Raw genomic sequence first — 174,771 nt, 5'->3', positions numbered from 1 at the left:
TTGTGCGACGAGCATTTCCCCCTGATGAGTCATCGACGACGCTCCTGCGCTTCCGCCGTGACAGCCTCGATGGCGATCGACGCCAACTGTGCGCCGGGTCCTGAAGGTCGGAGTGCAAGCTCCTCGGGTCGTCCGCTGATCCACAAAGCGTTGAGCGGAGGCAGCGTCACACCGCGCAGCAATGTGCTCTCCACATTCCACTGCCCCGCGAGACTCACGAGCAGATGGGCGGGGGCGGGCGTGACGCGCAGCGAATGTGCCGCGACACTCACGCGTGCGCGAAACGCGCCGCGCTTGCACATCACGTTGAGGACGTTCACGGGCCGCGCGGGCAGGTTCACCCACACATGCAGGTCGCCCGAAAAGTGTACGGGCTGCCCCGCACGTGCGAGCAGCTGACCGTCCTGCGAATGCAGGTCGATCGCACCGTCGTCGACGGGCAGCAGGGTGCGGTCGTAGCCTTGGAACTGCGAGAATTTCGCAGGCCCATCGAGCCTCGCGAGGCTCACGCGCCACGGTGCAGCGGCGTTCTGGTTGGCCTGCGCGGGACCACACGCGATCGTGCGCGTGGTGCCGCCGCCGTTGGCCCACGGTTCGGGCGCGATCCGCGCGCAATCGATGAAGCGCACGGCGCTGAGATCGCCGGTGGGGCTCAGCGGCGCCGGAGCGCCGGGTGCGCGAGCATGCATGCGGGCGTTCATACGCGTTGCTCCACGCCGTGCATGCGGTCTTCGATCGCGCCGACCACGTCGAACAGATCGCCGACAAGACCCACATCCGCCACCGAGAAAATCGGCGCGTCCGGATCCTTGTTCACGGCGACGATGAACTTCGAGTCCTTCATGCCGGCCAGGTGCTGGATCGCACCCGAGATGCCGAATGCCATGTACACGTCCGGCGCGACGCTGCGGCCGGTCTGCCCGACCTGCGCGGCGTTCGGCGCATAGCCGGCATCGACGGCGGCGCGCGAGGCGCCAAGTGCCGCGCCCAGGGTCGCCGCGACCTGGCCCAGGCGTTCCATGTTCTCCTGCGAAGCGAGGCCGCGCCCGCCCGCGACCACCACGCGCGCGCTGCCGAGGTCCTGTCCGCTCTGTTCTGCAGCGCGGCGCTCCAAAAGGCGCGTGCCCACGAACGGCGCAATCGGTGCGAGCGCAACGATCTGCGCCGCGCCGCCGTCCGCCGCAACGGGTGCGAACGACGAGGGCCGTACGCTCGCAAAGATTCGCGCCGCGGCGCCCGTAACCGTTGCAATCACGCTGCCAGCATAGAGACCGCGCACGAACTGCGTGCGCTCCCGAATGGCGATTACATCGGCAATGAAAGCGCCTTCCACGAGCGCCGCCGCGCGCGGCAGCGCGGCACGGCCGCAGGCGCGATGCGCCGCGAGCACCGTCGAATAGTCGCCCGCGAGCGCGATCAGTTGCGCCGCAATCGTTTCAGGCGCGAGCGACCCGGCGGCGCCGGCCGAAGCGACCAGCACACGATCGACACCGCTCGCGCCCGCCGCCGCTGGGGCAATCGACGCATCGAACACTAGCAGATCGACGGGTTGTCCCAGTTGCCGCGCCGCGTTCAGCACCCGCAGCGTCACATCGGAAATCGATCCCACGTCGGCATCGGCAAGGACCAGCGTTCTCATAGTCAGGCTCCCACGGTTTCGAATACGCGTTGACCGGCGAGCGCATCAAGCAGCGCTTCGACGCCATCCACCTTCACGCCCGGTTCGCGCACGGGCGGGTCGGTCAGTTTCAGCACATGGCTGCGGGCGTCGGACACGCCGCCGAACGCGGCCGCCTCGCGTGTGGCGAGCGGCTTTTGTTTTGCCTTGACGATGCTGGGCAGTGTCACGCGCCGCGGTTCCGCGAGACGCAGATCGGCGCTGACCACAGCCGGGCCGTCGAGTTGCCACGTGGCGGTGCCGGCGTCGTCGCCGCAGCTCGCGCGCCAGCCACCCTCTGCGGCATCCAGCGCGCTGGCGTTGAGCGCTTGCGGCCAGCCGAGCAGGGCGGCGAGCATCGCAGCCACGCCACCCACGTCACCGTCGATGGCCTGCTTGCCGCACAGCACGAGGCCGTACTCCACCTCCTTCATGTGCGCGGCCACGAGCCGCGCAACGGCAAGCGAATCGAGGGTGGCCGTGGCCGCGCCCGTGTCGATCAGCACGGCGTCGTCGGCGCCCATGGCGAGCGCGGTACGCAGCACGTCCTGGTGCGCGGGCTGGCCGCAGGTCAGCACCGTGACGTGCGAGGCCACGCCGGCTTCCTTCAGTTGCAGCGCTTTTTCGAGCGCGCATTCGTCGAACGGGTTGAGCGACATCTTGAGTCCCGCCGTTTCAATCGCCCCTGCGGTGTTCACTCGCACGCGCACGTTGGGATCGACCACGCGTTTGACGGGCACCAGAATGCGGACAGTCATCTGTTTTCTCCTGTTGGCATGCGAAAGCACATTGCGCGCTGGCATTACGACACCGCGCCCAGACCGTATTTGCCGGTCAGCAGCGCGCCGCTCGTGAAGCGCTCGAGCGCGTAGGGTTCGAGGGAGACGTCGGTGGGCAGGCCGAGCGCATGCTGCGCGAGCAGCTTGCCGATGCCAGGCGAAAGCTTGAAGCCGTGGCCGGAGAAGCCGAAGCCCACCGTTAGTCCTTCCACGTCGGCAACGCTGCCGAGTACCGGGTTCCAGTCGGGCGTGACGTCGTAGACGCCGGTCCACGAGGAGGCGAGGCCAGCGGTTTCGTAGGCGGGAAAGTGTTCCGCCACCTGTGCGCCCACTTCCGCTACGTAGTCGAGCGAGATGTCGCCCTGTTCGGTCTCGGGCGCGTTGAGCGTTTCCCCCACCACGCCTTCGGAGACCAGCATCTGGCTGCCGCCGTAGCTGCGGAAATAGAGCATGCCGGCCGAGCCGAGGTCCTTGAACGCGGGCATTGCGAACGTGTAGGGCGCGGCTTCGCATTCGAGTGCGAGCACGGTATGACGCTCGGGCTTCACCGGCAGCGGCACGCCGATCCATTCGGCGAGTTCCGGCGTCCAGATGTTCTGCGTGCTGATGAGCGTGCCGCAGCCGAAGCGCCCGGCTGTGGTCTCCACGCCCACCACGCGGCGGCCTTCGCGGATCAGGCCGGTCACGCGCACGTTTTCCATGATCTTCACGCCGTGGCGGCGCGCCGAACGAGCGAAGCTCGTGGCCACGAGGTAGGCGTCGGCAAATCCCGCTTCGGGCTCGTAGCCGATCAGCGCGGCGTCGTCGAAGCTGGCGATCGGCAGGCGCGCCTGCGCCTCGGTACGGTCGAGCAGTTGCACTTCGATGCCCATATCATGTTGCGCACGCAACGAAGCGGCCAGCGGATCGAGCTTGTCGCCTTCGGGCGCGCTGATCATGTAACCGCATTTGACGAGGCCGCAAGAGGCTTCGTCGTCGCCGAGATAGTCGGCGAAGTTGTTGAAGGCCCACCACGAAGCGCGGGCCAGCTCGACGTTCTGGCGCACCGAGTAATGCGTGCGCAGCAGCCCGGAGGACTGCGAAGTGGTGCCGGCGCCGATCGTGCCCTGATCAAGGACGAGGACGCTTTTCGCGCCGAGCGCGGCGAGATGGTGGGCGACGGACGTGCCAATCACGCCAGCGCCGATCACGACATAGTCAAAGTGGCTCATGGGGCCCCCATGGGTGAACGATGGGCAAATTCTGTGTCCCAGGTGCGCGCCAATATTTTGTATTAGGCAAACTTATGGTTCACAACCGCAAGCACTGATCCTCCGCGTGTTGGCCGTCCAGGGCCGCATCATGCAAAGACGGAGTGCAAGGCGGCCGGCGTCATTTGCGCACACATCCGCGGAGCCCATCATGAGACGTACCCAGGCGCCTATCGACCTCAACGCCTTGCAGGCCTTTCTCGCGGTGTGCGAGACAGGCTCGATGACCGGCGCGGCAAAACAGCTCGGCGTGAGCCAGAGCGCGGTGAGTCAGGCCATCGCGGCGCTCGAGCGCGATCAGGGCGTGGTCCTGTTCGATCGCGAAAGCCGGCCCCCGCGCCCGAATGTTGCGGGCCGCGCGCTGCTCGAACTGGCTGGCCCTTTGCTCGAGCATGCGCAGATGGTCAGCGCGCGTATCGGCGACGCCTCGAACTCGGGCACCTTGCCCGTGCGGCTAGGCTGCGTGGATTCGTTCGCGGCGACCGTGGGGCCGGAGCTGATTCGCGCGGTGTCGGGCTCGGCGCGGCAGATCGCGCTGTGGTCGGGCTTGACGCCGGGCCTGAGCAAACAGTTGCACGATCGCGACCTCGATCTCGCCGTTTGCACGCAAACGACGCTCAACGATGCTCGCATCGTCGAGGTGCCGCTCTTTTCGGAGGCATTCGTCGCCGTGGTGTCTCGCACCTGGCTCGCGGAGCACCGGAACGCGGACTGGCGCACGCTCGCGCTCGAAATGCCGATGATCCGCTACACCGCGCGCTCCGTCATCGGACAGCAGGTCGAGCGCTATGCGCGGCATCTCGGCATCAACAGCCCGCGCCGCTACGAGTTCGATGCGACCGATCCGTTGTTGAGCCTCGTCGCGGCGCGCCTCGGTTTTGCGATCTCGACGCCGTTGTGTCTCTGGCAGGCGCGCCAGTACTTGCCGGATATCGCCGTGCTGCCGCTGCCTTCCGGGCGGCTCGGGCGGCGCGACTTTTTCCTGCTGCACCGGCAGGGCGAGTGGGACACGTTCGCACAGGAGATCGTCACGCTCACGCGCCGCGTGCTCGACGGATCGATTCGCCCGGCGCTGGTGCGGGCGTTGCCGCAACTGCCCGAGGAAGCGTTGCAGTAGCGCCCGGATCATTTCAACGCCATCAAGAAGAGGATCAATCGGATGGACGAACTGTTTTTCATTGAACGCGGCACGGCGCCGTTGCTGGTGTCGGTTCCGCACCTGGGCACGGTGATTCCCGAGGCATTGCGCGATCGCTATACGCCCGCGGCGCTCACGGTGGCCGATACGGACTGGCATCTCGACCGTCTCTACGCGTTCGTGCGCGAGATGGGCGCGAGCGTGATCGGTGCGCGTGTTTCGCGCTACGTGATCGACCTGAACCGGCCGCCCAACGACGAAAGCCTCTATCCGGGCCAGACGACCACGGGGCTATGCCCCGCTGAAACGTTCCGCGGCGAGCCGGTCTACAAGCCAGGCTGCGCACCGGATGCGGCGCAGCGCGACGCCCGTGTCGCGCAATACTGGCAGCCGTATCACAAGGCGCTCGCAGCCGAGCTGGCCCGGCTGCGCGAGCGACACCCAAACGTGCTGCTATGGGAAGCGCATTCGATCGCGAGCGTGTTGCCGCGCCTGTTCGCCGACAAGCTGCCCGACCTCAATCTCGGCACGCAGGATGGCCGCACGTGCGCGGGCGCGGTCCAGCAGGCCGCCGTCGAAGCGATGCAGGCGAGCGGCTTCACCTCGGTCGCCAACGGCCGCTTCAAGGGCGGCTACATCACACGCCAATACGGCGCACCCGGGCGCGGCATTCACGCAGTGCAGCTCGAAATGTGTCAATCGACGTATATGAACGAGGACGCGCCGTTCGAGTACCAGACCGAGCGCGCCGAAGCCGTGCAGCCCACGCTGCGGCGGATGGTTGGCGGGGCGCTGGAAGCGGTGAGGCAACTCGCTCCCGCGCTTTCATAAGCAATTCTGATACTCGGGCGTAAGCCCGCGTCCCGTTTCAGTGCGGGCACGCACAGCAGGCAGGAAAACCGCGCACCGTCAGCAGGCAAGCAGGGTTGCGTGCGAGATGGGAAGGTCAATCGAAAAGGGCCGGCGTGCGCGCCATGTGTTTATTCACAGGAATTTTTAGTTCATGGCGATAAACATGGCACGGACGTTGCGTAAGAAGTAGCGCAGGAGGGATGGGAAGGCCAGCGCCTCATTCGGCAGTTCCCGGCGGATAGATGAAGATCGACAGGAACTGAATGGGCGTCTTGATGAGGCGCTCGGGGCCGTGAGGAATATCGGCCTGGAAGGTGAGCGTGTCGCCGGGGTGGAGGACGTAGGTTTGCTGGCCGTGGCGGTATTCGATCACGCCCTTGAGCATGTGGATGAACTCGGTGCCCGGATGCTCGAAGGTCGGAAAACGCTCTGCTTCATCTTCGAGGGTGATGAGGAAGGGCTCGAAGGGTTTGCGCGGGCCCTGGTCGTAAGCGAGCAGATGGTAGGTGTGGCCGCGTTTGGTGCCTTTGCGAACCACTTCCATGCCCGCGCCTTTCTTGACGAGTTGCGCGTCGCCCTGCGGCACGTCGAAGTTGCGAAAGAGCGAGGACAGTGAGACGCCGAGCGCCTGCGCGATGCGATGCAGGACGTCGAGTCCGGTCGAAGTCTGCGCGTTCTCGATCTTCGAGAGCATGCCGCGGCTGATGCCGGCCTGGTCGGCGACCTGGGCGATGGTCAGGCCGTGACGCTGGCGCAGTTCGCGGATCGTCGCGCCCAGGTAGCGTTCGAGTGGTGCTTTGCTGTCGTCCCCGGTTTGCATGGTTGGCCTCGGTTAAAAGCAGAAGCGTATCAGGCGGGGCGCATGCTTGCGCGCTGCGTGTTTCATAACAGGAAATAAAGTTGCATACAGGGAATTTTTAAAGCAGACTATGCGCGTGCGCAGCGCGAGCGTGATTCGGCCAGCCGTCCCCGCAACCGCCGAAGCGTCTCGATGACCGACATGCAGTCGGGCGCACCGCTCTTTCAACCGCGGATGAGTTGCAAGGAGTGACGATGAATCTCAATGATGCAAAGCTGCCGGTCAACGAGCTGGGAAGCGTGCCGCGCTTCAGTTCGGCGGACGACGCGCAGAGCTGGCTCAGCCAGCAGGGCGTGAAATACGTATTGGCGCAGTTCGTCGATATTCACGGTGTGGCGAAAGCCAAGTCGGTGCCGGTCTCGCATTTGAAGACTGTGCTCAAGGCGGGCGCCGGATTCGCAGGCTTCGCGATCTGGGGCGTGGGGATCGAGCCCAACGGCCCGGACTTCATGGCCGTGGGCGAACTCTCGACGCTCACGCCGGTGCCGTGGCAGCCGGGCCTCGCGCGCATCGTCTGCGACGGGCACGTGGAGGGCGAACCGTGGGCCTACGATTCGCGCGTGACGCTCAAGCGTCAGGTCGCGCGCGTGACCGAGCGCGGCTGGACCCTTTTCACGGGCCTCGAGCCTGAATTCTCGCTGCTGCGCCGCTCGGCATCGGGCACGCTCGAACCATGCGACCCGAGCGATACGCTCGCCAAGCCCTGCTACGACTACAAGGGCCTGTCGCGTACGCGCGTGTTTCTCGAACGCCTCACCGACGCCATGCGCGCGGTCGGCATCGACGTTTATCAGATCGATCACGAAGACGCCAACGGCCAGTTCGAAATCAACTACACGTATGCCGATTGCCTGACCTCCTGCGATCACTACGTGTTCTTCAAGATGGCCGCCTCGGAGATCGCGAATGAGCTCGGCATGATCTGTTCGTTCATGGCCAAGCCGTTCGCGAACCGTCCTGGCAACGGCATGCACATGCACGTTTCGATTGGCGACGGCAAGCGCAACCTCTTCGCGGACGCCGCCGACCCGCTCGGCATGCGACTCTCGAAGCTCGGCTACCAGTTCACGGCGGGCCTGCTCAAGCATGCGCCGGCGCTCACGGCGCTGTGCAATCCCACCGTGAACTCGTACAAGCGCCTCGTGGTGGGCCGCTCGCTCACCGGCGCCACGTGGGCGCCCGCCTATGTGAGCTATGGCGACAACAACCGCTCGACCATGGTGCGCATGCCCGGCGAGCGTATCGAACTGCGCTTGCCCGACGGTTCGTGCAATCCGTATCTCGCGACGGCGGCCGTGATCGCGGCGGGCCTCGACGGCATCGACAGCGAACTCGATCCCGGCGCGCCCGCCAACGAAAACCTCTACGCATGGTCGCCCGCGAAGCTGGCGGAGCACGGCATCACGGTGCTGCCACAAAACCTCGAACAGGCGCTCGACGCGCTCGAAGCGGACACGCTCATCTGCGAGGCGCTCGGTCCCGTTGCGCAGGAATTCATCAAGCTCAAGCGCATGGAATGGCTCGAATACATGCGCCATGTGTCCGATTGGGAACTGAAGAGCTACCTCGAATTCTTCTAAGGAGAGAACCTATGTGTGGAATCGTAGGCTTGCTGGTGAAAACGCCGGCGCTACGCGAGAAGCTCGGCGAACTGATGGTGCCGATGCTGATCGGCATGACCGAGCGCGGCCCCGATTCGGCGGGCCTTGCCGTGTTCGGCAAGGAAGTGGATGCGAGCCAGCGCAAGCTGAGCCTCTATTCGGGCTTTACCGAAGAGGGCGCGCGCTTTCCGTGGCACACGCTGCTCGACAAGCTCAATCGCGCGATGGACGTGACCGCGCGCATCGACGCGAAAGCCAATCACGCCGTGCTTACGCTGCAGGGCAATGCGGACACCGTGAAAGCGTGGCTTCACGAGCAGTATCCGAAGCTCTATCTGCTTTCCACGGGCCGTTCGATCGATCTGTACAAGGACATCGGCTCGCCTGCCGAGGTGGCGCAGCGCTACGACTTCACGAAGCTCAAGGGTTCGCACCTCGTGGGCCACACGCGTATGGCGACGGAATCGGCGGTCACGCCCGACCGCGCGCATCCGTTCACGGCGGGCGAGGACTTCTGCCTCGTGCACAACGGTTCGCTTTCGAACCCGTATGGCGTGCGCCGCAAGCTGGAACCGCTCGGCATTCATTTCGATACCGACAACGACACGGAAGCCGCGTGCCGCTTTCTCGAATGGCGCCTGCGCGAAGGCGATTCGCTGCCGCAGGCGCTGCAAAAGGGCTTCGAGGAGCTGGACGGCTTCTACACGTTCCTGATGGGTACATCGAACGAACTTGCGCTGATCCGCGATCCGTTCGCCTGCAAGCCCGCCGTCGTGGCCGAGAATGACGACTACGTGGCGATCGCCTCCGAGTTCCGCTCGCTCGCGCATCTGCCCGACATTCGCAACGCGAAGGTCTTTGAACCCGCACCCGAGGAGATGTACGTATGGAAGGCGTGATTTTCGATCTGCAAACGCAGGGCGTGCGGGAGCTGAACCAGTACCTGCATGGCGACGCCGCTGCATTGAACGGCCAGCGCGTGAGCGTGACCTCGCCCAACGGCGCGCACAACATTGCGGTGGGTGTGGACGCCGATGTGCAGATCACCGTAGAAGGGCACGCGGGCTACTACGCGGGCGGCATGAACCAGCACGCGAACATCGTGATCGAAGGCAGCGCCGGCACGGGCGTGGGCGAGAACATGATGAGCGGCAAGGTGCACGTGCGCGGCTTCGCCTCGAACGGCGCGGGCGCCTCGGCGCACGGCGGCCTGCTCGTGATCGACGGCGACGCGGGTCTGCGCTGCGGCATCTCGCTCAAGGGCGGCGACATCGTGGTGGGCGGCTCGGTGGGCAGCTTTTCCGCGTTCATGGCGCAGGCGGGCCGCATGGTGATTTGCGGCGATGCGGGCGACGCGCTCGGCGATTCGCTCTACGAAGCGGTGCTCTACGTGAAGGGCAACGTGAAGTCGCTCGGCGCCGACGCGCAATTCGAGCCGATGACCGACGCCGACCTGAGCGTCGTGCGCGAACTGCTCGGCGCGGCAGGGCTCGATCACGATCCGGCGCAGTTCCGCCGCATCGCCTCTGCCCGCACGCTCTACCACTGGAACGCCGACGCGGACCAGGAATACTGAACACACGATCGAGAAGGTCCCCATGGAAACCAAACCGGTTCATTTCGCGCGTCTGCAGCAGGAAGAGTCCAGTACCTTCGACCGCAAGACCATCGACTACATTCACACGGCCGCGCAGCGCGGCCTCTATGAAATCCGCGGGCTCGGCTCGAAGAAGAGCGTGCCGCACTTCGACGACCTGCTGTTCCTCGGCGCTTCGCTCTCGCGCTATCCGCTCGAAGGCTATCGCGAGAAGTGCAGCTCGCAGACTGTGCTCGGCACGCGCTTCGCCAAAAAGCCGCTCGTGCTCGACACGCCCGTGACGATTGCGGGCATGAGCTTCGGCGCGCTCTCGGCGAACGTGAAGGAAGCACTGGGCCGCGCGGCCACGGCTGCGGGCACTTCGACGACCACCGGTGACGGCGGCATGACGCAGGAAGAGCGACAGTCGTCGAAGACGCTCGTCTATCAATGCCTGCCTTCGCGCTACGGCTTCAACCCGGACGACGTGCGCCGCGCCGACGCCATCGAAGTGGTGATCGGCCAGGGCGCGAAGCCGGGCGGCGGCGGCATGCTGCTCGGGCAGAAGGTGAATCCGCGCGTGGCGTCGATGCGCACGTTGCCCGCGGGCGTCGACCAGCGCTCGGCGAGCCGCCACCCCGACTGGACCGGCCCCGACGATCTCGCTATCAAGATTCAGGAACTGCGTGAAATCACCGACTGGGAAAAACCGGTCTACGTGAAAGTCGCCGCCACGCGCACGTTCAACGACGTGAAGCTCGCCGTGCACGCGGGCGCCGACGTGGTGGTGATCGATGGCATGCAGGGCGGCACGGCCGCCACGCAGAGCTGCTTCATCGACAACGTGGGCATTCCGACGCTCGCGGCGGTGCGCCAGGCCGTGGATGCGCTCGAAGACCTCGACATGAAGGGCAAGGTGCAACTGATCGTCTCGGGCGGCATTCGCACGGGCGCGGACGTGGCGAAGGCGCTCGCACTCGGCGCGGACGCGGTGGCCATCGGCCAGGGCGTGCTGATGGCGCTGGGCTGCAACAGCGAATCGTACTTCCAGAACGGCGCGCTTCATTCGGCGGTGGCCGACTATGCGGCGCTAAACACCGCGCCGGGCTTCTGCCATCACTGCCATACGGGCAAGTGTCCGGTGGGCGTGACGACCCAGGATGCCGTGCTCGAAAAGCGCCTGGAACCCGAAGAGGGCGCGCGCCGCGTGAAGAACTACCTCAAGACGCTCACGATGGAGCTCACGACCATCGCGCGCGCGTGCGGCAAGCAGAACGTGCATCACCTGGAGCCGGAAGACCTCGTGGCGTTGACGGTCGAATCGGCGGCCATGGCGCGCGTGCCGCTCGCGGGCACGTCGTGGATTCCCGGTCTGGACGTGCGTTGATCGGGTCGTAGCACGAGCAGTATTTGCAGCAATGGGCGCACGCGCGAGGAGACCGCCGCGCGCGCCGTCGAAACGCGCGAGCGGGCGCCCGACAAGCCCGCAGCGCGGGTCATGCACTCGTATCCATCTTCTCTCCCACACGCGTGTCGTGAAGGTCGCGCCGCTTGCGCACGCCTCACGCGACGCCTTTCTACAGGATCGTGCAATGAAAAGCTTGGGCAAACTACTCGCGGTGATCGGCGCGCTGGCGCTCTCGCTGCCTGCGCTCGCGCAAGGCGCCGCCGCGCCGGTGCCGAACAAGGGCGACACCGCATGGATGATCGTCGCGACGCTGCTGGTCGTCATGATGGCGGCGCCGGGCCTCGGTCTCTTTTACGGCGGCATGGTGCGCGCGAAGAACATGCTTTCCGTGCTGATGCAGACGCTCGTGATCTTCTGTCTGCTCGGCGTGCTGTGGGCGGTGTACGGCTACAGCGTCGCGTTTACCGAAGGCAATGCGTTCTTCGGTGGCTTTAGCAAGATGTTTCTCGCGGGCGTGACGCCCGACACCACCGCCGCCACGTTCAGCAAGGGCGTGGTGATTCCCGAATTCATCTACGTGTCGTTCCAGCTCACGTTTGCGGCGATCACGCCCGCACTCATCATTGGCGGCATTGCCGAGCGCGCGAAGTTCTCGGCGGTGCTGGCCTTCATGGTGTTGTGGTTCACGTTTTCGTACCTGCCGATTGCGCACATGGTCTGGTATTGGGCGGGACCCGACGCGTACACGAGCGCCGCGGCGGCAGAAAAGGCCAATGCCACGGCGGGCTTCCTGTTTCAGAAGGGCGCGCTCGACTTCGCGGGCGGCACCGTCGTGCATATCAACGCCGGCATTGCGGCGCTGGTGGGCGCGATCATGATCGGCAAGCGCGTGGGCTTCGGCCGCGAGCACATGGCTCCGCACAGCCTCACGATGACGATGATCGGCGGCTCGCTGCTGTGGGTGGGCTGGTTCGGCTTCAACGTGGGTTCGAATCTCGAAGCGAACGGCGCGGCAACGCTCGCCTTCGTCACCACGCTGCTTGCCACCTGCGCGGCCACCGTCTCGTGGACCGTGGTCGAATGGACGCTCAAGGGCAAGCCGTCGATGCTCGGCGCGGTATCCGGCGCGATCGCGGGGCTCGTGGTCATCACGCCCGCATGCGGCTTCGTCGGACCGATGGGCGCGATCATCATGGGCTTCATCGCCGGCGCGCTTTGCTACTGGGGCGTGAATGGCCTCAAGCGCCTGCTTGGCGTGGACGATTCGCTCGACGTGTTCGGCGTGCACTGTATCGGCGGCATTGCGGGCGCATTGCTCACCGGCGTGTTCGCCTCACCGAAGCTGGGCGGCACCGGCGTCTATGACTATGTGGCGAACAAGGTCGGCGACTACGATATGGCGAGCCAGATGATCTCGCAATGCTGGGGCGTGGGCACGTCGCTGGTGTGGTCGGCGGCGGTGTCGTTCGTCGCGTTCAAGCTAGTGGATGTAGTCATTGGCTTGCGTATCGATGAGGAGGGTGAACGTCAAGGCCTTGACACGGCCTCGCACGGTGAGGCGGCGTACCACGGCTAGCACGGATTGCGGCGAACGTTCAGAGGTTTGCCTTCCTGAACGTTCGCTAGCTTTGCGATTCGACTGCGGCGGCGCGGAGGATCTGGGTGGCTTGTACAACATCCCTCAAATAGGTTTAGTAATTATCAGGCTGCAGGTACGGGTGCAGCAGCGGCACTCTCGCGCTCGGTGTTTTTCGAGCGTTTCGACCGTGCGGTGGGGCTCGCGCCGATGGCCTATTTGTTGAACTGGCGTATGGCGCTGGCGAAGAACATGCGCAGGCGGACCGACCGCGGGATCGCCGAGATTGCCGAGTGCGTTGGCTATGGATCGGCGAGTGCGTCCAGCGTCGCATTCACCGGTCATGTGGGGCTACCGCCGGCACGCTCAACGCGGCTTCAGTCGGCGACCTCGTTGCACGGTTTATCGGCGGGACGTGAGCAGGTTCGGCGTTCGAGCGAATGCCGTATCGGGCCCACTTTCGCCGCCGCTGATTTGCTGGCGGCCGTATTGGCGCGGGGCGCAATTCATGATCCGTTTGAAGGCCGCGCTGAAGGACTTTTCTGATTCATACCCGAGCGCGAGGCCGATTTCAGCGACCGAGTCGCGCGAGTGCGTCAGCCTGTTGGCGGCCAACGACATACGCCAACGCGTCAGATAGTCCATCGGCGAGAGCCCGACGAGTTCCTTGAACCGGAGCGCGAAACTCGTGCGCGACATGGCAGCCTGCTCGGCCAGCGTCTGTAGCGTCCATTTCGCGCCGGGCGTCTCGTGCATGGCGTTGATCGCCGCGCGCATCCGTTTATCCGCGAGTGCGAAAAGCCAGCCGACGGCTTCTTTACGCCCACCTGCCAGCTGCAGCCGCAATGCTTGCACGAGCACGAGGGTAGCGAGCTGTTGTGCGACGATGCCGCAGCCCGGCTGCGCTTCGCGCAATTCCTCTCTCATGCGCTCGATACACCATCGCAGCATTGACGGGCCCGGTTCCTCCCGAACGTGGATGACCGCGGGGAGCACGTCTAAAAGCAGATCGGCCTGACCGTCGGCCAGCGTGAAATACCCGCCGACGCTGAGGAATTCGCCGCCGCCGTGGTGGGTCACGATACGGCCGTCCCTGACCTGCGGGATGAGTGTACCGAACGCGACCGGCTCCGCCGCAAGATTGCTCGCGATGCGAAAGGGCTTGCCTCGCGCAAGCAGAAAGCATTCGCCTTCGGCGATCTCAAGCGGCTCGGGTTCGCCATCGACGCAGACCCAGCACTGGCCCCGAAGCACTGTATGAAACTTGACCCCGTCGAAGGGACCGAATTGCACGGCCCAGTCGCCGGCCGCATCGAAGCCGCCGGAAACATAGCTTTGCAGCTTCAGGAGCGACAACACATCCGATAGTGGATCCATGTCGAAGTTTGAACGATCGAATACCAGAAACGAACTCTACGACATGGATCGTTCCGATTCAACGCCCTAAGCTGTATCCGTATTTGAAAGGGAGAGGTGCGATGAGGATATTCGTGACTGGGGCGACCGGCTGGGTCGGTTCGGCGGTTGTGCGGGAATTGATGGAGGCGGGGCATCAGGTCACGGGTCTGGTCCGATCCGCAGAGCGAGCGGCGCAACTCAGGACGGCCGGCGTCCGGACGCTCGTGGGTTCGCTCGAAGATATCGACCGCCTGCGGGAAGGCGCTTCCGAAGCCGATGCGGTGATTCATACTGCGTTCAATCACGACTGGTCTCGCTTTGCCGAGAACAGCGTGGTGGAACGGCGTGCTATCGAGGCGATCGGTGCGACGCTCGAAGGATCCGACCGGCCATTCCTCGTCACGTCCGGCGTCGCCTTGCTGGCCCCCGGTCGAATCGCGACCGAGCAGGGCGTCGCGCCACCGGTTTCAGAGCGATTCCCCCGAGCGTCGGAGGCAGCCGTGAGGGAGTTGACCGCGCGGGGCGTAAAGGCGACCACGATACGCCTGGCGCCATCGGTCCACGGTCTGGGCGACCACGGTTTTGTGCCGCGTCTCGCGGCCATTGCCCGCGAGAAGGGCGTGTCGGCCTATGTGGGCGAAGGGCTCAACCGCTGGCCCGCCGTTCATCGGCACGATGCGGCCCGTGTCTACCGTCTGGCTCTCGAGAACGTGACGGCGGGGCCGTTCCATGCAATCGGCGAGATGGGCGTGGCGCTCAAGGATATCGCCGCAGCGATAGGCCATAGCCTCGGTCTGCCGCTGGTTTCGCTTTCTGCGGACGAAGCCGCCGCGCATTTCGGATGGTTTGCCCCCTTCGTGGGTATCGACGCCCCTGCGGACAGCCGTCACACGCGAGCGATTCTGGGCTGGACGCCACAGCACCGGGGCCTCCTGGCAGACCTCGCCGATCCCGGTTACTTCCGCGTCGAACAGGCCGGCTCGTCCCATTGAAGTGAGATTACAACCATGCGTATTTTCGTCACAGGCGCGGCGGGCTTCATCGGTTCCGCCGTCGTTCGCGAACTCGTTACCGCGGGCCACACGGTGACAGGCCTTGTGCGTTCGGCGCAGCATCCCTCATTGATGAGGGATCTTGCGGCTGCCTTGAGCGATCGGGGTCGTTAGACGCCGGCCTTGCCGTGCGGTGGGACTGAGCCGGGATCACACGACGTACTTGCCGTACCGATAAATAAGGACGTCTTATCATACGTTTTAAGCGAATCGCGCCGTGGGTCGCTGCCTTTTTCATCGTATTTACCCAGCCTTCTCTGGCTGAGCAGGTCGATAGCGGCGTTCCGGGCATGATCTTCGACCATGACGTGCCTGTCGCGATGACCGATGGCGTGAAGTTGCGCGTCAATATCTATCGTCCGGAGAAGCCCGGCCGGTATCCGGTGCTCATGTTGATGGGGCCCTACGGGAAAGATACGATCAGGTGGCTGCGCTACAGCCGGAAGGGCTTGCCGCGATACTGCCCTGGGAAGGCGCGTTCGATCAGTATCGGGAAATCGCCTGCTACGGTGGCATCTTGAACGTTTGCGGTGCAGATCCGCCGGCCCAGCGGAACCGTCTGGAGGAGCGCTGCCGCCTGGCCGCTGCCGGGCACGCGCTGGCAGCGCTACTATCTCGATGCGGCGAACGTTTCGATGGCGCCTCGTCTGGAGCATCTGGCGTCCGCCCAGAAATCCTGCGCCGGATTGGGAGACGGGCTGACTTTTACGACGAAGCCCTTCAGCGAGGAGACGGAATTCACCGGCCGATCGGCGTGAGGCTATGGGTCGGTTCTTCGACCGCGGACATGGACATCTTCGCGGCCCTCAGGCTGATCGATCCGCAGGGGCGGGACGTCACCTTTGTGGGCAACAGCGATCCGGACGTACCGCTCGATCTTGGCTATCTGCGGGTTTCGCACCGTGCTGTAGACCCAGCGAAATCCACGGCCTGGCAGCCGTTTCATCCGCACCTTGCTCGCGAGCCGATGACACCTGGACAACTGTATCCGGTCGACGTGGAATTCACGGAGCCGACGAGCATCGTCATTCCCAAGGAATACCGCCTGGCCCTGACGATCCAGGGGAAGGACTTCGGCTATGGGCCTGGCGCGCCCGTCGTGCATGCGAAAGACTACGATCTTCCGGACGACAGCCATTCCGGGCTGTTCTTCGCCGCTCATCCCAATCGCGATTCCGCGCTGTACGGTGGCACCGACACTATCGCGACGGGCGGCAAACATGCATCGTACTTGTTGTTGCCTCACGTCCCGCCTCGCAGCTGAGTCAAAATCGTGATGGCCCCATTGATTCCGTATGTTGCCGTTTTCGGGACCCTGCTCGTCGGCGCATCCCTTTTGATTTCCACTGCGGTGACAGGCGTGCCGACGCTCTCATCAGGAAGATCGGAAGTGGACGACATTGTCGCAATACTCGAGCATGCGAAGCTGCCACGCCACGCGTTGATCGTCGATCTGGGAAGCGGATGGGGCGATCGCAGAGGTCGACCAGGGTCTTCCGGAGTCTCGGTGGGTGTCCCGGCAGCTCGTCGAGGCGCTCGAGTGTGACGCGTTCGACGCCGGCTCGCTCGCAGAATCGTGGCGTCAACAGCCCGGACAGCCTGCCTACTGCACCGATGCGACAAGAGCGGAACTACGCTCGCTGCTTGCGCGCGCCGCTATCAAGCTCTGGGCGAGCGGGAGCCTTTCCCATACGGTGACAACCGCTTCGGGGTACCGCAACGCGACGATCTTTGCTCTGTGAAACTCCAGAAGGATCTGGTCCAGATTTTTGGGTTTGTCGAGGCGGCGCGGCTCGTTTGCAAGCAGCGCGCTGCGCTGAATCATCGCAATGTACGACGCGAAGCTAGTCCCCATGGGACGCGGGACGCGCGCAGCATGAGCGTGCGCGAGACCCAGGGCTTCCTGCTGGAGAGGTACGCCATCGAGGCGTCGCCGGATTTCATCAGCACGGTGACTGATGCGCTCATGGACAAGGTACGCGAATGGCAGCAGCCGCTTGATCCGATGTATCCGGTGGTGTTCTTCCAGCCAGTGAGTGTCGATCCGGAGCGGTGCTCACGTCCGCGCGTGTGCGCGCAGCGCCGCGCGCATGTCGGCGGCGTCGAGCAGCTCGTCGAGCGTGCGCGTGACGCGTGCGAACATCTCGTCGCATTCGTCCTCGGCGAGACACAGCGCCGGCGCGAAGCCGAGCGTGTTGTCGCCGAACGCGCGGAAGATCACGCCGTGGCGGTACGCGGCGTCGAACAGGCGCGCGGGCAGCTTCAGCGATGGATCGAACGGCGCGCGCGTGCCCTTGTTGGCAACGAGTTCGAGCGCGCCGAGCAGCCCGCGGTGCCGCGCGTCGCCGACGAGCGGATGTTCGCGTAGCGCGTCTAGCGCCGCGCCGAACTGCTTTGCGCGAACCTGGCCGTTCGCGAGCAGCCCGCCTTCGTGATAGAGGCGCAGCACTTCGAGCCCGATCGCGGCGCTCACCGGATGCGCGGAATAGGTCTGGCCGTGACCCACCGGCACGTCGGTCGGCGCGCCGTCGGCGATCGCCTGATAAACGTGTTCGGCCATCAGCACGGCGCCCATCGGCGCGTAACCAGCCGTCAGTCCCTTCGCGACTGTCATCAGGTCCGGCTCGACCTGCTCGGCCGCGCATGCGAACAGCGGGCCTGTGCGCCCGAAGCCGGTGATCACCTCGTCGGCGACGAACAGGATGTCGAGGCGCCGGCAGGCGGCGCGCATCGCTGCGAGCCAGCCGCGCGGCGGCACGATCACGCCGCCCGAGCCCTGCACCGGCTCGCAGAAAAACGCGGCGACGTGCTCCGCGCCCAGCTCGGCGACCTTTGCTTCGAGCGCCGCGACCGAGGCCGCGATGATCGCCTGCGGGTCGTCGGGCGTCGCGCTGCGGTACGGATACGGCGACGGAATGTGGTGCTGGGTCGCGAGCGGCAAGTCGAAGTGACGGTGGAACACCGGCAGCGCAGTGAGCCCCGCGCCGAACGACGACGAACCGTGATACCCGCGTTCGAGCGCGATGAAGTGCTTCTTATGCGGCTTGCCGAGCGCGTTGTAGTAGTAGGTGATGAAACGCACGGCCGAATCGACCGCGTCCGAGCCGCCGAGCGTGAAGTACACGCGCGACAGCGCGGCCGGCGCGAGTGACGTCAGCCGCTCGGCGAGTTCGATGGCCGGCTCGGAGCCGAAGTGGAAATAGCTGGTCGCGTACGGCAGTTTCGTCATCTGGCGCATCGCCGCGTCGACGATGCTCTGTTGGCCGTAGCCCGTGTTCACGCACCACAGGCCCGCGAACGCGTCGAGCAGTTCGCGCCCCTCGCTGTCGCGCAGCCAGACGCCGCGGCCGGAGTCGAGGACCGTCACGCCGCGCGCCTCGTGCGCGCGGTAGCCGATCACGGGGTGGATCAGATGCTGGCGGTCGGTTTCGACCAGGGCGTTCGTTTGCATAACTTGTCCTCAGAGGATGGCGCTGTCGGCGAACCAGAAACGGTTTCACACGGGGACTACACGGTAGTCCGCCGGAAATCGCCGGTCTTCCGCCGAAAGGCAGCAGGAAAGGCCTCGTGCATCCGCCGCCGGTGGCACGCGAAGGCGAAAGGCGCTCGCCGGTGGACGCGCGGTTCGTCAGAAACGATGGATCATCGCGAGACGCACGACCGTCTGGTTCTCGCTTGTCGACGGACCGGCCGACGCGGGCGTCGTGGGGAAGTCAAAGGCGGTGCCGGTGTGCGCGCTGACGACGTGCGCGTACACGCCCTGCAGCGACACCGCGGTGCGACGGCTCAGGTCGTAGTTGAGCATCAGCGACAGCTGGTGCCACTTCGGCTCGTAGGCGCCGACGGTCGAGTGCAGCTGGGCGTCGGTGAACGTGTACGCGCCGAACAGCCACAGTGCCGGCGTGAACGCGTAGCGCGCGTTGACCTCGTAGTTGGTGAACTTCCACGATTGCCAGCGGCCGCCGGGCGGCTGCGTCGCGGTCGACGCGATGTACGCGTTGGCGGTCGGGTCGTAGACGTCGACGTGCGAAAACGCGAAGCCGACCTTGGTTTGCGAGAATGAGTAGGCTACGGCCGCGACGATGTTCTGCTCCGATGAGCCCGTAAATACCGCGTCGGTCGAGACCGCGCCGTTCGCCGAGCCCGGCGAGTTCGCCTTCAGGTAACCCAGTGCCGCCGTGAGGCCGGCCATCTTATACTGCACGGCCGCGCTGTACAGGCGGTTATTCGCGAAATTGGTGTCGTTGCTGAAGCCGTACATCGCCTCGGCCTTGAACCCGTCAATCGTCGGGCTCGTGTACTTGACCGAGTTGTTCACGCGGAAGTCGAAGTCCGCGTTGTCGTTGTCGAACGGATGCGAGGCGATGTCGCCGCTGACGCCGCCCGCGCCCGTCATGCCGCTCCACAGATCGATCGTCGGGTCGTACTGGCGACCGAAGGTCAGCGTGCCGGCGCGGTCCGACTGCAGCCCGACGTAACTCTGCCGGCCGAACAGCCTGCCGCCCTGTTTCAGCGCGCCGCTGTTCACGTCGAAGCCGCTTTCCAGCCGGAAGATCGCGTGATAGCCGCCCCCGAGATCCTCGGTGCCCTGCAGGCCCCAGCGGCTGCCGAGCGTGTCGCCGCTTTTCATCTGGAACGTGCCGTGGCCGCGCGCGTTGCTCGTGTAGTTGATCCCCTCGTCGATGATGCCGTATAGCGTGACGCTGCTCTGCGCGTGCGCCGTCGCGGCCGCGCCGCCGAGTACCGCTACTGCCGCTGCCAGACCTGCTGTTTTCCTCATGATTCCCCCTTTGGTTGTGGCGTGAGTTAAAACCGGTGTGTCATGCGTCGGCGCGGCCGGTCCCGCCGGCCGTCGGTGACGAGGCCGGGGACGCAGAGCGCCAGTGAAGCGAAAAGCGGCGCGGGCCGGGTCAGTAGCCGCGCGAGAAATCGATGCCGTCCGGGATGCGCCCGGTGGCGCGATACGCGGCGACGTTGCGCGCGACCACCGCCGCGGCTGTGCGCAGATCGGTCGGCGCGGAGACGTGCGGCAGCACGGTCACCGACGGGTGCTGCCAGAACGGCGAGTCGACAGGGAGCGGTTCGATGTCGAACACGTCGAGTACCGCGTGGGACAACCGGCCGTCGTCGAGCGCGCGCAGCAGGTCGGCGGCGACCACCACCGGGCCGCGCGCGAAGTTGACGAGCGCGGCGCCTGGTTTCATCGCGGCGAGGCGCCGGGCGTCGAGCAGGCCGCGCGTGCCGTCGGTCAGCGGCACGAGGCAGACGACGATGTCGCTCGCGCCGAGCAGTTGCGCGAGGCCGTCCTCGCCGTGGCAGGTCGCGACGCCGCGCAGCGTTTTCGGCATGCGGCTCCAGCCGGTCACGCGAAAACCGGCGTCGATCAGGCGTTCAGCCGCGCGCGAGCCCAGTGTGCCGAGTCCGACGATGCCGACCGTCGTGTCGGCGGGTTTGCGGTACGGGCGTTGTTGCCAGACGCACGAGCGCTGCTGGGCGAGGTACGCGGGCATGTCGCGTTGCAGGTAATACGTCCACGCGAGGACCGCCTCGGCCATCGTGCGCGTCAGTTCCGGATCGACGAGCCGCACGACCGGCGGTTTGCCGTCGGGCAACCGGGCGACCAGTTGCTCGACGCCGGCCCACAGGCTCTGTACCCACGCGAGCCCCGGCAGCGCGGTCAGGGCCGCGGGATCGGGCCGCGCGACGATCGCGATGGTGCAATGCGCACGTTCGTCCGCATTGGCGGCGCGCAGCGGCACGATCCGTTCGCCGGGCATCGCCGCGGCCAGCTCGGCGAGACAGCCGGCTTCCTCTTCGTCGGGTAGATCCGTGATCAGCGTGATGGGGTCGGGGTCGGTCATGGCTTGCGTATGGGCTGGCGTCGGAAAAAAAGGACCCGGCGGCGCGCGTGGGGGCGCGTCGCGGGAACGAGGGAGATCATCGGGAGCGCGCGCAGCAGCGCGCCGTCGCGATCAGGCGGGCGTTTTCTCGCCTTCCATCTCGGCCGTGTCGGCGAAGCGGTCGCCGATGCGCGGATGCGCTCGGCCACCGTCGGCTGCACCGATCGCGACCAGCACCTCGTCGGGGCCGGGGGCGTCGGCGATCTGAAACGTCGCCGTCAGGAAGTGCGATCGCTGGCCCGTCGTCGACTTGTGGATCATCGGCAGCGACAGCAGCGCGCCGGGGCCGACGCGCGTGTTCGTGAAGCTGAGGAAAGTGCTGCCGTTCACGGCTTCGCGGTACATGTTGCCGAAGCGCAGCGTGTGGATCAGCGCGGACGCGTGTTCGATCTCGCCGTTCACGCCGACCACGGCGGCCTTGCCGTAGGCCTCGACGCGCGCGGCCGGCATTACGGCGACGAGGCGGCGCGTGAGTTCTGCGCCGAGCACGGGCGCGATCCGCAGGATCTCGGGCCGCAGGTTTTCGCAAAAACCCTGGCCTGCCCAGGGGTTTTTCAGCACGGCGGCCACGACCACTGTCGTGATCGGTTTGTCCGCGCGCTTGCCGCCTTCGATATGGACCTCTTCGACGAACGTCGAGATTTTGCGTACGTTGATGTTCATGCCGGTTCTCCATGCGGGTGAAGTGACGATGGAGCGGATGCTAAGCAGCGCGAAATCGGGCGTCTTCCTCCGTTCCGGCGGATGCCACATTTTTTTGTCACTGCGATAAGTCGTATAGTCAGTCACGCTCAACCGGGAACCGTCGATGCCGAACACGTTGTCTCTGATGTCGTCGCTGCGCGACGTCGCCAGCCGGATCAATACCGACGATGAAGTCGATACGCTGCTGCACAGCCTGATCGAGCTTGCGTGCCGGCACGGCTCGTGGGACCTCGGGTCGATCATGAGCGTGGACGCCGCGCACGGCGACGCGCTCGTCATTGCGCGGCGCGACACGGCGCTGCTCAAAAGACCGCTCTCCGACCGCTGGGAGCTCGCGACGAGTCCGGCGCTCGTCGCGCTGCAGCGCAACGAAGCGGTTTATATCCGCGATGCGCTGGAGACGACCGAGTTCCTCGGCTACCGTCGCGAGGCTGCCGAGCGCGGCTACCGCACGGTGCTCGTGCTGCCGATGGCGTGTCACGACGTCGAGGGGCGGCCGATGGTGCTCGTCGTGCTCGCGCGCAAGATCGTCGATCTGCCGGCCGAGCAGCTCGCGTTCATGGAACTGATCGTGCATCTGGGCGCGATCGCGATCGAGCGCACCCACCGGCAGCGCGCACAGCAGGCGGCCGCTGCGCAGCTGCGGCGCGTGGTAGACGTGCAGGGCGCGATGCTGGAGGAGGTGCTGGCCGGCGGGTCGATGGTCACGCTCACCGCGATGCTCGCCGACCTGCTCGACTCGCCGGTGCTGGTGATCGACCTCTACGGCGGTGAGCTGCACGCGTCGCGCGCGCCGCATGCCTCGCTCGACATGGCCGCGTGGCGCGCGGGGCTCGACGGCGACGCGGGCCAGCAGATTCGCGCGGCGGCGCTGGGCGCGATCGAACGGCACGCGCTGCGGCGCGTGCCGTTCGACCTGCCGGATGGGCTCACGCTGCACGCCAACGTCGAACTGCTGTCGGTCGACGGCGACACCGTCGGCGCGCTGCTGTGCTTCGGCGAACGCGAGCCCGGCGACCTGCACACGATCTCCATCGAGAACGCGAAGTTCGCGATGAGCGTGCAGCTGATGCGCAGCGTGATCCGGTTCCGCTCGGAGACGCGCACGCTGGCCGAGCTGTTCTTCGAGATCGTCGAGCGCCGCTGGCGCGACGAGCAGGACGTTCTGGAGCGCGCGCGCCGGCTCGGCCTCGTGCTCGCGGCGCCGGCGCGGCTCCTCGTCATCGACTATCCGCACCGTTCCGGCGCCGCGTTCGACCGCTCGGCCGAGTGCCATCGCGCGGCGAACATGCTGGCGGTGCAGCACAAGCTCGCGATCCATCCGATCACGGTCGGCAACGGCTTCGTTTGCGTGCTGCCCGACGCGCCGGCACAGACTGCGACCGCGTTCGCGCGCCAGCTGTGCGGCGCGTTGGGCGCATTGCTTTGCGGTGAGCCGACCCTCGTCGTGAGCGACGCGTTCACCGGCCTCACGGCGCTCGCGAATGAGTGGGAGCGCTGCTGGCGGATGATCCGCGTGGCGCGCGCGTTCGGCAAGACCGGCGCGCTGAGCGTGCCCGACCTCGGGCCACTGCCGATGCTGATCGGCGCCGCCGATTCGTCGGACGTGCGCGCGTTCATCGCCGGCACGATCGGGCGCATCGTCGAATACGACGCCAAACACCACGCGTCGTACATCGGTACGCTCGCGACCTACATCCGCCACGGCTGCCGCGCCCAGGCCTGCGCCGACGCGATGGGCCTGCACGTCACGACGCTGCGCTACCGGCTCGCGCGCATCGTCGACCTGTTCGGGATCGACGTGGAGACGCCCGAGAGGCGTTTCGCGGTCGAACTCGCGCTGCAGCTGCACAACCTGCTTGACGCCGGCCAGCCCGTCGGTGCCGCATCGCACAATGCGGATTGAGCGCCGCGCCTGCGGCGAACTGACGGTGGCACGCGCGGAACCTTCCTACGATCCGATGGAAGCCAGCGCAATTTCCGCTACTTACATTCACCTCAACACAACGACGTCCGAGGTGAATGGCCATGCAAGCCGCAGTACCGGATAACCGCACCACCATCGATCCGATCGCGCTGCGCCGCGCGTTCGGCACCTTCGTCACCGGTGTGACCGTGCTCACGACGGTCGACGCCGACGGCCGTCCACGCGGAATGACGGCCAACTCGTTCGCGTCCGTCTCGCTCGATCCGCCGCTGCTGCTGGTCTGCGTCGGCAAGGGCGCGTCCAGCTACACGGCGTTCGCCGGCAGCGACCGCTTCGCGGTGAACCTGCTGAGCGACGCGCAGACGGACGTATCGAACCTGTTCGCGTCGAAGGCCGTCGACAAGTTCGCGGCGGTGCGCCACGACGTCGTGCACACCGGCGCGCCGGTGCTGAACGACTGCCTGAGCTGGTTCGACTGCACGGTGCATGCGCGCGTCGACGCAGGCGACCACATGATCCTGATCGGCCGCGTGCAGGCGTTCGGCACCAGCCCGTCCGCGCCGCTCGGCTTCTGCCGGGGCCGCTACGCGCAGGTGAAGGATCCGCTGCCGCCGGGCTGGCTGTCGTCGACCGACATGTTCGTTGGTTATCTGATCGAGGCGCAGGGTGACGTGCTGCTCGTCGCCGACGGCAAGGGCGGCTGGGTGTTGCCGACCGCGCCGCGCCGGCTCGTCAACGGCCGTCTGCCGGTCGCGGGCGGCGGCGAGCTGTCGCTCGTCTCCGACGACACGTTTCTCTATTCGGTGTTCGACGTCGACGGCCACGACTCCGGTTACCTGATCTATCGCGCGCGCCTCGCCGAACCGCGCGGCGCGCTGGCGCTGCCGGACGGCTTCCGGTTTTTCGCGCCCGACAGCCTGCCCTACGACGAAATCGCCTCGGTCGAGATGCGCGCGATGCTGCGCCGCTTCGTGCGCGAGACCGAGGGCGGCGGCCGTTATTCGATCTACATGGGCTCGCACGACGGCGGCCGCGTGGCGCCGGTCGGGGCAGCGCAGTCGTGGGCCCAGCATCAGCAATCGTGAATCCAGACAGCCAGACAGGACTTCGGACACCATGAAAACGACAGTCGCAACCCTGCAGGGCGCCCGCACCGGCAATTTCATCGACGGGCAGTTCGTCGAGCCGGCGAGCCGCCGTTACGCGCCGAGCTTCGATCCAACCACGGCCGAACCGTGGTACGAATTCGCGCAGTCGGGCGCGGCCGACGTCGACGCCGCCGTGCGTTCGGCGCAGACCGCGTTGAAGAGCCCCGCGTGGCGGCGCATGACGCAGACCGAGCGCGGCAAGCTCGTGCGCCGGCTTGGCGAACTTGTGCTCGCGAACGCCGACGAACTCGCAATGATCGAGTGCCGCGACAACGGCAAGCTGCTCAAGGAGATGCGCGTGCAGATGCGCGCGATCCCCGATTCATATCTGTATTTCGCGGGCATGGCGGACAAGCTGCAGGGCGACACCATCCCCGTGAACAAGCTCGACATGCTGAACTTCAACCTGCGCGAGCCAATCGGCGTGGTCGGCATGATCATTCCGTGGAATTCGCCGCTGATGATGCTCACGGGGACGCTCGCGCCATGTCTCGCGATTGGAAACACGATCGTCGCGAAGCCGTCGGAGCACGCGACCGCCTCGACCCTCGCACTCGCCGAACTCGCGATCGAGGCCGGCATTCCGCCCGGCGTGTTCAACGTCGTGACCGGCGACGGCGCGACGACCGGCGACGCGCTGACCCGCCACCCCGGCATCGCCAAATACGTGTTCACCGGCAGCACCGTGACCGGCCGCAAGATCGCCGGCAATGCCGCCCAGAACCTGGTGCCGTGCCAGATGGAACTCGGCGGCAAGTCTCCGCACGTGATCTTCGGCGACGTGGAGATCGAGCGCGCGGTCAACGGCGTTGTGTCGGGCGTGTTCGCCGCGGCTGGCCAGACCTGCGTCGCCGGCTCGCGCTGCTTTGTCGAGGCGTCGGTGCATGACCGGTTCGTCGAGGCACTCGTCGAGCGGACGCGGCGCGTACGCGTCGGCCATCCGGTTCACGAAGACACCGACATCGGCCCGCTCGCGCTCGCGTCGCAGCTCGACAAGGTCAAGCACTACGTCGCGTCGGGCGTCGAGGAGGGCGCAACCATTGCCGCCGGCGGCCGCGCGCCCGTCGACGCGGCACTCGGCGGCGGCTGGTATTTCGAGCCGACGGTGATGACGCACGCGACCAACCAGATGCGCTTCATGCGCGACGAGATCTTCGGCCCGGTGGTCGGCGTCGTGCCGTTCTCCGACGAGCGCGAACTGATGCAACTCGCGAACGACACCGAGTACGGCCTCGCGTCCGGCATCTGGACGCGCGACATCGATCGCGCGATGCGCTTCGCGCGCGACATCGACGCCGGCACGGTGTGGATCAACACCTATCGTTCGGCAGCCTACATGTCGTCGAACGGCGGCCTCAAGCACAGCGGCTACGGCCGGCGCGGCGGCTTCGAGGTGATGCGCGAATTCTCGCGGCTCAAGAACGTGGTGCTCGACTACTCCGGCGCGATGCACGACCCGTTCGTCATCCGCCTGCGTTGAGTGCGGCGGCTTTTCAATCGACAGAGGCACACATGAAATTCGGTATTTCTCTCAGCATGGAGCGGTTCTCTCCGGACGATTCGATGAGCAGTGCGCGCGACAAGCTGCTGATGCTTGCTCGCGTCGCCGACGCGAGCGGTTTCGAGACGCTGTGGACCGCGGAACATCACACGATCGAGTGCACGATCTCGCCGAACCCGTTTACGGTGCTGACCTGGCTCGCGCAGCACACCGAACGCATCCGGCTCGGCACGGCGACCATCGTAGCGCCGTACTGGTCGCCAATCCGGCTCGCGGGCGAGGCCGCGATGTGCGATCACCTGACCAACGGCCGCCTCGAACTGGGCATCGCGCGCGGCGCGTACCAGTACGAGTTCGACCGGATGGCGGGTGGCATGCCGCAGCAGGAGGGCGTCGCCTACATGAAGGAGCTGCTGCCCGCGGTCCACAAGCTGTGGGAGGGCGACTACGCGCACGACGGCCATTACTGGAAGTTCCCGCTCGCGACGTCGGTGCCGAAGCCGCTGCAGCAGCCGCATCCTCCGATCTGGGTGGCGACGCGCGATCCGGGCAGCTTCGACTGGGCGGTCGGCGTCGGCGCGAACATCCTGTCGACGCCGCTGTCGGCGCCGGCCGGTGAAGTGTCGGTGCTCGGCCAGAAGTTCCGCAAGGCGGTCGCCGATCATCCGGAGCGTCCGCGTCCGCGTTTCATGATGCTGCGCCGTACCTGCGTGTACGAGCGGCCCGAGGACTGGCAAAGCGTTGTGCGCTATAGCGTCGACTACGGCCGCTACTTCGAGAACCTGATGCAGAACATCGGCACCGTGCGCGACGGCTTCCCCGAGGCCGTGCCGTACGAGACGGTCGCGAACCGCGCGAACTACGACCCGCAGGCGATCCGCGAGAACCTGATGTTCGGCACGCCGGACGAAGTGATCCGCAAGCTGCAGATCTACGAGGACGAGGGAGTCGACCAGTTCTGCCTCGGCCTGTCGTTCAACCTGCCGTTCGAGCTGCAGATGAAGACGCTGCGCCTGTTCGCCGACGAGGTGATCCCGCATTTCGCGCGGCGCGAGAAGGCCGCGGCCGGCGCGCTGGTCACCACCGAAGCGGGGAACTGACGCGATGCTCGACGCGCTTTTAAACGCGCCGCCGTCCGCGGTCGAAGGCACCCTGACGCGCGGCGAGACTGCGCTGACCTGGCGGCTGCAGGGCGATGGTCCACACGCGCTTGTCTGCGTCCACGGCGTCGGTTCCTACCTCGAAGCGTGGCAGGGCACGGTCAATGCGCTCGGTCCGGATTTTCGCGTGTTAACCTTCGACCTGCGCGGCCACGGCCGCTCGTCGCGCATCAAGGGCCGCTACGAGATCGACGACTTCGTCGGCGACGTGCTCGCGCTCGCCGATCACGCGGGTTTTGCGCGTTTCGATCTCGCGGGCTTTTCGCTCGGCGGCCTCGTCGCGCAGCGTCTCGCGCTTTCGTACCCCGAACGGCTGCGCCGTCTCGCGCTGCTGTCGACGGTGGCCGGCCGTACCGCCGACGAACGCGCGCGCGTGCAGGCGCGTTACGAAGCGCTGCAGGCGGGCGAGCGCGGCGCGCATTACGACGCGTCGCTGTCGCGCTGGCTGACCGAGGCTTTTCAGGAGCGGCATCCCGAATTCGTCGCGGAGCTGCGCCGCCGCAACGCGCAAAACGATCCGGACTGTTACGCGGCCGCCTATCGCCTGCTCGCGCAGACCGACTACGGCGGCCTGATCGACCAGATCCGCATGCCGACGCTGATCGCGACGGGCGAGGACGACCAGGGCTCGAATCCGCGGATGGCGCGCTACATGCACGAGCGGATTCCGGACTCGCGGCTCGTGATCCTGCCGAAGCTCCGGCATTCGCTGCTGAACGAGGCGCCCGGAGCGGTGGCCGCGCTGCTGCGCGATTTCCTGCTCGAAGAACCGGAGGGCGCGCGATGATCGTCGAAGAACGGATCTACCGGATCCGCAACGGCTGTATGGGCCGTTACCTGAAACTCGTGCAGGACGAAGGGCTGCCGCTCCAGCAACCCGTCCTCGGCAACCTGCTCGGCTACTTCACCACGGAGATCGGGCCGCTGAGCCAGGTCGTGCACTGGTGGGCGTACGCCGATCTCGAGGACCGTCGCGCGCGTCGCGAGCGGCTCGCCGCCGATCCGCGCTGGCAGGCGTTCATTCCGCGCCTGTCGGAGCTGATCGAGCAGGCCGAGAACCGCATTCTCGTGCCGACCGCGTTCTCGCCGCCGCAAACGTTGTTGTCCGACCGGACCGATGGGTCCGGCCCACCGAGGGAGTCAACCGCATGACCGAACGCCTGAAAATCGAGCATCTGTACAAGGTGTTTGCCGAGCGTCCCGAGCGCGCGCTCGATATGCTCCGGCGTGGCGCCACCAAGGCCGACGTGCTGCGCGACACGGGGTACGTCGTGGGCCTCGACGACGTATCGCTGTCGGTGCCCGCCGGCGCGATGTACATGATCATGGGGCTGTCCGGCTCGGGCAAGTCGACGCTCGCGCGCTGCGTGAACCGTTTGAACGAGCCGAGCGCGGGCCGCATCCTGCTCGACGACACCGACCTCTGCGCGCTTGCCGAGCCCGCTCTGCGCGACGTGCGCCGCAAGCGCATTTCGATGGTGTTCCAGCATTTCGCGCTGCTGCCGAACCGGCGCGTGATCGAGAACGTCGAGTTCGGGCTCAAGCTGCGCGGCGTGTCGGCGGCGGCGCGCCGCCAGCGGGCCGGGCAGGTACTCGAAGTGGTCGGGCTCGCGCGCTGGGCCGACAAGCTGCCGCACGAGCTGAGCGGCGGCATGCGCCAGCGCGTGGGGCTCGCGCGCGCGCTCGCGACCGACGCGGACATCCTGATCATGGACGAGGCGTTCAGCGCGCTCGACCCGCTGATCCGCGCGGAGATGCAGGACGAGCTGCTGCGGCTGCAGCGCACGCTGAACAAGACAATCCTGTTCATCACGCACGACTTCCAGGAGGCGCTGAAGCTCGGCACGCGGATCGCGATCATGTCGGAGGGGCGGCTCGTTCGCGAGGGCACGCCACAGTCGATCGTGATGGAGCCGGGCAGCGACTACGTCGCCGCGTTCACGCGCGACGTGGACCGCGCGCGGCTGTTTAATGCCGGCGCCTCGATGACGTCGCTCGCGCCGCTCGTGCAGCGCGACGGCTGGACCGTGCTGGCCGGCGGCGAACCCGGGCCGGCCTTCGTGGTCGACGCCGACGCGCGCGTGCTCGGGCTCGTGGGCCCCGCGCAGATCGACGCGCTGCGCGACGGGCTTGCGCTGCCGCCGCTCGACGCCGCGTTCGCGTGCGTGCCGGCCGCGACGCGCCTCGTCGACGCGGCCGCGCACTTCGGCACCGCGCGGGCGGTAGGGGTCATCGACGAAGTCGGCCGGCTCGTCGGCCGGCTGGAAGCGGGGCGGGTCCTCGCGCACATCGGCGCGGGCGGCGCCAACGGAGACAAGCATGTTTAAAGCCGACGACCTCGCGGTCCTGCCGATCGCGGACTGGATTCAGACCGCGGTGCAGTGGATCGCGCTCCATCTGCGGCCGCTCTTCCTCGTCATCAAGTGGCCGATCCAGAAGCTGCTCGAACTGAACATCGACGCGCTGCACGCGGTGCCGTTCCCGGTCTTCGTGCTGGCCTGCGCGCTGCTGGTGTGGCGCATCGCCGGCAAGGGCGTCGCGGCCTTCACGCTGGTCGGGCTCATCGTGATCGCGGCGCTCGGCGTGTGGGCCGACGCGATCACGACGATCGCGCTGATCGTCACCGCGATAGTGTTCTGCGCGGCGATCGGCGTTCCGGTCGGCGTGGCCTGCGCGCGCAGCGAGCGCGTGTGGCGCATCGTGCAGCCGATTCTCGACATTATGCAGACCACGCCGACCTTCGTTTATCTGGTGCCCGTTGTGATGCTGTTCGGCGTCGGCACGGTGCCGGGCGAGGTCGCCGTCGTGATCGCCGCGATGCCGCCGCTGATCCGCTTCACGAACCTCGGCGTCCGCATGGTCGATCACGAGCTGGTCGAGGCCGGCCTCGCGTTCGGCGCGGACCCACGCCAGCTGCTGTGGGAGGTGCAGCTGCCGCTCGCCGTGCCGACCATCCTGGGCGGCCTGAACCAGACGGTGCTGACCGCGATGGTGATGTCGGTCGTGATCTCGATGATCGGTGCCGAAGGGCTCGGCCTCGTCGTGCTGCAGGGGCTCGGCCGGCTCGACGTCGGCCAGGCGGCGATCGGCGGCATTGCCATCGTGCTGCTCGCGATGATTCTCGACCGCGTCACACAGAAGCTGGCGCGCTCGCAGCCGGGCCGCGGCGCGCTGCGCGGCGTGCTCGGCCGGTTCGTGCGCGGCGGCCGGGCCGACGATGCGGGAGACCGGCTGCTTGACGAGCGCCAACCGAAGGAAGCGCTATAGATCCTCGCCGCGACTGCCGCGACTGCCGCGGTTCGGCGGTCGGATCCGTTGCCCGCATTGGCGGCAAGCGGCCCGGTCAGGGCATTTCAATGGTCAGCAATCTACCTGTACGAGAGGGAGTGGCTTGATGAAGACAGTTGCAGCAGCATGCGGCGCGTTCGCGCTGGCGGCGTTGATGATGACAGCGGGCGCGCCCGCGTTCGCGCAGACCATGCCGGGTAAGGGCAAAACGGTTAATTACGCGCAGGGCGACAGTTTCGGCGGCAACTACGTGGCGACGCAGATCGTGATGCAGGCCATGAAAAACCTCGGCTACGATGTCAAGCTGACGACGATGAACACGACGCTGTTTTTCCAGGCCGCCGCGCAGGGCGACGAGGATCTCGCGACAGATGTGAACTTTCCGCAGCGAGAACTTGCGTTCCGGGCAGTCGAGAAGGATGCGCAGATCGTCGGCACGGGGATGATCGTCGGCGGTGGCATCAACGGTTATCTGATCGACAAGAAGACCGCAGACGCTTACGGGATCACGAACCTGGCACAACTGAAGGATCCAAAGCTCGCAGGCCTGTTCGGCGCCGACGGCAAGGCGCAGCTCATCAGTTGCGATCCGGGTTGGAGCTGCGGCGACGTCGTCGACTATCAGCTGCAGCACTTCGGTTTGCAGAACACCGTGCACGCGGTGCGTGGCAAGTACGAGGCGCTGATGGTCGACGCCATTTCGCGCGTGAAGCAGGGCAAGCCGGCGTTTTTTTACGCGTGGAGTCCGTCGTGGACGGTCAACACGCTGGTGCCAGGGAAAGACGTCGTGTGGCTTCCTACGCCCGAGGCGGCGCTGCCGCCGAACGTGCCGAACACGGGCTCGTCGCTCGTCAGTGGTGTGCGGGGCTGCGCGGGCAACGCAGATCCGTGCCGGATGGCGATGGCGTCGTGGAACTGGGGCGCGGTAGGCAATCGTGCGTTCATCGCCACCAATCCGGCGGTTCGCGTGCTGGTCGAGCAGATTAAATTCCCGTCGTCGACCTGGTCGGCCTGGGAGTCGGCGATCAGTAAAAACGGCGGCTCCCAGGTCCTCGTGTCAAGGCTCGCGAACGACTGGATGGCACAGAACAAGGCGCAGTTCGATCAGTGGGTCGCGGTTGCGAGCCAGGCAAAGTAGAGATGTCGTGGTTAAGAGCGCCCGAGCATAGCGATGCCATGAACCCAGGAGATCTGCCTCGCCAGGATATCTGCGCCCTGCTCGCGCTCCAGCGCCGGCTGGCCGGCAACACGCGCGCCGAAGTCCGGTTCGATTCGGGCACGCGCGCCGCGTATGCGTCGGAAGCGTCGAACTACCGTCAGGTGCCGATCGGCATCGTCGTGCCGCGCACCATCGAGGACGTGGTGGAAACCATGCGCGCGTGCCGCGAGGCCGACGTGCCGGTGCTCACGCGCGGCGCGCATTCGGTGATGGCGGGCAAGACCGCGGAAAACATCGAGACGCTCGAAGTGCTGACTTACGACGGAGAGCAGTTCTGGGTCGGCCCGCCCGAAGACGCCGCGCTGCGCGAGCATCTCGCGGCGGGCGGCCGCCGGGCGGAAATCGTCCCGGGCCTGGTCGGTCTCGTGGAGCGATACGGCGACGTCATCCGCGAAGGCTTCCCCAAGCTCAAACGCCGCGTGTCGGGTTACAACCTCGACCAGTTGCTGCCGGAGAACGGCTTCGATATCGCGCTGCGCTGGTGGGATCGGAAGGCACCTTCGTTTCGATGCTGCGCGCGAAAACCACGCTCGTCACCAATCCCGTGCATCGCGTGATGGTGGTGTACGGCTTTCCGACAATTTTCGATGCCGCCGACTGCGTGCCGCAACTGCTGCCGTTGTCGCCGATCGCGATGGAGGGGCTCGACACGGGCATCGTCGGCGGCTTGCGCGAACGCGGTCTCGCGCTGGCGGACATCGCCGACCTGCCCGCGGGCAATGCGTGGCTGATGGTCGAATTCGGCGCGACCGACCAGGCCGTGGCCATGGAATCCGCGCAACGCGCGGCGGCGCTCGCGCCTGCGTTGCCGGGCACGCCTTCGTCGGCGCGACTCGTCGACGATGCCGCGCTCATGAAGCGTCTGTGGACGGTGCGCGAAACCGGCGCTTCGGCCACGTCCATCGGGCGACGTGTCGAAGTCCGATCCGGTCGTGGGCTGGGAAGACGCCGCCGTGGAGCCGCGCCATCTCGGTGCGTATCTGCGCGAATTCTCGACGCTTGTGGAAGCGTACGGTTACAAAACCAATTTGTACGACCACTTCGGCGATGGCTGCATTCACGCACGGATCACCTTCGATCTACGTCACGCGCAGGGCTTGAAGACGTATCGCCAAGTGGATGTGTCGAGCCCGTTCGCGTTCGGCGATCTCCGCAGGCCCGACACGTTCGCGCGCGTCTGCTGTTCGAACTGCTCAAGGGCGAAGTGATCGAGGACGGCTGGCAAAGCGAGGCCGTGAAGGATTCGCTCGATCACTGCCTCGCGTGCAAGGGCTGCCGCGGCGATTGCCCCACGCACGTGAGCGGAGTGGCAAACGCGCTCATGCGCAATCCGTCGTTCCGCAAGATGAGCGCGAAGTCAGGTCTTGCCGAGGACGTGAAGTTTCCCGTCATTGCCGCGAAGACGTTCCGCAACGGCGCGAGCGCGAAGCGTCTGCTCGCGCAGCCTGAAAGCGCGACGAGCGGAACGACGAAGCCCACGCCGGTGCTGCTGTGGACGGACACGTTCAACAACGGCTTCACACCGGACGTAATGGAAGCGCCGGTGGAAGAACAAGTCGCGCCGAAATGAAGCAATCGGCGCTCGATATCTATTGCAGAAAGGAGAACGCAGTGAATTTGGAGTTGACGCGAGGCGAACTGCTTCGACACGAAAACTTTATCGACGGCAAGTGGATCGCCGCTTCAGGTAACACCCGCTACGCGGTGACGAATCCGGCTACCCAGGCCACGCTCGCCCAGGTCGCCAACAGCGCCGCCGACGACGCGCACGCGGCCACGGACGCCGCTTCGCGCGCGCTGCCCGCGTGGCGCGACAAGTTGCCTCGCGAACGCGCGGCCGTGCTGAACCGTTGGCACGCGCTCATCCTCGCGAACACGGAGGACCTTGCGCGCCTGATTTCGCTGGAGCAGGGCAAGCCGCTCGCGGAAGCGCGCGGCGAAGTCGCGTATGGCGCGTCGTACGTTGCGTGGTTTGCCGAAGAGGCGACCAAAATCTACGGCGACATCATTGCGCAAACGCAGCGCGGCAAGCGCATGATGGCCATCAAGGAGCCGATCGGCGTAGTGGCGGCGATCACGCCCTGGAATTTCCCGCTCGCGATGATCGCGCGCAAGATCGCCCCGGCGCTCGCGGCCGGCTGCACGGTCGTCGCCAAGCCCGCCGAGGACACGCCGCTCACGGCGCTCGCTCTCGCCGCGCTGGCGCAGGAAGCGGGCGTGCCCGACGGCGTGCTCAACATGATTTCGGCGGCGCGCGACGAAGGCATTGCCGCCGTGGCCGACTGGCTCGCCGACGACCGCGTGCGCAAGATCACGTTCACGGGCTCGACGGCTGTGGGCAAGCATCTCGCGCGCGAGTCGGCGGGCACGCTCAAAAAGCTCTCGCTCGAACTGGGCGGCAACGCGCCGTTCATCGTGTTCGACGACGCCGATCTCGAAGCGGCCGTTCAGGGCCTCATGCTCGCCAAGTTCCGCAACGGCGGTCAGACGTGTGTGTGTCCGAACCGCGTCTACGTGCATGATTCGGTATACGAACAATTTGGCGAGCTGCTCGCGACGCGCGTGAGCGCGCTGCACGTGGGCCCGGCGACGGATGCGAAGGTGCAAATCGGTCCGATGATCAACGAGCGCGCCATCGACAAGATCGCGAAGCACGTGGATGACGCCGTGGCGAACGGCGCGCGGGTGCTCGCGGGCGGCAGGCGCCTTTCCGAACTCGGGCCGAACTACTACGCGCCCACCGTGCTCGCCGATGCCACTGACGCCATGGTGCTCTGCTGCGAGGAAACCTTCGGCCCGGTCGCGCCGCTGTTCCGCTTTACCGACGAAGACGAAGTGATCCGCATCGCCAACGGCACGCCGTTTGGCCTCGCCGCGTACTTCTACACCACCGACGTGCGCCGCATTGACCGCGTGGCGCGCGAGCTCGAAGCGGGCATCGTCGGTATCAACGAAGGCGCGGTGGCAAGCGAAGCGGCGCCGTTCGGCGGCGTGAAGGAATCGGGATATGGACGCGAAGGCTCGAAGTACGGTCTCGACGACTACCTGAGCATCAAGTACCTTTGCCAAGGAGGGCTTGGATAACCGACAGCGTCAGATGGCCGAAAGCGTAAAGGTGAAGCCGCCGCCGTCAGCCCTTGCGGGAACTCCGCAGCTTCCGCTTTTCAGTCACGGATCGACACGTCGTCCAGGCGACGCGGCAATTGAGCCGCCGCGATAAATGCAAGGGCGTGAATACCGCAGAGAACCAGAAACGCCCACCCATACGCGCTCGAAACCGCATGGCTAACGCCGGGTGATTTTAGCTTCCACGCCAGGAACGTCGCGCACAGCGTCGTCATCGTCGGTCCACCGAGGCGCTGGACGATGTTGAGCGAAGTTGTCGCCATCGGCAATTGCTCCCGGCGCACTGAAGCATAGGCGGCGCTCAGCGACGGCAGGCCCACGCCGCTCATGCCCAGTCCCCGTAAAAACAGAGCGGGTAGGAGAACCAGCAGATTTAGCCCGTGGGCCGCGAGGTACAGCATGGGCAGTGTAGCGACGAGTGTCAGGAGGGCACCTGCCGCAGACACGCGCCGAATGCCGAATCTGTCCGTCAGCGCGCCCATGAAGGGGTTGGTGAGCATCATGCCGATGCCAAGCGGCGCGAGCATCCAGCCCATTTTGCCGGGCGCCTGGCCACACGCCTGGATGAGAAAGGCCGGGATGAGCATCTGGCCGGCGAACATGCCGCCGTTCGATAGAAATTGCGTGATGGCTGCGGTGGAGAAGACCTTGCCCTCGAACAGCCGCAGATCGATCAGCGCATCGTCGCCCTTTCGCCGCACCGTACAGAGGAAGGCTGCCATCATCGCGACGCCGGCTGCCAGAATACCGCGTCCCGCCATGTGGTCGAGGCGCCCGGAGCCATACAGAAACATCACCAGTCCGGGCGAGAGCAACGCGAGACCGAACCAGTCCAACGTTCGCCGCGTCGTCTCATTCCGATCGTTCGGGAGGAACAGGATCACCAGCAGAAGTGCGATGCCTCCGATCGGCAGATTGACCAGAAACAGCCAGCGCCAGGACGCATATTGCAGGATGGCGCCTGCGATGATGGGACCCAGGACCGGGGCCAGCAGGACAGGAAGCGCCATATAGCCTGCTACGCGGGCCATGTGCCTGCCCGCAGCCCGAGCGATCATCATCTGCGTCATGGGCGCGAGGAGCCCGCCGCTGACGCCCTGCAGGACGCGGAACCCGATCAGCGAGGGCGCCGACCAGGCAACGCCACACAGCGCCGAGCACAGCGTAAACGCGGAGAAGCACCACAGGTAGAGCGCCTTTGCGCCGATGCGGTCGACCAGCCATCCGTTCAGCGGCAGTACCAGGGTGAGTGCCAGCAAATAGCCGCTCGTGACCCACTGGATCGTCGAAAGGCTGCTGTTGAGTTTCACCGCGAGGTTCGACAGCGAGACGTTGACGATCGTCGCGTCGAGCTGGGCGAGCAACGCCCCGAACAGAGCGACGCCGGCAATTTTCCAGACCGAGGGATCAAGCCGGTCCGTTGCAGGCGCATCCGCGGTATCAACGGCTTTTTCAGGAGGGGTTTGTGACATGGCCACCATTGAAACGGCCGAAATGCCGCGCCGAAAACAGTGAGATCAGGAATGCGCCGGCACCCAAAGCGAGGATGTCTGCCGTATCCCTCAACTGGAAATCGCCGACGCGACAGACCAGCAGGTAGCCGATAACGATATTGAAGAAACCCCAGAGCACGTTGATGCTCGATGAAGACAGGCCTTCTCCGGGTGGCTTGGCGAACGGGCTCTGAAATGGCCGTCCCATCATGCCGCTCACGACGTGCGGCACAGCGTTCGCCAGGAAGAAACCGCCGAAGAAATAAGCAAGCAGGAAAAGCCAGGACATTTCAGGTGCTCCTTTTCGAAAGGAGATTGACAATCTCCCTGGTTGTGGCCGTCTCGCCGAGTTGCGGAAAGATTCGCTCAAGGCTGTTGGCGTGCGCTTGCGCGCTGATATCCGTCATGGCGTCCACTGCGAGGGTGACGTTGAAACCAAGTTCATGGGCCTGCCGCGCGGTTGATTCCACACCCACGCTCGTCGCAACGCCGCAGATCACCACCTGGGTGACCCCGGCGGATTTGAGGTGCGCCTCGAGACCGGTGCCGGTGAACGCCCCCCAGGTTTTCTTGGATACGAGATGATCCTGCGGTTGCTGATTCAATTCCGGCAGCAGCTCAGACCAGTCCAGCGGGAGCGCGCCGCCTGCGTGATGCCGCTCAGCCCGTCCCGGCGCCGTTCCGACGACGTTCACCAGCACGACGGGAAGACCGTGCTGGCGGAAATTTGCCGCCAGATGGCAGGCGTTCTCCAGCACGTTCGTGAAGGGATGGGCAGCGGGAATCGATGCAACGATCTTCTGCAGGTCAACGACGATCAGCGCGGTTTTGAGGTCCAGTCGAGTTGCAGCCATGCAGGTATCCTAAGGAATTGAGGTTGATCTACCTCTGCACTGCACCGCCAACGGCGGTGGTATGAGCGAAGGTCAGGAATCGCCGACCTGCCGGATGATCGCGATTGCGGCGACAAGAGCCTTCAGGTCGGCGGGATCGAGTTGGCCGAGGGCTCCGACCAACCAGTTTCGCTTCATGACGCGGTGGCTTGTTCTCACCGCCACGCCAGTCTCGGTCAACACAAAAAGGATCTGGCGACGATTCGTCGGGTGGGGCTGACGCTCGATCAGCCCTTCCTGCTCAAGACTCGCCAGAATGACGCCCATCGACTGCGGCTTCATCAGTTCGGCGCGCGCCAGATCCGCGGTCGTCATGGGTCCGACTTGTTCCAGACGCGCGAGGACGCCCATCTGCGAAAGGGCCAACTCGGTCGGATTGGCTTCAGTGCGTAGTCGCCGCAGCAATCGACTGATCGCTGCCGTGAGATCCTTCGCAACAATGTCCAGGGAGGAATCGACTGTCATAGCCGCACTATATTGGATGCAAGATAAACTTGCAAGTTTATCTTTTATTGTAGTGTCGCTCTGCCGTAATACGGGATGCCGAGCGCGACATCGAAGGTCTCAACCAGGTAGCTCCGCAATCGGGCTTCGGAGTGATCCGAGAAGTCGCCCGCAGCTATTCGTCGATCACGTTCCTTGCGCACAAAAGCGCGAAAAGGTCCGATTCCTTCCGGATTGGTGTAAAACACGTCGCGATCCAGGCCGCACGCTCTTGCGATTGCGATTTTGTTAGGTAGGTCGCCTCGCCACGGCAGAGGTTGATCGTTGTCTGCGAGATTCGTAAGCGGCTGGCGCTCGATGGATTCGGCAACCTTAGTGTGAAGCTGTGTCCGGGATTGCAGGGTCAACTCCAATGACGAAAGCCATGCTGTGCTAAAGCAGTTGATATTGATGTGCAAATCCTGTCTTGAGCAGGTCGGATCCGCTTCGAACGAAAGATCAAAGTGAGCGGGATTTGGTATTCGCGTCGGATTCTGACTCAAGCTCAGTGCCTGCTGCGCATTGGACAGCTGCACCCGGTGGCCCGGTGTTCCATGCCTACTCGACGAACCACCTGATTGATCTGCAGACGAGAATCATCATGCGAGATGAGACATGCAAGTGTAAGCAACATGATCCTGTTCGGGGCTCGACTTCCTCCGGAGCGTTAGAGTCGGGCAGAACAGCGGGTTTCGATATCGCCGCCTTTCGCTCGGGAGTGCCGGAAGAATTCATCGCGCGCGACGTCTCCTGCGGGGATCGGCAAGGTTCTCAAGCGCTTGCACTATCCGCTGGACGTGATTCTGCTGTGTGTTCGCTGGTACGTGGCGTACTCGCTGAGCCTGCGCAACCTTGAAGAAGTGATGGCCGAGCGGGGAATTGAGGTCGATCACTCGAGCGTACACCGGTGGGTCATCAAGCTCGTACCCTTGTTCGAAAAGGCATTTCGGCGAATCAAGCGCCCGGCCGGCAAGAGCTGGCGCATGGACGAGACCTATGTCAAGGTCAAAGGCCACTGGAAATACTTGTACCGAGCCGTCGACAAGGAAGGCAATACCGTCGATTTCCTGTTGCGCGCCCATCGTGACAAGGCGTGCTGCACGCCGGTATTTCGAGAAGGCGATTGCCCAGTACGGCGAGCCCGAAACTGTCACTGTGGACAAGAGTGGCGCCAATCTGGCCGCGCTCGAAACGCTCAACACTGAACGCGAGACGCCGATCAGGATCCGGCAGAACAAGTATCTGAACAATATCGTCGAGCAGGATCACCGAGCCGTCAAACGCATCGTCAAGCCGATGATGGGCTTCAAGAGTTTCCGGTGCGCACGCATCATTCTGTCTGGCATTGAGTTGATGCACATGATTCGCAAAGGGCAGATGCAGGACAAGCGCGATATCAAAACTGCGGCCGAGCAGTTCTATTCGCTGATCATGTAAGCATTCCTATTCATACCGGAATGCGCGCGTCTCACTACTCTTATCGCGACATAACCCAACAAACTGCGTCACGCTGCCAGGATTGCCTTCGTGCCGCCCTGGCCACCGTAAGCCATCGCTGCTTCGATCTGCTCGTAAGCGAACGTTTCGCCGATTCGCGTGCGGTACAGCGGATCATCGATCATAGATTCGAGTGCCTGCAATGCGGCCTCCAGTCTTCCCCGATCCCTGACAGTTGCGCTTTCGAAGTTGCTGAAGCGCCGGATTGTGAGGTTCTTCATCATGACGAGCGAGGTCGGGAATGACATCCCCGACGCTGCATCCAGAAAACCGTAGCACCAGATCGACGAATTCACCGGCAACGCCGTTGCCACATCACTGAGCAGGCGGCCGCCGACGCCGTCGAACACCGCTGTCGCGCCGAGCTTTGACGAGTGCTCGGCGAGCATCGCCTCGAACCCTTCGTGCGTCACGATCACATGCTCGATACCCGCAGTATGCAATGTGTCGCGGGCCGCATTCGTGCGAACGAGGAATATTGCCGACAGCCCTTGTTGGCGGGCGAGCGCGGCTATTGCATTACCTGTTGCGGAATGCCCCGCCGTGACGACAACGCTCCGGTACCCCGCCTCGACAATCTCCTGAATGAACGCGTACGCCGTCATCGCATTGACCAGCGAACCGCTGTAATCCATTGCAGACGCATGGTCCGGCAAGACAAGGCAGTTGGTGTATGGCATCTGCGCCCACTCCGACCATAGGCCGACGCTCTCCGCACTGCGTCCGAGCGACCGGTAAACGGCGACCTGCCGGCCGATGTACCGCGAAGGTACGCCGTCTCCGACGGCGACGACCGTGCCCGCACCCGATGCGCCCCACACATCGTGCTGAACCTCAGGCAGCGCCACCCCCAGCGATGCGGGTCGCTTGAGGAACGTCTTGTCGCCATGATTGATCGCAGATGCCTTCATCTCGATCAGCACATGTCCTGCTGCCGCTTCGGTGGGGGTCGGCACTTCGCGCACTTCCAGGTCGCGCGCAGCCGTCACGCAGATCGCTTTCATCGTCCCGCTCCTCGTATCTAAAGCCCCACTTTAATCGTCCTGATTCATTGCGAAAATGGTCGGAACGGGCATACCATCTATTCCATATGGGAATTGATGGCTGGAGGTGGAAGGAATGGACCGACTCGATGCGATGCGGCTTTTTGTGAGGCTGGTCGAAAGCGGCAGCTTCACCGCCGTGGCGCGTGCCGAAGGGATGGGACAACCTGCCGTGAGCAAGCAGATCGGCACGCTGGAACGCTATCTGGGCGTGCAGTTGCTTGCACGCACTTCACGCCAGGTAAACGTGACAGAAGCCGGGCAAACGCTCTACATCTCGGCGAAAGCGCTGTTGGATGATTTCGATGCAGCAGAGTCGTCGGTCGGCGACCGGCATCAATCGCCGCGCGGCCTGATCCGTCTGAGCACGTCGCCTGCACACGGACGCCTGTGCATCACACCGCTTCTACCCGAGTTCTTCCGGCACTATCCGAACGTAGAAATCCAGATGTCGGTGTCGGAGCGTCAAGTCGACCTGATCGGCGACGGGATCGATCTCGCGGTCCGTCATGGCCGCATGCAGGACTCTTCGATGATGGCAAGGAAGCTGTGTGATTCCCCATTTGTGCTCGTCGCGAGCCGCAGTTATGTCGCTACGCACGCGGCGCTGGAGCGTCTCGACGATCTCGATGCGCACGACTGCGTGGTTTTCGCGCACGGGCGGGAGCGTCGTCCGTGGGTACTGCGGTCGGGCAATGGGAGCGTGGCCTACGTGCCACGCGGTCCGTTCATGACCGGCGACGCCGAACAGATTCGCGCGGCCATCCTGTGCGGACTCGGCATCGCACAGGTTCCCGAGTGGGTTGTCGCGCCAGAGATCGCGACCGGCGAAGTGCAGGTGCTCTTGCCGCAGCTTCAGTGCGAATCTGTTTCCACCTACCTGGTCCATCCCGCCCGTAGGCTGGTACCCATGCGTGTCAAGCTGCTGATGGACTATCTGCACGCTGCTTTCGCATCCACCGCTTGAATCGGCCATTAGCGGTACGTGTAACGTCGAACCGAACGACGCAGTTCACGCGACCGCTTCTATCGTGGGAACGACCGGTAGCGCAAGATTTGATTGTCTCTTGTGGGTCGCTTTATGCCCTTTGCATGAAGTGCGCGCCCGATACGATCGTCGCACTCGGCAGTCGGACGCCAGCAGGCCAGGAGACGTCACTCGTCACCGCAACTTCCCGGGCTTTCAAGCGGCCGCTTTGCAATCGAAAGCCAGCCGCCAACCGGATAGCAAGTTTGGGAGTATCTCGCTGCCAAGCCACGCGGGTGCCTTCGCGGGAGAACGCACGTGAAAACGGGCGGTCCGAGCCGCCCGCACGAAACACGCTCCCTGTCGCAACTACACCTGATGTCCTGCCCAAACTACCGGCCGCCGATTGATCCACGGCCGTGCGCGTTCGAGCTGCCCTGCGAGTCGCAGCAATGTATCTTCTCGGGCGAATGCTCCCGCGAACTGCATCCCGATCGGCAGCCCCGTTTCTGGATGACTTGCTAGCGGTACCGACATCGCGGGAACACCGGCGACATTGAACGGCGGAGTAAGAGGCGAATGCCGGAATACTCGCTGCGTCCATTCGAGGCCGTTCATCCATTCTGCGCCCTCGCCGTATTCTCCAATGCGGGGCGGCATTTGCGGCAGCGTCGGCGTGTGCAGCACATCGAAGTCTTCGAACCAATGCCCGATAGCACGCGTCACAACGTTGCGCATCGCCAGCGCGGCGGCAAATGCGGACGCCTTTTCTTCCTTGCCATAGCGATAACAGGCCAATGTGGCGGGCTCCAACGTCGTCTCATCGATCGGGCGTCCCGTTGCGGCAGCAAGGCCATCGATCCAGCCGACCAGCGTCGCCGTCCAGATCGTCGCGTTCATCTGCACGAAAGCGTCCCACGACACACCAAGTGACGGCCGCACTTCGAATACCGTGTGACCGAGGTCCTCCAGGAGCCGCGCCGTCGATTCCACCGCCATCGCGATTGTCGGGTCGGTTCGATCCGCGCTCCACGGATCGGTCATCATGCCGATCCTGAGTTTGCCGGGGTCGCGGTCGACCTGCGACAGGAAGCTGTGCTCCGGTGCGGCTGTCAGGTAAGGCTCGCCGATCGCCTGTCCCTGGATCGCATCGAGTAGCGCGGCGCTGTCCCGCACGCTCCGGCTCACTCCCAGTTGCACACCAAATCCTGCAAAGACTTCGTCGAGGGCTGGCCCGTTCGAGCTGCGCCCGCGCGTCGGCTTAAGTCCGAACAAGCCGTTGTAGCTTGCCGGCACCCGTATCGAGCCGGCGGCATCGGTAGCATGCGCGAGTGGGACGGCGCCAGCTGCAACTGCTGCTGCGGCGCCACCGCTCGAACCGCCGACGCTCGACTCCAGTTGCCAGGGATTGCGCGTCGCGCCCTGGAGCGTGGATTCAGTGGTCGTGCTGAACGCCATTTCGGGCGTAGTCGTGCGACCAATCGTGACGAGTCCAGCGGCGCGAAACCTCGACATAAGCCACGAATCCGCCGTCGCAACGACGCCGCTGGAGAGCCGGCTCCCGAGTTCCAGCCGCTTACCGCTCATGGCAACAGCAAGATCCTTGATCAGAAACGGTAGGCCAGCGAGTGGACCGGTGCAGTGCTCCGGGTAGTCTCCGCTATCGCTGGCCGGCCAATGCTCGATAACCGCGTTGATCGCGGGGTTGACTGCTTCGATCGCCGAACGGGCGAGTTCAGCAAGCTCTGCAGGCGTGACTTCGCGGTCTGACACGCGTTTTGCGAGCCCAATTGCATCGTGACCTGTGTATTCGCTGAGATTCATTTGCACCTCCAGGTTGAAGGCGACAAGATATTGCAGGCTCGTGCTGGAGATTAGCCAGCGAACATGGCAAGGATTGAGCCATCAGCGGCACAGTCTCTATGCTAGTCTTAAACCATCAACAAACGCTCAGTCCGGATATAGTCGTCGATGACCAGGGATCTCAACGACACGCTCGTCTTTATTCGCGTCGTGCAGTCAGGCAGCTTTACTGCGGCAGCGATCGCGTTGCAGATCCCCAAGACGACGGTCAGCCGACGAGTGCGGGAACTCGAGGCGCACCTCGGTTCGCGCCTGTTGCACCGGACCACGCGCAAACTGCGCTTGACCGAGGCGGGTACGGCTTACTTCGAGCACTGTCGCACTATCTGCAAACAGCTCGACGAGGCAGAGAACGCCGTGCAGCGCGTTCGCGGCACGCCAGCAGGCTGGCTGCGCGTGACGCTGCCGTATTCGTTCGGCGTCACGTGGATCGCGCCATTGATTGCCGGATTCTGCTCTCGCTTTCCCGATGTGCGGCTCGATATTCTGGCGACGCATGTGCCACTAGATCTTTTCGACGACGAAGTCGACGTCGCTCTGCGTCTTGGCGTCCTTCCCGATTCCAGTCTTGTGGCGCGGCGGCTCGGGACCTTTTCGACTTCGGTCTATGCGAGTCCCGCATACATTGAACGGCACGGCTCGCCAGCCGTTCCCGACGAACTCCGGCTCCATCCTTCACTCGCACTTCATCAGGCACGCACCGACAGCGGCTACACCTGGCCTCTGCGCAAGCCGGGGCGGAAGTCGACTCACTATTCCCTTGAGCCGGTGATCGTCGCCAGCGACCCCGCGCTTGTTCTTGACGCCGCGCGCGCCGGAAAGGGACTGTTGCTGGCTATGGATGCCAGCATGGCCCCCAAAGTCGAGGCAGGGCGCTTACTGAGAGTGCTCCCCGAATGGATAGGTCCACCGCAAGATCTGAATGCACTGTTCCCGCGAGAGCGGGTACTGTCGCCCAAGCTGCAAGCCTTTCTGAACTACCTCAAAACGCAATTGCGTATCGGCGATATAACGTGACAGACATCGAAAGCCTTCACGTTCGACGAGCGGCCCCTGTGCGCAAATACCAGACCTCGGAAGTTTATTCCGTTGACTGGCAGCTCCGGGCCGGTGTATGCCATTTGCATCAAAGGCCGCACCCGCGGCGATCGCCAGGCTTGGTCGTCTGGCGCTAGCCGGCCAATTTGAGTCACCCGCCAGCGTCCTTCGACCGACAGCGCTCTGGTAGGCACGCGACGATCGTGGAATCGGTTTATGCCGTTGTGTCGCTCGTCGGAGGTAAGCAAAGTCGACCCCAGACGGCTCAGCGACTCTTCGCCGACCATGGAGCATAGCCTCTGCGTGATGGTCGGCGGAAGGTCCTCTGCGCCGCCGATCTTCCGGGCAGTGTCGCACGAGCCTCGCTCGAAGAAGCCGCGGCGGCTGGTCCCGCGGTGATCAGGTCGGCCGGCTCGCTCGTGCCATATCTCAATAGCGATTTGCGCCACGATGGGCTAACCTCTGAACGGGCGGGATGATTGCAGGGCCGTGATCCTTCCGGGGAGGCGATATGAAACACCGCGGGTTTGCATGGGTTGTCGTTGGTTCCGGCTGCGTCGCAATTAGCCTGATTGCGCGAGCCGAGCCGCCCCCGGACATCTCACCAAAACTAGCAGCCATCGGACGCGTCATCGACCCTGTCGCGACGGGTGCGCTCTACGCGCCTCAGTTGAAAGCTCAGTCCTATGCCGGCGTACGTGTCACGCGAGACGCGAGCTATGGTCCGGACGAAAAGCAACGTCTCGACACGTTCGTGCCCGAAGCCGCTCCATCGTCGCCGCGCACCGTGATGATCTTCGTGCACGGCGGTGGCTATGTCCGCGGCGACAAGCATGCACCCGACACCCCGTTCTACGACAACCTCATGCTCTGGGCCGCAAATCACGGGATGATCGGAGTGAACGTGAACTATCGGCTGGCTCCTCAAAACCGCTGGCCATCGGGCGCGGAAGACGTGGGGCTCGCGGTACGCTGGGTGCAACAGAACATCGCGGCGCAAGGCGGCGCTCCATCGCGGATATTTCTCGTCGGCCATTCGTCCGGTGCGTCGCACGTAGCCAGCTATATCGCGCAGCCGCGCTTTTACGGACCACAGGGAGTCGGGTTGGCAGGCATCGCCCTGATATCGCCCGGCATCATCGATCCCGCCCGCGCGAAAGGACCGGTGCGCGACGCGTATTTCGGCGAAGACGCGAGCGTGTATGCCGAGCGGTCGTCGCTGCCCGGCATGCTGAGCACGCCGCTACCGATCATGGTGACAATGGCCGAGTTCGATCCGCCCGAAATTGAGGGTTACGCGACGCAACTGAGGGCAGCGCTATGCGATGCACAGCGCTGCCCAACGTGGACCCGCTTCGCGGGACACAATCACATGTCCGTGGTCGACTCGTTCAACACAGCCGACGATGAAGTCGGCGCGGCATTGCTCGCATTCATGCAGGCGAGCCGATAGCGCTTTACTTGTAGAGACTTGCATCAGCCCGCTCCTGCCTGCCTTTGCCTGTCTCACGGGCTTGCCTGCGGATGCAGGGCCCGCGGCGTCAGTCTTGAGACATTCAATTCTCTGAGCCTTCCATCTTACCGACAACTGGCTCTCGCTGAAGAGCCTGCCTGCCCGGAATCGGGCACGAAGCTGGCACCCGGTCCCAACAGCACGCAGCGCGTCTCCTTGATGCCTTGTCCGACGTGGCAACCGGACAGACGTCTATTTTCGTCGCCGCGCCTGCGGCTGATTGATTTCAGGCGTGACCAGCACAAACGGCCGAAATCCGCAACACAGTCGACATTCAGTGGCGCTTAACGAGCGACCGAGACGGGTCGGGTCGCGTCAGCCCCGTCCTTCAGCTCATCGCCGAAAAGCGGCCGATGGGATTTGGCTTCTCGAAAGCGGCCTGTCGTCAGCGCGCACTCACGACACACAAGGGACCTTCAGCGTTCCCGGAAGCGGACATCGATTAGTGCAACTCGAGACGAATTGTTGACCAAAAATTTCTGTCTGAACATACTCGCCCTCCTGCTTAAGCGGAGAACGACGTGATGAGCGTCCCCATCGATTTGCCACCTCAGGAAATTTCAACGGCGCGCCTTAAACTTACGCCGGCTTGTGAACAGTTCGTGCACGAGTTGCGGGAATACTGCATCGAAAATCGCGCTCATTTGCAGCCTTGGGAGCCCCTTCGAGCCGACGGCTTTTTCGAAGCAGAATCAGTCGCGGAACGGCTTTCCGTGATGGCGCATAACAACGCATCCGGACATGCGGTGCATTTTTTGTTGATCCTGGCGGAAACTGGAGAAATGGTGGGTGAAAGCAACTTCACCAACATCGTGCGCGGTCCCTTCCAGGCATGTCACCTTGGTTTCTCGGTTGCAAAGCGGTTTGAAGGGCGCGGTCTGATACACGAAGCATTGACGCCTGCAATCTCCTATATTTTCGAGCAAGTCGGATTGCACAGAGTAATGGCGAACTTCAGGCCCGAAAATGTTCGCAGCGCAAAGCTATTGGAACGGCTAGGGTTCGAGCGCGAAGGGCTGGCTCGGTCCTATCTAAGAATCAATGGGGTATGGGCCGACCACGTGCTTACATCGCTGGTCAACGAAATTGGAGCACATTGAACCGACCTTGCAGTGTTGATGCCGGCATGACCGGTCCCACCGAAAAATCCCAAGAGGCTCTTTCATCTAGCCTTTGAGTCGTAACGCCATTGTCACATCGTCAACGGAGCGTCCAAAAATCCGGAATCTGTCATTCCTTCGCCCCACTTCTTCAAAGCCCAAAGATAGGTAAAGGCAGATAGCGGCTTCATTCTCGCTGAAGACGGACAGATCGAGCCATTCTATGTGATTGTGTGATTGTGCTGGGCAAATTCTATCGCCTGTAACATCAGCTTGCGCCCGTAACCTTGGCGATGAAAAGCCTCCTCTACGCCAATGCCCAAGGTGGCGCGGTGCTGCTCTGTCGGTATGTTTGAGCCACTCAGATCAAGGTGCGCGATTAAGCAAGCATCCGGGCCTTCGATGGCCCACATACGCAACCATGTTGGGTCGAAGACGGGTTTGGCGAGACCATTTTCAAAACGAGCGCGCCGTTCGATCGATGCGAACTCAATGGCTTCCATGGGCGAAAAGAAGGGGCGTCTGTCGCGCCCCGACTCCGCGATTTGCCGGTTCATATGTTCTGCCCATCGGTTGAAGTCGGCCGGAGTCAGAGCAACAGTCTTCAGCATCGTCACCGCCTTTGATGATTGACACGACACGAATTGTCGCCGATTTTGCTCGGATAGCCGACAGTCCGGTTGTGGCCGGCTAGCGCCCGATGTCCGATCCCGGCGGTCGCCGCGGGCGCGGACTCTCATTCAAAAGGCATAAAGCGACTCGGGGCAGGCTTCCGCTGTCCTCCAGCGAAAGTCCGCTTCAGATCCTGTCTCGGCCGCCTGCTGACTGTCCAAAACTAGGGGCGGTGAAACCCTTCACGTTGCCGAAGTGGTGAAAATGCCGTCAAGAAAGATGTCCACCAGGTGGGCAACGCGCGGCTTCGACGAGCCGCCGTGTTCGATGGAAAGGGATATCGCCGTGACCATACACACGATATCGTCGAAAGAGACGTCCTTGCGAACAGCCCCCGCCTTCTGGGCACGCTGGAGCAGCCGGCGTCCTTCTTCACGCCCCGCGCGACAACCAGGCGTATCTTCCTCAAGTACCGTACCCAGCAACGCAGCCAGCCCGCGATAGTGGCTCGCGTGGTTCACGAGCTCCTTGACGAAGGCGCGTATGGAAGCGCTCGGCTCGAGCTTTTCATCTCGTGCACGACTCGCCTCGGCGAGTGACAGAAGGCGCTCATCACTCGTTGCGGCGAGGAGCGCGTCGCGCGTCGGGAAGCGACGATAGAGGGTGCCGATGCCAACCTTGGCACGCTTCGCTATATCGTCGAGTGAAGCCTCGGCGCCGCGTTCGAGAAACAGCGCTTCCGCCGCTTCGAGGATGCGTTCACGGTTGCGGGCCGCGTCGGCACGCAGCGGCGCTTCGTCGGTCGCGGAAAGCTTGCTCTTCATCTTTGCCTGGTTCCTCTTGATAAGTGGATAATGCCTCCATATACTAAGCGGAGCAACACTCCACTTAAACAGGGGCGAATATGACAAAGCGATTCGAAAACAAGATTGTGGCAATCACAGGCGGCAGCGAGGGCATCGGCCTTGCGAGCGCCAGGCACTTCGCGGCCGAGGGCGCGCGGGTCTACGTGACCGGTCGCAGGCAGGATCGACTCGACGAAGCAGTCGAAGAAATCGGCCACGGCGCCGTTGGCGTTCAGGGGGACGCCAGCAACCTCGCCGACCTTGACCGACTCTATGAGCGCATCCAGCGCGACCACGGCAGGCTCGATGTTGTTTTCGCAAACGCCGGTGTCTCCGAAACCGAGCCGCGACCGCTGGGCACGATTGACGAAGAAGGCTTCGACCGCCTTTTCGGCCTTAATGTGCGCGGTCTGCTCTTCACCGTGCAGAAAGCCTTGCCTCTACTTTCATTGGGTGGCGTTGTCGTCCTCAATGGCTCGGTCGCTGGCAGCAAAGGCTTTCCCGGCCAGTCACTCTACAACGCGAGCAAGGCGGCAGTGCGCTCGTTCGCACGAAGCTGGACGACCGACCTGAAGGAACGAGGTATCCGCGTCAACGTAGTCTCGCCGAGCGGGACCGAGACACGCCCGATGCGTGCCTACCTCGACGCGCGCCCCGGCGTTGAAGACGTGCTGAAGCAGGTTGTGCCGCTGGGCCGCCTCGCGCAACCGGATGAGATCGCGCGCGCTGTGCTCTTCCTGGCGTCAAGCGAAAGCAGCTATATCGCGGGCGTCGAACTCTTCGTGGACGGCGGCTCACTCGCCGTTTGAGCGCATGATGGCACTGTCGCGCCGATCTCGCCGAACGTACACCGATTACAGCTGCGACCGGGCGAGGTCTGGCGACTCCGTCGGGTCGTTGTTGCTTCGGTTTTTTTACCTTCAGGCGTGAAGCACTGTGCGTCCGTTTGTCTGCGACTTGCGGACGCTCGAATCAGGAAGACGGGAGTCAGCTCCTGGACGCATTGTGCCCCGCGGCCGCACGCGCCGATAACTTCGGGGGCGCGTTTCATGCAAGAGGCATAACCCGACCCGGACCGGTCTGTCGAACTTCTCGAAAGCGGTCGGTCACTCATCGGTGGCGAGGCCACCTCGCATTACACCAATGGAGCCTCAAGCCCTTCCGTTTCGATCACACGCTGGACCGCAGGCCGCGCTAGCATCCGTTGCAAATACTGTCCGAGGAGTGGCCATGCGCGCGCGGGTTTCGTGAAACCTCTTGTCCACCGGCAGAGCATGAACACGTAGGGATCAAGGATCGTGTATTGCTCCCCCAGCAACCAAGGGCCATCGCTCGATTGAAGTTGCGACTCCAACTGGTCAAGCAAGGTACTGATCTTCGATTCAGCATGAGCTTGCACTTGGTTCGCACCCAGCGGGTTGTCGGCATCTACCCAACGCTCAGGATAGAAATAGACAATCAATGCCGCTTGCAGTGTATTTGTCAACCACATGAGCCACTTGTAAAACTCCGCACGTCCCGGCGTTGCCAGTGTGGGCACCATCCCACTTTCTGGATGTGTGTCGGCCAAATGCAGGCAAATGGCAGCCGTCTCATACAACACCATGTCGCCATCAACCAATACGGGAATCAGTCCATTTGGATTCAGTTGAAGATAGTCTGCCGACTTGTGCTTATCTAGCGTGCGATCGACAAGTACTAAATCGAAAGACTCACCGATTTCTTCCAGAACGATGTGGGGAGCCATGCTTGCGTTGCTGGGGTAATAGAACAGATTCTTGGTGGTCATGTTTAACGCCGATTGCGGGTCTTCGATGGTCTTACGCATGATGACGCTGCGGTAATTCGCGTGCGCCCGTTGCGCATATACGCCGGGCAATTGTCGGCGATCTACGCACCGATGTCGACTGGCCGCTCCTGGCCGACCAGTGCCCCACGATCGCGCGCAGCGATCGTCCTTGGGCATGCATCCATGGGGGCAGCCACGCTCAGCTCGCGACTCTTCAAACGGAGCGGGGCGTCGGCTCCTGAAACCGCTCAGGCACGTGTCGCCAAGGGGCGGGGCAGGTCGGCGCAGAAATAAGCAGGTCTATGAGGGTGCGCCGCCGCCTCGATCGAGGCGGCTAGGGCGCTCCACGAACACGAACGCGGCGCCCGGTTCGCGCTAGCCGCCGCACGCTGACAGGCATCGCGCAATACGGGGCTTTTATTCTCGACTCCTCCAGAGGCAATCTCAACAGGGCGTCCGCTCGGGCAACCCCTGCATTTTTCCGCCGCCAATGCGAATCATCACGGTCATCGACCAGTACGGATTCAGCGACCAGAAATCCAGGCATGGGTTGGCTTCTTGGCTATTTGCGTGGGATCGTGTGCGCCCCGGTATCCATCGTGATGCACGTTTTGTCCGGGTGAACGTCGTCTCTGTCCATTGAGGGGAACGCGGCTCAGGCTCTAAATTGGCGGCATCAAACCCACCGGGCGCTTGCGAGAAATACCAATACCGCGCGCCACCCCGTCCGAGCATCCCGCCAATGGCGCGCCAGGTTCGGGCGGCTCTAGAGGAGACACCGCCATGGCCCATCAGATCACACTCCGTTTCGAGGACGGCGCGACCCGCTTTATCGAGTGCGGGGAAGCAGAGCGCATCACCGATGCCGCGATTCGCGCGAAGATCAATATTCCACTCGATTGCCGTGACGGTGTGTGCGGTACCTGCAAGGCGGTCTGCGAATCCGGCGAATACGTGCTGGGCGACTGTGTGGACGACGCGCTCAGCCCGGAGGAGGCGAGCGAGCGCAAGGTGCTTACCTGCCAGATGAGCCCGCGTTCCGACTGCGTGATCCAGATCGGCACGAACTCCGATATCTCTGGCACCGGCCCGGCCTCCCATAGGGGGCGGATCGTCGCCTGCGAGCGCGCGTCGAACAGCACGATTGCCTTCTCGGTCGAACTGGAGAAGCGCGCGGATCTTAGCTTCCTTCCTGGCCAGTACGTCAACATCCACGTGCCCGGAACCGATCAAACACGGTCCTACTCCTTCAGTTCGGGGCCGTCCGAGCCGCATTTGTCCTTCCTTGTGCGCAACGTAGGCCAAGGGGCGATGTCGACCTGGCTGTGCGAAAGCGCCAAAGCTGGGGACGAAATCGAGTTTCTCGGCCCGATGGGAAGCTTCTATCTGCGCCCCATCGAGCGCCCGGTGCTGTTTCTGGCGGGTGGCACGGGCCTCGCGCCGTTCCTCTCGATGCTGGACAAGATCGTCGAGGACGGCGGTAGTCCTTACCCGATCCATATGATCCTCGGCGTGAACACCGACGAGGATCTGGTCGGCACCGACCGGCTCGAAGCCTATGCAGAGCGTATGCCGAACTTCACCTATGCCTGCACCGTCGCCAGTCCCGAGAGTGCCCACCCCCACAGGGGCTATGTCACGCATCACATCATTCCATCCCAGCTCAACGACGGCGATGCGGATGTCTATCTCTGTGGCCCGCCGCCCATGGTTGATGCGGTGCGCGATTACCTCTCGTTCGAGGGGCTGACGCCGCGCAATTTCTACTATGAGAAGTTCTCCGGTACCGGGCTCGTAGTCCAGACTGCCGAGGAGCGCATCGCGCCCGTTGATGTCGATGAAGCCTTCGACCTGCGCATGGCACTCGAACTGGGGGCAGCCCAGCTGACCATGGGCCGGCTGTCGAGCGAGCAGTTGATCCGCTTCCGCCAGCTCGCCGAGGCGACGGCGCCGTTCGTGTCCGGGCGGCGCTTTACCGATGCGGCGCGCTATATCGAGGCAAACCACGCCTTCCACCTGTTCACGATCGAAGCCTCCGGAAACGCCCAGTTGATCGCGCTCTACCGGCAGCTGGCCGTGCAGGACTTCATCGCGCGCGCGCTGACCGACCAGATCGAGATCGTCGGCGATATCGTCCAGCAGCACCGGGACATTGTCGGCGCCTTCGAACTGGGCGACCTGAACAAGGCACGGGACGTGATCGCGCTGCATGCGCTCCATTCCAAGGCCACGATGAGCCGTGCGCTGGAGCGCCTCGCGCTGGGCAAGACGCAACCCAAGGTCGCCCCGCCTCCCGCGCCCCCGATCGTCGTGCCGCAGAGCGTGCCGCAGGTTTGCCCGTTCACTGCCAAAACGCTTGCGGCCTATTCACACGAACTGGACTGGCCCGAGGGGCTGGAACCGTTCAAGGTGGTCGACGACGGCTCGCAAGGCGACCCTTATGAGCACTACCGCTGGATGCGCGAGCATGCGCCAGTGCTGCGTTGCCAGTCGGCGACTTCGGACGTGTGGTTCCTCTCGCGTTATGACGACGTCTACCAGGCGATTCGCAATCCAAAGCTGTTTTCCTCCGAGGTCGTTAGCCCGCCGCCGCTCACGTTCCTGACGCTGTTTGATGCGCCCGACCATTCGCGCTTGCGCAAGATCGTCCAGCCTTCCTTCCTGCCACTGGCGCTCGACCCCTTTATCGAGCAGATCGCGCAAAGGGCGGAGGACCTGCTCGATGCGTTGATCGCCAAAGGCGGCGGCGATGTCGTCAACGATTTCGCTATCCCGCTGAGCATCTCGACCATCTCCGCGATGATTGACGTGCCAAATGAGGACGAGGAGAAGATGAAGTTCTGGTCGGACGAGACCTTTAGCTACTTTGGGCGTCTCGCCCGCAATGCGCCGGGAACCGGCACCGACGAGCAGAGCGCGCGAGCTTTCTTCGCATACCTGAAGGAAGCGATGGAGCGGCTTGCGCTCACCGACAGCCAGTCGATCGGCGGACATATCGCGCGCATGTGGAAGGACGGTCTGCTTTCGGAAAAGGAAGCGAAGGAGCTGTGTGCTTTTGTCTTCATCGCCGGGCACGACACGACGACCATTCTTGTCGCCAATGCTTTTCGCATGCTTGCCGAACAGCCGCATCTGCTGGGACGCATCCGCGCAAACCCCGCCGACGCCGACCGTTTCGTCGAGGAGGTGGCGCGCTATCGTGGCACCGTACAGCGCGTGAGCCGCATCACCACCGAGGCCACCACGGTCGCAGGCGTCGATCTGCCCAAGGGCGCGGTGGTGCGATTGCTGCTCTCGGCTGCGAACCGTGACAGCCGCAAGTTTGCCGACGGCGAGACGTTCGACATCGACCGCGACTCCAGCGGCCACCTGGGCTTCGGCAACGGCATGCACAAGTGCCTTGGCGCGCCGCTCGCCAAGCTGGAGACGCTGATCGCGACGAAGGCTCTGGCCCGCAAGATTGGCGCCATTGCGCTCGATCAGGCACACCCGATCCAATATGTGCGGGGCAACAATCTCACCAACTCCGGGCCGGAGCACCTGTTCGTCAAGCTGGGCGGATTGCCGGCCTGAAGCGGGTGCGGGGCGGCCGGGTCAGTCCTCGCCTCCCTTTTCAGGCGGCAAGGATCGGTCGTGGGCCGCCAGGCGGTATTCGGTAGGCCGCAGTCCCGTTTGCTTGCGGAAAAAGCGCCCAAAATAGGCTTCGTCCTGAAACCCCAATTCACTCGCGATCTGCTTCACGTTTAGCGTCGAATAGCCGAGCAGCCGCTTGGCCTCATGGATCGAGCGTGCGTCGATGGCCTCGCTTGCCGAGACCCCGAAGGTGGCGCGGCAGATGCGGGAGAGCTGGCCGCTGGTTACACCCATCTCGTCCGCGTAGCTGGCGACTGGCCGCCGCTCACGGCAATGGCGATCGAGCAGGGCACGGAAACGTTCGATCCGCAACGCCATTGTCCGCTGCTCGGTGCTGGCTGAAAGCTGTGCGCTCTCGCTCAAGCGCCCGATCTTGACGAAGAGGGCGATGGCCAGTGCCGCGCCTGCGGTGAACTGCCAGCGCTCGTGACTCCCGGCCTCGTGCCCGATCGACTGAAAAAGCGTATCCAGCGGCATGCCCCGCTCGACGGCGGGATCGACCGTGAGCACCGTTGGCGTGCGCATGAATTCCAGCAACTCGGGCGCGGCGGTCATCGCCAGCGATTCCAGCGCAGGCTGCGCCGCGGTGATGACGTGACCGTCGATGTCGCTGCGGAAGTGAAAGCCGTGGACCGAGTGCGCTGGCACGACAATCAGGCAGGGCGCAACGACCGCCCACGTCCTGCCGTCGATGAAGGTTTCTCCGCCCCCACGGGTGACGTAGAGCACCTGGATCAGCGCGTCGTGGATGTGCGGCTTGATCTCGAAGTCGAAACGTCCGGCACGCAGTGAAATGGGCTCGTAATGCACCATGTCGACCCAGGATTGGCCGGCTTCAGCGCCATAGAGCGCGTAATGCAGAACGGTCCGGCGGCGCTGTTGGTCATCGGCCATGATGCACGGTATGTCCTGTTATATGTCGTCTCTGTCCATTGTTCCACAGGCGCTTGAGGCGTTCAATGACGATACTGATTTCAGGAAGCGTAATTGCACGGAAAATTTCAGGGAAAGTAATTACATGGCACAGCAAATTGAAAATCGCGCAGCCGCGTCGGGCCCCTACGGGCTGAACCTCGACGGCAAGGTCTGCGTGATCACGGGCGCGGGTAGCGGCATTGGTGCAGGCATCGCGCGCGCTTTCGCCAGCGTTGGAGCACATGTGGCGCTTGTGGACCGCAATCTTGCTGGCGCGCAAGATGTTGCCGCCGAACTGCGGGAGACAGGTGCCGTGGCGCAGGCCTTCGCCTGCGACGTGTCGGAAGAGGCATCGGTTGCCGCAGCCGCTGACGAGGTTCGCGTGGTGCTCGGTTCGGTCAGCGTGCTCGTCAACAATGCAGGACTGCTACGCGCCGGATCGCTCGAGACGGTCTCGATTGCAGACTGGAACCAGGCCATCGCCGTGAACCTCACGGGCTATCTTCTGTGTGCCCGCGCGTTCGGGCGCGACATGCTGGCGGCTGGGAAGGGCAGTATCGTGCACGTTGCATCGATTGCGGCGCTCAATCCGCAGACCAATAGCGGTTCATATAGCCCGAGCAAGGCGGGTGTGCTGCTGCTTTCCCGGCAGTTGGCGGCGGAGTGGGGCCCGCGCGGCGTGCGCAGCAACTGCGTGCTGCCCGGCATGATTCGCACCGCGCTGTCCGCGAAGTTCTATGAGGAGCCTGGCTTCGAGGCTCGCCGTGCCGCCGCTACCGCGAGCCGCCGCATCGGCGAGCCGGAGGACCTCGCCGGGCCGGCCATGTTCCTCGCTTCTGACCTGGCATCCTACGTCAATGGCGCCGAGGTGCTCGTCGACGGCGGGCTCGATTGCATGCTGATGGACATGGTTCCGCGCCCCGGCTTTAACGTCACCCCGGCCGCGTGAGCGCCATCACACCATAACGAAAAGGAGAGAGGATATGGCCAGGGAGATGACCTGCGATCTGGTCGTGGTCGGATCGGGTGCCGCGGGCCTCGCAACCGCGATCACCGCAAAGAAGCACGGCCTCGATGTCGTCGTGCTCGAAAAGGAGCCCGTGTTCGGTGGTACCACCGCGCTGTCGGGCGGGGTCTTGTGGATACCGCTGAGCAAATATGGGCGACAGCAGAACCCGGCTGACACCGTCGAGCGCGTGCGAGAATACATGATGAGCGAGGCGGGCGGCAACTACGACGCCGCCGCAGTCCAGTGCTTTATCGAGAACGGGCCGAAAATGGTCGAGTTCTTCGAGCGGGAGACCGAGATGAAGTTCGTGCCCACGCTCTATCCGGACTATCATCCGGATGCGCCCGGCGGCGCGGACATCGGCCGCTCGATCCTTGCCGCGCCCTATGATATTCGCGGGCTCGGCAAGGACATGCAACGCCTCAAGCCGCCGCTCGAGACGATCACCTTCATGGGGATGATGTTCAATTCCTCGAACGCGGACCTCAAGCACTTCTTTCGCGCGACCAGATCGATTGCTTCGTTCTGCTATGTGGCCCGCCGTTTAGCTACGCACATCAAGGAACTGGCGCTTTACCGCCGCGGGATCAACGTGACGAGCGGCAACGCGCTCGCTGCCAGGCTCGCGAAGTCGGCGTTGGCGATCGGCATTCCGATCCACACTTCGACGCCTGTGAAGGAACTGCTGGGCATGCAGGGCAACGTAGTCGGCGTGCTCGCGAGCGCATCGGACGGTGAGCTTCGTGTCATCGCGCGGCACGGCGTCGTGCTGGCCTGCGGCGGCTTCCCGCACGATCTCAAGCGTATTGCGCAGGTCTATCCGCATGTGAAGCGTGGGGGTGAGCATCTCTCGCCCACGCCCGTCGGCAACACGGGCGATGGGCTGACAATGGCGGAGAAAGTGGGGGGTGCCGTGCAGCTTGGCTTCCCGGATGCGTCGGCCTGGATGCCTGTGTCGAAGGTGCCCCTCGGCCGTGGCCGTACGGGCGTGTTCCCGCATTTGCTCGACCGCTACAAGCCCGGCGTGATCGGCGTGCTACGAAGCGGTCGTCGCTTCACCAATGAATCGAACTCCTACCACGACGTTGGCTCGGCGCTGATCCGAGCCTGCGAGGGTGAACGGGAGACGGCGATGTGGCTGATCTGCGATAAGGTGGCGCTGGGCAAGTATGGCCTGGGCTATGCCAAGCCGGCACCGATGCCGGTGGGGCCGATGCTGCGCAAAGGCTACCTCGTCAAGGGCGAGACGATTGGCGAGCTGGCGCGCAATTGTGGGATTGCTCCCGATACGCTCGAGAAGACGATTCGTGCTTACAACGCCGATGCCGTACGCGGGGAAGACCCGGCGTTCCATCGCGGCCGCACGTCGTTCAACCGCTATCTCGCCGATCCGGACAACAGGCCCAATCCTTGCGTTGCGCCGATTTCGACCGGCCCCTTCTATGCGGTGAAGGTGGTGATGGGCGATCTGGGCACGTTCGACGGCCTCAGGACCAGCGTCACCGGCGAGGTGTTGCGCGCAGACGGCAGTGAGATCGAGGGCCTTTACGCGGTCGGCAATGACCGGCGCAGCGTGATGGGTGGCAACTATCCGGGCGCGGGTATCACCCATGGGCCCAACATGACGTTCGGCTATGTCACGGGTAATGCCATCGCCAACAAGGCCACGACCAGCAAGGAAAAGGTGCACGCATGAGCCGCAATCCCATGTATCTGGCAAAGCCTCTCGTGGATTTCCGGGTCTACACTATCGCGCTGCGCAAGATGCCTGAGTTCATCGAGGTGTTTGACCGGCTCGCCATGCCGATCCTGCTCGAGACCCTTGGGCACCCGCTTGGCTTTTGGACGAGTCTCGTGGGGCAGCAAAACCAGTTCACTCACCTGTGGGGGTATGACGATCTTGCGGATTACGAACGACGGTGCCTCGCACGCGATACGCATCCGGATTTCCCGGCCTATCTCAAGGCATCGGGCCATCTGATCACGGCACAGGAGACACGGCTCATTCGTGCCGCCTCACTGGGTAGTGTCGCAGAGTAAGCCGACGCGCTGCTATCAGTTCTTTTCGCATACCCCGCTACGACGGACCCAATGTCAGATCGCGATGTGCAGAGCTCTGGAATTCGCGGGGCGTCGCGCCTGTCTGCTTGCGGAAGTAGCGACTGAAATAGGCGCTGTCCTCGAATCCCAGGCTGTGTGCGATCTGCTTGACGGTCATGCCCGAGTAGACCAGATCGCGCTGCGCTTCGCGAATCAGATGGTCGTTGATCAGCGCGGTGGGGGACGAACCGAGTTCTTCGCGGCAGATACGTCCGAGTTGCGGCGGGGTGACATCAAGCGCGGCTGCATAGAACTCGACCGGGCGATGCTCGCGGAAATGTTGGGCGATCAGCTCGCGGAAACGTCTGATTTGCTGGCTGCGCCGCGCGGCGAGCGCGGCCACCGGCACGTTGGCATGGTCAACAAGCCGTGCCGCCTGTACGAAAAGTGCCATCAGTAGTGACATGCCCGCTGCCGTATAGCCAGCCGCGCCACGGCGAAACTCTTTCTCAAGCATATGAAAGAGCGGCATCAGCGTTTCGTCGCTGGCTGCTGGCCCGCTCACCGGAATCACCGCAGGGCGCTGCAGAACCGAAACGAGCGTTGAAGAAACGGACTTCGCGATGGACTCCAGCGCGCGTTGCGCCGCCGTGACGACAAGGCCGTCGATTTCCGGCGAAAACACGAAACCGTGTACCACCTGCGCAGGAAGGATCACGAGGCAGGGCGGATTAAACGGTGTTTTTTCGCTCTCGATGACAACGTGACCCTGGCCACTGCGGATGTAGAGGAACTGCAGCAGCGCGTCGTGGCGGTGTGCCGGAATGTTCCAGTCGTTCGGCCGGCTGCGCTCCGGAATCCACTCGAAATTGAATGCATCGTGCCACGGCGGGCGCGCGGCCGATGCTTCACCGTACAGCTCGTAACTAGGGATTTTCCTCATGTCGCCTTCCCACACATGTGCAGATTGTCCTGTTTTTCCATAGTTTTGTCCATGATCGGCCGATGCGGTCTGCCTATACTTCAGGCAGACGGAATCGACGAAGATTTTTCATTGGAGACACAGGGCACGCTTTGACGCATGCCTTTCATGGGAGAGATTCGGACGACTAATAAAACAGGACCGCGCAGCGCAGACTGGCTGAATCTGGCGGGCCAGGTGAGCGGAGCGGCGGGCGCGGAAGACATCGCGCATGTCGCGCTCACGCCGCGCAAGCACTAAAGCGAACCTATTATGCCCCGGCGCTGCGGCGCGCCGTTGCAGATACCGGCCGTCCCGCACCCGCGGGTACGGCGCCGCGATAGAACGACATTAATCTCAGGAGACATCGCAATGGAAACGCTCGATCGCGTCGGCCCCGCCGGCGCGTTGCCCCCGCTCGTCCATCACGTTGCTGGAGGGCGGCAATGAAGACCTCCGAACGCGTAGTCGATACCCAGGCCTTCATTGACGGCCAGCGCTTTTCCCCGTTTCAGTGGGTCATTCTCGTGCTGTGCTTTCTCGTGGTCGCCGCAGACGGCTACGACACGGCAGCCATCGGCTTCATCGCGCCGTCGCTCGTGCAGCAGTGGGGCATTGCGCGCGTCGCGCTCGGTCCGGTGATGAGCGCGGCGCTGGTCGGACTTGGCATCGGCGCGGTGCTGGCCGGCCCGCTTGCGGACCGGCTCGGACGCAAGACCGTGCTGGTGCTTTCCGTCGCCTTCTTCGGCCTGTGGAGTCTTGCTGCGGCATTTGCCGGCACGGTCGAGTCGCTGACCGTGCTGCGCTTCTGTACCGGGCTTGGCCTCGGCGCTGCCATGCCGAACGCCGTCACGCTGATGTCCGAATATGCGCCGACGCGCGTGCGCGCGGTCGTTGTCAACACGATGTTCTGTGGTTTTTCCACCGGCCTTGCGCTCGGCGGATTCGCGTCGGCGTGGCTGATTCCGCATTTTGGCTGGCAAAGCGTGCTGGTCGCGGGCGGTATCGGGCCGATCCTGCTTACGGTTCTGCTGATCCTGCTCTTGCCCGAGTCCGTTCAGTTCATGGCGGTTCGTCAGCGTGCGGACGCGAAGATCGCCCGCATCCTCGGCCGTATTGCCCCCGGCACGGCGTTCGATGGCTGCCGCTTCGTGGCGCCTGAGGGCGGCGTGAGCGCGAAGCGCGAATCGGCGATTCGCGTCGTCCTGTCGCAACAGTACCGCTTCGGGACATTGATGTTGTGGCTCGCGTACTTCATGGGCCTGCTGATCTATTACCTGCTCACCAACTGGCTGCCCACGCTGTTTCGCGACACGGGCTTCTCCGGAGCGCGTGCAGCCCTGATGACCTCGCTTTTCCCGCTTGGCGGCGTGCTGGGCAACCTGTGCGTCGGCTGGTTCATGGACCGGCTCAATGCCAATCGCGTGATCGCGGCCACGTATGTGCTCGCCGCAGTCATGGTTCTGCTGGTCGGGCGCGGTGTCGGCCACCAGTTGTGGCTCGGCTCGCTCATCTTCTTGACCGGGACGCTCGTCACGAGCGCAGTCACGTCGATGTCCGCGCTGGCCGCCGCGTTTTATCCGACGCAGGGGAGGGCGACTGGCGTTGCCTGGATGCTCGGCGTGGGGCGCGTAGGAGGAGTCGCAGGGGCACTGGTCGGCGCGGCTCTGATGGGCTTTGGCTGGCAGATCGGCTCCGTTTTCAGCCTGCTTACCGTGCCAGCGTTGGTATCCGCATGCGCGCTGCTCGTGATGATCGGGCGTGGCGCAACCGCGTCGCAAGCGCGCGCCCAACAAAGCGTGCCAATGCACTAACCAAGGTCACGAGTCGTTCCTGTCGTGAGTTCCCGTTCAGATAATTAGATATACAAATAAATAATTCAGGTTTGGAGAACAGCAAATGAGAAAGAAGCTTCTCGCATTGGCCACGCTTTGCCTGTACGGTGCAGCGGCCTGGGCGCAAAGTAGTCTGACGCTATATGGCGTGCTGGATGAAGGCATCATGTTCAACAGCAACGTCGCCACCGGACCGTCGAAAGGCGGGCAAAAGTGGTACCTCGACTCGCTCAATGGCATGTACGGCAGCCGTTGGGGCATGAAGGGTGCCGAGGACCTGGGTGGCGGCACGCGTGCGATCTTCACGCTCGAATCCGGTGTGAACCTGAATTCGGGCGCCGCAGGGCAAGGGGGGCTCCAGTTCGGACGTCAGGCAGCTGTGGGCTTGAGCAACCGGCGCTTCGGTGACCTCACGCTGGGGCGGCAGTACGATTCGGTCGTCAACTATGCGCAAGCGGTCACGATTCAGGGCTACCTGGCAAGCGAGGTCTTCCAGCATCCAGGTGACTTCGACAACACCGCGAACTCGCTGCGCACCAACAACGCGATTCGTTACGCGAGCCCCAACCTCAATGGACTCACGTTTGGCGCCACCTGGAGCGTGGGCGGGCAGCCCGGCAATATCAGTGGCAACGGCGGCTATTCGGCCGGTGCGGCGTACTCCAACGGAGTGGTGACCCTGGCGGCCGCCTACCTATACTTCAAGAATCCGACCGCGACCTCCGCGGGCCAGGGTTTCTTCACGAGCAACGGCAGCGGAACGCAGTTGACCGGCATCCTGAACAAGGCTTATGCAAGCGCGAATTCATATCAGGTTGCGGTAGCGGGCGGGCTGTACACGATTGGGTCGGTGCAAATCGGCGCGTCGTGGTCGAACATCGAGTACGGCAATATCGTGGCACTGGGCGGTGCGAGTGCGCGGTTCAATAACGTTGATGCGGGTGTCAAGTGGTCGGTCACGCCGGCGTTCAGTCTTGGCGCGGCTTACGATTACGCAAAGGGCAACAATGTTCGCACATCGGGCGGCGCAAACGTCGGCAATCAGCATTTCAACCAGGTTAGCGTGATGGGTGATTACTTTCTTTCGAAGCGAACCGATCTCTACGCCGAAGGCGCATACCAGATCGCGGCCGGTACGTCGTCGACGGGTGCGCCTGCGGTGGCCAACGTCGGCAATGCCGGCGACTCGTCGAACAACCGTCAGGCGCTCCTGCGCGCCGCGATTCGCCACAGGTTCTGACGCATCGCCCCACGCACAAGCGGCCCTTGCATCCGGCAAACGGCCACGCGCTCAAGGGTGTCGCCTGGGCACGTGACTTTGCGCCGGGATGCTCGCTCGTGTTGATGACTCTGCAGGACGGCAGTCCGACGGGCTGTGTCGCAATAACGGGATGGAGTAGAATCCGCGGACCGCACAGCCTGACGAGCATGATGGTAAAGACGAAGACGCCGCACAAGACACTGCCCAGTGGCGTTGAGAAGGTACTGAAGCGACTGCACTATCCGCTGGACGTGATTCTGCTGTGTGTGCGCTGGTATGTGGCGTATTCGTTGAGTCTGCTCAACCTTGAGGAAATGATGGCCGAAAGGGGCATCGAGGTCGATCACTCCAGCGTGCACCGCTGGGTCATCAAGGTCGTGCCCTTGTTCGAGAAGGCGTTTCGCCGGCACAAGCGCCCGGTGGGCAGGAGCTGGCGTATGGACGAAACCTGCGTCAAGGTCAAAGGGCAACGGAAATATTTGTACCGCGCAGTCGAGAAGGAGGGCAACACGCTTGACTTCCTGCTGCGAGCCCATCGAGACAAGGCGGCTGCCCTTCGCTATTTCAGAATGGCGAGCCCGAAACGATTACCGTGGACAAGAGCGGCGCCAATCTGGCGGCACTCGAAGCGCTCGATGCCGAGCGGGCCACCCCGATCAAGATCCGACAGAACAAGTACCTGAACAACATCATCGAGCAGGATCACCGTGCCATCAAACGCATAATCAGTCCGATGATGGGTTTCAAGAGCTTCGGGTGTGCGCGCATTATTCTCGGCGGCATCGAAGTCATGCATATGATCCGCAAAGGGCAGATGCATGACAATGGCATTCCCAAAACTACTGCTGATTGGTTCTACTCGCTGGTTATATAGCAATTCTTTCTATATCGGGACAACCTCATCTCGTCCCTGCCATCGCGACATTACCCTCCACCGGGGCAGTGGGAAAGCGAACGCGACCGATATCTGTCGTCGCTCGGATTGCCGGGAACCGCGGAGCCGTTCCTTGAACGGTTGACGGAACACCTCAAGGCAGGTCTGGCCGCGCTGGAGGAAGCGCACGACGCAGGCCGCGTGACGATCGGCACCGACGGCGCGCTGCACCTGTCAGCGATCGAGGCATTGCCGACCGATGGCATGCCGAAACGCACGCGGGATCTGATATTCAGTGAGATCGGCACCGCACAGATCGCCGACATGATCATGGAGATGGATGCCCACACTGGCTTCAGTGAAGTGCTCCGGTCACGCAATGCGTGCGATGCGAACGAACCCGTCTCGCTGTACGCTGCCTCGATCGCCAATGGCACGGAACTGGATGCGAAAAGCGTTGCCGCCATGATCCCGCAGCTGGATCCGGCGCACGTTTCGACGGCGCTTCCTTGAGATGCCCGGTTGGCTGCCGCGTGCAAACGATCGCGTGGTGGAAATCCAGAGTACGCATCGATTACAGAACTCTGGGGTACCGGACGGCAGGCCTCGAGCGACTCGATGAGCCTGGATACGTCACCGCACCTCTATTATGCGCGGGTCGATCCGCGACGACGACGGACTGTTGCGACTTTCAGTAGACACGCATGGATACACGAACGTAGGCATGGCGGTGTCGAAGCTGCTCGGTTTTGATCTCTGTCCGCGTCTCCGCAACCTCTCGGAACGCCAACCGCATCTGCAGAAAGGCGTGGCTGCGCCCGAGGGGACTGGCACCGGTCGTCGCCTACGAGATCTCCATCAAGGCGATTCGCGAGGGCTGCAAGGAACTTCTGCGCCTCGTCGCATCGATTCATGCGGGACTCATGCGAGCAATGGTCGCATTGCAGCGGTTCGGCAGCGCGGCGCAGTGCGACCCGGTGTAACCGGGCAGCAGACCACCTTGGCAGGTTGCTGCGCACGCTTTTCCGGTGCGATTACTTCAGCAACATTGAATTCAGACGAGGAATGCATACGCTGCTCAACCGCGGCGAATCGGTCCATCAGTTGCAGCGCGCAATCTATACCGGCAAGATCGCGCCGGAGCGCGGACGGCGCCGCGACGAAATGATCGCGATATCGGACTCTTTGACGCTGCTGACAAACCTGGTCATTGCGTGGAGTACGCAAGCGCATCCAGGCAACCCTTGATCGTTGGCGAAGCAAGGGGCAAGGGGTTGACGACGACTGGTTACAGCGGATGGGGCCGGCACACTTCGCACATGCCAATTTCCGCGGGACGTTGAGCTTTCCGATCGACCGCTATCGCGAGATGCTGCTCGACGCAGCGCCATGGCGACGCGTGGCCGGATCGTGAAGCGGTTCTGTAAAGCCGTCATGCCGGAGTTGAACCGGGACAACGCGACTCGTCTCCGAAGGAGTAGTTGCGACGAACGTGCGCGCAAACAGTGGCGCATGGCGAGGATTTGCTAGCGGTACTCAATCACCCGCTCGCCTATCAGACGCAGTCGGACACAAGCGCCAGATTTAGCACGAAAAGGACGATTAGCCCGAAGCGAGCACGGTGAACTGCGAAAATTAAGGCAAAGGCGCCTGGCGAGCGCCTTTCCCGCGTGCCGTGAAAATCAGCGGTTAACCACCCTCTTCGGATACGATAGCGCCAACGCGCTTCCGATCACCATGCACACCGCGAATCCATAAAGGCCCGCGCTTTGCGAGTGGAACGTATCGCGCAGCCAGCCGATGAAATACGTGCTGCCGAAGCCGCCGAGATTCGCAATCGAACAAGCGAACGCGATGCCGCCCGCCGCCGCGGAGCCTTTGAGGAAGGTCGAGGGCAGCGACCACACCACCGGCATCGCCGCTGCCACCCCTGCGTTGACGAGCGAGAACAGGATCACCGTGGAGAGCGTGCCATGCGTGCCGCTGGCGGCCACGGCGAGCGCCACCGCGGCGACGAGGAACGGCACGACGATATGCCAGCGGCGCTCGCGCTGGCGGTCCGAACTCGCGCCGCACCAGAGCGTGCCGATCACGGCGACGGCGTTGGGCACGGCCATCAGCCAGCCGATCGTATAGGCATCCTTGACACCGGTATCGCGCAGAATCGACGGCAGCCAGAAGCTCACGGCGTAGAGGCCGAGCAGCACGCACAGATCGATCAGGCCGAGCGCCCACACTTTCGGATCGACAAACGCCTTGCCGAGCGCATGGCTCTTGCTGCCGGCCGGGTCGGCGTCGAGATTGGCGCGCAGCGTCTTCTTTTCGTGCGCGTCGAGCCACGGCGCCGACTCGATGCTGTTCGGCAGCCAGCGCAGGATCGCGAAGCCGAGCAGGATCGACGGCAACGCTTCAATCAGGAACAGCCATTGCCAGCCGCCAAGGCCGTGCGCGCCGTCGAAGAAGCGCATGATCCAGCCGGAGATCGGGCTGCCGATCATGCTGGAGAGCGGCAGGCCAACCATGAAGAGCGCGACGATGCGCGCGCGTCGCGCGTCGGGATACCACTGCGTGAGATAGAGCAGCACGCCCGGCAGGAAGCCGGCCTCGGCCACCCCCAGCAGGAAGCGCACGATATAGAACTGCATCGGCGTGGTCACGAACAGGGTCGCGCCCGAGAGGATGCCCCACGTGATCATGATCCGCGCGATCCACAGCTTCGCACCTACGCGCTGCAGGATCAGATTGCTTGGCACTTCGAACAGAATGTAGCCGGCGAAGAACAGGCCCGCGCCCAGGCCGTAGATGGTGTCGCTGAACTTGAGCGCGTCGAGCATTTGCAGCTTCGCGAGGCCGATGTTGATCCGGTCCAGATACGCTGCGAAATAACACAGACAAAAGATGGTGATCAGGCGGAACGTGACCTTGCGGTATAGCTCGCCGTGTTGCGCGCCGGCAGGGGAAAGGGCGGCGCTGCCGGATTGCACGGTTGACATAGATGGACTCCCAGTTGGGACAAGTCGGATTGAGGTTCGCCGTCCGATGCGTGCACACATCGAGCGCTCACATGTGCATGTATAGCACGTCAAAATACAAGTGTATACGCTCTAAAATACCTGGACGAAGAAAACATCGAGGGTTTTCGCATGTGCGTGCCTAAAAGCGCAATAGCGCTGATAATTCAGGTGTATTTTTCGTGGAGACTGCCTGCCAGGAATGCCGCGAAATGGTGCCGGCAAGCACGATATTTGTGCGTATGCGCTCAAATATGCCGTGTCGTCACTGGAACGTTTAAAGGGGCTGCCTGCACGCCCGTTGGGTGCTGCCGAGGGCTTTGTGTGCGTACACGGGCGGTGGCGGCGCTGCGGCAGGGCGATGGCAAAACGTAATGGTCCCGCAACGTAGCGCTGCGAAAATGGCTCCGTGCGTCTGTACGTGAAGTCGTCTTCAGAACGTCCGGGTTGACCTTATACAAGTCTTCTCGACGCTCGCGTGCTGTCCGGCTATCTCGACGGTGTACACTATATTTTTCTTCATCAAGGCCCGTCAGGGCTGCACGTTCATGCCGTCGCACAAGGACTCTTACGACTTCCACGATCAGGTGGGCCATCTGCTGCGCCGCGCCTATCAGCGTCACGCCTCCATCTTTCAGGAAGCGATTCCCGACTCCGACCTCACGGCCGCCCAGTTCGTCACGCTCTGCGCCGTGAAGGAGACCCAGGGCTGCTCGCTCAACGACATCGTCAAGGCCACGGCGATCGACCAGGCCACGATCCGCGGCGTGGTCGAGCGGCTGAAAACCCGCGCGCTCATCGAAGTCCTGCCCGACCCCACCGACGGCCGCAAGCTGCTCGTGCGCACCACGCCTGCCGGCATCGCGCTGATCGAACGCACGGTGCCATTCGCGAAGCAGGTCACCGAGCGTACCTACGGCACGCTCAACGCAGGCGAGCGCGTGGGGCTGCTGTTCCTGCTGCGCAAGATGATGGAATCGGACAGCGAGTGAGCGTCACGAGGCGTCGTTCTCGCTGTTGCGGTTGAATCCTCAGTAGAAAAACCACTTAAAACGCCGCTTAGGCAGGCGCCGCGTGCTTTGCTTCCAGCAGCACGCCTGCCTCGCGCAGCCCTGCACGAATCGTGTCCGGCGTGAAGGGCGGGGCGCAGAAGCGCACACCCGTCGCGTCGTAAATCGCGTTTGCCAGCGCGGCGGGCCCCGGCACCGAGGCCGATTCGCCCGCGCCCAATGGAGGCTCGCCCTGGCGCGGCATCAGTACCACGTCCACGGCGGGCAATTCGGGGAAGGTCAGAATCGGATAGCTGCCCCATTCGCGGCTGGCCACCTTGCCGTCGGCGAAGCGCACGCGCTCTTTCAGCGAGCGGCTCAGCACCTGGATCACGTTGCCGTGGATCTGATGGCGCACGCCATCCGGATTGATCATCGTGCCCGTGTCCTGCCCCACGGTGACGCGCTCCACGCGCACCTCGCCCGTCACCCGGTCGACCACCACGTCGGCAACCCATGCGGACCACGCCGCACCGAAGCCCGGAAAGCGGCTGTGCACGTAGCGCGCGTACGCCATGCCGCGACCGCGCGCATAGCGTTCGCCGCCGCGCAACGGCGCGCTGCGCGGTGTGCGCGCTTTCCAGCCTGCGCGTTGCGCCACGGCTTCGAGCAGTTCGGCGGCACGCGTGTCGTCGAGATGGCGCAGGCGGAATTCGAGCGCATCGACGCCACTCACCGCCGCGAGTTCGTCGGCGAACGAATCGTGTGCGAAGGAGTTGGGCAGCGCCGAGACGCCGCGCAGCCACGACGCGCGCACCAGCGGCGCGAGATCCTCGCAAGCGAAGCGGCGGTTCGCGCTCACGTAGGGCGAGACCGCCGTGCGGTCGCCCATTTCGAAGATGCGCGGCTCGCTCGCGACCGCGCCCGTAAGCAGGGACGCGAGCAGCGGCGCGTCGTTGGACGGATAGCGAGCGACAAAGTCGTAGCCCGTCATGCGGCCATCGCGCGTTACGGTGCCGGTCACATCCACCACCTGGCCCGTGCCTTTCGGCTCCCATGCGTGCTCGTCGCCGCGCGTAAGCTGCACGCGCACGGGCGCACCCACGGCGCGCGAAAGCAGGAGCGCGTCGCCGCAGACATCGTCGGCGCAATTACGGCCGTAGCAGCCCGCCGCCTCCATGCGCACGATGTCGATGTCGGCTTCATCGCGGCCCACGAGCGTCGCGAGGTCGTAGCGCAGCGAGACCGGATTCTGCGTGCCTGACCAGACGGTGATGCGGCCCGCGCCTGCCTCGCGATAGTCGGCGAGTGCGCACGACGGCCCGATCGAGCCGTGCATCTGAAACGGCCACACGTAGGTGCGCGAGATCGTCCGCGTGTCCGGCGCCTCGCGCGCGGCCACAACGTCGCCCTCTTCGAGCAGCGGGCGGCGCTGCGCGGGGGCGGCCTTGATGGCCGCGCCGGGATCCTCGAGCGAGGGCAGCGCGGGCAGCGGCTTCCACTTCACGCGCAACTCGCGCGCCGCGCGCATCGCCTGTTCTTCGCGCTCGCACACCACGCCGATGAAGTCGCCGAGCACGACCACGGCGCGCAAGCCCGGCACGTGCGCGACGGAATCGCGATCGACTGCGTCGAGCAGACGGCCGACGAACGCACCGCTGTCGATGCCGGTGTAGGGCGGCCTCACTACGCGCGCGTGCAGCATGCCCGGCACGCGCATGTCGTGGACGAAGGTGAGCTGGCCGGTCGCCTTCGCTGGAATGTCGACGCGCGGCGAGGACTTGCCGATCACGCGATACGTCGATGGATCTTTCACCGGCGTCTTGAGGTCGAGATCGAGCGCGATACGCCGGCCCGTGACCAGTTCCGCGAAGCTCACGCGGCGCGTGTCGCCGGAAGTCTGGGCATCGGCGAAAAACACTTCGGCGTTGTCGGTCGCGAGCGCCTGCGCCTCCACGCCGAAGCGCTCGGCGGCGAGTTGCAGCAGCGCGAGCCGCACCTGGGCCGCCGCGCAGCGCAGCGGCGTCGCGGAAATCTGGATCGAGGCGCTCGCGATGGTCGGCCCCTGATTCGGCGTGGCGGCCGTGTGGCCCAGTTGCATCGCCACACGCGCGGCCGGCACGTCGAGTTCTTCGGCGACGATCTGCGCAAGCGAGGTGCGGATGCCCGTGCCCAGATCGACGTGGCCGTTGAACGCGAGCAGGCGGCCGTCGTCGAGCACGGCGACGAACACCTCGGCTACGGCGGGGACGAACGACGAGAGGCTTCCCGGCTGGCCGGGTGCGGGCTTGAAGGGCGGGGCGGGCTGGCGCACGACGGTGAGGCAGCCCTCGCGCACGAGCAGTTCGGAGCGGTTCACGGCAGAGAATTCCTGTGGGGGCGCGGCGGGCGCCGTCCGGGTCGGCTGCGGGCAATTGGCCACGTGCGGGCCATGCACGAAGACTCGCGAGAACCCACGCGTGCCTTCACACAGGGCACGCGCGGCCACGCGTGACGTTATGCGGCCAAAAACATCGCGTCAAATACCGGCGCAGGCGTGCCGGCCATCGCTGCCAGCGTCGGCGTTGGACTCATATCGCGCACACTCAGCGCCGTGCCGCCTCGATTTCGGCGACGGCCTGCGCAAGCGGCATCACTGCCGCGTACTTCTGCTGCATGTCGAAGAGATTCGCGTTGTGGGGCTCGATCGCACGGTCGCCCACGCAGTCGGACAGGACGAGCGGGCGGAAGCCATGCGACATCGCATCAACCACGCTCGCGCGCACGCAGCCGCTCGTCACCGCGCCGGCCACCAGCAGCGTCTGCACTGCGCGCTGCGCGAGCCAGGGTGCGAGTTGCGTGCCGAAAAACGCCGAAGGCACTGTCTTGCGCACCACGAGTTCGCCCGCCGCGGGCGTGAGCTCGGGTACGATCGCGCTGTTCGTATGGTCCTCCGTGAGCGTGGCCATGCCGGGCACTTTCAGCGAGAACACGTTGTCGTCGCTGCCGTCCGCGGCGTAGACGATGCGGCTGTGCGCAACCGGCCAGCCATGCTGGCGCGCGAGCGCGAGCGCTTTCTGCGTGCGCGCGATGGCGGGCAGGATGTTGCCGCCGCCGAACGTGGCCGGATCGGCGAACCCGACCACGAAGTCGACGATGAGCAGGCCGATATTGCCGTGCACGGGCAGCGGCGTGCCGAAGCCCTGTTGTCGATAAACCGCCGCTTCGGCGTGTTGCGAAAGATCGTTCATGTTCAGAATCCGGCGTAAATAAAGGGTGATCCTGCGATCAGGCGACCACGCGGCCGTCGCGCACGACGGTTTCGTCGTCGAGCTTGACCGTGCAGCCGCGCAGTGGAATGTCGATATGGCAGGTCGTGGTGCGGCTGCCGCCGGCTTCGTTGTTCGGTCCGAGCGAGAACAGGAAGTTGCCTTCGAAGGCGCGCGCGTCCATGCCGATGGTCGCCTCGCGGTCGTAGAGGCCGAGCGTCGACCACCGCGCGCGCGGCTGCAGGCCCCAGCCGATGTGCGAGATCGCATAGCCTTCCGGGTCGCCGAATGTATCCATGTAGTCGCGCAGCAGCGCGGCGTCCACGCCGCCTTCGATCTTCGTGGCGTAGCCGCCTTCCACGGTCAGCACGATCGGCTCGGTCACGTAGCGTTTCTGCGGCAGCAGGATGTCGCCGCGATCGATCACGATGGTGCCGTGCGCGGTGCGATCGTCGGGGAAGGTCAGCGCGAAACCGCTGGGCCAGTGATCCCAGCGGCCCCGCTCATCGACGAAACCGTATTCCGCGGTCGGGCCGAATTCGCCGAGCGGGCATACGAGCGCCGTGCCCGCGGGCGAGGAAACGCGCATCTCGCGCGCCGCGCCGATCTTCTTCGTGGCGGCGAGCACGCGCGTGCGGTCTTCGAGCGTCGGCACGAGGCGCGCGAGCACTTCGGGCGGCTCGACGGCCAGCAGGATCTTCGTGCCGGACTTGAGGATGTCGTGCTGCTCGGGCGAGAACAGCAACGTCATGAGATCGAGCACCAGATCGCTGGCCTTGAGCGCCGCGATGGCCGCGCGGTTGCCCGTGAGCGGTGTGGTGCCGAGATAGGCGAGCGAGTCGCGGCTGAACGCTTTTTCGCCGTTCACGGGAGGCAAATCGAGCCGATTGACGATCGCACCCATCTGTTGCGTGGCGATCAGCGCGCAGGCGAGCGTTTGCGGATGCGTGGCGGCGCTGGTCAGGATCGTGACGGTCTGGCCGGTTTCGAGGCGCGAGAGCGTGAGCACCTCCCTCCACGCTTCGATCAGTTGATGGTCGCTGATGGGCATCGTGTGTTCTCCGGTTGGTGTGCGTCAGGCGGCGTTTTCAGCGGGCTGTACCGCTTCGGCGGTTTCGGCGCCGAGCGGTGCGCCGAGGAAGCTGCCGAACGCCGCATAGAAGCCGGCCGCGTTGTCCCACGGAATCATGTGGCCCGCGTCGGGCACACGCACGTGCTGCATCTCGGGCGTGGCGCGCTGCAGTTCGGCCACGTCCTCGTCGCGCACGACGTCGCCGCGCGCGGCCGTGACGAGGAGCGCCGGCACCTTTAGTTGTGCGGCGTCGGCGTGGAAATCGTCGGTATGGAAGCCTTCGTAGGACGCGAGCACGGCGCGCTCGTCGCAGGTGTGCAGCCACTCGGCGCGCAGGCGCAGTTCTTCGTCGGTCCAGGTGGGGCAGAACGCGCGCATGCCTTCGGCGTCGGTGCCCTTGCGCGCGAGCGCCATCGAATCGACATACCACGGAAGCTTGCCCGGATACTCCCGGCGCCCCGGGCCCGAGACCGGCGGATCGACCAGCACCACCGAAGCGAGTCCGCGCGGCGCGCGCAAAGCGGCGCGCGTGGCGATGCGCGCGCCCATCGAATGACCCACCAGCGCGTAGTGCTCGAGCCCGAGCGCCGCGGCCAGCGCGACGACGTCATCGGCCAGGGCGTCGAGGCTGTAGTCAAGCGTGTCCGAGGCTTCCGAGAGGCCGCGTCCACGCACGTCGATCACATAGGTGTCGAAGGCCGCGCCGAACACCTCGCCGACGAAGCCCCAGGTAATTGCGGGGCTCGTGATGCCTGGAATCACGATGACCGCCGCACGCGCCGCGCGCGCTCCGCTGGCGCCGCCGTAGCGCAGATAGTGCTGGCGAATGCCATTGGCGGCGACGTTCGCGCCGTAGAGATAGGTGCTGGGCATGTTGGGCTCCAAGGAATGGCTCGATTGGATGTCGGGGGTGGCCTCGTCAATACGCGCCCGAGAGCAGCGCACCAGCGCCCGGCACGACCGGCTCGAGATCGAGCTCGCGCAGCATCGCGTAGGTGGTGGCGATCGCGGCGGTGATGACGGGCTTGCCGGTCATCGCCTCGACCCTGGCGACTGCGGGCAGCGAAGGCATCTGCACGCAGGCCGAGAGCACGATGGCGTCGGCGTCGGCGTAGTTCAGCGTCTTGACAATCTCGGGTAGGCGCGCGGGATCGTGACGGCCTACGTCGAGGTTGTCGGGGATTTCGAGCGCGCGATAGTCGAGCACTTCATAGCCTTCGTGGCGGATGTAGTCGACCACGAGTTCGGTGAGCGCCTTCATGTACGGCGCCACCACGACGATGCGCTTCGCGCCGATCACCTTGAGCGCGTCGACGAGCGCGCCCGCGCTCGTGAGCACCGGCGCCGCGGCGCCGTTCTCGGCCGTGTGTTTCGTGAGGCGCGCCTGCGAGACGCGGTGATAGCCGCGGCCCATCGCCATGATCGCGACGAGGCACGCATAGCCGAGCACGTCCACGCGCGCGTCGGACAACTCGACGGCGCAGCGGTCCGATTCGGCGTCCATCGCGGCAAGCTCTTCCTTCACGACCTTCTTCATGCGCATGCGGCTCGAATGGAACGTGAAGCGCTCCGGGCGGATCGCTTCGCGCAGGCGCAGCATCGCCGGGATTTCCGTTTCCATCGTGGTGTTCGAGCTCGGCACGATCTGGCCGATGCGGTAAGTCTTGCTCATGACGCTCACTCCATTGCAGTTGGGCGGCGACGAGGCACGCCTTCGCGGGCGTCGTCGAGATTTGAACAAACTCTAGCGTGTACGTTTTAAATGCGCAACGGGGAAATTAACCCGGGCAAACGCGCCGCTTCATATATAGGCGAATTTTTGAGAATCCGTGCAGGGAGAGATCAGGGAAAGTTTCTGCTTGCTGATTTATTTTCGAATGTGTACGCTACATTTCACTTCGCATCGATTCGTACTCAACCTGGCCCGGCGGCGCACCATGCGGCGCGGGCGCACGACCTGGAGAACCTATGAGCAAACCCCGTATCGCCATCATCGGCGCTGGTCTTGGCGGTGTGGCTGCTGCCGCGCTGATGCAGCGCCGCGGCCACGACGTCCGCCTCTACGAGCAGGCACCCGCGTTCTCGCGCCTCGGCGCGGGCATTCACCTCGGGCCGAACGTCATGAAGATCATGCGCCGCATCGGCTGCGAGGACGCGCTCAACGCCATGGGCTCGCACCCCGATTACTGGTACAGCCGCGACTGGCAGACAGCGGAGGCGATCTCGCAGATTCCGCTCGGCGACTACGCCCTCAAGACCTACGGCGCAAGCTATCTGACCGTGCATCGCGGCGACTTCCACAAGCTGATGACCGACGCCGTCGCGCCGGGCACCATCACGTTCGGTAAGTGCCTGCAGTCGGTCGAGGACACCGGCAGCGACGTGCGCCTCACGTTCACGGACGGCAGCGTGGAAGTGGCCGACATCGTGATCGGCGCGGACGGCGTGAACTCGAAGATCCGCGAGCATCTGCTGGGCGCCCAGCCGCCGCGTTACACGGGCTATGTCGCGCATCGCGCCGTGTTTCCGGCCTCGCTGCTCGGCAATCACCCGTATGACATGTGCGTGAAGTGGTGGTCGGAGGACCGCCACATGATGGTCTATTACGTGACCGAGAAGCGCGACGAGTACTACTACGTAACAGGCGTGCCGCAGGCCGAATGGCCCACGGGCGTTTCGATGATGGAAAGCAGCCGCGAGGAAATGCGTGAGGCGTTCGAAGGCTATCACCCGGACGTCCTGAACCTGATCGACGTGTCGCCGTCCATCACCAAGTGGCCGCTGCTCGAGCGCGATCCGCTGCCGCTGTGGAGCCGCGGCCGCCTCGTGCTGCTCGGCGATGCGTGCCATCCGATGAAGCCGCACATGGCGCAGGGCGCGGCCATGGCGATCGAGGACGCGGCCATGCTCACGCGCTGCTTCGACGAGGTGGGCGCGACCGACTACACGGGCGCGTTCGCCCTGTATGAGGCGAATCGCGCGGCGCGCGCGTCGAAGGTGCAACTGGTCTCGCACAACAACACGTGGCTGCGCACGAACGAAGACCCGGCCTGGGTGTTCGCCTACGACGTGTTCAACGTGCCGCTGGTCGCGCCGCAAGCGGGCAGCGCACAACAGGACGCAAGCCAGGAAGCCCTGAGCGCAGCGGGCTGAAGCACGCCGATTTTCGGCGGGTTATAAGGTCCTGTGCGGCGCGTCGTGTGTGAAGATCATGCGGCGCGCCGCCGGGGCTGCGGAACGGCTTCCGCACAGCCTGTGATCACCCTAATTTCGAGTCAGTCCATGTTGCATTCCGGTTCCCACGCGGGGCCGCTCACGCTTAGCGTGAACGGCACGACGCGCACCATCGAGGGCGCCACGCCCGACACGCCGCTCCTCTACATCCTGCGCAACGACTGCGAGCTGAACGGCCCCAAATACGGCTGCGGGCTCGGCCAATGCGGCGCCTGCACGGTGCTGGTCGACGGTCAGGCCACGCGCTCGTGCGTGGTGCCTGCGGCGGCAGCGTGCGAACGCGAAGTGACCACGCTCGAAGGGCTCGGCACGCTCGACGCGCTGCATCCCGTGCAGCGCGCGTTCATCGACGAGCAGGCCGCGCAATGCGGCTATTGCCTCAACGGCATGATCATGAGCGCGGCGGCGCTGCTCGCGCGCAATCCCACGCCCGACGAAGACGCGATCCGCGACGCGCTGCGTTTCAATCTGTGCCGCTGCGGCACGCACCTGGAGATCGTGCGCGCGGTGAAGCGCGCGGCGTTGTATCAGCAACAGGAACAAGGGAACTGAGGCGCGATGAGCGAGCACGATCCGCAGACATTGTGCCAGCATGAAGACAATGCGCATGCGCTGAGCGCGCAGGACGGCGATGACGAAAGCGCACCGGGTGCGCGACGTAGTGCGCAGTATGCGTGGCCTGCACAGGGTCTCGATGCCGATGCGCAACTCGCGGTTGCCGCGAGCTTCGCGCCGGACGGCATCATGAAAACGTGGCACTACCGTGCTTGCATCGAAGGGCATTCGGGCGCGGCGCCTTCGCATCCTTCGCCGCTGCCCTTGCCGCCGCTGCTCTATCGCCATGCACAGGCGAGCGTCGCCGTCGACGATCCCGCGCAGTCAATTCCCGTCCAGGCGCATACGTTCGCGCGCGAGTCGTTCATCGACGAGATCGCGCACGAGGCACATCGCGATCCCGTTGCGCTACGTCTCGATCATCTGGACGTGGCGCGCGACGCCGGTGCGCGCGAAGTCATTCGCATGGTGAGCGAGCGCGCGGCATGGGGCGTGACGCCACCCGTCGCGAGCGAGCCGGCTTCGCCGTGGGTGCGCGGGCGCGGCTTTGCGTTCGACGGTTCGAGCGCGCGGCATGACACGCCTGCGAACGTGCCTTCGACACCGATGCTCGACTACGCGCAGGCGGCAAGCTGGTCCGCGTGGGTCGTCGATCTCGACGTCAACCGCAAGACCGGCGATATCGCCGTGCGGCGTGTGGTGGCGGGACAGGGCGAAGGCACGCCCGATGCAGCCGCGCTTGCCGGCATCCCCGCGTGGCAGATCGAAGAGGCGATCGCGCGCGCGACGGGCAAGCGCCGCATCGCCCGGGCCAACTACGACGAGCCGGGCAGCGATTCGGCGCAGCATGCATCCATTGCTCACGACATCGTCACACCATCGAACGATACGGATAACGAAATAATTTATCAGGGTGCCGCCCACGATGTGTGCATCGACCAGGCCGCCGCACCCGCCGCCGCCGCGATCGCCAACGCGCTCTACGATGCCACCGGCGTGCGCTTTCGCGCGCCACCGTTCGACGCCGACACCATTCGCCGCGCGCTCGCCGAAGCAGGCCCGGCGGTCGCCCTCGAAGCGCCCGCCGCCGTGCACCGCCCGTCGCGCTGGAAACGCTGGCTGGCTGGCGGCGGCATCGGTGGTGTGGCGGGCGGCCTGATCGGCCTTGCCTGCTCGATGCTGCCCGGCCCCACGCCTATCGCGCCGCTGCCCATGGGCGCGGGCCCCGATGCCTCGATGTGGAGCGCGGCGATGCTCGAGCGCGGACGCCAGGTCGCGCTCGCGGGCGATTGCACCGTGTGCCATACCGCGCCGGGTGGTCAGACGAACGCGGGCGGCTTCGCGCTGGAGACGCCGTTCGGCACGGTCTGGTCCACCAATATCACGCCCGATCGCGAAACCGGCATCGGCGCGTGGACTTACGAGGCCTTCGCGCGCGCGATGCGTCACGGCATCGCGCGCGACGGCCGCCATCTCTATCCGGCGTTCCCGTATACGGCGTTCGCGCGCATGAGCGACGCCGACATGATGGCGCTCTACGCGTGGCTCATGTCGCAGCCCGCGGTCAAACAGGCCGCACCGCAAACGCGCCTGCCGTTCCCGATGAACCAGCGTCGCCTCGTGGCGGGCTGGAACTGGCTCTTCCACGACGACGCGCAATACCAGCCCGATCCACAACAGTCGGCGCTGTGGAATCGCGGCAAATATCTCGTCGATGGCGCGGGCCATTGCGGCGCGTGCCATACGCCGCGCAACCTGCTTGGCGCGGAGAAGGGCGGCTTTGCGTATCTCTCGGGCGGGAACGCCGAGGGCTGGGACGCGCCCTCACTAATCGCCGCGCACGACAAGCAGCAAGGCGCGCCGGTGCCGTGGACCGAAGACGCGTTGTTCAGCTACCTGCGTACGGGCTTTTCGGCCGAGCACGGCGTGGCGGCAGGGCCGATGGCGCCCGTCGTCGCAGGCCTCGCGGAATTGCCCGAATCGGACGTGCGCGCGATTGCCCACTACATCGCCTCGCTCTCGCCGCCCGTCGATGCGGCCAGCGCAGCGCAGGCGGCGACGCAACGCGCGGCGGGCGCGCCTGCCGACACGCTCACGGCGCTCGGCTTCCAGAACGGCCAGCGCATGTTCGAGGCGGCCTGCGCGGTGTGCCATGCGGAGTCGGGCGGCGTGGGACATCTCGGCGTGCGGCCGCTCATGGGACTGAACACGAGCGTGAGCCAGGCGAGCCCCGACAATCTGCTGCACGTGCTGATGCACGGCATCGACCAGCCGGCCACCGAAGGGCTCGGTTATATGCCGGGATTCAAGGATAGTTTCGACGATCGGCAGATGGCCGAACTCGCGGGCTACATTCGCGCCCGCTACGCGCCAGCGCAGCCGGCATGGCGCGATCTCGCCGCGACGGCGGCGCGCATGCGCGCGCAGACGCATTGAGCGCATATCGGCTCGAACGTGAAGCGCTAGCCGGACCACAGCGGCAAGGAGGCCGAACGTGAACATGCAGGACGCGGATCGCGAAGTGTTTGAAGCGGCGGCGCGCTGGGTCGCGGCGGGCAGCAGCGCGTGGCTTTATACGGTCGTGCGCACGTGGGGCTCGTCGCCGCGCCCCCTCGGCTCGATGCTGGCGCTGCGCGAGGACGGCCGCATGGCGGGCTCGGTCTCGGGCGGCTGCATCGAAGACGATCTCGCCGACCGTCTGCTCTCGCAAGGGCCGCCTTCGATGCGGCTGTCGACGGTCGAATACGGATTGAGCGCTGACGAGGCCCATGGCTTCGACCTGCCTTGCGGCGGCACCATGCGGCTCGCGTGCGAGACGCTAGGCGCACAGCGGACTCGATTCGCTGCTCGACGCGCTGGACGACGGGCAACTGATGCGGCGCACGCTCGACATGCGCAGTGGCGCGGTGACGTTGGCACGTGTTCGTACGCATACGGAAGCCGGCGCATTCAGCTTCGACGGCGAGCGCCTCGCGACGGTGCATGGTCCGGCTTGGCGCCTGCTGCTGATTGGCGCCGGGCAATTGAGCGAGTACGTGGCGTGGCAATGTGAACTTGAGATCGTAGGCGAGTAGGATGAAGGGACGAAGAAGATCAAGTCGCCTTTTCACGGTTTCCGTTTTCCTGCCGCGGTCATCAGTTGCGCGGTACGTTGGTACCACCGTTTCAATCTGAGCCTGCGGGATATCGAGGAGCTGCTGCCCGAGCGTGGCGTCAGTGTCACGTACGAAACGATTCGCAACTGGTGCGACCGCTTTGGCGCGCAGTTTATGCGCCGCGCAAAGGCCTGGCGCGGCAAGCCGGGTTCCACCTGGCATCTCGATGAAGTCTTCGTGAAGCTGCGGGGCGAGCCGTACGTACTGTGGCGCGCAGTGGACGAGCACGGAGCGGAACTGGATGTGCTGCAGCAAAAGCGACGCGACACGGCTGCGGCCAAACGCTTCTTCAGCAATGTACTGCGCTCACACCCGGTACCCACGAAGATCGTCACCAATCAGCTGCACAGCTACCCGGCCGCGAAGGCGGAAATGCCCGAGCTGGCCGGTGTAAAGCACGTCTTCGTGAAAGCTTCGGCGCGGGTCAATAACCGTGCTGAAAATAGTCACCAGCCCACACGCCGGCGCGAACGCCAGATGCAGGGCTTCCGCGATCCACGACGCACGCAGGCGTTTCTCTCGCGCTTCGGCCCGATCCGCCAGCACTTTGCATTGCCCCGCCACCGGATGAACGCGGCCTGCCATCGCGCGCAGCTAAAGGCGCGCTTGCATGCCTGGTATGAATGGGCTGGCGTGCAACTCTTCAGTGTGAATTAAAGAGGATACCTACGTGTGTTGGAATATCTCACGCCTTTTCCGATAACTTGACAGAGCCGATGGTTTCGAAGGCCCACGTCATGGCGCTCGCGACTGGCGATTCGTGGCTTGAGAAAGGCGCCACGGCGCTCCTGTTCGGCCCGCCCGGAGCCGGCAAAAGTCATCTGGGTTCGGCCCATCGGACACGCGTTGATCGACGCCGGCTACCGGGTGCTGTTCACGCGTACCAGCGAGCTCGTGCAGAAGCTGCAGGCTGCGCGTCAGAGCCTGCAGTTGCCTTCAGCTCCTGCCAAGCTCGACCGCTTCGACCTGATCATCCTGGACGATCTGTCATATGCCCGGAAGGATCAGGCCGAAACCAGCGTGCTGTTCGAGCTGATTGCCGAAAGGTATGAGCACCGTAGCCTTCTGATCACCGCCAACCAGCCGTTCTCGGGCTGGAATGACGTGTTTCCTGATCCCGGCATGACCGTCGCTGCAATCGACCGGCTCGTCCATCATTCAACGATCTTCGAGATGAATGTCGAAAGCTACCGTCGTCGCACCGCCAGCGACAAACAGAACAGCAGGCGCCGACAATCATCCGGCGACAATCAACAACAAGGAGCGACAACCATGATCGGATATGGCCGACGCCGCAACTTCTGTACTGTACATTTCACGAAATCAATTCTGCGTCGAGCTCTTGTGCCACGGCCACGCGGTTGCGCCCAAGTCCCTTCGCTTCATACAGAGCTGCATCAGCTGCCTTCAGGAGGCCGGCAGCGTCGGTGACCGTTGCGTCAGTTGTCGACGACGCCCCAACGCTTACCGTTAGAAACCCTGCAGCTGTCTGCGCATGCTCAACATGGAGGTCGAGAACGCTGCGCCGGATTCTCTCCGCGACCAGGATCGCCCCAGCCGTGTCAGTATCCGGCAGTACGACTACGAATTCCTCTCCACCATATCGCGCGACATGGTCCCAAGGCTCGTCAATACACTCGGAAATTCGCGTGGCTACGGCTTTCAGTGCGATGTCGCCGGCCTGGTGGCCATAGTGATCGTTGTAGGTTTTGAACCTGTCGATGTCGATGAAGAGCAGGGATAGCGGATTCCGATGGCGCCTGGTACGCGTCCATTCCCTTTTCAAGACTGCATCGAAGGTTCCTCGGTTTTCCAGTCCGGTGAGCGAGTCGCGATGTGCCATGCGCTCCAGAAAGGCTTCCGCGCGTTGCCTGCGCCGAAGCTCGTACACAAACAGCCACACCCCCGTCATCTGGATGGCGGTGAAAACGAAAATGAGCGCTGCGAACCAGCCCACCCTTGTCCACCATTCTGCGTAGACCGTGTTCATTGCAGGGGCAACGGCGACAATCAGTGGCAAACCGGGCAAGCGCCTATAAACATAGAGTCGGCGCACGCCATCCAGTTTGGCGCTTGCTACGAAGTAGCCTTCCTGTCCACCCATGAAGTGCTGGAAAATAGGGGCATGGGCGAGACTCCTGCCAATGTTGGCTGAACTGTATGGCAAGCGGGCAATCAATGTCCCGTCCGTTTCAATCACTATCACCGCCCCTTTCTCGCCAATTGACAGCCTGTTGATGAGAGTGTCGAAATACTCCAGACTCAGACTTCCCACGACACTGCCCAGAACTGTCCCGTCCGGCCCTGTGATCGCACGGCCAAGCGCAATAGCGAGTGGACCATCTCCTAAGGAAAATCGAACGGGATGACCGATATAGAGGCCGCCAGGTGTCATCTGATAGCCCGCGAGGGCTTGGTGCGCATCACCACGATCATCGCGAGCATCGGAGCGGCCTACGGAATCAGCGAGTAGCCTGCCATCTGCTGCTCTCACCGTTATCGAGCCGAGATAGCGGCCCGTCGCTGCACGGTCGAACAGGACCAGACTGCGCATGTTGGTCGGCAACGACATAACCCGCTTGTCGGCCACACCCTCGGCAGCCGCACGCAATGAGAGGTCGTACTGGTCGATGCTGCGGCGCATGTCATGCTCCAGCACCAGCGTGAGATTGCGCGAGTTCTGGACCGCTTGATTAAAAGCACTTCCCCGTGAAGCCATTAGCGAGGATGTGCCGATGCCAAACATGGCCATCCACAATATTATGTTGCAGCACAGGACACCAGCGGGCGAAACAATCGAGCTGCCAAGCAGGCGCAATTTTTGACGAAAGCCCTTCATAAAGCGAGCCACATATGCGTGCAACTTCCTCGCGGTGGCATTGTGTGCCGCGCCTTCCCGTCGTGCCATTCAATCACTTCCCGTGTCTTCTTGCTCCCCAGATCATATCGCTTTCATGCATGATGAATGCGGCGCGCGGGCAACAATCAAGCTATGGCATGCGGGATTGGTGCACGCAGGGGCGAATTGGGGATAGATTGACACGATCGGATAATTACCGGTTGCGGGCTCAGGGCCGAATGTGAGTCGGTATGGATATCGTGCCTCGCGGCGGTCGCCATGACGGTCAATGTGCTCCACAGGACGATGCCGAACTTCATCGCAACGGCACGCTCCAAAGGAGCACGTTATGACCCATATGATCGTCGCTACCCACAAACTGGCCTTCCGGTTCAAAGACATGCGGCGGTGTTCGCCCGTTCGAACCTGACATTCGAATGTCGATGGATCGATGCTGGTGAACGGCAGAAGTTGGTAGCCTAGGGTGTGTCAGAACCTGTGAGATCGCCTAGACCGAATCAACCTGCTAGCGCGAGAGGCGGAGATGGGGCGATTTGTCGAAACTACGGACCGCAATCAGGCAACGCGGTTGCCGGAATGTCTTGAGGACTTCATCTCAGGGGACAACCTGGTCAGTTTTGCTCCGACAACTCTAGCCGATTCGCCGACCTTATATGCACCAGAGCCATCCAGAATGCCCTGGTCGAGGTTGGCGCGCTTCCCTTTTTATTTGGAAGCGTTATCGCTTATCCAGGGTTGCATTTCCTCCTCGTTGTCAATGCTGAATCCGTAAAACAATGTGCGAGAGAATGCGATAAATTCTTCCGGATTTTTGCCGCTAATAAATCAGACACTTCATTGCGGGCCGATTCGGCCCTGCTCTGTGACTGCTCCATTTCAACACCGGCTCGACCTCGATGGACATCTTCAGGCTGCGTGAAAATGAAGATGTCGATCGGCTGCGAAGTGAGCGTCGTCCCGCATTGCGGACGCTTGTCCGAACGCGTCCGGTAAATTCGCGCCGGGAAGTTCCACGAAGCCTATATCTCTCCAGACGCCCCTCAGAAGCATTTCCAATGCGCGATAATCAGCCCGTTACCCAACGCGAGTACCCGATTCCAGGCCACCTTACCCTGGTTTCGGTCGCGGATCCCAAAGGACGTATCACCTTCTGCAACCGGGCATTCATCGAGACCAGTGGTTTTTCGCGGGAGGAACTGCTGGGGCGGCCGCACAACATCGTCCGCCACCCGGACATGCCTGAAGAAGCCTTCCGCGACATGTGGGACACCCTCCAGAAAGGGGTACCGTGGAGCGGCGTCGTCAAAAACCGTCGCAAGAACGGGGATCATTACTGGGTCGAGGCGCATGTCGCACCAATGGTGGCCGGCGACCGCGTCGCGGGCTATCTGTCCGTGCGCTGCGTCCCGCCGCGCGATGCTGTCGAGGAGGTCGATTGTCTCTACGCGGTCATGCGCGAAGAGGCTCGCGCAGGCAAGAAACGGCACCTGCTCTGCGAGGGCGAAGTCGTGCGTGGAACCTGGCTCGGCCGCCTTCGGCACGCGGTCAAGTCCTGGACCCAAGGCAGGCTCGTCGTGGCCCAGCTCGTCGCAGCGTGCGTGATCATCGCGCCCGTTGTACTGGGGCTGCCGTTGCCGATCACATTTGCCGCGGCCGCGCTTTCGGTGGCCGGGGTATCCTGGCGGATCCGGTCGCTCACCGTCAGGCCACTGCATGATCTGATCGTTGACGCGAACCGGCTGGCCTCCGGCGATCTTGCGCATCCCGTCACGACCGGCGCAAGCGGCGACGTGGGCCAGCTCCAGCATGCGCTGAGCCAGATGTCCGTCAATCTGCGCACAGTCGTCAGCGAAGTCCGCAACGAGGTCGATCATTTGCGCGTTGCGATCAACGGAATCGCCGCCGGTAACAATGATTTATCGGCGCGGACTGAATCGCAGGCAGCCAGCCTCGAAGAAACGGCCGCAACAATGGAGCAGATCACGGGCACCGTGAAGCAGAGCGCGGACGCAGCCGGGCGGGGCGCCCATCTGGCGCACGAGACTTCGCAGGTCACGCAACAAGGCAACGAGGCAGTTCGCGCAGTGGCTGAAACGATGGAGGCCATCTCGGAATCGGCGAAGCACATCAACGACATCGCGCAACTGATCGGGAGCATCGCGTTCCAGACCAACATTCTCGCGCTCAATGCCGCAGTGGAGGCCGCACGCGCGGGTAGCGCCGGGCGGGGGTTCGCCGTCGTCGCAGCGGAGGTCCGCGCGTTGGCACAACGCACCTCTGTTGCGACCCAGGAAATCAAGCAGGTCCTCGACGATTCGGCCCGCCGTGTCGCACTGGGGCGGGAGCGCACAGCGGACGCACGCGAGCGCATGAAGGACGTGCTGTACGCGGTAACAAAGGTCGACACAGTACTCGACGAAATCAGCGTCGCAGCCAACGAGCAGAGCACGGGCGTGATCCAGATTGGTATTGCCGTCGCCCAGATGGATACCATGACCCAGCAGAATGCCGCGATGGTGGAAGAACTGGCCGCGTCAGCCGGTTCGCTGAAAGAGCAGGTCGACGAACTCAGTTGCTCGATGCAGTTATTCCGACTCACGGAAGGCGAGGCCACGCTGGGGGAAGTCGACGCGGTCGAATTGCGACGCAAGGGTAAGTGAGGGTGGTTGAAAAAAGTGGCACAAGGCAGCGGAAGTCGGTCGTGGCGCGCGCGATGGCCGGATAGCGGGCCGCCGCGTTCCCCATGTCCGAAACGTCGCTTGCCGTTGACGCGTTGAGCGGAGAGGCGGTTGGATCGTCGATTGTGGTGCGCTTCAAGCCCGGCGCTGCGATCTTGGCGCGCACTGCGGCGTGGAACGGCGGGAAGCCGTCGGGATACTGATGCGCCAGCGCATGTGGGGCGCTGTTGTTCGACGACATCAGCGCGAATTGGAGCACCGCGTAAAGTGGTAGGCTCACGCAAACTGGATAGCCCATACGTGGAATACTCGGTTCTGTCGCGGTAGTAATCGAATGGCGAGAGAGATCGATATGGAAACTACTACTCAAGTTGCTAGCTGATAGAGTTGATCTGCGGCGGACCGATGGATTCCGCGAGGACGCTTCATCTGCCTTTTTCCAATTATGTGTATCAGTTCAATCGCGGCCAGACGGGATGATCCTGAGGAAGCTGCGGCTTCTTTGTGTCTTCGTTCTCGCTGCCCTGCTCAACTTCTGTACCGCCGGCGTACCGCTGACGGCACGAGAGCCGAATTGTTCAGATGGAATGGGCACCACCCACCCCAGCGGCATGGATGTGCCACAGTTGACGTGCAACGTTCAACTGAGAAATGGAGGTACCCGAAATGGAGATTACCGCTATTGGCGTGGATCTGGCGAAACACGTATTTCAGGTTCACGCGGTCGATGCCCAGGGGCATACGGTATTGAGCAAACGTCTCAGCCGGTCCCAGATGGTGCCGTTCTTCACCCGCCTGTGCCCCTGCCTGATCGGTATGGAGGCATGCGGCAGCGCACATTACTGGGCACGCAGGCTGGCAACGATGGGGCATACGGCAAAGCTGATGGCGCCGCACTTCGTCAAGCCGTATGTCAAGACGGACAAGAATGACATGAACGATGCCGAAGCTATCTGCGAAGCAGTGCAACGGCCGAATATGCGCTTCGTTGCCGTCAAGACAGTGGAGCAGCGGAGCATTTTGCATCTGCACGTCAGCTGACAACTGCTGGTCAAGATGCGCACCCAGGTGAGCAACCATCTACGTGGCCTGCTGGGCGAATACGGCTTGATCCTGCCGCAGGGCATCGCTCACCTCTCCGATATTCCGGCATTCGCCGAAGACGCGGCCAACGGATTACCAGGCGTGCTCAGACAGTTGCTGGCGGACATGCTTGAGCATGTCAGGGAGAACGATCGCAAGATCGATCTAATGGAAGCGCAGATCCGCCAATGGCATCGGCACAGCGACGCCAGTCAGCGTCTTGCCGAAATTCCTGGTATCGGCCTGCTGACAGCGACCGCACTGGTTGGTCATATCGGCGCCAACGCGCAGGGCTTTAGCAGTGGCCGTCATCTGGCGGGCTATCTTGGCCTCGTACCGCGACAGCATTCTTCCGGCGGCAAGCAACGTCTGGCCCACATCAGCAAAAGGGGTGACCCATATTTGCGCACCCTGCTGGTTCACGGTGCGCGCGCAGTGGTCCGGATGTGTCAGGGAATCCAGCGACGTGGCGCTAACCCGATTGATCCCTGGCTGGAGCATCTGCTGGCGCGCAAGCATCCAAACCAGGCCGCCGTAGCGCAAGCCAACCGGAATGCACGCATTGCATGGGCGTTACCCGCAGGTAACCGCGCGTACCGCTCGCCGGCTACCGCAACGTGAATGAACGTATTGAATTGTTCGCAGCTCTCCTGACACAACGGTTGCACAAGGCAAGCATGCATGATGGCGAAACAGGTCAGACCTCGGTGAGAAAAGCCTGATAGTCCGCCCGGGCATTCAAGCCCGATGTTCAGATGAGGACCTCACCTGCGCATTCCATCAAGGCCAGGGGCATGCCCCATCAACGGGCTGATGGTATGGACTCCCGCCCCCTCCGGGGCGCACACTTCCGGGGCCACTTTTGGGAGATTCGAGATGCCTGCGCTTACCATCGGCCTTGATATTGCGAAGAACGTGTTCCAAGTTTATGGCGTCGACCGCAGCGGAAGACCCGCCATACAACGGAAGCTGCGCCGAGCAGATGTGTTGAAGTTCTTCTCGAAACTGGAATCGAGTCTGATCGGCATCGAAGCATGTCACGGTTCGCACTTCTGGGCTCGCGAACTTACCAAAACTGGGGCACACGGTGCGCCTGCTGCCAACGCAATATGTGAAGCCCTTTGTGGTTGGAGGCAAGAGCGATGCGAATGATGCTTCAGCTATCTGCGCCGCGGTGTCACGGCCGGGCATTCATCCGGTACCGATCAAAAGCGCCAAACAGCAATCATTGCAGTCAGTTCATCGTATGCGTGAGCGGCTTGTTCACGAGCGAACAGCGAAGTCAAACCAGATACGGAGCATGTTTGCCGAAGAGGGCTTCATCTTTCCAATAGGAATTGTCCAGTTAGGGCAGGGTATTGTGGCTTTGATTAGAGGGTGTTAGGCACTCTGGATAATCGGGGCAGCATGAACAAGCATAAGCATGGCGAAGACGACGAAATGCAGGCCTGCCAGGGTTTCGGGCAGGCGTTCATAGTCGCGTGCGAGTCGCCGGAACCGGTTGAGCCAGCCGAAGCTGCGCTCGACGACCCAGCGACGCGGCAGCAGCACGAAGCCCTTTTTGGCTTCGGGCAGCTTGATGACTTGCAGTTCAATACCTTCGTCACGCGCGGCCTGCGCCGCATCCTCGCCTATATAGCCTTGGTCAGCAAACGCCAGCTTCACTGTCTGGCCCGTTACCAACTGAACCTGACGGGCAAGCTCGGCCACCTGCGCGCGCTCCTGCTCGTTGGCAGGCGTAATGTGAACAGCCAGCAGATTGCCCAGCGTATCGACGGCCATGTGAACCTTACTGCCACGCTTGCGCTTGTAGCCGTCATAACCCGCACGTGGACCGCTTTCGCACGTCGATTGCAGCGTGCGGCCATCCAGGATAACCGCGCTGGGCTGGCCCTGCCGCTCCTGCGCCACGCGCAGCACCGAACGCAGGTCGTTCACCATTGCCTCGAAGCATCCGGCGCCCAGCCAGCGTTGAGTTTGCTGATAGACCAGTTCCCACGGCGGAAAGTTGGTCGGCAACATCCGCCACGAGGCACCGGCTCGCGCCATCCAGCGCAGCGCGTTAAACATTTCACGCAGTTCGTATCGACGCTGCGGCGCGTCTTCACTCATCAGCGTCAGATACGGAGCGGCGAAGCTCCATTCCTCATCCGATACATCCGTCGGGTAGGGTTTGCGGTCGGTCATCCCGCCAGGTTACCAGGTTTGAACGGAAGTGCCTAACACCCTCTAGCGATGCCGACGCTCACATCACGATTCTGCTCCGCCGGCTTGGTTCGATGTACCTCGAACAGTTGGCAGCGTTACAGCGCTGGATCGACGAGCTTGCTTTGGAGATCGCTGACATATTCAAGCGCAATGAGAGCTGCCAGCGTCTCGCTACAGTCCCCGGGATTGGACCGCTCGTGGCGACTGCGTTGTTCAGCGGGGTCGGCGACCCACTGCAGTTCAAGAACGGACGGCAATTCGCAGCATGGTTGGGTCTGACGTCCAAACAGCGATCGAGTGGCGGCAAGTCAAAGCTGGGTCGCATTACAAAACACGGCGACACCTATCTCCGCACCCTTCTCGTTCAGGGAGCGCGGGCAGTGATGCGCTTCGTCGGGCGTCGAGATGACCGGCACAGTTGCTGGATCAAAGCTGTGATGCAACGCCGGCACGTGAGCGTCGCAGCAATTGCGCTTGCGAACAAGACGGCGCGAATAGCCTGGGCAATATTGGCCAGTAACGATAGCTTCAAGTTGGCTTAGCCATCCCGTAACGTTCTGAGATTAACTCCATCCACGATTGCGCAAGAAGCGGCAAGCATGGCGAACCGGTCGGACCGGCGCTTGCAGATCCTGATATATCCGGCGGCTGCTTTACGAAGCCAAGAGGCCGATGAGGGGCAAGCGCGCAAACTTCCATGATGGCTCGTGCTGATGGCAGGCACATCAGAAGCCGAATGTACGGACGCAGTCAAGACCTTCGAAAATGCACACCGATCTTGCTCATAGGCGGGAGTCCATGTACGGATATAAGGATGCAACCGACCTAATCGCTGGAACGCAAGCGCTCCTTGGCAAACGGGTGGTGCCCATATAAGGGCCAACTATTGAAGAGGCAGGCCGTAGACGCAACTGAAAGTCCCAGGACGACGAAGCGGCGCCACAACTGACGCAGCCGTTTACGCCGCTCCGCCCAGTCGCGTCGCAAACGCTTCAAGCGACATCGGCCGCGCAAAGTGATAGCCCTGAAGTGCAGTGGACTAGACTAAATCTGACAGTGGTTGGTTTTTCATGCTGGCGCGCATTGGCGCGGAGGGCGTAGCCCGTAGCGGCAATGCGCGCCGCGAACAGCAAGGAGTCCACCATGACTCAGGAGCAGAAGGTAATTCGTGCCAAGGTCGGCATACTTGAGTTGGCCCGGCAACTCGGCAACGTCAGCCAGGCCTGTCGCGTAATGGGTTACTCGCGCGACAGCTTCTACCGATTTAAGGAACTGTACGATCGCGGCGGCGAAGCTGCGCTGCAGGAGATTTCCCACCACCGGCCGTTGCTCAAGAACCGTGTAGATCCACGGGTCGAGGCCGCCGTTGTCGAACTGGCCCTCGAATTGCCAGCCTACGGTCAGGTCCGTATCTCCAACGAAGTCCTCAAACGGCATGCCCTATCTGTTTCGCCCCAAGGCGTCCGTAGCATCTGGTTGCGCCACGATCTGGAGACCATGCCGAAGCGCCTGAAGGCCCTGGAAGCCAAATCCGCCCAGGAGGGGTTGGTGTTGACCGAGGCGCAGCTCGTCGCGCTCGAACGCGCCAAGCACGAGAAGGAAGTGCACGGCGAATTCGAATCCGAATGTCCCGGCTACTGCGGCGCGCAGGATACGTTCTACGTCGGCAACCTCAAGGGTGTCGGCCGTGTCTACCAGCAGACCTTCGTCGATACCTACTCGAAGGTTGCGTTCGCCAAGCTTTACGATCGCAAGACGCCTTTGCCGGCGGCCGACCTGCTCAACGATCGCGTTGTCCCATTCTTCGACAGCTTCGGCATCCCGCTGCTACGCGTGCTGACAGACCGCGGCACCGAATACTGCGGCAACCCCGAGCATCACGAATACGAGCTGTATCTGGCTTTGGAAGACATCGACCATACCCGAACCAAGGCCAAGTCGCCGCAAACCAACGGGATTGTTGAACGCCTGCACAAGACCATGCTCAACGAGTTCTATCGTATCGCCTTCCGCAAGAAGATCTACGAATCGATCGCCACCTTGCAGACGGACCTTGATACGTGGCTCGACCAGTACAACAATGAACGAGAGCATCAGGGGCGGTGGTGTTACGGCAAGACGCCGACGCGCACCTTTCTCGATTCACTGGAGCTGGCCAGGGAGAAACTCATTCCCCATTGATGGCTCGTCTTTTATCGGCCCGACTACCTGTCAGATCGAGTCCCGGCTAATACACCTGAAGCACATGGACGTGGTGATGCTCGAGGTACCGCCATTGAGCCACCGTTTCTATGCCTTCCACGATGACCTTCACGTTCAGCCGGCGTGCGAGATCAATCACGCTGTCCAGAACCGGTTGTTCCACCGTGTTTTCAGCGACGCATGAAACCAGGCTTTTGTCGACTTTCAGCAGATCGACACGCAGATCGTTCAGCAATGAAAGGTTCGCATGGCCCGTGCCGAAGTCGTCTATCGCGATGCTGATGCCGAGGCGCCGCAGGCTCGCGAGCGAATCCCGCATGACGTCGTCCAGCACGATGAGCTCGCGCTCTGTCACCTCCAGCACGAGCTGAACGTCTGAACGCCGGAGTGTGCGCAGAAAGTCGCGACAATCTTCGACCAGACTGCCCTCCACGAGTTGCGCCGGACACACGTTGAAGCTGATGTGAAAGCCCTGAGGAAGATCGACGGCATTGAGTGTCCTGGCGACCGAAGTCATCAGTTCACGCGTAAGCGGCACGACGAATCCGGACTCCTCCGCAGCCGGAATGAACTGTTCAGGCGACACAAAGCCGCACTTGCCGTGATGCCAGCACGCCAGGACCTCTGCGCCCACCCATTTTTCGCTGTACACATCGACCAGCGGCTGGAGGTACGGCGAAAACTCGCCCACCTGCAGCGCCTTTCCCCATACCTTGGCTGCACTTTGAGGCTTGCTGGCAAACCACCAGAACAACGAGGCGGCCAGCGTCGACAAGGCGATGATCGCCACCTGCCAGATGGCGAAGTGGTGGGACAAATCAGGGAGAAAATCCGGCCGGATATAGCCTGCCCGGATCTCCAACGGGTAACGTGCCGATTCGGCTACGGCCCACGTCGCTACGGCAGCCGGCGCGCGTTTCTCGACCACGCCTTTCGTGTCGAGCCAAACATCGCCCACGCGAAGCATTGCGGTTCCGGTGCGATCGAACGTCTTTAGCGCCTTGGTTAAGTGGCGGCCATCGACGGCAATCAATGCGGCGCCGTCGTGCGTTGCCGATCGAAGCACGAGCAGCGGCGAATCCGGCGTGACGCGGTTAAATGGCAGGAGTTCCAGCGTGCCGCCCACAAACGTCTTCGGGTCGATGACTTCGTGTTCCTCACCGAGCAGCGAGGAACAGTACAGGACGCTCCTGGGGTCCACGAGATTCGCCGAGCGCACATAAGGCCGCGACTGGACCGCCTCGCGCAGAGCAAGGACTGCGCGGGAACAGGGTTGATCCGCGAGCGCGAGCATTTCCGTGGCCGCTTCGGAGGCCTGGTCGACCATCTTCTCGATCTCGTACAGAATCATGCGGCTGCCTTCGGTTGCCTGTCTGTCCAGATGCGAATCGACCACGAGCCGCTCAATTGCAATGCCGACGATTGCAACGATCAGAAAAATAGCAATCGCCAAAGGTATGCGTCGAACTCGCGCGATGCGCGGCAAGAAAATAGGGTTCATCGTCAAATCCTTTTTTTCTAGAGCCAGGAATTGCGAGCAGCCGCATGCTCCTTGCGGTGTCCTGGCGCTTCCTTTTATGTACCTAGGCTGCCAACCTGCATAGGGCCGGTCCGATCATTGAAAACTCGCGCGTACTGTTGCGGCTGCCGTCGACCGCGACATGAGCGCTGCGGCACGCTGTACCGCCGCCATCGGCGCGGCGCGCATTGTCTCCATTGTTAGCCCGGATTATTTCGGCCGCTACTATTGATAATCGACGAGTACCTGCATACTGCCGCTCACCGAGCCGGGCTTGATGGTCGAATCCGTCTGGATATACGACGCCTGGTAGGGAACGGAATACGACCCTCCGGTGGTCGTGTTTTAGGCACCGAGCTTGATCGACGTGTTGAACGTGACCGGCGTCCCATTCGTATCGGTCAGGCGGATGCGGACGCCCGTGGCAGTCGAGCCCGAGCCGAGTGACAAGGCGCCCGCGTAACCAGTCACTCCACCGCCGACCGGCACGAGGCTGTATCCCACGCGGTTCACACCCGTGGGACAGTTTTGGAGGACAATATTGAAACTCTGTGCGCCCCAGGTCGTGCCCAAACCGCTGAATTTCCCCGGGCTGACCGCCGGGAGATTGGCGGACTGTTTCGGAATCGAGCAGGTTTGCGTCTGAATCGTTCCCTGGAAAAAAAATACCAGGTGAGAGCAGCCACGTCAGTCCCGCGGTTCACGTTCAAGACGGCGTACGAGGGATTGCTCCCCGACGATGGGGAGATATTGCCGGCGACGATCGGGTCTCCAGTGGCGATCAGTTGAAACACGATGGGAGAGGAGTAAGAGACCGTTTCAAAAAGACCCCGAGGGGGCTGTTAACCTTATCGGCAAGCTGCTAACCTTGGTCGTCTGAACAACCGGAACCAAGGGGATGGGCGCACCGATCATTGATGACGAACTGTGGGCATTGATAGAGCCTTTGCTGCCACCGCCAAAGCCTCGCCGCAAGAAATACCCAGGACGGCTCCCGGTTTCCAACCGGGCTGCACTGAACGGCATCCTGTTCGTATTCAAGACCGGGATACGCTGGTGCGACCTCTCGACCAAGCTGGGATTCGGCTCCGTGCCGCCCTGCTGGAGGCGCTTACGCGACTGGCAAAGGGCCGGCGTGTGGAGCGCGTTGCACGAACTGCTGCTTGCGAAGTTACGCGAAGCCGGCGAACTCGATTTCTCACGGGCAGCGGTCGATTCATCCTCGGTGCGAGCCGTTGGGGCGGGCGAAAAACTGGCCCGAACCCCACCGATCGCTCGCGACCAGGTTCGAAGCATCACATCCTAGTCGACGCCAATGGCGTTCCCATCAGTGCCATTCTGACTGGCGCGAATCGCAACGACGTTACCCAGTTGCTGCCGCTCATCGACGCGATCCCGCCAATTCGCGGCGTACGCGGCCGACCGCTTCGCAAGCCCCAAGTCATCTACGCAGATCGTGGCTATGACTCCGAGCCGCATCGTCAGCAGCTTCGTGCGCGCGGTATCGAACCGGTGATCGCCAGGCGCCGTACGGAACACGGCAGCGGACTCGGCAAATTCCGCTGGGTGGTCGAGTGTACTCACGCATGGCTGCACAATTTTCGTCGTCTTCGCATTCGCTTTGAGCGTCGAGCCGACATTCACGAGGTATTCCTTAAACTTGGTTGCGCGCTCGTCTGCTGGAACATCTTCAGACGTACCGAGCAGTCTTTTTGAAACGGTCTCTAAGTCAACTGGCCGCCCAGCTTGCCGACTCGGTGAATCTGTTCCGCCACACGTAAGGCGGCACAGCGGTATTGATGGCATCCGCCGGGGACTTACGGAATTATCTGCCGAGATGAACTGGTCTTGAAACTGCGCCGCGCCCGGCGACAGATTTCCGCCGAGTCAGACGACTGTGTAGCAGGGAGCTACAGCCGTCGCGCTCCGAGGCGGCACTCAGCGCTAAAGCGGTTTTCGAGAGCAAGGTCAGTGGCCGAAAAGGAGCAGCGAAAAAACGTGTAGCGCGTAGCGTCAATCTGGGCTTATACGGTATAACCATAAGTTCTTCGGCTCCAGCGCGCCGCGCTTTCGGACCGCCACTTCTGGACGACGATGGAAGGGTCATGAGAGGACAGCTTCAGCGAACAATTTTGGACATGCTGGCCCGCGGCCGTTCCGTGCAGGAGACTGCGGTATACATCTGCGTGCACGCGGAGGAGCATGCTGCTGGTGTGCTTTGTTCTATCGTGACGGTTGACAGGGACGGCATCTTGCACCCGTTTGCGGAAGCCAGCATCTCGGCCGAGTACACCCGTGCGATGGACGGGTTGAGGATCGGACCGGACGTAGGCTCTTGCGGCTCAGCCGCATTTTTGCGCAAGCCGATCGCGGTTCATGACATCTTCTCCGATCCGCGTTGGGCGGCTTATCAGGCGCTGACAAGGATTCTTTTCGAGGAGCACGGCGTAAAAGCTTGCTGGTCGAGTCCAATCTTGCAGAGTGATGGGCGGGTCCTCGGCGCATTCGGCTTCTATTACCGGGAAAACCGCGGGCCGACCGACGACGAGCGCCTGATCGTCGAAGAATGCGTTGACATCTGCGCGCTCATTCTCGAGCGCGAGGAGGTCAGGGCGGACAACTGGCGACTGGCCAATTTCGATCAGCTCACGGCACTCGGCAATCGCGCCAACTTCATCAAGTCGCTCGAACGCGCAGTCGGCTCGGCCAACCGCTCCGCCGGCATACTTTTGATCGACATCGATCATCTGGGCCGGATCAACAACGCATTCGGACATGCGGTCGGCGACGAACTGATTCTCGAGGTCAGCCGGATGATCACACAGCACGCGACGCGCGAATCATCCTTCAGGATCGATGCGGACGAGTTCGCAGTTTTGATCGAGGGAGACAACGTGGTGGAGCGACTGCCCTCACTGGCGCGACACATTCTCGCCGATTTCACTCAGCGGCCGCCACTGGCCGGGCCGCACGCGTTCCCGCTGTCGGTGAGTTGTGGCGGTGCAAATTTCGATCACGACCGGCCTCTGTCCGTGCCGACATTCCTGCAACACGCGACGCTCGCGCTCAACCATGCGAAGCAAGCCGCCCGAGGAGACTTCGTGCTCTACACCGAAAGCCTTGCTGGTCCTATCACGCGGCGCGTCCGCGTGCTGCAGGCATTGGCGGAGGCACTTGCGGAAGACAGGCTCAAGGCTCACTATCAGCCCATCGTGAGTCTCGAAACGGGCGAGATCATTGGCCTCGAAGCGCTTTGCCGCGTGCGCACGGGGGAGGGTAAAATCATCCCGGCTGCGGTTTTCGCCGAGGCACTCAATGACCGACCAATGGGATATCTGGTCACAGAGCGCATGCTTGAGCACGTCGCGCGCGATACCCGGCATTGGCTCGACCAGTCAGTTGAATTGCAGTACGTCGGCGTGAATATTTCGATGGCAGATTTCGATCAGCGCGACCTTCGCGTCCGGATCAAGGACGTGCTTTCGCGCTACGACGTGCCGTTTGGCCATATCGTTCTGGAAGTAAACGAATCTGTTTATATGGACGACGGGGAGCGCAAAGTCTCGCAAATGATCGGGCAGTTGCGCACCGACGGACTCATGGTTGCGCTCGACGACTTTGGCACGGGCTACGCGTCCCTGACTCATTTGCTTAACTTTCCCGTCGATATCATCAAGATCGACAAGAGCTTTGTCGATAAGATGTCGGTGGACGGCGCTGGTGCATTGATTATCAAGGCACTGCTCGACGTCGCCGCGGGTCTCGGCATTCGCATCATAGCCGAAGGAGTTGAAACCGCCGACCAAGCGCTCAATTTGCAGCGGTTGGGCTGCAGCTTCGCCCAAGGGTATCTGTTCGGGCGGCCGGCTGATCGTGACAGTACGACCGAGACATTACTACGGCAGCATTGGGAAAATTCGTGATGCAACGGACCTGCTAGATACTGATATGACTTTGTCGGGTAAGGACGCGACGTTACCGTCGCGTCCTCCCCTAAGAACCGGACAGGCGAGGGTTTTGTCGCGATAAGGGCAACGGCCCGAGAAAGGTGCGATGAAGAGGATTACTTATTTAGCTAGCGAGTAAAATTGCTCGGCGGCGGGTTGTTGAGTGCCGCGAACGTATTTCATCTGTCCCTTGACGATCATATGCATGATTTCGATGCCACCCAGAATGATGCGGGCACAGCGAAAATCTCCGAATCCAAGCATGGGGCGAGCGCGACGCTTGATGGCACGGTGGTCCTGCTCCACGATGTTGTTCAGGTATTTGTTCTGGCGGATCTTGATCGGCGTCTCACGTTCAGCGTTGAGCGCTTGTAGTGCCGCCAGATTTGATCCGCTTTTATCGATTGTCACGGTCTCCGGTTTGCCGTTCTGTGCCATCGCCTTCTCGAAGTATCGCCGCGCCGCAGCCTTGTCACGATGGGCTCGTAGCAGGAAATCAACCGTATTGCCAGCCTTGTCCACGGCGCGATACAGATATTTCCATTCGCCCCTGACGCGAATGTCCGTTTCGTCCATACGCCAGTTCCTGCCGACCGCCCGCTTGCAGCGCCGAAACGCCTTTTCAAGTACTGGCAGAAGCTTGATGGCCCAGCGATGCACTGTCGAATGGTCAACTGAAATTCTTCGCTCGGCCATCATCTGCTCGAGGTGGCGCAGACTCAGCGGATACGCAACGTACCAGTGTACACACATCAAGCGGATAGTGCAGGCGCTTGAGCACCTTCGCCACAGCCGGATTCAGGTTCTGCTTCATCGTTCAGATCGTCCGTCTTCGGAATTTCAGCATAGCAGGTCCCTTATTGCGACAAAGCCCATTCGCCCGCTCAACGAGTCAAGGCGTACGCCTTGAGATCGAGCGTTGGCGTGCGGCCGGCGATTGCGTCCGCGAGCAACCTTGCACTTCCGCATGCAAGCGTGAAGCCGAGCGCTCCGTGCCCGGTGTTGAGCCACAGGTTTCCGTAGGGAGTCGGACCAATCAACGGTTTGCTATCGGGCGTGGCCGGGCGATGCCCGCACCACGTTGCCTTGGCCGTGTAATTGCCGGCGCGAGGAAAGACTTCTTTAGCGTGTCTTTCGAGGAGCGCGAGACGGTCTGCACGTTGCGATTCGTCCATGCCAGTAATCTCAACCATTCCCGCGATACGCATCCGACTGCCGAGACTGGCATACACTACCTTCCTGTGGAGGTCCGTTACGCTTACGGCTGGGGTAAATCCAGGAACACTCTGGACAGTCAGGCTATAGCCGGTGAGTGGATACACAGGAACGCGTACACCAAGCATTGAGAGCAGCGGCACGCTGCCATTCCCGAGTGCGACGACGAAAGCCGCGGCCGGCACATCCTCTCCGGACGTACGAATTGCCACTGCACGCCTCCCTTCGGTGACAATGCGGTCTATCCGAGTTCCGAGACTGAAGCAGACCTTGTAACGCTCTCTGAGAACGCGTGCGAGAGCGAGACAGAACTGCCTGCAGTCCCCTGCCTCTTCGGAGGGAGCATGGATTCCGCCCGCGAGCAGCGGTCCAGCATCAGCAAGTGCGGGCTCAAGATTAACGCATGCCGATACGTCAAGCGCTTGCTGGGCCGCACCGGCGCCCACAAGGTAATCCATCTTGCGGCGGGCCTGCTCAAACTGGCCTTTGTCCCGGTATATCACGAGCTTGCCGTTATGCACGTAATCGAATTCGATGGCTTCACGTTGCACCAGTTCGCGTAACGTTGCCTTGCTCAGCGCGCCAAGCGACAGCAACTCAAGCATGGTCTGCCTTGCACGGTCTGTGCGGCATGCCTGCAAAAACGTGAGGCACCACCGCCATTGCTGTAGGTCGAACCGTGGGATGAACCGTAGTGCCGAATCATGGCGTAAAAGCCAGGCGGGCAAATGAGGAAGCACCGCCGGATCAGCAAGTGGTGCGACGTAGCTGTAGCTCAGCTGGCCACCGTTTGCATAGCTTGCTCCTAGTGCGACTTCCGGTTGCCCGTCAATGACCGTTACCTCATGACCCTCACGTGCCAGACAATAGGCCGTTGTCAATCCGGCGACGCCGGCGCCGAGAACACATATCTGCATAGGTTATCGTCCAGATTTTCGCGCGACAAGTTCGGCGAGAGCGATGTCGGCCAGCCCGACGCCCAGCCACTTGGATATGGTCAGGTCGCCTTTGGGGCGCGCCTGTCTGGTTTCGTGCGCGAGCGACGTTCCGGGTTCGATGACGTAATCCCAATTGACCAGTTCCCGCGCGACCATCAGGAGAGCAACTGCTTCAGCTCGCACCTGCACCTTGGATTCCACTGCAGTAATTCGCGCACGCGCGAGGGTCGCGTCGTCCAGCTCGCGTGTGACTGGTTTGCTCAAACCTATGGTGGCAATGAACGCGTTCTCCTTCACGCGTCTGCCGTTGAAAAGCGGCGGCCGGCTACGGGTTGCGGTCATGATGATCTCCGCTTCATCGATCGCTCGATCGCTGAAATTCGAATGCGGAACCAGCGCCCGGATATAGGCCCTTGCCTGAATGCCGGTTCCGAACACCGCAAGCGTACGGGCTGCAGGATTTGCCCATGCATCCACCGCAGCGCGCGTAATGGCCGCAGTGTGGAACTTAGTCAGCGCATCACACAGGATAACCGGCGTCAGTCGGCCGTTCTCGGCAGAAAACAGTGGAATAACAAAATCGAACCGGCCTTCATGCGTGGGATAGACCTTCGCAGGACACACGCCTGCAGCCCGGAGAATGGCGCCCATGGTGCTGACCATGATCGGCCCGCTACGGGTGCGTTCCCGTTGCTGGATGGCGGCGCGGCGAAAACCCAGTTCCGTGAGGCAGAGTGCATGGCTAGAATCGCCTCGTTCATAGTAATGGGCCGGCGAACTTCGTAATCCGAAATGACTTGCATGATAATTTGCCGAGTCTTTCAGCCGGCTGTGTGATGGGGCATGCACGGTAACGATATCGTCCGCCAGTGACCGGATAACTGGAAGGGTAACGGTGCCTAGCCGTCGGGACTGAGCGCCGTCAGCAAAGGTGTTCGGTGTTGCGATCTGTATGACTTCGCCGGTGCGGATACTCAGCTGGCCATCAGTGCCAGCCTCGGGCTCTCCCTGGAGTGCCTGGCACTGGGGGATCAGTGCACGAGCCGCGATCGCGCAGCCCGAGAGCAGGCCTCCGCTTCTCACGGGAACGAGCAGCATGTCCAATTCGTGGGCATCCTCGATCAGTTCTACCGCGACGGTCCCGCCGCCGGCCATCACATGCGGATGGTCGCACGGTGGTATCAGGGCCAGCCCGCGCTCTTCCGCCGGGTGGCGACTAATCAGATCGCGACTCTCGGTATAAGGGTCACAAAATACGATCTCGTCGCCATATTCGCGGTTCGCCTGAACGTCGATTGAAGGCGCGTCATGCGGCATGATCACAATTTCCGGAACGCCTTCCATGTGCGCTGCGAGTGCGATAGCCTGTGCGTGATTGCGGGACGAACACGCGATCAGACCGACCTTGCGCTCGGATGGCGAGACCAGCGCAAGCGTATTGGCTGCACCGCGAGATTTGAACGTCCCCATGCGCTGGAGATTTTCACACTTGAAGTACTGGCTCGCGTCAAGCCGAGTATTCGCGGTAGTGGACTTCAAAACGGGTGTCGCATAAGCCGTTTCGCGAATGCGCGCATGTCCCGCGGCGATGTCGTCAAAACAGATCTGCATTGGACTCATGTTGAACTATTGACAAAAACATCAAGTGCCGACCGGCCTGCGGGTTTGGCCTAAGAGTCACCCACGCGCACGCACAGTCAGGCTCGACATACTTGCACTAAACGGCGATCCCTCGCGGGTATGCTTGCGAGAGCGCGTCGAACGCCATTTCGCCGATGCCGGGCAACACGGTATCGTTAGCGGAGACGGTTTCGCCCTCCGTGAATACCGCGAGCGTGTAACGCAAACCCTCCGGCATCGAGACATGCAGTGCGTCGTGGCGGCGGTAGCTTGCACGCGGATCGCGCGTCCACCCGGTCCAGCCAGCCTTTGACCAAACCGTTGCGCTTTTCGGCAGCCGCTGCGCAAGGTAGCCGTTGATCTGGGCGCCCGGGGTGGCAGAAAACGTGGCGTCACGCGGCCGCAGGAGGCGCAGCGCCATGCGTGCGGAAGCCTCGGGATTGACCATCACGCCGTCCATGATCCGCGCGAGCATCGAAGCGGCCGCATCTGACGTGAGCCGGTTGTGGTGATTCTCATCACCCCATTTCACGAACGCGGCTTCACGACCATAGCGGTCGTCGTCCATCAGTTTTTGCGAAATGTTGATGCCCGAGAACTCCTGCAGTCTTAAAGACATGAGCCAACCGTTAATGCGGTCACGAGCGGCCGCCCACTGCGCCATGGTGTCGGGCGGCAGCTCGGTGTCACCCGTGGTGTGCGTGTAGTGGTCGATCAGATAGTTGGTGGCGGTGTTGCTCGACCAGCGGATCATGTCGCACATTGCGCGCTCTATCTCCGGCGAGTTCTGGAGCGTGCCTTCGACAAGCGCCGCCTCGACGGCGGCCATGATGAAGACCTTCACGACGCTGCATGGGTAGAACGGCGCGTTTCCGCGCGAAGCATAGCCGCGCCACGCGAGCGGCACGACGCAGCCGTCGTCATTGTGGGGATGCACGAGCAGTGTGAGCGCGAAGCGGTCCGCCGCGAGTCCGACGCCAGAAAAGCGCTGTACGGCGTGATGCACGAGCTGTTCGCCGAGGTTGTCAAGGGTAGGGGTTCGTTCAAAGGCCATGGGGCAGTTCAGGAGTGGGAATGCATATCGAACGGTACGAGCGTCGTTTCAGCGGACGAGAGCGGCCGGATGCAGCGCGCTTCGCGAATTGAGCCTGGCTTGCCGCTGGGTTCGAGCACTGGGCGTGCGGCCTTGCACGCGTCGACAGCGTGAGGGCAGCGCGACGAGAAGCTGCATCCCCCGGGCGGACGGAGCGGGTCGGGCAGATCGCCTGTTACGCCCGGCGTGCGCTTGCGCCGCTTCGGGTCAGGCAACGGAATCGCGTCAAGCAGGCCGCGCGTGTACGGATGATGCGGCGCTTCGAAGAGGGCGTCAGCACTCGCAGATTCGAGCACTTCGCCGAGGTACATCACTGTCACGCGGTCACTGATATGGCGCACAACATTCAGGTCGTGCGCAACGAACAGGATCGCGATCCCAAGCTTTGCGCGCAGATCTTCGAGCAGGTTGATGATTTGCGCCTGTACCGAGGCGTCGAGCGCAGAAACAGGCTCGTCGGCGATCAGCAGACGCGGTTTGACCGCGAGCGCGCGGGCAATGCTTACGCGCTGTCGTTGTCCGCCGCTGATTGCATGCGGCATGCGGTCCTTCAACTGTGGAGCGAGCCCGACCATGAGCAGCAGCTCATCTACGCGCTCGCGGCGCTCGGCGACGCTCGCGCAGAGGTCATGCACGAGCAGCACTTCGTCGAGCATCTGGCCGAGTGTCATGCGAGGATTGAGCGATGCGTACGGATCCTGGAACACCATCTGGATGTTGCGTGCGCGAGCCTTGCGATCGCCGCTCACGCCAAGCTCGCGCCCCTCCCAACGCAGTTCACCCGAGTCGGGCGTTTGCAGCCCCGCAATCGTGCGGCCTAGCGTGCTCTTGCCACAGCCCGATTCGCCCACCACGCCCAGAATCTCGCCCGCCTGCACGGCGAGCGAGACGTTCCGCAGAGCGTGCAGCTTCAGGGGCTTGCGACCGCCCAGAAGGTCGCGCGCTGTGCGAGGCTGGCGAAATGTCACGCTGATGTCGCGGCATTCGAGCAGGGGCGAGAACGTAGCGACATTCCGGGAAGGGACATTTGCGGTCATGCGATCTCCTCAATGCGGATGCAGGCGCTCGTATGTTCTGCGGCAATGCTGATAAAGGGCGGCTGGTCCCCGGCGCAGGCTGGCACGGCGTGCGCGCAACGCGGGTGGAACCGGCAGCCTGGCGGCGGCGCGCCGAGGTCCGGTGGCGCACCCGCAATCGGTTCCAGGCGCCCGGCGCGCCGCGCGTGGGCCGGCAGCGCGTTAAGCAGCGCGCGCGTGTACGGGTGTGAAGGTCGCTCGAAAAGTTCGGCGGTTTCGGCGCGCTCGACGATCCGGCCCGCGTACATCACCGCGACCTGATCGCAGGTTTGCGCGACAACGCCCAGATCGTGTGTGACGAGCAGCACCGCCATGCCGGTTTCGTCGCGCAACTGCACGACGAGCTTGAGAATCTGGTCCTGAATCGTCACATCGAGCGCCGTGGTGGGCTCATCAGCAATCAGGAGCTTGGGGCGACAAGCGAGCGCAATGGCGATCAACACGCGCTGGCGCATGCCACCGCTCAGCGCGTACGGGTATTCGTGAATGCGCCTCTCTGGCGCAGTTACACCCACCGACTTCAGAAGGTCGATGGCCTGCACACGCGCCTGGCGCGCGGTCAGCTTCCAGTGGCGGCGCAGGCCTTCTTCAATCTGCGTGCCCACGCGCAAGGTCGGGTTGAGCGCCGTCATCGGGTCCTGAAAGATCATCGCGATCTCGCGGCCACGCACGTCCGCGAGCGTTCGCTCGGAGGCTCCCACCAGCTCGCGTCCCGCAAAGCGCAGCGAGCCTTCGGTGCGCAAGGGCCGTGCGCCGCCGAAGAGTTGCAGGAGCGAACGGCACGTCACGCTCTTGCCACTACCGGATTCGCCGACGAGACCGAAAATCTCGCCCGGGCGCACGCTGAAGCTCACGCCGTCCACGGCGGCGACCGTGCGTCGCGCGTCGCCGAACGTCACGCAGAGGTTGCGCACGTCGAGCAGCGCATCCTTATTGTCATTGGTATTGGGTATCATCGTTTGGGCCTCAGCAGGTCGTCGAGCCCATCGCCAATCAGCGTGAACGTCATACCGATATAGACGATCGCAAGCCCCGGTAACACGGAAATCCACCAGCCATCCTGAATGAAAGTTCGGCCCTCTGAAATCATGATGCCGAGCTCGGGTGTCGGCGGCTGGATGCCAAGGCCGAGAAAGCCGAGCGAGGTGACAGCGAGGATTGTCAGGACAACGTCGGACATCATGAAGACGATGGCGGGCGTGATGACGTTGGGCAGCACGTGGCGCAGCATGATGCGCGCGTCGCTGTAGCCCAGCACGCGCACGGCCTGTGTGTATTCGAGGCGGCGCACGAGCAGCACCTCGCCGCGCACGATGCGCGCGAACGAAATCCATGCCACGAGTGAGAACGCGAGATACATGTTGCCAGTGCCCGGCCCGAGCGCGCCCACGATGCTGATTACAAGCACGTAAAACGGAAACGCCCAGAGGATATCGACCAGTCGCATGATCAGGCGATCAACCCAGCCGCCAAAGTATCCGGAGACGAGTCCAATGACCGTGCCAATCACGAAGGGCAGCGCTACACAGATCGCGACAACCACGAGATCAGTGCGCAACGAGGCGAGCACGCGGGCGAGCACGTCGCGGCCGAGCTCGTCGGTGCCGAAGAGGCTGCCGGCGCCGGGCGCCTGTAGCGAGTGCCCTAAATCGACGGCAAGCGGGTCGTGCGCAACGAATGACGGGCCGAACAGCGCGGCGAACAGGAGCAGGGCCAGCATCGCGAGACCCACTTTCAGGCTACGGCCGCGCGCGACGCTGCGCGCAAGACGGAAGGTAGCAGAGAGCATCATGACAGACTCACACGCGGATCGATCAGCGAGTATGCGATGTCCGCCAACAGGTTGATGATGACAACGAGCACCGCGAACAGGACGGTCAGGCCCTGCACCATCGGATAGTCGCGCGTGCCGATCGACGAGACTAGCAGTGACCCCAAGCCCGGAATGCCGAACACGGTTTCGATTACGACCGTGCCGCCGATCACCCAGCTCGTGTGCACGGCAAGCACGGAGATCGTCGACATGAGTGAGTTGCGGAATACATGCTTCCACAGCACGGTGGAATTGCGCAGACCCTTGGCACGCGCGGTATCAACGAAGTCCGCACCGAGCACGGCGATCACCGAGCTGCGTAGCGACTTGATGGTGAGCGCGGCGGTGCCAAGCGCGATCACGGCCGAAGGCAGAACGAGGTGCCAGAGGTGGCTCAGCCACCCTTCGCCATAGCCGGATACGGGAAAGAGCGGCCACTGGATTGAGAACAACAGTACGAGCAGGATGCCGAGCCAGAAGGGCGGCATGGAGAGCGCGACTACGAACGCAAGCTTCACGCTGTGATCGAACAGTCCGCCGCGCTTGAGCGCCGTGAGCATCGCCAGCGGCACGGTGAGCGCAAGCGCCGTTAGTGTGCTCACGCCGACCAGCGCGAGCGTGGGGGCAAGGCGCGCCGCGATTAGCGGCGCGACGGCGCTGCGATAGGCGATGGACTGTCCAAAGCTGCCGCGCAGGACGTCCGCGAGAAACGACAGGTACTGCTCCCACAACGGACGACCCAAGCCGAGCTGCGCGGTGAGGTTAGCGATGTCGGACGCGGTGCCGCGGCTGCCCAGCATGAGCGTGGCAGGGTCGCCGGGCAGCGCGCGTAGTAGCAGGAACGCGATCACCGTGATGCCGAGCAGCACCGGCACCAGCTGGATCATGCGGGATATGCAGAATGCGACGAGTTTCATGAGGGTTTCCGACGAAATTTCGCAGAAGTCCGGAAGCGGCTCAGCGCATCACCACGTTCTTGAGGGAATAGTTGGACGTGGGCAGCACCTCGAAGCCCGTCACGTTGCGACGGTATGCATAGGGCTCCGTGGGGGTATAGAGAAAGATGAACGGCGCACCGTCGTGCACGCGCTGCTCGATGTCCTTAAACATCTTGCCGCGCGCTTCGCCGTCCGGTGTCACGCGCTCCAGTGCGTAGAGATCGTTCACGTGCTCGTCCTTCCACTGCGTGTGAAACGCGTTCGCACGCTCGGGATTGACGGCGGTGAAGCCCGTGAGCTGATCGGGGTCGGTCGTGTCGCTCGTCGCGTAACTGAGCGACATTTCGTAGTTGCCGGCCTTGGTCATGCTGAACTGCGTGCTCGCCTCGATGGTTTGCAGATCGACCTGCACGCCGATCTGTGCGAGCTCGGCCTGCAGCGCACTCGCCACCTGGCGCGCCACGGTGTCGCCGCCGGGCACCAGCATGGCGGTCTTGAAGCCCTTCGCGAGCCCTGCCTGCACGAGCAGCGCTTTCGCCTTCGCGACATCGAGTGGGTAAGGCTGCAGTTGCGCGTTGTTATACGCCATGGCCGGCAGCGACGATGTAGCTTCGCGCCCATTACCGCGCAGAATACCCTTGATGATGCCTGCCTTGTCCACGGCGAGGTTGAGCGCCTCGCGCACGCGCGGGTCGCCGAACGGCGGTTTCGTCGTATTCAGCTGCACGAGGTCGATGCGGAACACGGGCGCGCCTTGTACGGCGATATTGGAGTCCTGCCTGAGGCCATCGACCTGGTTGTACGGAATGCCGACGATGGCGTCAAGTTCACCGGCTTTCAGCTTGAGCACGCGTGCGTTGTCCTCAGGCACGATCTCGACGGTTGCGCCGTCCACCGAAGGTTTGCCTTTTTCCCAGTAATACGGATTCTTCTCGAACACCTGACGCTGGCCGCGCGCCCAACTCTTGAGCACGAACGGGCCTGAACCCACGGGATGATCGAAGAACGCCGGGCCTTGCTGCTCCACGAGCTTCTGGGGCAGGATCGAGGCGCTGAACATCGCGAGGTTGTTGAGCATCGGCGTGAAGGGCTTGTTGAGCTTCATCACCACCGTGTGGTCATCCACCGCGCTGTAACTGGCGATTGGCTTGAAGAAGCTGGCCCACGACGACGTTTCGCTGGCAGCGCGCTTGAGCGAGTAGACGACGTCGGCAGACGTGACGGGCTGACCATTCGAGAAGCGCGCGTCGTTGCGCAGCTTGAACCGGAACTCCTTGCCATCGGGTGAGACGGTCCACGACTCAGCCACGCCCGGTTCGAGTCGCTTGCCGTCACGACTCGGGCGCACGAGCTGGTCGTATATCAGCAGCTCGGTCCAGATAGATGGGTTGTCGCTCGACGCGACGGGGTCGAGCGTGAGTGCATCGGCACGCACGCCCAGCCGCAGCGCCGCCGCGCTGGCATCGTGCGTAAGCAGCGACGACACGAGCGCGAAACCGGCGAGGCTCGCCCTCAGGGCGAGAGTAGTATGGTTTTTGACTGGCACAGGTCTCTCCATGAGTGAAAACGTGTGCGTCGAGTATCGAAGCGCCAATTTTGGGCGTCAAATCACAAGATCACCGCAATGCATAACCTTGTGTTATATGTTGCGGGTTCAACGAAAGGGGAACCCGCCATGCGCCTACGCCATATTGAAGTGTTCCATGCCATCCGGCAGACCGGCTCCATCAGCCAGGCAGCGAAGCTTCTGGGCGTCACACAGCCGGCCGCGAGCAAGGTGTTACAGCATGCCGAGCGATCGCTGGGCTTCAAGCTGTTCGAGCGCGTGAAGGGACGCCTGTACCCCACCGTCGAGGCCGACATCCTCTATGTCGAAGTGGACCGCTTGCACCAGGGCCTCGACCAGCTCAAGGCGCTTTCGGTGAATCTGCGGCGTTATCCCGAAGGGCGACTGCACGTGGGTTGCTTGCCGAGCATGGGCCTCTCGATACTGCCGCGCGTGATACGCGCGTTTCGCGGACGCTACCCTTCAGTGACCTGCGAGATCGAGACTAATCACCTTGATGCGCTCGTTTCCGGGCTGCGCAGCCGGCAACTTGATCTCGCAGTGATCTACGGCGAGGAGACGTTTCCAGATTTGCGCTCGCAGCAGCTTGCCGAATGCGAACTGGTTTATCTCGGACCGCAGGAGGGCGGCGACTACCAACTGGAGGCGCTGCACGGTGAGGACCTGATCGGGATCGTGGCGAACGACAGCATAGGACGCGCCATCGCGGAGCGCTTTGCACAACTGGGCCTGAAGCCAAAACCGCAGATCGAGGTGCAAACCTATTACGTGGCGTGCGCGATGGCGGCCGAAGGCTGTGGCGCAACCATCGTCGACGAGATCACGGCGCGCAGCATGCAACGCGAAGGCCTGCACATTCGCCGCCTGCGGCCGGCACTAACCACACCACTTGCGGTGCTCACTCACGAGCGCAATGTGATACGCGGCTTCTACGACGGCTTTACCGCGCTGCTGCAGCAGCGCGTGCTGGAGATTCATAACGCCACGCCGAATTCGCTGGGAGTTGGCCGGTAGGCTATGCGTTGATGTCCTCCAGAAGGGCGCCGAGCACGGTGAAATGATGCCCGTGCCCCACAAGGCACGACTGACCACTTTTTGGCGGGCAGTTTTTTTTGGAGATCGCTACTGATGGCGCCGTCACGTCAAATTTTTCGCGGCGCAATAGCGGAGAGGATAAGCGCTTGCTCAGAAAATCTATGGTCCCCCCAGTTTGCAACGCTGATTTTCGATGTCGTTGTTGGCTTGCGTAAATCTATTCGAACGGGCCTGAGCGCCCACAATGAGAACCCCACCCGGCCCACCAAATAAATCAAAGGCTTAGATGTGCTGCCTGTTGTTGACTGCGCTGTCATGCGAAGCGCTGTCATGCGAAGAATGGTTCAACAAAGGTTCAACGGCGGCCACAGGGGACACGCGCGTTTCGGCGATGCGTCGGCCTGATCTCGCTCTTCTTTCGTGTTTTTTGGACACTCCGCCCGGACTTCCGCGAGCGGATTGCTCCGCGGTATCTTTGCGTCCATCGGCGGTGATCTTCGGCTGAGCTTCACAGCCTGTGGTCCGAGCGCCTGAAACTGGGCAAGTAGTCTGCGTTTGGTTGCTTCTGGTCCGACGCCGAACGCAGGGCGTACTCGTACGGCGTCAGGGGCGTTCCGTAATCGCTTCTTGGCTCTCACGCCTAAACGATAGGTTCCGCTGCTGTATATGCGTGCCGGTTCAGATGAGATGTACCCTGCCGTTTTTCGCAGTTGATATTTTGTCTGAGAAAACCGAAAAAAGATACGTGGGTAAAGCCCATACCTCCGCCGCGATCAACTTACACGATTGATCGCTGGCGGTAACTGCGCGCGTTACTCCATTTGCAGGGACAGCGAGAAACGGGCGCGGGCGGAACAAGACACGTATCCGCATTTGAGGCAGGGAACATCATGAAAGAGCTCAATGAATGGACCGCCACTGAAATGGACAACGTCTCGCCGATGCCATCTGCAAACGCAGTCCTTGATCGGCGTTTGCAGCGGGCCGAAGCCGAGGTCCGTCGGTTGACACGATGCGTTGAGCTGAAGGACCGGCAGCTCTGCGAGTTACGCAGGGCGCTTGCGCACTCGGCGACCGTTCACTATTCGGTTGAAGACCGCCTGCAGCGAGAACTCGACTCTCTTCGGATCATGATGCCCAGCGACGGATTCGAGGGGCATTGCGGCTCGCCGGCGAGCGACCGACCCGGTCAGGGCGTCGTCTTGAAACTGCCCTACGTGACATCGATCCTGTCCATTCTGTTCGATGCGATGTGTACCTTCTGGGGTGACTGCGATCACGATCATCCTCCGAAGTCTGCGACCGTGGCTCACGCGATCGATGAGCGCCTTGGCTTGAGTTCACAACAGAATGGGGAGGCTTCGCGCAGCGGTCAGGCATACGCATCGGCGATCCGGCCAGACTGGTTGAAGGAGGCCGACAACAGGCATCATTGTCGGTCAGCACGTGTGTGCTGACGCAAGGGTCCAGTTGCCTAGACGGTCGCCTGCTTACGCGTCGCCCCTTTGTTCGAGACTGCGGTGGACGTCTCATCGCACGCATGCCGGGAATGTTCGCTACGTTCGGGAAGGGATAGCTCGCCGAAGCGGGTAACGGCGTCCAGCAATATAAGCGGATCGCACTGGAGTTTATGGAAAGTGGGAGGCGCCAGATCGATTGAGCATGCAACGATGCCGGAGGTGGCAGACGCATTAACGTCCATATCGTGCAGTTCCAGTCCGAAGCGTCGGTATAAACGGGCGATAGAACATGAGACCACGCCGATCACGCGTGTTGCGCCGAACGAGAGTGCGAGTGCCATGGCATACGGGAACAGGGACATGCCCGACGTCGAGCCCGTTCGACGGTCCGGTAGCCCTGAACCAGCGAATCGCGACATCTCCCATATCGAGCGCGATGACGGCAGGGGGCCTGGACCCGCAAGTTCCGGAAAGACGTTGCGGAGCAGATAGGGCCCAGTGGTCGGCATAAGCCGGGCACATCCAACGACCTCGTCGCCTCCGGACAGGGCGACCAGATGGACGGTATTAGCTCCGTCGAATTCATCCCACTCGCTTGTGGCATCCTGGCGGACGCCGGGTATTTCCCAGTGCAGGCGCTCGACGAAGACCTTGTGGCGGAAGATTCCGAGACGGCAATGGATATCCGGTGGCAGCTCATCAAGCCTGCCGGCGACGATGTATGACATGGGCTCCTCCAGGTGTCAGCTTTTGACACGACGCTATCAGCGCATCTGGGGCGCGGAAACTCGGAGCTTTAGGAGGGTGTCGGTCAGCACGTAAGCGTGCGCCGAGGCACGTTGCCTGCACGGCGATGTACAGCAGGTGTGATGGAGCTGTCGGAAAAAACCGGTTCAGGGTTTGATGATGCCCTGGACGCTCGCGTAGACGACGGCGGCCGTCCGGCTGCACATGTTGAGCGCCTCCATTGCCTTTCCGATGTGGTAGTCAACGGTATAGTGAGATCGCCCGAGAATTTCGCCGATTTCGGCCGAGGTTTTACCGCGGGCGACCCAGGTCAGGCATACGATCTGACACGGCGTCAGCAGGCGGGAGGCCCTGCGGCGCGGTATCGGTGAGAGCCGATGCAGTTCGCAGTGACACTGTGTGCTGACCAGACAGGCGATCCGTGATTTGATGGCATCGTTCACGGAATGAAGGGGGCCGGACAGATTGAACAGCACGACACTGCCATCGGCCTGATGAACCGGGACGCTTAGGCCGCCAGGCAGCCCTGCCTCTTTTGCTTCGTCCAGCAGACGACGTTCGGCTTTGCTCAGGCCGGCGATATCGTGCCACCGGTAAGGCGTGGACTGGATGAACGCAGCCCGATGAACGGGATCGGTGGCCGCGTAATCCCGCCCCTGGTAATACTGTACCCACTCCCGCGGGTAGTGGGCACCGATCATTTCTATCGCCGTGTGGCGCGGGCTGCTCGAGCGGCTGCGCATGACGCGGCTGATGACATAATGGGGGAAGCCAAGCGTCGTGGCTGCGTTGCCGAATGAATCGACAAGCGAAGGAATGTCCGAAGCGGATGCAAGACGCATCACCAGTGCAGGCGTATCAGCCAGCAGATGATCCACTGTAGATGCCCTGCGCTGGAGTTCGTTTGAACGGCGTCGAGAGACATGTTTCATTTTCGCCGCCCCGGCGCTGCTCCACAGAATCCGGAAACCCGTGTGCCTCGCTGAGGCGAGACTCCGTGCCACAGCGGTGTGGCCCATACGACACGCGTCACCGGGGGTGAGGAGCCAGTCAGAGCTCCATATATGACTGCCGCATAAGCGGCGCCCCCAATCGCCAGCTGGACGCCTGCCAGGCGCCCAGCTGACTGCATTAAACAGTTAGTATAGTATGCAGATTGCCAGGCGGAGGTTCGCGGTACAAAGATCCCAAGAGGATTTAGTTTGCCGTTTGCACGGGTGTCCGAAGTGCGAGGGACGCTGGCAGGCCCCTAGTCGACCGCGTCATTGAAATGGCACTGGCCGAATTCGCCGCGATGGATCGTCGTACTTCCATTTAATCGGCCTGGGATTCTTGTCGTGCTCGCGGATATAGCGCATCAGCTTGCGCTCCAGATCCTTTACCGTGGTGAAGATGCCTCGCGCAATCACGTCGCGCTGGATGCGCGAGAACCAGTTCTCCACCTGATTCAGCCAGGAGGTATAGGTCGGCGTGTAATGCAACCGCACGTTTCGGTGTTGCCGCAGGAACTCTTGCACGCGCGGGGTCTTGTGGCTGCTCACGTTGTCGCAGATCACATGGATTTCTTGTTTGGGCCGCTGGCTGGCAATAACGTCTGTGAGGAAGGCCACGAACTGCTCACTGGTATGGCGCGGCGCCGTCCTGCCGATGACTTCCCCGGTTGTCGTGTTAAGCGCGGCGAACAAGCTCAGCGTGCCGTTGCGCTTGTATTCGAAGCCGTGGCTCTCGGCGCGCCCGGGCGACAGCGGCAGCATCCGGTCTTTACGATCCAGGGCCTGAATTGCCGTCTTCTCGTCTACGCAGAACACCACCGCGTGTGCAGGCGGATTCAGATACAGACCGATCATGTCTGCCGCCTTGGTCTCGAAGTCAGGATCATTTGAGACCATGTGCGTATCGAGCCGATGGGGCCGCACGCCGTGCTTGCGCCAGATGCGCTGGACCGTCGAGGCGCCCACATCGCCCAACGTCGCGGCAAGCTTATAGCTGCTCCAATGCGTCGAGCCGTCCAGGGGCCGCTGCTTGAGCGTCAGATTCAGAATCCGCGCCTCCAGCTTTTCAGGCGGATGCACCGGAGCTCGCCCCGGATGGTGCGCGTACAGGCCTGCCAGCCGCTCGGCCAGAAACCGGCTCGACCAACGGCTAATGAAGCGGGAGTCACAGCGCAGCCGCTGCATGATCGCCTCACGTGTTTCGCCGTCGTCAAGCATCAGGATCAACCGGGCACGCCGCGTGTCCGCTGCGCGCACCGTGTGGCTACGAGCCGCCGACAGCAATTGGTTGCGCTCGAGCGTGGTCAAGTTCATCTTTTCCATGTGCTTCATTGAATACCAAATCAGGTGCTTTTTCAATGACGCAATGGACTAGCGGACCAGCAGTGCAGCTGCCGAGAATCCTCCGATACCTCTTGCAAAAAGCAGGAATGGTTGGTTTGGCGCCAGGTCGTGACACTGGGCAAGATTGATGAATGCATCGCTGACGGTGACGTGACCGATGCGGGCAAAGTTCTCCGAGAACAGTCGATCCCTGGGAATCCGCAGTGAATCCAGCAACCTGTGCCACGCGGGCAGGTCCAGATGATGCGGCAGGATGCGCCGGATATCATCCAGTGCGATATGCGCCTGCTGGACCGTCTGCATGATCAGTCTGCGCGCCGTGAAGAAGTGTTGCGCTTCCAGGCGCGATTCGTCATGTGCCAGTACCCCTCGCCAGCCCGCACCGCTGGCATGCATCGAGAACGCGAGCAGGCGGTTGATGGGAGCACCGCGCTGGATGAACGCGGCGAACGCACCGTCACCCAGAATCCCTTCGGCGATCATTAATCTTTCTGATGCGAGCGGCATGACGTCGGCGCCGACAAGCAGCACCCGTTTCATATGGGGGCGGGCGACGAACATTGCCCTGATCACGCGCAGTGCGCCAAGGGCCGATGCGCAATGCTGCTGCGCGAACGAAAAGGCTTCAGCGTTGCTGAAGCCGAACCGGTCACACAGCAGGCCCGGCAGCGACCGTGGGGGCGGCGCGATGCTGCCCTGTAGCGTGTGCACGTAGATGAGACAGTCGATGTCACGGGGCACGACAGCGGAGGCCACGAGGAGGCGCTGGATCGCGCTGGCCGCCAGGTCGATTGCGGTCTGCCCATTCGCGCTGCGGTAGTAATACATTCCGGCCCGCTCAAGTTTCTGCACGGTGGCGATCCTCTGCCGGGTACGCTGTCCCCAGTCCCGGATATCGTCGATGCATGGGGGGAGATGAAAAGCGACGTGTGCTATGCCGAGATCGGGAATCATAAGACGGGGCGGACGACGTTCTGCTGACAGAAGGAGGGCACGCCGCGCGCGCCCAGCAGCGCCGTGCCGACGAAACCACCTATCCCGTAACCCCAGAGCAGCATGCGGTGGGTTCGCAGGGACCGCGCGCAGTTGAGTGCCTGTGCCAGTCGCACGATGGAATCGGCTGCGCCGAGATGAATACCGACTTCATGCTGCGCCCTGGCGTCTGGCCGGCCGAAATGCCCACTGACCGCATCCGCGAGCGACGTCATGCCAGGCTGTCCGAGAATCTCGTCAATGTCACACGAATGAAGGGCATGTCGCGTGAGGAGAAAGTCGATCATTGATAGCAACGCGAATGTCCAGCCGTCCGGGACGACTCCGGTACGTTGCCGAATCTCGACGGGGACGCGCTGGGATGCCACGTCGAGCAGATGGAGGCCGTCTGGCCCATGGCCAGCTCTTTCAACGAGCAGCGCACCGGCGGCGTCCCCGTGCACAATGCCTGGTCCGCAGATTCTGGAAAACGGCGGATACCACTTCTCCGCTGCGACGATCAGTATCGTGTGCACATCGGGTTCAGCGACGAGCAGGTCGGAAGCAAGCCGCAACGCCGTAAAGGCCGACGCGCCATGCTGCTGCGAGACCGAAAATGCAATGCACGGTGGTCCGACGTCAGCACACAGCCGTCCGGCAACCGTGGTGGAAACGTGCTCGTCCGGCGTGCTATGGCAGAACATCACGACGTCGATGGGCCGCGCGCCATGCGGCCGTACCGAGCAGATTCCGTTTGCCACTTTTGTGGCGAGTCCTGACAGATCTGTCCTGGTTTCGACCGGTATCTCGCAGGCCAGGTCGGGTGATAGGGGATCGGGAGGCACAGGCAGTGAGCCACCGCTCTCCCGGTGTGGCCACGCCTCGATCCAGTGCCCGTAGTCGGGATGCCACGACTTCACCCAGGCATCCCAGCCAGAATGGCCGGTCGTGCGAAGTGCCCGCTCCAACGCCGTCCATCGGGACAGCGTCATGGCATCAGGCACCCAGGCCGTCACGGCGGTGATGACGGCCTGGCTCATGGGCCGCCCGCGGTTGAACGGGATCCGTCGGAAAGATCGCACGGCAGCAGATCGTAGAGGACGCGCCCGGACCGCGATCCCTGCATGACGTGGCAATCGCGCTGCAGCCCGATCAGGCGAAATCCGATCCGTTCGAGCAGGCGTCGCGAGCGTACATTGCAGTCGACGGCCCACGCCGTGATGCAATGCAGCCGCTGAGTTTCAAACGCCTCCCGAAGGATCGCTGTGGAGGCGAGAAGCGTCATGTCCCTGCACGCGGGACGCCGGCTGTCGCGCAATACCCAGAATGAGCCGGTGCCGAAGGCATGCGTCAGATCGCTGACGGCCACCAGGCCGCTGGCGAGGGGGGTGCCCGCGGCTCCGAAGACGCGGAGGCGGTGTCGGTCGCCTTGCATCATGAGCTGTACGGCGAGAACGGGAAGCGTCTGGCGACCCTGCCCGAAGTCGAACCACTGGTTGATGCCCGGATCGGCGAGCCAGGCCGCGATGTCATTGACATCATTGCCGTCGGGCTCACGCAGCCAGCATGAGACCGTTGCTTCGGACGTCTGGAGGGATCCTTCAGTCTGCCGGATGGGCGCCTGTGCCTTTCCGTCGTCACTCACATCGAACCTCCTGCCGGTGTACGTACGTTTCACCCGGTTGCGGTGAATGCGCGCAGCGCGGCCTCGACCTTCATGAGGAGCATCGCAAACCAGTGCACCGTCTGAAAGCGAGCCGCTGGAGGCAGTCCCTGCACGTAGCCATGGCCGCCGCAAAGCTGCACGAGTTCCCTTGCAACGTCCAGTGCCTCAGTAGCAACGTGATGGGCCATGGACCGTACGGACTCGATCTGCACCTGCGTCTCCTGTTTTGCGACAGACCGGAGAAAAAGGTGGATGGTGTGGGCCGAGATGAGCATGTCGGCGAGCCGCGCGGCGACGAGCTGATGAGCAGCGATCGGCCTGCGGAACGTCTGGCGGGAAGCGCTGTAGGCCAGGGCGAAGTTCACGCCCTGCTGGACCGCGCCCGACAGCAGCGCGGCGAGCCAGGTGGCTACGTCGACAAGCCACTGCCGTACCGCATTGCCGTTGGCACGCCCTCCATCGGGGACGACCAGACACTGCGTATCGCCTGGTGGCGCTGTGGTGTATCGCCCGATCGAGAGTGCGCCTGGCAGGGCAACGACGGCGCAGTCTGGTTCGTCCTGCCCGGCGGGCAGCGTGGCGAGCACGAGCTGCGGATGTCCGCCCTCCAGCCGGACCATCATTGCGTGCGAGGATGCATGCTGGTGCAACACCCAGAAACCTGCGTCGACGACCGGTATGCCAGGCGCAATCGATGTCGTGCCGTCAAGGTAGTGCTGGATATGCTGGTCAGGCAACCGATCGAGTGCATCATACTCGCGCAGCGTCATCAATGCGGCGCTGCTGAGTGTCAGTTCGGCGGCACGCTCGAGCGGGCCCGCCGCGAACTGTTCGACGACCAGTGCAAGGTCGTGCCGGCTGATATCCATGCCGCCCGTCTGTTCCGGCAGGATCATGGTCGCGAGGTCGAGCGTCGCGGCGAGCCGGACCGTTTCGTTCCACCGGGTGGTATCTGGTGTGCCTTCCAGCAGCGGCTCGAGGCGCTCGCGTGCAAAGTCCCTTGCGGCCGCAACGAGCCCCTGCTGGTCATCGTCGAGCGCCCACGAGACAGGTACGAGATCTGCAACAACGGACTCACGGAATGGCATGACGTTTCTCCGGGATATGGCAGTGTCACACGAGCATTTCGACGGGTTCCGGATGGCTGAGGAAATGCGCCGGGCTTGCCGAACGACCATAGGCCCCTGACTGCATGACCACCACGAAATCACCGATGTGGGCTTCAGGAAGCTCGACGTCGTCTGCCAAACGGTCGAGCGGGGTGCAGAGGCACCCGACCACGTGACATCGCTCGCGTGATACGTCTTCCGGCCGGTTGCCGATCACGATCGGGAAGTTCCGGCGCAGGACCTGACCGAAGTTGCCGGAAGCCGCCAGATGATGATGCAGTCCGCCGTCCGTGATGACGAATGTCCTGTCGCGTGAGACTTTCCGGTCAATGACACGGCACACATAGATGCCGGCCTCTCCCACGAGGTAACGCCCGAGTTCCAGAATGGGCGTGGTTCCGGGCAGACGTTCGCAAAGTCTGGGCAGCCAGTCGTGCATCGCTTCGCAGACCGCTTTCGCGTCGAGTGGTGTTTCGCCCGGAAAGTAGGGGATGCCAAAGCCGCCACCCAGGTTCACGAACCGTAGTGGTCGAGGCAGAGCACTGGTGAGCCGAAGGATGAGATCCACGCTCTGGCGCTGGGCCTCGATGATGGTTGAGGCATGCAGGCACTGCGAACCCCAGAAGACGTGGAAACCGGCGAGCGCGACTTCCCGCGTTTCGAGTTCGCGCAGCAATGCCGGAACCTGGTCGACATCCAGGCCGAACGGGGCCGCACTGCCGCCCATGCGCATGCCGCTGTGGCCGACCTGAAAATCGGGATTGATGCGGATCACCACGTTCGGCTGCACGCCAAGTTCCCATCCTAGCGCGGTAACAAGGCGCAACTGGGTATCCGACTCGACGTGAACGTTGATGCCGCTGGCGACCGCGCGGCGCAGGTCTTCGTGAGACTTGCCTGGACCGGCAAAGCCGATTGCCGTTGGTGAGACACCGGCATCGAGTGCCAATGCCATCTCCTGCGCGGAGGCAACATCGAACCCATCGACCCGTTGGGCCAGGTAGTGGATCACGGCGGGCATCGGGTTCGCCTTGATCGAGTAGTGCAGCAGCATGGCGGAGGGTAGCAGGCTGCGCAGTTCCCGCACACGGGTGTCGATTGCTGAGCGGTCGTACGCAAAAAAAGGCGTCCGCCCGGCCCTGTCGGCCAGCTGGCGCACGTCAACACTATTGAACTGCAGCCCGGGTGGGCGCTGGAGGAAAGTCCGGCTCATGATGTCTGCTCCCCTGAACGACCCGTCAGCGAGGCGGCCCCGCACGACGCCACCCCGCTGCGCAGCGCAGCCCTGTCGAATTTCCCGTTGGGATTGCGCGGAATATCCCGATAACTCCCGATATGTTGGGGAACCATGTAACGTGGAAGGCGCTGCATGCACCAGTCGCGCAGCCCATCGACATCCGCATCACCGGCGAGGACGACAAATAGTGCCACGGCTTCGCCGAGCTCGTCGTCCGGCACGCCCAGCGCTACGGCTTCCACGACGAGGCCGCTTGCATGGACCGTTTCCTCGATCTCCTCCGGACTGATCCGGTAGCCGGAGCTCTTGATCTGGGCGTCGTTGCGGGCGATGAAAAAGAGAAAGCCTTCACTGTCGTATCGCACAAGGTCCCCGGACCACACCGCGATGTCACGCGGCGCGCCACCGGGTTTCGCTTCAGGCGAGGGGCGGTAGCGTTGCGCGGTACGGGCAGCATCGTTCCAGTAGCCGAGCGTGACGCACGCGCCCACGTGGACCAGTTCGCCCGGTTCGTCGGGAGCGCACGGCGTTCCGTCTTCACGGACCACCAGGACGCGCGCATTGGGCACGGCCTTGCCAATCGAATCCGGCCGACGGTCAACCTCGGCCGGGTCGAGGAACGTGGAGCGGAACGCCTCCGTCAGCCCGTACATGAGGAAGGGGGTGGCCCGCGGAAACATTGCCCTCAGCTTCTGCAGTACGGGTAGCGGAAGGCGTCCCCCGGTGTTCGCGAAATAGCGCAGATTGTTGCGCGCCGCGTCGGGCCAGTTTGCTCCCGTGAGTTGCATCCACAAGGGCGGTACACCCGTGATCGCTGTGATGCGCTCCCGCTCGCACGCAAGGACGGCGTCGTGCGCCGTGAGATAGTTCAGCAGCACCGCTGTCGCGCCTGCCGACCAGGCCGAGGTCAGCTGGCTGAGGCCCGCATCGAAGCTGAGCGGCAGGACGGCAAGAATGCGGTCCGACGGACCGTGCCGCAGGTACTCAGCGACGCTCCAGGCGCCTTCAAGCAGGTTCCGGTGGCTGAGCATCACGCCCTTGGGAAAACCCGTCGAGCCGGAGGTATAGAGAAGGGCCGCAAGGTCGGTGTCGACACAGGCGGCACCCGCAGACGGGATGGACGCGTCGTCGGGCCGGGTGATGCACAGGTCTTGCCAGCGGTGGATTCTGACCGAGCCCGACAGCACAGAAGGCCCCGGGTCCGGTTCATCCACGAGGATCACGTCGACCACTGGCGCAACGCCCTCCGCGGTCAGGCAGCGGGCGCGCAATGCGGAGGTCACGAGGCACCGGGTGCCGCTGTCCCGAAGCACGTGAGCCACCTGCCCCGGCTTCAGCAGTGGATTCACTGGAACGAAAACGCACGCTGCAGCACTCGCGCCGAGCATCGACACGACGGTCTCGATCCGCTTGTCGAGGAGGATGGCGACGCGTTCGCCCGGCGTCACGCCGAGGGATGAGAGGGCCTGCCCGAACGCATGACTGTGCTGCATCAGCTGGCGGTAGGTGAGTCGGACATTGCCGCAGACAAGCGATTCCGCATCAGGTGTGCGGCGCGCTGCCGCCTGGACGAGGTCAAGGAGATTTCTCATGGCTGGATAGCGGTCAGGTTCAGGATCAGGTTCAGTGGCGGATCACCATGGCGCCAAAGCAGCCGGCAAGTCCGCTGGAGAACAGCAGGGAACAGGAGCCGGGTTGCCCGTGCGGCGCGGTGTGGAGGTTGATGAACGGATCGGCGCCGAACACGTGCCCAAGGCGGGAGAAATTGGCTGTGTAAAGGCGCTCCTGTGGTACGGACAGCATGGTCACGAGGCGCGACCAGCCACGAAGGTTCACGTGGTGAGGCAGGACATGGGCGAGTTCATTACCCGTGACACCTGCCTGTCGGAGTGCCGCACGCATCGTCGCGAATGCCGACCAGTAGTAGCGGTCGTCCGGTACGGGCTGCAGGTCGTCGTCGGTGCCACGGAAGTAGCGCCCGTCGGTATGCAGATGTAGTCCCACGATGCCGTTGCGGCCGACGCCGCGCTCCAGCAGGAGTGCGCATGCGCCGTCGCTGTGCAGGGCGAGGTCCTGGATGGCGCGTAGATGGTCGCAGCCGGAGCCCATCACGTCCGCGCAGACGACAATCGCCCGCTGAATCGGGTGGCCTGCAATGGTGAGCACTCGCAGCACGCGGATGGCGGCCATCGGCGAGACGCAGTTCTGCTGCATCACCGAGAACGCGAGTGCGCGGTCCAGTCCCATATGGGACTGGACGAAGGCTGCCGTGCCGGCAGGCGGTGCCATAACGCTGCTCTGGATCGTGTGGGTATAGATGAGCGCATCGACGCTTACCCGTGATGTGCCGGTACGCTCAAGCAGGGCGGACACCGCTTCGCACGCGAGTGCGACCGGCGAGGTTGCTGCGGCATCGTGGAACCGCTGCACACCGTTCCCCAGTAGTGCGATGGCGCGCGTTTCGGGCAATCCGCAGCGACGCGCCCAGGTGTGTGCATCGACCGTCTGGGCTGGGAGGCTGAATGCGATGCCGGCCAGGGACAGCACGGGATCGTGTGCGGATGCAGGCATCGCTAGTTCCCCCGGTATTCGAGGATGGCACAGGCAGCCTGACCCTGGAGGCCGACGGACCACAGCAGGATGCGTTGACCCCCAGACGGAACAATTTCCTGCAGCAGCGCGTCGAGCTGGGCTGGCGCATCGGCGGCGCACAGATAGCCGGTCTCCTCCTCCGGGTACCACATCTGCGCCGCCGACAGTCCAACGTGCGCAGTGATCCTGCGTGCGAGCTGTGCATCGATGCGCGGAGGCACGATCCAGTCGATTCCCGCGGGGCTCAACGCCGCCTGCGTGCATGTCTGCCCGATGACTTCGATGATGACCGTTTCGTCGACAAATATGTCGGAGCGGGCACAGGGGACGCCACGTGTGCGCACGCTGACGGCGAGCACAAGCCATCCGGGTTCCGCGTGCCGCCCGATCACAACGGCGGCAGCGCCGTCGCCAAGTACCGTGATTGATCCGGCCAGGCGGGAGAACGGCGGCAGCCAGCGTTCTGCACCGACGATCAGCGCACTGCCTATACCATGGTCGTTGGCCATCATGTCGGATACGACATGCAGCGCAAGGAAGAACGACACGCCCTGCAGTTGTCCAATCGCGAATGGCACTCCCGCCACGCCCAGTTCACTATACAGCCGACATGCGCACGAGAGCGCGAGGTCATGCTCCAGACTGGTTGCACAGACAACTACATGATCCGGCGTGTTGGCGTCCCTCCCCGCACACCGCCGGATCGCTTCCCTGGCGACCATCGACGCCATGTCAGAAAGAACGAAGCCTGGCTCGCACGCAACGTGTGCAGCGGTCGCGGAGGGCACTGGTTTCGAACAATGATTGCCGGAACCAGAATGGGGACCAGAGCTTGCCTCGCAACGCCAGTGCAGCGTATCGGCATAGACTGATTGCATGATGGTTTCCCGCGCAGAAGAAGGAATGCCCAGTGGTTGGGGTAACACGGCATCGGCCCGCACGCGCATCGGCGGCACGTACCGCGCCGTGGCTACTATGCAGGGCCGCTGGCGAACGTGGTCAGTCGCGGGGGACATGGGATTCGACGAAGTCGACGAGGTTGCTGAAGCGTATGAACAGATCGGCAGACAGGTCCTCCGGCGCGAGCGTGAAGCCGAAACGTTCCTCGAGCTGAAGCAGCAGGTCTGTCATGTTCATGGAATCGACACCGATGTCGAGCAGGTTGGTGTCGTCTGCGATCAGGTCTGCAGCCATGGTGCTTCCTATGGCCGACACCAGGCATGACCGGATCGTGGCTGAGATTTCCTCGCGTCTGGGGCTATGCGTGTCATGCGTCATGGGATGTCTCCCGCCCGGATTGGCGGACGTTGGCGATGTCGGGTGATGAGTCGGGCGCGGTGGTGTCGCAGGACGGCGGCTCCGTGATGTCCCACGGACGTGACATCGATCGCAGCGCGGCCCGTGCAATCATGAGTCGCTGCAGCTCGCCGGTGCCTTCCATGATGTCGAACGCTCTGGCGTCCCGGTAAGCCTGCTCGAGTGACGGACAGGAGGTGATGCCATCGATACCGGCAACGTTTATTGCCACACGTGTGACCCGCGCGGCCACGCGCGAGGCAAACGCCTTGGTCATGGAGGAATCCATGGGCGTAGCGATGCCGCGATCCGTCTTCCAGGCCGTGCAGTGACAGAGCAGCCACGCGGCCGTAATCTGGCGGTCGATGTCAAGCAGCGTCGCTTCCACGCCTGCCACGTGTTGATGCCTGTCCGCGGGCGTGCCACCGCCATCGAGCCAGGCGGCGAGGTCCGCACGGACCCGCCGGCAGGTACCGATCATGACGGCGGAAAGCAGTGGCCGGAAGTAGTCCCAGGATCGTTGCGCACCCGAGAAGGCATCATCGAGCGGCTTCTCGTCCCCGCGGACAAGAAGGGCATCGTCGGGCACTTCGCAGTCGGCATAGGAGAGTACGGCAAGCTGGGTCGCACGTAGGCCAGCCATCCGCTCGACGCGCGAGACTGTGAATCCGGGTGTATTGCAGTCCACCAGGAACGCGCGGATACCGTAGCGGCCCATCTGCCGGCTGATCGTGGCAAACGTGATCACGCAGTCGGCGCGCGCGCCGTTCGTGATAAAGCACTTGGTGCCGTTCAGGACCCAGCCGCGACCAGTTTTCCGCGCGATTGTACGCATGGCAGTCGCGTCGGAACCACAGTCGGGTTCGGTGATGGCGAAGGCGCCCCAACGTGGTGCGCCGGACTGGAACCGCTGGAAGAACCGGGCCTGCTGTTCGGCGGATGCGAGCGCAACGACCGGCGGCATGGCGAGCCCCGGGCCTGGCAACGACAGCGCAAGACTCGCGTCGGCCTCTCCGAGACAGGCCATTAGCGTTGCCTGCGCCACGAGGGACTGCAGGGCGGAGCAGCCGCCGTACCGGGTGGGCACGAGGTTCATGTTCAGGGCGGACACATCGTCGGGGCGCCAGGGAGGACCGGCGATGTCACCGGACACATCTGATTCGAGGCTGACTGCTCGCATGCGTCTCTCAAGCAGGCCCAGATCGAGCCCGCGATCGGCGAGCGCGGTACCGATATCGTCGATGGTGTGAGCCTGCTGCAGCGTCTGCTGATACTGGGCCATGGCATGTCCCCCCGGGGACCGGTATTCACGCGAACCCACGAGGGGCGGCACGTGTCGTATGGCCAAAGCGTAGGCATCAAGGCCCAGGGGCGTCACCTCCAAGCTTTAGGAGGGTGTTGTATGACGGCATTGGTGGGCACGTCATGGCGGTCACGCCGCGGTGGATGCCCGATAATGACGTTCAGACCAGACGATGATCGGCAACTACGGGTGTGACGTATGGCAGCGCGAAAACAGACGACCGAGAAAGAACCTTTGTTTCAGCCAGACAACAAGGGACCGCGAACGACCAAGCGGGGAGATCAGGTAGCCGAGCTCATCAAGAGCTGGATTACAGATGGAAAGCTGCGCCCCGGCATGCGATTGAACAAGGAGGCAGAGCTTCAGGAAATGTTCAGCGTCAGTCGCGGGTCCATGCGGGAGGCTCTCAAGTCCCTGGAGGTGCAGGGGCTTGTGCGTCTGAGTACCGGGCCTGATGGCGGAGCGACGATTACGCGGGTGCCGCTCGCCCGCGCATTCCAGTCGCTACAGAACTACCTGTTTTTCGAGAGCATCAGTCTTGAAGACATTTATGCTGTGCGACGTGTGCTTGAACCGCTACTTGCGGCGGGAGCGGTGGAGCATCTGACTGACGCGGATCTGGAAGCGCTCGAGCGCAGCGTGGAGGTATGCGAGCCATTTGCCGCGAGTCACGAGCGCGCGCTCGATCAGCGACAGGAGGACATCCGTTTCCACGATGTACTGGCTCGGGCGAACCCGAACGCATTCCTCCGGTTCAGCTGTCAGATTATCAATCAGATGCTGCATAGCCTGGTGATCGTTGCGGGCAATGTGACGCAAGACGATTACCAGGCGTTTGGCCGGCAGACCGTGGTCGCGCACCGCGCGATCCTGGATGCGGCAAGGCGCCGCGACACAGCGGCGGTGGAAAGTCTCATGGCGGCTCACATGGAGGAGGCGGAAGCGCAGCTTCGCAAGGTGCACGCCGCCTTGCGTCAGAAGCTGGTACTGGATTCGGACCTCGGGCTGCGCACAGGAAGGAAAGGTGGTTCGTGACTTGGCGTTCGGTCCGCGTTCTACAGATCCAGGCGTATTTCCTGATAGCTAGTCTCAGTGCGTTTGGCGGGTAGCAAAGAACGAGGAAAGCGTGCGTACCAGATCGGCGAATGGCGCGCGTCCGAACGCGAGTTCCAAAATGTGGCTGGCCCAGAGCACGAGCGCATCCGCGTGACGCCCACCAACGATCTGCACACCGACTGGAAGACCTTCCGGAGTCGTGCCCGAGTAGATACTTGCTGCAGGCAGGCCGAGCTGGTTGCACCAGGCCGTGAAATGGGGAAACAGCTCATGGTTTGCCGCGAGATCCGCCAGTGGCATGGCAACCCGGGTATACACCGGGCAGATGACAAGATCGTACCGCTCGAAGAACGCGTTGATAGCAGCGCCAAGTTCCCCTCGCTCGATGAGGGCGCCAAGCAACGCCTGGCGCGATATCGCCGCACCGGCATCAGAGTATGCCTGCAATGATGGATCGAGCGCCGCTCCTCCGTCAGGTATGCCTTCGGTAAGCTGCCGACAGCAGGCCGGCCAGAGCGTGGCGTGAACCGCGTTGCAGCGGACGATGCCGGGGGGATCTTCTTGTTGGACCCTGGCGCCCAGGTCACGGAATGTGTCGGCTGCGCGTTGGACTGCCTCCAGGACACTGGCTTCGGGCGTGACAGCGAGGCCCAGGGACGGACTGTACGCTATGCGCACGCTGCCCGGTGTTGGCTTGCACTTCAGACCCAGTTCATAGTCGCTGCTGTCGTGCGGTAAGGCGTACCAGTCACGACTGTCGGGGCGGCTGATGACGGTCAGGATTCGGGCAGCATCTGCGACGCACCGGGTCATCGGGCCGATATGGCTCAACAGCCCGAACGGACCGCGCGGAGCATGAGGAACGCGGCCGAAGCTCGGTTTGAAACCAAACGTACCCGTGAATGCGGCTGGAATCCGGATCGATCCGCCGCCGTCGGTGCCGATCGCGGCCGGTGCCATACCGAGCGAAACTGCGACGGCCGCTCCGCCGCTGCTGCCGCCCGGAGTCCGGCTCGTATCCCAAGGATTGCGCGTTATTCCGGTCAGTGGACTATCGGTGACGATCTTGTGAGCGAAATCTGGCAAGGTGGTCTTGGCGAAACAGAGTGCACCAGACTCGCGAAGTCTCGCTACACATGGACTGTCGTGGGGTGATGGCGTTTCATCGGTGACCCGTGAGCCGTATCGTGTGGCGAGTCCGGCAACCGCGACGTTGTCCTTGACGCTGATTGGCACCCCGTCGAGCGGGCCAAGCGGGCGATTGCCTTTCCACCGTTTCTCCGATGCGCGGGCCATGTCGAGCGCGTCCGGAGCTATCTGGCAGAAGGCATTCACGGCTGGATCGAGCCGCTCGATACGCGCCAGCACGGCTTGGGTCACCTCGACCGGAGACGTCGTGCCCGACTTATATAGCGCGTGAAGTTCCTGTGCCGTCAGATCGCAGATGTCATCACCCATATCATCTCCATAATTAATCATCATTAATATACATTAGACATCGCTTCTGTCCATGTCAAGTGATCATCTTTCTGGAAAATTCATGGTAAACGAGCGATGTGGCGCCGTTGACATCCAGATTTTGAGGGCGTAGATTTATGGTCAGAAATAACCGGATCGACTTCCTTCGGGAAAGGATAGTGTCGGCGTAAGACGTGACGCAAGTTTGACGGGCGCCGTGGCTCGGTAGCAGGAAACAGTTGGCGCGGGTTGCTGGTTTAATGCCGCGAACCGTCCAGGTGTCAGTTATGGCGTCGTCTTCGGCTGGCCCCAAGACTCAGGAAGTCTTAGTTTATTCCTGGGCCAGTTTCTCTGCACTGGCGAGGAGGGCTCTCTTCTTTTCCTTGCTGAGCCTGCCGGCGATTGCGAGCAGGTTCGCGAGGAGATCGTCGTCCTCGTAGAGGAAGCCTGTAGGGACGAGCAGCGCCCGCGCCAGACGCTGACTGGTCTGTATGGCTGGGGTGTGTTTGCCCTTTTCGTACTGGTTGACGCGGGTGCTGGCAGAAAATTCGTCGATACCCGCCTGGATGCCGAGCTGCTCTTGAGTCAGGCCCGAGCGCTGTCGCGCCTGTTTCAGGCGTCGAGGGAAGACGGCATCAGATGTAGTTGTATCGCGCGACATCCGGCGAGTGTCCCGGATTCGCTCAGGGATTTTACTAAGTAATTCTTAGTCGAAGGACTAAACATTACCTGGTTTCTTGATCCTGGATGTTGCTGATTGGGATAGCGTCTCGGCATTCGCTAGGAGGACCTTCTTCCTGCTCCGGGTGAGCCGGGCTGCAGTGACGAGAAGAGCTGCAAGCAGATCGTCCTCTTCGTAGAGAAAAGAGGTGGGGACATGCAGTGCCCTCGCCAAGCGTTGCCCCATCACGAGATGGGGTAAGTGTTTGCCTCTTTCGTACTGGTTGATGCGGGCACTGGCGGAGAATTCGTCGATTCCTGCGTTAATGCCGAGTTGTTCCTGGGTCAGGCACGAGCGTACCCGCGCCTCTTTCAGGCGTTTGGCAAAAATGGAGGATGTCGCGTGCTTAGCCGGCATCCTAGGAGTCTCTGGGAATTGCTCGGCCTTTTTACTAAGAGTTCCTTAGTCTTGAACCTAAGGAACTCTTGGTGATGAGGGCTGAGGTACCGGAAAGCGGTTCGTTTGCCGATTGCACATCCGGGGCAACGGCTCCGCAGACATGAAGACTGGGACTGACTTATATGACGACGATTTTGAACATTCTGGGTTACGTGAGCATTCTGATCCTGGTTGCGCTTGGGCTCGCGATCGTCTTCGGCATGATGGACATCGTGAACCTCGCGCATGCCGAGTGGGTCACGATTGGCGCCTACGCGTTAGCTGTCGCGCAGGCAGTTGGCGGGCAGCAGGCGTTCTGGCTTGCCCTCTTCGTGGCCCCCGCAGTCGGGGCGTTTCTCGGCTGGTGCCTCGAGAGGTTCATCATCCGGCTGCTCTATGACCGGCCGCTGGACACGCTCCTTGCGACCTACGCGATCAGCCTGATCCTGCAGAAGGTGCTGGAACTGATCTTTGGCACCCAGCCGATGCTCGTCTATGCCCCGTTCAGTGGGGCGGTGACAGTTCCCGGCGGAAGCTATCCAGCCTACCGGATCTTCGTGATTGGCGTCGCGCTGACCGTGACGGCAGGGTGCTGGCTCTTGTTCGCGCGAACGCGCTTTGGAACCCAGTTGCGCGCGGTGATCCAGCACCCTGCGATGGCGGAGGCCGCGGGCATCGACACCCGGCGTCTGAACCGCATCGCCTTCTGTGGTGGAGCGGCAATCGCCTCGCTCGCGGGCGTACTTGTCGCGCCGATGGTGTCGGTCGAATCGCATCTGGGCGTTTCCTATCTCGCCAAGGCGTTCTTCGTGATCGTGCTGGGCGGCATCGGGTCGATCGTCGGCGGCATCCTGGGCAGCGCAGTCATCGGTACCGCCGAGACATTACTGAGCTATCGCATCGATCCCTCCCTCGCATCCGCAGTAGTGCTGGTTTTCTCGATTGTGGTGATCCGGTTCAGACCGCAGGGGCTGATTCCGGGATTCAGCGCGGCCCATCAGCTTCTTGGTAAAGGATAAAGCGTATGTCTGGAAAACACGCAGGCTGTCTGCGGCTCTGGTTCTCGCAGCCCGCCCTCGGCCCCAGGGATGTTTCCCCCCTGTTGATGTGGATCGCAGCCGTGGCTGCGGTGGTCCTCGTGCCACTGGTTGCCGGTCCCTGGTTGCTGGCGATGGTGCGCGATGCACTGGTGATGGGGATCCTCGCGTTGAGCTATGACCTGCTCTGGGGACGTGCCGGCGTGCTCACGCTCGGGCACACGACGTTCCTGGGCCTCGGCGCCTATGGATTTGCCGTCATGACCGTCCAGTTCGGACAGGCGCCCTTGACGGGCGTGGCGGTCGGTGTGCTCTGCGCTGCGGGTGTCGCTGCCGTGATTGGCTATTTCCTGCTTTTCGCGGGGGTGAGACTTCACTTCTTCGCCATCATCAGCCTTGCCGTGCTGATCGTCGCACAGCAGCTCGCCGTCAGCTGGCAGTCGGTCACAGGGGGCGATACGGGCATCCTGGGTATCCCGGGGCTGTCGTTCAGCGTGGACGGTCATGCATTTGACCTGAGCGGTCCCCGGACGTCCTGGTACACCGTGGCGGCCATACTGCTCGCCGCGACTGGCCTGATCTGGCTCGTGTGCCGCAGCCACTACGGCAAGGTGCTCGATGCGATCGCGACCAACGAGTGGCGCGCAAAGGCTTGCGGCTATCACACGCCGTTGCACCTGCTGCTCGTCTTCGTCGCGTCGGCGGCGCTTGCCGCAGTCGCCGGCGTGCTGATGGCGGCGTGCTCGGGCGTGGTGGCGCCGGACGTGTTCTCGCCGCTTCTTGCGACCGAAGTCATCCTCTGGGTGGCAATCGGTGGCCGGGGAAGAATTGGTGGTCCCGTGGTCGCGGCGGTCGCCCTGACGCTGCTCAGGCAGGCCGTCTCCAGTTACAGCACGGACGGGTGGCCCCTGATTCTCGGCGGTCTGTTTCTCGCCTGCGTGCTGTTCATGCCGAACGGACTGCGCCTTGGCGGGTGTGTGGTGGTTGCGCGCCGGGCAGGTCGGGCGATATGGAGCCGGCTACCGGTTCAATCGATTCATCGCCCGGGCCACGCACAGGAGAAGCGGTAATGGACAGCCAGTTTCTTCTGGGCACCGGCCTTTCTCGCACGTTTGGCGGGATCAGGGCGGTGGCCGGCGTCGACATCAGCATCGCGCCACGTGACCTGCTGTGCGTGATTGGTCCGAACGGGGCCGGCAAGAGTTCGCTCGTCGGTCTGCTGTCGGGGGCGATTATCCCCGGTTCCGGTGAACTGTATCTCGATGGTGAGCGGATGACAGGCCGCCCGATGCACGCGTTCTGCCGCCGCGGTGTGGTGCGCAAGTTCCAGGGGACCAACACCTTCCTCACGATGACCGTGCGCGACAACCTGATGGTGGCCGGCCTGGGCGTTGCGGCTTACCGGGCCACGCCCATGCCGGATCCCGACGCCGTCCTGGAAGAAGTGGGTCTGTCCGGGCAGGCGCGCGAGCTTGCGTCGCATCTGCCGCATGGGGAGCGGCAGTGGCTCGAAATCGGCATGGCGATCATGTGTCAGCCCGCACTGCTGCTGCTCGACGAGCCCGCGGCGGGCCTCTCCGCAAAGGACGCGCAGCGGCTGGTGCGCCTCATCCACCGGCTGCGGGAGCGGTGCGCGGTACTCGCCATCGAGCACGATCTGGGCTTCGTGCAGTCTCTCGCGTGCGAGACGTGGGTGATGCACCGGGGGGAGGTGGTTCGACGCGGATCGTATGCGGAGATCGCAGCCGACGAGGAGATCCGCCGCATCTATCTGGGACGGGGAGCGACACATGCTGCACCTTGAAAACCTGTGCGCCGGATACGGTGACGTGGATGTGGTTCACAACCTCGCGCTCGACGTGCTGCCGAACGAGGTGGTCGGTGTGCTCGGCTGCAATGGCGCGGGCAAGACCACGCTCGTGAAGGCCATCATGGGGCTGCTGCCGCGCGTGAGCGGCCAGGTTGCTTTCCTCGGCCAGCCGTTGACGGGGCTGCGCACACACGAGATTGCGCGTCGGGGGATCGGTCTGGTGCCGCAGGGGCGCTGGATCTTTCCGAAGCTGACCGTGAGGGAGAACCTGCTGATGGGTACGCAGGCCGCGGGGAGGGCTGACATCCTCGACGAGGTATTCGATTACTTCCCGGTGCTGAAGTCGCGCCTGTCGCAGCAGGGCGGTACGCTTTCGGGGGGCGAGCAGCAGGTCCTCGCCATTTCACGCGCCCTGTGTGGGCGTCCGAAACTGCTCCTGCTGGACGAACCCTCCGACGGTGTGCAGCCCAACCTGGTCGAGCGCATTGGCGAGGTGATCCCCGAGCTCTGCCGCCGCTCGAAGCTGGCGGTGCTCCTCGTCGAACAGAACCTCGATCTCGTCCTCCAGAGCGCGCAACGCTGCATCGTGCTCAGTAACGGGCGCCTGGTGCATACCGGTCCCGTCGAGCCGCAACCAGGTGACAGGGGGGAACACCCGCTCGCGCGCTATCTCTCTCCAGCCGCGGAGCTTGCCGCGGATTTTCCTCATGAAAACATCCAGTGAAACCAGTGACCTTCAGTGAGAATGCACATGAACCGTCGTGACTTTTCCCGAACCATGCTGCTGGGTGCGGCCGCTTCCCTTGCCGCATCAACTGTCCCCCGGTTTGCGCGCGCGGCAGCGCCGTTGAGGATCGGTCTGCTCGCGCCGCTTAGCGGTCCGCTCACGCGTGTGGGACAGACCAACCGCAACTGTGCCGCGCTCGCAGTGGACGAAATCAATGCTGCCGGTGGTCTGCTTGGCCGGACGCTGCAACTGAGCGTCGAGGACACGCAGATGTCCACGGCCGTGACGCTGGAGAAGGCGCGCCAGCTCTTCTTGCGTGACGACGTGGCGATGATTACAGGCATGGTGCTGCCGTCCGAGCGAGAGGCGGCCCTTCAGGCCGCACGTTCGGCGCGAAAGCTCGTCGTCTATCCGAACTTTGACGAAGGGCGGTGCGACCCGCAACTGCTCACGACAGGGCTCGCCGCAAGCCAGCGGATCGAGCCGCTCATTGCGTGGCTCATGCGCGACGGTGGCCGATCCGTGTGTGCCGTGGTCTCGGACATTGGCAGTAACCGGAAGGTGTTGATTCCGCAACTGCAGGCAGCGGTGGCCCGCCATGGCGGGAAGTTCCTCGGCGTCTACTGGCTGCCCTTCGGTACACGCGACTACGGCGCCGTCCTGCAACAGGTCGCCAGCGCCGGGCCGCAGATCGTGTGGCACAGCATCGGCGACGACCCGGTGACGTTCGTGAAGCAGTACCGGTCGTTTGCGATGAAACCGCAACTGGTGACGGACATCGCACACGAATCCCTCTCGATTGCCACCACGGGCGCCTCGACCGGCACGATCGGCGTGTCGTCGTACTTCATGAGCATCGAAAACCCGGAAAACCAGGCATTCCTCACGCGTTATACGGCCCGTTACGCCGATGCGCGCGATCCGCGGCTGGGCCGCTATGCGGTGGTGCTGCCGCATGGCGAGAACACGTACGCCGGCATTCGTCTTTTCGCCGAGGCCGTGAAGTCGGCGGAAAGTGTCGACGCCGATCGCATCAGGACCGCGTTACCTGCCGTCTCCGTGGCACTCCCCCGCGGAAAGACAGGCGTGAGTCACGACGGCGGTCATGTGCTCTGCCAGACACGCATCGGCCAGGCACTTGCCGACAACAGCTTTGCGATCCTCGAGTCTGCTGGCCCCGTCATCCCGGTGTGTCAGGGATAGGTACGTTGCATTCAGTGGGCGGAGACGTTTGTGTCAGTAGATAAGGACTACAGAATGAGTGAAATTGTAATGCTGAGCGCAGTTCAACTGGTGGCCGGGTTCCGGCAGCGCACGCTCTCGCCCGTGGAGGTCATGTGTGCCGTACTGGACCGGATCACGAAGCTCGATCCGGTTGTCAACGCGTTCTGCGCCCTTGATGAGGAAGGGGCGATGTCGGCTGCCGGCGAGGCCGAGCGGCGGTGGATCCGCGGCGCGCCGTGCGGTCCGCTTGATGGTGTCCCGGTATCGGTCAAGGATCTCGTTGCCGTCGCCGGTCTTCCAACACGGCAGGGGTCGTGGACTGCTTCGCCGGACCGCGAAAGTGCCGATGCGCCAGCCGTGGCGCGGCTGCGGCGCGCCGGCGCCATACCGTTTGGCAAGACAACCACGTCCGAGTTCGGCAACAAGATCGTCACCGACTGTCCGTTGACGGGCGCGACGCGCAATCCATGGAATACGCGTCTATCGTCCGGGGGCAGCAGTGGCGGGTCCGCGGTCGCGGTTTCGCTGGGCATGGGACCGCTATCGCTTGCGACCGATGGGGGTGGGTCCATCCGGATTCCGGCCTGCTGGAGTGGCGTGGTCGGGTTCAAGCCGACGTTCGCGCTGGTGCCGGCGGGTAGTGCCGCGTCGTGGACAGCACTGTCCACGCTTGGCCCGATCACGCGAACGGTGCGCGACGCGGCGTTGATGCTCGATGCGATGACCTGCGTGAATAGCGACGGGCTCCCGGGAACGGGGAGGCCGTCCGGCTATTCGTCCGGGCTGGACGAGGGCGTTGCCGGCCTGCGGATTGCGTGCTGCGCCGCCCCGGACGGCGTGTCAGTGGCGCCGGACATTGAGGAGTGTGTCGGCAGGGCGGCGGACACATTCGGGACGCTCGGCGCGACGGTCATCCAGACCGACGTTGCACCGGTGGTGGACTACTACGGCGATGGCCGTATCCATTCGGTCCAGTGGTCGGTGTTCTTCGCCCAGCGTGTGCGACATATGGAGGCAGCCGACAGGACGCTGCTTGATCCTGACCTGACGGCACTTGCGGATGTGGGGGCACGGATCGACACCGCGACGTTCGTCGATGCCCTGCTTGCGCGTCACGCGCTTGGCGCGTCGATGGAAACGTTCTTTGAGCACTACGACCTGCTGGTTACGCCGACGTTTCATTGCGGGCCACCGCCGGTTCCCGGCTTGCCTGACCATCTGCGCAATGCCCCGCTGCTGACCGCGTGGTGCAACCAGGCTGGCTTGCCCGCCATATCGGTGCCGTGCGGATTCGCAGGGGATGTGCCGACCGGTCTGCAGATTATCGGGCGTCGGGGCAGCGATGTCCTGGTGCTGCGGGCAGCGCGCGCATACGAACTGGCGCGAGGGGATTTTCCGGCACCGGAAGGGGATCTGCAGTTTCCTGGCGACACGGAGATCGCGCCATGAACGTCCAGATTGCCAGGGTGGTGATCCATCTCGTCGAACGGTGCGCGGAACTTGGCGAACCGGTCACACCGGCGCATCGGCAGGTGGTCGCTGCTGGCGTGCTGAAGCCAGTCGACCCGGATGGCGAGGGTGACTTCGAGGCGCTCTATGCGACGGGCGCTGACCTGGGCCTGATCCTCACGGGGCGGGCACTGCATGCGCTCGGTTGCCCGGGAGAGCAGATCCAGGGTTACGGGAAGGCGGCACTCGTGGGCACTGGCGTGCCGCTCGAATGGGGCGCGGCGCTGCTGCACCCGCGACTCGGCGAGGCGGTTCGCAGCTGTCTGCCGGGCGCGTCCTCGATCATGCCGTCCGTCACGAAGCGCGGGCCGGCGGGCGCCTGCGTCGATATTCCCCTGCACAGCGTCACAGACATGTGGAGCTTCGACCATTTCGACACGGTCTCGCTCTGCCTGCCGGATTCACCGGCACCGGACGAACTGCTGCTCGCGATTGCACTGGCCGAACGCGGCAGGCCGCACGCCCGCGTCAGGCCCGGCTGACGCGCGGCGACACACCATGTCATGCCGTGCCCTCCGGCGGTCTCCGGCAGGCACAGGTCAAACGGACAGACGAACACTCACAGGCGTTCAAAGGAGATAAACATGCGCAGGGATGGTCGGGGAAGATGGAGCAGGGGACTGGCAGCACTGTCGTTGTGCATCACGGCGGGTGCGGCGCACGCGCAGTCGTCGGTGTCGCTCTACGGACTGGCCGATGCATTTGCCGGCGTGGTGCGTACACCCGGCGCATCAGGCAACACCTGGCAGGTAGGTTCGGGCGGGCTTTCGACATCGTACTGGGGCATGTCGGGCGCCGAGGACCTCGGTGGTGGCATGAAGGCGATCTTCACGCTCGAGAGCTTTTACCGGATCAACAGTGGACAGTCGGGAGCGTACAACGGGCAGTCCTTCTTCGGGCGCCGCGCGTTCGTCGGTTTGAGCGGCCCGTTTGGACAGCTGACACTGGGGCGTAATGATTCGCTGCTCTTCGTCTCCACGCTGCTGTTCAACCCGTTCGGCAACTCGTTCGTCTTCTCCCCCATCGTGGTCCACACTTTCCTGGGGTCCGCGATGGGCGCGGCTTCCGTGCAGAGCGATACGGCAATCGATGACTCGATCGTCTACCAGACGCCGGAGATTGGCGGGCTCACGGGAAGCCTGCAGTACAGCAATGCGGGCGTCGCAGGTCACGCCGGGCAGGCGAACTACAGTGCGAACGTGCTCTACTTTGCCGGGCCGTTTTCTGCGACGGCCGCAGTCCAGAGCCTTCATACGGCCTCGCTTTTCCTGAACGGCGCCACGGAACAGACGGCGTGGCTGGTCGGCGCCGCGTATCGCCTGAAGGCAGTGAAGCTCTATCTCCAGTACGAGCGGGTGACCAACAACAACGCGCTCACCGACGACACTGTTCAGGTGGGAGCGAGCGCGCAGGTCGGCATGGGCCGCGTACTGGTGTCCTGGGCGGGAACGCTCAGGCAGCCTGCACAGGGCACGGATGTCCGCTGGTCGACGGTGGTGCTCGGTTACGACTATCCGCTCTCGAAACGCACGGACGTCTACGCCGCGTGGCGCTACGACACCATGACCAGCGTCTCGTCCGGCAACAGCCTGGGCGCCGGTATCCGGATGAGGTTCTAGCCGGGATCCGGCGGGTCAGTACGTCGGCAGGCACCGGATTCGCCCTGGATGCCCGCGTGCCAGCGCGGCGGTAACTGTACCCCGATGTCTACAGCTGTCGCGATTACCTTCCTTCGGGTTGCAGCATTGAGCGTGAATTTCAACGCGACGTCGAGCCAATACGGTAGGGGCCGGTCGGTAGGGGCCGATCGCGCCAGACGCCGGGGCCATTGCCGGGTTCCGGACTGGCGATGGTCTTGCATTCGCAATCCGGTAGTGGCTGGCCGTGGGACGATCTGTCTTTGATGAGGGCAACGCCCTGGTAGCGTTTCTTCGCCATGTCCCTGGTGAAGCAATTGCCGGACAGGCTGTCGTCGCCGATGACAGGGAGCGCCGCGGCGAAACCCTGGCGCGTGAGGAGGGGATTCGTGGCCGAAGGCGAAATCGGGAGAAGGCCTGCATTCGCATATACCTTCAATGCGCACAGCGTGGCACTCGAGGTCACGTGCCCTGCGATGCCAGAAATCTCCGACGGGGGAACTTTCGCGAGACCGTGACGGACGTCCTGGGTCGCGGCCTTGACCCTGGCGATCGCTACCTGCGCCTTGTACGACCGCAGAAGGCTTCAGCCTGCGCCCGGTGGTTTCATGCGTGGCACGGGCGTATCTCACGTTCTGGTTCAGGTCAGCTCGTCATCAGGACCTGCCCGACCGGGATCGGGCTCGATACCGATTCGATAGTTCGCGACGAAATCGGGCCACTCCACATGGTCAACCAGGTCGATGTCCTCGATGACCTTGATCCTCGTCTTCGCGCGCTCGAACAGGGCAATGCTGGCGGCGGGATAGTTGTTACGCGATGGATAGAGCACGCCATCGAACCGCGGCAGTCCATCGCTTCCGCGCAGCGCATGCACCTGGTTGGACACCTGCTGTGTGCAGGTGTAGTCGCGGCTGGCCAGTTGCTCAAGATTCAGGCCGAAGTAACCGGCCATTACACCTTCGGCCGTCAGGTCTGCCAGGTGCAGTTCTTCCAGTACGCCGACCGCACGCACCAGCCGGCTCTGGACTTCTGCATGCGCGATCGAGCGCCTGGTGTCCCTGTCCCATTGGTGCTTGTGAAACACGGACTCCATCAATGCCGTGGGAAGATTGCGTCCGAGGTAAAGCACACCATAGTTCCGTCCAGGGGCGTCATAGCGGTTGGTGCCGTCGCGGCCGTAGTACAGCGGTTTATCCCGGTAGACGACGCGGCTCACGTGCTGGAGCAGTTCACCTGCGTCGATGGCAAGCGACGGCAATCCGATACTCATTCTCTCCCCGCCTCGTGCACGCCCAGGACGTTGAGCACGACTTTGACCACGTCGCCGATCGGCCGCTCGGTGACGGCTTCGACCGGTGTGCGTCCCCCGAGGCCTTCGAGCGGCTCGGACAGGGCGCGATACAGCGTCCAGTTGTCGATGCCCTCGACCTTCTGCAGTACAGCCTGCGTCAATTGCTGCTTCACCGGGTCGAGCTGCCAGTCGGGCAACCTCTGACCACGAGGCCCCACGTTCAGCGCGAGCAACCGGCGGGCATCAATGTCCTTGTAGATCTGCTGACGCACCTTGTTCGCCAGCCGGGCAAATTCGGGCAACGGCAGGTTATGTGGCTGATTGAAGGCTTCCAGCCGGGCCGAGCGACCGCGCTGGATGTCGGTCGCGCCCGGCACCCAGCGTGTATCGGCGCGCAGCGCAGCTGCCTTGCCGGCCAGGCGTTGCTCCACCGTCTGCACTTCCAGCGTCGCGGGGAGTTTCACCGCCTCCACGCGCTCATGGACGAATGCCTGCAGCTCGGCGGCGAACGCCTGGGCATCGCGGATTTCGACGGTCGCGGAGAAGCGACGGACAACATCATCCGCCGTGACGCGCGGCAGGTGATCGGCAATGAATTCAAGGGTCGTGGACATGGTCATCTCGCGTAGTCGAGATTGAGACAGGGAGTACTCTAATCTCGCATGTCTCTTTTGTCAACTTTGTCAACTCTGTTGTATATCTTTGGCTCGATCACGTCCGCGGACGGTTTCACTCCGGCACGTAGGTCAGTTCCTGACGCGTGGCCGCTGTCCAATCCGGTCTGCACCCGGGCTCCGGCCCTGTTAGTGAATATGTCTCTGTCAGGTTAGCCCTCTATGCACATAGTCGACGATCGGAAACCCTGCGGCCCGATAGCTGGGGTTTGCCATGCCCTCAGTGTTCCGGTGCAGATGGGCACAGCCGTGCGAAGCGGACATGTTCTGTCTCGCCTGTACGTCGTTCGCTTTGTCCGACGGGGCTTCCCGTCGATAAGACGGGTTTGGGTATTGGCGTCAACCGCTGCTTGAATGCCCTCATGTTCCGGCCACTGCAGGCCAGAGCGACTCCTGGGGGCAAGTCATGTTAATCGAGGACAGTGGCGCGGACAGGATCCTGCGCCGTCGACAGGTTGAGGCGCGCACGGGGTTGTCGCGCTCGACCATTTACCGTCGCATGCAGACCGGAACGTTTCCGCTGGCGGTCGCGCTTGGCGGCCGTCTGGTCGGATGGCGGCTGGCCGATATCGAGCAATTCCTCGCAAACCCCGCCCGCTACCGGGTGCCGGCACGCCTTCGCGACGGGGGAGCGGGAGGCGCGCCATGAACCGGGACCTGGCTTCAGGACCGCTCGGCCCGCGTCTGGCGAACTGGGGCAATGCCGCGCGGGGCGCCTGCGATCCGGTCGACGCGGCACGGATCACGAAAGCGTGGGAAACCCTGCATCCCCGGCATCGCGACATGCTCCGCATGGTGTATCTCTGGCACGCGAACCAGGAGGTCGTCTGCCGGCGTCTGCGTATACCGCGTCGCCCGGCGCAACGCTTCGCACTGGAACTTGCGGCCGCGCGCGCAGCGCTCGCACGGGCGCTGGCGACCGGAGACCAGCACCGCGGGAACAGCTTGTGGTCATCGGACGACGGGCAATAGGGACGTGCTACTGCGAGGGGGATCGGGGCTGGAGGGCCGGTATCCGAAGAGCCTGCAGATAGCCGGCTTTTCGCAGGCATCAGGTGGCGTCGCCCGTCGAAGGATCACTTCCGGCGGTGCTGTCGCCATTCGGGACCGGGTCAGGCATTGAATGAAGCATCGAAAGCGCCGGGCGGCCACGAGGGGGCATCATTGGCCATGCCGATTCAACGCACCCGCGCGCCTTCCGGCGCAGTACCGTCAGAGGGTGGGTCTCATTGCGAACTCGGCGACGTTACCAGGCGAACCGCCTGATTCGTTTCTCGTGCAACGATTCCCGGGCGATTGAGGCGGCTACAGATCAAGCCAGTTCTCGATCGCAAGACCGCGAATGCGGCTGAACGCCTTCGTGTTGTCGGTCACGAGTGTCAGCCCCAATGTGTAGGCCGGCCTCATGGCGCCGGTTGTGGACACTGGGGATGCCACGGTACCGCAAACCCTCTGGATTGCTGTTACGACCTCCATCCACCCGGCCCAGGGAGGCCAAACTGTTTCGCAACAACCGAAGTCAGGCGGTACGCATCCCGGTCGAGTTCGAGTTGCCTGGCGATCGCGTCCTGATCTATCGGGAGGGCGACAGGCTCCTCATCGAACCGGTGCGAACCCCCTCAAACATCATCGAATTGCCAGGCACATGGAGACACTGTCCAGCCATCGCAATTTTTTTTGGGAATGCGTGGGAACACGTGGGAACACATGGGTAAAGGCAGAGCCGGCGAGGCGCCCGGAGGCCCTTGCATTGCGCCACGTACTCGCCTAGATTGAACCCAACAATCTGATCCGGTCAACGTGCCACGCACGACCGAGTACGCGTTAGCGGCCTCGCAGTTTCGATGTCTGTGCAACGACGTGGTGTGCCGTGACGCATTCGCAAAAAGCCTGCATCTGCAGGCTTTTCTGTTTTCTGGTGCTGATGCAATGATCCCCCGTTGAGCTCGCGGTCAGCCTCCCCGGCGCCGCGGGTTCTTTTTTCTGCACAGGTTCATCGACAGCGGGTGCGGCTGAGGAAGATGAACCATGAAATCGCTTCTGATCATTTCGGCGACGGGCCGTTCGGGCAACACGACGGTGACCTGTCTGCTCGCCCGCCATCTGCTATGCGCCTGCCGCTGCCGGGTACTGGTGCTGGACCTGGCCGACCCGCCTCGCTGCGCGCACGTGCTTGCCGGATACCGGCCCCACGCGATCGCATCCGGCATCCAGGTGCTGGCACCGAAAGACAGTGGCCGATGCGCATTGGGGGGCTGTGTGCACGTGCTCAATGCCGACGCCGTCGCCGCGCTGGTCTCGCGCGACGATCCCGACCGCACGCGCTATTACGCGAACCTTCGTCACCTGCTGTTGGTGGCGGCACGGTGGTTCGATGTCTGCCTGATCGACGCGCCCGCGCTGCCTGACCTGCGCGCCGTCTGCGCGGAGGCGCTCGTGGATACGGCGCTGAGCCCGGTCGCGGTGTCGTCCGGATGCGTCAGCTGTGCCTCGGAGGTGATCAACGGCAGATACGGCATCCGCAATGTCCGGGCGCGACTGAATCCGGCACTGCGTTTCACCGGAATTCTGCCGGTTGTGGCTACGCCTGCGGCGATGGGGGAAGCGTGGATGAAGGTGATGGAGACGACGCTGCGGGAGTGGTTGATCGCCGATGCGGCGTCTCCCCGTGGATACGTCTGGCTGCCGCACCTGGCGTTCGTCCGGCGTCCCGGATCGTTCGTGCCAGGGAAGAGCGAGCGTGCCCCACGCGATGCCAAGGTACATGAAGACCTGCCTGAAAACCTGCGGGCGCAGGCGGCCTGCCTCGCTGTGCTCACCCAGCAGCTCGAAGCGATCGGGGACAACACCGCGCCTGCCCTTCGTCATGTGCAGGTGTGCGATGCATGACGCGACCACTTTGCCGAATGCGGCCGGCGGCACTGCTGTTGTCGTCCGCGCGCTGCGGCAGGCACTGCGCCGCGGGGCGATCGTCGGCGCGGCATGCCTCGCCACGTCGGCCATGGCACCGGGCATTGCCCGCGCCGACGACTGGGGCTGCCAGGTCATCCTGTGCCTGTCCAATCCCGGCGGCCCCGAACAGTATGACGAGTGCGTGCCGCCCATCGAGAGGCTGTGGGCTGCACTGCGTCACGGCGATCCTTTCCCGACGTGCGATTTCGGGGAGGGTGGCTCGCAGGGGACGTCGGCCGCGAATGTCTGGGCGAGTGCGGGGTACTGCCGTGAGGATCTGCTGTACTGGGGTGGTCCCGAGCAGAGCGAACTGCTGTGCAACGCGCGCGGTGCGATCAATGTCGAGATCGACGGTGAACTATATACGCGGGTGTGGTGGGACGCGCGAGGTACGGACCGCACGATCACTGAGTTCTATGGGGCCGGCAGTACCGCGCTTCCGTATGACCCGACGCAGTCGGCACGCCTCTTCCTCGCGCGCGAATCGGAAAGCTCCGGTGGCCAGGGAGGTGGCGAATGATCCCGCTCGCCGCCTTCATGATCCTCGCCCAGCAGTGCGCACCTGACGTGGCCCCCACCACGATGGCCGCTGTCGTGCGCGTCGAGTCGGACTTCAATCCGTATGCGATCGGTGTGGTGCATGGGCGCCTGCAGCGGCAGCCGGCCAGTCTCGCCGAGGCCGTCGCCACTGCCCGCACACTCGACGCAGCGGGCTGGAACTACAGCACCGGGCTCGCACAGGTCAACCGGTCGAACTGGCCGCGTTTTGGTCTGACACCCGATACGGCCTTCGATCCGTGCCGGAACCTGGCTGCGGGCGCGGCCATTCTCCAGGGTTGCTTCGAACGTGCGAGGCGGATCCATGCGCAGGTCCAGGAGGCGCTGCGTTCGGGCCTCTCGTGCTACGCGAGTGGCGATTTCTCTACTGGCTATCGCACAGGGTACGTGCAGCGCGTTGTCGCGCACGTCGCGGATACCACGCGCGTCGTCCCCGTCGTGCCGGCAATCGACCCGCAGGCCGAACCGCAGACATTAGCCATTCCCGTCGAAGCGGTGACGTCCCCGGTGGGTACACCTGCCGTAAGTGCTCCGCCGGACGCCGCATCGTCCCGGCCAGGGAATGATCAGAGCGATCGTTCGAACGGGCATCCGGAAGAAGCAGTGCAGGAGAGTGCAGTGGTGTTCTGAGTCGCAAAGAGATCACGGTGTGGAGCAGGAGCATTCCATGAAATCAGGATTACGAATGACATGGTGGTGGATTCCGGCACGGTTAAACAAACCAGGAGAGACTCGGTCTCCCCGGTGCGGGCTTGCTCTTTTGCCAGTGCTGGCCCTGACAGCGACGCCTGCCTGGGCCCAGCTCTCTCAGGTCAACACGCTGCTCACGACGATCCAGACCACGCTGCTGAGCGTGGGTGCGGTGGTGTGCTCGATATCGATCATCTGGGCGGGCTTCAAGATGATGTTCCAGCATGCGCGCTTTGGCGACATCGCCAGCGTGTTCATCGGCGGCCTGTTCGTGGGCTGTGCCACGGTGATCGCGGCGATGTTGATCCCGACGAGCTGAGGCGGAGGCGCACATGAATGCGGCCGCAAATCGAATCGTGGATCCTGTCTTCAAGGGCTGCACGCGCCCGGCCATGCTCTGGGGGGTGCCGCTCGTGCCGTTCCTCATGGTAGGCGGCAGCATCCTGATCCCCGCAATCTGGGCACTGCTCGCGAGTCCCCCGGTGGGGGTTGGCATCGTGCTCATCCTGATCCCCGTCTTCGTCACGATGCGCACGGTCACGCGCCATGACGACCAGCGCCTGGCGCAATTCGCATTGCGCTTTCGCATGGTGGTTCGCCAGCGTAACCGTGGCTTCTGGTGCGCGCACGCCTACATGCCGCTCCGTCTCAAAAGGAGAGGCTGACATGGGTGCACAGCCGCAACTCATCGACGTGGCCGAACGCGAGGTGGTGCTCGCAGACTTCGTGCCGTTCTCGGCGCACGTCACCGACCACGTCATCCGTACGCGGGAAGGGGACTACCTGCGCGTCTGGAAGATCGCCGGCATCGCCTTCGAGGCGGCCGATCCGGGTGACATTCTCGTGCGTCACGAAGGATTCAACCAGCTCGTGCGCAGTCTGCCCGGTGGGCACGTCGGCCTTTGGTCTCACCGGCTCCGCCGGCGCGTGACTGACCACTTCGCCACACCATACGGCAACGCGTTCTGCCAGGAACTCGCCACGCGCTATTACGCGAGCTTTGCCGGCTATCGCATGATGGCCAATGAGCTGTATCTCACGCTCGTGTACCGGCCGCACCGCACGCGCCTCGGGCGTCTTTTCAGTCATGCAGCCCGACATACGCCAGACGATATCCGCAGGGATCAGCACGAAGCCCTGAAGGTGATGGCAGAGCTCGCGACCCAGGTGGAAGCCGGCCTGAAGCCATGGGATCCGGTGCCGCTTGGCGTCTACAGGAGGCCGGTCCGTCACGCGCAGCAATCCCTTCATCTGCAGCGACCCGTGCGGTTTTCGGCGGCGCTGGAGTTTCTGGGGTATCTCGTCAACGCCGTGTGGGAGCCGGTGCCCGTTCCGTCTGGCCGCATCGCCGAGGCGCTGCCGACGTCGCGGCTCTTCTTTCGCATCGAGAAGGTCGAGATCCGCATGCCGGGCGTGACTCGTTACGCGGCCCTGCTCGACCTGAAGGACTTCCCGGAGGAAACCGAGCCTGGGATGCTCGACGGCCTGCTCTACGGTGACTTCGAATATATCGAGACCCAGAGCTTCACGATACTCGACCGTCCCACGGCGAAGGAAGCGCTCGAGCGTCAGCGCAACCAGCTGATTGCAGGCGAGGACGTGGCGGTGTCGCAGGTCAGCGCGATGGATCAGGCGCTCGACGACCTGATCAACGGCGATTTCGTCCTGGGTGAATACCATTATTCGCTCGCCGTGCTCGGTGACCGGCCGGAGGAGGTCGCGCGACACGTGGCAAAGGCGCGCACGCAGCTCGCGGACGTGGGCTTCCAGACGGCACTCATCGATCTGGTGGCGGATGCCGCATGGTTTGCCCAACTGCCCGGCAACTGGCGCTACCGGCCCCGCGAGGCCAAGCTCACCTCACGCAACTTCTGCGGTCTCGCGAGCCTGCACAACTTCGCGACCGGCAAGCGCGACGGCAATCCGTGGGGTGAGGCGATCACGATCGTCAGGACGCCGAGCGGCCAGCCGCTGTACCTGAACTTTCACGCGACGCCGGAGAAGAAGGACTCGGCAGACGAGAAGGCACTCGCCAACACGCAGATCATCGGGCAGGCAGGTGCCGGCAAGACGGTGCTCGAGCTTTTCCTGCTCGCGATGGCGATGAAGTACGGCCTCACCGGAGTCGTTTATGACAAGGATCGGGGCACCGAGATCGCGGTGCGGGCGATGGGGGGCCGCTACACGGTGTTTCGACGGGGTGTCCCGACAGGACTCAATCCCTTCCAGCTCGACCCGGACGGGACGGTGCTCGACTTCTGGGAGCGGCTGCTCCGCCGTCTGGTTGATACGGGCGCGCTGCTGTCGGCGAAAGACGAACTCGACATCTCACGCGCTGTACGGGAAGTGGCGCGCATGGAGCGGCCGTTGCGGCGCCTGTCGATGGTCCGGCAGCTCCTGCCGGCCGTGGGCGAGAACAGCCTGCATGCCAGACTCACGAAGTGGTGCGCGGGCGGGCGGCTTGGCTGGGTGCTGGATAACCCGTCGGATCAGCTCGATTTCAGCCAGAACCATCTCTTCGGCTTCGACGATACCGAACTGCTCGACGATCCGGAGGTGTCGACGCCGGTCACGATGGTCCTGCTGCATCTGACCGAAAGTCTGATCGACGGGCGACGCTTCGTCTACGTGATGACGGAATTCTGGAAGCGTCTGGGGGACCCGGTCTTTACGGATTTCGCCCGGGACAAACAGAAGACGATCCGCAAGCAGAATGGTCTGGGTATCTTCGACACGCAGTCACCGGCCGATGTGCTGCGCAGCGACATTGCGCGCGCACTGGTTGAGCAGACCGCGACTTTCTTTTTCCTGCCGAATCCGCGCGCCGACCATGACGACTATGTGCACGGCTTCAAGCTGACCGAAGCCGAATTCAACATCGTCCAGTCGCTGGGTGAAAGCAGCCGACTGTTTCTCGTGAAGCAGGGCCATCGCTCGGCGATCGGCCGGCTGGATCTTGCCGGACTGGGTGATGTGCTCGACGTGCTTTCGGGAACCACGGACAACATCGAACTGCTCGACGGCATTCGCGCCGGAGTCGGCGATGATCCCGCGGTGTGGCTGCCGGTATTCCACGCGCAGCTGGCGCGACGCCGCGCGACGGAATCGGCTGCGCGCGGTGGTGCCGGGCACCCGACGCGAGGTGTGCGATGAGCGGCCTCTTCACAGCCGTGGGCGGCACGCTCGAGAACGGCATGTCGACGTATGTCACAAGCGTGTCCTCCGCGCTTTCCAGTGCGCTGGTGCCAGTCGTCACGACCGCCGTCACGATCTGGATCATTGCGTACGGGTTCGCCGTGGTGCGTGGTGAGGCCCATGAATCCGTTCCGGCGTTCGCGTGGCGCGGTTTGAAGGTGGCCATCATGCTGGCCTTTGCGCTTGGTTCTGGCATCTACCAGTCGCAGGTGGTCACCGCCGTCGAGGGCGCCACGACGGGTCTTGCCCAGACGATCCAGGACGCCGCTGCGAATGCGGGAGCCGGTAACGCCGGCTGCGGAACAGTGAGCGGAAGCAGCGTGACGGGCACGAGCGCATCCGCCATTTACCAGACCCTCGATTGCTACGACCGGCAGATCGGCATCGTGATGGACGCCTACTTCGACAGGGCGACACACGAAGGTATGAGCGTCAGCGGCTTTGTCGCGGGCCTCGGCGATATGGCGGGCGGGCTTGTGGTGGGCTTCGGTGGCGCGATTTTCCTGATCGTCCTGGCTTTCGAGGTCACGATGGCGAGGATGCTGCTTGACCTGGTACTGGGGTTCGGCCCGGCCTTCATTGCCTGTGGCGCATTCGGTCCGACGGCGCGCTTTTTCGAGGCGTGGACCGCGAAGGTCACGAACTATGCGCTGCTGCAGGTCCTTATCGCAGCATTTCTCGGCATGGCCCTCACGGCGTTCTCCGCTGACCTCGCGCCGTTCAACGTCACGACAGTCTCGCCAGATACAAACGCGTCGGCGCTCGCTGCGGCGGGTCAGGCGGCACTCACTGCCGTTGCACCCTGGGGTGCGGCGTTCGGTCTGTTCATCACATCACTCCTGCTGGCGACGATCGGCTGGCAGTTGCCGGCTGTTGCCTCGGGACTGGCCGGCGGCGCCACGCTGTCCGGATTTGGCGCCTTCGTCGCGGGATTTGCGTCGCGCGGTGCGGTCAGGGAGCTTGGCTCACTCGTGCAGCTGGGGCACGGCCCGCGTCGGCCGGGGGGGAAGATTTCGGATGGCGGCACGAAAAATTCGATACCCGCCTACCAGCGCGCCGCCCGGGAGCACCTGGGCGACCAGGATAACCCTGGAGGGTCATCGTGAAGATCTGGTCATTCGGATATATGGGATTCGAGCTCCTCACGGCGGTGGTGATGATTCTGACCGCACCGCCCGCTCACGCGCAGGGGATCCCGGTCTACGACGCGCAGAACGTTTTGCAGGCCATCGCGACCGTTGGGCAACTGAAGCAGGAGGTGCAGCAGGAGCTTCAGTTGTACCAGTCACTCAGTGGTACGCGTGGGTTTGGCGGACTGATGAGCAATCCGGTCCTGTCGAATTCGCTGCCCTCGAACTGGCAGTCCGTCTATGCGGCGATCCAGAACGGCGGCTATGCGGGCCTCACCGGCAGCGCGCAGGCCTTGCGCTCGGCGAGCGAGATCTACAACTGCGAGGACCAGAGCGGCATCGACCAGCAGGTCTGCCAGCGCGCACTGAACAAGCCGTTCCAGGACAAGGCATTTGGCACGCAGGCATATCAGACGGAGCTCCAGGAGCTCGACCAGATCCAGGCGCTGATGCAGCAGATCGATGTGACGCAGGACCAGAAGGGCGTCGCGGAACTGCAGGCACGCATCCAGACCGAGAGCACGGCAGTCGGCAACGAGATGACGAAGCTGCAGCTTTTCAGGATGCTGGCCGATACCGAAGACCGGCTCGTTGCCGAGCAGCAGCAGGAGCTCGTGCTCAAGCGCGCCGGGAATACCGCACGGCTGCAGGACCAGATGGTTCCCGCGACCTTTGGCAACTGAGTTCGGAAACTGGGGAGACACGCATGTTCCGTTCCGTTGTAGTGGGTACCATCATTCAGTTAGTTATATTAATTAATGGATGCTCGGGAAGCCCACCCAGACCTGTCCTGCCGGATGGTTCGTACCGTGTTCCGGTGAACCGCGTTGTGCCCGTTCCACCGTCGGATGGAGGCGGTCATGAGCAGTGACCGTGACTATCGTCGGGCGCTCGATTTCGAGGTGTCGGTCACCCTTCTGCAGGCGCGTTCGGAGCGTCGTGCGTGGCACGTGGCCGTAGCAGCCGGGGTGGTCGCAGTCCTGTGTGCGGTGGCGCTTGCCGTGATGGTTCCGTTCTACCGGGTGGTGCCGCTGCCGATCGAGGTCGACCGTCTGACCGGTGAGGCGCAGGTGATTGACGTGCTCGACGCAAAGCGGGTGCCTATGCGCGAGGTCGAGGACAAGCACTGGGTCGAGGTGTACGTGCGCTCGCGCGAGCGCTACAACTGGGGCCTGCTGCAGATGGACTATGACCGCGTGCTGGACATGAGCGATGACCGCGTCGCGCGCGACTACCGGGCGATTTACAGCGGACCGGACGCGCTGGACCGCAAGCTCGGTGCGAACACCCAGCGCCGCATCCGCATCCTCTCGACTACGCTCGTGCCGGATGAACCTGGGCACGCCGTCGTGCATATCGAACAGACGACGTGGAAGAACGGTATCGATAACGCGGAGCTGCCGCAACGCTTCGTTATCACGCTGGCCTTCACGTACCGGCCCGCCGTCTTCACGCGGGAGCGCACGGCGATCGAGAACCCGTTTGGCTTCAGGGTGACGGCATACAGCCGCGATTCCGAATACACGCCTGCGGCTGCCTCTCCGGCGCCACAGCCTGCCCCGGGAGGTGCGTCATGAAACCCGAAAATTTCGTGAGAGCCGTCGCACTGGTGATCGGGCTCGCAACGGTAAGCAGCGAAACACGCGCCTACGACGTCCCCGGCTGGTCGGGCGACTCGCGCGTGCGGCAGGTCGTGTACCGGCAGGACGAAGTGGTGCGCGTCATCGCGCAGCGCGGCTTCGCCACGCACATCGCGCTCGATCCCACCGAGCACATTCTCGTCGTGGCCCCCGGTGACCGGGATGGATGGCAGGTGGTCGCGAGCCGCGGTGACCACGACGTCTATCTCAAACCGCAGCTTGCCGCGCACGACACGAACCTCGAAATCCGCACAGACCGGCACAGCTACAGCTTCGACCTCGTGGTCCTGCCACTGAAAGCCCGCTTCGGTAACGGCGACGAGATGTATCGCATCACGTTTGTCTATCCCGACGCGCAGGCAGCGACGACAAAGGCTGCCGATGATGCCGCTCTTGTGCGTGTGCGCCTGGATCAGCCACCGGTGGTGCGCAATACGGCGTACTCGATGCAGGTGATGCCGCATTCGGAGGATATCGCTCCCACCGCAGCGTGGGATGACGGACGCTTTACCTATATCCGCATTCTCGATAACAGGCGTATCCCCGCGATCTTCCGCGTGGCCGACAACGACAGCGAGAGCGTCGTTGACCGGCACATGGAGGATGACGTCATCGTTGTGCATGAGGTGGCACGGCGGTTCGTGCTTCGTCTCGGTGACGAGGTGGTCGGCCTGTGGAACGACGCGTTCGACGTGGATGGCGTCTCGCCTGCGGATGGCACGACGGTGACGGGTGTGAAGCGGGTCCTGCGGAGCACTGGTCATGAATGACGCAACGCCACGCAATGTGATTGCACCCGGGGCTGCATCCGGGGTCGATACCGCAAAAGTCACGGACACCATAAACGGTGACCTTGCGAGTCAGCCCGCCGATCGCGGCATGCCGGAACTGGGGCAGCAGGGTGGCCGTCGCCGCGCCTGGTGGCTTGCTCCGCTGCTGGTCGTCATCGCCGTTATCGGCGGGGTGGCCTGGACGATTCACGGATTTCTCGAGCGGCACGATGCGGCCGAAAAGGCGAGACGCGACGCGGTGCAGGATCAACCGTCCCAGGGGCGCATTTTCGGCGATGCGCCCACCGCAGTGTCTTCGGCAGTGGCAAGCGGACCCGTGGCAGCAGCAGCGACCGCTTCAACACCGGTTGCAGTGGCGCCGCGCCAGGCTCGTGTGCGGACCGCACCCGTTCGCAGCTATTACGACGCGCCACTCCTCGCCGCCGGAAGCGCGGGCGCAGGCAACGGTGATGCCAATGGCGCGACAGACCTCGCTGCATCAACGCCGGGCGTCACTGTTTCACCCGTCAGCCTGTCCCGGGGCAGCAGTGCGCTCGGCCAGGCACTCACACCGACCGTGACGCCGACGGTACGCGCCGGCTTTCTCGGCAACCGCAGCCTGATCCTTGCCGAAGGCGCCAAGATTGATTGTGTCGGCGATGCCGCGTTCGATTCCACCCAGGCGGGAATCTCGACCTGCACGGTGACGAAGAACATCTATTCGGATGACGGTCACGTCGTGCTGATCGAACGCGGGTCACAGATCGACAGCGAATATCGCTCCAATCTGGCACCCGGCCAGAAGCGCGTGTTCATTCTGGCGGCGCGCATCAAGACGCCCGAAGGCGTGACGGTCGAAATCGATTCCCCGGCTGCGGATGCGCTCGGACGCATGGGCGTGGGCGGGTACGTGAACAATCACTGGGGCGAACGCATCGGTGCGGCCATGCTACTCGGCATGACGCAGGATGCGATCGGCTATCTCGCGACGCGCGGTGGCAACAGCAACGGCTCGGTGGTGTTCGAGAACACGCAGCAACAGGGCAATGACATGGCCTCGCGTGTGCTGGACAGCACGATCAACATCCCGCCCACGCTGTCGCAGAACCAGGGCGCGGAGTTCACGATTGTCGTTGCGCGGGACCTGGACTTCAGTCGGGTCTATGCCCTCGAACCGGAGGGCACGAGATGAATTCGCCGGTCCATGCCCCGGGCGAAGCCTCGGATGTCGCAGATGCCCCACTGCCGAGGCTGGCAGAGGATGCGTCGGTGCGCGAGCTGATGCGACCGTTCGCAGGGCTGCTCGATGATCCTGCTGTCACGGAACTCGTGATCAACCGGCCGCGACGCGTGCTGACGGAAACCCACCTCGGATGGCATGCGCACGACTGTCACGATCTCGATTTCGATCACCTGATGTCGTTCGCGGTCGCTGTCGCTACGCTCACGAACCAGGAAGTTTCGGCGCTGCATCCGGTGCTCTCCGCGCTGTTGCCGGGTGATGCGCGTATCCAGATCGTGATCCCGCCGGTGGTGCCTCCGCGTACCGTGTCGGTGACGATCCGCCGCCCGTCCTCGCGCGAGAAAACGCTCGGTGGGTACGAAAGCGGGGGGCTGTTCGCGCAGACAACGTGGCACCGGCCGGCCGGACTCGATGAGGCGATGCCTGCGTTGCGTCACCTCGATCGCGAGCTCGTGAGGTACCTCGACGCACGCGGTTTCCCGGCGTTCTTCGAGCTTGCGGTGCGCGACCGGCTGAACCTCGCAATCGTGGGCAGCACGGGTTCGGGCAAGACGAGTTTCATGAAGGCGCTGTGCCGGTACATCCCGGCTACCGAGCGCATCGTGACGATCGAGGATGTGCGTGAGCTCTTCATCCATCACATCGAGAACTGCGTTCACCTGATCTACAGCAAGGGCGACCACGGTCAGGCGCGGGTGACCCCTGCGGATCTGATCGCGAGCACGATGCGCATGCGGCCTGACCGCGTGCTGCTTGCCGAACTGCGTGGCAGCGAGGCCTACGATTTCCTGAAGCTGTTGACCACGGGCCACTCAGGTTCCATCACGAGCTATCACGCGTCGAGTGCGGCGGTTGCGATCGAACGGTTTGCCCTGATGGCGAAGGAACATCCGGAAGCGTCGAGCTGCGATGACGTCGCACTGCGCCGGTTGCTTTCCATGACGATCGATGTGGTCGCACATATGGAGGCCAACGCGCTTTTCGATGAGACGGGCGTGCAGACTGGCCGGCGCTGGTCGATGACGGAAGTCTGGTTCGATCCGCTGCGCCACCATCAGGCGGATTTCCGGTGAGAGGAGGACAGGCCATGGACATCGGAAAGCCAACCGCATCGGCGCAGTCAACCAGCGTGTATCACGCCGTGCGCGCGCTGGAGACACTCGCGATTGTGGTCGCTGCGGCCGGCGGTTTGGTCCTCGCCCTGTGGCTGGCATCGTTTTTTTTCGCCGCGAGCCACCATGTCAATCCGCTCCATGCCGGCTTTCATGCCTGGGCGGACGCGGCACTGGCCTGGTACGATGGGCGTTTGCCAAGAGAAGGGAGGCGGCTCGCCGGTGCTGCGCTGTTCGGCCTCGCGCTCGCGTTCGGTGCGCCAGCGCTTGGTGTGTACACGCTTCTGGATCGCTCCGGTCGTCGGCGTCTCTACGGCAGTGCGCGGTTCGCCAACGAGGCGGACATCCGCCGGGCAGGGCTGCTATGAGCACGGTAGCGATTCCGGATGCGAACGTCGGCCCGCCACTGGTCGTGGGTGTGTGGCGCGGCCGCTACCTGCGGTTCACGGGACAGCAGTTCGTACTGCTGGCGGCGCCGGCACGTTCGGGCAAGGGCGTGGGTATCGTGGTCCCCAACCTGCTGAGCTACCCGGACTCGGTCGTGGTGCTCGACATCAAGCAGGAGAACTTCAACGTCACGGCGGGCTTCCGGCGAGCGCATGGCCACGATGTCTACCTGTTCAATCCGTTCGCCGAGGACGGCTGCACACACCGGTATAACCCGTTGTCGGCGATCTCGGAGGGCGTATTCCGCGTCGGCGATATTCTCTCCATCGGATATGCGCTGTATCCGGTTGGCGGTCACGACGATTTCTGGAAGGACCAGGCGCGCAACCTCTTTCTCGGCATCGTACTGCTACTGTGCGAATGGCACGATGCGCGCCGGGCCGGCAACCCCGATGTGCCAGACTATCCGGTAACGATGGGCGAAGTGCTTCGGCAGTCCTCGGGCAACGGCATGCCCGTCAAGGGATGCCTGCAGCAGGCGATCGTGCAGAACCGGCGGCTGATCAGCGGGACGTGTGTCGACGCGCTGAACCGCTTTCTTGCGAACGATGACAAGGTCCTCGCGAGCATTCTCGCGACGTTCAACGCGCCGCTCACGATCTGGGCCAATCCGATCGTCGATGCTGCGACGAGCGCGAATGACTTCGACCTGCGCGACGTGCGCAGGCGCCGCATGTCGGTCTATGTCGGCATCACACCGGACCATCTCACCGAGGCCGCGCTGCTCGTCAATCTCGTATTCTCGCAGCTCGTCAACCTGAACACGCGGCAGTTGCCTCAGGACAATCCCGAGCTGAAGGTGCAGTGCCTGCTGCTGATGGACGAATTTACGTCGGTCGGCAAGATCCACATCATTGCCCGCGCGGTGGCCTACATGGCGGGATACAACCTGCGGCTGCTCTCGATCATGCAGTCGGTGTCGCAGCTTGAGTCCGTCTATGGGCGGGCGGATGCCAGGACCTTCGTCACTAATCACGCGATGCAGATCATCTATGCGCCGCGTGAGCAGAAGGATGCGAACGAATATTCGGAGATGCTCGGTACCTTCACGGACCGCTCGCGCAGTGTGAGCCGCTCCAACGCGATCTTCGGCGGCCGGGGCGGCTCGAGCGAGAGCTTCTCCGAACAGCGCCGGCCGCTGCTGCTGCCGCAGGAACTGAAGGAACTCGGGCGCGACAAGGAAATCATCCTCCTCGAAAACACGAAGCCGATCCTGGCCGAGCGCATCTGCTACTGGCGGGATCCTGTCTTTACCTCTCGTCTGGGGGCAGCGCCGGCCGTTCCCGCCATGGATCTCGTGCGTTTCATGGCTCAGGTTGAACGCCGCGTGAGGGATGTTCAGCCTGACGACGTGGATGAAGCCGGCGTGATGCGCCTTCCCCGGGAGTATCTGGAAGTGCTCCAGGCCTGGGATCCACGCGATCTGCCACACCATCTCAACGATGTGAGCGACGACGACGCGGCCGCCTATGTCGAGCGGCATTTCATGCTGCTCGGGGTGCCGGCTGCGCGTGTTGCCGTGGCGGCGCGGCGACTGTCGCCGTCCGATCTCGATGTCGCGGAACTGCGTCCCGTCGATGGCGTTCGAAAGCGCGGGTCTGCGTGCACCGCCGGCGCGCCTGGTACCCAGCGCGGACGAACTGCATCCCGCGACGGTGACGATTCGAACGTCGTGCCGCTTCACGGAGAGCGCCGATGAATACGCGGTATCTAAGCGAAGAGGAGCGTGCGCGTGCAGCGCTGGCCACGATTCCTGCCGAGGACTACACCACCTGGGTGGACATGGCGTTCGCGCTCAAGCAGGGATTCGGCGAGGCGGGCTTCGACATCTGGGACGAGTGGAGCCGCACCGCCCACAACTACAGTGAGCGCGCGGCGCGGGTGACGTGGCGCTCGGCCGGCGAGTCGGGCGGCAAGACACTCGCGACGCTTTTCTGGCTCGCGCAGCAGCACGGTTTCGATGTCAGGGCGTCGCGTGCCGCGATGGATCCTGCGGACAGGCCGCGCGTGTCGCCTCCGCATCCGCCTGTGGACCAGGCGCAGCTTGAGGCCCGGGGTGAAGCTCGTATGCGTGCGCGACAGGCGGCGGTTGCGCGGGAGGCGCTCGCAATCTGGAAGTGGGCACGACCCGTGGGACCCGGACATCCGTATCTCGAACGCAAGCAGGTCAGGGCGGTTTCCACGGTGCGCGAACTGGAAGCCGGGGAGCTGCATGCGTTGCTGGGCTATGCGCCGCGCAGCGCCGGGGAACTGCTCACCGGACGTGTGCTGGTCGTGCCTGTCCGTATCGGGGAAAGCCTTTCGACACTGGAACTGATCGATGCCGGTGGGCGCAAGTCCGCGCTGGCGGGCGGAGCGAAATCGGGCGGCTACTGGGTGGTTCAACCCGACCAGTTCCGCGAGAGTGCGCTCACACCCATCCTGATTGCCGAAGGGGTGGCGACGGCACTCGCAGCATGGCAGGCGACCGGCTGGTTCAGCGTCGCGGCGCTGTCGAGCGGCAATCTTCGGCCGGTGGCCGCGATGTGGCGCGGCCGTTACCCGGAGGCGGAGATCGCGGTGCTCGCTGATCTGGGTGCTGGATACGAGCATGCGAGGCAGGCCGCGCTCGCTACGTCGTCCCTGCTCGCGGAACCACGCTTTGCAGCGGAGGACCGCATTGACGGTGGAATCCCGACCGACTTTGACGACATGACGGTGCTGTCGGGATCTCGAGCCGTTGGTGAGACTTTACGGGAGTCGGTCTACGAGGCGACGAGGCGGAATGCCGTGGTTGCAGAAGTCGACGGAAAGACAGTGGCTGCAGACGGATCGGTCGATGCATTGAAGGAGGGTGAAATGGGTAACGTGAAAGAAAAGCTTGTAGGTGACGCAGACGCACCAGTCCGGCGCCGCACCTCGCGTCGGCCTGCCACGAATCCGGATGCGCCGGAGCCAGTGCCGCAGGAAGGTGCGGCGGCAGTACCGGCAGCCGGGCGGGCACAGGCTCAGCAGCCGGAACCGGATCGGGCCGGGGCTGACGCGCCGAAGCCCGAGCCACCGCCGGGGCGCGGTGCGGACACGCCGGCGCGCCGTCAGGTGGGCGAACCGTTGTACGGGCTCGACGAGGTACCGGGCGAGATCAAGGCGCTGGCCCAGCACCGTTTCGGCGCGCAGATCCGCATGGCGACACCCCGCGAGAATGGCGGTCCGTATCGTGGCGAGGTATTCAACACGGAGCACTACCTGATCCAGGAGGTGTCGACGCGCAGCGTGGTGTTCCATGCGAAGGCGAACATGGAGTTCGTCTCGGACCGGCTGCGATGGATGGACGCGAACCAGCGGCTCAATGGCGCTGAGGTCCAGGTCGGCTATGACGGCAGTCACGGAAAGATATATCCGTGGGACCGTGCGCGAGATCTGCTTGAGCGCACGGTTGCGTCGCTCAAGAAGTCGGCACGCGAGGTGGGTTTCGGCAGCGAGCTCGACGCGACACTCGACCAGTTGCAGGGCGCGTCATGGACGCGGGTGAGGGAAGCCCGGGCGGCTGCCCTCGCGCAGTCGAAGGAGCGCGCCGGCCTCGAGCAGGGCGAAGCGCCGCAACGCTGATCGCATGCGACGCTGCGTCAGCCAGCGACCACAGGGAGGCCCATGATGGATGAAAGCGCAACCCCTACTACCTCCGCCGGCACGCCTGCCGACGATCCGGTGATCAACGTAATCGAGCCGGCTTCGCCACCTCTGCCGGATCCGCAGGGTGGCGCCGCTGGCGCGGAACGCTTCGACCAGACGGCGGTCGACGCACTGGCCGCCCGCCGGCACCGCGAGTTCGACGCAATGCGGGCGCGGCTGCGCGATCACGCCATCCAGAGGGGCGCGCCGCAGCAGGCGGCGGCACAGCACCCCGCATCGCATCAGGCGACGTCCAGTGGCAGGGGCGAGGCAGCCGCCATGCGGTGGCTGCCGCTGGGCAATCCGCCGGAGACCGTGCGCAAGCGGTACCTGCAGGCGGGCAACCAGTATTTCCTGAAGGACGCACCGCATCAGCTCGCGTTTGAGGATATTGGCCCCTACCTGGTGACGGAACATAATCGCCCCGACATCGTCGAGTCGATGATCGATATGGTTCGCGCCAAGTCGTGGAGCTGTGTGCGGGTCTCGGGCCATGAGCAGTTCCGGCGGGAGGTGTGGGTCCAGGCAATGCTGCTGGGCATCGAGGTGACCGGGTACGAGCCGAAGGCCGCAGACCTCGCGCGCCTGGCTGAAGGCCTTCGCGGCCGGCTGACGAACCGCATCGATGCGATGGGAACGACTGCGGCAGCGCGGGATCCGGTAAACGTTACGAAGGCATCTGCGGCGGCGCCTCGCCCTGCGGAACCTCCGGCGGCGCAGCCAGCGAATCCCGGGGTTCCCCGGCAGGCCGGGATGGGGACGATGGCGCCTCTGTCGTCCACGCAGCCGCCCCGATCTGCTCCCGCCTCCGAACCGGCGCCGCGCGTTGCTGAATCTGGGAGCATGGAGCGGCAACGCTATGCCGGCGAACTGGTCGAGCACGGTAGCGCGCCCTATCAGCATAATCCCGCGCGTAGTGACTCCTATTACGTCGTCTACCGCGATGCGGCTGGTGCGGATAACGTTGTGTGGGGAGTGGATCTCGAAAGGGCCGTTGCGGAGTCTGGCGCGCTCGCCGGACAGCAGGTCACGCTCGAGAATCTTGGCCGGTGTCTTGTGAGTGTGATGGTGCCGGTTGTGGATGAGACGGGAAACGTGATTGGCGAAGAAGAGAAGGGCGTCTACCGCCATACCTGGCAGGTCGATGTGGTGAAGCAGGAGCGTACACATTCTCGCGCCGGGGCGGTCGGGAAAAAGGGTGAACCCAGGCGGGGCGAGGCTGCTCAGCCTGCAGCACCGGAACCGCCGCGCGCCGCACCCAGGCGCGGGCCTCCCCGCGCTTCCCCGGAGGCGCGCGCTGTGCAGATGGCGGTGCTGACTGCCGCGATGCGGCAGCATGGCTTCAGCGAGCGATCCATCGTGCGGGTGCAGCAGCATGCACAACGGCTGCTGGACGCCTTCGCGGCCGAGGGCGTCATCGTGCCGCCTCCGCGCGTGTTCGATCCGCAGGCGCCTTCTGCCCGTAACCGCCGCACCCGCACGGCCGCGGAGCGCGTTCCGGCCCGCGAGGTCGAGCGAGGTCGGGAAGAGCCCACGCCGCCGTCCCTGTAGGAGTGCACGCACGTGACACCGCGTATGCGACTGTGTGTGGATCTCGGACCGGTGAAGCCACGCTGGGAGGCGTGGTGCGGCCTTCATGGCGTCTCGGCGGCCGATGGCGTTCGGCAGCTGGTCCACGACGCGCTGAGCGATAAGCCGCCAGACGGGATGGCTGGGTATGAGCGACACGATCTCGTGGTCAACGGGCATCGTGAACGCATCGAAATCCGCCTTACGCTGGAGGAGCTCGAAGGGGCCAGACAGCGTGCGTTGGCGGGTGGGCTGAATGTCAATCGCTGGGTGGTTGCCGTGATCCGCGCGCAGCTCGTGCATGAGCCGCAGCTGGGTGAGCGCGAGATGCGGCTGCTTGCGGACTCGAACCAGCGACTGGCTACCATCGTGATGCTGCTGGGACGGTTGCACGCGCACGGTGATGCGCATGACGCGGCGAGCGTGCTCGGGGGAACCCGTGCCGTAATTGATGCGCACCTGCGCGCAGTCACGCAGGTACTGCGCGCCAATCTCGATCGCTGGAGCCGATAGCATGTCGTTCCCGAAGACCTGGGTCGACCAGATGCTGCTGAACTGGGGCGACCGGCTTTTTCACGATCCGCTACGGCACGTGCGCGCACCACGCATGTCGCGCGGCGAACCCGGGCGGGATGTGCGCCGCATGCGCGAGCAACTTGCCCGCACGCTCAGGCGTACGCCGGAGGTGATGGTCAAGATCACGAACAGGGCGTCGGGTGCGCACGGCATGGGCGCACTGCGTCGTCATCTGCGCTACATCTCGCGCAACGGCAAGGTGGAACTGGAGGACCAGGACGGGATGACCGTACTCGGCCGTGAAGCACTGCACGATCTCACGGACGCGTGGCGCCTCGGTGGCTGGGGTATTCCGGAAGAAAGTCGCAGGCGGGAGGTGTTCAACGTGCTGCTCTCGATGCCGGCCGGCACAGACCGTCAGGCAGTGCGCGACGCGGCCCGCGCCTTTGCGGCGGAAGAATTCGGCGACGGCAGACGGTATGTCTTCGCCGAGCACGATGACGAAGCACATCCTCACGTGCATCTGAGTGTGCAGGTACGTGGGCCGGACGGCAAGCGTCTCAATCCACGTAAGCGGGATCTGCTTCGCTGGCGCGAACGGTTTGCACACCAGTTGCGTGAGCATGGAGTCGAGGCCAATGCGACTGCACGACTGGCACGCGGTGAGACGCGCCGCTATCCGAAACAGGCCGTCGCGCATATGGTTGCGCGTGGTGAAGCACCGCATTACTGGTGGCCGGAACTTGACTACGCTGCGCGCGTTGCCTTGTGGAGCGCGCACGCCGGTGTGCTTGAAGCGTGGCGGGGCGTAGCACATGCAATGGCTGGCTCAGCGAGCGAGGATGATCGCAGCCTGGCGGTGGCGGTTTCAGATTTCGTGCAGACGATGCCGGTGCAGCACGGCAGCTCATCGATGGAGCATAACGCGCGACACGAACAGCAACAGCATCGCAAACCGGCTCACGCGCATGGAGTGCGTTACTCGGATCGTCGTGAGGGGCCGCGGGAGCTGTTTCCGGACGATCCGTATACCGGGGTGGAACGCTGAGCCGAGGAGATGCCATAGCAATGCCGGTCATTCCGTGGATAGGTGGCAAACGGCGGCTTGTGGACGATTCCACGCTTTCCTCGCCATACCTGTTATGTTGAGGTGTTTGCGGGCGCGGCGGCACTGTTCTTCATGCGGCCGCCTGCCGAGGTGGAGGTGCTGAATGACGCGAGCGATGAGCTGGTGAATCCGTATCGCCCGAAAAACTGGACTGGCAGGCATGCATGACGCGCTACGACCGGCCCCACACGTTTTTGTCGGGTAACAGCGACACATTACTGTGCCGCTGCCCATTAAGAACCGTACGTGCCAGTTTCCCGGCATACGGCTCAAGCCTTTAAGGCCCCCGTTGGGGAGCTAATGCCGTTCAGTTATTTGAACGAGATCGACTGGATGTTCGACGCGATCCGCCGCAAGACGGCACAGGGACCTTACGAGGCAGTGAACTATCACCGGTTTGCCGACGACATTGTCATCACCGTCAGCGGTCACCACACGAAACGAGGCTGGGCGGAACGCGCCCTGCTGCGTCTGCGGGAACAACTCGGGCCACTTGGCGTCGAGTTGAACACGGAGAAAACCACGGTGGTGGACACGCCGCACGGCGACGCCTTTGGGTTCCTGGGGTTCGACCTGCGTCGCGTTCGCAAACGTAAGGGGACCGGCTATTTCATCCTGACGACCCCCAAGAAAAAGGCCCGCCAATCCACCAAGGCGAAGATTCGCGACATCATCCGGCACGGAGGCTCGACTCCGGCTGTGAAGCTGGTCGCGAAACTCAACGCTGCGGTGGCAGGTTGGGTCAACTACTTTTGGGTCGGCAATGCCAGTCGCGCCTTCGGTGAGGTGCGCGATCATCTGGAGATGAAGGTTCGAACTCTTCTGACGCGGCGTAAGCGACGCAAGAAGTCGAGCGTCGGGTGGCGGCGATGGAGTAACGAGTACCTCTATGGCGTCCTAGGCCTGTACTGGGACTGGAAAACGCGTCCGCTCTCGGGCGTGGGGGAGTTCGCGTAAAAGTGGCTGTCGCACTGACAGGACCCATAACCCTTGCGATGAATCCCACTGGGTGAGCTGCTTGAGGGAAAACCTCACGATCAGTTCTTATGGGGAGGGGCTGGAAACGGGCCAGGTTCGTCACGTACCGCGCCAGTTCCTTACCCGCCAAACCAGTTACGGGGAGCTGGGTTCGGAGTTGACCTTGCGCAGTCGCACCGTCGAAGGGGGGTATCAGGAGATCTGGGGCGCGTTGATCGCCTACAACCTGATCCGCCGTGAGATCGCCAGCGCCGCATGGGAAGCGAAACTCGCGCCGACCGATATCAGTTTCGTGCGAGCGCTGCATACCATCCAGCACGAAATGATGTGGGCTGCCCTCACGCCGGCCTACGCAAAATTGCCCGCATGCCTTCAGCGTCTGCGGGACCGGCTCAAGTCTCTTCCCAATGAAAAACGACCCGGCCGTGCATGCGACCGGGTCGTCAAATCCCGCCCCAAACGTTACACCGTTCGATACCTCAACAAGGACATTAACTGAACGGCATTACCGTTGGAGAGCCGGTTTCACAACTGAGAGACGGGTATCGCGTGTCGTGTGGTGGCAATCCGGATGGAGCATCGCCAGATTGCCGATGATATCGGCGCCGCCGTCGATTGTCCTGTGGATGTGGTCCAGCCACACCCACTAGACTTGGTAATCAACTGGCGACACACCGGGCACGTCCGGCCCTGATCCAGCCAAAGCCGAATCAATTGACTTCGACCTTTAAGTGAGTCCAGCATCGCGTAGCAAAGCCGTACCTCAAGATACTGTTCCCAATGGGGATCGAATGGATTGACCGTAGCATCGATTGGACGTGACGCCGGATTGTGACGAGAGAAATTTCATAGAGCGTCAGGAGTTCAGGTTTTCCTGTGCTGAGGACTTTGCCCGCTTTCACCCCGAAGACCCAATGCCGGTGACCCTGTGTCCGGAAATATTTCTTGCGGATCCAGCCTGCATTCTTCTTGGGATGTCGACGAACAGCCCAGCGCCACAAGGTCTGCCGTATCTTATGATTGACTTTGCGGAAGATGTGCTTGGCGACGACGTGCCGATGATAGTTCGCTTGCCCGTAAACGATCGGATTGAGCCAGCGGATCAGCTTGTCTTGGCGCAGCGTTTTGTTGCTTTTCACGATTTCCCGGAACTTGTGCAAGAACGCTTTTATGTTTTTCTTCGACGGCTTGATCAAAAGCTCACCTCGTCATACTCGTGGATATTCATTCCGAAAATCGAAACCGTCATTGATATGCGTGATCCGTGCTTTTTCCCGCGAAAGCGACAGGCCGCGTTCCGCGAGGAATTCTTCGACAAGCGGCCCGTTGATGGGCACGAGATCACACACGCGGTAGATTGCCATCTCACGACGTCCCCGCTTGCGTACGCAAAGAGCACACGCGGAACCTATACCACCAGGGACGCTCCGAAGCACTTCCCAGAGCGGCCCTCCGTAGTAGAGCCTGACGGTATTTCCGGCGTTCAACTTCACAATTACCTCAAGTGGTCCGGACAGGCACGACTCACACGTCATGCGGATAGCCCGTTCACGACCTCCACACTGACCACACCACCATCACGAGCATCAATGCAGCGAGGCCAATGTTTACGATCCGGCTCAATACAGGATTCGTAAAAAAATGACGCAGGTTACTTCCGGTCGCAAGCCAGAGAAAATCGAAGACCACAATCACGACCATGCAGATTGCGGCTTTGATTAACGCGTCCCACTGGTCTGAAATACCTAGAGCAAATCCACCGAAAAGCGCCGCAAACACGGCGTATGCCTTGACATTTGTAATGCCAAGAATGAAGCCTGATGGAAAACCGGGCGACGCAACTTCCTGCTCGGGATCTGACAACGGTGGTGCCGAGGCGATCTTTACCGCGAGGTACAGTATGTATGCTATCGACACAGCAAATAGAACTGACGAGACGACAGGAACCGCACGGAGTGCCACAAACACCCCACCTGCGACGAGTGCGATGGCGGGGATCAGACCCACCACGATTCCGAAATAGAAGTTCAAAGAACGTCGGAGCCCAAACGACGCTCCACTCGCGGCGAGCGCGACCGTAGCAGGGCCTGGGCTTGCAAGCAGAGCGATGGAAGCCAGTGAAAAGGAAAGGACCGGCTTCAGGTCCGTGGCGGCCATCAACAACATATCACCTCGACATATCCAGATAATCTGTGCATGACACATCAACAGGGCGGTAGCCCGTGCTCGTGGCAGTAGTAGATCGTGTCAAACCGACCCACGAAATCTGTGATCTCCGGCGCGATCACTGTTGCCTCGCCGTCCTGCAGCACTTTTGCAATCTGTTCGGCTATCCAGTCCATATCGGCTACGCCCATTCCACGACGGGTGACTTCCACCGTGCCCAGCCTGATTCCGGTCTCAACCTCTCCCGTCTCAATGGAGTCCCACGGCAAGGGCATTTCGTTACAGATGATGTTCGCGGCCTCAAGTCGGCGTACGACCTCGCGGCCGCTTCCGGCGGGTCTGGAATCGACAACGATCTGGTGCGTCTGCGTATAGCCGCGCTCTGCATAGAGAACGTTGATACCCCTGTTGTGAAGAAATCCAGCCAGCGCCTGCGCATTCGCGACGACCTGACGCATGTAGACCGGCCCGTACTCGAGCATCTCCGATGCCGCTACAGCAAGTGCAGCTACGCGATTGATCTGGTGGCTACCCGTAAGAACGGGGAAAATCGTTTCAGCAATCGTGTCAGCGAGGCGGTCGGTGTTCCAGCAGATAATGCCACCCTGCGGCCCACTAAACGTCTTGCCCGACGACCCCGTCATGACATCCGCACCCTCGCCGAGTGGATCCTGGAACAGCCCGGCCGAGATCAGGCCGAGTTGGTGCGCTCCGTCGAAATACACGAGTCCGCCCCATTCAGATACGATGGCCTTGATTTCCCGGATCGGCAGCGGAAACAGCGTGAGTGTCATCCCGAGCCCGGTTACCGCGGGCCGTTCCTTGCGCGCGATCGTAGCGAACTGGTCGAGGTCGATGCTCCCGTCCTTCGCCGAATAAGGAATGTCGATCACTCTTGTCCCGCGCACGCCCGGTGGACCGTTGCTCCGATTACTGGTGTCTCCGCCCATCCGGAGCGGCGCGGTCATCACCGTATCTCCGGGCTGAGTCAATGAGGCATAGGCGACAAGCGTGGCCGCCATGCCGCCCATCAGCCTGTGGTCGGCGTAGCGCACGCGAAACGACCTCTTGAGAAGTTCGACGCACAGGGACTCCAGTTCGTCGATGAACTGCATACCGGCGAAAAACCGGTTGTCTCGGCCGATATGTCCACCGGATGCGCGGATTCCGACCTCGCTGGACAAAAGGGCCCTTGCTGCAAGACTCGTCGGCGACTCTGCCGCTACAAGATTCAGGCATTGCTGCCATCGCCATTGCGCGTTCCGGTTCACTGCCGCCCTGACCAGCTCGGCGGCGTTGGCATACGAGTCCGCAACCTCAAGCAGACTGGCCGCCTCGGCCAGGCATGATGTATCGTGCACGTCGGATCTCCGGCTCTCTCACCAGGTAACGTAACGGGTCAAGCCGTTTGGCGTGCAGCTTCGACGTCGGCGTTTTCCCACCACCGGTCATTGCCGGCCAGTCCTCGACCGGCGGTATGCTCATCGGACCACGTCATGTTCAGGATGATGCGGGTCGCATCTTCGGTGAGTGGAACTGTACGGTGCAGGGTCGTGTCCGTCCTCAGCAGGTAGACGTCCCCTGACTCGAATCCATACGTTGAAATGGGGTTCTCGCACAGGATTTCGTTGATCCGGGCGTTCGCCTTATCCCAGTATGTATGTGGGACGCATTGGAGCATGCCCCCCTTCGCCATTATCGGCGTTTCGATAATCCAGATCAGGGCGAAACTGTAGTCGCCCCAATGCCATCCATGCGTGTCTCCCTTTCGCTCCTGTTTCGTGATCAGGTATTCCTCGTCCTTTGACACAGAAGGCACGATTTTCACATCGGCTATGCGAGAGAGTGCGTCCAGGAGCACGGTCGACCTGGATAGCTCCACGATCAGCTGGCTCTCCTGTGCAACGAACTCGCTCCTGACCACGCTCATGTGGCGTGGACTGTTGTCCGTTGTTGCCAGATACAGGTCTCGCCGCTCCAGTTGTGCGCTGATCAGACGGAATACCTCCCGTCTCACGGCATCGCGAAGCTCGTCGGTAACGACTTCCCTGATTTTCAGGAACCCATTTCTTGAAAACGAATTTCGCAACTTCTGGATGCCGGGTTCCTGCACGACATGGTCAAGGTGACTCTTGAGTTTCGATTCATCAAATGAGATGGCCATTGCAGATCCTTTCACGTTCGCGAAGCATCGAATCCTGGGGGAACTCGTGTGCCCGTCTTTATCGTTTGGGCGAGGAGATGATATCTGGCGAGACCGGGACCGCTCCATAGCGTTTGTAAAGTGATATATTGAAAAGCCGTTCATTATGTAAGGCCTGTCGTGTGAAAATCCTTCGATCCGCCAAGCTGCTCTTCGACGACATCGATCGCCACCTGATTAGCAGGCTTCACAACGACTCACGCACTTCCATACGAGCCCTCGCAGCCGAAGTCGGGCTCTCGGCTCCGAGCTGCAGCGAACGCCTGAAGCGCCTGGAAGACTTCGGCGTCATCCGGCGGTTCACCATCGACTTTGAGGCCGGGCCATTGGGCTATACCATCCAGGCGATCGTGCGCGTCAAGGCCCTCCCGGGGCAGTTCACACTGGTTGAAAAGCTGATCAAGGAAATTCCCGAATGCGTGACCTGCTTCAAGGTCACTGGCGACGACGATTTTGTCTGCCATTTCTATCTACGCTCGGTTACCCATCTCGACGAGGTTCTCAAACGTCTGCATGGAAAGGCCGACACGCATACCTCCATCGTGAAGACGGCCCCCCTGGACAGACGCCTGCCTCCGCTATAGCGCACTCGTAACGGAAAAAAGCAACCGCGCCGCCTTGTGCCTGGATCCGCGTTTCAAGCACGACTTCAGTGCAGAGTCGCCCGCACGGCCCACCTCGGTCCGCATTGCTCTCGCTGACGTTGCGCCACTTCATGCCAGGAAAGTCAAAGGGCGGCCAGCGACCTTCGGTGGTTCTTGCGCTGTCGCGTTCGCTCGCACATCCATATAGAGCGCGCCAGGGAGAATGGCGCCCAAAACCGGCGGTAGCCTATCCTGCAATACCGTGTTTTCCGTGCGCTTTTTGTCGCCCCGCGTAAACGTTCTGTGCAGAGGTTTCCCTCGCGGCGTAAACGTCTGTTCAGGCCCCGAAGTATCGCGTGCGCATAGGTGTCGACCACGGCGCAAAGCGGGTGCGTAGGTCGATGCGTAGATGATTGCGCAGGTTGTGCGTAACATCGTCCTCGTCGGTCCGAAATCACGTGCGTACGACGTGCGTACCGACGTGAGTATGCCGGCACACATGACATGCGTTCAACGTGTGCGCGGCACGCACTACGCGAAGCGCACCGCACGCGTTGCCATGTTGCAGGTCATGCGCACGAACGGCGTTAATGGTGCTCAACGTGCTGCGTCGCGATGTGCGTCGACGTTTCGTTGTCGGGGCTCATATGCTGCGTACCGGCGAGCGAAGCCGGTGCGTCGCGTGAGCGTGGTCCCGTGCGTATGCGATGCGCAGTGAAGGCGAACCGTAGTGCGTCGTGGTGAAACTGTCGCGCGTGTACGACAGGCGTAAAAAAGTGCGCTGTTCCCACGACTTCCCATCGCATCCCGGGTGTTCCCATGTGCGTTTGCCGTGCAGAAAAAGGCGGTTGACGTGTGCGTATGCCGTGCGCAGGATGGTGACAAGGCCGTGCCGGATGCGGAGGTGAGCGGCAGGTGTGAAGGTGTGCGCACAGGAGGGTGACCATGCCTGTCGCGAAGATCTACACGAAGTCGCAATGGGAGGCGTTCGCGCGTGCGCTGGATGCGCTGCCGGAAAGACCCGATACCGAACGCGGGGTCACGGTGCGCGACGCGATGAAGGAGATGCGCGCGCGCGTGCGTGCGGCGCAGGCGAAGGGCTACACGCTGGAGCAGATCGCGGAGCAGGCGAAATCGCATGGCATCGAGATCACGGCGGGCGCGCTTCGCTACGGTCTGCGCGCGGCTGCGAAGGGCGGCGGCGCGAACGGCGCACGCGCATCAGCGGGCACGCGTGCAACAGGACAGACGGGCGCGTCCCCGGCGCGTGCGGCTGACGGGGCGCCGCGCACGAATCCGGTCCGCAGGGATGGGGGAAAGGCCGTAACCAGACAACCCATGCCGGTGCAGGGCACGCTCGGATTTGCGATCCGGCCCGACACCGACGACCTGTAGGGAGTCGCAATGAACGCGACAGTGGACACGACAGTCAATCCCATCTACCTCGTTGGCGGCGGCAAGGGCGGCGTCGGCAAGAGCGTGGTCGCGCTCGCGCTCGTCGACTACCTGCAGCGCCGGGGCGTGAAAACCGTGCTGGTGGAGAACGACACGTCGAACCCCGACGTGATGCGGGCCGTGCATGACGAGATCGAATGTGCGTCGTTCGATCTGGACACGGCGGGCGGCTGGATCGACGTGGTGAACTACTGCGATGCCCATCGCGATGCGGCTGTGGTGGTGAGCACGGCGGCGCGCAACCAGGACGGGGTCACGCGGTACGGCGCGACGCTCGGCAGTACGCTCGCTGAACTGGGGCGGCGGCTCGTCGTGTTCTGGGTCATCAACCGGCAGCGCGACAGTCTCGAACTGCTGCGCCAGTTCAGTGAAACGTTCCCGGATGCAATCATGCATGTCGTGCGTAACGGCCTGTTCGGTGCGCCGGAGCGCTTTGTGCTGTACCGCGATTCGAATCTGCGCAAGGCGATCGAGGCGAAGGGCCGATCGCTGGATTTTTCCGAACTCGCGGACCGGGTGGCCGATGATCTGCGCAGCCAGCGGCTGTCGGTACGCAAGGCGGTCGAAACCCTGCCTATCGGACAGCGCGCCGAACTGCTGCGCTGGCGCGCGTGTTATGACGCGATGTTCGCTCTGGTGACGGGCGATGCGTGAGCGGCAGACACGGCGAAAGCGTCCCGCCGATCCGCTCGCGCGGCTCTTTCTGGAAGTGACCGGCGCGCCGCCGGATGACGCGAGCCTGCTGCGCATGCGCCGCGTCTCGGCAGCGCTGAACGTGCGGGACAACGATGCCCTGTGGTCGGTGCTGGCGGCGCTCGAATACTACGTGCGCCTCTATGAGGCGATGCCGGAGCGCATCCGGCAGGCGGGTGAGGGTGGCGTCGATGCCGCGCGGGCCGAAGCCTACGCGGCGACGCAGGCACTGATGGTGCAGCATCGCGAGGCGCTGGAACGCTGCAAGGAAACGATCACCATCGCGGAGAAGATGACCACCGAGCACCAGGCGCGCTACCGGGCGGCGCTGGCAGGGCTGAACCGTGAGGCGCTGGGCGCGCTCACGACGTGCGCGGCGCGGCGGATCGCGCAGGCAGCGGGAAACCGGCTCGTGGGCGCTGCGGCGGTGGCTGCCCGTGAGCAGCGGCAGCGGCTCGATGCCGCGATCGCGTCATTCGAGCGCGTCGCCATGCGGCGGCTCGTGCGGGCCTGTTACGGGCTGGTGGTGGCGGGGCTGATCGTGATGGTGATCGCGGCGGGCGCAGGTGGACTGGCGGGATGGTGGGCAGGGGCGCATTGGGGACGGGCAGACGGCTTGCCGTCTGCCCGGACGGGTCATGCCTCGCTGGCGTCGTCCGCAAGAATGCCGCAGTGAATCACGAAGCCGGTCAGGCAAGGCAGGTCGTGCGGGATGCCGTGTTTACGGCTGGTTTTCCTGCCGATCCGCCAGCGCATCCATTCCTGTGTCGCGCCGGTGATGGCATCGCGCAGGGGCAGCCGGCGCGCCAGACCGTTGTGAACGGCACCGGCAAGGTGCCGACCGTGGCAACTGTCGAGGAAAGCCCGGACCGTTTCAACGTCCGTGCCCGTCGCGCCGGAGACCGCCTGGATCGCCAGGGGCCACGCTGCCCCGGCGTGCTCACCCATCGTGCCATAGAAGCCCCAGGCCGCGTTCCGGGTTGTAGGGAAGGCGTTCATGTTCTATTGCCTTTCTGGCTGGCGGCACCGGCGAGCCACGCCGCTTCGAGCGCAGCGCGGATGCACCAGACCGCCAGGTCGTGAAAGTCGAGTCGGTCGGAATGGCGGGTGTCGAGCGTCTCGATGCGGAGCAGGGTCGCGGCGATTTCGGCAAGCTGCCGGTTCGCGGCAGGGGGCAAACCGGGGGTGTTCATGGCAACCTCCTGGTTCGGTTGTGACGGCATCATTCACGCGCGGCTTCGCGCGAACATCAAGCATTTTTGTGCGGGCAGCAGCGGGGGTGGTCGGGCGTCCGGTCCAGGCAGACAGACGGTGGTCCGTCTGCCTGTGCGGATCAATCCCCCGTGGCGGCGTTGCCGCCTTCGATGAACGTGGCGGCGCGGCGCAACAGGCGGGCGGCTGCATCGTACTGATCGAAGGCCATCATTGGAGTTTCATAGCCTGCATCGCGGGCGCGCAGCAGTGCTATATCGTAATGACGGCCGTGCTCGTACTGCGTGCCGGTTGCGTCGACGGCGGTGAGAAACAGGTCGGGTGAACGTTCGGCGTTGGTCGCCAGGACGACCATGCGGACACGCGTGAACGTGACGGATTCTCCGGTTTGGGGCGGGGCACAGACGGCGGGGCGTGATGCTGCGGCCTGACGTCTGCGCTGCCTGCTGGCGGGCGGTGGTGGCCCGGTGACTGGCTCAATGCGCGGCGTCAGGCGGCGAGCGGCCCGGACTGCGCGGTGCTGCCGGTGCCTGCGCTGTCAGCGGTCGGGAATGGCCACGGCGGATGGGCGGTCGTGCTGCCCGCATCGGCCGGGGTTTCCTTGACGTGTTCCGCGCTGTCTCCGGTGTCGTCGCCGGTGTCCGGTTCGGTTTCGGCATCGTCGCTTTCCGGTGCTTTGGCGTTGCCTTCGGCATCCGTGGTATCCGCGTGGTCGATGTCTCCGCTATCGCTGTCGCCGTCCTCATCGTCGTCGTCTCGGCCACCCCACGAAGGGACGGCGGGAATTTCCCGGTCGGTGAAGACTTCCGGCACCCAGGCGACTTTCGCGAGGCGCAGTTCGGCGGCGGCTGCCGCGTCGGCCTTCTTCATCTTTTCGAGGTCCGCTGCGGCCTTCGGTGACAGGGCGGTGGCGACGACTTCGGCGATGCGCGCCTTGCTGACATGGTCGAAATACGTCGTGCGGGTCGGCGTCCAGTACCGCGTCATGTCGAGGTTCAGCCCCTCCGCGAGCGCGTTGATCGCATGGGGTCGTTCTTCGCCCGTGATCCCGTCGAGCAGGGTGCCGGTGCAGAAGGCGAGCAGATCGAGCAGGGTCGTGCCGGGGTCCTGCTGGACAAGCCAGGGCAGCAGGTGGGTGCGCTTCGCGGGCAATTCTGCGATCCATCGCGCGCGTTGCGCCTCGACGGCGCTCCACGCGGGGCTGGTTCCCAGGTCGTCTGCGGCCCGCAACAGGCTGTCCTGATTATTGGTGCCGGTGAGCGCGAGGAAGTCGGGCGCGGACATGCGCCCGAAGTGCTCGGGCAGCGCCTTCGGCACCAGGTAGTGCAGCAGGGCAGCGAGCGCGACGGTGGGCTGCGCGAGCAGTTCAGCATGGATGGCAGCAGTGCGGTGCGCGGTGAGGCGCTGGCAGAGCTTCGCGTTGTGAACGGGGCGAGCCTTCGGTGCCTTGGCCGATACCGGGTCGTGTGCCTGTGCCTCGGGCGTGCTGGTCACGTCTGCACCCGCCGCTTCGAGGACGCTGGCATCCTCGCGCCGCACGAGGCCGCGCTCGATGACCAGTTCCCCCTGCGGCCCGACGATGACGAATGCGCCCGCCCCGGCAATCTGCGTTTCGTCCCACACCAGGGCGACGCTGTCGAGCGCATTGAGTGCCGCATTGACGCCCTCAATTTCCTCATTGAGTCGGTCGGCTTCCTCGTAGGCGTCCTCGTCGTCCTCCGACAGTGCTTCGAGCTTTTCAGCAAGCTCGTCCTGCCGCGTGGTGAGCGCATCCATCTGCTGCTGCTCGTCGTCGGTGTACGGGCGCTGGACCGGACGCAGCCTGCCGTAGCGGTTCAGTTCCAGATAATCGCGCTCGACACGTGTCTCGATCCAGCCCCAGCCTTCGGCGCGTGTTTTTTCTGCGGCGGCATCGAGCTTTTGCGCGACGAGCTTCTGCAGCAGTTCGGCGTCTGCGATGTAACCGGCGTTTTCATCGTCGCTGAACAGGTTACGCCTTACGTAGCCGCCCGCTGCTTCATAGGCCGCGAGGCTCACGAAGCGCACGAGACGGCTGCGGCTCGCGTCGATTTCGGCGCGCGTGATGGCCTGCCGCAGATAGTCGGGCTGGCGCTGCCATTCGTTCGCATCGAACCAGATGTGTTCCTGCGTCTCGTGGTTGTCCGCGAGCGCGAGGGCAGCAAGCTGGTCGAGTGTGATGGCGTCCTCGCGCAGCAGGCCGAGCAGCTTTGGCGACACGTTGGCGAGTTTCATTCGCCTTTTGACCGTGAGTGGCGAGGCCGAGAAAAGGGCTGCGATGTAATCGACGCTGCGCCCTTCCTCGGCTAGCATCCGGTAGGCGCGCAGTACGTCGAACGGATCGAGTCCTTCGCGTTCGCTGTTCTCGATCAGCGAAATGGCGAGGGCTTCGCCATCGCTGACGATGCGCACCGGCACCGGGTAGTCGGCGGTGATGTGCTTCTGCGCGTAGAGGAGGTCGAGCGCGGCCTCGCGACGCTGGCCCGCACAGACACCGTATTTTCGCTGCTTGCCGCGCCCGCCCTTCATTTCGTGAACGACGAGATTCTGCAACAGGCCTTTCGCACGGATGTTCACGGCCAGACCCTCAATGCCCGAGAGCGGTCGGGTGCGGGCGTTCAGCGGCGATGGTCGCAGGCTCGCATACGGCACGGCGACAACGGGCTGTTCATCGCCGAAACTGGTTTCAAGCGGCGTGGCTGGTTCGGTGGTGTCAACGGCGGGGGTTTCAATTTGGGATTGCATGACTGACTCCAGAAAATTGGAAGGAAGATTCCGGGTCGGTATTGCGGGAGGATTCAGGACTTGATCCGGAAAGGAGTTCTGATCAATGAATGGTGGGTGGCGCGGTACGCCACCCAGTGGTCGCTACGACTTCATCTGCCGCATGGCGTCAGCGAGCATCCATAGCGCGCGGTTGAGCTTCACGTTCTGGTCGATGCCGGTGATGGGGCGGGTGGACATGGCGCGCCCGCTGCGCGAGCGTCCATGTAGTCCGCCCTTGGTGAGGTTTTCCTGTGTTCTCTGGAATACGGTCCAGAGGTCGTCGCGGCGGTCCTCGAAGCGACGCGGGGCGAGTAACTGGCTTTCGGTGACGGGCGTGGGTGCTTCGGTGTCGGACGGGGCGTAGCGCAGCGCGAGTGCGGAGCGCGCGAACGCGTACTGTTCGTCGCGGTCGAGCGTGAGGGCTTTCATGCCGTCCTTCTGTTCGCGGATCAGGTCGAAGCCGTCGAGCACGTCGAACGCGCCGTCGATGACGTTCTGCACGATGTTGCCCCTGTGCGGGACACGGACCTCTCCAATGGTTTCGCCCGCAACCATGCCGTTCTGGCAGACGAAGCGATACACGCCACCGAGTAACTGGAATCCGCTGCTTCCATCGTGCGAATTGAGGAGGATGACCTCGTTGACGTCCTCGCCGGTGATTTCGCTGGCAGGGCGCATGCGGATCAGATGCTTGGTGAACTCGCGCTTGTCCTGATCACGCACGCGCGTCTGGCACACCATGAACGGCTGGAAGCCTTCGTTACGCAGACCGCGCAGAACGTCGATGGTGGGAATGTAGGTGTAGCGTTCGGAGCGGCTTTCATGCTTGCCGTCCGCGAAAATCGAGGGAGCAACACGGCGGATCTGGTCGTCCGACAGCGGCGAGTCGGAGCGGAGCATCGGGGAACCGTAACGGAAGGAGGAAGCGAGTTGCATGACACTCTCCACAGCAAAAAGGTTGAGGGGTGTTGCGCTGACCGGGCCCCAAGATTCCGCCCGCCTTGTAGGGGTTGGGCTCGTCCCGGTGGAACCCGGGGTTTGGCAGTGGTGCCGCCAGTCCCCTGAGTTCGCGCCCGTGCGACTCAAGGAGCCGATGGCCGCCCGGCGTCAAGGAAAAAGGCGAGGGAGGGGTGCGGGCAACACGGTCCCTCGCCCCTTGACGCCGGGCGGCCATCGGCTACGGTCGTGGGTGTCGGGCGGGAACTCAGGGGGCAGGTGGCTGCGAAGCTCCGGGTTTGACCGGGATGAGCCGCCGCGCGGCGAGCGCGATCGTGGTGGCCGCCTGTGCGGCCACCACCTGATCTGGTTTTTCAGGGGCTGAGGTGTTGCGTCAGGGATTGAAGCCCGGCAGGGCCGGGACGCCGCAGGCGGCCCCGGTGCGAATGCACGAAAGCCCGGCCCGCAACGTGAGTGGAGGGAGATGTCCGGTTGGCCGTCATGTGCAACACGATAGCCCGTCAGTCGGGGCGTTGCGAGCGAAACGGTCCGCAACGCGCCTCCGGAAGCCGGTGCCGCGTATGTCTCCAGACGCAAGGCCCGAAATGCCGGGCAGGTCACATCGTTCAGGAGAACAAGTCTGGACGGCCAGCAGACCCCGTGTGCAGCACGACATCCGCACGGCTGCGATTCAGGCGCTTACTACAATGGCGACCCCGTTCAAGCAACGACATAGTCATGCCTGTGCAACCTGAGACTGAATCAACGGACGATGTCGACATGGCGGACAACCCCCGTCGCCTGACACTCGCGGGCGCGCTCGCGCAACGGGAGCGAACGAGTGCGTTCACGGGCTCATGCATCCAGGTGGAAGGCCTGGCGCTTGAGGTCGTGGAAATCGGGCCTTATACCGAAGAGGATGGCCGTATGGTGACGTTCTGCGCGCGTGCGGTTGGAAACGTCCGGCTGCTGGCGGGGGAGATCCTCACGACACCCTGGGGTGTCTGCCGGATCGTGAACTGATCTTGTACAGCGACGGGTGCCAGGCCGGTCGCTGGATTGCGGTACGGCGGTACGGCATACGGGGCGTGAAGGTCAGATGCTGGTCTTTGTGTTCGATGTCGAGAACTGCGCTTCGCCCTGGGGGCGCACAACATGTTCGCATCCCACCCCGGCATGGAAAACGCCACCGGCGTGCCGTCTGCACCCTATGCGCCTGTTCCGCCTCGCGTTGATGCATGTCGACCGTTCGGTCGAGAACGGCCAATGGCTCCTTCCCATCGTTCACGTGCCACTTATATGGATGATCAGTCCAGTGCAGACGCACGCTGATGCCCAGCATCGTTGCGACGTCAAGTGCGCCCCATGCACGGTCTGATGTGAACCCGCGGCGGCGGATGGCGGACGTTCGGTCGCGCGACCGGGCTTCACGCCCGAATCCACGACGGCCTGGATTACCTTCAAACGATCGAGTTCTCGCATGCTCAATGTCACCAGTGCGCTTCGGTGCATGGACGGCTCCATGGTCTTGCAGGAAACCGACAAGCTTACCGAGGTAGAAACGCGACATTTCTTATATGGTCGCCTCCCATTTGCAAGGTGTTTATGTGTGGCGAGGAGGGTGGTTGCGGACTTATATCCGTACATGGACTCCCGCCTATGAGCAAGATCGGTGTGCATTTTCGAAGGTCTTGACTGCGTCCGTATATTCGGCGGTGGGTTAAGACTGCGTGAAAATCAACAGCTGCCATTGTGCCCAAGTGACCGTCGCGACACGGTTCATTGCTTCTCAAGAAGCATTGCAACGCTGCAACGATACTTATGAGAAATTCCCGTACCTCACTGTATATGTTAAAGTTGTTAGGTCAACTAGAGCGAGTTGGCGGCGAGGGTTTCCCTGTTATTTGCGGGGGTTAAAGGTCAACGCCCGCTTGCGCTGGGAATACGACGATGTGTTCCTCGGTTTACCGGGGGTTGAGTTATAGAGTTGCAAGTTTGGCGATGTGTTCCCCGACTTCGCCGGGGAGTGAATGCTAGAGGAGCCGTAAGGTTTTTCAAGAAGCGCTCCCCGCGAGCGGGGATTGTAGGGCAACTTTGGGGTTGCCCTATTTGTTTGTGTGCCGCGCATGAGCGCACTGCCGCTGGTAAAGGTCCCGCCACAAGCTTGCTAGAGCGAAGGAAGTGAAGCGCAACTGCATGAGGGCGACCGAGTGTAGGGCGGAAGTGTGGAGCGTGAATCGCGAGATGTCGTAGATTGAGTCAGTCACAACTACGTGAATGAATCCGTCACTTCGCGTTGGGAGCGCCGCAGCCCAGTCGAAGGGGAGTGGGGCGGATTGCCAGAAGATCTTGCCTGCGCATCGCTTAAGTTTTCGCAAGGCGACCAAAGGTGACGTGTGACGGAACCAGCCGCCTCGAAATGGCGCCTCGATCGCACAACGGTTGACGAGGAACTGGGTTTCGCCGAGGCAATCCGGACGGTGCGTCTTGAGATCCTCGTCGTGGCACATGCGCCGACGTGGCTCGGGTCGATGATTGCGCTCGGAGCCACCGGTCAGCGGAGACGCAACGTGCGCAACAATCCCATTAACTTAGGAATACAAAAAACTCCGTTCTCCTGGCCAGCTACGCACTCCTGCCTCGGATAACGAAGTTTCGGCTAGAAAGCCAATGACCGGCTGAGTTTATTTGACGTTATGGGCCTAGTACTAAACCGCCATCTGCTGTCACCCACGGTGACGGTCGGGCAGGAAAATGCCACTAACGGTCTGCCGGATTTTCGCGTCCGACACAGCAGGGTGCACAAGGCCGGTCTTCAAGCAAAGGAGTATCTGCCGACGCGTGCGGCTGGCGCGCCGACGCCGTACTGCTCCGACGTCCTGATGCCGCGCAGCGAACTGCGCGTCAGGAGCGTCTGGCACCTCGCACACCCTGCGCCGGCTTGAGTCTCAATACTCGTTACGGACCTTGCCATCGGCGAGTGCCGCATCGAGGATGAAGCCTTCTCTGGAGGGATTGTGGACGAACGATGTCAGCCACGCAGCACTAGTGAATTCAACCATGGAATTTCAAACTATTCGCGATCCTATGTAATTGCGCAGAGAGTTTTGTCTTAGCCTCCGAATCGGTGCACGCCTCAGGTGTGAGGCCGGGTATCGAAGCCGGCATGTTTGTCGGTTAATGTCCGCTCGAAGGCCTTGTGCATCATCCCCGCGCGATGTCCTTCACCCCCAATGCCCGCGCAACGTTGCCGAGCGCTTGCTGGCGCAACGCTGGGTCGCCCGCTTCGAACAACTGTGCGAGGTAGCGCCGAATGGCCTCTTCGTCAGTCAGGGAGCGTTCTGCGTCAAACGGTTTTTGCTTTCGTCACGGCCTGAAAATGAAGAAGCCCGCGATGCCGGATGTGAACTGAACCCCGTAAGTTGGACGGTTCAAGAAGGCTAGACGGGCAAGGGCTACTGGCGGGCTTTGCACCGTTCAGATGATGTCAATGGAACTCGCTGTCATCGCTCAACAGCCACGCCGGAATATCACGCTTGCCGTTAAGCACGCGCCAGACCTCGACGTGATCCTTACGCTCAATGTAGAAGATCAGATGCGGGTAGCGATCGAGAGACCATGAGCGCAGGCCTGGTATGCCCAGTTCGTATGCGTAACGGGGAGAGCCGATGTTAGGGTGTTTGGCGAGATGTGCGTATGCCTGCTCGATCTCCGCAATGAACCCGAGTGCTGCCTGTTCCGAAGCTTCGTCCACGAGGTAGTGGGTCAGCTCGTCTTCTACGTCCTGCCTGGCCAGTCGGGTCGGGATGACGGGCTTGGCCGTCATTTGCGCGAAGTACGCACGCGGGCGCGCAGCGATTCGAAGTAGTCGGCATCGGCCGGATCCGCGAGGCCCGAAGTCGCTCCCTGCAGGAGCATTGCGCGCAGGCGTTTGCGATCCTGATCCTTACGGATAAGTTCGCGGACGTATTCGCTGCTCGTGCCGTAGCCGCACTCGCCGACCTGCTCGTCGATGTATTCCTTCAGCGAATCGGGGAGGGAAATGTTCATCGTGCTCATGGCAACCAGTCTATCAGGCTTTGGCAAAATTTGCCAAGATCATCTTTCCGGAGATGTTCTGATGTGGTCTGACCGGTTCGAATAGCCTTATCTGGCGCGGCTTTCCGGAGAATCGTGCGGTCGGCGACGGAATGTCTCGCCAGTCCACTTAATGCTTTGTTGAGTGTTAAGCGTGGGTGGTGGGGCGACCAACGGCCAAGGCGACGCACGACCGCATCGTTGCACTGCGCACTGGCGGACGTAGCATCGACGATAAGGGGCGCATGGCGAGGTGCAGCGAGAGTCAGGTCAAGCGGGTGTGGTCGCTGGTCCAGGAGGGTGCGTACCACGCATTAGAGAGCTGGAGCGGGCTACGAACTCGTGTGGACGGCTTGGAAGGTCGTTGCCAAACCGCCAGACGACGCCCGCAAGCTGCGTTCACATCAAGGCGCGCTGCGCTCGTGTATGGCAGCGTTTTGGAAAATCGGCGTGAAGGCCCGCGGCCGCGCTCACCGACTGCCGCAACTGCCTCGACGCGAAAGCGGGACATAGCCGATCGGGCTCAAGCGCGCCGTGTGGAAAACGCGTGCACTCAAAAGTTCGCTAATTTCTTATACGTCAACTTTGCATCGTAAGATACATCGCGACATCGCTCGCAACTAACTGTCTATTTGCCCGCTTTCAACAAACGTTCACTTGAACCCTCGGAGAACTGACTGGAGATCAGAACTTCCTGATACCAGTCATCGATTCATATATTATGTAGGATAGCTAATAATAAAAAGAGAACACTCTTGTGCTGTCGAGCGTCGTGCTTTCACGCTGTGCCTGTTCGCTGGCTTCGCGCAATGACTGTTAGGCCGAATGTCAATCCGCCATCGGACCTACCCCTTTGCGACAGACTGACAGATAAACGCGACTACTGGTCCTAAATGGTGTCTTCCCGAGGCGCAGGCGCGGCGAGGATGACCTCGTCCGCAGGCCGTTGCATTTCGCGTTCGCTCAGGCTTCTGGAGTCGTCCCGTCTGACCGGCTTTGGCTTTCCGCCGACGATCAGGGGTCGCTATTGATCTGCTTTTCTTGGACAGGAAGCCACTCTGCAGTCCTGCAATGGATCTGCATGCAGCGACTACCGCGAAATGACAGTGGAGCGTGAGGTTTCGCTGTTCTATGCCGACCCAGTAGAAATAATATCGAGAAGCAAACAGCGCTCGTTACCGCAAGCGCATGCGGATCAGGAATATTTTCGAATCCGGCATGAATGAGGCTGTCAGTTACTGCACGGCCATGAAGTAACAGATGTGTCCGACGCGCGAAGGGACACCCTGATGGTGCAGGTCAAGGTTGCGGTTCTGGGTCGCAATCTTTCGCCGCGACGTGTCGGGGAAGTGGCGACGACTCGCGTGTGTGGCGGCAGTTACATCGGCCCAGCCTCAACTAGCTGGCACCGGCGACCGAACAGAGCTGGACGTGCAACGAAGTCCCGGATTCTTTTCCCTGCTTGAACCTGGAGTCGTTCGCTGATATCGTGAAGTCAATCGAAATCGTTTTCGAGCGCGTTTTTTCAACTGCTGCTCTGGCTATGCATTACGGGGCTGAGACAGCGCGCATTGGCGACCTGTTGCAATACGTCTACTCAATGGTGATCCTTTTGATTGAACATATCCTGACTGAAAAAGCACCTGTGCCGCGCGGGCATTACGCGCAGGCAACCACGGCAAACGGTTTCGTTTTTGTTTCGGGGCAACTGCCATTCGTCCCGGGCGACAATCCCGTTCTCGCAGAGGGGCTAGACGCGCAGGTTCGGCAGGCGCTATCGAATCTGCGTGAGGTGCTTCTGGCGGCGGGAAGCGATATCGGCATGCTGTTGAGCGTCCAGGTGTACGTTCCTGACATCGCAACCTGGCCCCGCGTCAACGAGATATACCGCGAGTTCATTGGCGACCCGGCCCCGGCCCGCACCGTCGTTCCCTGTGGGCAACTGCACTACGACGCGCAGGTGGAGATCAGTGCGATAGCGCTATGCGGCAACGCCGCAGCGAAGGACGCAGACTCGTAAGCAACACAGTCCCGCGCGGCGTGAGCGTCCCTCCAGCGTTGGCCGATGCCGGAATCGACGCCCAGCGCGGGCCAAACGCCAAAGTGCCGGCACTCACGCCTGAAGCGTGCGTGAGCGTCTGCTTGAACTGGCCTTGCTCTGCGCGGGACTCGCGGTTTGAGCGCGAGGAGGGCCGTCGGAGGCGCGGACGATCAATTCTGGCGCCCAAACTTCCTGGAGATCCTGCGCTGGCTTGCCTGCGAGCCGCTCGAGCAGCATTTCCGCCATCCGCTTGCCCGCGCGGTGCGTTTCGGCCGAAAAGGTCGTGAGCGACGGCTGGACGTAGCGCCCGATCGGATGGTTGTCCCCTCCGATGACGCCGATATCGCGGCCCGGCACGCGCCCGGTCTCCGCAACGCCGCGCATCACGCCCAACGCAATCAGGTCGTGGCCGCACACAATGGCCGTTGGCGGGTCCGCGAGCGCGAGCAGCCGCCGCGCGGCTTCCGCGCCGCCTTCTTCCGATATCGCCGTTTCGACGCAAAGCGACGGGTCGTATTTGACTCGTGCCGCGCGCAATGCTTCCGCATAGCCCTCGTGTTCGAAATGGCTGAACATCAGGTACTCGGGCGCGTGTACGAGCGCGATTCGACGATGGCCCAGCGCGATGAATCGCGCACAGCCCGCACGGCCTACGACGTGGTGATCGATATCGACATACGGGTAATCGCTGGACGTCTCGCTTCTTCCGAAAGCGACAAACGGAATATCGCGTTCGAGCAGGTACGCAATGCGCTCGTCCTGGCGGCGCGTGCGCCCGAAGAGCAGCGCATCGACACGCTGGCGCTCGATGAGGCGCTTGAATACGTCGATTTCCGCTTCCACGCTGCGCGCCGAAGCAACGATGACCTGATAGCCGCTGTTATCCATCGCATCGTTCACGCCCATCAACATGTCGAGAAAGAACGGGTGTGCAAACGATGTCTGCGGCGCCGAGACTACGAAGGCGATCGTGTCGGC

At 63.2% G+C, this 174,771-nt stretch carries 156 protein-coding genes and 14 pseudogenes (1 of these 170 cut by a window edge); 95 read left to right on the top strand and 75 right to left on the bottom strand.

Going from position 1 to position 174,771, the window contains the following annotated elements:
• Nucleotides 1-29: 29 nt before the first annotated feature.
• The 4 genes from BHE01S_RS13110 to BHE01S_RS13095 are packed head-to-tail and all read right to left on the bottom strand — an operon-like array spanning nucleotide 30 to nucleotide 3,647.
• Nucleotides 30-701 carry a HutD/Ves family protein gene (locus BHE01S_RS13110; RefSeq protein ID WP_052405903.1) on the bottom strand — a complete coding sequence of 224 codons (672 nt, stop codon included), beginning with the start codon at nucleotides 699-701 and terminating at the stop codon, nucleotides 30-32.
• Nucleotides 698-1,639 carry an electron transfer flavoprotein subunit alpha/FixB family protein gene (locus BHE01S_RS13105; RefSeq protein WP_042264522.1) on the bottom strand — a complete coding sequence of 314 codons (942 nt, stop codon included), beginning with the start codon at nucleotides 1,637-1,639 and terminating at the stop codon, nucleotides 698-700. Before BHE01S_RS13105 ends, BHE01S_RS13110 begins: the two co-directional genes overlap by 4 nt.
• Before the next feature lie 2 nt (nucleotides 1,640-1,641).
• The gene (locus BHE01S_RS13100; protein WP_042264520.1) at nucleotides 1,642-2,415 is read right to left on the bottom strand and encodes an electron transfer flavoprotein subunit beta/FixA family protein; all 774 of its coding nucleotides are present in this window, start codon (nucleotides 2,413-2,415) and stop codon (nucleotides 1,642-1,644) included.
• 44 nt (nucleotides 2,416-2,459) lie between these two features.
• Entirely contained in the window at nucleotides 2,460-3,647 is a 1,188-nt protein-coding gene (locus BHE01S_RS13095) for an NAD(P)/FAD-dependent oxidoreductase (protein ID WP_042264518.1), read from the bottom strand.
• A 190-nt stretch (nucleotides 3,648-3,837) separates the two neighbouring features.
• Here BHE01S_RS13095 and BHE01S_RS13090 point away from each other — a divergent pair, with 190 nt between their 5' ends.
• Nucleotides 3,838-4,803, top strand: a complete 966-nt coding sequence (locus BHE01S_RS13090; protein WP_042264517.1) for a LysR family transcriptional regulator — start codon at nucleotides 3,838-3,840, stop codon at nucleotides 4,801-4,803.
• A gap of 42 nt (nucleotides 4,804-4,845) precedes the next feature.
• Complete coding sequence (gene hutG, locus BHE01S_RS13085) at nucleotides 4,846-5,655, top strand: N-formylglutamate deformylase (RefSeq protein WP_042264515.1); 810 nt, start codon at nucleotides 4,846-4,848, stop codon at nucleotides 5,653-5,655.
• Nucleotides 5,656-5,893: 238 nt separating this feature from the next.
• Here the strand turns inward: hutG and BHE01S_RS13080 are convergent, their stop codons facing one another.
• Nucleotides 5,894-6,496 carry a helix-turn-helix domain-containing protein gene (locus BHE01S_RS13080; RefSeq protein WP_042264513.1) on the bottom strand — a complete coding sequence of 201 codons (603 nt, stop codon included), beginning with the start codon at nucleotides 6,494-6,496 and terminating at the stop codon, nucleotides 5,894-5,896.
• A 233-nt stretch (nucleotides 6,497-6,729) separates the two neighbouring features.
• Here BHE01S_RS13080 and glnT point away from each other — a divergent pair, with 233 nt between their 5' ends.
• The 6 genes and pseudogenes from glnT to BHE01S_RS39090 all read left to right on the top strand — a co-directional run.
• Nucleotides 6,730-8,115, top strand: coding sequence for a type III glutamate--ammonia ligase (gene glnT, locus BHE01S_RS13075; protein ID WP_042264510.1), 1,386 nt, complete (start codon nucleotides 6,730-6,732; stop codon nucleotides 8,113-8,115).
• Between the two features lie 11 nt (nucleotides 8,116-8,126).
• Nucleotides 8,127-9,035 carry a class II glutamine amidotransferase gene (locus BHE01S_RS13070; RefSeq protein ID WP_042264507.1) on the top strand — a complete coding sequence of 303 codons (909 nt, stop codon included), beginning with the start codon at nucleotides 8,127-8,129 and terminating at the stop codon, nucleotides 9,033-9,035.
• Nucleotides 9,023-9,712, top strand: coding sequence for a GltB/FmdC/FwdC-like GXGXG domain-containing protein (locus tag BHE01S_RS13065; protein ID WP_042264506.1), 690 nt, complete (start codon nucleotides 9,023-9,025; stop codon nucleotides 9,710-9,712). The genes BHE01S_RS13070 and BHE01S_RS13065 overlap by 13 nt, the downstream gene beginning before the upstream one ends.
• Before the next feature lie 22 nt (nucleotides 9,713-9,734).
• Nucleotides 9,735-11,099: an FMN-binding glutamate synthase family protein gene (locus BHE01S_RS13060; RefSeq protein ID WP_042264503.1), complete on the top strand. Its 1,365-nt coding sequence runs from the start codon at nucleotides 9,735-9,737 to the stop codon at nucleotides 11,097-11,099.
• 205 nt (nucleotides 11,100-11,304) lie between these two features.
• On the top strand, nucleotides 11,305-12,696 hold the full coding sequence (locus BHE01S_RS13055; protein ID WP_042264502.1) for an ammonium transporter: 1,392 nt from the start codon (nucleotides 11,305-11,307) through the stop codon (nucleotides 12,694-12,696).
• A 150-nt stretch (nucleotides 12,697-12,846) separates the two neighbouring features.
• Nucleotides 12,847-13,077: pseudogene (locus BHE01S_RS39090) on the top strand (helix-turn-helix domain-containing protein); the annotation flags it as partial.
• Nucleotides 13,078-13,098: 21 nt separating this feature from the next.
• On the opposite strand, the gene BHE01S_RS13050 reads toward BHE01S_RS39090, so the two are convergent.
• Nucleotides 13,099-14,073, bottom strand: a complete 975-nt coding sequence (locus tag BHE01S_RS13050; protein WP_042264500.1) for an AraC family transcriptional regulator — start codon at nucleotides 14,071-14,073, stop codon at nucleotides 13,099-13,101.
• Between the two features lie 101 nt (nucleotides 14,074-14,174).
• Between BHE01S_RS13050 and BHE01S_RS13045 the strand changes: the two genes are divergently transcribed.
• From BHE01S_RS13045 to BHE01S_RS36720, 6 genes and pseudogenes are all read left to right on the top strand, one after another.
• The gene (locus BHE01S_RS13045) at nucleotides 14,175-15,086 is read left to right on the top strand and encodes an SDR family oxidoreductase (protein ID WP_042264498.1); all 912 of its coding nucleotides are present in this window, start codon (nucleotides 14,175-14,177) and stop codon (nucleotides 15,084-15,086) included.
• Nucleotides 15,087-15,101: 15 nt separating this feature from the next.
• Nucleotides 15,102-15,200 (top strand): annotated as a pseudogene (locus tag BHE01S_RS39085) (NAD-dependent epimerase/dehydratase family protein); the annotation flags it as partial.
• Nucleotides 15,201-15,436: 236 nt separating this feature from the next.
• Complete coding sequence (locus BHE01S_RS39845) at nucleotides 15,437-15,667, top strand: CocE/NonD family hydrolase (RefSeq protein ID WP_042264496.1); 231 nt, start codon at nucleotides 15,437-15,439, stop codon at nucleotides 15,665-15,667.
• Complete coding sequence (locus BHE01S_RS39985) at nucleotides 15,571-16,410, top strand: CocE/NonD family hydrolase C-terminal non-catalytic domain-containing protein (RefSeq protein ID WP_245639730.1); 840 nt, start codon at nucleotides 15,571-15,573, stop codon at nucleotides 16,408-16,410. The genes BHE01S_RS39845 and BHE01S_RS39985 overlap by 97 nt, the downstream gene beginning before the upstream one ends.
• 247 nt (nucleotides 16,411-16,657) lie before the next feature.
• Complete coding sequence (locus BHE01S_RS38765; protein WP_084068811.1) at nucleotides 16,658-16,888, top strand: NAD(P)-binding domain-containing protein; 231 nt, start codon at nucleotides 16,658-16,660, stop codon at nucleotides 16,886-16,888.
• 125 nt (nucleotides 16,889-17,013) lie between these two features.
• A pseudogene (locus tag BHE01S_RS36720) lies at nucleotides 17,014-17,187 on the top strand (transposase); the annotation flags it as partial.
• Nucleotides 17,188-17,202: 15 nt separating this feature from the next.
• Here BHE01S_RS36720 and BHE01S_RS13025 read toward each other — a convergent pair.
• The 4 genes from BHE01S_RS13025 to BHE01S_RS13010 form a co-directional block, all read right to left on the bottom strand.
• Nucleotides 17,203-18,597, bottom strand: coding sequence for an aspartate aminotransferase family protein (locus BHE01S_RS13025; protein ID WP_042264492.1), 1,395 nt, complete (start codon nucleotides 18,595-18,597; stop codon nucleotides 17,203-17,205).
• Between the two features lie 177 nt (nucleotides 18,598-18,774).
• A complete protein-coding gene (locus tag BHE01S_RS13020; protein WP_042264489.1) occupies nucleotides 18,775-19,926 on the bottom strand; it encodes a porin in 1,152 nt (383 codons plus the stop codon).
• Nucleotides 19,927-20,056: 130 nt separating this feature from the next.
• Nucleotides 20,057-21,007 carry a 2-hydroxyacid dehydrogenase gene (locus BHE01S_RS13015; RefSeq protein WP_042264487.1) on the bottom strand — a complete coding sequence of 317 codons (951 nt, stop codon included), beginning with the start codon at nucleotides 21,005-21,007 and terminating at the stop codon, nucleotides 20,057-20,059.
• Between the two features lie 111 nt (nucleotides 21,008-21,118).
• Complete coding sequence (locus BHE01S_RS13010; protein ID WP_042264484.1) at nucleotides 21,119-21,709, bottom strand: amino acid synthesis family protein; 591 nt, start codon at nucleotides 21,707-21,709, stop codon at nucleotides 21,119-21,121.
• Nucleotides 21,710-21,854: 145 nt separating this feature from the next.
• On the opposite strand from BHE01S_RS13010, the gene BHE01S_RS13005 reads away from it, so the two are divergent.
• The 12 genes from BHE01S_RS13005 to BHE01S_RS12955 all read left to right on the top strand — a co-directional run bounded on the left by BHE01S_RS13005 (nucleotide 21,855) and on the right by BHE01S_RS12955 (nucleotide 35,078).
• Entirely contained in the window at nucleotides 21,855-23,657 is a 1,803-nt protein-coding gene (locus tag BHE01S_RS13005; protein WP_042264481.1) for a helix-turn-helix domain-containing protein, read from the top strand.
• 122 nt (nucleotides 23,658-23,779) lie between these two features.
• Complete coding sequence (locus BHE01S_RS13000; protein WP_042264605.1) at nucleotides 23,780-24,763, top strand: flavin reductase; 984 nt, start codon at nucleotides 23,780-23,782, stop codon at nucleotides 24,761-24,763.
• Nucleotides 24,764-24,794: 31 nt separating this feature from the next.
• The gene (locus BHE01S_RS12995) at nucleotides 24,795-26,306 is read left to right on the top strand and encodes an aldehyde dehydrogenase (RefSeq protein WP_042264479.1); all 1,512 of its coding nucleotides are present in this window, start codon (nucleotides 24,795-24,797) and stop codon (nucleotides 26,304-26,306) included.
• Nucleotides 26,307-26,338: 32 nt separating this feature from the next.
• Nucleotides 26,339-27,427, top strand: a complete 1,089-nt coding sequence (locus BHE01S_RS12990; protein ID WP_042264477.1) for an LLM class flavin-dependent oxidoreductase — start codon at nucleotides 26,339-26,341, stop codon at nucleotides 27,425-27,427.
• Nucleotides 27,428-27,431: 4 nt separating this feature from the next.
• Nucleotides 27,432-28,274: an alpha/beta fold hydrolase gene (locus BHE01S_RS12985; RefSeq protein ID WP_042264475.1), complete on the top strand. Its 843-nt coding sequence runs from the start codon at nucleotides 27,432-27,434 to the stop codon at nucleotides 28,272-28,274.
• On the top strand, nucleotides 28,271-28,639 hold the full coding sequence (locus BHE01S_RS12980) for an NIPSNAP family protein (protein WP_042264472.1): 369 nt from the start codon (nucleotides 28,271-28,273) through the stop codon (nucleotides 28,637-28,639). The genes BHE01S_RS12985 and BHE01S_RS12980 overlap by 4 nt, the downstream gene beginning before the upstream one ends.
• The gene (locus BHE01S_RS12975) at nucleotides 28,636-29,814 is read left to right on the top strand and encodes a quaternary amine ABC transporter ATP-binding protein (protein WP_042264470.1); all 1,179 of its coding nucleotides are present in this window, start codon (nucleotides 28,636-28,638) and stop codon (nucleotides 29,812-29,814) included. The genes BHE01S_RS12980 and BHE01S_RS12975 overlap by 4 nt, the downstream gene beginning before the upstream one ends.
• Nucleotides 29,807-30,754, top strand: coding sequence for an ABC transporter permease (locus tag BHE01S_RS12970; protein ID WP_042264468.1), 948 nt, complete (start codon nucleotides 29,807-29,809; stop codon nucleotides 30,752-30,754). The genes BHE01S_RS12975 and BHE01S_RS12970 overlap by 8 nt, the downstream gene beginning before the upstream one ends.
• Before the next feature lie 127 nt (nucleotides 30,755-30,881).
• On the top strand, nucleotides 30,882-31,913 hold the full coding sequence (gene proX / locus BHE01S_RS12965) for a glycine betaine/L-proline ABC transporter substrate-binding protein ProX (protein WP_042264466.1): 1,032 nt from the start codon (nucleotides 30,882-30,884) through the stop codon (nucleotides 31,911-31,913).
• Between the two features lie 38 nt (nucleotides 31,914-31,951).
• Complete coding sequence (locus tag BHE01S_RS39075; protein ID WP_052405897.1) at nucleotides 31,952-32,551, top strand: FAD-binding oxidoreductase; 600 nt, start codon at nucleotides 31,952-31,954, stop codon at nucleotides 32,549-32,551.
• Entirely contained in the window at nucleotides 32,503-33,564 is a 1,062-nt protein-coding gene (locus BHE01S_RS39980) for an FAD-linked oxidase C-terminal domain-containing protein (protein ID WP_052405894.1), read from the top strand. The genes BHE01S_RS39075 and BHE01S_RS39980 overlap by 49 nt, the downstream gene beginning before the upstream one ends.
• Before the next feature lie 41 nt (nucleotides 33,565-33,605).
• Nucleotides 33,606-35,078 carry an NAD-dependent succinate-semialdehyde dehydrogenase gene (locus BHE01S_RS12955; protein WP_042264603.1) on the top strand — a complete coding sequence of 491 codons (1,473 nt, stop codon included), beginning with the start codon at nucleotides 33,606-33,608 and terminating at the stop codon, nucleotides 35,076-35,078.
• Nucleotides 35,079-35,158: 80 nt separating this feature from the next.
• On the opposite strand, the gene BHE01S_RS12950 is transcribed toward BHE01S_RS12955, so the two are convergent.
• The 5 genes from BHE01S_RS12950 to BHE01S_RS37765 all read right to left on the bottom strand — a co-directional run bounded on the left by BHE01S_RS12950 (nucleotide 35,159) and on the right by BHE01S_RS37765 (nucleotide 38,525).
• Complete coding sequence (locus BHE01S_RS12950; protein ID WP_407669509.1) at nucleotides 35,159-36,601, bottom strand: DHA2 family efflux MFS transporter permease subunit; 1,443 nt, start codon at nucleotides 36,599-36,601, stop codon at nucleotides 35,159-35,161.
• Nucleotides 36,573-36,902: a hypothetical protein gene (locus tag BHE01S_RS12945; RefSeq protein WP_042264459.1), complete on the bottom strand. Its 330-nt coding sequence runs from the start codon at nucleotides 36,900-36,902 to the stop codon at nucleotides 36,573-36,575. Before BHE01S_RS12945 ends, BHE01S_RS12950 begins: the two co-directional genes overlap by 29 nt.
• Nucleotide 36,903: 1 nt before the next feature.
• Nucleotides 36,904-37,467, bottom strand: a complete 564-nt coding sequence (locus tag BHE01S_RS12940; protein WP_042264456.1) for a cysteine hydrolase — start codon at nucleotides 37,465-37,467, stop codon at nucleotides 36,904-36,906.
• Nucleotides 37,468-37,539: 72 nt separating this feature from the next.
• The gene (locus BHE01S_RS12935) at nucleotides 37,540-37,971 is read right to left on the bottom strand and encodes a MarR family winged helix-turn-helix transcriptional regulator (protein ID WP_042264454.1); all 432 of its coding nucleotides are present in this window, start codon (nucleotides 37,969-37,971) and stop codon (nucleotides 37,540-37,542) included.
• A 44-nt stretch (nucleotides 37,972-38,015) separates the two neighbouring features.
• On the bottom strand, nucleotides 38,016-38,525 hold the full coding sequence (locus BHE01S_RS37765; protein ID WP_167337682.1) for a hypothetical protein: 510 nt from the start codon (nucleotides 38,523-38,525) through the stop codon (nucleotides 38,016-38,018).
• A gap of 222 nt (nucleotides 38,526-38,747) precedes the next feature.
• On the opposite strand from BHE01S_RS37765, the gene BHE01S_RS12930 reads away from it, so the two are divergent.
• Nucleotides 38,748-39,426 (top strand): IS6 family transposase gene (locus tag BHE01S_RS12930; protein ID WP_407669512.1). Its coding sequence is split into 2 segments (ribosomal slippage): nucleotides 38,748-39,080 and nucleotides 39,082-39,426, totalling 678 coding nucleotides; the frame shifts between segments, so codons are not numbered across the junction.
• Between the two features lie 68 nt (nucleotides 39,427-39,494).
• Here the strand turns inward: BHE01S_RS12930 and BHE01S_RS12925 are convergent.
• A complete protein-coding gene (locus BHE01S_RS12925; RefSeq protein ID WP_042264452.1) occupies nucleotides 39,495-40,490 on the bottom strand; it encodes a zinc-binding dehydrogenase in 996 nt (331 codons plus the stop codon).
• Nucleotides 40,491-40,605: 115 nt separating this feature from the next.
• Here BHE01S_RS12925 and BHE01S_RS12920 point away from each other — a divergent pair, with 115 nt between their 5' ends.
• Nucleotides 40,606-41,496 (top strand): LysR family transcriptional regulator, encoded by an 891-nt coding sequence (locus BHE01S_RS12920; RefSeq protein ID WP_042264449.1) that lies wholly within the window; start codon nucleotides 40,606-40,608, stop codon nucleotides 41,494-41,496.
• Between the two features lie 369 nt (nucleotides 41,497-41,865).
• On the opposite strand, the gene BHE01S_RS12915 is transcribed toward BHE01S_RS12920, so the two are convergent.
• Entirely contained in the window at nucleotides 41,866-43,320 is a 1,455-nt protein-coding gene (locus BHE01S_RS12915) for an amidase (protein ID WP_042264447.1), read from the bottom strand.
• 147 nt (nucleotides 43,321-43,467) lie between these two features.
• On the opposite strand from BHE01S_RS12915, the gene BHE01S_RS12910 reads away from it, so the two are divergent.
• The 3 genes from BHE01S_RS12910 (at nucleotide 43,468) to BHE01S_RS12900 (ending at nucleotide 47,010) form a co-directional block, all read left to right on the top strand.
• Nucleotides 43,468-44,376: a LysR family transcriptional regulator gene (locus tag BHE01S_RS12910; RefSeq protein ID WP_042264444.1), complete on the top strand. Its 909-nt coding sequence runs from the start codon at nucleotides 43,468-43,470 to the stop codon at nucleotides 44,374-44,376.
• Nucleotides 44,377-45,067: 691 nt separating this feature from the next.
• On the top strand, nucleotides 45,068-45,850 hold the full coding sequence (locus BHE01S_RS12905; protein ID WP_245639728.1) for an alpha/beta hydrolase: 783 nt from the start codon (nucleotides 45,068-45,070) through the stop codon (nucleotides 45,848-45,850).
• Between the two features lie 584 nt (nucleotides 45,851-46,434).
• Nucleotides 46,435-47,010: a GNAT family N-acetyltransferase gene (locus BHE01S_RS12900; RefSeq protein WP_052405892.1), complete on the top strand. Its 576-nt coding sequence runs from the start codon at nucleotides 46,435-46,437 to the stop codon at nucleotides 47,008-47,010.
• Between the two features lie 221 nt (nucleotides 47,011-47,231).
• Here BHE01S_RS12900 and BHE01S_RS12895 read toward each other — a convergent pair whose 3' ends face one another.
• Together BHE01S_RS12895 and BHE01S_RS12890 are read right to left on the bottom strand one after the other, a co-directional pair.
• On the bottom strand, nucleotides 47,232-47,621 hold the full coding sequence (locus BHE01S_RS12895) for a GNAT family N-acetyltransferase (RefSeq protein WP_042264439.1): 390 nt from the start codon (nucleotides 47,619-47,621) through the stop codon (nucleotides 47,232-47,234).
• A 243-nt stretch (nucleotides 47,622-47,864) separates the two neighbouring features.
• A complete protein-coding gene (locus tag BHE01S_RS12890) occupies nucleotides 47,865-48,446 on the bottom strand; it encodes a TetR/AcrR family transcriptional regulator (RefSeq protein ID WP_042264437.1) in 582 nt (193 codons plus the stop codon).
• Nucleotides 48,447-48,526: 80 nt separating this feature from the next.
• On the opposite strand from BHE01S_RS12890, the gene BHE01S_RS12885 reads away from it, so the two are divergent.
• The gene (locus BHE01S_RS12885) at nucleotides 48,527-49,276 is read left to right on the top strand and encodes an SDR family NAD(P)-dependent oxidoreductase (RefSeq protein ID WP_042264434.1); all 750 of its coding nucleotides are present in this window, start codon (nucleotides 48,527-48,529) and stop codon (nucleotides 49,274-49,276) included.
• 326 nt (nucleotides 49,277-49,602) lie between these two features.
• Here the strand turns inward: BHE01S_RS12885 and BHE01S_RS12880 are convergent, their stop codons facing one another.
• The gene (locus BHE01S_RS12880) at nucleotides 49,603-50,256 is read right to left on the bottom strand and encodes a glutathione S-transferase family protein (RefSeq protein WP_042264598.1); all 654 of its coding nucleotides are present in this window, start codon (nucleotides 50,254-50,256) and stop codon (nucleotides 49,603-49,605) included.
• A gap of 783 nt (nucleotides 50,257-51,039) precedes the next feature.
• Here BHE01S_RS12880 and benC point away from each other — a divergent pair.
• Nucleotides 51,040-53,829 (top strand): benzoate 1,2-dioxygenase electron transfer component BenC, encoded by a 2,790-nt coding sequence (gene benC, locus BHE01S_RS12875; RefSeq protein ID WP_042264432.1) that lies wholly within the window; start codon nucleotides 51,040-51,042, stop codon nucleotides 53,827-53,829.
• Nucleotides 53,830-53,850: 21 nt separating this feature from the next.
• Here the strand turns inward: benC and BHE01S_RS12870 are convergent, their stop codons facing one another.
• Nucleotides 53,851-54,783: a helix-turn-helix domain-containing protein gene (locus BHE01S_RS12870; protein ID WP_042264431.1), complete on the bottom strand. Its 933-nt coding sequence runs from the start codon at nucleotides 54,781-54,783 to the stop codon at nucleotides 53,851-53,853.
• Between the two features lie 124 nt (nucleotides 54,784-54,907).
• On the opposite strand from BHE01S_RS12870, the gene BHE01S_RS12865 reads away from it, so the two are divergent.
• From BHE01S_RS12865 to BHE01S_RS12855, 3 genes are read left to right on the top strand one after another with little or no spacing between them, the layout of a single operon-like run.
• Nucleotides 54,908-55,753 (top strand): SDR family NAD(P)-dependent oxidoreductase, encoded by an 846-nt coding sequence (locus BHE01S_RS12865; protein WP_042264429.1) that lies wholly within the window; start codon nucleotides 54,908-54,910, stop codon nucleotides 55,751-55,753.
• Nucleotides 55,754-55,787: 34 nt separating this feature from the next.
• On the top strand, nucleotides 55,788-57,509 hold the full coding sequence (locus tag BHE01S_RS12860; protein WP_042264426.1) for an FAD-dependent oxidoreductase: 1,722 nt from the start codon (nucleotides 55,788-55,790) through the stop codon (nucleotides 57,507-57,509).
• Nucleotides 57,506-57,853, top strand: coding sequence for an NIPSNAP family protein (locus BHE01S_RS12855; RefSeq protein ID WP_042264425.1), 348 nt, complete (start codon nucleotides 57,506-57,508; stop codon nucleotides 57,851-57,853). Before BHE01S_RS12860 ends, BHE01S_RS12855 begins: the two co-directional genes overlap by 4 nt.
• Nucleotides 57,854-57,890: 37 nt before the next feature.
• Here BHE01S_RS12855 and BHE01S_RS12850 read toward each other — a convergent pair whose 3' ends face one another.
• A complete protein-coding gene (locus tag BHE01S_RS12850) occupies nucleotides 57,891-58,796 on the bottom strand; it encodes a helix-turn-helix domain-containing protein (RefSeq protein WP_042264423.1) in 906 nt (301 codons plus the stop codon).
• A 464-nt stretch (nucleotides 58,797-59,260) separates the two neighbouring features.
• On the opposite strand from BHE01S_RS12850, the gene BHE01S_RS12845 reads away from it, so the two are divergent.
• From BHE01S_RS12845 to BHE01S_RS39975, 4 genes and pseudogenes are all read left to right on the top strand, one after another.
• The gene (locus tag BHE01S_RS12845) at nucleotides 59,261-60,628 is read left to right on the top strand and encodes an MFS transporter (protein ID WP_042264420.1); all 1,368 of its coding nucleotides are present in this window, start codon (nucleotides 59,261-59,263) and stop codon (nucleotides 60,626-60,628) included.
• A gap of 85 nt (nucleotides 60,629-60,713) precedes the next feature.
• Nucleotides 60,714-61,889 (top strand): porin, encoded by a 1,176-nt coding sequence (locus tag BHE01S_RS12840; protein WP_042264418.1) that lies wholly within the window; start codon nucleotides 60,714-60,716, stop codon nucleotides 61,887-61,889.
• Between the two features lie 188 nt (nucleotides 61,890-62,077).
• Nucleotides 62,078-62,784, top strand: a pseudogene (locus tag BHE01S_RS12835) (IS6 family transposase).
• A gap of 57 nt (nucleotides 62,785-62,841) precedes the next feature.
• Nucleotides 62,842-64,198, top strand: a pseudogene (locus BHE01S_RS39975) (Tn3 family transposase); the annotation flags it as partial.
• Nucleotides 64,199-64,466: 268 nt separating this feature from the next.
• On the opposite strand, the gene BHE01S_RS12825 reads toward BHE01S_RS39975, so the two are convergent.
• The gene (locus BHE01S_RS12825) at nucleotides 64,467-65,777 is read right to left on the bottom strand and encodes an MFS transporter (RefSeq protein WP_042264413.1); all 1,311 of its coding nucleotides are present in this window, start codon (nucleotides 65,775-65,777) and stop codon (nucleotides 64,467-64,469) included.
• A gap of 566 nt (nucleotides 65,778-66,343) precedes the next feature.
• Between BHE01S_RS12825 and BHE01S_RS12820 the strand changes: the two genes are divergently transcribed.
• Nucleotides 66,344-66,787 (top strand): MarR family winged helix-turn-helix transcriptional regulator, encoded by a 444-nt coding sequence (locus tag BHE01S_RS12820; RefSeq protein ID WP_042264596.1) that lies wholly within the window; start codon nucleotides 66,344-66,346, stop codon nucleotides 66,785-66,787.
• Nucleotides 66,788-66,854: 67 nt separating this feature from the next.
• On the opposite strand, the gene BHE01S_RS12815 is transcribed toward BHE01S_RS12820, so the two are convergent.
• The 5 genes from BHE01S_RS12815 to BHE01S_RS12795 all read right to left on the bottom strand — a co-directional run bounded on the left by BHE01S_RS12815 (nucleotide 66,855) and on the right by BHE01S_RS12795 (nucleotide 72,776).
• A complete protein-coding gene (locus BHE01S_RS12815) occupies nucleotides 66,855-69,143 on the bottom strand; it encodes a xanthine dehydrogenase family protein molybdopterin-binding subunit (RefSeq protein ID WP_042264412.1) in 2,289 nt (762 codons plus the stop codon).
• Between the two features lie 226 nt (nucleotides 69,144-69,369).
• On the bottom strand, nucleotides 69,370-70,014 hold the full coding sequence (locus BHE01S_RS12810; protein WP_042264411.1) for an isochorismatase family protein: 645 nt from the start codon (nucleotides 70,012-70,014) through the stop codon (nucleotides 69,370-69,372).
• A 37-nt stretch (nucleotides 70,015-70,051) separates the two neighbouring features.
• Nucleotides 70,052-71,083 (bottom strand): M29 family metallopeptidase, encoded by a 1,032-nt coding sequence (locus BHE01S_RS12805; RefSeq protein WP_042264410.1) that lies wholly within the window; start codon nucleotides 71,081-71,083, stop codon nucleotides 70,052-70,054.
• Nucleotides 71,084-71,107: 24 nt separating this feature from the next.
• Nucleotides 71,108-71,977, bottom strand: a complete 870-nt coding sequence (locus BHE01S_RS12800) for an alpha/beta hydrolase (RefSeq protein ID WP_042264409.1) — start codon at nucleotides 71,975-71,977, stop codon at nucleotides 71,108-71,110.
• Nucleotides 71,978-72,023: 46 nt separating this feature from the next.
• The gene (locus BHE01S_RS12795; RefSeq protein WP_042264403.1) at nucleotides 72,024-72,776 is read right to left on the bottom strand and encodes a maleate cis-trans isomerase family protein; all 753 of its coding nucleotides are present in this window, start codon (nucleotides 72,774-72,776) and stop codon (nucleotides 72,024-72,026) included.
• A gap of 296 nt (nucleotides 72,777-73,072) precedes the next feature.
• Here BHE01S_RS12795 and BHE01S_RS12790 point away from each other — a divergent pair, with 296 nt between their 5' ends.
• The 6 genes and pseudogenes from BHE01S_RS12790 to BHE01S_RS36705 all read left to right on the top strand — a co-directional run.
• Nucleotides 73,073-74,257, top strand: coding sequence for an FAD-dependent monooxygenase (locus BHE01S_RS12790; protein ID WP_042264401.1), 1,185 nt, complete (start codon nucleotides 73,073-73,075; stop codon nucleotides 74,255-74,257).
• Nucleotides 74,258-74,386: 129 nt separating this feature from the next.
• A complete protein-coding gene (locus BHE01S_RS12785) occupies nucleotides 74,387-74,890 on the top strand; it encodes a (2Fe-2S)-binding protein (RefSeq protein WP_042264399.1) in 504 nt (167 codons plus the stop codon).
• A 6-nt stretch (nucleotides 74,891-74,896) separates the two neighbouring features.
• Nucleotides 74,897-77,329: a c-type cytochrome gene (locus BHE01S_RS12780; RefSeq protein WP_042264397.1), complete on the top strand. Its 2,433-nt coding sequence runs from the start codon at nucleotides 74,897-74,899 to the stop codon at nucleotides 77,327-77,329.
• 64 nt (nucleotides 77,330-77,393) lie between these two features.
• Nucleotides 77,394-77,945 carry an XdhC family protein gene (locus tag BHE01S_RS36710; RefSeq protein WP_245639736.1) on the top strand — a complete coding sequence of 184 codons (552 nt, stop codon included), beginning with the start codon at nucleotides 77,394-77,396 and terminating at the stop codon, nucleotides 77,943-77,945.
• Between the two features lie 40 nt (nucleotides 77,946-77,985).
• Entirely contained in the window at nucleotides 77,986-78,705 is a 720-nt protein-coding gene (locus BHE01S_RS12770; protein WP_042264396.1) for an IS6 family transposase, read from the top strand.
• 56 nt (nucleotides 78,706-78,761) lie between these two features.
• A pseudogene (locus tag BHE01S_RS36705) lies at nucleotides 78,762-79,323 on the top strand (ATP-binding protein); the annotation flags it as partial.
• A gap of 40 nt (nucleotides 79,324-79,363) precedes the next feature.
• Here BHE01S_RS36705 and BHE01S_RS12765 read toward each other — a convergent pair.
• Complete coding sequence (locus BHE01S_RS12765; RefSeq protein ID WP_245639726.1) at nucleotides 79,364-80,956, bottom strand: sensor domain-containing diguanylate cyclase; 1,593 nt, start codon at nucleotides 80,954-80,956, stop codon at nucleotides 79,364-79,366.
• A 1,007-nt stretch (nucleotides 80,957-81,963) separates the two neighbouring features.
• Here BHE01S_RS12765 and BHE01S_RS12760 point away from each other — a divergent pair.
• From BHE01S_RS12760 to BHE01S_RS39970, 3 genes and pseudogenes are all read left to right on the top strand, one after another.
• On the top strand, nucleotides 81,964-83,568 hold the full coding sequence (locus BHE01S_RS12760; protein ID WP_042264391.1) for a methyl-accepting chemotaxis protein: 1,605 nt from the start codon (nucleotides 81,964-81,966) through the stop codon (nucleotides 83,566-83,568).
• Between the two features lie 684 nt (nucleotides 83,569-84,252).
• Nucleotides 84,253-85,290: pseudogene (locus BHE01S_RS12755) on the top strand (IS110 family RNA-guided transposase).
• Between the two features lie 255 nt (nucleotides 85,291-85,545).
• Nucleotides 85,546-86,041 (top strand): annotated as a pseudogene (locus BHE01S_RS39970) (IS110 family RNA-guided transposase); the annotation flags it as partial.
• Between the two features lie 8 nt (nucleotides 86,042-86,049).
• Here BHE01S_RS39970 and BHE01S_RS12750 read toward each other — a convergent pair.
• Nucleotides 86,050-86,856, bottom strand: a complete 807-nt coding sequence (locus tag BHE01S_RS12750) for an IS5 family transposase (RefSeq protein WP_042264389.1) — start codon at nucleotides 86,854-86,856, stop codon at nucleotides 86,050-86,052.
• A gap of 53 nt (nucleotides 86,857-86,909) precedes the next feature.
• Between BHE01S_RS12750 and BHE01S_RS12745 the strand changes: the two are divergent.
• Together BHE01S_RS12745 and BHE01S_RS12740 are read left to right on the top strand one after the other, a co-directional pair.
• Nucleotides 86,910-87,419, top strand: a pseudogene (locus BHE01S_RS12745) (IS110 family RNA-guided transposase); the annotation flags it as partial.
• 601 nt (nucleotides 87,420-88,020) lie between these two features.
• Complete coding sequence (locus BHE01S_RS12740; protein ID WP_042264592.1) at nucleotides 88,021-89,058, top strand: IS481 family transposase; 1,038 nt, start codon at nucleotides 88,021-88,023, stop codon at nucleotides 89,056-89,058.
• A 46-nt stretch (nucleotides 89,059-89,104) separates the two neighbouring features.
• Here the strand turns inward: BHE01S_RS12740 and BHE01S_RS12735 are convergent, their stop codons facing one another.
• Together BHE01S_RS12735 and BHE01S_RS36695 are read right to left on the bottom strand one after the other, a co-directional pair.
• Nucleotides 89,105-90,580: an EAL domain-containing protein gene (locus BHE01S_RS12735; protein WP_084068804.1), complete on the bottom strand. Its 1,476-nt coding sequence runs from the start codon at nucleotides 90,578-90,580 to the stop codon at nucleotides 89,105-89,107.
• Nucleotides 90,581-90,943: 363 nt separating this feature from the next.
• Nucleotides 90,944-91,246: a fimbrial protein gene (locus BHE01S_RS36695; protein ID WP_407669510.1), complete on the bottom strand. Its 303-nt coding sequence runs from the start codon at nucleotides 91,244-91,246 to the stop codon at nucleotides 90,944-90,946.
• 250 nt (nucleotides 91,247-91,496) lie between these two features.
• Here BHE01S_RS36695 and BHE01S_RS36690 point away from each other — a divergent pair.
• Together BHE01S_RS36690 and BHE01S_RS12720 are read left to right on the top strand one after the other, a co-directional pair.
• Nucleotides 91,497-92,314 (top strand): IS5 family transposase gene (locus BHE01S_RS36690; RefSeq protein ID WP_245639725.1). Its coding sequence is split into 2 segments (ribosomal slippage): nucleotides 91,497-91,845 and nucleotides 91,845-92,314, totalling 819 coding nucleotides; the frame shifts between segments, so codons are not numbered across the junction.
• 389 nt (nucleotides 92,315-92,703) lie between these two features.
• Complete coding sequence (locus BHE01S_RS12720; protein WP_042264386.1) at nucleotides 92,704-94,521, top strand: putative bifunctional diguanylate cyclase/phosphodiesterase; 1,818 nt, start codon at nucleotides 92,704-92,706, stop codon at nucleotides 94,519-94,521.
• Between the two features lie 144 nt (nucleotides 94,522-94,665).
• On the opposite strand, the pseudogene BHE01S_RS12715 reads toward BHE01S_RS12720, so the two are convergent.
• From BHE01S_RS12715 to BHE01S_RS12675, 9 genes and pseudogenes are all read right to left on the bottom strand, one after another.
• Nucleotides 94,666-95,359 (bottom strand): annotated as a pseudogene (locus tag BHE01S_RS12715) (IS6 family transposase).
• Nucleotides 95,360-95,429: 70 nt separating this feature from the next.
• A complete protein-coding gene (locus BHE01S_RS12710; protein ID WP_042264381.1) occupies nucleotides 95,430-96,677 on the bottom strand; it encodes a D-amino acid dehydrogenase in 1,248 nt (415 codons plus the stop codon).
• A gap of 3 nt (nucleotides 96,678-96,680) precedes the next feature.
• Nucleotides 96,681-98,309, bottom strand: coding sequence for a pyridoxal-phosphate dependent enzyme (locus BHE01S_RS38760; protein WP_052405874.1), 1,629 nt, complete (start codon nucleotides 98,307-98,309; stop codon nucleotides 96,681-96,683).
• A 106-nt stretch (nucleotides 98,310-98,415) separates the two neighbouring features.
• A complete protein-coding gene (locus tag BHE01S_RS12700; protein ID WP_052405872.1) occupies nucleotides 98,416-99,372 on the bottom strand; it encodes a serine hydrolase in 957 nt (318 codons plus the stop codon).
• A gap of 8 nt (nucleotides 99,373-99,380) precedes the next feature.
• Entirely contained in the window at nucleotides 99,381-100,448 is a 1,068-nt protein-coding gene (locus tag BHE01S_RS12695; protein WP_063769084.1) for an ABC transporter ATP-binding protein, read from the bottom strand.
• Nucleotides 100,445-101,443: an ABC transporter ATP-binding protein gene (locus tag BHE01S_RS12690; protein ID WP_042264376.1), complete on the bottom strand. Its 999-nt coding sequence runs from the start codon at nucleotides 101,441-101,443 to the stop codon at nucleotides 100,445-100,447. The genes BHE01S_RS12695 and BHE01S_RS12690 overlap by 4 nt, the downstream gene beginning before the upstream one ends.
• A complete protein-coding gene (locus BHE01S_RS12685) occupies nucleotides 101,440-102,279 on the bottom strand; it encodes an ABC transporter permease (protein ID WP_245639724.1) in 840 nt (279 codons plus the stop codon). Before BHE01S_RS12685 ends, BHE01S_RS12690 begins: the two co-directional genes overlap by 4 nt.
• On the bottom strand, nucleotides 102,276-103,217 hold the full coding sequence (locus tag BHE01S_RS12680; protein ID WP_042264374.1) for an ABC transporter permease: 942 nt from the start codon (nucleotides 103,215-103,217) through the stop codon (nucleotides 102,276-102,278). The genes BHE01S_RS12685 and BHE01S_RS12680 overlap by 4 nt, the downstream gene beginning before the upstream one ends.
• A 40-nt stretch (nucleotides 103,218-103,257) precedes the next feature.
• Nucleotides 103,258-104,784, bottom strand: a complete 1,527-nt coding sequence (locus BHE01S_RS12675) for an ABC transporter substrate-binding protein (protein ID WP_245639723.1) — start codon at nucleotides 104,782-104,784, stop codon at nucleotides 103,258-103,260.
• Nucleotides 104,785-104,808: 24 nt separating this feature from the next.
• Here BHE01S_RS12675 and BHE01S_RS12670 point away from each other — a divergent pair, with 24 nt between their 5' ends.
• The gene (locus BHE01S_RS12670) at nucleotides 104,809-105,819 is read left to right on the top strand and encodes a LysR family transcriptional regulator (RefSeq protein WP_157025337.1); all 1,011 of its coding nucleotides are present in this window, start codon (nucleotides 104,809-104,811) and stop codon (nucleotides 105,817-105,819) included.
• A gap of 911 nt (nucleotides 105,820-106,730) precedes the next feature.
• A complete protein-coding gene (locus tag BHE01S_RS12665; RefSeq protein WP_052405870.1) occupies nucleotides 106,731-107,297 on the top strand; it encodes a hypothetical protein in 567 nt (188 codons plus the stop codon).
• A gap of 17 nt (nucleotides 107,298-107,314) precedes the next feature.
• On the opposite strand, the gene BHE01S_RS36685 is transcribed toward BHE01S_RS12665, so the two are convergent.
• From BHE01S_RS36685 to BHE01S_RS12605, 13 genes are all read right to left on the bottom strand, one after another.
• On the bottom strand, nucleotides 107,315-108,028 hold the full coding sequence (locus BHE01S_RS36685) for an acyl-homoserine-lactone synthase (RefSeq protein WP_084068796.1): 714 nt from the start codon (nucleotides 108,026-108,028) through the stop codon (nucleotides 107,315-107,317).
• Nucleotides 108,029-108,193: 165 nt separating this feature from the next.
• A complete protein-coding gene (locus tag BHE01S_RS12660) occupies nucleotides 108,194-108,925 on the bottom strand; it encodes an autoinducer binding domain-containing protein (RefSeq protein ID WP_245639722.1) in 732 nt (243 codons plus the stop codon).
• A gap of 384 nt (nucleotides 108,926-109,309) precedes the next feature.
• Nucleotides 109,310-110,371 carry an IS630 family transposase gene (locus BHE01S_RS12655; RefSeq protein WP_042264366.1) on the bottom strand — a complete coding sequence of 354 codons (1,062 nt, stop codon included), beginning with the start codon at nucleotides 110,369-110,371 and terminating at the stop codon, nucleotides 109,310-109,312.
• Nucleotides 110,372-110,410: 39 nt separating this feature from the next.
• A complete protein-coding gene (locus BHE01S_RS12650) occupies nucleotides 110,411-111,337 on the bottom strand; it encodes a 3-oxoacyl-[acyl-carrier-protein] synthase III C-terminal domain-containing protein (protein ID WP_042264363.1) in 927 nt (308 codons plus the stop codon).
• Nucleotides 111,334-112,395 (bottom strand): beta-ketoacyl-[acyl-carrier-protein] synthase family protein, encoded by a 1,062-nt coding sequence (locus tag BHE01S_RS12645; protein ID WP_042264360.1) that lies wholly within the window; start codon nucleotides 112,393-112,395, stop codon nucleotides 111,334-111,336. The genes BHE01S_RS12650 and BHE01S_RS12645 overlap by 4 nt, the downstream gene beginning before the upstream one ends.
• Nucleotides 112,392-113,000, bottom strand: a complete 609-nt coding sequence (locus tag BHE01S_RS12640) for a GNAT family N-acetyltransferase (protein ID WP_052405908.1) — start codon at nucleotides 112,998-113,000, stop codon at nucleotides 112,392-112,394. The genes BHE01S_RS12645 and BHE01S_RS12640 overlap by 4 nt, the downstream gene beginning before the upstream one ends.
• 29 nt (nucleotides 113,001-113,029) lie before the next feature.
• Nucleotides 113,030-114,109 (bottom strand): acyl-CoA dehydrogenase family protein, encoded by a 1,080-nt coding sequence (locus BHE01S_RS12635; RefSeq protein WP_042264358.1) that lies wholly within the window; start codon nucleotides 114,107-114,109, stop codon nucleotides 113,030-113,032.
• Nucleotides 114,110-114,134: 25 nt separating this feature from the next.
• On the bottom strand, nucleotides 114,135-115,343 hold the full coding sequence (locus tag BHE01S_RS12630; protein ID WP_042264355.1) for a pyridoxal-dependent decarboxylase, exosortase A system-associated: 1,209 nt from the start codon (nucleotides 115,341-115,343) through the stop codon (nucleotides 114,135-114,137).
• Nucleotides 115,340-116,959, bottom strand: coding sequence for an acyl-CoA ligase (AMP-forming), exosortase A system-associated (locus BHE01S_RS12625; RefSeq protein WP_042264353.1), 1,620 nt, complete (start codon nucleotides 116,957-116,959; stop codon nucleotides 115,340-115,342). Before BHE01S_RS12625 ends, BHE01S_RS12630 begins: the two co-directional genes overlap by 4 nt.
• Before the next feature lie 31 nt (nucleotides 116,960-116,990).
• Nucleotides 116,991-117,938, bottom strand: a complete 948-nt coding sequence (locus BHE01S_RS12620; protein ID WP_042264351.1) for a ketoacyl-ACP synthase III family protein — start codon at nucleotides 117,936-117,938, stop codon at nucleotides 116,991-116,993.
• A 2-nt stretch (nucleotides 117,939-117,940) separates the two neighbouring features.
• Entirely contained in the window at nucleotides 117,941-118,837 is an 897-nt protein-coding gene (locus BHE01S_RS12615) for a 3-oxoacyl-[acyl-carrier-protein] synthase III C-terminal domain-containing protein (RefSeq protein ID WP_245639721.1), read from the bottom strand.
• Between the two features lie 121 nt (nucleotides 118,838-118,958).
• A complete protein-coding gene (locus BHE01S_RS12610; RefSeq protein WP_042264346.1) occupies nucleotides 118,959-119,237 on the bottom strand; it encodes an acyl carrier protein in 279 nt (92 codons plus the stop codon).
• The gene (locus BHE01S_RS12605) at nucleotides 119,227-120,537 is read right to left on the bottom strand and encodes an acyl-CoA dehydrogenase family protein (RefSeq protein WP_042264343.1); all 1,311 of its coding nucleotides are present in this window, start codon (nucleotides 120,535-120,537) and stop codon (nucleotides 119,227-119,229) included. Before BHE01S_RS12605 ends, BHE01S_RS12610 begins: the two co-directional genes overlap by 11 nt.
• A gap of 219 nt (nucleotides 120,538-120,756) precedes the next feature.
• Here BHE01S_RS12605 and BHE01S_RS12600 point away from each other — a divergent pair, with 219 nt between their 5' ends.
• On the top strand, nucleotides 120,757-121,593 hold the full coding sequence (locus BHE01S_RS12600; protein WP_042264341.1) for a FadR/GntR family transcriptional regulator: 837 nt from the start codon (nucleotides 120,757-120,759) through the stop codon (nucleotides 121,591-121,593).
• Between the two features lie 54 nt (nucleotides 121,594-121,647).
• Here the strand turns inward: BHE01S_RS12600 and BHE01S_RS12595 are convergent, their stop codons facing one another.
• From BHE01S_RS12595 to BHE01S_RS12585, 3 genes are all read right to left on the bottom strand, one after another.
• Entirely contained in the window at nucleotides 121,648-123,072 is a 1,425-nt protein-coding gene (locus BHE01S_RS12595; protein ID WP_042264340.1) for an amidase family protein, read from the bottom strand.
• Nucleotides 123,073-123,403: 331 nt separating this feature from the next.
• Entirely contained in the window at nucleotides 123,404-123,733 is a 330-nt protein-coding gene (locus BHE01S_RS12590) for a helix-turn-helix domain-containing protein (protein ID WP_042264336.1), read from the bottom strand.
• A 57-nt stretch (nucleotides 123,734-123,790) separates the two neighbouring features.
• Nucleotides 123,791-124,150, bottom strand: a complete 360-nt coding sequence (locus tag BHE01S_RS12585) for a helix-turn-helix transcriptional regulator (RefSeq protein WP_042264334.1) — start codon at nucleotides 124,148-124,150, stop codon at nucleotides 123,791-123,793.
• 164 nt (nucleotides 124,151-124,314) lie between these two features.
• On the opposite strand from BHE01S_RS12585, the gene urtB reads away from it, so the two are divergent.
• The 8 genes from urtB to BHE01S_RS12545 all read left to right on the top strand — a co-directional run bounded on the left by urtB (nucleotide 124,315) and on the right by BHE01S_RS12545 (nucleotide 132,097).
• A complete protein-coding gene (urtB, locus tag BHE01S_RS12580) occupies nucleotides 124,315-125,190 on the top strand; it encodes an urea ABC transporter permease subunit UrtB (RefSeq protein ID WP_042264332.1) in 876 nt (291 codons plus the stop codon).
• Between the two features lie 5 nt (nucleotides 125,191-125,195).
• Entirely contained in the window at nucleotides 125,196-126,278 is a 1,083-nt protein-coding gene (locus tag BHE01S_RS12575; protein ID WP_042264330.1) for a branched-chain amino acid ABC transporter permease, read from the top strand.
• Nucleotides 126,278-127,012 (top strand): ABC transporter ATP-binding protein, encoded by a 735-nt coding sequence (locus BHE01S_RS12570; RefSeq protein ID WP_042264329.1) that lies wholly within the window; start codon nucleotides 126,278-126,280, stop codon nucleotides 127,010-127,012. Before BHE01S_RS12575 ends, BHE01S_RS12570 begins: the two co-directional genes overlap by 1 nt.
• Complete coding sequence (locus BHE01S_RS12565) at nucleotides 126,999-127,742, top strand: ABC transporter ATP-binding protein (RefSeq protein WP_042264327.1); 744 nt, start codon at nucleotides 126,999-127,001, stop codon at nucleotides 127,740-127,742. The genes BHE01S_RS12570 and BHE01S_RS12565 overlap by 14 nt, the downstream gene beginning before the upstream one ends.
• Before the next feature lie 27 nt (nucleotides 127,743-127,769).
• Entirely contained in the window at nucleotides 127,770-128,948 is a 1,179-nt protein-coding gene (locus tag BHE01S_RS12560; protein ID WP_042264571.1) for an ABC transporter substrate-binding protein, read from the top strand.
• A 54-nt stretch (nucleotides 128,949-129,002) separates the two neighbouring features.
• The gene (locus tag BHE01S_RS12555; protein ID WP_042264325.1) at nucleotides 129,003-130,418 is read left to right on the top strand and encodes an amidase family protein; all 1,416 of its coding nucleotides are present in this window, start codon (nucleotides 129,003-129,005) and stop codon (nucleotides 130,416-130,418) included.
• The gene (locus tag BHE01S_RS12550) at nucleotides 130,415-130,960 is read left to right on the top strand and encodes an amino acid synthesis family protein (protein ID WP_042264322.1); all 546 of its coding nucleotides are present in this window, start codon (nucleotides 130,415-130,417) and stop codon (nucleotides 130,958-130,960) included. Before BHE01S_RS12555 ends, BHE01S_RS12550 begins: the two co-directional genes overlap by 4 nt.
• 102 nt (nucleotides 130,961-131,062) lie before the next feature.
• Entirely contained in the window at nucleotides 131,063-132,097 is a 1,035-nt protein-coding gene (locus tag BHE01S_RS12545; protein ID WP_042264320.1) for a porin, read from the top strand.
• 658 nt (nucleotides 132,098-132,755) lie between these two features.
• Here BHE01S_RS12545 and BHE01S_RS12540 read toward each other — a convergent pair.
• Together BHE01S_RS12540 and BHE01S_RS12535 are read right to left on the bottom strand one after the other, a co-directional pair.
• Entirely contained in the window at nucleotides 132,756-133,388 is a 633-nt protein-coding gene (locus BHE01S_RS12540) for an RES family NAD+ phosphorylase (RefSeq protein ID WP_042264317.1), read from the bottom strand.
• Nucleotides 133,385-134,023 (bottom strand): hypothetical protein, encoded by a 639-nt coding sequence (locus BHE01S_RS12535; RefSeq protein WP_042264570.1) that lies wholly within the window; start codon nucleotides 134,021-134,023, stop codon nucleotides 133,385-133,387. Before BHE01S_RS12535 ends, BHE01S_RS12540 begins: the two co-directional genes overlap by 4 nt.
• 466 nt (nucleotides 134,024-134,489) lie before the next feature.
• Between BHE01S_RS12535 and BHE01S_RS12530 the strand changes: the two genes are divergently transcribed.
• The 24 genes and pseudogenes from BHE01S_RS12530 to BHE01S_RS12425 all read left to right on the top strand — a co-directional run.
• The gene (locus BHE01S_RS12530; protein ID WP_042264315.1) at nucleotides 134,490-134,732 is read left to right on the top strand and encodes a helix-turn-helix transcriptional regulator; all 243 of its coding nucleotides are present in this window, start codon (nucleotides 134,490-134,492) and stop codon (nucleotides 134,730-134,732) included.
• Complete coding sequence (locus BHE01S_RS12525; protein ID WP_042264312.1) at nucleotides 134,729-135,055, top strand: hypothetical protein; 327 nt, start codon at nucleotides 134,729-134,731, stop codon at nucleotides 135,053-135,055. The genes BHE01S_RS12530 and BHE01S_RS12525 overlap by 4 nt, the downstream gene beginning before the upstream one ends.
• Nucleotides 135,056-135,513: 458 nt before the next feature.
• On the top strand, nucleotides 135,514-135,798 hold the full coding sequence (locus BHE01S_RS36680; RefSeq protein ID WP_084068794.1) for an antitoxin: 285 nt from the start codon (nucleotides 135,514-135,516) through the stop codon (nucleotides 135,796-135,798).
• A gap of 313 nt (nucleotides 135,799-136,111) precedes the next feature.
• Nucleotides 136,112-136,972 (top strand): ParA family protein, encoded by an 861-nt coding sequence (locus BHE01S_RS12520; protein WP_042264310.1) that lies wholly within the window; start codon nucleotides 136,112-136,114, stop codon nucleotides 136,970-136,972.
• Nucleotides 136,965-137,555 (top strand): hypothetical protein, encoded by a 591-nt coding sequence (locus tag BHE01S_RS12515; protein WP_042264308.1) that lies wholly within the window; start codon nucleotides 136,965-136,967, stop codon nucleotides 137,553-137,555. The genes BHE01S_RS12520 and BHE01S_RS12515 overlap by 8 nt, the downstream gene beginning before the upstream one ends.
• A complete protein-coding gene (locus BHE01S_RS12510) occupies nucleotides 137,552-138,223 on the top strand; it encodes a lytic transglycosylase domain-containing protein (protein WP_042264306.1) in 672 nt (223 codons plus the stop codon). Before BHE01S_RS12515 ends, BHE01S_RS12510 begins: the two co-directional genes overlap by 4 nt.
• 37 nt (nucleotides 138,224-138,260) lie before the next feature.
• Nucleotides 138,261-138,602, top strand: a complete 342-nt coding sequence (locus BHE01S_RS12505) for a TrbC/VirB2 family protein (protein WP_042264568.1) — start codon at nucleotides 138,261-138,263, stop codon at nucleotides 138,600-138,602.
• A gap of 13 nt (nucleotides 138,603-138,615) precedes the next feature.
• A complete protein-coding gene (locus BHE01S_RS12500) occupies nucleotides 138,616-138,948 on the top strand; it encodes a type IV secretion system protein VirB3 (RefSeq protein ID WP_042264304.1) in 333 nt (110 codons plus the stop codon).
• 1 nt (nucleotide 138,949) lies between these two features.
• The gene (locus BHE01S_RS12495) at nucleotides 138,950-141,436 is read left to right on the top strand and encodes a VirB4 family type IV secretion/conjugal transfer ATPase (protein WP_042264302.1); all 2,487 of its coding nucleotides are present in this window, start codon (nucleotides 138,950-138,952) and stop codon (nucleotides 141,434-141,436) included.
• On the top strand, nucleotides 141,433-142,584 hold the full coding sequence (locus BHE01S_RS12490) for a type IV secretion system protein (RefSeq protein ID WP_042264298.1): 1,152 nt from the start codon (nucleotides 141,433-141,435) through the stop codon (nucleotides 142,582-142,584). The genes BHE01S_RS12495 and BHE01S_RS12490 overlap by 4 nt, the downstream gene beginning before the upstream one ends.
• A 20-nt stretch (nucleotides 142,585-142,604) precedes the next feature.
• Nucleotides 142,605-143,291 carry a P-type DNA transfer protein VirB5 gene (virB5, locus tag BHE01S_RS12485; RefSeq protein WP_084068792.1) on the top strand — a complete coding sequence of 229 codons (687 nt, stop codon included), beginning with the start codon at nucleotides 142,605-142,607 and terminating at the stop codon, nucleotides 143,289-143,291.
• Nucleotides 143,292-143,468: 177 nt separating this feature from the next.
• Complete coding sequence (locus BHE01S_RS12480) at nucleotides 143,469-144,185, top strand: virB8 family protein (protein ID WP_042264565.1); 717 nt, start codon at nucleotides 143,469-143,471, stop codon at nucleotides 144,183-144,185.
• Complete coding sequence (locus BHE01S_RS12475) at nucleotides 144,182-145,018, top strand: TrbG/VirB9 family P-type conjugative transfer protein (protein ID WP_042264294.1); 837 nt, start codon at nucleotides 144,182-144,184, stop codon at nucleotides 145,016-145,018. Before BHE01S_RS12480 ends, BHE01S_RS12475 begins: the two co-directional genes overlap by 4 nt.
• Nucleotides 145,011-146,210 (top strand): type IV secretion system protein VirB10, encoded by a 1,200-nt coding sequence (gene virB10, locus BHE01S_RS12470; protein WP_042264292.1) that lies wholly within the window; start codon nucleotides 145,011-145,013, stop codon nucleotides 146,208-146,210. The genes BHE01S_RS12475 and virB10 overlap by 8 nt, the downstream gene beginning before the upstream one ends.
• Nucleotides 146,207-147,334, top strand: a complete 1,128-nt coding sequence (gene virB11, locus BHE01S_RS12465; protein ID WP_042264290.1) for a P-type DNA transfer ATPase VirB11 — start codon at nucleotides 146,207-146,209, stop codon at nucleotides 147,332-147,334. The genes virB10 and virB11 overlap by 4 nt, the downstream gene beginning before the upstream one ends.
• A gap of 14 nt (nucleotides 147,335-147,348) precedes the next feature.
• Nucleotides 147,349-147,741 (top strand): hypothetical protein, encoded by a 393-nt coding sequence (locus tag BHE01S_RS12460; RefSeq protein ID WP_042264288.1) that lies wholly within the window; start codon nucleotides 147,349-147,351, stop codon nucleotides 147,739-147,741.
• A complete protein-coding gene (locus BHE01S_RS12455) occupies nucleotides 147,738-149,519 on the top strand; it encodes a type IV secretory system conjugative DNA transfer family protein (protein WP_042264286.1) in 1,782 nt (593 codons plus the stop codon). The genes BHE01S_RS12460 and BHE01S_RS12455 overlap by 4 nt, the downstream gene beginning before the upstream one ends.
• Entirely contained in the window at nucleotides 149,516-151,408 is a 1,893-nt protein-coding gene (locus tag BHE01S_RS12450; protein WP_042264284.1) for a PriCT-2 domain-containing protein, read from the top strand. The genes BHE01S_RS12455 and BHE01S_RS12450 overlap by 4 nt, the downstream gene beginning before the upstream one ends.
• Nucleotides 151,409-151,450: 42 nt before the next feature.
• Nucleotides 151,451-153,022 (top strand): LPD7 domain-containing protein, encoded by a 1,572-nt coding sequence (locus tag BHE01S_RS12445; protein WP_042264282.1) that lies wholly within the window; start codon nucleotides 151,451-151,453, stop codon nucleotides 153,020-153,022.
• A 12-nt stretch (nucleotides 153,023-153,034) separates the two neighbouring features.
• Nucleotides 153,035-153,553: a plasmid stabilization protein gene (locus tag BHE01S_RS12440; RefSeq protein ID WP_157025334.1), complete on the top strand. Its 519-nt coding sequence runs from the start codon at nucleotides 153,035-153,037 to the stop codon at nucleotides 153,551-153,553.
• Between the two features lies 1 nt (nucleotide 153,554).
• Nucleotides 153,555-154,604: a relaxase/mobilization nuclease domain-containing protein gene (locus BHE01S_RS12435; RefSeq protein ID WP_042264278.1), complete on the top strand. Its 1,050-nt coding sequence runs from the start codon at nucleotides 153,555-153,557 to the stop codon at nucleotides 154,602-154,604.
• 14 nt (nucleotides 154,605-154,618) lie between these two features.
• Nucleotides 154,619-154,802 (top strand): annotated as a pseudogene (locus BHE01S_RS38755) (DNA adenine methylase); the annotation flags it as partial.
• Between the two features lie 162 nt (nucleotides 154,803-154,964).
• Nucleotides 154,965-155,621: a group II intron maturase-specific domain-containing protein gene (locus tag BHE01S_RS12430; protein WP_042264276.1), complete on the top strand. Its 657-nt coding sequence runs from the start codon at nucleotides 154,965-154,967 to the stop codon at nucleotides 155,619-155,621.
• Between the two features lie 148 nt (nucleotides 155,622-155,769).
• A pseudogene (locus tag BHE01S_RS12425) lies at nucleotides 155,770-156,141 on the top strand (IS4 family transposase); the annotation flags it as partial.
• Nucleotides 156,142-156,147: 6 nt separating this feature from the next.
• Here the strand turns inward: BHE01S_RS12425 and BHE01S_RS39825 are convergent.
• The 6 genes from BHE01S_RS39825 to BHE01S_RS12405 form a co-directional block, all read right to left on the bottom strand.
• The gene (locus tag BHE01S_RS39825) at nucleotides 156,148-156,285 is read right to left on the bottom strand and encodes an HNH endonuclease (protein WP_084068788.1); all 138 of its coding nucleotides are present in this window, start codon (nucleotides 156,283-156,285) and stop codon (nucleotides 156,148-156,150) included.
• A 67-nt stretch (nucleotides 156,286-156,352) separates the two neighbouring features.
• Nucleotides 156,353-156,838 carry a group II intron maturase-specific domain-containing protein gene (locus tag BHE01S_RS36000; protein WP_052405868.1) on the bottom strand — a complete coding sequence of 162 codons (486 nt, stop codon included), beginning with the start codon at nucleotides 156,836-156,838 and terminating at the stop codon, nucleotides 156,353-156,355.
• A 12-nt stretch (nucleotides 156,839-156,850) separates the two neighbouring features.
• Nucleotides 156,851-157,006, bottom strand: coding sequence for a hypothetical protein (locus BHE01S_RS37745; protein ID WP_157025332.1), 156 nt, complete (start codon nucleotides 157,004-157,006; stop codon nucleotides 156,851-156,853).
• A gap of 184 nt (nucleotides 157,007-157,190) precedes the next feature.
• Complete coding sequence (locus tag BHE01S_RS12415; protein ID WP_084068786.1) at nucleotides 157,191-157,808, bottom strand: LysE family translocator; 618 nt, start codon at nucleotides 157,806-157,808, stop codon at nucleotides 157,191-157,193.
• Nucleotides 157,809-157,846: 38 nt separating this feature from the next.
• Nucleotides 157,847-159,169 (bottom strand): serine hydroxymethyltransferase, encoded by a 1,323-nt coding sequence (locus tag BHE01S_RS12410; protein WP_042264272.1) that lies wholly within the window; start codon nucleotides 159,167-159,169, stop codon nucleotides 157,847-157,849.
• Between the two features lie 38 nt (nucleotides 159,170-159,207).
• A complete protein-coding gene (locus tag BHE01S_RS12405; RefSeq protein WP_084068784.1) occupies nucleotides 159,208-159,972 on the bottom strand; it encodes a HalD/BesD family halogenase in 765 nt (254 codons plus the stop codon).
• A 161-nt stretch (nucleotides 159,973-160,133) separates the two neighbouring features.
• Between BHE01S_RS12405 and BHE01S_RS12400 the strand changes: the two genes are divergently transcribed.
• From BHE01S_RS12400 to BHE01S_RS12385, 4 genes are all read left to right on the top strand, one after another.
• Nucleotides 160,134-160,595, top strand: coding sequence for an Lrp/AsnC family transcriptional regulator (locus tag BHE01S_RS12400; RefSeq protein ID WP_042264271.1), 462 nt, complete (start codon nucleotides 160,134-160,136; stop codon nucleotides 160,593-160,595).
• A gap of 945 nt (nucleotides 160,596-161,540) precedes the next feature.
• Nucleotides 161,541-161,990 (top strand): hypothetical protein, encoded by a 450-nt coding sequence (locus BHE01S_RS12395; RefSeq protein WP_042264268.1) that lies wholly within the window; start codon nucleotides 161,541-161,543, stop codon nucleotides 161,988-161,990.
• 9 nt (nucleotides 161,991-161,999) lie between these two features.
• Nucleotides 162,000-162,704, top strand: coding sequence for a nucleotide-binding protein (locus tag BHE01S_RS12390; protein WP_174479502.1), 705 nt, complete (start codon nucleotides 162,000-162,002; stop codon nucleotides 162,702-162,704).
• Entirely contained in the window at nucleotides 162,697-163,419 is a 723-nt protein-coding gene (locus tag BHE01S_RS12385) for a hypothetical protein (protein WP_042264265.1), read from the top strand. The genes BHE01S_RS12390 and BHE01S_RS12385 overlap by 8 nt, the downstream gene beginning before the upstream one ends.
• Here BHE01S_RS12385 and BHE01S_RS12380 read toward each other — a convergent pair.
• The 5 genes from BHE01S_RS12380 to BHE01S_RS12360 form a co-directional block, all read right to left on the bottom strand.
• The gene (locus tag BHE01S_RS12380; RefSeq protein ID WP_042264264.1) at nucleotides 163,380-163,742 is read right to left on the bottom strand and encodes a hypothetical protein; all 363 of its coding nucleotides are present in this window, start codon (nucleotides 163,740-163,742) and stop codon (nucleotides 163,380-163,382) included. The two genes, BHE01S_RS12385 and BHE01S_RS12380, sit on opposite strands and share 40 nt — an antisense overlap.
• Complete coding sequence (locus BHE01S_RS12375; protein WP_042264556.1) at nucleotides 163,739-163,936, bottom strand: DUF6900 domain-containing protein; 198 nt, start codon at nucleotides 163,934-163,936, stop codon at nucleotides 163,739-163,741. The genes BHE01S_RS12380 and BHE01S_RS12375 overlap by 4 nt, the downstream gene beginning before the upstream one ends.
• A gap of 140 nt (nucleotides 163,937-164,076) precedes the next feature.
• Nucleotides 164,077-164,310, bottom strand: a complete 234-nt coding sequence (locus BHE01S_RS12370) for a hypothetical protein (protein ID WP_042264261.1) — start codon at nucleotides 164,308-164,310, stop codon at nucleotides 164,077-164,079.
• 134 nt (nucleotides 164,311-164,444) lie between these two features.
• Complete coding sequence (locus tag BHE01S_RS12365; RefSeq protein ID WP_042264257.1) at nucleotides 164,445-166,718, bottom strand: ParB/RepB/Spo0J family partition protein; 2,274 nt, start codon at nucleotides 166,716-166,718, stop codon at nucleotides 164,445-164,447.
• Between the two features lie 123 nt (nucleotides 166,719-166,841).
• Nucleotides 166,842-167,675: a DUF932 domain-containing protein gene (locus tag BHE01S_RS12360; RefSeq protein WP_042264254.1), complete on the bottom strand. Its 834-nt coding sequence runs from the start codon at nucleotides 167,673-167,675 to the stop codon at nucleotides 166,842-166,844.
• 780 nt (nucleotides 167,676-168,455) lie between these two features.
• On the opposite strand from BHE01S_RS12360, the gene BHE01S_RS12355 reads away from it, so the two are divergent.
• On the top strand, nucleotides 168,456-168,698 hold the full coding sequence (locus tag BHE01S_RS12355; protein ID WP_245639720.1) for a hypothetical protein: 243 nt from the start codon (nucleotides 168,456-168,458) through the stop codon (nucleotides 168,696-168,698).
• A 72-nt stretch (nucleotides 168,699-168,770) separates the two neighbouring features.
• Here BHE01S_RS12355 and BHE01S_RS39035 read toward each other — a convergent pair.
• The 4 genes and pseudogenes from BHE01S_RS39035 to BHE01S_RS12340 form a co-directional block, all read right to left on the bottom strand.
• Nucleotides 168,771-169,074 (bottom strand): annotated as a pseudogene (locus tag BHE01S_RS39035) (cupin).
• A 1,805-nt stretch (nucleotides 169,075-170,879) separates the two neighbouring features.
• Nucleotides 170,880-171,020 (bottom strand): annotated as a pseudogene (locus BHE01S_RS39820) (helix-turn-helix domain-containing transcriptional regulator); the annotation flags it as partial.
• Between the two features lie 142 nt (nucleotides 171,021-171,162).
• A complete protein-coding gene (locus BHE01S_RS12345) occupies nucleotides 171,163-171,501 on the bottom strand; it encodes a type II toxin-antitoxin system RelE/ParE family toxin (protein ID WP_042264249.1) in 339 nt (112 codons plus the stop codon).
• On the bottom strand, nucleotides 171,498-171,734 hold the full coding sequence (locus tag BHE01S_RS12340) for a type II toxin-antitoxin system ParD family antitoxin (protein WP_042264246.1): 237 nt from the start codon (nucleotides 171,732-171,734) through the stop codon (nucleotides 171,498-171,500). Before BHE01S_RS12340 ends, BHE01S_RS12345 begins: the two co-directional genes overlap by 4 nt.
• Nucleotides 171,735-173,214: 1,480 nt before the next feature.
• Between BHE01S_RS12340 and BHE01S_RS12335 the strand changes: the two genes are divergently transcribed.
• Nucleotides 173,215-173,772 (top strand): RidA family protein, encoded by a 558-nt coding sequence (locus BHE01S_RS12335; protein ID WP_322787297.1) that lies wholly within the window; start codon nucleotides 173,215-173,217, stop codon nucleotides 173,770-173,772.
• Between the two features lie 93 nt (nucleotides 173,773-173,865).
• Here the strand turns inward: BHE01S_RS12335 and BHE01S_RS12330 are convergent, their stop codons facing one another.
• Nucleotides 173,866-174,771, bottom strand: the 3' portion of a protein-coding gene (locus tag BHE01S_RS12330) for a LacI family DNA-binding transcriptional regulator (protein ID WP_042264243.1). It continues 171 nt past the right edge of the window; only the last 906 of its 1,077 coding nucleotides appear in the window; its start codon lies beyond the right edge, outside the window — the gene reads right to left on this strand; it ends in the stop codon at nucleotides 173,866-173,868.

This window comes from Paraburkholderia heleia NBRC 101817 (genome assembly GCF_000739775.1).
GTDB lineage: Bacteria > Pseudomonadota > Gammaproteobacteria > Burkholderiales > Burkholderiaceae > Paraburkholderia > Paraburkholderia heleia.
The sequence above is the reverse complement of the archived record's forward strand: the minus strand, read 5'-3'. Positions and strand labels throughout refer to the sequence as shown.

Bases quoted from the DNA above. Each gene is read 5' to 3' on its own strand.
- BHE01S_RS12805 (WP_042264410.1), bottom strand. From the start codon at position 71,083: ATGCCCATCAGCGACCATCAACTGATCGAAGCGTGGAGGGAGGTGCTC.
- BHE01S_RS13000 (WP_042264605.1), top strand. From the start codon at position 23,780: ATGCAAGCCGCAGTACCGGATAACCGCACCACCATCGATCCGATCGCG.
- BHE01S_RS12900 (WP_052405892.1), top strand. From the start codon at position 46,435: ATGAGCGTCCCCATCGATTTGCCACCTCAGGAAATTTCAACGGCGCGC.
- BHE01S_RS12820 (WP_042264596.1), top strand. From the start codon at position 66,344: ATGCCGTCGCACAAGGACTCTTACGACTTCCACGATCAGGTGGGCCAT.
- BHE01S_RS12635 (WP_042264358.1), bottom strand. From the start codon at position 114,109: ATGCCATTCCGTGAGTCCGTTGTTGCAGATCTCGTACCTGTCTCGTGG.
- BHE01S_RS12850 (WP_042264423.1), bottom strand. From the start codon at position 58,796: ATGAGGAAAATCCCTAGTTACGAGCTGTACGGTGAAGCATCGGCCGCG.
- BHE01S_RS13005 (WP_042264481.1), top strand. From the start codon at position 21,855: ATGCCGAACACGTTGTCTCTGATGTCGTCGCTGCGCGACGTCGCCAGC.
- BHE01S_RS12610 (WP_042264346.1), bottom strand. From the start codon at position 119,237: ATGACGCATGACACGCATAGCCCCAGACGCGAGGAAATCTCAGCCACG.
- BHE01S_RS12550 (WP_042264322.1), top strand. From the start codon at position 130,415: ATGAACGTCCAGATTGCCAGGGTGGTGATCCATCTCGTCGAACGGTGC.
- BHE01S_RS12450 (WP_042264284.1), top strand. From the start codon at position 149,516: ATGAATACGCGGTATCTAAGCGAAGAGGAGCGTGCGCGTGCAGCGCTG.
- BHE01S_RS12950 (WP_407669509.1), bottom strand. From the start codon at position 36,601: ATGGTGGCCATGTCACAAACCCCTCCTGAAAAAGCCGTTGATACCGCG.
- BHE01S_RS12780 (WP_042264397.1), top strand. From the start codon at position 74,897: ATGAGCGAGCACGATCCGCAGACATTGTGCCAGCATGAAGACAATGCG.
- BHE01S_RS12790 (WP_042264401.1), top strand. From the start codon at position 73,073: ATGAGCAAACCCCGTATCGCCATCATCGGCGCTGGTCTTGGCGGTGTG.
- BHE01S_RS12455 (WP_042264286.1), top strand. From the start codon at position 147,738: ATGAGCACGGTAGCGATTCCGGATGCGAACGTCGGCCCGCCACTGGTC.
- virB11 (WP_042264290.1), top strand. From the start codon at position 146,207: ATGAATTCGCCGGTCCATGCCCCGGGCGAAGCCTCGGATGTCGCAGAT.
- BHE01S_RS12405 (WP_084068784.1), bottom strand. From the start codon at position 159,972: ATGGCCATCTCATTTGATGAATCGAAACTCAAGAGTCACCTTGACCAT.
- BHE01S_RS13060 (WP_042264503.1), top strand. From the start codon at position 9,735: ATGGAAACCAAACCGGTTCATTTCGCGCGTCTGCAGCAGGAAGAGTCC.
- BHE01S_RS12360 (WP_042264254.1), bottom strand. From the start codon at position 167,675: ATGCAACTCGCTTCCTCCTTCCGTTACGGTTCCCCGATGCTCCGCTCC.
- glnT (WP_042264510.1), top strand. From the start codon at position 6,730: ATGAATCTCAATGATGCAAAGCTGCCGGTCAACGAGCTGGGAAGCGTG.
- BHE01S_RS12395 (WP_042264268.1), top strand. From the start codon at position 161,541: ATGCCTGTCGCGAAGATCTACACGAAGTCGCAATGGGAGGCGTTCGCG.
- BHE01S_RS12595 (WP_042264340.1), bottom strand. From the start codon at position 123,072: ATGGGTGATGACATCTGCGATCTGACGGCACAGGAACTTCACGCGCTA.
- BHE01S_RS12795 (WP_042264403.1), bottom strand. From the start codon at position 72,776: ATGAGCAAGACTTACCGCATCGGCCAGATCGTGCCGAGCTCGAACACC.
- BHE01S_RS12340 (WP_042264246.1), bottom strand. From the start codon at position 171,734: ATGAGCACGATGAACATTTCCCTCCCCGATTCGCTGAAGGAATACATC.
- virB10 (WP_042264292.1), top strand. From the start codon at position 145,011: ATGAATGACGCAACGCCACGCAATGTGATTGCACCCGGGGCTGCATCC.
- BHE01S_RS12720 (WP_042264386.1), top strand. From the start codon at position 92,704: ATGAGAGGACAGCTTCAGCGAACAATTTTGGACATGCTGGCCCGCGGC.
- BHE01S_RS13100 (WP_042264520.1), bottom strand. From the start codon at position 2,415: ATGACTGTCCGCATTCTGGTGCCCGTCAAACGCGTGGTCGATCCCAAC.
- BHE01S_RS12520 (WP_042264310.1), top strand. From the start codon at position 136,112: ATGAAATCGCTTCTGATCATTTCGGCGACGGGCCGTTCGGGCAACACG.
- BHE01S_RS12760 (WP_042264391.1), top strand. From the start codon at position 81,964: ATGCGCGATAATCAGCCCGTTACCCAACGCGAGTACCCGATTCCAGGC.
- BHE01S_RS12685 (WP_245639724.1), bottom strand. From the start codon at position 102,279: ATGATGCTCTCTGCTACCTTCCGTCTTGCGCGCAGCGTCGCGCGCGGC.
- BHE01S_RS12765 (WP_245639726.1), bottom strand. From the start codon at position 80,956: ATGGCACGACGGGAAGGCGCGGCACACAATGCCACCGCGAGGAAGTTG.
- BHE01S_RS12985 (WP_042264475.1), top strand. From the start codon at position 27,432: ATGCTCGACGCGCTTTTAAACGCGCCGCCGTCCGCGGTCGAAGGCACC.
- BHE01S_RS12845 (WP_042264420.1), top strand. From the start codon at position 59,261: ATGAAGACCTCCGAACGCGTAGTCGATACCCAGGCCTTCATTGACGGC.
- BHE01S_RS12800 (WP_042264409.1), bottom strand. From the start codon at position 71,977: ATGCCCAGCACCTATCTCTACGGCGCGAACGTCGCCGCCAATGGCATT.
- BHE01S_RS12945 (WP_042264459.1), bottom strand. From the start codon at position 36,902: ATGTCCTGGCTTTTCCTGCTTGCTTATTTCTTCGGCGGTTTCTTCCTG.
- BHE01S_RS12605 (WP_042264343.1), bottom strand. From the start codon at position 120,537: ATGGCCCAGTATCAGCAGACGCTGCAGCAGGCTCACACCATCGACGAT.
- BHE01S_RS12980 (WP_042264472.1), top strand. From the start codon at position 28,271: ATGATCGTCGAAGAACGGATCTACCGGATCCGCAACGGCTGTATGGGC.
- BHE01S_RS12540 (WP_042264317.1), bottom strand. From the start codon at position 133,388: ATGAGTATCGGATTGCCGTCGCTTGCCATCGACGCAGGTGAACTGCTC.
- BHE01S_RS12630 (WP_042264355.1), bottom strand. From the start codon at position 115,343: ATGAGCCGGACTTTCCTCCAGCGCCCACCCGGGCTGCAGTTCAATAGT.
- BHE01S_RS12375 (WP_042264556.1), bottom strand. From the start codon at position 163,936: ATGAACACCCCCGGTTTGCCCCCTGCCGCGAACCGGCAGCTTGCCGAA.
- BHE01S_RS12910 (WP_042264444.1), top strand. From the start codon at position 43,468: ATGACCAGGGATCTCAACGACACGCTCGTCTTTATTCGCGTCGTGCAG.
- BHE01S_RS39845 (WP_042264496.1), top strand. From the start codon at position 15,437: ATGATCTTCGACCATGACGTGCCTGTCGCGATGACCGATGGCGTGAAG.
- BHE01S_RS36685 (WP_084068796.1), bottom strand. From the start codon at position 108,028: ATGTCATACATCGTCGCCGGCAGGCTTGATGAGCTGCCACCGGATATC.
- BHE01S_RS12940 (WP_042264456.1), bottom strand. From the start codon at position 37,467: ATGGCTGCAACTCGACTGGACCTCAAAACCGCGCTGATCGTCGTTGAC.
- BHE01S_RS12735 (WP_084068804.1), bottom strand. From the start codon at position 90,580: ATGAACCCTATTTTCTTGCCGCGCATCGCGCGAGTTCGACGCATACCT.
- BHE01S_RS12890 (WP_042264437.1), bottom strand. From the start codon at position 48,446: ATGAAGAGCAAGCTTTCCGCGACCGACGAAGCGCCGCTGCGTGCCGAC.
- BHE01S_RS12695 (WP_063769084.1), bottom strand. From the start codon at position 100,448: ATGACCGCAAATGTCCCTTCCCGGAATGTCGCTACGTTCTCGCCCCTG.
- BHE01S_RS13055 (WP_042264502.1), top strand. From the start codon at position 11,305: ATGAAAAGCTTGGGCAAACTACTCGCGGTGATCGGCGCGCTGGCGCTC.
- virB5 (WP_084068792.1), top strand. From the start codon at position 142,605: ATGGGATTCGAGCTCCTCACGGCGGTGGTGATGATTCTGACCGCACCG.
- BHE01S_RS12710 (WP_042264381.1), bottom strand. From the start codon at position 96,677: ATGCAGATATGTGTTCTCGGCGCCGGCGTCGCCGGATTGACAACGGCC.
- BHE01S_RS12810 (WP_042264411.1), bottom strand. From the start codon at position 70,014: ATGAACGATCTTTCGCAACACGCCGAAGCGGCGGTTTATCGACAACAG.
- BHE01S_RS12510 (WP_042264306.1), top strand. From the start codon at position 137,552: ATGATCCCGCTCGCCGCCTTCATGATCCTCGCCCAGCAGTGCGCACCT.
- BHE01S_RS13105 (WP_042264522.1), bottom strand. From the start codon at position 1,639: ATGAGAACGCTGGTCCTTGCCGATGCCGACGTGGGATCGATTTCCGAT.
- BHE01S_RS12365 (WP_042264257.1), bottom strand. From the start codon at position 166,718: ATGCAATCCCAAATTGAAACCCCCGCCGTTGACACCACCGAACCAGCC.
- BHE01S_RS12590 (WP_042264336.1), bottom strand. From the start codon at position 123,733: ATGTCGCGCGATACAACTACATCTGATGCCGTCTTCCCTCGACGCCTG.
- BHE01S_RS12500 (WP_042264304.1), top strand. From the start codon at position 138,616: ATGAATGCGGCCGCAAATCGAATCGTGGATCCTGTCTTCAAGGGCTGC.
- BHE01S_RS39980 (WP_052405894.1), top strand. From the start codon at position 32,503: ATGCTGCGCGCGAAAACCACGCTCGTCACCAATCCCGTGCATCGCGTG.
- BHE01S_RS12390 (WP_174479502.1), top strand. From the start codon at position 162,000: ATGAACGCGACAGTGGACACGACAGTCAATCCCATCTACCTCGTTGGC.
- BHE01S_RS13025 (WP_042264492.1), bottom strand. From the start codon at position 18,597: ATGCAAACGAACGCCCTGGTCGAAACCGACCGCCAGCATCTGATCCAC.
- BHE01S_RS12825 (WP_042264413.1), bottom strand. From the start codon at position 65,777: ATGTCAACCGTGCAATCCGGCAGCGCCGCCCTTTCCCCTGCCGGCGCG.
- BHE01S_RS13110 (WP_052405903.1), bottom strand. From the start codon at position 701: ATGAACGCCCGCATGCATGCTCGCGCACCCGGCGCTCCGGCGCCGCTG.
- BHE01S_RS12530 (WP_042264315.1), top strand. From the start codon at position 134,490: ATGTTAATCGAGGACAGTGGCGCGGACAGGATCCTGCGCCGTCGACAG.
- BHE01S_RS12495 (WP_042264302.1), top strand. From the start codon at position 138,950: ATGGGTGCACAGCCGCAACTCATCGACGTGGCCGAACGCGAGGTGGTG.
- BHE01S_RS13010 (WP_042264484.1), bottom strand. From the start codon at position 21,709: ATGAACATCAACGTACGCAAAATCTCGACGTTCGTCGAAGAGGTCCAT.
- BHE01S_RS12855 (WP_042264425.1), top strand. From the start codon at position 57,506: ATGAGCCGCAATCCCATGTATCTGGCAAAGCCTCTCGTGGATTTCCGG.
- BHE01S_RS12925 (WP_042264452.1), bottom strand. From the start codon at position 40,490: ATGAAAGCGATCTGCGTGACGGCTGCGCGCGACCTGGAAGTGCGCGAA.
- BHE01S_RS12970 (WP_042264468.1), top strand. From the start codon at position 29,807: ATGTTTAAAGCCGACGACCTCGCGGTCCTGCCGATCGCGGACTGGATT.
- BHE01S_RS13045 (WP_042264498.1), top strand. From the start codon at position 14,175: ATGAGGATATTCGTGACTGGGGCGACCGGCTGGGTCGGTTCGGCGGTT.
- BHE01S_RS13050 (WP_042264500.1), bottom strand. From the start codon at position 14,073: ATGGATCCACTATCGGATGTGTTGTCGCTCCTGAAGCTGCAAAGCTAT.
- BHE01S_RS12545 (WP_042264320.1), top strand. From the start codon at position 131,063: ATGCGCAGGGATGGTCGGGGAAGATGGAGCAGGGGACTGGCAGCACTG.
- BHE01S_RS12650 (WP_042264363.1), bottom strand. From the start codon at position 111,337: ATGATTCCCGATCTCGGCATAGCACACGTCGCTTTTCATCTCCCCCCA.
- BHE01S_RS12525 (WP_042264312.1), top strand. From the start codon at position 134,729: ATGAACCGGGACCTGGCTTCAGGACCGCTCGGCCCGCGTCTGGCGAAC.
- BHE01S_RS12575 (WP_042264330.1), top strand. From the start codon at position 125,196: ATGTCTGGAAAACACGCAGGCTGTCTGCGGCTCTGGTTCTCGCAGCCC.
- benC (WP_042264432.1), top strand. From the start codon at position 51,040: ATGGCCCATCAGATCACACTCCGTTTCGAGGACGGCGCGACCCGCTTT.
- BHE01S_RS12860 (WP_042264426.1), top strand. From the start codon at position 55,788: ATGGCCAGGGAGATGACCTGCGATCTGGTCGTGGTCGGATCGGGTGCC.
- BHE01S_RS12535 (WP_042264570.1), bottom strand. From the start codon at position 134,023: ATGTCCACGACCCTTGAATTCATTGCCGATCACCTGCCGCGCGTCACG.
- BHE01S_RS12435 (WP_042264278.1), top strand. From the start codon at position 153,555: ATGTCGTTCCCGAAGACCTGGGTCGACCAGATGCTGCTGAACTGGGGC.
- BHE01S_RS12430 (WP_042264276.1), top strand. From the start codon at position 154,965: ATGCCGTTCAGTTATTTGAACGAGATCGACTGGATGTTCGACGCGATC.
- BHE01S_RS12475 (WP_042264294.1), top strand. From the start codon at position 144,182: ATGAAACCCGAAAATTTCGTGAGAGCCGTCGCACTGGTGATCGGGCTC.
- BHE01S_RS36680 (WP_084068794.1), top strand. From the start codon at position 135,514: ATGCCACGGTACCGCAAACCCTCTGGATTGCTGTTACGACCTCCATCC.
- BHE01S_RS12870 (WP_042264431.1), bottom strand. From the start codon at position 54,783: ATGGCCGATGACCAACAGCGCCGCCGGACCGTTCTGCATTACGCGCTC.
- hutG (WP_042264515.1), top strand. From the start codon at position 4,846: ATGGACGAACTGTTTTTCATTGAACGCGGCACGGCGCCGTTGCTGGTG.
- BHE01S_RS12600 (WP_042264341.1), top strand. From the start codon at position 120,757: ATGGCAGCGCGAAAACAGACGACCGAGAAAGAACCTTTGTTTCAGCCA.
- BHE01S_RS12615 (WP_245639721.1), bottom strand. From the start codon at position 118,837: ATGCAATCAGTCTATGCCGATACGCTGCACTGGCGTTGCGAGGCAAGC.
- BHE01S_RS36710 (WP_245639736.1), top strand. From the start codon at position 77,394: ATGCAGGACGCGGATCGCGAAGTGTTTGAAGCGGCGGCGCGCTGGGTC.
- BHE01S_RS12645 (WP_042264360.1), bottom strand. From the start codon at position 112,395: ATGAGCCAGGCCGTCATCACCGCCGTGACGGCCTGGGTGCCTGATGCC.
- BHE01S_RS12740 (WP_042264592.1), top strand. From the start codon at position 88,021: ATGACTCAGGAGCAGAAGGTAATTCGTGCCAAGGTCGGCATACTTGAG.
- BHE01S_RS12995 (WP_042264479.1), top strand. From the start codon at position 24,795: ATGAAAACGACAGTCGCAACCCTGCAGGGCGCCCGCACCGGCAATTTC.
- BHE01S_RS12700 (WP_052405872.1), bottom strand. From the start codon at position 99,372: ATGGCCTTTGAACGAACCCCTACCCTTGACAACCTCGGCGAACAGCTC.
- BHE01S_RS12690 (WP_042264376.1), bottom strand. From the start codon at position 101,443: ATGATACCCAATACCAATGACAATAAGGATGCGCTGCTCGACGTGCGC.
- BHE01S_RS12990 (WP_042264477.1), top strand. From the start codon at position 26,339: ATGAAATTCGGTATTTCTCTCAGCATGGAGCGGTTCTCTCCGGACGAT.
- BHE01S_RS12570 (WP_042264329.1), top strand. From the start codon at position 126,278: ATGGACAGCCAGTTTCTTCTGGGCACCGGCCTTTCTCGCACGTTTGGC.
- BHE01S_RS12975 (WP_042264470.1), top strand. From the start codon at position 28,636: ATGACCGAACGCCTGAAAATCGAGCATCTGTACAAGGTGTTTGCCGAG.
- BHE01S_RS12345 (WP_042264249.1), bottom strand. From the start codon at position 171,501: ATGACGGCCAAGCCCGTCATCCCGACCCGACTGGCCAGGCAGGACGTA.
- BHE01S_RS12445 (WP_042264282.1), top strand. From the start codon at position 151,451: ATGATGGATGAAAGCGCAACCCCTACTACCTCCGCCGGCACGCCTGCC.
- BHE01S_RS12935 (WP_042264454.1), bottom strand. From the start codon at position 37,971: ATGACAGTCGATTCCTCCCTGGACATTGTTGCGAAGGATCTCACGGCA.
- BHE01S_RS12920 (WP_042264449.1), top strand. From the start codon at position 40,606: ATGGACCGACTCGATGCGATGCGGCTTTTTGTGAGGCTGGTCGAAAGC.
- BHE01S_RS39075 (WP_052405897.1), top strand. From the start codon at position 31,952: ATGAACCCAGGAGATCTGCCTCGCCAGGATATCTGCGCCCTGCTCGCG.
- BHE01S_RS12865 (WP_042264429.1), top strand. From the start codon at position 54,908: ATGGCACAGCAAATTGAAAATCGCGCAGCCGCGTCGGGCCCCTACGGG.
- BHE01S_RS12515 (WP_042264308.1), top strand. From the start codon at position 136,965: ATGCATGACGCGACCACTTTGCCGAATGCGGCCGGCGGCACTGCTGTT.
- BHE01S_RS12655 (WP_042264366.1), bottom strand. From the start codon at position 110,371: ATGAAGCACATGGAAAAGATGAACTTGACCACGCTCGAGCGCAACCAA.
- BHE01S_RS12620 (WP_042264351.1), bottom strand. From the start codon at position 117,938: ATGCCTGCATCCGCACACGATCCCGTGCTGTCCCTGGCCGGCATCGCA.
- BHE01S_RS12380 (WP_042264264.1), bottom strand. From the start codon at position 163,742: ATGAACGCCTTCCCTACAACCCGGAACGCGGCCTGGGGCTTCTATGGC.
- BHE01S_RS13015 (WP_042264487.1), bottom strand. From the start codon at position 21,007: ATGACCGACCCCGACCCCATCACGCTGATCACGGATCTACCCGACGAA.
- BHE01S_RS12750 (WP_042264389.1), bottom strand. From the start codon at position 86,856: ATGACCGACCGCAAACCCTACCCGACGGATGTATCGGATGAGGAATGG.
- BHE01S_RS12680 (WP_042264374.1), bottom strand. From the start codon at position 103,217: ATGAAACTCGTCGCATTCTGCATATCCCGCATGATCCAGCTGGTGCCG.
- BHE01S_RS12415 (WP_084068786.1), bottom strand. From the start codon at position 157,808: ATGTTGTTGATGGCCGCCACGGACCTGAAGCCGGTCCTTTCCTTTTCA.
- BHE01S_RS12880 (WP_042264598.1), bottom strand. From the start codon at position 50,256: ATGACCACCAAGAATCTGTTCTATTACCCCAGCAACGCAAGCATGGCT.
- BHE01S_RS12885 (WP_042264434.1), top strand. From the start codon at position 48,527: ATGACAAAGCGATTCGAAAACAAGATTGTGGCAATCACAGGCGGCAGC.
- BHE01S_RS12585 (WP_042264334.1), bottom strand. From the start codon at position 124,150: ATGCCGGCTAAGCACGCGACATCCTCCATTTTTGCCAAACGCCTGAAA.
- BHE01S_RS12665 (WP_052405870.1), top strand. From the start codon at position 106,731: ATGAAAGAGCTCAATGAATGGACCGCCACTGAAATGGACAACGTCTCG.
- BHE01S_RS12480 (WP_042264565.1), top strand. From the start codon at position 143,469: ATGAGCAGTGACCGTGACTATCGTCGGGCGCTCGATTTCGAGGTGTCG.
- BHE01S_RS13080 (WP_042264513.1), bottom strand. From the start codon at position 6,496: ATGCAAACCGGGGACGACAGCAAAGCACCACTCGAACGCTACCTGGGC.
- BHE01S_RS37745 (WP_157025332.1), bottom strand. From the start codon at position 157,006: ATGGCAATCTACCGCGTGTGTGATCTCGTGCCCATCAACGGGCCGCTT.
- BHE01S_RS12460 (WP_042264288.1), top strand. From the start codon at position 147,349: ATGGACATCGGAAAGCCAACCGCATCGGCGCAGTCAACCAGCGTGTAT.
- BHE01S_RS12565 (WP_042264327.1), top strand. From the start codon at position 126,999: ATGCTGCACCTTGAAAACCTGTGCGCCGGATACGGTGACGTGGATGTG.
- proX (WP_042264466.1), top strand. From the start codon at position 30,882: ATGAAGACAGTTGCAGCAGCATGCGGCGCGTTCGCGCTGGCGGCGTTG.
- BHE01S_RS12840 (WP_042264418.1), top strand. From the start codon at position 60,714: ATGAGAAAGAAGCTTCTCGCATTGGCCACGCTTTGCCTGTACGGTGCA.
- BHE01S_RS12505 (WP_042264568.1), top strand. From the start codon at position 138,261: ATGAAATCAGGATTACGAATGACATGGTGGTGGATTCCGGCACGGTTA.
- BHE01S_RS13020 (WP_042264489.1), bottom strand. From the start codon at position 19,926: ATGAGGAAAACAGCAGGTCTGGCAGCGGCAGTAGCGGTACTCGGCGGC.
- BHE01S_RS13070 (WP_042264507.1), top strand. From the start codon at position 8,127: ATGTGTGGAATCGTAGGCTTGCTGGTGAAAACGCCGGCGCTACGCGAG.
- BHE01S_RS12560 (WP_042264571.1), top strand. From the start codon at position 127,770: ATGAACCGTCGTGACTTTTCCCGAACCATGCTGCTGGGTGCGGCCGCT.
- BHE01S_RS12895 (WP_042264439.1), bottom strand. From the start codon at position 47,621: ATGCTGAAGACTGTTGCTCTGACTCCGGCCGACTTCAACCGATGGGCA.
- BHE01S_RS12490 (WP_042264298.1), top strand. From the start codon at position 141,433: ATGAGCGGCCTCTTCACAGCCGTGGGCGGCACGCTCGAGAACGGCATG.
- BHE01S_RS12625 (WP_042264353.1), bottom strand. From the start codon at position 116,959: ATGAGAAATCTCCTTGACCTCGTCCAGGCGGCAGCGCGCCGCACACCT.
- BHE01S_RS13095 (WP_042264518.1), bottom strand. From the start codon at position 3,647: ATGAGCCACTTTGACTATGTCGTGATCGGCGCTGGCGTGATTGGCACG.
- BHE01S_RS12385 (WP_042264265.1), top strand. From the start codon at position 162,697: ATGCGTGAGCGGCAGACACGGCGAAAGCGTCCCGCCGATCCGCTCGCG.
- BHE01S_RS13090 (WP_042264517.1), top strand. From the start codon at position 3,838: ATGAGACGTACCCAGGCGCCTATCGACCTCAACGCCTTGCAGGCCTTT.
- BHE01S_RS13065 (WP_042264506.1), top strand. From the start codon at position 9,023: ATGGAAGGCGTGATTTTCGATCTGCAAACGCAGGGCGTGCGGGAGCTG.
- BHE01S_RS38760 (WP_052405874.1), bottom strand. From the start codon at position 98,309: ATGCAGATCTGTTTTGACGACATCGCCGCGGGACATGCGCGCATTCGC.
- BHE01S_RS12355 (WP_245639720.1), top strand. From the start codon at position 168,456: ATGGCGGACAACCCCCGTCGCCTGACACTCGCGGGCGCGCTCGCGCAA.
- BHE01S_RS12915 (WP_042264447.1), bottom strand. From the start codon at position 43,320: ATGAATCTCAGCGAATACACAGGTCACGATGCAATTGGGCTCGCAAAA.
- BHE01S_RS12370 (WP_042264261.1), bottom strand. From the start codon at position 164,310: ATGGTCGTCCTGGCGACCAACGCCGAACGTTCACCCGACCTGTTTCTC.
- BHE01S_RS12785 (WP_042264399.1), top strand. From the start codon at position 74,387: ATGTTGCATTCCGGTTCCCACGCGGGGCCGCTCACGCTTAGCGTGAAC.
- urtB (WP_042264332.1), top strand. From the start codon at position 124,315: ATGACGACGATTTTGAACATTCTGGGTTACGTGAGCATTCTGATCCTG.
- BHE01S_RS12555 (WP_042264325.1), top strand. From the start codon at position 129,003: ATGAGTGAAATTGTAATGCTGAGCGCAGTTCAACTGGTGGCCGGGTTC.